Genomic DNA, 230,686 nt, shown 5'->3' on the forward strand with positions numbered 1-230,686 from the left:
TTTCAGCCATATCAACAACATTCGCAAGAAGCATAGCGCGTGTCATAGGGCCTACTCCACCAGGATTTGGAGAATATGCTCCAGCAATCTCACGGCAAGCAGCATCCACATCGCCTTTTATACGATATCTTCCCGCTTCCTCATCAAATATGCGAGATACGCCAACGTCAACTAGAACTGCACCAGGTTTAATATCTTCCGGCTTAACAAAACCAGCACAGCCCATTGCAGCAATAATAACGTCAGATTCACGCATAATTTCCTGCAAATTTTTAGTATGAGTGTGGCATAGCGTAACAGTTGCATCTACTCCCCTGCGTGTAAGAAGCAGACCAATCGTTCGACCAACTGTGATTCCTCGACCGAGAACACAAACGTTTTTACCAGAAAGATTAATTCCATACTCGTCTAACAAAGCTAAAATTCCACGAGGAGTACACGGCAAAGGCGTTGTAATATCTCCAGAAATATGCATCACAAGTTCGCCTAGATTATAAGGATGCATTCCATCACAATCTTTTTTAGGATTGATTGCGGAAATAATTTTTTTAGAATCAACGCCCTTAGGAAGAGGCAATTGCACAATAAAACCTGTACAAAGCGGATCATTGTTCAATTGCTCAACTGCTTTAAGAATGTCATCTTCACTAGCATCTTCTGGCAAATCACATCTGATTGAACGAATCCCAACTTCTTCGCAATCTTTGTGTTTTCCAGCAACATACTTTAATGATCCAGGATCATTCCCAACAAGTAGAGTACCCAATCCCGGTTCAATACCATTTTTACGCAATAGCGCAACGCGTGCAGACAAATCTTCCTTAATTTTGCCAGCAAGTGCTTTACCATCAAGAACAATAACCATAAATATGCCTCCCAACTCGCACAATTCGTAAGGATAGGCTATCGTGAGGTATAGAAGTGTATTAGTCGACAAGCAAAACTAATGTGCGCCGACGCACTATTATCAAAGAAGGAGCCACAGTGATGCGTACCATTATTTGCGCGGCAAAAAAATTTGGTAAAACCGTTTCAACATGCCTTATTGCATCTGCAGTACTTCTTGGATTTTCGGCATGCGGTCAGCAGGTAGAAAAGCCAAAAGAAAAACCTAAAGCAGCAACACAAATAACTGTTGTATCTACTGTAGATACTTGGGGCAGCTTGGCTAAAGAAATCGGCGGTAAAGACGTTAAAGTCGAATCGATAATGGCTGGTGCAAATACTGATATTTCATCTTTTAAGCCTAAACCAAAAGACTTGGAAAATATGCAGGATGCACAAGTATTAATTACAAACGGCGCAGGATACGACGATTGGGCTTCTAAAGTGCATCCAAAAAAGGCTGAAACTATTAGTGCAGCCGCAACAGTTGGTGCATTAAATGGAGATAATCCGTACTTGTGGTTCTCTCACGATGCAAGAGAAGCTATGGCTTCATCAATGGCTGATACTTTCTCAAAGGTTCTTCCGGCTAAGAAGCATGATTTTGCTCAGCGACTATCTGAATGGCAAAATAGCGAAAAGAAATTAGCAAGTTCTATTAGTGATTTTGCTAAAAATCATAGTGATGCAAAATATGCTTCAACCTCTCCAATTCTGTTCTGGCTTATGGCAGACATGAACGTAAAGGATGCAGCTCCTAAGGAATATTCTGACGCTATAAGCAATAACACTGAACCACAACGTTCAAGTGTAGAAGAATTCCAAAAGCTCATTGAAGATCGTAAGATTGATGTTCTTATTAGTGATAGTCAGCAAGGCAATGATGTTCTTAATCTTCTAAATGGTATTGCTGGTAGAAGCTACACGTCGACAGTACGCGTAAGTGAGCTTATGCCTAAGTATGCAAATCAGCTAGATCAATGGATTTTGAAAATTTGCGATGATCTTCAAAACGCTATTAACGCAACAAAAGATATGCGTAAGAATATTGATGATCAAGATTCGCCAAAGAAACCTATTACTAAGAAGCCAACTATAGCCAAGAATACTGATCCTAAGAATTCAAATCAGGGTCAGCAAGATCCAGGCAAGTAAATAGTACAAAGCTTCGATAGCTATAATAAAAATCTCTTGCATCAGACGGTGCAAGAGATTTTTTATTGCTGAAATCTAACAATTAATTTAATTTGTAAAACAGTTACATTATTAAATTAACTAAATTAACTAATTAAAAATTTAGACTTACTTCTTTTTTGCTTTTTTATTACGCTCTTCTAAAAGAAATAAAGTCTGAGATGCAGGCTCATCAGGCGCGCAAGTATGATGCTTATCATCACCTTCCTGAGGGTCTTTGTAGCCAAGATTTACATCAAGAAGACGCTCAGCTTCAAATTCATCAATCTTTTCAGACAAAGCAATTTCAGAAATTAGAATACTGCGAGCGCGTGAAAGCATACGCTTTTCGCCAGCAGAAAGACCATGCTCGTCTACATCGCGTTGAGATAAATCACGCACAACTTCAGCAATATTGTTCACATCGCCGGTGGCAATCTTCTCAACATTAAGCTTGTACCGCCTAGACCAATTCATTTCTTTTTCAATAATTGGAGTGCGCAAAATTTCAAAAACTTTTGCTACTTCTTGAGCCCCAACAATGTCACGTACGCCTACTTTTTTAACATTGTCTACTGGTACATTAATTTCCAAACCATCTGACGACAACACTACTAAGCGCAGATATTGACGAGTTACACCTTTTACAGTGCGCTCACTTATTTCTTCAACACGAGCTGCACCGTGACGAGGATAGACGACCATATCGCCGACTTGATATTCCAACAGAACCCTCCGTACGCACAGAAAAACTCATAACAGTTTCCCATAAGGGCAAGACTTGAAAAAACTTTCATAAATTTTTCACAATACTGCGAAACACACGCGACTTATAGCAATAAACCATGTATGATAGTCAACATGAGTACAGTTACTAACATCAATGAAGATGCAGTCGCAGTCCCAGTCCGTCAGGACGTATTAGCTGCGGTGAGCAATGCAGAGTATTACAATCCACATGAGGTTCTCGGCGGCCACCTTGGAACTGACAAGGGTGCTGACACTGTAACCGTCCGCGTTTTACGCCCAATGGCAAAGAAAGTAGTAATTCTCACCAAGAGCGGAGAATACGAAGCTAAGCATGAATATAATGGCATTTTTACCGCTGTTATTCCTGCAGTAAAGCATACGAAAAGTAAAACTTGGTCTGTGCCAAGCTACCGCATTCATACTGTAGAAATTGACGGCTCTGAATCAACAGACGATGACCCGTATCGCTATTTGCCTCAAGTTGGCGATCTTGATATGTACCTGTTCGGCGAAGGTCGTCATGAACGTCTTTGGGAAGCCTTAGGCGCGCATGTTAAGACTATTACCGACTCTTGGGGTCTAGTTTCTCCTGAAACAGGCAAGATGGTAAAGAAAGTAACCGGCACCGCTTTTTCCGTGTGGGCTCCAAATGCTCGCGCAGTTCGAGTTGTTGGAAACTTTAATTACTGGAATGGTCGACGTCACGCAATGCGCTCGCTCGGATCTTCCGGAATTTGGGAACTTTTCATTCCAGGTGTCACTGCTGGCGAAGTATACAAGTATGAGATTCTTACGCAGTCTGGCAACTGGATTATGAAGGCCGATCCAATGGAACGCTCTCACGAAGTTCCACCAAATACTGGATCCGTTGTTGTCGATTCTGAATTTAAGTGGCACGATACCGATTGGATGGATAAGCGCGCAAAAACTGACGCACACAATGGTCCAATAAGTATTTACGAAGTACAAGCTAACAGCTGGAATCGTGATTTAGGCAATTATCGCGAGCTTGCTGACCACTTGGTTGACTACGTGCAAAAAGAAGGCTTTACTCACGTTGAGTTTATGCCTCTTACACAGTACCCATTCTCTGGATCTTGGGGTTACCAGGTTACAGGCTACTATGCTGTAGATTCTCGACTTGGCTCCCCTGACGACTTTAAGTACCTTGTGGATAAGCTCCACAAAGCAGGAATTGGTGTCATTATGGATTGGGTTCCTGCCCACTTCCCTAAGGATGACTTCGCTCTTGGACGCTTCGATGGCACAGCGCTTTACGAAGATCCTGATCCTATGCGCGGAGAACATCCTGATTGGGGTACTTATATCTTCAACTTTGGTCGCCACGAGGTTCGTAACTTCCTTGTTGCCAATGCTTGCTTCTGGTTGGATGAGTACCACGTTGACGCACTGCGCGTCGATGCAGTGTCTTCCATGCTTTACTTGGATTACAGCCGCGAAAATGGTCAGTGGAGACCAAATATTTACGGCGGTCGAGAAAACCTTGAAGCTATTGATTTCATTAAGGAAGCAAACGCTACTGCTTACAAGAATAATCCTGGCATCATGATGATTGCTGAGGAATCTACTGCTTATCAGGGCGTAACAGCACCAACCGATATGGGCGGCTTAGGCTTCGGCTTGAAGTGGAACATGGGCTGGATGCACGACACATTGCAATACCTTAAGGAAGAGCCAATTAACCGTCGTTGGCATCACAATGAGATTACATTCTCTATGGTTTACGCGTATTCTGAGCATTACGTGTTGCCATTAAGCCACGATGAAGTCGTATACGGCAAAGGTTCGTTGCTTGGAAAGATGCCAGGCGATGAATGGCAGCAGTTCGCAGGCTTGCGTGCTTTGCTTGCATACCAGTGGTCTCACCCAGGCAAGAACTTGCTGTTTATGGGCGGAGAAATTGGACAGTCCAGCGAATGGAACTTCAATACTTCTCTTAACTGGAATGAATTGCAGTGGCCATTCCATCAAGGAGTGCAAAAGCTTGTTGCAGATTTGAACGCCTTGTACAAGAGCTCTAGAGCTTTCTGGAGTCAAGACTTTACGCCTGATGGTTTCCAGTGGCTTACAAGTGATGATTCAGACCACAACACATTAAGCTACATGCGTATTGGCGATGACGGCGAAGAAATTGTTGTAGTAGTAAACTTCTCTGGTCAAGCTTGGCAAGACTACCAGGTTGCGTTGCCAAAGGGTGGCCAATGGGAAGAGATACTCACAACCGATGACGCAAAGTATTGCGGTTCTGATATTCACAATGGCACATTTACTGCAGCTGCTGAAGAATATCATTCTCGCCCGTACTCAGCAAGAATTACCGTTCCAGCGTTAGGTGCGGTATTCTTAAAGCCAGTACAACACTGAAAGGTTTATTAAAAAATATGCTAAATGCTCCATCGGTTAGCAACACGCTTCGTACCATCCTTGTGGTTGAAGATGAGCCAGATCTTGCTACAGCAATTGCACAACGCATTACTGCTCAAGGCTGGAGAGCTAGAGTTGCTGCTGATGGAGCATCTGCTGTTAGAGCGGCAGAACAGCTTAAACCTGATCTTATAATCATGGATATTATGCTTCCAATCATGGATGGCATTGAGGCTACGCGTAGGATTATTGCAAAAAGGCCCGTCCCTATTCTTATGCTTACTGCTAGAGATGCGGAAGCAGATAAAATAGTCGGATTAAGCGCTGGCGCTGATGATTATATGACTAAGCCTTTTTCTCCTCGCGAATTAATTGCTCGTTGCGCAGCATTGCTTCGCCGAGTAGAAAGAGCTGCTCAAATAGCAAAAACCATGGAGAATGAGCGAACCCTTAATTTTGGAGCGCTTGTTATTAAACCTCGTCAACGCCAAGTAATGCTAAACGATGAGGAAGTGCATTTTACTCCTACTGAATTCGATTTACTTGCGACTTTTGCAAGACATCCACATAATGTTTTTAAGCGCGAAGAGCTACTAGAACAAGTATGGGATTGGCCAGACGCTTCCGGCACAAGAACTGTTGATTCTCACATTAAGTCACTTCGCCATAAGATTGGTTCAGAGTGGATTCGCACAGTTCACGGTATAGGTTACGCTTTTGAACCACCTATGAATGATTATGAGCAGGTACTTCAATCACAAGCTTCATAAAAATTACTTTAATATAACACCACTTTTTACATAATTATTATGTAATTTTATATATAAATCATTAGTGCAAATCTAAAACTAATTAACTATTATGAAAAAACTTTTATTTAAGAAAAAAACTTCTAACAAGGAAAAATCTAACAATATATCGAATCAAAATAAGCAAGAACACCGTTACCCAAATCGCCCAGTTGGATTTTTTTCATCTCTAAAAATTGAACTTTCTGCGATTATTGTGTTCGCAACTGCTATTGCATTCGTAATGGCATGGTTTTTGCTAAAAACAGGATTAAACGGCTGGATTGCTATGCCATTAACATTGGTTGTTGCATTAGGAATCACTTACGTTTTTTCAAGAGGACTTACTGCTCCTCTTCGTCAAATGAAAGATGCTTCAGAAGCAATGGCAGACGGTGATTATTCCGTAAGAGTTGCTGTAGAAAATAGACGCGACGAAGTTGGTAAACTTACGCTTGCTTTTAACGAAATGGCCGAGGAACTTGAGCATGCTGATCAAATGAGACGCGAACTTATAGCAAACGTAAGCCATGAGTTGCGCACTCCAGTATCTGCTTTGCAAGCGATGCTTGAAAATCTTGCAGATGGGGTTGTTGAGCCTACTGAGTCTAATATGGAAGCTATTTTGAACCAAACACACAGATTAGCGGATCTTATTGCTTTTCTTCTTGACCTATCTAGGGTTGAAGCGGGAGCCGAAAGCCTTAATATTACGTCATTTAATTTTGCGGATTTTATTGATGAAATTATTGAGCCTCTTGAAATAGCTGACGCTGGTCATAATCATGAAATTAGCGTTCAGATTGAAAATGGTATTGAATTAACAGGAGACCAAGACCGTCTTTCACAATTGTTTACTAACGTTATTTCCAACGCGCTTAAACATTCAAACGACGGAACTCGTGTGTTAATTAGCGCTCATATTAATCATCTGCAGAATACTGTTGTAAGCAACGTAGTTAATTTTGGTAATCAAATTCCTGCAGAAGATCGAGCTGATATTTTCCGTAGATTTGTTAAGGGAAATAAAAGAATTGGTACTGAGTCTGGCGGAACTGGATTAGGTTTGTCAATTGCTCGTTGGGCAGCTGGACTACATAATGGCACTGTGAAAGTAGTAGATGACAAGCGCGGCCCTAATTTCGAAATAACACTTCCTCTAAACTACAATAAAGCGCAATAATTCAAAGAAATCAGCTATTTATAGTCTTCTGTGCCATCACCAGAGCTACTAACGCACGCTAAGGAAAATCCAGATATAACGCTTACTTTAGCTTTCTGCAACGCATAAACGCAGCTGCTCATTGTAGAACCCGTTGTAACAATATCGTCTATAATAATTGCCTCATGCTTTAAATTGCGATTATTTGATTGTTTTTTTAGCTTGCGATAATTAACACAAAAGGCATGCGAAGCTCTTTTAGACCTACCTCTAGATCCACTAGTTTGAACTGATTTTGAACTAATACTTGAATCCATGCGAACAATATTCGCAACCTTAGCTTCAATACCTTCGTTACACAATTTTTCAGCAACAATATTAGCAATTGGAATAATGTGACGACGTCCGCGACGCCTTGTAGACGAAGATGAAGACGGCATAGGAACTACCAATATTGGTCCATTACTATTAAAACTATTTTTTGAAGAGTTGTCTTTAATATTATTTCTAAAAACTTTTAATACAAGATTTGCAATAAGTAATCCAAATATTTTGTCACATGCTGTATCTGCATGATCTTTCCACTGCAATATTGCGTGTCTAACAACACCCGAATAATCTCCGCAAGAATAACGATAACCAAAAGTCATGGAATTAAATTGAGCACGCTTGTTATGTTGAAAAGCGTCAACGCAATTTTCGCACAATACTAAATCAGGAGTATCGCAACCAGCACAGCCTCTTGGAAGTATCATATTATACAAAATAATTATTAAATTTAGCCAGCCGATTGAAGAATATACCTTTTCGCCAGCATTATTATTGCAAGATGTGCTATTGCAATATTTGCACAAAGATGCGGATGCGTGACATGCAACTCCCCTATTGCATGCCACGCTTTTAGCCTGCATCTTATTGTGGCTTATTTCATTGCGTCTCCCAGCCATAATGTAAGCATAAAATAGAATTAGTTAACTATAAAAATAAAAAATACCATTGTGGTTAAAAGCTATTTATTAAATATTTAAACCTAAGCATTTAAGTAATTAAGAACTTTAGTGCAAAGAGTTAAAGTATCTTCAGGATTTTTAACGCGCACGGCTAAAGCTCCAGTAAAAGCGGTTGGATAATCGTTACCGCCTGGTTCCATATGATCTCCAATAAAAGTAATTTTTTTAATAGAAAAATCACAATATTTAGCTAATGTTAGTAATGCTTGAGCTTTATCATCGCCTCGCCTATACACGTCTACGCTCGTATCTCCTCCTTGACGAACCGCAAAATTTGGAAGCGATTGAGAAATTCTTTTAGCAAGCTGAGCTTTTAGTTTTCCTTCTGGATCCCACGCTTTCTTATATTCGACTGGAGCAAGCTGACCCAATGCAGAAAAAGTTATTTGACTACCACGATTTTCAATTTGCTCTCCCCAAAGCATTGAATCTCCAGAAGCCTTCAACAACCCCATGCTTTCAGCACACTCCCGTATTACAGAAATAACATGTTCCGCTTGATTTGGATCAATTTTATGCTCATAAACACATTTCAAAGACTGTTTATTGTCGATTCTGTAATAGCTAGTGCCATTAGTAGGCATAATATGAAGATTTTCGAGATTAGTTCCTTCAGTAAGCATGTCTAGTATTTGACTTTTAACTAAAGATAATCTTCCACCTGTAATAATAGCAACAGGAATTAAATCAACAATTTTGCTAAAAGTTTCTGCCATTGGAGCAAGCATAGGTTTCTTAGAACAAGCCAATGTGTTATCTAAATCAAAACCAATAAGCGAAGATTGGGCAATACTTAAGCCAAGATTTAACTCATTGCAATCATGCACTATTGGCTTAAGCATTCAGATTACTCCTAACTTTTAAGACTATATAACAGTATTCCATATTGTGCTTATATTGCACACACCGTAAAAATCAAATTAATAATTAAGATTGCCCTAGCCTTCACCTACAGTGTAAGTATGACAGGTGTAATTTGGGAGGAACGTCGCTATAGAAACCGCCACGGGCGAGGCTTACGCGCACCAATATTTGGCACTAGGCTTCCACAATACCGTACTGCTAGCGCAATGTTTGATTCCATGGTAGCTGCACAAATTCGACGCCTTAATGGAGCTTGGAAGGCTCTTACAAAAGATGTTCAATTTGCTGTAGAAGATGTTCCACCATCTCAACCAATACTGTGGGAACATAATAGGCGCATTATGTCTCAAGCATTCCCTGCAAGTAGAGGAATGCAAGCTCGAATTGTATTGTATCGTCTTCCCCTATGCACTCATGTAACAAGCAGACTAGAGCTTCAATACGCTATTAGAGATGAGCTTGTGCAACGTTTAGCTGAATTATATGGGCGCAGGCCAGAAGAAATTGACCCTGATTGGGGAATATAATTATAGCTTATTGCACAATGTGATTGTCGCTATTAACATGCACCTGAGCTTGTTGCGGCTCCAATGATTGAGAAGCAAGCCAAGCAATACCAGCAACATTAGCTTTGTCTAAATCATCTTTACGAATTCTTGCAGACAGAGAAATATTTTTGCTTGATTTAACAGTAAACATTACGGCATTATGAGATATGTCTGATGCTGGAACAGTAACTACAGAATGTGCAGGAACGCTAACACGTTTCATTCCAGATGCGCCAACTGCTTGTAAGAATACTGAAGAATCAGAATCACTTGTTGAAGCAATATATAAAGTCGTTTCTTCCGCGCTTACAGGAGAAACAATTGCGCTAATTCCTTGAGAACGAGATGCGCTAATAAAAGCAATATCTGATTGGCCATCTTTACCATCTCGAGAAACAGACATCATTGCAGACGTTTTAACAGAGCCGGTAATACTTAAAGCATGAACTTTTTCTGGAACTTTTCCAAGATCAATAACTTGCAAATTATGAGATTTTACAGATAAATCTTTTACTGTTTGAGCTCCAGAATCATTCATCCAAGAAATAGTCACTTTACCGTCTTTATCTGGCCACACATATGCTTTTGCTTGTTCTGACTCATTAATTCCAGACAAAACAGTTTCGTAAGACATAGCGCTTAAAGCTCGAATAATATCAACACCTTTCACTGTAAGTCCGCTCATATGAACGACTTTTACAAAAGCAGCAATAGGTGTTTGCTCACTTTCTACTTGAACGTACAATCCAGAAGATTTAGGCGCTGCAGCAGAAAGATCAAAATACGCGTGAGAGTGAGCTGGAACAGTAAAAGCACTTCCAGTAGATAAATTAATAGGATTACTTCCACGCTTAGCAGACCAAGCTCGCACACGCACTACTGTTGGTTTTGAAGCAGGATTAAAAGCCTCTAAACGAATAGAAACACCTTCACCTGACTCTGGAACCAAGAAAGTCTGTTTCATGGTAGGAATAGAGCAAGTTGTTGCGGACAATCCGCGAACATCACCTTTAGTTGCCCAAGATGCCATTGATGCCGCTATTCCTGTGCCAGAAGCAATGTTAGATAAACGCCCTTCTAAAACTTGCGCATCGTGATTTACATCTCCATCATAAGTAAGATATGAAGTTCCATCATTATTTAATTTTTTACTTAACAAAGTCGATTCGTCATTAGTATCACGAATATTGTGCACACTAGCACGATACACGTCACCAAAAGTCGAGTATCTAGCAAAAGATTGCAAGTCTCCTTCTGATTCGTTGTATTGACTATCTCCGTATTGTGCCAAATCAGGTAGCGATAATCTAATAGGACATACAGATTGCAAGCGGCTAACACCAACACTGTGAGAAACACTACTAGTTGGAGCATTAGCATTATCTACAAAATTAGGCATAGCGCAACACAACGCCACAACACAAGCAACTACTAAAAGAAATATTGCGCTAAATGTTGCAAGAGCAACAACGCCAATCATTTTATTATGCTGCTTAATTTCTGATTGTGCAGGCACTTCACCATGCTTTGAACTATCATGAGGATTTTTACGCCAACTCATCTAATTCCTCCTCATGCAAATCGTCAGAGCGCTCAATCATATTATGTCGTCCAAAACGAGGAACAGCTACCAAGCAGTATACTAGCAATACGATTGCAGTGGACACTACCCAAGGTATTCTCCAAGTTAATGGCCTAGAACGATAATATGGGGATGTTTCTGAAAGCGACTTAGAATCTGGCATGCCATCAAACCTGCAATAAGTTCCTTGAGGCATAGATACTACTAATTGCGTGCTTTCAGATGCGTTTACATGCGCAATAAGACTATCCGTAGCTTCTTTATTTACCTTGCTTGGCTGAGGCTTGGAAGAAGGCTGAAGCAACTGCTGTATTGACATTTTTGATTCTGAAATTACTTTATGATTACCAGAATCTCCAACAATATAAATACCGCCAATACCTAACTGCTTTAGCGTTTCAATTGCGCTATTATCTGCATGAGATAACAGTTGAGCCGCAGCACGAGATATTGCTTTGTTGCTTTGAGAATTACCAAAAATTACTTGTCGTACACGAAGAGCTGGAGATTGATCAATAGAATCTCCCTTAGAAGTGCGCATAACAGCAATAGATAGCTCATGATTATCTTGTGCACGCAAAGCAAGTATGCGATGAGTATCATCCTTACGCAAGTAATCAGTTACAACCATAGGTAGGCCATTACTACTTGCAGAGATTGATGTTGCAGGACCGCTTAATACCGTAAAAAGACCCAAAAGAACAGCCATAGCTAACATTCCACTTGCCAGAGCAGCACGAGCAATACGAATTACGTGACGTATAAAACGCTGTGCAGATCTGCGCATTGCGGCGCGCCTATCCGTACGAGTCTTATATTTTTCAGTAGATTTATAATCTTTATTCTTAGAAGCACGCAAAGGCTCAAAACGTCTAACAGCTTGGCCAGCAACCATACACATGCATGCCAAAACACCAATAGTAGATAATGCGACTCCTGGCAAAATACTTGCAGCAACAGGACCATTAATATCAGATGCAACAGCAATACGCTCAGCAACTAGAGCCAACGCCATTCCGCTAATAATCACAACCCACATCATTCTAGAAACGCGCAAAGCAAACGGAAGAACCAAAGATGCCACAGCCATAAATACTGCAAGAACAGCAAAAATCAGCATAATTATTGTTCTCAAGCTAAGCAATGGAGTGTTAATAGCAAAATGCGCAGAAGTCATATTGAAAGCTTGAAGAAGAACATCAACATAGCCTTGAGCACGAGGAGCACCCTGTACGCTCCTTAACGGAACAGACATGCTAGAGAACAATTGACGCCACATGCCCGATTCTCCGTATCGAATAGCACTGCCTATTGTTGGAAGCAGTATCATAATCGACGGAATTGGCATAAGTAAAAACATAATCCTATGCGAGCGCACCATAATAAATGACGCAATGAAAATAACAACAAGAGGCAAAACAAGTTGAGGTTCTGCAGCAACAGGAATCATAAAGCTTAGTGCAGCAAATGCAGCGCATTGAACAGAAGGCACAGGGCGAACAGGATCTTCTGTTACGTACATTCCAACAGCATGGAAAGCAAACGCAAATGCTGCAGGCAAAAATACCATAGTCATTAGCATTGGCAGATCGCCGCGAGCAAATAAACCAAAGGCCATTGCAATCATAGTCCAGCAAATTCCAGCACAAACACGCACAGTGTCGGAACGCGTAAACACGCCTGCTAATGCCCAGAAGCTCAAGCACATCGCTGGAGCGGCTAAGAAGAACATTAGTGTAATAGCAAGTAGCGGGTTTGCACCAACTAATACTGAAGAGAATAGCCAAATACTAAGCCACGGAGAAGGAGGAATAGCAGGACCAAAGCCATCATCAGGAACCCATGATCCAATTGCAGCATTCCATAATTGATTAAAATCAGCGCCTGTAGGAAGCCATTGCTGAGAATACCAGGATGCTCCACCTAGAATCTCACGCCAAGGAGAACCATATAAATGCAATATAACTGCAAAAAGCAAAAGCGACGCAAGAATAACGGCACTCCAACGTCTTAATACACGATCATGCAAATGACGTCTTGCTAAAGGACTTAATAACACACAATGCTGCTGCGCTTTGAACGCTGCACTACGATCTTTCCATCGTGCAACTTGACGCCGGTCTGCGATTAGTTGTGTAAGTTTTTTAAGAGGAACACGAGTGTTTCTGGCTACTCTCCTACGAGCAAACATGGCACGCGGGAACTGAATAAGAGCAAGCCATGGCAAAATAAGACGCACCCAAGCAGCGTAAGGATGTTTAGCAAGCAAGGAGCGTAAAGCACCGACTAACGCCACCGGTAAGCTAAAAATCCACATAAATGGCCATAAAATCATACGGACATCAGTGTATTTGTAACGCTGATTGGCAATAAGCGAAGGAGCTACACCATGTCTAAGTCCGGATTTTTCTTCCGTCCTAGCCTCGCCGCCGCGAGTACGCAAACCCTCTAAACGAGCTCGTCTGTGAGCAATACGAGCAGAGGGAACTACAACTACTCGCCCGCCAGATAAAGATACTCGACGGCAAAAATCTCTAGATTCACCAAAAGTTGTCATCCATGGTTGCGTGCCACGCAAAGTCTGCCACGCTGTCAATGTAACTAAAGCTCCAGCTAAAGATACTGCGTATACATCTCCACGACCGTCATACTGTTCTTGATCCGGCTCACCGTCAACTGTAAGAGTGTGAACGCTGTGATGCCAAGCATACATTCCAACATTGTGAAGAATATTTCCTTGCCAATCAATCTGTTTTGCACCTAATACAGAAGCAGTAGGATTATTTCTCCAAGTTTCTCTTAACGCTTCTAAACAGTGCGAATCAGCCGGGCGAGAATCGTCATGAAGAAGCCACAATGCCGAAATTCCTTTGCATGGCATAAGCTTACGCAATGATTTCTCAATAGCATCACCAAAAGAGTGAGCAGAGGAAACAGGAATAATAACTACTCGAACTGTTTTTAATTCTAAATCGTTATTGTGTTGAATATTTGCCCTATATTTAGCGTCTCTATTATTGGATTTGAATTTACTATTAGGATCAAGTAAATATCTATTAGATTTATTAGAAGTTGGAAGAACATTTCCTGAAAGCACGTTTGAGTCAATTTGTACTTCCATTGTTGTTTGCATAACCTGCTTAACTCTACTAGCGCAATCAACAATAACAAGAGTTCCTGGAAGAACTGACTGATTTAATACAGCTTTTAAAGTATCTTCATAAAATCTTGTGTCACGCTCAACACACATCATCGCCATTATTGAAGAATCTACATCAGTAGGACGCGATGATTTTGCTGCAGAAAGAACTCGCAAAACTTCGTCTTCAAATGTACATGTATGAGCGGTTAGTAAATCCATAGTTACCAGTTTACGCAAGGGGTAGGTATCCAGCAAAACACGCCATAAATATATAGACACAATATGCAGGTTAAATCTCAATGCTTTGTACTATAGTTAGACTTTATATGTGTTCTTTCATGTACCACTTTATTTCTGAGCGAACACAGCTAAAAATTACGTAATATAAAAGGCTTTATTATTGTGAAAGAAGGTACCATGGTGACTTCAAGATATCCTGAAGGCATGCGGTACCAGCGCAACTATGATTGGAATTGCGCAGTTCCACATCATAGTCTTGGCTACAAAGTTGTAAACCACGCTCGCACAATACTGTGCATGATTATTGTTTTTATACTTACTTTCTTCTCAACTATTCTTGCAGCTACCTGGTTAGATTTTTCTTCAACTGTTAGCAATCGAGTTATAAACATCATTAGTGAAGATAGTCAAGCACACCAAGTTATTGACGCAAATGCCGGTAAGCCTGTAACATTCCTAGTTCTTGGCCAAGATTCACGAGATGGAAATAATCAAAGTTTTACGCACGATGGTGAAACAGGAGATCATCAATCTGACACAACAATGGTAGTTCAGATTAGTGCAGATAGATCCTATATGAATATTGTTTCTATTCCGCGCGATTCTATGGTAAACGCTCCCGCTTGCGATACTACTAATGGAAAAATTCCTGCACGCAAGCACGTAATGTTCAACTCTATTTTTGCTATTGGATACGCGCAGGGTGGAGATTTAGCTTCGGCAGCATCCTGCTCGCTAAAAGCAGTAAATTCTTTAACTGGACTAAATATTCATCACTTTATTGTTGCTGACTTTAGCGGATTAAGTAATATGATTGACGCTATTGGCGGAGTTTCATTGTGCATTCCAAGCGACACTCGTGACGCTTATACGGGAGTGAACTTTAAGCAGGGTATGCAGCATTTAAACGGCAGGCTTGCTACACAATATGCTCGAATGAGGCACGATACTGCAAGCGACGGTTCGGATATTATGCGCACAACAAGGCAGCAGTATTTAATAAAGCAGCTTATGCATCAAGCTTTATCTAAGAATCTATTAACTCAAAGTGGCGAATTGTATCAGCTAGCTAAATCCGCTTTAGGCGCATTAAATATTAGCGAAGGATTAGCTAATCCAAGCACGCTTGTTGGGCTTGCTTTAAGTATGCGTAAATTAGATACTTCTCATATTTATGCTCGAACTATTCCTGTTGTTCCTGATTCTTACGACCCAAATAGAGTTGTGTGGTCTGACGAAGCGGATGATATTTGGGAAAAGATGCGCGAAAATAAGCCTTTGACACTAAAACAGCAGTATGCAAAAAATGATAAAAAGCATACTAAGAATTCGTCAAAGGATTCTAATAGCAACGAAGATATAAGCGAAAACGATAAGTTAAATAACTCTCCTGAACATAAGAAGCCTTACGGAAAGATTAATCCAAAAACTGGATTAGTAAAGAACGAGCAAGGACAGCTTATAGATCCAAATACTGGAGGAATAGTAAATCCTGAAAATGGTACTATTCACGATGCTCAAACTGGACAGTATGTTGGTATTGCAGACAAGTATGTTAATAACGTTTTATGTGCTGTTCCTCGTGGAAAATAGTTAAGTTTTTAGAAAATAAATATTTCTGAAAGCACATGTTGGCTTCGCAATATGGTTTTAATAAAATAGATTAAAGCATTTGGAGGATGCATGGATTCGCAACTGCACAGGGATTATTCAGAAAGCGGAGATAATCCGCCTAGCTTCACCCCTTCGCACAATAACGACTCATCACATGCGAATATTCCACCAAGTTTTACACCAAAACGAGGAAGAAAAGCAAAAAAATCTCCTGATGCAACAATATCTAAATCTAAGTCATCTGCTCAATCCTTTGCACCATCTTTTACCCCAGAATCTGCACCATCATTTGCACCATCTTTTACTCCAGCAGGTTCTAGGAAGCGCGTAGCACAAGCTTCAACTAGTCGAGCAAACAGAACAACAGCATATGCACAATCTAAAAACGAAATTCGCCCGCAGAAAATAAGCCAATCTTTATATCAACGTGCAAAATTTGACTCTGCGCAAAACGTTAACGAAAATATTTCTGCAGCAGCAAAAGCCCTAGAACACAAGCCACACATCTTTTTGAAAGTGTTTATTGCGCTTATTGCTATTATTGCAATATCTTGCGTCGGTTTAGGAGCATACTCATGGAATTGGGTTGATTCTCACATAAATCGCACTACTTGGCTTACCAATACTCCAAGCACTCAAGGAACTTCATGGCTTATACTTGGTTCTGATCAGCGAGAAGGCGAAGAAGCCAAAGAAATCACTGGTTTTAGAACTGACACTATTCTTGTATTAACTAAACCATCTAATGGAAACAGCTCACTAATTTCTATTCCTAGAGATTCATTAGTATCTGTTAATGGAGAAAAAGTTAAAATCAATAGCGTTGCACAATTTGCTGGAAACAAAGCGCTTACTTCGATTGTTGAAAAGATTACAGGACACCGTATTGACCATGTTGCCGAAGTACGTTTTGGAGGCTTAACTAATGTTGTTGATGCTATTGACGGCATTGACTTATGCTACAACAGAACTGTAAACGATAGATTTAGCGGATTAAATTGGACTGCTGGATGTCATCATGCTGATGGAAAAACAGCTCTTGCTTTTTCGCGTATGCGATACGCTGACCCTGAGTCTGATTTTGGTCGCGCTGCACGCCAGCGCATGGTTATTGCCGCTATCATGAAAAAAGCTTTAGATAAAAAGACCATCACTAATTTTGGTAAGGTAAAAAAGCTGGCAGAAACCGGTCTTTCATCCGTTATTTTCGATGAAAAATCAAACCCTGGTAGCTTATGGCAGATGGCTCAAGCTTTTAAGGAAGCAACAGGTTCAAAAGGCATAACCGGCACAGTTTATTGGACTAATCCTGATTATCAAGTTCCAGGAGTTGGATCTTGCGTTCTGCTAGACGATGCTAAAAATCTTGAATTATTTAATCAGCTGGCAGAAGGCACGCATAAACCTGGAGCTGTTGGAACTTTTGCAGAATTACAGCAGTAAAATTTGCGTAATTTAATTACAAAGCTTTTAACCACAATATTAAACAAGTCTTGAAAGCTGTTACTAAATGCTGACATCATACTTTTATGATTAGCGAAACTAACACATCAATGACTACAAGCAAAGTTCTGCTATACGTGCAAATGGCAGCAAGCATAGTACCAATATTCGCTCATATTGCATTGCTAATAATGGCTTGGATTCAGAATAATTGGATGATGCTAGCAATGATTATACCTAGCATCATGATGTATATTGCAAGCCTAGTTCCGCAAATATTGCAATACATAAATCAGAAACAATACGAGCAGAAAATTCAGAATACTCAACAATCTAATAGCGAATCACAACTTTCGAACATTTCTGAAAGTAATGTTATTTACGGGCAAAAATATGTAGAAAACTTGCCAGATACGCTTACTCCAGTTAGTTTGGAAACGCTTCTTATGACGAGATCAGATATATCAAGCGCTCAACTGCCATGGAAAACTGTTTTGCATGAATGGTTAAAACATTCAGATACTGATTTATTAAATTTTGATTATAAATCAAACTCTTATGTGCAAAAACTTACACAAGCTAAATCAACAAAAAACCAGCTTATTGCTCCATTAGGAGTTGGCTACAACGGCTACTGCTACATAGATTTAATAAGTAACGGTCCGCATGCTCTAGTAGCAGGAACTACAGGATCTGGAAAATCCGTATTGCTAACAACATGGTGTTTAGCTTTAGCGTTTCAATATTCTCCACAACAATTACGTTTCGTTTTCCTGGATTTCAAAGGAGGAGCAACTTTCGACATACTATCTAAACTTCCTCACTCTATGGGAAATGTTGGTGACTTAAATTTGCGCCACGCAACAAGAGCTTTACGAGGTCTTGAGTTGGAATTAGACCGTCGAGAGCGTCTTGTGGCCATGCAAGGATGCCATAATATTTCGCAAGTTACTCCGTCTGAACCTTCACTACTTATTGTTATTGACGAATTTCACGCATTAAAAGATCAGCTTCCAGACTACATGCCACGACTTATTCGCATAGCATCGGTAGGCCGGTCTCTTGGTATGCATATTATTGCCGGAACTCAAAATCCTCTTGGACAAGTAAGCGCAGATATGAAAGCTAATATTTCTATTAATATTTGTTTAAGAGTTAGAGACTCGCTTCAATCTCAAGAATTATTAGGAACTTCTCACGCTGCAAAAATTAGCCCAAATACTCCCGGAAGCGCATATTACAATATTGGAGAAGGAGTAGAAGCTTTACGATGTGCGCAAAGCAGTAACGCAAAACGTTTAGTTAAAGCAATACAATTTGCCGGTAAATTCTGCTATTTAGAACACTCGAAAACATTATTCAGCGCTCCACTACCACCAGTACTTTCTTCAAAACAACTTGAAAACTACAAGTATGAAAATTACGAAAATAAATATTTTTCTAAAGAAATTAATAATGAATGTGTAGATTCAGCGAGCGAAGAATCAGTTGTTGTTGGATTGCAGGATGACAGTATTAACCTATTTGAAGCAAAAATACCTTTGAACCTTGGAAATATTGCTATTATAGGCGGCAGACAACAGGGCAAAAGCACAATATTACGCATAATAGCGCAAAAATTACAGACGCAAGTATATTCAGCAAACGAAATAACAGCCAAAGAATCTGATTATATTCGAGACACTACTAAGCCTGTGCTAATAGATGACGCAGACGAACTACTGGATCCGCTTAATACTAAAATAGCTGCTATTTCATTGCAAGACAGATTGCACAGCTTGGGTGCGCCTGTAATTCTAAGCACTCAAAGCGCACGCTATTTGCGGCTGCCCGAACAGGCTCCAGTTAGAATAATTTTTCCAACTGGAGATATTGGTACGGACGCATTGCTTGGCATACCTTCTGCATTGTCTAAAACCTTTAGCATTGAAGATTATCAGCTTCCCGGAAGATGCGTTCTTGTTACTCCAGGAACCGCAAATTTAACCCAAATAGCACTCCCCAACTAAAAGAAAAAATAAAAATTTTTAATAAAGACGCAAAATACCTTGAAAAAACTTCTTATTCATGATTTCCTTACATTCAGGGGTACTTCTAAGACTTACCGCTTTGGTTAAGAAATGAGGATTAGTCATGAGCAATTTGTTTGATTGGCGTTTGGCAGCTGCATGCCGTGATAAAGATCCTGAACTGTTCTTCCCTCTTGGCAATGCTGGTATGGCATTACAACAGCTTGAAGAAGCAAAAGCTGTATGTCGTTCGTGCAATGTTGCAACAGAATGCTTAAAATGCGCGTTGGAGACGAACCAAGATTACGGCGTTTGGGGCGGTTTAAGCGAAGATGAGCGCAGAACGCTAAAACGTCGCGCTTTGAGAGCACGCAGGCATCAAGAATCAGAGTTGTAGTTTTTTCTACTCAATACCAGATACGCGCAATTTAATATCCAGGACTACGCGAGTGCCGCCTTCTCTTCTTGCAGACCAGCGCACCGTACCGCCAAAATCATTGGTAACAAAAGTATTGATAAGCTGAGTTCCCAATCCAGATCCGGAAGGTTTCGCCATTCCGTGAGATGCCTCACTATCAATGCCATCACCATCATCTTCAACTACAATATTAAGATTGTCTCCTCCGCGGCCAACAGCAATACGAATATGACCCTTTTCACGACCTTCAAATCCATGTTCAACAGCATTCGTTACAAGCTCAGTAAGCACAAGAGACAATGGAGTTGCATCCTGTGCTGCAAGACGCCCAAACTTACCAACAAAATCAATATCAATATTTTGATTCTGCGATGCAAGTTCAATAGACATCTTTAGCAAACTTGAAATAACTTTATCAAAGTCAACAATTTCGTCAGCAGTCTGACTTAAACCTTCATGGACTAAAGCTATAGTCTGAACTCGTCTTTGAGCTTCCTCAAGCTCTTTTCTTACTTCAGCAGATTTTGTTTTACGAGCTTGCAAACGAAGCAAAGCAGAAACAGCCTGCAAATTATTTTTCACACGATGATGAATTTCCGAAATAGTAGCATTTTTAGTACGCAACTCTTGTTCACGGCGCAAAACTTCCGTAACATCACGGCATAAAACAACCGCACCTACGCGATTATTCGGCCCAAATAAAGGCAAAGAGCGCATAGAAACTATGGAACGGTTAGCTTCAAGCTCACAATCAACATCTGCTTTACCGCTTAAAACAAGAGGCAAGCTTTCAGGAACATTATCGTTTGTATGCAGCAGACGTGTACCAAATTCGCTCAAAAACTCGCCTTGCATTGTGTCTAAGCCACCAAGCCTACGGAAGCAGCTAATAGCATTAGGAGAAGCGTAACGGACCACACCATCGGCCTCTAAAACAATAAAGCCGTCAGAAACACGAGCATTATGACGTTGGTTTAGAACAGATTCATGATATGGGAATTGTTCGCGCGCAATCATATCGAATAAAGTTTTGCCAGCATTGATACTTTCCATTTCGTAGCGGCCATTAGATTCTCTAGTTGCTAAATTAGTTTCGCGCATAACTAATCCAAGAGTTTTTCCACGGTGACGAACAGGAGCATAAACATAGCATACTGTTGCTCGACCAATTGAGCGCAATGTTGACGAATGGAAACTTGTTTCTGATTTCATTGCTTCATCAAGTTCTGGAACAAGCGAATCGTCCATTTTTTTGCCAAGTAAATCATCCGTTCGCAATGTAATAGCTGTTGAAGGGCGGCATTGCTCTGCAACAACATATTCTCCGTCTCCATTTTGAATAATAAGCAGTAAATCAGCAAAACTTAAGTCAGCTATAACTTGCCAATCAGCAACTAAATGATGTAACCATTCGCGATCACTGTCGTTAAAATCAGGACGAGTAGCGAGAATATGAGAAAAATCAGCCATGAGATAATCATATATCGTACTCACAGAAAATATTGCTCGGTATGTTGATAGCAGCAATACAAAAACCGCTTCTTCACACTTTAAGCAAAGAAGCGGTTTATTTATTAAATATTAGTTTTAAGATTCTAAAAACTAGAAGCCAAACTTAGCAGCTGTTTCGCGCAAAGTCTCTGCAGAACGCTTCAACGCAGCCAACTCACGATCAGAAACTGGAGTGTTTAGACGAGAGTTTACACCATTGCGATTAAGCAAGGTTGGCACAGACATGCACACGTCGGAAATGCCGTGGAAGTCATCAAGCAAAGAAGAAACTGGCAAAATGCGGTTGGTGTCACGAAGAACAGCCTCAACAATATCTACACCAGACATTGCAATAGCGTAGTTTGTAGCACCCTTACCGTTGATAATCTTGTAAGCAGCGTTAACAACTTCCTGGTGGATCTCTTCACGCTTGGCGGCATCAAGTGGCTCATGACCTGGAAGAGCGTTCCAATCGCACATTGGAACACCACCGATGGTTGCAGAAGCCCACAGTGGAACTTCAGAATCACCGTGCTCGCCAGCAATATAAGCGTGAACATTCTTAACGTTTACGCCAGTGTGCTGAGCAATAAGGAAGCGAAGACGAGCGGAATCAAGGTTGGTTCCAGAACCGAACATTTGGTTTGCTGGAAGACCAGAAAGCTTCATAGAAACGTGGGTTACAACATCAACAGGGTTGGTGATTAACATGTAGATTGCGTTAGGAGCAACCTTGACCACGTTTGGAATGATTGACTTCATAATGTTGATAGTTGCGCCTGCAAGCTCCAAACGAGTTTGACCTGGCTTCTGGCGAGCGCCAGCGGTAATAACAACCATGTCAGCGTCACGGCAAATCTCAACATCATCAGAACCGGCGATAGAAACTGCAGGATAGAAGCTAGAACCATGCTGCATATCCAAAACTTCAGCTTCAACACGTTCCTTAGCAATATCTTCAAGCACAATCTCGCGAGCAACACCGCGCTGCGCAGCAGCGAAAGCGAGAGTAGAACCGACTGCACCAGCACCAATAATTGCAAGCTTCGTTGGCTTAACCTGCGAACTCACCATGAGCAAAAACCTCTTTTCGGCAACCTATTAAACCCTACTCGCATAAAAATACTTAATTTATGCATTATTAAGGGCTGCTCTCACATTAAGAGCTTATTGGTATGAACACCTTTACTCTAATCGCACCACCGGAATTTTTTATTGCAATGCGACTTGCTTTAGTTTTGCAGCTAAAGAAGGACCAACTAAAGCTGTAATACTAATACCGGTATCTAAGTAATCAACCTTTTCAACTATGCCATTTTCGCGAATTTTTGAAAGAAGCGAACCTTCACTATACGGAATAATCGCATCTATATGAACGCGTGGAGATGGCAACAATTCTTCTATAGAATCGCGAAGTATTTGCACATTTTCGCCACTTGCTGCCGAAACAATAATTGCATTCGAGTAAATAGCATTAAGATGTTCTCGCGTAGCATCGCTCATCATATCTGACTTATTAAATGCAATAATTTGTGGAACATCTTCTACGCCATCAATTTTTGAAAGAACTTCGTTTACTGCATCAATTTGCGAAACAGGATCCGGGTGCGAACCGTCAACTACGTGCAAAATAACATCAGCTTGGCTAACTTCTTCCAAAGTAGATTTAAAAGCTTCCACAAGTTGAGTTGGTAGCCTGCGCACAAAACCAACAGTGTCAACTAAAGTATAGTTTCTGCCGTCTTGAGTTTGCGCTCGACGAACTGCTGTATCAAGAGTTGCGAATAGCGCATTTTCTACTAATTCTTGCGAACCAGTTAAGCAATTAATAATGGAAGATTTACCAGCGTTCGTATAGCCAACTACTGCAACTGTTGGTATATCTTTACGTCTGCGAGATTCACGTTTTACGTCACGTGCAGGTGCCATATGTGCAATATCGTGGCGAAGTTTAGAAATACGATTGCGAATAGCTCGACGATCCATTTCTATTTTTGTTTCGCCAGGCCCTCTAGAACCAATACCAGCTTCTCCTGCAGCTCGTCCGCCAGCCTGCCTAGAAAGAGCCGCACCCCAGCCTCTAAGTCTAGGAAGCATGTATTGCAATTGTGCAAGCTCCACTTGAGCTTTACCTTCGCGGCTCGTAGCATGCTGAGCGAAAATGTCTAGAATCACAGCAGTTCGATCAACAACCTTAACTTTAGTTGCATCTTCTAAAGCGCGTCTTTGGCTTGGAGGTAAATCGTCGTCAACAATAATCGTGTCTGCATCATGTTGCGCAACAACTGCTGCAATCTCACGAGCTTTTCCAGAACCAACATAAGTTGCAGCATCTGGCCTATAACGCTGTTGCAATATTCCGTCGCACACAACAGCGCCAGCTGTTTGAGCTAATGCTGCAAGCTCTCGCAAAGATTCTTCCGCTTGTGCAAGAGTTCCTTTTGCACTCGACCATACGCCTACTAAAACAACACGTTCAAGGCGAAGCTTTCTGTATTCAACTTCAGTAACATCTTGTAATTCGCCAAGACCTGCAACACGCTTTAAAGCGTTTCGTGATTCGCGCTCCTGCCAAGTCTCATCGTGCTGTTCTCTTGATGACGTGTTGTCAAGAAGCACGTCGGAATGACTCAAAAGCACATCATGAGTAGCAGTCCCCTCGCTATCTACCATTATGCCCTCCTGTATTCCATTGTGAATGACGTTTTACAACGTTTGTTTTATTATGGTGAATTGAGCCGACAATACAAAACGATGCGAAAGCAAATAAATAGCGAATTATGAGTAAGCAGCAATCGAAAAAAGCAAAGCAGTTACAAGAATCAAACCAATCTAAAAAAGCACAGCCACAAAATACGCAAAAGCAACAAAATAAACAAAAGCAACAAAAAATTAGTGGTGAACAATACTTTTCAGCCGAGCCTTCATCGATTGACGAGCGTCGCACTTTACATGTAACTTTACGAGACAATGACGTAACCGTGCAAGTTTCTAACGGAGTATTTAGTGCTTCTAGGCTTGATTTAGGAACTTCTGTGCTGCTGAAACATGCTCCGGAGTTGCCGAAATCAGGTAAATTCCTCGATATTGGTTGCGGATGGGGTCCTATTAGCCTCGCTTTTGGATTAGAATCTCCAGAAGCGGAAGTTTTTGCAATTGATGTTAACGAGCGCGCGCTAGAACTTACTGAATTAAACGCAAAAAACGCTGGATTAAAGCATATTCACACTTCTTTAGTAGATGACGCTTTAAAAGAAGAAAATAATTCTAAAGAAAACAATACTTTAGAATTTAATAATTTTGATATTATATGGTCTAATCCGCCAATTCGCGTTGGAAAAGAAATATTGCACAATATTTTGCTTACTTGGATTCCTCGCTTAAAAGTGGGAGGAAAAGCTTACCTTGTTGTGCAAAAAAATCTTGGATCAGATTCACTTATTACTTGGCTTGCAGAAAATCTTGGCGAAAGCTACAGCGTTGAAAAATATGCAAGTTCCAAAGGGTACCGAGTTATTGAAGTGAAAAGAAATTAAAATTTAAGAAAAGAACTCGCATATTATGAAATTTGACTACCCTACTGAACTTCCTATTTGCGCAGCACACGACGAAATTATTGAAGCGATAAAATCTTCGCAAGTTGTGATTGTTTCCGGACAAACCGGCTCTGGTAAGACTACGCAAATCCCAAAAATGGCGCTTGAACTTGGAAGAGGCGGCAGAGGTAAGCAAATCGTGCACACTCAGCCTCGACGTTTAGCTGCACGCACGGTAGCCGAGCGTATTGCCAGCGAAATGGGAGTAAAACTGGGCGAAGAAATCGGTTATCAGGTGCGTTTTACTGACGAAAGCTCAACTAAAACAAAGCTTCGAATTGTTACTGACGGTATTTTACTTGCGCAAATTCAGCGAGATCCTCTTCTTACTAGATACGACACAATTATTATTGATGAAGCTCACGAACGCAGTCTTAATATTGATTTTCTTTTAGGATACTTAACGACTTTGCTCCCAAAGCGTCAAGATTTAAAACTAATTATTACGTCTGCAACTATTGATTCAGCTAAATTCCGCAATCATTTTGAAGAAGCTCTACATATAAAAGTTCCTGTTATTGAAGTTTCAGGACGCACATATCCTGTGAAAGTACTTTACGAACCTCTTGGCTCCGCTCCTTCACTTATGAAACATGTTCCTGGCTTTGCAGATATAACAATGGATGAGGAAACTGTTGCAGAAAGTCGATCCAGCGAAAGTAATCGTGATGATATTGCGGATGAAGATATGACTTCTGCAGTAACTCGCGCATGCGCACAGTTGGTAATTCATTCGAGTCACGATCGAGGCGCGCGCGACATTATGGTTTTTGCTTCCGGCGAGCGCGATATTCGAGAGTTTGAAGATGGCTTACGTTCATATTTTGGCACGCGAGCAAGCGATATGAAGCGAGCGGATGCTATTGAAATTGTTCCTCTTTTTGCCCGTCTTTCTGCAAAAGATCAGCATCGAGTTTTTGAATCGCACTCTCATCAGCGCATTGTTATTGCTACGAATGTTGCTGAAACTTCTCTTACTGTGCCTGGTATTCGATACGTTGTTGATCCTGGTTTTGCTAGGATTTCCAGGTATTCTAAGTCTGCTAAAGTGCAAAGACTTCCAATAGAGCCGATTTCTCAAGCGAGCGCAGATCAGCGTTCTGGACGTTGCGGACGAATCGCGGATGGTATTGCGATTCGCTTATACTCGCGCGAAGATTACGAAACTCGCCCACGTTTTACCGATCCTGAAATTTTGCGCACTTCTCTTGGTGCAGTAGTTTTGCATATGCTTTCAGTTGGTGTTGCTAAAACTGGCGAAGATATTACTAATTTTGGTTTTATTGATCCTCCAGACATAAAAGCTGTAAGCGACGGATTTAACGAACTTACTGAGCTTGGAGCAATAAGCAGAAAATCAGGTGTGATTACTTTAACTAAAGTTGGCCGTGAGCTTTCTAAGCTGCCTATTGATATTCGACTAGGACGAATGATTGTTGAAGCAGCGCGAAAGACTACTCCAAATACTCTTGCTGCAGTGCTTGTAATTGTTGCATTCTTAAGTCTGCAAGATCCTCGCGAACGTCCTGAAGAACAGCGCGAGGAAGCAGATAGGCTTCATAATCGTTATGCAGACGAAACAAGTGATTTTTTGACTGCTCTTAACATGTGGGATCGCTTATTCCAAGCGGATGGAGATATGAGCAACAATGCGCTTCGCAGGATTTGCAAAGCGGAATTTTTCCACTTTTTGCGTTTAAAACAGTGGAAAGATTTAGTTAATCAACTTCAAGACTTGTGTAAAGAGTTGCATTATAAAGTTGGCGATCCTACCCCAGTTAGAAGACCGTCTTTGGAAATTCGTCAACTTCCTAATAATCAGCAGGCTTCTCACAGCTTGTGTTGCTCCTGGGATTCGCAAGGAATACACTCGTCAATGCTTGCAGGATTGCTTTCTATGATGGGAATGCAAGTAGTGCGCGAACCTAAAGCTTCTGATTTTGCTGGATTAAGTGGAACTGCAAAAATTCGAGCTATGAAACGCGCTCAAAAAATGTCTAAAAACGATTATCAAGGTTCTCGCGGCACAAGATTTGCAATCTTTCCAGCTTCTGCAGTTTCTAAAACGACTCCCTCGTGGATTATTTGCACTGAATTAGTTGAAACTTCAAGACTCTGGGCAAGATATTGCGCACAAATTGATCCTGCTTGGGCTGAACCTCTTGCTAAAAATCTTACGAGAGTCACATATTCTGACGCTCATTGGAGCGCTTCTAAAGGCGCTGCCGTAGCAAAATCTAAAGTATTGCTATACGGATTACCTATTGTTAAAGATCGCACGGTTCAATGGGCTAGAGTTAATCCTTACGAAGCTCGTATGATTATGATTCGTCAAGGATTAGTTGAAGGAGATATTCAGCAGCGTTTCCAGCACGACGAATTTATTTTAAATAATCGCAATGTGCTTGACGATGCAGATAATCAAGCAAATCGCACTCGTCAAATAAGCGAAACTGTAAACGACGAAGATTTATTTACTTTTTACGACACTCGCATTCCTCAAGAAGCTACCACTATTGCAACTCTTGCAAAATGGTGGAAGGATAATTGGGAAGAAAATCCTAATATGCTCAACTTTGATCCTGATGAAGTTGAACGTTTGCAAACTACACAAAGCACCGATTTAGCGGATTATCCTGACCATTGGAATACTGTTGGAACCGACGGCCAACCGTTTAGACTTCGCTTAAGTTATATTTATGATCCGAGCAATCCTTTGGACGGCGTAACAGTACATGTACCACTTCACGCGCTTTCCAGGTTAACGTCTGAAGAGTTTACTTGGAATGTTCCAGGTTTGTTGGACGAGCTTATTATTGGAATGATTAAGTCTTTGCCGAAATCTTTACGAGTGCAATTTGTTCCAGCACCTAATACTGCGCAAAAAATTCGTTCTTGGATTGACGAGCATTACGATACTCTTCCTGGAATTGAAGAAACTAATAAAGATACAAATGGTCTTTCTTGGCCTGATTTTCGCGAAGTTTTTACCAAAGCTGCTATTGCTGTTATTGGCGCGCAGATTCACCCGGAAGTGTTTAACGATGAGCAAATAGGAAGGCTTTCGCCATATTTGCGCGTAACGTTTAGCGTTGAAGAAAGAAAAACTAACGCAAATCGCAATAAAGCTGCTGCAAAAAACAACTATGCTAATCGCGTAAAACCTACAATCCTTGGAACAGATAAGTCATTAATTGCATTGCAAAAACGCTTTGCAAAAGAAGCTCAAGAATCTGCGCGAGCGGTTGTAAATCGTAAAGCAAGTAAAGCAGCTCAAGCTGGAAACGTTGTAGAAAGAGCTGATTTATTGCACAAATCAGGCGCTACTAATATTTCTCGCTCGCAAATGGTATGGCAGGGTGCGCTAAACATGTTGCATTTAGACAACAAGCGTATTACTTCTAGATGGCTTAGTTCAGAAGCTTTACTTCTTGCAGCCGCACCTTACTCAACTTCTAAAGATTTAGCAGAAGACTTACAAATGGCAGCAGTAAAACGACTTATTCCAAACACAGACAATATTACTAATGACAATTTATTACGCGAAACTGTTGCCAATATTTCCGAAATATACGAGGATACGGTATACGATGTAGCTCACGATGTGATTGCTATATTAAAGCGTGATGCGGAAGTTAGTAAAGCTGTTTCTGGAAAGGCTGATTTGCCGATGCTATCAGTTTTGCAGTCCATTCGAGAGCATGTTGCAAGCCTAGTTTATGAAGGTTTTATTGCTAAAACTCCGTCGGATTCGCTTCCTAGAATAGAAAAATATTTGCATGCTGATGTGATTCGTCTTAATAAAGCTAAGTCAGATAAAAACCGTGACGTTCGTTGGGCTTGGGAAGCTGAAGAAGCGCACAAGATTGTTGAAAAAGCTAAAGATAAAGCAAAATCTTTACCTTTAGGACCATCGCACGATGAAGCGGAAAATATTGCGGAAAGATTGCGTTGGATGTGCGAAGAGTTTTATGTGTCACTTTGGGCGCAAGAGCTTGGTACAGCCAACCCAATTAGCATACAGCGAATGCGAAAAATGAACGCATAAACTAATTAACAAAAAGTAGGCGGTCGCACGTATTTTGTACGACCGCCTACTCTTATTTTTACTTACTTATTAGCCTATTTAGACTATTCTTCAGTAATTTCCTTCTTTTCAGAAATAAAGCAGCTGCGAACCAAGTAAACCACTAAACCAATGATGGCTACTGCAGCACCCATCATAAGCAAATTGGAATAACCTGCCGCCTGTCCGCTAAGACCATTGAAGGAGAATCCTTTGAATAAATCTCCTCCAAAGAAACCGCTGAAAATAGAAATACCAATAGAAGCAGTAACGTTCATAATCAAATCATTCATACCGCAACCACGGCCGGATTCTTCAACTGGAAGAGAAGAAAGAACTGTTGAAACAATTGGAGAATACATCAAACCGCAACCAGCGTAGTATATGCATGCGCAAATAGTAAGCGACATAAAATCAGTGTTGATAAGCAAAGCTGCACCAACCCAGCCAACAATCATCAAGAATGCTGCTGTAATAATACCTGCTTTGCGACCAATATGACTAATAATCGTACCGGAGAACACGCCAAATACTGCAGCACATACGAAAGCCCAAACAAGGTAAGAAGAAACCTGATTAGTGTCCATATGGTACAGAGCGCCGCCAATAACGTTATAAATTGGAGGCATGCAGTAATTAGTGAAGTAGAAGATGAAAATAAGAATAATGCCAGAAAGCCAACGCTTATTCTTAAAGAATGCAGGAGTTACGAACGGGTTCTTTGCCTTCATAATGTAGAAAGCGAACAAAACGAAAAGCACAATAGAACCAAGCAACAATCCCCAGGCCTTGTAGGAGAAGAACAGCGTAAGAAGCGTTACGGCAATACCGAATACGGTGAAGCCGAGCTTATCAATCTTTCCACCAATACCATTCTTTGTAGGCAAGCACTTAACAAGAACCGGCAAGAACACGATTGTTATTGCAGGAATAAGGAACAAATATTGCCAAGCAATAGAGCTTAAAATACCTGCTGCAAACACACCGATAGAAGCAGAAAGCTGATACGCTGCAGTAAAGAGTCCGAAGAAAATAACCTTCAAATCATTGCGCAAATACTTAGTTGCAATAACAAGGAAGGAAGATCCTGCAACCTGCTCACCAGCGGTTTGCATAATACGTGCAATAATAACTGTCCACAAGTTTGGAGTGAAATAGAAGTTTGCAATAAAACCAAATAAAGATCCAACAAACAGTGTTACGAGACCGATTGTTATAAGCCTACGAAGCGACACAAAGTCACCTAAAGATCCATAAATAAAGCAAACTATACCTAGCACAATAATCGGTAAGCTTGTAATAAGAGAAGCCTGATCAGGCGCTCCAACAGCTTTACCAATCTGGTTAAATACCAAGTTGAATCCTTGCAAACACAAAGTGCCAAGAATAAATGTAATAAGCAGCAAAATAAGAGAATAAATTGCCACTTTATCGCGGGTTTTTGGATCCTCATATGGGTCTGCTGCAATAGCAGCTGCATTTTCATTCATAATAATCCAATCATTTATTACGTATAAATTTTGTTATTAACTTTTAATCAGCCAGCAATTTTTGCCAAGTTAGAAATGCGCGTCATGAATTCGTTCAAGAAGCGCTTAACATCTACACCCAAAGCTACTTGCATTGTTTTAACAGGGTCATTCAAACGTGTTACATCACCAATAGTGCGTCCACGAGTTGGGCCTTCAACATCTACCTGCATGTTGATTGGCAGCGTTGTAACAAGCGTTGGGTCAACAGCAACCGCAACAGCCAACGGATCATGTAAGCCGCAGCCACCAAGGTGAGGAGCAGTAGTTTCGTAAGCCTTAATGTAAAAGTCGGTCATATCCGCAAGGAACTTACCAGCTTTCGTGCCAAGATCACGCCATTGCTGCGTTTCTTTGTAGGTAAGCAATGTTTGCAAAGTCACATCCAAACCAACCATTGTTACCGGGGCACCAGAACGGAATAGCTCATTAGCAGCATCTGGATCTTGAGAAATATTTGCCTCAGTCCACGCGTTCACGTTGCCATGAATTGTAAGGGCGCCGCCCATAAGCACAATCTTACCGATTTCATCCTTAATTTCCGGAGCTTTCTTCAACGCTGCAGCAATGTTGGTCATAGGACCAGTTGGAACATAAATAAGATCCTTGCCATAAGTCTTAACCGCATCAATTATGAAATCCACAGCTGGCTCAGACTCAGCTTCACGCTTGGAATCTGGAATAACAACATCTCCAATACCATTATCACCGTGAATAAATGCAGAAATAGGCAGAACTTCAAACGAATCTTTCGTGCTAGCATGCGGCAAACCACGATACACTTTAACTTCTGGATGCCCGAATAAATCTGTTATAGCAAGAGCATTACGAACGCCCTGCTCCATTAAAACGTTTCCATACGTACCAGTAATACCAATCAGCTCAACCTCAGGGCTACCAAGAGCATAAGAAATTGCTAAGGTATCATCAACACCAGTGTCCAAATCAAGAATAAGCTTCTTCATGTGAACTACCTTTCTGATCACAAACTCGCTACATCAACAGTGATGCAGTAAGCCATTCTGTTTATTTTTAAGTTGCAACAAACTAGTAGGCGTCAACCTCATCGTTTTATGCTTCACAACTCAAAAATTCTATCTCTTTATAATTCAAAATCAACCCTTATAAACATATGTTTAGATTATATTTTTACAGAAAAATAAAACGCAATTATTCGCTAAGCTTTTAGTCTGTTTTAATTTAGATTACAACACGAAATAAATCAATGGTATATGCATCGAGGTATACTTAAATGCCTAAAAATTGGCTTTTATTTGGTTGCAGATTTTACGAAGAATGGAAGCGTATGTCTACCTATTCCTCACAACTTAGCGAAGAACAGCAGGCTGTTGACAGTGCTTATAGTCGACTTGATGATTTGCGTAACACTATTCGCACACGCTTGGATGCTGTACGCGCAGCAGGTTCACACGGATCTCCTACTCAACGTACAGAACGTGATTCTTTCGCAACCATGTACGAGGATCGCTTAACACAGTTGCGTGCCGTTGAAGATAGGCTTGTTTTTGGGCGACTTGATAACACAGAAGGTATTAGACGATACATTGGCCGCATTGGTTTGCTCAGCGAAAACCACGATCCTATTCTTACAGATTGGCGAGCTGAAGCAGCACGACCATTCTATGAAGCTACTCCTTCGCATCACGGCGACATTGTTATGCGTCGTCACATTACCCTTCGTTTTAGAGACGTTGTTGGAATTGAGGATGAAATTCTCGATATTCATTCTGAGGAAGTAGGAAAAGCTTCTGAACAAGGAACTTTAACCGGCGAAGGCGCACTGCTAGCTTCATTAGGTTCTCGCAGAACCGGAAAAATGACTGATATTGTTGCAACTATTCAGGCTGAACAAGACCGGATTATTCGAGCTCCTCTAGATCGCACGATTGTTGTTCAAGGAGGACCTGGTACAGGAAAAACAGCTGTTGCTTTGCATAGAGCAGCATACTTGTTGTACACTCACAGACGCAAACTTGAGCGTTCTGGAGTTCTTATTGTTGGACCAAGCTCCGCATTTTTGCGATATATTGATCAAGTTCTTCCATCTCTTGGCGAAACTGGCGTAGTAAGCCGCACTATTGCGGATTTAATTCCTGGAATTCACGCAACTTGTGAAGATTCTGCGTATGCTGCAAAATTAAAAGGCATGTACCGTATGCGATCGGTTATTGCAAACGCTATTTCAGCTCGTATTCGCGTACCTAAAAATCTTCCAACATTACATATTGGAGGCTTAAGCGTCCCTCTTCTAAAAGAAGATATTGAGATTGCTCAAGCAGACGCGCAACATACTCATCAACCGCATAATCAAGCGAGAACCACGTTTGTTAAAACAGTGCTTAGCATATTGAAAAATCGTTATTTGGAGAAACTTGATTATGTTCCAGATCAAGCTGAATTAAACGATATAACTTCTCAACTTCGCTTGGACGACAAGCTTCGAATTACGCTAAATCTTGCATGGCTTCCAATGACCGGGCAATGGCTTATTGATCAGCTTTTTTCAAAACCTGATCAGTTGCGCAAATATGCTCCTTGGCTTAGTGAAGAAGATATTAATGCTCTTACTCGTAAAAAAGACAGCCCTCTTACTAAATCTGATATTCCACTTTTGGATGAAGCAATGGAATTGCTTGGAGCAGATCCAAAACTTGATGCTCAGAGAGCAGCTTTACAGGCTAAGAAGCTTGAGGAACAGCAGTTTGCTGCAGATACTTTGGCTCAGGCAGGAATAGGAAATGGCATTGTAACTGCAGATATGCTTCTTGATAATTTGCAGGGAGATGACGCTGGCATGCTTGCGCGTAAAGCCGCATCCGACCGCGAGTGGACTTATGGTCACATAGTTGTAGATGAAGCTCAAGAGCTTACCGCAATGGACTGGCGTATGCTTATACGACGCTGCCCTTCGCGCTCATTTACTATTGTTGGAGATGTTGCGCAAACTTCTGCTTTAGGCGGCACACACCGTTGGCAAAAAAATATGAATCCAATGTTTGGCGAACCAAATTGGGATCTTTATGAACTTACGATTAATTATCGTAATCCTCGAGAAGTTTCCGAAGCTGCAAGCAAAATTGCAACCAATTCTGGATTATATATTTCCACAGTTAATGCTGTAAGATCCGTGCCAGATTCTCTAATGTCAGATATTGTTGAATCTAATGATGAGCTTGATACAACTCTTGCTAATTCATGCGTTCAATTGTTCAAAAAGTTTATATCTGAAGATGGTAGCGGTCGCATAGCTATTATTGCTCCTTGTGACATGGTGGAACATACTCAGGAAATAGTAAATCGAGCATTAAAGAATGCTTTACCAGAAAAAATTTGGAATAACATTAGTCAGCAGAGTGCCGACGATTGCCAATGCAGTGTTTCTACTGCAGAAGAGGTAAAAGGTCTTGAATATGATGCTGTGATTGTTCTACAGCCTTCTAAAATTGAGCAAGAAGCGGCTTCTAGGTTGGCGGCAGCAGCAAACCTGTATGTGGCTATGACGAGACCAACTCAAAGATTGCATATTATTCGCACCAGAAATGATGCAAATTTTGAATAATAAAATCTAAAACGCAGAAAACTTAAAAAATTATCCTGTTATTAATTTAATAACAGGATAATTTGCTAAATAGACGAACAGTTAGGTAGTTAATTAATTAATTAAGCTCTTAGTAAGAGTACTACTCTTCTTCTTTACTGCGCTTCAAATCTTCAATCGCACGCTCAAAATCTTCAAGACCAGTAAAGTTCTGATATACACTTGCGAAACGAAGATACGCAACCTCATCTAATTCACGCAATGGCTTAAGAATAGCTTTACCAACTTCTTCAGAAGTTACTTGAGCTAAACCACGTGCACGCAAATCAGCTTCTACTCGCATACCCAATGTCTTTAACTCTTCTGCATTAATAGGACGGCCCTGGCATGCTTTACCAGCACCAGCTACAACTTTTGCACGATCAAAAGGCTCAACAGATCCTGAACGCTTCATTACAAGTAATTGCGTCGTTTCTACTGTTGTAAAACGATTTCCGCACACCTGACATTCACGCCTACGGCGAATAGAATAACCATCTTCGCTAATACGAGTATCAATAACTTTCGTATCTGAATTTTTACAAAAAGGACAATGCATATATTCAGCATACTAGAAATTAAGGAAACACGACATAATAATGTTCACTTTATTTTCTAATATCACTGATTTGAACTAACAATTGGCACATTAATAGACTGTCCAACTTCCAAATCGGCAGATGAAAGATGATTTAAGGAAATAAGTCGTTCTACACTATCTGCAATATCGCCGTTTTTTGGAGTAATTGTTGAAGCGTAACTCCACAATGTGTCACCTGGACGCACAGTATATGTAATAAACTTTTCAGGAACAGCCGAAACAGCAGTTTTTGGCATGAACACAGCACAGAATACAGCTATTGCCATAAAAAGTACAATGATTCTTAACACCCTATTCCTTCTAAGGCGCATTGCAGAAGCTCGTTTACTACTTGAAACAGCCTTAGTTGCGATTCTTTTTGAACGAACACTAATGCGATTATTGTTCCTCAATGCCGTATTCATAACTATCCTTTCCGTCGCCATCAATCAATTGAACATTTGTTCTATCGAACAGGTGTATCAATAATGACACATTTGTTCGACAGTTGCAACGGCGTGTCGAACAGATGTTTGATTTTTTTGAAGAAGTGAGTTATTATTAATACATCGAAAGGAGCACCATGAATAACGAGAAAACAAACAGCAATGCCGCCAACAATAATGACAGCATTGACCTCAGCAATGTTGACGAATTATCACTTACCGAACGTCAGCGTGCAATTGTTAACGCTATTCAAAACAGTCTCAAAATTCATGGTTTTCCACCTTCCTTTAGAGAAATAGGCGAAGCAGTTGGACTTAGAAGCCCATCTTCCGTAAAACACCAGCTACGCGCTCTAGAAGAAAAAGGAGTTTTGCGAATTAGCGCAAATAAAGGGCGCGCAATTGAAATTCTTGACGATTCTGTATCTGATAGCAAAATAAATACCATAATCAATAAAAGTTATTCAAAATCTGTTGATATTGCTGCTTATGATTCAGATTCTGTAATTAATTCTAGAGATGTACCTTTAGTTGGACGCATTGCTGCTGGAATACCAATTACCGCAGAGCAACATGTTGAAGATGTTATGCGCCTACCAGAACGATTAACTGGCACAGGAAATCTTTTTATGCTTGAAGTTCATGGCGACTCTATGATCGATGCCGCCATTTGCGACGGAGACTATGTTGTTGTACGCGAACAACACGAGGCAGTAAATGGAGATATTGTTGCCGCTTTACTTGACAATGAGGCAACAGTTAAAACTTTCAGAAACGACAATGGCCACGTTTGGCTTATTCCTCACAATCCTGCATACTCTCCTATAGACGGCTCACACGCAACTATTATGGGCAAAGTTGTTACAGTTCTAAGAAAAATTTAATTAATCCTAAAACCCAAACCCCCAAAAAAAAATCTCCCCATCTGATACATAAATAACCAGATGGGGAGAATTGTTTTATTAAAACAACCTACTTATGCAAGAGGATTAGATTCCTTAACAGTCACAGAAATCTCACGGCCATTAGGAGCAGCATAGCTGACAGTATCTCCCGCATGAGCACCCATAATCGCTGCACCAATAGGAGATTCAGGGCTAATAACGTCGTAATCTGTAGCTACAGCAATATCTCGAGATCCAAGAACATAAGTCATTTCGCGACCAGCAAGTTCCAAAACAACCAATGAACCATTTCCAACAGTTCCAGCTTTCGGAGCTTCAAGAATCTTAGCATTACGAAGCTTTACAATAAGCTCGTTAATACGACCCTCATTCTTGCCCTGCTCTTCTCGAGCAGCCTGATAGCCACCGTTTTCCGACAAGTCACCTTCAGCTCGAGCTGCAGCAATACGTTCAGTGATTTCTTCACGATATTCACCTTCGCGATGCGCCAACTCTTCCTTCAATTTGTCGTACGCTTCCTGCGTAAGCAAAATAGTTTTTTCCTCAGCCATTTATACCTCCCTATCCAACAATCTCTTACAGAGTTAAAGACATTGCGCGCTTAAATAAAACAACGCACATACTTTTAACTCAACGAGTTGAAATAATATCAACAACAAATACTAAAGTTGCTCCACCGTCGATACCAGCTTGTGGAACACCGCGAGAACCATAACCATACTCAGGTGGAATCGAAATCAGCAAACGAGATCCAACATTGTGCCCAGGAACAGTGCGATCCCAACCCTGAATTACTTGACCAACACCAATACCGAAGCTGGCTGGAGTGTGGCGAGCAAAGCTGGAATCAAACGGCTTTTCACCGCCCCAAACAACACCATGATAATTCACAGTTACAGTATCACCAGCGCGAACAACTGGTCCATTACCTTCAACCAATTCAACAACTTTAAGACCAGCTGGCGGTTCAGATTCAGGGAACGTCACCGTTGGCGTAGTACCAAATTCTGCAGTTACTTCCGGCATATCCTGTGCCATATTGCCTCCTTTTTAAAAACTCTAATTAGTATAATCTGCAATAGTATAACATCTGCATAGACTGGTTTTACAGCCTTATAGAATTACTAAACGCATTTAGACCAACTCTTATTAACTTGTCCTAGATTAGCACTCAACAACGTTTACAGCTAGTCCACCTTTTGAAGTTTCTCTATATTTAGACATCATGTCATGGCCAGTTTCTTTCATAGTCTTAATCGCCTGATCAAGACTTACCATATGCGAACCATCTCCAAGCATTGCCATTCGAACAGCATTAATTGCAGTATTTGCAGCCATAGCATTGCGCTCAATACAAGGAATTTGAACTAAGCCACCAACCGGATCGCAAGTCAATCCTAAATGATGCTCTATGCCGATTTCTGCAGCATTTTCAACCTGTTCCGGCGTTCCTCCCAATACTTCACACAATCCAGCTGCAGCCATTGAACAGGCAGAACCAACCTCGCCCTGGCAACCAACTTCAGCACCAGAAATTGAAGCATTGCGCTTAAACAAATAACCAACCGCACCGGCAGCAAGCAAAAATCGCACAACTCCATCTTCATTAGAAGAATCAACAAATCGCCAATAATACTGCAATACTGCAGGAATTATTCCTGCAGAACCATTCGTTGGAGCAGTAACAATACGCCCACCACCAGCATTTTCTTCGCTAACAGCGAGCGCAAAAAGATTAACCCAAGCAGAGTCTGAACTTTCTAAAGCAGCATCCGAACGACGACGATTATTGCGAAGCATGTCTGAGTTTGCAGCTAACCGCTCATACATTCGAGGCGCTCTGCGAGGAACATCAAGACCACCTGGCAAAATCGGTTGCTTTGAATTACAGCCATTTTCCACGCATTTGCTCATAACTTTCCAAACATGCAGCAAATAGTTGCGCACGTAGTCAGCATCGCCTTCATGCAGTGCAAGCTCGTTTTGCCACACAACATCGCTTATTGACATACGCTTTTCTAGGCAAATATTTATAAGCTCATCGCAAGAAGTAAAAGGATACGGAACGGTGGAATCTTTTGTTTGATTTGAAACTTTTTCTGTATTTCCATTATTACTTTCGCTATCACTTTCGCTTACACCATTCTCATTGGCATTATTTTCATCCTGCTCAGTAACGCGCTCATGCAAGCCAACCATTGCATCGTCCGCATGACCTTGACGCACAAATCCGCCGCCAATTGAATACCATACTTGCTCATCGATTTTGTTTCCGTCAGAATCAGTTGCAACAAAACGCATTCCGTTAGGATGAATAACCATGCGTTTCCACTTTTCAAAAACAACATCATTATCGTAGTCAAAAGAAATAGTATGCTCCCCTGCAAGCGTTAAAGTGCCAGTTTTTTTGCATTCCTGACGAATAGTAAGCATGTGATCAGTGTCTACATTATCTGGAAGATTTCCTTCAAGACCTGCAACGCAAGCACGATCAGTTCCGTGACCAAGACCAGTTAAAGACAATGATCCGTAAAGAGTCACACTTACATGCGCAACGTTTGCAAGACTACCACTTTTTTTAAGCGACGTAACAAACGCATAAGCTGCACGCATAGGACCTACCGTATGCGAAGAACTAGGACCAACGCCTACTGAAAACATCTCTAAAATACTAAACACATATCTATTGTAAGCATTATTAAGCTAGCTTTGACACTAATTGCGTTAGAAATATGTTAGATTGTTCACTTCTTACTCTGTTTAGATAACAAGTTTGCTAAGCTCACGCACGCAAACCATAAGATTACTGCTAAAACAACAGCTATAAGCATTACAGTAAGCGCACTTCCCGCAGTCGGCACATGAAGTTCAAAGAACTTTGCAGTAAACGGTATAAAAGCTCCAGCAACTCCAGCTGCAGCAAATAGCGCAACCATAATTCCTCTCCACGAACGCAAAGGTTTAGCAACGCTTGCAAGCACGAGTATGCCGAGAACAAATACGATTACGGAACAAATGCTACGAGTGGTTGCCAAAGCTTGCGCGTTTGAAACAATAAAACGAGATGCTATTAAATTATTTGCAACAACATCGTCAAGATTTAATCCCAAAACTCGCGGAGCTATAACAGCAGTCGCAAGCACAGAAGCTGCTATAGCAAATCCGCTAGGAACAGCAAAACGAACAACGCGCTTCAAGAATCCCGGAATATATCGACGAGTATTAGGCGCAAGAGCAAGCAAAAATGCTGGAATACCAATAGTTAAAGAACCAATATAAGTAATATGACGAGGCAAATACGGGAAGTGCAATGCTAGAAGCACAACTCCTGCAGAAATAAGCGCAGAATAAACAGTTTTTACAAGGAACAAGCCAGCCACGCGTTCCATATTTGCCATCACTTGCCTACCGCGAGCCACAACATCCGGCAAATGCGAGAATCGTGAATCAACAAGAACCACTTGAGCTACAGCTTTTGCAGCAGGAGCAGCATTGCCCATAGCAACGCCCAAATCAGCCTCTTTAAGCGCTAAAGTATCGTTCACACCGTCACCAGTCATAGCAACCACATGGCCTTGAGTGTGAAGCGCCTGAACAATCGCTTTCTTTTGATGAGGAAGCACGCGCCCAAGCACATCCACATTTTCAAGTACTTTAGCCAATTCGCTAATATCTTCCGGCAATTTTCTAGCGTCCATTGCAACAGGCTTGCGCTCTCCTGTCAATCCAACTTTTGCAGCAACAGCCGCAACAGTTGTAGGATTATCTCCCGAAATTACTCGGCAGCGCACACCCTGCTCACGGAACCATTCGAGCGTTTTACGCGCATCGTCACGAATACGCTCAGAGCAGCGAACTAAAGCAACAGGCTGAGCACTCTCGCAAATAGTAGGAGAATCACAAAAAGTTTTATCTGCTTCTGCGACGCTATTTACTTCGTTACTTTCAACGCCACTTACTTTTGCAAGAAGCAGCACGCGCTCACCAAGCTCCGCATAAGAATTAACTTTCTCTAAAATTTCATTAGAATTTGCATAATTAATAGCGCTTAGCAATACTTCCGGAGCACCCATATACCAAGTTTCATATTCTCCACTACTTTGCGCATATTGCACAGCACTCCATTTTCTAGCAGAAGAAAATGGAAGACGGTTAAATATATGCTCACTAGCTGCGACTCCTTGAGAGGCAAGCCCTTGCATAATCGCGACACCTGTTGCGTTTGGATTTTCTTCGTTTGATAAGTCGAATAAAGCTTGGTTGATTTGTAAGTTGGTCTGCAAGTTGGTTTGTAAAGATATTTCGGCACTAGTATTATTTAGATTCTCTACACCAATATTATCTATATTTTCCACGCCAACGAATGCAATACCGCCGTCGGTTATAGTGCCAGTTTTGTCCAGATTCAAGCAGTCTACGCGCGCTAAAGTTTCTACAGATTCCAACTCCTGAACTAACGTTTGTTTACGCGCAAGTCGCATAGCAGCCACCGCAAAATTAAGCGAAGTAAGAAGAACCAACCCCTCTGGAATCATGCCAACAACGCCTGCAACAGCAGAAACAACAGCTCCCCTCCAAGCACCAGTCTGCCAAGCTTCAACAAATCCGCCAACCTTGTGCATTTGCGACCACACAAGCAGCGCGCACAAAGGCACCACAACCATCGTCATATACTTCAAAATCGTGTTAATTCCACGGCTTAAGTCAGAAATTGTTTTGGTATAAACCTTCGCTTGCGCCGCCAATTTTGCCGCGTAACTGTGCTCTCCTACGGCAGTAACACGCGTTAAAGCCATTCCAGAAACTGCAGTAGATCCAGAATAAACGTCGTCACCTTTGGCTTTACGAACTGTAGCAGACTCGCCCGTAAGCATGGACTCGTCCATTTCCAAGCCCCACGATTCCAGCACTTCTACGTCTGCAGGAACTTGCTCGCCAGCCCTAAGCCACAAAATATCCCCAAGCACAATATCTTTGTGTGCAATCTCAATATTTTCTCCGCCTCTACGAACCATTGCGCGAGCGGCAATCAATATAGAAAGCCTATCCAAAGTGCGCTTAGCTTTTAATTCAGTCACAATGCCAATTCCAGTATTTACCAGAATTACCGCACCAAAAACAGCATCCTTCCACGAACCCGTGGCAAGAACAACCACCATTGCCGTAAAAATAATCGCGTTAAACAATGTAAACACGTTCGCGCGCACAATATCCATTAAAGAGCGAGAAGTCTGCTTAGAAGTAATATTTACGTCTCCTCGAGAAACTGCCTCTACAACATCCTCGGTGCTCAATCCAGAAACTTCTACTTTAGGAAGCGCCGCAATAGCTTTATTATTAGCGTTTTCTGCAGACTCTATTGCGTTTTGTTTATTACTTGTCATTTATAATCACTTCCCTACCGTGTGGCGTATTGTCAATTATTGCGCGAACAATGCTTAGCAAAGACGAACGCTCAGGCGCTAAATTATGCGAAATATCCCCAACTCGCAATATTGCAGCATATAAAGTTTCGTCTTTTGGTGCGTTTACAGGATTTACTAATGCAACTGGCACTCCAGCGTAACGCGCGTATTGCAACGCAGAAATCCATTCTTTGCTTTCAGATTGTTTATTGCTCGCAATCTTATTGAGCTGTTTGTTCTCTTTTTTATTTAGTTGATCATTAGCATTATGCGAATCGTCAACGCTTGTTACGTCTAGCGCGTTAATAAGTATTAGTGAAACAGGCTGCTCGCTTGCAGCGCGAATAGCTTGCTGAGCTGCATCGTTCGCATTATTTATATTTGACACAGAAACGTAAGAAGCACTTAAATTTGCCATTTTGCACTTCTGCATAATATCAGCATCGAGAACTGCTAATTTAGAACCAATTACAAGTAAATGAATATCGTTAATATCAACGCCGTCGTGAATTATGTCCCCAGCGCGACCAGTAGCTCCCACAGCTTTACCCTGCGGCTCACAAGCACTCAACGCACCCAGCGCTAAAGCAGTTACAACAGCAGTCGCAAAAATAGTAGTAGCGCGTTTAGAAAACATAAGACTTTTATACCACACCTTCAACATAAGTGGCTGAAGCTAAAAAATAATTATTGTAAAAGATAGAAATAAGTTGCAGAAATAGAAAAACACTCGTTATCACGAAATAGACGTAACATAATTTGAGAAATAAGAATTCGATAGCAAAATCTGCGACACACCATAAGTCATATAGCAAGTTACGAAAATAATAAAAAATTTTCGAAAAATATATGATGTTATAACATTTAGCAAGAAATTTTCTTTTAGAGCACCCCCCCCCCGTAGGAAATTTTACAGTCTAAACTAATTTAAAACTGAAAAATATCATGAAAAATAACAAAAAATGATAGAATTTTTAGATAGACCCATTTAAATAGAGAGTTTTATTACTGGCATTGGAGAGATTTGTCATATAATTCGTTCTATTTATTTGTTTAAAAATTCGTTAAAGATTAGGGAAAATTAAGGAGATTGTTATGACAACCGCTAATCCTTCAAAACATACATCATCAAAATCTTCTAAAAAGCGTTCTGCACACAAAGTACACACTCTTCCGTTAGCAACAATGGCTGCTTTGTTGACAGCAGCAACCTGCTTAGGCAGCCAGCCTGCAATGGCTGTTACAACACCCACAATTACTACAACAACGTACAACGCAACGGCTAGAAGTCTTACGAATAGCGCGGTTGCTAAGTATCAGAATCGTGAAGCTGATGTGGTTGTTAACAATCCAGGATGGCTTAAAACTCCTAGTATTCTTGAGTTCCAGCGTTATCGTGCTACTAATGATGAAAATAAAGATAAAAAGACAATGAATTCCGACGATTATGGTAGCGATGAGCACAATACTCTGATTAAAAAAACGGATATGTATGCACATATCGAAACAATAGATGGTGCTAAATATCTCGTATTCGACGTATTCTTCAACAATGATGCTCAGTCGATGGTAAATCTCTCAAACAGGCAGTGGTATATATGGCAAGTACCGTACCAAATTGCTAAGTTAAATTCCGATGGTTCGTATGCGAGCGACACAATTCGCGACTTACGTTTTGACGCTTACAAACTTAAAGATGCATCAGAAAATGACAAAATAAAACGCAAGATGAACTTTACTCTTTCGCGCGATTTTGCCAAGTTTGAAAAAGTAGAGAATCAGTCAACATCTATAAACTTACTTAGCGATAACGAGAAGAAGTTCGGTGCTTCAATGTTCCAGTATAGTTTAGGACCGAATCTGACAAGCGAGAAACAATATACAACAAATATGAAGAATCTATTCCATGAGAATCACGATGATTACGCTCTTGGTAAAGCAACTTACCCGGCGTACCCATATAGCTCTAAGAATTATGGAATAGGTATTCAAACTTCAGAAGTAAATCTTGCATTCCATATGCATGCCGCAGTAAAGCTTAACGATACAGCGATTAACGAAAAAGCCACAACGTATGATGAAAAGTACGCTAATATACATAATGCTTGGACTTGGGCAGATTCTGCAACATATGGAAGAACAACAAGCTCATCCTACGCGTGGATTTCTGGACGAGATCCAGAATCTGACGAAGATAAAAAATTAAATCGTCACAAGGATGACAGCGAAGCGCCAAAAATTTATTACAATGGCACTGAAATAACTGACGACAAACAGACCATTACACTTCATAAAGGCGATAAACTAAGCTTCACTACCACCGATAACAAGGGTTATATTGAGAAGTTTAGTATTGCTGGTTTAACGGACACTCCTATAACCAAGCAAGGCGATGGAAGCGAAAAGAAACCGCTTCCATCAGACAAGATCACTGTTACTGAAAAAATGCACAGCAAGAGAGTAACTATTACTTCCGAGGATGGCTCCGGCAACGTTACCACACGCAAAGTTAAAGTCAAAGTTACTACACTTGCTAAAGAACATCCTCTTAAAGGTAAAACCATTGATACTACCGTTGGTGAACAATTACCGCCATTGACAGACATTGACAAATTTGTTGAGATTAAAGACGAAGGCAAGCTTGAAAAGAAGCCAACATTAACGTGGAATGGCAAATCTCCTGCTCCAAGCACTGAGACAGTTGGCGTATTTACCCGTAGTATTAAGGGAACATACTCCGATCAGTCCACGAAAACAACAGATGTAACCATCAATGTTAAACCACAGAAGCCAGTTATCGACACTGATCTGACTAATCTTGCTGGAAAGAAAGGGCAGAAAGTAACAGTATCTGTTGGGAACGGTATCCCTACCGACGCTAAGGTTACTACAACAGTTAAACTGTTTGATAAAGATAACAAGGAAATCGGCTCTACTACAACAATTAACAATGGTAAAGCGGAGATTACTGTTAATGATGGAATTCCTGCAGGTGATGTGTATGCAAAAACGACTGTCAAGAAGCCTGAAGAAAAGACTCTTAAAGTAACAACTCCAGGATTTGAACTAACTTCAGAAAACAGCGATACAAAACAAGCTACTGCGCCTAAGGATGCTCAAGACCCAACAATTACTGCTACTTCATCGCCTGTAACAGTTGGGCAAGATCTGAAGATTCACATTGTTGCTAAAGATGATGTGAAGGTTGAAAAAATCAACTATATACAGGCATTAACGAGCGCCAATCTGCTTCAAGCTGATGATATCCTTAAAGGTCGTGCGAGTGTTTCAAAAACCACTGACACTGATCAGGAACAAGTGTTGGATCTTACTGTTAAGAACATGCAGCCGAAGGAAGTTGGCACACATAAGCTAACCTTCACGGTAACCGACTCGGCAGGAAAAACCGGCACCGTAACTCTAACCATAACCGTGAAGCCAGCTGCTCCAACTGTCACGCCTAAAGACGATGGTTCTGTTGAGGTAACACCAGCAGACGGTACTGATGGTCTGGAAATTACGTATACGCCAGAAGGTGAAAACGCCACTCCAACCAACTTCACTGTTAAGAAAGAAAACGGTAAGTGGAAGATTGATGGAAACACTCCAGAAGGCGTAACCGTTGATGAAAACACTGGTAAAGTCACTATTCCAGCAGACAAAGTCAAAGACGGTAGTGATGTAAAAGCTAAAGATAAGAAGGGTGACAACTCTTCCAGCGAAGTTACTGGTAAAGCCAAAGACAACCCAGCTGCTCCAGCAACTACTCCAGCTGCTCCAACTGTCACGCCTAAAGACGATGGTTCTGTTGAGGTAACACCAGCAGACGGTACTGATGGTCTGGAAATTACGTATACGCCAGAAGGTGAAAACGCCACTCCAACCAACTTCACTGTTAAGAAAGAAAACGGTAAGTGGAAGATTGATGGAAACACTCCAGAAGGCGTAACCGTTGATGAAAACACTGGTAAAGTCACTATTCCAGCAGACAAAGTCAAAGACGGTAGTGATGTAAAAGCTAAAGATAAGAAGGGTGACAACTCTTCCAGCGAAGTTACTGGTAAAGCCAAAGACAACCCAGCTGCTCCAGCAACTACTCCAGCTGCTCCAACTGTCACGCCTAAAGACGATGGTTCTGTTGAGGTAACACCAGCAGACGGTACTGATGGTCTGGAAATTACGTATACGCCAGAAGGTGAAAACGCCACTCCAACCAACTTCACTGTTAAGAAAGAAAACGGTAAGTGGAAGATTGATGGAAACACTCCAGAAGGCGTAACCGTTGATGAAAACACTGGTAAAGTCACTATTCCAGCAGACAAAGTCAAAGACGGTAGTGATGTAAAAGCTAAAGATAAGAAGGGTGACAACTCTTCCAGCGAAGTTACTGGTAAAGCCAAAGACAACCCAGCTGCTCCAGCAACTACTCCAGCTGCTCCAACTGTCACGCCTAAAGACGATGGTTCTGTTGAGGTAACACCAGCAGACGGTACTGATGGTCTGGAAATTACGTATACGCCAGAAGGTGAAAACGCCACTCCAACCAACTTCACTGTTAAGAAAGAAAACGGTAAGTGGAAGATTGATGGAAACACTCCAGAAGGCGTAACCGTTGATGAAAACACTGGTAAAGTCACTATTCCAGCAGACAAAGTCAAAGACGGTAGTGATGTAAAAGCTAAAGATAAGAAGGGTGACAACTCTTCCAGCGAAGTTACTGGTAAAGCCAAAGACAACCCAGCTGCTCCAGCAACTACTCCAGCTGCTCCAACTGTCACGCCTAAAGACGATGGTTCTGTTGAGGTAACACCAGCAGACGGTACTGATGGTCTGGAAATTACGTATACGCCAGAAGGTGAAAACGCCACTCCAACCAACTTCACTGTTAAGAAAGAAAACGGTAAGTGGAAGATTGATGGAAACACTCCAGAAGGCGTAACCGTTGATGAAAACACTGGTAAAGTCACTATTCCAGCAGACAAAGTCAAAGACGGTAGTGATGTAAAAGCTAAAGATAAGAAGGGTGACAACTCTTCCAGCGAAGTTACTGGTAAAGCCAAAGACAACCCAGCTGCTCCAGCAACTACTCCAGCTGCTCCAACTGTCACGCCTAAAGACGATGGTTCTGTTGAGGTAACACCAGCAGACGGTACTGATGGTCTGGAAATTACGTATACGCCAGAAGGTGAAAACGCCACTCCAACCAACTTCACTGTTAAGAAAGAAAACGGTAAGTGGAAGATTGATGGAAACACTCCAGAAGGCGTAACCGTTGATGAAAACACTGGTAAAGTCACTATTCCAGCAGACAAAGTCAAAGACGGTAGTGATGTAAAAGCTAAAGATAAGAAGGGTGACAACTCTTCCAGCGAAGTTACTGGTAAAGCCAAAGACAACCCAGCTGCTCCAGCAACTACTCCAGCTGCTCCAACTGTCACGCCTAAAGACGATGGTTCTGTTGAGGTAACACCAGCAGACGGTACTGATGGTCTGGAAATTACGTATACGCCAGAAGGTGAAAACGCCACTCCAACCAACTTCACTGTTAAGAAAGAAAACGGTAAGTGGAAGATTGATGGAAACACTCCAGAAGGCGTAACCGTTGATGAAAACACTGGTAAAGTCACTATTCCAGCAGACAAAGTCAAAGACGGTAGTGATGTAAAAGCTAAAGATAAGAAGGGTGACAACTCTTCCAGCGAAGTTACTGGTAAAGCCAAAGACAACCCAGCTGCTCCAGCAACTACTCCAGCTGCTCCAACTGTCACGCCTAAAGACGATGGTTCTGTTGAGGTAACACCAGCAGACGGTACTGATGGTCTGGAAATTACGTATACGCCAGAAGGTGAAAACGCCACTCCAACCAACTTCACTGTTAAGAAAGAAAACGGTAAGTGGAAGATTGATGGAAACACTCCAGAAGGCGTAACCGTTGATGAAAACACTGGTAAAGTCACTATTCCAGCAGACAAAGTCAAAGACGGTAGTGATGTAAAAGCTAAAGATAAGAAGGGTGACAACTCTTCCAGCGAAGTTACTGGTAAAGCCAAAGACAACCCAGCTGCTCCAGCAACTACTCCAGCTGCTCCAACTGTCACGCCTAAAGACGATGGTTCTGTTGAGGTAACACCAGCAGACGGTACTGATGGTCTGGAAATTACGTATACGCCAGAAGGTGAAAACGCCACTCCAACCAACTTCACTGTTAAGAAAGAAAACGGTAAGTGGAAGATTGATGGAAACACTCCAGAAGGCGTAACCGTTGATGAAAACACTGGTAAAGTCACTATTCCAGCAGACAAAGTCAAAGACGGTAGTGATGTAAAAGCTAAAGATAAGAAGGGTGACAACTCTTCCAGCGAAGTTACTGGTAAAGCCAAAGACAACCCAGCTGCTCCAGCAACTACTCCAGCTGCTCCAACTGTCACGCCTAAAGACGATGGTTCTGTTGAGGTAACACCAGCAGACGGTACTGATGGTCTGGAAATTACGTATACGCCAGAAGGTGAAAACGCCACTCCAACCAACTTCACTGTTAAGAAAGAAAACGGTAAGTGGAAGATTGATGGAAACACTCCAGAAGGCGTAACCGTTGATGAAAACACTGGTAAAGTCACTATTCCAGCAGACAAAGTCAAAGACGGTAGTGATGTAAAAGCTAAAGATAAGAAGGGTGACAACTCTTCCAGCGAAGTTACTGGTAAAGCCAAAGACAACCCAGCTGCTCCAGCAACTACTCCAGCTGCTCCAACTGTCACGCCTAAAGACGATGGTTCTGTTGAGGTAACACCAGCAGACGGTACTGATGGTCTGGAAATTACGTATACGCCAGAAGGTGAAAACGCCACTCCAACCAACTTCACTGTTAAGAAAGAAAACGGTAAGTGGAAGATTGATGGAAACACTCCAGAAGGCGTAACCGTTGATGAAAACACTGGTAAAGTCACTATTCCAGCAGACAAAGTCAAAGACGGTAGTGATGTAAAAGCTAAAGATAAGAAGGGTGACAACTCTTCCAGCGAAGTTACTGGTAAAGCCAAAGACAACAACGGAAATTCTGGTTCTGGAACAGGTTCTGATTCCGGTTCTGGAGATTCTGGTTCTGGATCTGAGACTGGAAACAGCAATGGTTCTGGATCTGATTCGGGTGACGATTCCGCGTCTAACAACGCTGGTAACGCTGAAACCGGTAATGCTGGCAACGGCAAAGCTGGTGATGCATCCACTGGTGCTTCAGGTTCCAACGAATCTACTAAGTCCAGCAACAAGGTTCCTGCAAAGCATTCGTCCCAATTAGTAAAGACTGGTGCTGAAGTGGAACGAGTAGGATTGATCAGCGCAATGATTGGTGTACTTGGAGCTGCAGCAGCATTCTTCTCTCGCAAGAAGAATCGCGAGTAAAAAGTTCACCTACAAAATTAAACAAAAGTAAACTAATAATTGAAAATAATTAAGAAAAGGAGCTGAGTCACAAACCCAGCTCCTTTTTCTATACTTTTACTGCATTTTTACAGTAAAGAAACACTCATTTATCAACCATTGACACCACATGTAACACCACTTATACTTTTATAAACACATCAAATACACTATTTTACTGGGGAGTTAAATGTCACAATGGGACAAATTACTTAGAAGAATACTTAGCCTATCCAAAGATATGCGATTTGATGAATTGAGAAAAGTATTGGAATCCTACGGATATGAAATGTGCAATCCGCGAAGCGGAAGTAGCCATTATACTTTCGCAAAGAAAACGCAAACCCGATAACAATTCCAAAACATGAACCAATTAAAAAGATATACGTAGAAATGGTGAAAGCTGTAGTAGAAGCAGCAGACGAAGAAGAAAAACAGTAAAAGTAGGAAAGTAGGAAATTGGATATGGTAAAAACACTAACAAATAAAACACTCAGCTACTACATGTCACTACCGTATAAGCTGGAGATTGTAAAGGATCCGGATGAAGGCGGATTCGTGTCCTACTACCCTGATTTACCAGGATGCATAAGTTCGGGAGACTCCGAACAGGAAGCAGCAGCAAATGCGCAGGACGCTAAGCACGCTTGGATTGAAGCAGCACTTGAAAGCAAAATCAACATAAAAGAGCCGTCTTACCATGAGCTGAATGACTATTCTGGTCAGTTCAAACTGCGTCTACCTAAAGAATTACACAGGCAGTTGGCTGAGCAATCTCAAGCCGAAGGAATAAGCATGAACCAGTATTGCGTGTATCTTCTTTCGCAAAATAACGCTATTGAACGCGTGCTTGAGCGAGCGTAGAGAATAAAATTTCGGGTTATTCCCCAAAATTTCACACTATTCATTAGTAATTACTTGTAATTATTAGCAATCATCCGCAATTACTTGTAATGCAACTTCAATACCTCGAAGCATATCAGCTAAACTCATAGAACTCGTACTCGGCTTATCAAGAACTTGCTCAGGCAAATACGGAACGTGAATAAAACCGCTCTTAATCGGCAATTTCCTAGTCTGGCAATAATAACAAACACTGTAAAGCACATCATTGCACACGTACGCGCCCGCAGAAAAAGACACAGACGCCGGCAATTTCACCTTATTCAAAGCCTCAACTATATTCACAACTGGCAAAGTCGCTTTATACGCCACGTCACCATCCTGCACAACAGGCTCATACCAAGGCTTATACCCACTATTATCTGGTATGCTCGCAGCCCTACAGTTAATTCCAACATACTCAACGTTAAAACAAGCAGAACCACCAAATTGTCCTAATGAAAGCACAGCATTAGGCTGAACTTCCTCTATTTTCTCAATAACTTTTTGCGCGCCCTTGTTAAATTCCGTAGGAATCTGCAAACGAACAAGTTCCACACCATCAGGTGCATGCACTGATTGTGCAATCTCCCACGACGGATTTATAGACTCATTATTAAACGGCGTAAAACCAGTAATCAAAATACGCATCACAATACCCCTTTACACGAATATCACTTTATTAAAACATTAAAACGCATCACAAAAAAACTGTACATATGTGAATGTCACTGTATATAAACAGTATACAAACTTCAGGATTCTACTACGTAATTCACGCTCGCGAAAAGATTAGTTAAGTCAGATTGTGAAATAACCACACACCCCCACACACAACACGCACAAAATCAAAATTGGTAAGACTCGCATTCGTGTAATAGTATTATGCATTGGATGTGCATTCGCGCAGCAGCGTGAATTAAACAAAGCAGTTGAAGCACATACAATAATTTCAACAGAATTCAACGACGAAAAGAGATTACCGATGACAAAGATCATTCAGATTGGCGCAAATCACGCCGGCACTGCCTGCGCTAACACCATTTTGAGCTACCCAGGAAACGAGCTTACAATCTACGATCAGAATAGCAATATTTCCTTCCTTGGCTGCGGAATGGCTTTGTGGATTGGCAAGCAAATTCAAAGCAGCGACGGACTGTTCTACCAGAAGCCAGAAGATTTCGTTAAAAAAGGCGCTAAAGTAAATCTTGAAAGTAAAGTTCTCGACATTGATTACGCAAAGAAAGAAGTAACAGTCGAGCTTAAAGACGGCACTGTTATTCACGATTCTTACGACAAGCTTGTTCTTGCTACCGGCAGCCTTCCAAACAAGCCTCGCATTAAAGGCATTGACTTGGAAAACGTGCAAATGGTAAAGCTTTTCCAGAATGCGCAAACTGTTATTGCTAAGCTTCAAGAGCGCGATTTCCATAATGTTGTGGTTCTTGGCGGCGGCTACATTGGCGTCGAACTTGCTGAAGCCTTCGAGCGTCTTGGCAAGAACGTAACTCTTATTGACATGGAAGACCATATTCTTAACGGCTACTTTGACCCAGAGTTTTCTAACAATTTGAAGAAAATTATGGAGAATAAGGGCATTAAGTTTGAGCTTGGTCAAGCTGTTGAGGAGATTATTGGAGACACTGAAGTTAAGGCTGTTAAAACAAGCAAAGGCACTTACGATGCAGACATGGTGATTTGCGCTATTGGCTTCCATCCAAACGTTGCGCTTGGCAAGGATCATTTAAAGCAGTATGCTAACGGCGCTTTCCTCGTTGACAAGAAGCAGCAAACTTCCGACCCAGACGTGTACGCAATCGGCGACTGCGCTACAATCTACGACAACGCTCGAGACCGCGTAAACTACATTGCGCTCGCAACCAACGCCGTTCGAAGCGGCTTGATTGCAGGTCACAACGTTTGCGGAACTCCTGTAGAAACCGAGGGCGTTCAAGGCTCTAGCGCAATGATGATTTACGACTACAAGCTTGTTTGCACCGGCTTGAGCTTGTCTGCCGCTCAAAAAGAGGGCATGGACGTTGACTACGTTGATTTTGAGGATACTCAAAAGCCTGCGTTTATGGAAGTTGAGAATCCAAAGGTGAAGATTCGCATCGTTTACAAGAAGGATACGAAGGTTATTGTTGGCTGCCAGTTGGCTTCTAACTACGATATGTCTGCCGCAATTCACCTGTTCTCGCTGGCTATTCAAAAGAAAGTCACGATTAAGGAGCTTGCTTTGTGCGACATCTTCTTCATGCCTCACTTCAACCAGCCGTACAACTACATTACGATGGCTGCTTACACGGCTTTACTTAAGGGCTGATTAGATTCTACTATTAGCCTCTGCGATTAGCTTAAATCGCGTTTATTAAACCAAGCAATCTGTTCTATAATGGAGCAGTTGCTTGGTTTTTTAATCATCCGCGCACAAAAAAGCGCACACAACGCGCATATTAGCGTAAGACATGCAGATTAAAACAAAGGAGTCTGGGATGAAGCAGCTTTCTATTAAACCAACTATTAACAAGTTCGAAAACGCTCGCGATTTTGCGCAAGAATTTAATCTTGGAAAAGGCGATTTAGTTATTACAAACCAGTACATTTGGGAGCCTTATTTTGGCGATTTGAATCTTGATTGCGACGTGATTTTCCAAGAAAAGTACGGCAAAGGCGAGCCGAGCGACGCAATGGTTGATGCGATTGTTAGTGACATTCACACAACTCCAAATCGCGTGATTGGCATTGGCGGAGGCACTGTTTTGGACATTTCCAAGGTTTGCGCATTGAAACAAACAAGTCCTCTCGAAGATTTGGTTGACGGCAAGATTCCTGCGCAAAAAGGCGCGGATCTTATTCTTGTTCCAACTACTTGCGGAACCGGTTCCGAAGTTACAAACGTTGCCGTATTCTCGCTTACTAAGCGCAATACTAAGAAGGGCTTGGCAAACGACGCTTGCTACGCTACGGACGCGGTTCTTATTCCAGAATTGTTGAAGAGCCTTCCGGATTACGTTTTTGCAACCAGCTCTATTGATGCTCTTACGCATTCGATTGAGTCCGCGCTTTCTCCTATTGCAACAGAGCTTACAAAAATGTTTAGTTACAAGGCTTGCGGTCTTATTTTGCAAAGTTATATGCGAGTTGTGAAGGAAGGTAGCAGCGCAAAAGCCCAAGTTGTGGGCGACTTGGTTTCGGCAAGCCTTTACGCTGGTATTGCGTTTGGTAACGCTGGCTGCGGTTGCGTTCACGCGATGGCTTATCCGCTTGGTGGAACTTTCCACGTGGCTCACGGCGAGACGAATGCTGCGCTTCTTACAAGCGTTTTGCGCTATTATGCTAAGCACGATGCTGAAAGCAGCACTAGCGCTGAAAACACTGATCTTTCTAAGCTTTTTGACTTCATGGCAAATATTCTAGAATGCAAGAAGGCAGACGTATTAGACAAGCTTGACGAAGTTCTTAACACGATTCTTCCTAAGCATAAGCTTCACGAGTATGGAATGACCGAGGATATGATTCAAAGCTGGGCTGCAAGCGTTGTTAAAGAGCAGCAGCGACTTTTGAAGAATTCCTACATGCATATGAGCGAAGATGCTATTGCTGAAGTCTACGCATCTACTTTCTAAAAACAGATTTCTAGCAAACTTACTTTCTGGAATTTGTTGACTTTAATTACGTTTTACTAGTTTTTCAGAATAAAACAAAAGCAAAATAACAAAAGACCCCACATTTATTTGTGGGGTCTTTTGTTTTATTTGTTGTATTTATTGTATTTATCGCAACTATTTCAACTATTTATAATTGAACAATAACTATTCAATAGCTATTCAATAACTTTTAGATTGCTCAAACGAGGCTCACCTAAAGGCAATCCAGTATCCGAAGGGAAGACTCCATCGTTTACTGTAAAGCTTACATAAACTTTCTTATTAATGTACTTCTCCATGATTTGTTTGACTTGACTGCCATCCTCAATCGCCATCATGGTCGCATCGCTAGGATGAGGCGGATTGCCCATATCTCCGCTGTGATGCAAAGTAACGCTGGTTTTATTATCCAGAATAAGAATCATGAAAGTTTGATTAGGATCTGAATATCCCGGATTAGGATCTTGAATATTTTGCGCTTCAAGAACCTGGTTGTACGACAAAACCTTCACAGTTCCGGAAACTACTTGCCTTCCGCTTGCTTTTTCAGCTTTAATCTTGCTATCTAAAGATTCACTACTAGCAGCTTTCTTAGAATCGGCTTTCTTACTAGACTTCTTATCAGCCTTCTTGTCAGCCTTCTTGCCAGACTTCTTGCCAGACTTCTTAGAATCCTTATCTTCTGAATTAGAGTCGCCGCCTTTATTGCTTACAGACTTCTCATAAGTATTATCTTCAGTTTTTGCCAAATTATCGAGAAGTGTAGTGTCATCTGTACTGACAAAATTAATATCTTTTGTATTTTGTTTAGGAAGATCAGTGATTATTCCAGACCAGTATTTTTCTTGTTTAACAGGATTGCTATCCTCAATATTCATAGTTACCTTGTAGGCTTCAGTATACCCTGTTCCGGACAACCAAGTAACATAGCTTAATGAATTGCTGTCTGCGTATTGCGATACTGAAGCTCTAGAACCAGCAGATCCCACTCCATCACAAATTAAATCATTTGAAGAAACAACGTCAGTGTAATCTTTATTCGCAGCAAAAAACTTCAGCATTGGCAGATATTCAAAATTTTTTCGCAAAACAAGCTCCGGAATATCCCTATCGCTCATATTGACTAACGCGTAAGAATACTTACTTTGGCTAGTATCAAGTTCTGAATCATATCCAGATTTATTAAAATCATATTTATCAGCGTTTGCTAAAACTTTTTTATATAAAGCTGCTACTTTTGCATTAATAACATTAACTTTTTTGCACTATCAGCAGCTTTTGTATTTGCGCCCTTTTGATTCGAGCATCCAGCACATAATGGTACGAAAAGAAATAGCGAGAGTACTAGCACAATAAATTTTTTTAGCTTCAACACAATTCCATTAGGCATAACTACCCCTTCTCAAACTTTAACTAATTATAAGCAAGCAAGTTAAATATTCTAATACTACGTTGTAATATTTGGAAATTGCATAAATTTAGGTTACTTAAATATAAAAAACCTGCGCAAAAGCTATTCACTCTTACGCAGGTTAGTATTAGATAAGCGACGCTTACGCCTCGAGCGTTATTACAGGATGCAAATCAAACATTGTTACAGTACGCTTCATGCGGAAGGCAATGCTTGTTATAGCAATAGCAATAACGCCGAAAAGCACTAGCATTCCAATGCCAGAGACTATTTCACCACTGTTCTTTCCAGACATTGCTTGACGCAACCCCATAATCGAGTACGTCATTGGCAAGTAAGGGTGAACAGCTCTAAAGAATGACGGCGTCATTTGTACTGGGAACGTTCCTGCAGAGCTTGTGATTTGCAACATAAGTAGCACAATCGCAACTATTCGCCCTGGTATGCGGAACACCACCATAATCATTTGCATTATAGCCATAAAGACTATTGACGCTATAATCCCCAGCGCGTAGAATGCACAAACATTATCGATTTGCAACTTCAACGCTCCTTGAACAACGCCCATAAGAATAATCGCTTGCACAACGCCCATAAGCACAAACGGCGTCAAGCTAATAAGCGCGCTTTTAAGCGGATTCATGCCGTTTAGTATCGCTCGCCTATCCATAACTCTCAAAACGAATGTTGCCATAAGAGCACCAACCCAAAGGGCGATGGAAATAAAGTAAGGAGCAAAACCAGTTCCATAGTTTTCAACGTGCGAATACTCGTGCTCCTCCAAGGAAACTGGTGCGCTCATCATTTTACTTTTTTGAACAATATTGTTGATTTTTCCAGACTTTTGAGCATCTTTAAGCCCGTCATGCAATTTCTTAGCACCATCAACAAGCTTTGGAGTGTTATCAGATAGCTTCTTAACACCGGAATTAAGCTGATTAGAACCGTTCACTATTTTCCCAGAACCTTGTGCAGCTTCATTCACGCCACTATTTAGCTTCTCACTACCGTTACTTACTTGAGCCAAACCGTCAGCAAGCTTGTTTGTGCCAGCAACTAACTTATTCGAACCAACATTAACTTTCTCCATGCCTTGCATAAGAGCGTCAGCACCGCCCTTTATTTGCAAGCTTCCTGCAGAAAGCTTGTCTGCTCCAGCGCTTAAAGCAGAAAGATTTGTTTCTAGAAGATTAGAATTTTCACCTAATCCTTCTGCCCAACTTTGCAAATTAGCAAGCACGTCTTCCTTTGTTACTGCTGGGTTTTTCGCTTGCATAAGAAGACCAGTAATTTGTGCTTTTGTTTCAGCGTTTCCAGCTTTAACATGTTCTTCTAATTCGTTGCTTGAAGCTGCAAGCTTTTGAGCTCCTTCATAGAATTCGCTTGTCGCTGCCGATAGCCTTTGCGTTCCTTCACTTAACTGTTGAGCTCCGTTTGCTAAATCTTGCGTTTTTTGTGCAAGATATTGAGCTCCTTCTTTGCTACGAGCATTGGCTTCAGTTAGCGTATTCGCGCCTTTTTGAAGCTCCCCTAATCCGCCTTGAAGTTTTTGCAAAGATTGCGAAAGTTTATTCGACCCATCTGCAAGCTTATTTATTCCGCCTTGCAAAGACTTTGAACCTTCATGTAGCGCTCCAGCACCGTTTGCGGCAGCACCAAGAGAATCCGAAGCCGAGTTGACTTTTGCAAACATGTGCTCCCAATACTCTTGAGCAATCGCCTCGCTAATCTCAGTACGCATAGTGCGGAAAGCAGTTTTACCAATTTGCGAAGCCAGCATATTGCTTGCTTGATCATACTTTACGTGAAGTTTTGCTTTAGTAGGAGTATCGTATTGCGCGGAAGCAATGCACTTACTGAAAGAAGCTGGAATAGTTGCTACCATAAAATAGTTGCCATTTTTAAGACCCTTATTCGCTTCGGCACTATTTACAAAATTCCATTGGAAACCTTCACTACCGTCTTTTTGATTCTTTAAACGAGTTTTGATTTCGTTTCCAATGTTTCGCATTTTGCCGTTAATCATAGCGCCATTGTCTTCAACAACAACAGCTACAGGCACAGTATCCAAAGTCTTATAAGGATTTGTAAATGCCCATAAGTAAAGCGATCCGTATAAAAGTGGAATCAAAGCTACGGCTCCAATAACAAGCTTTCGAGCTTTTCCTTTCATCATGTTGTTAAGCTCACGAAATGCAAGAGCAATAGTATTAACGCGCATTATTTTCACCACCATTTGCTTTACGTTCACCAAGCTGAGAATCAGTATGAGAATTTTCTGTTTTCTCATTATTTGGCATAAGTCTTAATACTTGATCCGCTTGCTTTTCTAACTCACTTTGCAAAACTCCAACAAGGCAGGAGCAGTAGTTTTTGCTAACGTATTCGCGAATATCGGAAAGTAAGCATTCGCTTTGCTCGCTAGTAAGCTCCGTTTCAATTCCATCAACAAATAGCAGCAACGGCTTTTTTAGCAAAGCCAACGCAATTGCCAAGCGCATGCGCTCGCACGGAGTCAACTCTCCTATTGCTGTTTTACGAGGAGACAATACTTTCCACTGCGCTAGCACGTTGTAAGCGTACTGCTGTAACGCTTCGCGATTTTTTACATCATTTTTATACTGTTCGCGAAATAGTGGCGAAGATGATGCGAGTTTTAGCTCACTCATCAAAACTTCTTCTATTGTTTGCGTTTTGTAGAATTCGTTAATTCCGTTGAATAATCCCAATCCCACGTATTGACGAGATTCTTTAAAATCGCTAGGAAGAGTTGCGTCCGCAATAGTAAGAGTTCCGTTCGTAAATTTCATATAACCAGACAGTGCAAGTAGCAAAGCTGATTTTCCAGAGCCGTGTTCGCCTGATATTGCAACGATTTGATGAGCTTCTACTTTTAATGACACATCCCAAAATGGTGTTCTTCTAAATCTTTGTAAACCTAATTCTTTAGCTTCTAAAAGCATTTTACTATCTTTCATAATTTGTATGTTTGACGCTTGCAATTAAGATATGGCGTAGTATCTTTTTTGCTTAGAGCGCCAGGCATTCCTCCTTACTCTAAATACTCTAAATAACTTATTTGCAGTTTTCAGTTTTTAGTTTTCAGTTTTTTGTTTATTGTTTATTTTTGGATTTTCGCAATTAGCAAAACAATTTTTAATTTTCACATTGCTTTATCGCTATTTTTCAGCGGTAAACTCACGTTGCAATGCTGCAATAAAACGGTGCAAAACCGAACATTTGGTGATTTATCAATTCTTCACCACTAATCACTTAGAATACTCTTTTGTGCAAACAATTGTTGAGTTACACTAATTTTTTTATTTAATTGTTTATATTTTATATTCACTTAAGAAACAAGTTGTAAACACTTCCATGCTATATTGTCTTTAATTACTAAATGTAAGAAATACATATGTAAGAATACGTATGCAAAAAATACAGACGTAGGCGATACGAAATAAAACGTGTTGCTTCAAGCAATATATTAAATTCAAGCATTTAAAGGGGTGAACGGCATGCTAAGTTTGCAAATTTTAAATATTATATTTAATCCGGTTATTGTGTCGGTTGTAGTGCTATGCGCACTTAGTCTTGCAAAACTTAATGTTTTGCTATCAATGATAGTAGCTTGCGTTGCAGGTGGCATTGCCGGTCATCTTCCGCTTTTTGGAGATGGAAATCACACGATTATGGCGTTGCTTTGCGACGGTTTCTCCACCAATGCGCAAACTGCGCTCGCCTACATTTTGCTTGGTACTTTTGCGGAAGCAATTACAGCAACCGGTTTGGCTCAAATTATTTCTAAAAAAATTAGCAAAATTATTGGCATGAAAAAGTACGCTCTACTTGCCGTACTAACTCTAATTGCGTGCATGTCTCAAAATATTGTGCCAGTCCACATTGCTTACATTCCTATTCTTATTCCGCCGATTTTACGAATTATGAACGAACTTAAGATTGACCGCCGAGCAGCTGCATGCTGTACTGCTTTTGGTCTTGAAGTTCCGTACATTGCCATTCCGTTTGGATTTGGCTTGATTTTCCAAACTGTTATAGCTACGAATCTTTCTAAAAACGGCATGAAAGTTAGCGTTGCAGACGTTAGCGCAGTGAACTGGTATTTGGGCGCTGCAATGCTCGCAGCACTACTGTTTGCAGTTTTTGTTCTATACAGAAAGCCTCGCGAATATGAAACTACTGAGGCAGATACTAAAGCCGCAGACGCTGTTGTTGGACCTCTTAACAAACGCCACTACGTAACCATTCTTGCAATTATTGTTGTTGTAGTAGTGCAAGTTATTAGTAAGGATCTTTCGCTTTCTTCTCTTGCAGGTCTTGCAACCATGATTATTTTTGGTGCAATAAAGTGGAACGACATCGACAAGCAGCTTATGGGCGGCGTTAAGCTTATGGGCCTTATTGCTTTCGTTATGCTTATTGCTGGCGGCTACGCTAACGTTATTCAAGCAACAGGCGGAGTTGATGAGCTTGTGCACTTGGGTGTTGCAGCTATGGGACAAAACAAAATTATTGCTGCGTTCGTGATTACGATTATTGGCTTGCTGGTAACTATGGGCATTGGTACTTCGTTTGGTACGGTTCCTATTCTTGCGGTTTTGTTCGTACCTCTTTGCCAGAGCATTGGTTTTAGCACTCCTGCAACGATTCTTCTTATGTCTTCCGCTGCAGCTCTTGGAGATGCAGGCTCACCTGCTTCCGATACCACGCTCGGGCCTACTGCTGGCTTAAATGCGGACGGACAACACAGTCATATTTGGGATACTTGCGTTCCAACGTTCCTTATTTTCAACATTCCGCTTATGGTTGCAGGCATTGTAATATCACAGTTTATTTAGCAGATTATTTCCGAAAACACGGCAAGTAAAAACGCAACTAGCGAATAATTGCAACTAGCGAATAACGCAAATAACTAATAAACGCCAGTAGAGTTGAAATAAACTCCCTGGCGTTTATTTTTAACCACCAATCAACCAATCGCAAAGTAGCCAATCGCTGCAAATTCGCGGGCGATTGGCCGCTAATGCATGCCCCCCCCCCAATGGTTTATAAAAGCCAGCACTCGCCTAAAGGATTTTAATCCAAAATTCTATTCAAGCAATTTCAATAATGCATCCAAACTCAGTAGTGCACTGCCAAAATCAATATCTTTAGCATAAGAATATTTACGCTGATACAACGTCCACAATAAAGAAAGCTTTTCATCACAAGCAATACTTTCATAAATAGATTTAAGATTATCTATAATATTTTCAGTTTTACGATTTTCACAAGTTGAATGAAAAGCACGCTTAAGAATCTCTCTATTTACATCTCTTTTATGCGAAACAAATAGCACGTGAACATCATAAAAATCTCTCATACGAGTATTAAGAATTCCGCGTGATAAAATAGTTTGTAGCTTTTCCGCAAACACTGTTTCAATATTGTAAGAAAGAATAGAAATAGAACGATCTTCCAACATCAACTTATAGTCATACTCAATTGCGCGTGGTGTAATCGTAGCTCCAGTAGAAACATCAATTTTTATTGGTGTTACCATTCTTCCAATACGCGAGTCAAGCGCAAAACGAATACCTGGATATTCCATATCATCCATAATTTTCATTACGCTTTTAATAGTAAAATCAACTCCATCGTCTATATCTATGCTAGATATATCCTCAATCATTTTTTTCGTATTCTCAAGAGACAAATCATAATTTTGAATAGTCGTATCTATATCCATAGTGGATCGCATAGAAATACCAAGCAAAGATGTTACTAGAACACCGCCTTTTACAATGAAATTGTTGTGATATTTTGAAACTGACACACGCTCTAAGTAGCGTTCCATCATGTAAAGACGCATTAACACACGAGGATCTGCGTTATTTTGTTCGGCGAGGTTTTTAATTCTACCCCTTATTTGCGCATCAGTTAAATTCACTTATAGTAACACCTCAAAATACTTGCGAACAACATTGTTTACTCTAAAAAGTTTCGCATATTCCATTAACAAATTGAGATCTTTGTCTGGTCTAGCAATATAGGATTTCAAGATTGTATTAAATTCCTGAATCTCAATTAAATTTCTGCTTCTAAACGCATCACAGACACTTCTTTCAAGATCATACATTGGCACTTTATTGCCGAGATTATCCGTAACTAAAATCTTTCCAACTTCAAGCAATTCCTTTTTTACGCTATAAACTTTCACATTGCACGATGCTTTCAACCGGTGAGCATTAAAACCACTATAAACAGTAATAGTGTGAGTAATTGGCTCCATATCAACTAATCCATGATAAAAGAAAGCTTCGTCGTGAGAAAAAACAGCGGATGGCGAACGCTTATGAATAAGAAGCAACTCGTCTACCCACGAGTCTTTAGAAGCGTATATTCCACCGCTTAACTGTTCTAGTTCATTATCTTTAACAAATTTATAAAACTTATATTTTGACAGTCCGCAAGATTTTGCTTCTTTTAAAGTAAGCATATTGCTTCCATTAGCGTTTAATATTGTAGCGATAACACTCACCGTCCTTTCGTGCATATATTGTAAATCATATTAGCACGATTGGATGAACTATATAAATTTCACTATCACTACTACTATAACTATTACGCCAATAGGATTCTGCATTACCTCACAGCAATACCTAATTATACATTTACGCTGATTTCATGTGTAATATCAGCATAAACGTATCAAATGCGCAACGCTGCTTCAATACAAAGCTCAAGCGCATACGCTTTAGAGTCTCCACCCCAATTGCGCTCATCATAATTTTCAACATCGTGCAAAGTATCTGCAGTGTAAAGAATCTCACCCCAAACAATCCCACGCATTTGCGCGCAAGCCGCTAAAGCAGAACACTCCATCTCCACAACCGCGCATCCCTCTTGCTTACGATTAGCAACTTTCGTCTTAGTTTCACGGAAAAACCCATCCGTAGTCCACGTTTTAACTTCATGATAAGGCAAATTGTGCGCTTGCAAAGTTTGTAAAATAGCACGTCTCGAGCGCTCTGAAACGTCAACATAACGACTTGGAGGCAAATAATGATAAGAAGTCCCCTCATCTCTTAAAGCTTTATACGGAACCAGAAAAACGTTTTCCGCATAATCAACTAGCGATCCGCAAGAACCAGCACTAACAACTTCACTAACGCCGTAAGAAATCAACCAATCTAATATCTGAACAGCGGCAGGAGCGCCAACTGGAGCCTGTACTAAACAGATTTTTTGCGTTTCTTCTTCTACTTCGCTGCCTGCATTTTCTCTTACTGCATTTCCTACTTTTTCTTCCAAAACATATATCGGATATTTTTTAGTTGCAGATTCAAAATTTGCTACAATCATAGCTTTTCTACTTAAAGCATACTGATCGATTTCATCTCCTAAGAAAGCAAAAACCGCTTTAGATGGAAGCTGAACAGAAATATCATCGTGATTTGGCATTAAAACTGCGCTTTTATCGGAATCATACTCTAAAATCGGCAAATCATATTCTGCCATACAATCAGCTCCTTCATACGATCAGCTCCATCCTACAAGCAACTCAATCCTATATACAAATACACGCATTAGTACGCAAAGATCACAAAATAGCCAATCAATGCAAATCTACAACGATTGGCCACTTGAGCCACACATAGACACTCACGCAGTATGCAATCTGCATAAGTGCCCCAAAATAGGCAAAATCAGATACTCGCGCAGAAACCATACTGCACCAATGTCCCAAAATAGCCAAACAGAGACCCTAACGCAGAAACACGCAAATCTACCGGACATTTGTCAATCGAAACGAAAGCATACCTCGCTCGCGTTGAAAGCACACTGGACCTTCAACTCTAAGCAAGCTCACGCTACGAATTGCATTTGCACGATTTGACTTAGTCTGAAATTATTGGAATTTCACATCGACACGTATTCAATTGAAACCACTTTGCTAGTTACCAAACGCTGCGCGATCAAGCTTCACGAACTCGTCGTAATTAAGCATCCCTTTATTGTAATCAATACGTTTATTAGGCTCACTATACCACTGACGGCTCGTCGGCGCCGCCTTCAGCATAAACGCTCGGTAACGTTCCACATCGTCATGGTTTTCATCTCCGTGAGCATTAAGACCGTTAAGATAAACCGTCAAACTTCCGCTCCCTACATACTGGTTATAATGCGGCAATTGCTCCACATCGCCACGATGGATAAATCCACCATAACCTACACCCTTAACCTCATTTCCAACAAACATATTGCTACCTACCAACGTGGCAAAGCTACTACCGACGATTGAAGCCATTTTTCTGTCATCAACACCAAACTTTTGCATGACACGCGACAGCTCATTATCCTTCGCGCGCAGCGGGCGGTCAACATTGTGTAGAATAGCGCGGAATGGCAAAATGCCGGTACTCTTGTTGCTTTGGCGGAGCACTGAGGCATAAAGTGCATAATCGTTCGTACCGCTATAGTCCGCCACAGTATAATTTACATCACTTGTCAATACTCGATTGTAATAGATGTCATCCAATACGCTAACAAACACATCAAACTTTTCTGGATTGTCCTGCGATGGCAAAACAATTTGCACGGCTTCCATATAACCACGGTTATCTAGGCGACAAGTACCCCAAACACCAGCCGGGCTGACGGCGACATTGTAAAACCCTTGGTCGTACATCATCCAGCGCACCACGCTCATTAGACTATCGTAGTGGGCAGACTCGTAAAGCCCGATGCTGTTGCCGTTTTCGTCTACGTATGGCACGTTAAGCTCTTCTGCGTTGCTTTGATACATATCAGCATATCCTACAGAGCCTGGGTGGCGGTCGTTATATGTGGTATTGAAAGAATAGCCACTATGTAAAATATAGCTAACACGATTAGCATACATAGTATTGCGCGTGTACGTCTTAAAGTCGCCGCCAACAACAGACTTCAGCCGCTCAAAATAATTACGCTGCGCATCAGTTAATTTAGGTTCCTTAGAGTTATCACTATTACCACTTCTGTCACTCTTTATGCCGTAATAAATAGCCATGGCGGTATCGTCGGCTGCACTATTAGAAACTTCACTGCGAATCACCTTGCCGATTTGGCCCTTCTCAGCGTCTGAATCAATTTGGTAGCGAGCGTTGTAGAAATTATAAAAGCCATCGTGGTCATTTACTGGAGCACTTGCGTCCATTCCAACATCATTTTGCTTACCAGCAGCAGCAGTATGCCCCGGATCACCAACCAACTCACTGCCCGTCTTGTACCAGTTCTGGTCGTAGATCTGGTTGAGCGGCAAAGCAGAGTAGTCGGCTGGGCCTCCGGCGTCAACTGCTTCAGGGCTCGCATGACGCTTTGGCTCAGTATTCACATCTGTGCTTGAACTCTTATGAGAGTCGGACTGCGAACTGGCAGTAGCTGCTTGTTTACTATTATCATGTTTTTTTGGAACACATAAAATTGCTACTACGCACAGTAATATCGTTGCACAAACTACTGCTACAATAATTTTGTTTCGTTTAGTTAATAAACTTTTAAGATTAAAATTCGAAGAATTTGCTTTAACTGAAGTCGAATCCGATGAATATGAACTGTCCGCGTTCATTGCATTATATGGAGCAGACTGCTTTACATAATCGTCAGAATATGCACCTTCAGCATTCGAATTTATAGTATCGTTGTCTTGATATTGGGCAGCAAGATTATTGGTATTTTGATCATACTGATTATTCACATATTCTTGATTATTATAATATTGTGAATTTTGATATTGATTAGGATATTGCCCATACCAGTTTTGATTCTGAGCATACTGAGATTGTTGGTACTGATACTGTTGATTCTGAAATGGCTGATTCTGCTGATACCGGTCATTGGCATTGCTACTATTAACGTTATTATTCGCACTATTATTTACAGCAAACGATTTACCTTGATTAGATAAGCCATTATCATTGTGCGAGATTGGCTGATTCTGATTACTCGAATCATAGTTACTCTGGTCATTCGAGTCATACTGATTAAACTGTTCCATACATGCCTTTTCTCTAACTCTATACAATCTAGACTACACAAAATCATTAAATAAAAACAGATTATGCATAAAATTTATTTTGCTAAATTTTAAAATAAAAAGCACTGCAAGTAACAACGCAATTCCTTAAAATGTAACGCAAAAGCAGGTCTCATTGAAGAAAAGCGGCCAATCACTGCAAATTTACAACGATTGGCTACATTAGATATACCGTCTAGCTAAACATTTTCACTATCTAAACATTTTCACTAGCTCAGTATGCTATCAATATTCTTCTTATTGATTAGATCATCTTCGTCAAGAAAAGCCATCTGCTTTATTCCGCTTAAGCTTGCAATAAGCGACACTGGGAAGGTAACGATATTTTGATTAAGAGTACTAATGTTACTATTTACGATTCTTTTTGCCGCCGCAAGCTGCTCATTTTCGTCGTTTATTTCCTCTTGCAAGTTCAAAAATTGTTCAGAAGACTTTAATTCCGGATAAGCTTCCGCCAAAGCAAAAATCTTCCCTATTGCATGATTCTGATTTTTGATTACCGAACTAGAATCCACTGATCCCAATCCTTCTCTTAAACTCACTAAATCCACTAAGGTTGTTTTTTCGTACTTTGCAAACGACTGCGCAACTTTAAGCATTTGGCAAATCGTATCGTATCTTTTAGCGAGCGCAATATCAACGTTTTTCCGCGACTCTTCTATAATCACCCTATATTTTCTTAGCCTATTTAACGTGCCAATAAACCAAGCAATAAGCGCTATAAGCACTATTGCAACACAAATTAGCACAGTGTTCTTATCCATAACGTCACTCATAACGTCTCCTTTAGTTCTAGTATTTTCTAATTTTGCAATTCGCTAGTATTGCAATTTCTACTTTTTCAATTTTTCTCTAATTACGCTGATTATTTCGTAATATTCAGCCAAAACATCTCTAAATTTTGCATATTCTCTTGTTAAAGATAGGTTTTCTATTCCAGATTTTCCAGGATTTCCTAATATATACCTACCAGAATCAAAAGCTGCAACAATACGCTCACTATCTAGATATATGCAAACTCTCATTCTTTTTTGCAAATTATTCAATGCTTCTATAAAACTTGGATCTAATACAAGCTTTGTATAAAAATCGTCTGTAGAAAAGATTGAATACGAGTTGTTAAACTCAATGGATTCTGTTTGGACTTCGCTCTCCTCTTTTGTTTTTCTACCATAGTATCCATTTAATTTTTGTCCCATAAAGTTCTTTCCAGTAACTGGAACGATTCTAATGTGACCATTTATATTGGTTTTTGCGTTTATTAATAAGACTTGCCCAACAAAATCCGTTTTTTTAACACTTTTTCCACTTTCACTTCTAGAAAAGTGTATTGCTTGCATATTTGAAAATTCTGTTCTGAATTCATCACCAAAAATTATGTGTTTACTTGAATAATACTTACTAGATATTGGCAGAAGATTATTAAAAATGCTGCTGTCAATTCCTTCGGAATTGTTTAATACTGTTCCTGGCAGAATCGCATTCAAAATCGGCGTTAGAACATTATCCGAATATAAAGAATCTACATCAACTTTATTATTTACAAAAAACTTACCTGCAAAGCAAACAACAAAAACACCTACTATTAGCAAATAATATTTGTAACGAGAGTAATCAATATTTGGAAAATAGTTATACAAAGCGCCTAAAACCATTACTACCGGTATGAATGGAATTAAACGAATTGGATCAAAAGAATTATTTTTTATGCCTTCTTTTAACTCATTTAATTTTCCTTGTATTTGGGGAGATTGTTCTATTAGCGCTAGTTTGTCTAAAACTTCTGGATTTGTAAATACGCTACCATATTTTACATTCATGTCATCTCCCTTTTATAAATCACTCGTCATTTTTGACATATTTTGCGAATCACTATGTACAACGTTGTAGGATTTGAATTTACAGTATCGCTGTTTGGGTTTGTCTGATTCTGATTACTTGAATCATAGTTACTCTGGTCATTCGAGTCATACTGATTAAACTGTTCCATACATGCCTTTTCTCTAACTCTATACAATCTAAATTATACAAAATCATTAAATAAAAACAGATTATGCATAAAATTTATTTTGCTAAATTTTAAAATAAAAAGCACTGCAAGTAACAGCGTAATTCCTTAAAATGTAACGCGAAAGCAGATCACATTGCTGAGAAAGTGGCCAATTGCTGCAAATTCGCACTTAATGGCTACTAACACTGGCTCAGGATCTATTGCGCTAAATTGCTCAGCGCAAACCAAGCGAAAGCCAAGCCCAAGCCAGATCAACAGCCTCACATAGACACAGTATAAAGCGAGTAGAAGTAAGCCTTTTGATTCATAAGTTCCTCAAAGCTTCCACGCTCAATAAGCTCGCCGCTTTTCATCACAAGAATCTCATCATATTGCTTAAGCGAATTAGCATCCAAGCGGTGAGTTACCACAAGTCGAAGAATTCCTTGCAAATCCAAAATAGACTGCGTTACGTTCGCGCTCGTCTCGTTATCTAGTGCGCTCGTTGCCTCATCAACCAGCAGAATCTCGGACTTTTTAAGTAAGCTTCGCGCAATAGCAATACGCTGCTTTTCGCCGCCAGAAAGATGACTACCATTCTCCCCGCACTGATAATCCTTGCCTTTAGCAGCAATCAAATCATCCAAACCAGCCAAGTGAATCACGCAATCTACCTCCGCGCTCTGGAATGGCTTAAAAAGCGTAATATTATCTAAAATCGAAGCATCAAACATAAACACAGACTGCTGCATAAGAGTAGTCTTATCGTAAAGCGAACTCTTGCTAACCTTACTAAGCTCGTGATTATTCAGATGCACGCTACCTTCATAATCCTTGTAGTAACCCATAAGCAGATTAATCAAACTACTCTTACCAGCACCAGAAGGTCCTACTATCGCGTAAGATTTTCCAGCCTGCAAAGTTAGATTTACGTTTTTCAAGACTTTATGATCCGCGTCATAAGCGTACGAAACATCGCGCAAAACAACGTTTTTAATAGAATCGTCAATAATTTCGCCAGAATCTTCCTTAGCATTACTCATATAATCAGCCATCTTGCTAATAAGCTTCTTAGCACCCTTCATCTCGCCAAGCATTTGCGGAAGACTTGCAATAGGCTGAAGCACTCCATTCATCAAATTAGTGAAAGCTAAAACCATTCCAGCAGTAATAACACCAACGTGAGCGTTAACCATCCAAGCACCAACAAGCATCACGCCAAGCTGAGTTCCAAGACTTGAAATCGTTCCAAGAGCAGAAACAGTAGTCATTGTTTTCTCGCGAAGATTCTTCGTATGCTCAAGCTCCATCGACTGATTCTTGTAGCGATCAATAACCTCCTGCTCCGCCTTAAAACTCTTAATAACCGAAACGCCGTTCAAAACATCCTTCGTCAGTGCCGTATAAGACTCATTCGACTTAGAAACCTGCTCCTCTCGAGTGGCAATTCCGTTAGCTGTAAGAATAGAACAAGCCATTGGAAGCAGGGAAATAATAAGAGCAATAACAGTGAGCAGCGGACTGTAGTAAATCATAAGAGCTAGCGAACTTACAAGCATAAGAACGTCTTGAACAAAATCAAAAATCTTCTTCAAATACTTTTCTTGAATACGCTCGCAATCATTAGTAAGTACAGAAAGATACGTGCCGGAATTCGCAAGCGAAAAATCACTATAACTCTTCTTTAAAAGCTTTTTGATAACAGACTCTTTATACTGATTCATTGCTTTTTCAAGAAAGCGAGGGTACGCGCTGCGCTTCAACGCGAAAATTAAAGAGATTGCCAGCATAAAGGAAACGACAAGCAGAAAAATAGTAGTTAAAGAGAAGTCTCCTTTGCAAGACATATAGTCGAAAATAATTTGCAAAATCCAAGAAATAGCAGTGAAAATCATAGACAAGGCAATAAAAACTATCATCGAAAGAAAAGCTACAAGTTTGTTTTCTTTGAAAAATAGTTTTACGTAATTTTTTACGTCGGGATGCAGTTTGGATGATTGCTGATTTGCCGCGTTGTAAGTTTTACTCATTCTCGCTACCTCTCACTTCCTTTATATCTCTTCTATTTCTAGTATTTCTACTATCACTGCTATCTATACTATTCGTAGTATTTCTACTATTCCTTTATCTAATAGCATTTTCGCAGCTAGCATTTTCGTTCCCAAATTGCCGATTCGCTCTCTACAAAGCATTGAAAGATACACTATCATACTTATCCTGATTGGTCATGCTTATCTACTTGACAACACATATAAATGCTTAAACACACTTATACGTAATGCTTGCTAGAAATAATAAGCATAGAGTTAAAAAAAAAAATCAAATTAAAACACTGATTCCATAATGTAATATCAGCATAAACGTGTCAAATGCGCAAACCAACAACAAAGTGGCCAATTGCTGCAAATTTGCACCTAATGGCTACTAGAATTACAAAAATCGAAACTATAAAGTCAATAATCTAAAGAAATAATAATATAATATCTTTAGATTGCATTAAACTAGTCTAATAATTTATTTGTATACATAAAGTAAAACTAAATAAGCTAATTCAAAAAAAAATAATAAAATAGACAACCACAAAAGCAATAAAATAACAATCATCTCAAAGGACTCGCACAATGCCAACTATTAAGTCAAGCACAGATTTACGCAATAACTACAACGAGATATCAACATTCTGCCACGAAACAAAAGAGCCAGTTTTCATTACAAAAAATGGTCGCGGAGACTTAGCAGTAATGAGCATTGACTTATTCAACAAGTTCATGAGCAAATATGAACTATACAGCTTACTTGATCAAAGCGAGTCTGATTTTAACAATAATCGCACATTATCTTTTGAAGAATCAATGCAAAACTTAAGAGAAGAACTCAACAATGGCGCAAAATAACCAAAAATACGCAATAATCGTTTCGCAAAGTTACCATAAAGATTTGCAAGACATAGTTCATTACATCGCACACAACTTAGACTCGCCGATTACAGCATCAGAATTCCTCGATAATGTAGAATCCACTGTTTCAAGCCTATCAACAATGCCTTATCGATACAGACTGGTGAACGATGATTACCTGAATAGCAAAAACTTTAGAAGATGTTTCGTTAAAAAATATGTAATCTTCTATAAAATTTGCGAAGAGAATAAAACGGTTATGGTGCATAGAATACTTCATGCTAGACAAAACTGGGTTGACATATTGTAAGTTAAAGTTATTGAGATACGCACATGTCAGTGAGATATACATCTGCTATTGAGATACACATCTAATAAACGCTGGTGAAGATTTTTGCCATTTACGGCAATTTTCTTCACCGCCTTAAAGTAGCCAATCTCTTCAATTTTGCACCTAATGGCCACTAGTGCCAAGCAGAGACACTCACGTAGTACGCAAACTGCATTAATGTCCGAAGATAGACAAAATGAGACAATAACGCAGAACGCAATCTGCACCAGTGTCCCAAAACAGCCAGAATCAGACACTCACGCAGAAAAAGTAGTACAAATCAAAGTTTGACAAACACAAATCCATTCGCTATAGTCTTCACTTATCACCATTTCGACGAGTAAAGGAGTGCACATGTATCATACAAATATGATGACAAATTGTTGTTGTAACGTATGCTGTTGCGCATTTCTTAATCGAAATGATGTTTGCAAACACTAAGTATGCATCATCTAGCCTGTGTTAAAAGCATTTACGTTAAAACACAGCAAATTACGATTCAAGAAACAGCGCGCTGTTTCTTTTTTTATGCCAAAATTCGAATATAAAATCTTAAAAAGATAACAATCTAATACGGATTAAATATTAAACAGATAAATGGCATATCTAGAAACAACTAATAAAACGGTAGTCGCTTTACTAATAAAAATTGTTTTTAAAAATTAAAAACAAATCAAATTAAACAAAACAAAAAAACAAGTAAAACAAACAAACAAGTAAGGGGAAATATTATGTCTAACATCTACAAGTCCGTGCAAGAACTCGTAGGCCACACTCCACTTCTGGAGCTTACTCACATTGAAAAAGAGTACAATCTAGCAGCAAAAATACTTGTAAAACTCGAATACTTCAACCCAGCAGGCTCCGTAAAAGACCGCATTGCAAAGCAGATGATCGAAGAAGCAGAAAACGCAGGCACGCTTAAACCAGGCTCAGTAATCGTTGAGCCAACCTCTGGAAATACTGGCATTGGTCTTTCAATGATTGCTCAAACAAAAGGATACAAAAGCATTATAGTTATGCCAGAAAGCATGTCTATTGAACGCCGAAAACTTATGAAAGCATACGGCTCCAAACTCGTGCTCACCCCTGCTGCAGAAGGAATGAAAGGCGCAATCGCCAAAGCAAAGGAAATCGTTGAAAACACGCCAAACGCGTGGACTCCAGGACAGTTTACTAATCAAGCAAACGTGCACGCGCACTACAACACAACCGGTCCAGAAATTTGGCAAGACACTGACGGAAACGTGGATATTCTCATTGCTGGCGTTGGAACAGGCGGCACAATCACTGGTACTGGCACTTATTTAAAGGAACAAAATCCGCATCTGGAAGTAATCGCAGTAGAACCAGCAGACTCCCCTGTGCTCGCAGGCGGCAAGCCAGGAGCACACAAGATTCAAGGAATCGGCGCAGGATTCGTGCCGGATGTACTCAACCAAAACATTTACGATCGTATTGTTCATGTAACCAATGAAGACGCAATCGAAAACGGCAAACTTATAAGCAAAAAAGAAGGTGTGCTCGTAGGTATTTCTTCCGGAGCAGCAGTTTGGACAGCAATTCAAGAAGCAAAAAGAGAAGAAAACTCTGGCAAAACCATTGTTGCAATACTTCCAGATTCCGGAGATCGCTACTTGTCAACGCCTTTGTTTGCAGAATAATGCTATGCAATAATGATAATAATAAATGATGTTTTGAAAGTGCGTTTTTAGTAGATTTACAAGCGCACTTTCTAACACTCGAATAAAACAAGCAAGAGAATAATAGGAGAAATGTATGAGTGATCGCCTTGACCTTATAAATCAACTCAACTCAATTCACGATTCAGACATAAGGCAAGCTACATTCATACCTAATTACCGAAATATTATTGCACTCATACATGCGACTCAGTCTCTACTTTTGCCTGAGTTGCATGTGCGCAATTTAAGCAACGATACTACGCAACTCAATACTAGTTTGAATACTGTTACTTCAAACGCTTTGGACACTATAGAACGCATCATATTCCACGAACTTCAATCCTACACAAGCAACGCAGCTGAAATTCGAGAAACTTGCAATCAATTTATAAATACTCTTCCTACAATTAAAAAGTTACTTTTAACAGATATTAAAGCCATGTATGAAGGCGATCCTGCTTGCACAAGCAAAGTAGAAGTCACACTTGCATACCCTGGTTTTTATGCAATGCTTATTCACCGCACAGCTCACGCACTCTACGAACTTAACGTACCGCTAATTCCTAGACTTATGAGCGAATATGCACACAGAAAAACTGGAATTGACATTCATCCAGGAGCAAAAATTGGCGCATATTTTTGCATTGATCACGGAACTGGCATTGTAATCGGCGAGCATGTTAAGCTTTACCAAGGCGTAACGCTGGGTGCAAAAAGTTTCGCGCTAGACGAGGATGGGAATCCTGTAAAAGGCGGAAAGCGGCATCCAAATATTGGAAATAATGTTGTAATTTACGCAAACGCAACAATCTTAGGCGGAGAAACCACAATAGGAAGCGGAAGTATAATCGCAGCAAATGCTTGGATAAACCGCAGCATTCCTGCAAACACAACCTACCACTTCCCTAAAGCCTAATACACTATAATGCTCTGTCTTTTATAAAACCGCAGCACTCGATTTCTGATAACTCAATAAAACCAGCAGATTTATAAAAAGCAATAGTTTTTTCAGTACAATCCGTGGTTAATTGAATTTGACGAACATTAGGATAACAATCCACAATCGCCTTTAACAAAGCAGACCCTATCCCCTGCCTTTGATACTCTGGCAAAACAAGAATATCCTGAATAAGAACAACCGTATATCCGTCACCAACAGCTCTAACAATTCCAACTAGCTCGTCATTTTTATACGCAGCTAAAACCTTGAGTGAATTGTTAAAGCCATTTTCTAAAGCAACTAAATCATCTGTATACGAAGACCAACCAACAGAATCATATAGTCTTAAAATATCTTCGCCATTATATTTTTCGTACTCTTTTATTTGAACATCTGCTAGATTCATTTACAATAACACCTCGCAAAACATAGCAAAAGTGCGCGATCTAAAACGTAAGAACGTAAGAACGCGCACTAATAATAATACTTAATAACAGATGCAACCGCTACAACAGCTACAACAGCTACTTTTTAAGTTGCACTGGTTCGTGGTCTTTGCCCATCTTAAACTTAAGACCTGCACGCTGCCACATGCGATATTCGCCAACTGCCGTAAAGAGAACATCTGTTGAAGAGTTAAGCGCAGTTTCGCACGAATCTTGAATCACGCCAATAATAAGACCAATAGCAACTACTTGCATAGCAATATCGTTTGAAATACCAAACGACGAGCACGCAAGAGGTATAAGCAAAAGCGAGCCACCAGCCACTCCAGATGCGCCTGCAGCGCTAACTGCAGAGAGCGCAGACAAAATCACAGCTGTTGGAATATCAACGTAAATACCGAGCGTGTGAGCAGCACACAAAGCCATAATCGAAATCGTTATAGCAGCACCACTCATGTTAATTGTTGATCCAAGTGGTATAGAAACCGAGTAATTGTCTTTATTAAAACCGAGCTTTTCACACAAATTCATGTTTACAGGAATATTTGCAGCAGAAGAACGCATAAAGAACGCTGTAACTCCAGAATCGCGCAATGTTCTCAATACAAGAGGATACGGATTCTTTCCAGTAAGCACAAAAACCAAAATAGGATTTACAATCAAAGCAACAACAGCCATAGTGCCTACTAACAAGGCAATAACGGAACCGTATTCACTAAAAATACGAAGACCATTGCTTGCCACTGTTGTATAAACAAGACCCATAATGCCAAAAGGTGCTGCGTTAATAATCCAGTGAACAATTTTTCCAATAGCAGACGAAACGTTGTCAAAGAATGCTTTAGTAGAAGGCTCAGCCAAGCGAAGTGCTACACCAAACGCGATTGCCCAGAATAAAATACCAATAAAGTTTCCCTTAGCAAGAGCATCTACAGGGTTTACAACAATATTTAGCACAAGAGAATTAAGAACTTCGCCGATTCCTTGAGGAGACGGCGAAGACGCTGCTGCAACATGAGCAAAAGTGAAATCAACAGGGAAAATCATGGCTGCACATACAGCTATAAGGCTTGCAATAAACGTAGAAAGTGCATACAACACGATTACAAGCTTCATGTTTCCAACACTTTTTGCTTTTGCAAGCGCACCAATCACAAGGCAAAATACCAAGATAGGCGCAACGGATTTAAGTGCGCTCACAAACAGCTTTCCCATAAGATCTAGCACATAAACGTGAGCTGGCACAAAAATGCCAAGTGCAGCGCCTAGAAAAAGACCAATAACAATACGCAGAATAAGGTCAATGTTATTCCACTTTTGAATAATCTTGTGCATGAGAGTCTCCTGTAATTTGGTTTGTGCAGAATATTTTATACTCTTTTATTTGTATTCATACTCGCAAGATTTTTATTTTTTATTTTTTACAGATTATACATAAGTGTGCATATATATGCAAATCATCTAATCTGCGTAGCTCGTATTTGGCAACTGCGGCAAAACAACAAGCAATCCTGCTGTGAAAATCAGCGCAAGTATAGGCAAAAGCTGCCATTGGAACGTAGACGAGAATGCAAATCCAATCCAAGATCCAGTAGTAGCACCAATCGCAAACGCGAGACGCGCCCAACCAGAAAACTTAGCGAGCGCACTTCCTTTAAACAGAATCTGACGCGCAACAATAATCGGCTCTACTAGTAGCATTCCGCCAATCGCTTCAAGTAAGAATGCAAAGCACATCATTGGCAAAATATTAATAAACATAAAGCAATAAGCAGCTAAGCTCACAACAATTCCCAAAATCGCAACTTTTCTTAAACCAAGTTTTTGAGAAGAGTGCGCATATAAAACGGACGCAAGTACGCTTCCTACGCCAGTGAAAATATACAGCATTGTTAAAGATTGAGAGCCATATTGCTTACCGATACCGAGAAGAATATAAGAAACAGAGCATGCAGGAATAAAAGCAACCAAAAGAGATCCAGCAAGAAGCATGATTTTACTCTTGAGCGATGGATTCGCAGATTGCTTAGCTGCAGATTTATTGGATGTGGATTTGGAATCAACGTCATTTTCTTGCGATACTTGCGATACTTCTCCTTCTTCACTAATCGCTTGCGATTCATTCTCTACATCTTGCGACACTTCCTCTACTTCGTTAGACGCTTGCGCAATGTCTTGTTTCATAATAAATCGCGTAGCGCAAGCCGCAAAAGAAGTCACGGACGAGAAAACCAAAACCGCAGGAATCGACCAGCTTGCAATCCAAGATCCAAGCGGAGAGCCGAGTAAGGTTCCTGTAACACTCGCCAAAACGCTCACAATGCCACTGTAGTTGACAATCATGCCGTCATCGCCGCCGGCAGCATCAACCTCGAAAACTTCGCTAGCAATATCAATCACTTGACCAGTAATCAACAATGCGCAAGAAAGAGCCACAAGCGACCACTTCCACGCAGGAGAACCAAACATAAGAAGCGGTAGTAAACTGAGCACGCCTTCTACGCCTTCAGTCATAGCAAGAGCACGAAAACCGCCAAGCTTATCAACAATCCAACCAGAGCATGGCGAAAGAAAATCGGCAACCGTCATAAAAGTCTTACGAAAACCAATCACCCAAGCCGGCAAGCCCACAATAATAATCGAAGGCAAAACCGATCCTTCATACGCCTGATTGCCAAGCATAGAAAAACAGAAACCAACCAAAGCCCAGCGCAATGCCGGACTAATAGATCTCATACGAATAAAAATATTATTCTTGCTAAAAATTGACCTCACAGCAACCAACTCTCCTCTAAAACTCTTGCAAAATAATGCAAACTCACATGAATACTTACATGCAAACTTACATAACTACTCTCAAATTGCTACCAAACTTAAATAATTCACTACAAACTACACAAATCCAATAGCTTATTTGACAAATTTAATAACACCATACTCTTGTTTAAAAAAAAAGCAAAATTTGCATCTAAAACCGTGAGAAACTATCCTAAAACTACTACGAGTTTCTCCAGTAGCAATCACAAATAATAGACTTGATAATACTCAGTTTCACCTTGTCTAGTAAGCGTCCAAGACAATTGTAAACAGAGAGTTGTTAATTTTTTTGTTTGCTAATTTTTTGTTCAATAATTTTATCGGTAAATGCCTTTAAAAATTCTCTAGAATTACTCCAGCCTACACCATTGTTTAATCCCGAGAAATCAAAACCAGATATTTCATCTAACGCTTTACTACAAACCCATTCATACATTCCAGCCTCTTTGCTTTTATATATTATTAGGAACAATGGTTTCATTGCTTTTTTACCCAACGACACAACACTCTTGTATTGTTTAGAATATATTACATCGTTATACCATCCTGTCAGCCGATAGTGTTTATTTTTAACCCCCTTTTCACCAATCTCGTCGCATAGATTTTGTAACTGTTTAGCCACATATGTGAGAACCTTTTCATCTATGTTTTTTATGAGCAAAGTTTCATCAACACCATTTTTACTTACCTCTTTCCAGTCAACATCTTCATTATTTTCTGAGTGCTTTTCATTCCTTGCAGACTTTTGATTTTCTGTTTTTACTTCTCTATTATTATCACTAAAATTATTCTGACTCTTACAACCTGAGATAAGTGATATAAGACAAACTACCATAGTCAAAAAAGTATAATGCTTGATATGCTTCATTTTATGCCTCCTCTACAACTTAATCTTTACCTAATTGCGGCTACGATTCTCATGCTCAATCTTCGCTCGATGCTTCACCATCATCTGTCCAATATTTATTCATCTCGGAGTACAAATCATCCTTGAGTTTAATAAAACTGACGGGATGTAAATTATGGACAAAGAATGCAGATATGCAGCCTATAGAATGATTGTAGCTAAAAATCATCCAATAATCCACAAGATTTTATTTCCATACATAAACAGATGTGTGGCAAAATGAGTGCACTTTTTATCAATAGAAGCGAGCAATCGTTAAAAGGTTTAATTGCCATTTATAACTTTCTCAATATCTCTTTTCCCATAAAGCACACGAGAAACCACAACTTCATACTTTTCTTCAAAAACAAAATAAAAAATAAGAAAATTATCACACGACACGAACCCTATGCCCTATGCAAGGACGCAAAAACCTTATCCGCAGGCTTCACATCACCAGATAAAACCGACTTATAACCCTTTTCCAACTCATCATTCAACTCACCTTGAGTCATAGAACTCACATCACGCGGCTCTCTATAACCCAATTTCACATCAAAAGGAAGCCCCTGCTGTAAAACAACCTGCTTATAAAACATGGTAATAGCACTCGAAGGAAGAAGACCCAAAGAATTCAATATATGCTCCGCCTGCTCTTTTAACTCCGGATCAATACGAGTATACAAGTTAGCTGTTTTCGCCATATAATAACCCCTTATTTCTTACAATGATTATACAACATTGCATTGGCATTGCAATGTCACTGCATTTACATCAGCATTAGCAAATTGCACTCATCCGTAATATTAAAAGCCAAATCGCATTCAAAAACCGTAAGAAAACAGCCAATAAACTTAAAACATAACAAAATCAAAGCACAAAACTTACATAAAAATACTACTCATTTTGATATTCAAGCAAAGCATCAGTATCAATCGTTTTAATCTCAAACGTTTTTCTTGTTGAAACACAAAAATTATGCTTAATCATAAGATTTGCAAGCTTCACACCATCAACCAAATAATATGATGATTGTAAGAATAATCTTTATCTTTCTGCGAAAACCTAGATGTTGTAACAAAAAGACCATGTCCTTACTTGTTCAGTTAGCCGAAAACCACGCTTGATTAACACCATTCTTCTTTTTCGATGCCTTATAATTCGGCACATATCCAACCCTCACCCCATGGATATGTTTTCACGATATGATAATCAATGCCGTATTTATCCAGTTCTTTAAGTCCTGTCTGACAATGACCGCTAGATTTTAATCGGACATGATTATCCCAACTTTCTAAGTAAGATAAATTAACGTAAAATGAGTGAAAAATAGTCTGTCTATGACAGTAGGCATCCACTTGACTATATAAATTTAAGGAGGTTAGTTATGAAGAAATCTGTATATCAAGCTATACGATTATTCCTTTTTTCATTATTACTCCCTCTTTTAGGACTTATTATCAATTCTCTTAAATCACTCGATTGGGAAATTGTTTATGACTCACCCTTTTTACTCATTGTTATAGCTCATGCACTTGGTTTAACAAAAATTCTTCTTTACTCGATTGTTGTCAATCAAAAAACACTCGAAAACTTAGGAGTTTGTAAAACCATCGCTATCGCGCTTATCGCCCCTGCTATTGATTTATTGATATTACAAGAGTCTCCTCGGCAATTGGGTAGTAGCTGGACTTGCACGTACATTACATTTTTTATTACTCTTGAATGTATCCCAACTATAATTCCAATCATTGTTAAAGAGTTTTTACGAAGAAGAAACAAAAAGCACAAAGCCTAAAAAATGCACCCACCTAATCTGCCCTTGACATCAATACTATAGTCTCGACGCTTGTGATTGCCTATTTATCGCTTGACAACGTATACCGTTCGTATCATAATCGTCTTAAAAGGAGCTAATACTATGACAACAAGTCCTACTCAAATTCGTATTGATAGTAATGTCAAAACAGAAGCAAATGAACTGTTTAGCAAACTCGGCATCGATATGTCAAGTGCCGTAAACATCTTCTTACGCCAATGCGTTTTGCATGGAGGACTTCCTTTTAAAGTAGAAATCCCAAAGTTTAATACCGAAACATTAGCGGCCATGCAAGAAGCCAAAAGAATTTCCAGAGAGCCTAACGTACCATCGTATTCCTCTATGGAAGACCTTAAGAAAGCGTTGTTGCAAGACTGATGTACAACGTTAAGTTCACGAATGCCATATCAATCAACCTCCATACACATACCATAAAATACTGTATCGCATATTGCAACACAATTTTACATGAATGGGATTTTTTAACTGTCATACACGATTTTTATGTTCGCATTACTGCATCAGATAGTACGATCAAGCGCCGTGACGGTAGGAAGCCCCGCTTATTTTCTCGTTTGAGTTTGAACATAAAAATAGCAGATAAAGGGAAGGAAATGAATTTACACCAAAGTGAGGGCTTAATCGCTAACAGCATGCTCGCAATATAAAAATTGCAAATAACGTTCTCATCGCATAACTTTTTCGCAATTTGTTATCTAAGTCGCAGTAGCTGGGATAGCACAGAAGAATTACGTCAAGCTATTCATACTTATATTGATTTTTACAACAACCACAGAAATAAAATGGGGCTTAAAAGACAATTATGGAACATCGTGCTATGGTTGCGCAAAATGTCTAAAAATTGTCCTAAGCCCCTTTTGTTTTCAATGTCAAGTAATACTAAATGTTGAGCTTTTTTAGCTTAACTACAGCAAGTTTTCCTTGGTATTTCAACGAAAACTCGGGTTTTTAGACACACTTTTTTGCCGCTTACCCTCAAAAATAGTTCCTTCATTAGGCAACGACATCGTTGTCATCAAAGCAAGCATAAACATAAGCGGACCGAGCGCATTTCCATACGTTTTGAACATCACACCAAAATCATGGCCGAATACCACCATCGACAAGTAAAGGAACATAAAATTCACAGCTGTAAACATAACCAACTTCAGCACGAACATAAGAACCTTGTACATGAGAATATCCTCCTCACTCACTACACGGAGTCGAACACCAAATAGGTTTAATACTCATTCTATCCAATAATTTTTTGCCATACAATTGTTGTTGTTATTTTTGATAACACATAAAATGTATAAGGTGTTCTAAGTTTTACTTGTAACAAATAGAAATAGGGTTATGCTATCCCTTTCACGGGGATTCTTGCAGCAAAAACTAGGACTTTTTTGGACTTCTATTGTAATTACTTTTATAGTTACTTTTGCATAAACCACCCTGGGTGCATAGATAAACACCAAATTCTCAGCTGCAAGTCTTTTTCGATTATAGTCGATAAATTTATCATTTTTACATTTGTTTCTATTATAAACGAAACAAATTAAAAATTCACCTTTTAGTGTGCTGCTTGATAACGAAAATAATATCGGTAAGCACAATACCAACAACTACGCTCACCCATGCCAAACTCGGTGTAAGAAGCCAAGCGAGAACACCGAAAATCAGCAGTCGAAGCAGTACAACAATAACTAAGAAAGGCCAACTTTTTGTTAGACATTTCTGTTTATCAGCCTTCAATGCACCCATCAGAACCATAACCGCAGCCGCCGCGCAAGAAAATAGCATATTGCCCAAGAATATGACGAGTAGCGTTCGCCAGCCAGCGATAGTACCAAGCATCCACCATTGCAGCATCAATGCAAGCAAAAATGTAACAACAGCATATACTGCTTCCATCAGCATATTCGCAACGATTAACGAGGAAAATGTTAGAGACGTACTTCTAGGAGTGTCTGTTTTACCTTCGCTCGCATGCTGTAATGCAATCTTGTTTCTCGCCTCGGCGTGCTTTACGCGCTCTTCTTCAAGCATTTGAACGCCAAGCTCAACAGATTTCTTTGAAGCTTCCTGTAATTGCGCATCCGTCATACCTGGCTGCCAAGGCTTTTCAAAAACAAACAGCAACACACTAGTAATCGCTGCACCAATAATAATGCTTAGCAGCGTAGTATTGGAAACAAGCAATAAAGCAATACCAGAAGTCACCAGAAGCCTGAGCACAAAATCGATGATTCCGATAAGCAAATCACCAGACCCGTCATCTGGTCTACGATGCCTATCCCACTGCAGATACGCTGTACTTAGCAGCGAAAACAACACAACACTCAACGCGAGTATGACCACAGTTTCCCAACCTAGTACGCGGTGCCCTACGAACTGCTGCACAAGCAACGCAATAATAAGAGCGCAAACGCCAGCAACAGTTTCTGTAATCACATGACCCCAAAAAGCATGCTTAAAAAGCACTGGCCTTACCTTCGTCTCACTCATCATCTTCTCCTATATATTAATCCAATACCTTCTTGTCGTAACATTTCCTCTTGATAAGCTATTTTTCACTTTGTTTTCTAAAATTCCACCATTATTTTCTATAACTCGTATCGAGCCAATATTGTCATCATCGCATGTAATCAAAACCTTATGCAGATTCAAAGTCTCTTTACAATATGTAAGTGCCATAGAAAGCATTTTTGTCCCATAGCCCTTCATACATTCAGATTGCCTAACTTCGTATCCTATGTGACCACCATAGTTAATTAAAAAAGAATTTAATTCATGCCTAATATTAATTTCACCAATAAATTTTTCATTATCTATCAACCAAAATGTAGTAGCTTTAACATAATTTTCAGGTAAATTTATACCATGCTCATAGTTATAAGAACTCTCTATAATTGTCTCAGGGTGTATAAAACGTCTTTCTGCATTCGGCCTAAAAATTTCATCTTCTTCATTTGCTTCTATATAACCTTGAATATATTTACTATCTGGTCTAATTAATTTCATAAGTTCCCCTTATTCTTAATATGTGATTCTAATAAAATTAGAATCCATACCAGGCTGTTTAGCTTTAATAGTATTACTATTAAAAAGAAAAACCACACATACAAGCCTTATTAAAGAAAAATTTTTTTATTTTTCCAATAAGTGCAGGCTTTTTGAATACACTTACAACCTCTTAACTAATCACAGTTCATCACACCTATAAGTGAAATTTAATGATAAAATCGATAATTTATAAGTTATAACTGATAAAATAGCAAAATCGCATCTAGCATCGCACTAACCAAGCTTAAAGCCGCCGCACGCTAAACTTTTTAACGATAAGAAAATATTGCAAAAAGGTTTAAGATTGGCTTAATAGCTTGATTTTGAATCCGAAGATACAACAATGTGGAGTCATAATCTGAATAGTGATTAAACTTTTGCTTTCATATGCTTGCGTATGCTTGCAAGCATTTTGTAAAATAAGGTCAGAAAGGACGCGAACACAATGACAAACACGAACGCTGTATATGCAAGAATCGATACAAATCTTAAGGAAAACGCTGAAAACATTTTGAACCAGCTTGGCATAACACCGTCTTCTGCGATTCAAATGCTTTATAGTCAAATTGTTTTACAAAAAGGCATGCCGTTTGAACTCCGCTTGCCAGTTAATACGCCTACTGCTTTAGGCAGCTTAACAAGAGCCGAGTTGGATAAAGAATTACAAAAAGGCATCGACTCTATTTCGACTGGCAAACAATATAGTGCAGATGAAGTAGACCAATTCTTCACTAAGGAATACGGCGTATGAGCACAACCTATAGCGTCATTTATTCTCCGCAAGCGTTCCTTGATCTCACTGAACTATACGAATACATTCGCTTTAATTTACAAGTTCCAAAAACTGCGAAAAAACAAGTCAACCGCATTAAGCATGCTATACGTTCTCTTGAGACTATGCCTATGCGATATACACTTGTTAATTGGGAGCCGTGGTGTTCTAAAGGAATACGCAGAGTTTCAATCGATAACTACACTGTTTTCTACCAAGTAGACGAAAACCAAATGACTGTAACAGTTATTCGCATATTCTACTCAGGCAGAAATATAGAAAGTATTGTTAACGACACAAACAACTAATGCGCGATTTGGGCTAGAAAAGTACCGGTAGTATATCTACACTTTTTTGAGTGCACAGAATGGATATTGGGTGCACCTTTTAACGATAACCACTTTCTATCGTTAAAAGGTTTAATTGCCATTTATAACTTTCTCAATATCTCTTTTCCCATAAAGCACACGAGAAACCACAACTTCATGCTTTTCTTCAAAAACAAAATAAAAAATAAGAAAATTATCACACGCCATGAACCTTAAACTTCTACTTCTCCATGGCTCAAAACTAACTAAACGATGCGCAAGAGGAAACTCATCAAGACTCAATATTGCTTTCTCCAACCTATTTACCTGCCCCTGCGCGTTTTTCAAAGACAGTAAATTAAACGCAATATAAGCATAAATACCACGCAAGTCTTCTTCAGCCTCATGCGAAATGTGAACCGAGTAAATCATAAGTTAAATTCCTTATGCAAGGACTCAAAAACCTTATCCGCAGGCTTCACATTACCAGATAAAACCGACTTATACCCCTTTTCCAACTCATCATTCAACTCACCTTGAGTCATAGAACTCACATCACGCGGCTCTCTATAACCCAATTTCACATCAAAAGGAAGCCCCTGCTGTAAAACAACCTGCTTATAAAACATGGTAATAGCACTCGAAGGAGGAAGACCCAAAGAATTCAATATATACTCTGCCTGCTCTTTTAACTCCGGATCAATACGAGTATACAAGTTAGCTGTTTTCGCCATACAATCACCCCTTATTTCTTACAATGATTATACAACATTGCATTGGCATTGCAATGTCACTGCATTAGCATAAGCACAAGCAAAGAAAAACTCACGACAAGTGCTCACCACATCTTTATTCAATACAATGGAAAGCTAACTTGACATTTACTCTCGAAAAGATTATCCTATATGTAAAGCTAGCTTTCCATTAGGAAGGAGAATGTAATGTGAAAAATAGACTTGAACAAATTAGAAAAGAAAAAGGCATAACACAAGAAGAACTTGCTGACGCACTCGAAGTATCAAGACAAACAGTCGGTTCTTTGGAAAATGGAAGATACAACCCGTCAATCATATTGGCATACAAAATTGCTAAGTACTTTGATTTAACAATCGAAGAAATATTTATCTACGAGGAAGATAAAAAATGAAAAAACAAAAAAACCAGAATTTTTGGTACATAGGATATGTAATAGGAATTTGCGGACTAATTCTTGCACTCACTCTTAAACTGAACGAATCCGTCGAAATTGTACTATCAGTTATTTTTGTTGCAACTATCTCACTTTCACACGTAAAAATCATGCACTATAAGATGATGAAAAAAGACCACACCTACAAAATAAATGTGAACGATGAAAGAAACGAGAAAATCAAAGATAAAGTAAATGCAACAATGGCATTCATACTAATGCACCTAATGGGAATAATTGCCATAATTGCATTTATCGCAAAAGCATATTTGCCAGCTGCTCTTTTAGCTATTTCAGTCGCCTTTTCTCCATTAATCATGTTTTTTATCAACAAATATTATGAGAAAAAATATTAAAACCAGACCCATCCACCCATTTACTACTTATTACGAAGAAAACCAACTTTCATAAATTCTTTATCTCCAATACGGAACTTTTTACTATTATTGCTACGATTTGTTCCCTAAAACATAAGCAACTAGAGCACGCAAATATGGATTCTACTATCTGACAATCACTATCTGACAATCACTATCTGGCAATCTTCAGATACTCTTCGATTCTGGCATCCAACAATTCTGCCTACTACCACTCTGCCCTACTACCAATATGCCCTACTGCTCTTTGCAATTACTCCAGTGCTATATTCATAAGTATAAGTGTTCTGCATATGAGCATCACTCGGCGACCAGCTTCCATTTGAAGATTTTGAAACCTTAAACAGAATATAAAGACCACATTTTCCATCCTGAGAATCCCTGTTATACTGCAGATAGGTAATGTCCGAACGGCTTTCACTCAGAACAAAATACATATCCCCCTTCGCAGTATAACTCTCCTTAAACGTAAATCCTTTCGCCGCAAAATACTTATCAAATATCTTAAGCGCTGCATTTCTTTCCTTCTTTGATTCTAAATCACGCTCAGCGGCATCATGCAAATCGTAATTTTTATCTGGCTCTTCAGCCTTTAATCTTGTATCTTTTAATCTTGTATCTTTCCTGTTATTGCGATCGATTCTGCTATACCACTCAGATTCACTTATTTTTGGATCAATATCACTTGAATCTTTCATTGGTCGAAGATACTTAAGGAAAAATGGGCCTTCAGACTTATAAAGATAATACTCAAAAGGAGCATACATATCATCCACGTGCTCTGTGTATGTACCATTATCATTTTGTTTCACAGAATATCTGCCAACAATAAACAAAACGTCAAAAAATCCAAGACCTAAGATAATCAATACACAAAGTAGAACATGTAGACAACGAAGTACAATTCTTATACCTATCTTCCGTACTAGTGAGATAAGATAGAGATTATAGAAGACACATACAAGAGCAATCGTAATCATCCAAACAACTGGCATTGCCGCGCATATAACATACGCCCAAGTCTGCAAAAGCCACTGATTTGGAAGACGTACCGCAGTTATTCCAAAGAATGCAGTTAGAATACCACTTAACACAAAAAAGCAACAAAGAATCAGCGAGATTCTACCCTCCCACCGTTGCTTACCATAGCTAAGAAAAGATTTATTACGCTCTACATTCGCACTCCTAAAACGACTATGTATATTGCGCTGCCAAATAACACAAATAACCCAAATAAGAGAAACTCCAACAAGAAACAGAATTGCAAAACAATAAGTGATCCATCCAAAAAGCTGTAGCTTATTGGACGCCATAAAAGCAGTTCCAATAATCATTAAGATGGAAAAGATTTCCGCACTCAGCCGCAAAACCTTATACTTTGGCAATTCCTTATTTGCACTGTTAAGGTTCTCACATATTTGCTCATGTGATTCACAATATAGTGGATTTTTCTCCTCTCTGGGAGTATGTTCCTGCTTTTCCTTCTCTTTCATCGATGAATCTGACATTTTTCTGTTCCTATCATCGTTCAAGATCTTCAAAAACATCATCTATCGTATAACTATCACCTTGAACCGCCTGATCATAGTCTTTATCCATCAACGCGTTAAACGTTTTCTCATCCATATCATCTTGTGCTGGAAGCGACTTTGGAATAGTAAGCGAAAACGGAATACCGTTATTAAGAATGATTTGACGATAAAACATGTCAATAGCAGTAGCCCTAGTAATTCCAATAGTTTCCAGAATCTGCTCCGCCTGCTGCTTAATATTTTCTTGTATTCTCACATTCACATTCGCTGTTTTAGTAACTGCCATATCAACCAATCTCCATAAACACACCATAAAATACTGTATCGCATATTGCAATACAATTTACATGAATAGGATGTCTTGACTGATATATACGCTTTCAACATTCTCACTAATAATTTAGTGCAAAATATTACTATTTCTTCTTATAACCTATAGCAACATTACCTGTTTTATTAATCCCTGGTACTTTAAGAACATCAGAACTTGACTTGTCTTTTAAATCAAATTTACCAACTAAAAATAAAGCTTTATACCCTGAACTAGGCAAATTAAACTGTGAGTCAACTAATTTGACGGGCTTATCTCCAAGAGTGACTTTAGACAAATCATAATGAGAATCCAGAATATCTCGTGACACAAAGAGATACAACTCATCCTTATTCATATAGTTTTCTGGTATACGAAACTCTTCTTGAGACACCGCCACTGTTTCCCAATGATACGACGCAAGCGCCGCCTTCTCATCATCGTCGGCACATCCCGCAAGAGAAAAGAGAGAACCTAGCAGCAGAAGCATAACAAGACAACTTTGAAAAATGTTTTTACAAAAAATAGTTTTACTTCTCATAACACCATTACCTTCCTTTTCATTAACACAACTTTGGATTAAATGATTATAAAACAGATTATTAAGCAAACAAGATCTACAATTCACTCTGATTACTGTAATAATCTTAATAAATATATTACTTTTTCGTATTAATTTGTCTAGATTATCGACACTAATCTCTTCATTTACTAGCAAACTATACTTTTCATAAACAGTAAGATTCACGAAACAGAAGAACCAGAAGAATTAATATCGTCATGCACGTTTAATACTTCCAACGATATTCCCTCATAAACGAAGCAATTACCTGCAAATATTCACCTTTATAATATTCAACAAGCAACTTCTTAAACTCAGGAACCTTATTTTCTGAAATAAGCAACAAGCCATTACCGTGAGAAATCAAATAATGTAGGGAACTTTTTTACAATTTCTACACCGATTTGTTCCCCAAAAACACAAGCAATCAAATTAATAATCACTCGACTGAAAATAGTAAGCCGCGCTCAAAAACCGCGAAAACCCAGCTTAAAACCGCTTCGCATTAAACCTTTTAACGATAGCCCTCGCAAACCCCTGCTACACAAGGACTAAAATGCACCCACCTAATCAGCCTCCTGCATCTTATAGCACGGTGAAGCGCCGTGATGGTGAGAAGCCCCGCTTATTTTCTCGTTTGAGTTTGAACATAAAAATAGCAGACAAAGGGAAGGAAATGAATTCACACCAAAGTGAGTGTTTGACCTTCTATTAAGCTTAACCTTGCCTTTTCTCTTTATATATTCTTCAATATCAAACACATTATTATTGTCATAATCTTCTAAGAAATAATGTTTATGTAACGATCTCTTGCCATAATAGCTGGATTCATTAATATCTTTCATCTGAAATTATATGCTCTATTCCACTATGCTCCGATTTAAGATATTCTTTCATAAATGTCGGGTAAGCCTTGCACTTATCAAGCTCATCTATAGGTAACCAATGCATTGTCTCTTTAGCACCTGACTCTGTAGTGCTTTGGCTCGTAAAATCTCTTTTGCCCATGGGTTTCATCATGTAGTAGAATGTCAGCTCATGGAAGTCTACTCCTTTTAAGCCAGAGCTGCCGATGAAGAAGTTCTCGTGTATGACGGCAAGGTGATCTACTTCATAATTAAGACCTGTCTCTTCAAATACTTCTCTCTTGACGGCTTCTTCTGATGTCTCGCCCATGTGAACCGCTCCGCCAACTGAGTAGTAATAGTCGTCCTCATCATTTCTTGCAAATAGCACACAACCTTCTTCGACTATGATGGCTGCTGCTCTATATCTAAATGCTTTTTTATCGTTAATAAATCCGCAATTATGTTCCATAGTTTACTCCTTTAGAAAATCTGGTAAATATTTGTGTATAATACCTTCTTGCGAAAAATTCATTGTATCCATCAATAAAACATATTTAGGATAATTATCCTTAACCAACCGATAAACACCAAATTCCCTACTACGAGTCTCTTCACCAGCCATCAAATAAGAGACTTGATAACTTGGAGGAATAAATCTTATCGAGAACAGAAGAAGGCTGGGTGTGGCTGTCTAAAAAATGTCCACACCCACGACGTTAAAGCCTATATGTACGACATTTTTAATCATACTTTCACTCCTTGGGGGGGGGGGTAATATAAGCGCAAGCATACCATATTTCGTCTGGATAACACCTGTTATTCGCCACAAAATCGACGCTGAAAGTCACTTATTTCTTTCCAAGCCTCCACACTTTGAGCACTACTTCTATTACTCCGTAAGTCAATGCAGCCAACGGCCAACCGTTTTGTTTACGCAGTTCCAATATTTTATCTGCTAAAATCATAAAAACATCTCCATTTCAAACTCGGATTCATCATGATTATGGTGAAATTATAGATGAAACAGCAGTTGCGTAGTAGCAAGTGCGATTGGCAATTTCCGTTGAAAGCGCAATTTCTGCCGACAAATGAGCGCAACCGACCGCCAATTTGTTTTCTCTCATTTTTGCACAGCGCTTTCCAATCATCTTAACGAACGCCGCCAAACATCGGAACTAAAATCCGCCAAGCGTCCTACTAATACACCAGTAAAGCCACACAGCACAGATGACTCAGTTCGTAGAGATTTCAATCCCATAGCAACGACCGTCTGTTTATTTCGCTTGACATGCATAAGCATTTACATAAAAGCATTTACATCAACGTCATCTAGAACATCTGGTAGTTTTTCGTATCCTTGAAGTTAACATACTCAACGCCATTAAATTGTGGGTATGACTGTCCTGTGTAAATAATTTTAGGGTTCTTTGCATTTTCTTCTGCATTTACAAAAGATAGCAAATTCTTAGAAAACGATCTATTAGGTGTCATTGATGTTTTTATTTCGATTGGATATAAAGCATTTTCTTTCTTTATAATCAAATCCACTTCTATACCTTTTTCTGTTCTCATGTAAAACAGCTGAGGAGTTTTATTCTCATTCAATCGAGATTTTAGGACTTCCGAAACGATTAGATTTTCAAAAAGATTTCCACGTAACGGATCTCTATTCGCTTGATTTTCTGTTTCAATTCCCAATAAGTATGAAGCCAATCCAATTTCTGTAAAATAGATTTTTGGCGATTTGGTGTGCCGCTTTGAAATGTTAGAAAAATATGGCTGTAACTTATAGACTATATAAGATGCCTCAAGTACTGACAGCCATTGCGACAAAGTTGCAGATGAAACGCCAACATCTCCAGACATAGAAGACAAATTTACAACTTGCCCAACTCTGCCTGCAAGCAAGGTTAAGAATCGTAGAAACTTATCCAAATTCTTAACTTCCAACATTTCGCGTAAATCTTTTTCCACATAGGTATTCAAATAATCGCGATAATACACACTGCTTTCTCTTGAATTTTCTCTATACAATTCAGGCATACAACCCTGAATCAATAACTTATCGGCAGATAATTTACCTAGACGTCCATCTTCGGCAAGTTCATCCATGCTTAATGGGAGAAGCGTTACTATGCTCGTTCTACCTGCTAAAGATTGAGAAATTTCTTTTTGCAGGGTTGATTGATGACTTCCAGTTAGTATAAATCGTCCATTTCTCTCTCTGTCCTCGTCAACCATAACTTGCACTGCTGAAAGAAGCTCAGGCACTCGCTGAACTTCATCTATAATAAGAGGTTCTTTGTAGCTTGCAAAAAATCCTCGGTAATCTTCTGTAGCTAACGCTCTAGTAAAAGGATCTTCTAAATTGACGTAATTGTATTCTGGAAAACACTCCTTTACTAGGGTGGTTTTACCAGATTGTCTTGGTCCAATTACAGTAACTACAGGCACTTGCTTGGAAACTTGTACCAACTTTTCAGCAACTTTTCTTTTTATCATAAAAGACTCCCTTTTCATAATAGGGTATACATTTTGGGCGTAATTTTCAAGTTCAACTTTAAAATTACGCCCAAAATGGTCAACTTATCTTTTACGAGTAAAAAACACGCAGCAAAAGAATTGCTCCGTACACTAAATATTTTGCCCTTTATGATTTGATGACATGTATTTTACACACCGTGCTTTCCAATCATCCTCACTAACGCAAGCAAATACATCCGTTACAGCCTGCAAATCTTCACCTTCATAATACCCAACAAGCAACTTCTTAAACTCAGAAACCTTATTTCCTGGAATAACCAGCAAACCGTTACTGTGAGAAATCAAATAATGTAGGGAACTTTTTTACAATTTTTATACCATTTTGTTCCCCAAAACATAAGCAACTAGAGCGCACAACTACTCGACAGCAAAATCACACTCAAAAATCGCAAGAACCCAGCTTAAAGCCGCCACACGCTAAACTTTTTAACGATAGCCATCGCAAACCCCTGCTATACAAGGGCAAAAATGCACCCACCTAATCAGCCTCCTGCATCTTATAGTACGATCAAGCGCCGTGACGGTGGAGAAGCTCTGCTTATTTTCTCGTTTGAGTTTGAACGTAAAAATAGCAGATAAAGGGAAGGAAATGAATTTACACCACTTTTAGGACTTGACCTATTAAATAATTAATAGTTCCATTTTCAATCAATATATAGAGACCGAGTCCAATAAACACGACAGGTACAATTATTTTTTCGTACTTTTCCACAGTCTCTCCGATAGCAGAAATTGAGGCGAGATTTTGAGATAATTTGCATAGAATCAAAATCCCTAAGGCAAATATTACTAAACTTATACTAATCTCAATCAAACTCTTTCCTGTAAAATAGGGGATATAAATTCCTAAATTATCTCCACCCATTGCCACTGTTAAACTTGTAAATGCTAAGATTTTTGATCCATTTCCGGTAATTTTTCCCTCGATATCTTCTTCATCAATATCTTCATCCACAAAAATTGCTCTTATACCAAGACCTAGCGGAATTAGACCAAGGAGTCCGATAATCCAATCTTGTGGAATAAAATTTAAAAAGTAAGCGGCAATAAGACTAGCCAGTACAAGCAGTCCTGTACCTAAATACTGCCCTACATAAATTGATTTCAAACCTTTCTTTCCTTGACTAGCGAATAAAATAGTCAAAACAACTAAGTAGTCAATGGATGTAGAAACAAAAACTAATAAAGCGGATACTATTGTTTCCATTATTCCTCCTTTCAAAATGTTAAATTTTTTAGACAGACGCACCCTCTTCTCTCCATTGATACTCAACCCGTAACTCTTTTAACAGCAAAAAACACGTCAGCGACTTGCTGATATACTTTTATTTTACCTTACACTTTTCCTGTAAGCTTAACACTTTAGTTCTGTTTTGCTCCCATCAAGGAAGATAATATCAACCTTTCCATCTTGATTCACGGTTAGATAGTAAACCATGCTAAGTCAGACGTTTTCATCGAACACTGTTAACAAGTCCTGTTTTTTCAAGTCCTCGATAAAATATTCAACTCCATCATGCCTCATCTGCTTTTCAACAATGCGAGCCTTTACTCCCTTAAGCCTTGATTCTACAGTATTAAACCTGTTCACTAGACTCGTATATTTTTTCTCATACTCATCCTGATTCTGCAATTTCCGTGCATTTTCATTGATACAGTTGTTAATCTTTTAACGATAACCCTAACTAATCACCGGCTAAACAGGACGGACATTGAGCCTGACTTTAAGATTCATAAAAAGAAGTGACTATTACTGACAGAAATCAGTAATAGTCACACAACGTGAGATATTCAACTATTGACTTGAACCAAACAAAATTCAATCAGTCTTTCGAAGGACAGTCTTAAGCAAGATCACTGTGACACCAATAACAAAAGAGGTAAAACCAATTCTAATAGCAAGTGTGCCACCCCATATTAAGGCAACCAGCATCGCGATTAAGGCAACCGTCAAGCCAAACATCGCTACTTCACGGCAAAAACGAACGAGCTTGTCCATTTCCTTAAAAACCTCCTCGTACACATACTAATAATCAGGCCTCATTTTAACTTTTGAGCTATATTTTACCACTTCACCAGCTGGGTGCAAAGTGGCGAATCGACTTGAATGGGCGCTTTGACAGAGCTTGAAATTGCATAACGCATTTCAAGCTCCTTCAAAGCGTGATTTGGCTCAAATGTAAAGTCCAGTGGACTTTACATGCCAAATCAGCCGAACGGCTACTAATAGCCGTGAGGAATAACATAATTCGCGAATGCACATCGATTCGCTGAGCTTGCTCAAAGTTGAAAGCACAGTGTGCTTTCAACGCAAGCGAAGTACGTTAACATCCTGTGCACTCGACCCTAGAGCGTAGACATCTTCCCTCAAACAGCAAAACTTGAATTTATATATCTACTGTTTTAATAAGTTTGATTGCCCTTGATGATACTAACTCGTCTTGGCTCATTTCCAAAAGGCTCTTTTTATCTACCCACTTATAATTAACCGTTTCTCCTTTTTGAAGAGCAATTGCATTTTTCTTACAATCGGTTACGCATAGATATTCAACATAAAGAGAGTGGTAAACATCCTGCACAAATCTTCCGATCTCCATAATTTTTGAAGCTTCAATACCTGTTTCTTCTTTTAATTCTCTTACTGCACATTCTAATGGTGTTTCATATTGCAATGCAGAACCACCTGCTGTCAACTCCCACATTCCACCGAATTTCTTTTCAAAATCTCTTTGCATAATAAGGTAAGTACCATCTATATGTTTAACAATTACTTCGCCCACCAAATGATACATGCCGTCAGGAATTGGTTCTCCTCTCACTAATGTAATATTCTTTAATTTATTAAATTCTTTATCATACGCATCCCAAATCTCAGCCATAAAACCCTCCATAAGGCCTGATTGTCAATTTCATTAAATATGAATTTTATCTTTCTCCAGTGGATACAAAGCCATTGTTCACTTCTACATAAAGCTTACCAATCTCAATATCTGCGATGAGCACTTGATTAGAATCAGATTCAACCTCACAAACTTCCACATCATGTGGCAAACTCACAACAATTTCAGGCATACCCTGAGTAAGCCACCTCAGCCAATTCGAAGCTGAGACTTTTTTAGTTTGAATAAGCCTTATAACATTTTGCGCTTCCTCAACCCTCAATATATCTTGTTCACAGTTAACAAAGCTCACACCAAAGGTATCAGCACGTCTCACCGTTAAACGAACATCTTTCGTCTCTGCGATAAACTTCTTATTATCCATTACTTACGTTAATTAGATAAATAAATACATAAATTACAATTGAACTAGTATAGAAATATTCTATTTTTCATATAATATAGTAAAAGCAGTGAATAAAGTACGAGGAGGTATTTTGTGAAGAAAAGATATATGTTGAGAAATATTTTTAAAATCAAATATAACTTCCATAATATTGTTTTAATCGTTTTCATTGGACTATTAGCAGGTTTCTTATCAGGATTGTTCGGTGTAGGTGGAGGAATGGTGATAGTTCCTGCATTAACTGTTTTTATGAAATTTGATCAGCGTCATGCTACTGCTACTTCTCTTGTTGCCATAATTATAACGTCACTTTGTGGAAGCATTGTTTACGGTTTAAACGGCAAAGTGTCATTTTTATCAGCATTTTTTCTAATAATAGGTTCAGTTTTCGGATCACAAATTGGGGTATATTTTTCACATATTTTGCCTAAAAAAATATTTCCTTGGTGTTTTACACTTTTTGTATTACTAGTTATATGTTCTAGTCAAGTTTGGATTCCGTTAAGAAATGTAGATTTTAATGTTAGTTTTTTAAAAGCTATATGTCTTATATTTATAGGCGTTGTTTCTGGTATTTTTTCAGGTATTTTAGGCGTTGGTGGCGGAGGAATTATAGTGCCATGCGTGCAACTTTTGCTCGGCATGGGAGACCTTATGGCAAGAGGAACTGCTTTGCTTGCCACGCTTCCTACAGTTATAAGTGGTAGTATTGCTAATGCTCGTTACCATTATACTCATTTTACTGAAGGAATTATTATCGGTATTTTTGCGACATTTACTGTAAACTTAGGCGCAATAATTGCGCGCAGTATTTCACCTTTTATATGCAATATATTGTTTTGTATTTTTTTGTTCAGCGTATGCTTACAAATGATATTAAAAACAGGTATTTTAGCTAAGAATAAGCGTTAAATATGTAAAGTCTTTGACTTTTATTTATTTGAAAAAATAGTTTTTAATATAAAAAGTGGGGCTTAGATTTAAGCCCCACGATATAGGAGAATGTTATAAAGTAACTTTTTACAATTATGCCATTTGAGTAACATCTCTTTTTGCTTGTATAAATTTTATTATCATGTTTTTTGCGTGATAAATAATTACGCAAACTATACTGTATATCCTCACTTCACATGGTGGGTGCAAAGTGTGTGCACTTTTTAACGTTAACACCCTGTGCACTCGACCCCAGAGCGTTGATATCTTCCCTCATACAGAAAAATCGCACTCAAAAACCGCGAGAAGTAAGCTTAAAGCCGCTTCGCATTAAACCTTTTAACAATAGCCCTCGCAAACCCCTGCTATACAAGGGCAAACTTGCACCCACCTATTAAGCCCGTGACATCAATACGACAATCTCACATGTATCAAGACTACCCTGATGATAACCATGCATCAAAAAAGAGCCTTAACGTTCGTTGCAGGAAAGAAGCTGGCAAGGGGAATGTCGTATGATGATAAAAGTCTAAGGCACTACAAACTGGGATTTGGATTTTACTTAAAATTGTATTATTTTATTGGCGATATCTTCTACAAATCGCTTATCGTGTTCCACAAATATGAGTGTAGGCTTTGCTTCTTTTATAATTTCCTCAATCTGTATTCTTGATATTACATCTATATAATTCAGTGGTTCGTCCCAAACAAATATATGAGCTGGCTTTGAGAAACTTACAGCAATTAAAACTTTCTTTTTTTGTCCATCACTATAATTCTTCATATCCATTTCAAATAATTCTCTTGAAAAATCTAATTTTCTTAAAATTGTTTTACACAATGTTTCATCAACATCTTGCTTGTGAATATATTCATTTAGGCTACCTGTTAAATTAGATGTGTCTTGAGGAATATACGAGATTTTTAAATTACCTGCTAATTTTATCTCACCTGTATACTCGTGATTTATACCTAATAAAATTTTAATCAAGGTTGATTTTCCGCTACCATTACCCCCATATATAGCCACTATGTCGCCTTGCTTTATCTCGAAACTTACATTGCTTAATATCTGTCTCTCTCCATAGCATGATGATAAATTGCTAACCGATATTAGAGGATTTTTATGATGATGTAACGGATGCAGTAATAGGCTTTCCTTTATTTCGATATCTTTTAGTAAACTCTGTTTTTCTTCTATTGCCTTGTTTTGTCTATTCTCCAAATTCTTAGATTTTTTCATCATCTTGGCTGATTGATGACCTATATGTCCTTTGTCTGGTTTTACACCTGATACTTTCACACCATTTTTAGTATTCTCAATTTTATCAGACCAAATTTGACTTTGTCTTGCAGACTCTTTTAATCGTTTAATATCTTTTCTTAATCTCTCATTTTGACTAATTTCAAATTGGTCTTTCATCACTTTGTTTTCATACCATGATGTAAAATTTCCCGATTGGACATCAATAGAATTCCTGTTAATAGAAATAACATGATTGATACAACCATCTAAAAAATCTCTATCATGAGATATAAGCAAAAATCCTTTTTTACTTTTCAGATATTCACTTACAATTTTTCTTCCGTCCATATCTAAATGGTTTGTTGGTTCATCAATAAGTAAAAAGCCATCTTCTCTTGTAAACAAAATAGCTAAAAGGATTTTTGTTTGTTCTCCTTTAGAAAGCGTTTCAAATTCCCTATAAACAAGGTTCTCATCTACATTTAGTAAACTGAGTTCTCTAAATAATTTCCATTCTTCATCATCTGATATTAGTTCTTTATATAACTCAATTCCTAATTTTGAAGTATCGCTTATATTTGGTGGAAATTTAATAAATTCAACATCCTTGCTTATTTTGCCTTGATAAGTTTCTTGATTTAAAAGTAACTTAAATAGAGTTGATTTACCAATTCCATTTCTTCCTATCAAACCCGTTTTCCAGTTTGTATCAAAGGAAAACGATACATTTTTAAATATGGGTTTTACATATCCATAATATGAGAAAGTGAGGTTTTCAATTTTAATTACTGACATAAAACGCCTCCCTAAATTATCATTTACCACCCTGGGTGCAAAGTGTGTGTGCACCTTTTAACGTTTAGTTTTTCCTGTATTACTACGGTTATCACTGCTTTGCTTTTTCAGTTATTTCAATTCTCGATTAGGTAATTTTCCAGTTCTCAAAGCGACAGTAACAAACTCAACCTCTTGCAAGCACTTCTCGCAAAGTTCATAACCTTCATTGAAGTTCACTCTTGACCTAAATGTGCTAGCAATGAATTCGCATGGTGAGGCGATCCTTTCAACTACACCGCACCGTTCGCACTCAGCATACACATTTCCATCCTTAATTGGAATAAACATTCCATGGTCTTTCTCATTTCCCATGACGCTAACATCTTCGAAATCATCAAATTTTACATAGAGCATATACGGCTTACTCCTTTATTGGTATGTCTATAATACGCTCTAATTCCAACTTATATCAAGTTTTATTGCTTCTTTTTTGATCTACATGTCTGCTACTTCGCAATAGCTTTCCCATTAAGACAGTGCACCATGTAATGCGCAAAACCATCGTTTTTACAGTTTACCTTCTTCTTATCTGAAACCTCGGTGACACCATTCTCACAATCTACTTCAAGGCTTGCATCCTTGGTGATTGTTCCTTCTAAAATACTCATGCCATTTAACGTATCAAGCGTACAAACATGAGTTACTTCTACGTTTGTTGCTGAAACCGACCCATTACAACATTTAAGAAAAACATCATCCGCTTTCAAATTAACAACTTCTACCTTGCCATTGCCCACTTCTACATAAAGCTTACCAATCTCAATATCCGTGATGAGCACTTGATTAGAATCAGATTCAACCTCACAAACTTCAACATCATGTGGCAAACTCACAAGAATTTCAGGCATACCCTGAGTAAACCACCTCAGCCAATTCGAAGCTGAAACTTTTTTAGTTTGAATAAGCCTTATAACATTTTGCGCATCCTCAACCCTCAATATATCTTGTTCACAGTTAACAAAGCTCACACCAAAGGTATCAGCACGTTTCACCGTTAAACGAACATCTTTCGTCTCTGCGATAAACTTCTTATTATCCATTCCTTAAGCACCTCCTCGTGCACATACTAATAATCAGGTTTCATTTTACCTTTTGAGCTATATTTTCCCACTTCACAGCCTGGGTGCAAAGTGGGTGCACTTTTTAACGATAGGAAGGGCTATCGTTAAAAAGTTTGAGAATCTATTTTCTACAAAACAATTTTTTATTCTGGTAGAAAATTAAAGCACCTTTTTGTAATGATCCCCAAAAGTTAGATTTTTGGTCCAACTTTTGGGAGCACTACATTAGTTAATTAGGTGTTTTTAATCAATAAGTCGATTATAAAACTTACTTGCAATAATATTCGATTGCCTTGTTGACAAATACTGATGTCCCTTCGCCTGCAAACGCATCTATATTTTTCGTAAAATCACCACCGGAAGCATACATCTTGCCAAGTCCGGATAAAATCTCATTCGAGCACTTATAGAAGTTAGCTGTAATAAATTCCTGCAGTTTCTTTACCAAAGCCTGAACTTCAACTGAATCGCTGGGTTGTGATTTTACCTTGCCAAATTCTGCAAAAATCAGCATGAGTTGTTGATGGAGCATTTTTGTTTCCTCGCTGTTTCTCCTTTTTTCTTTAGCTTCAAATTCCTTGAATTCCGGCGTATCTCCCCAATACTCTTTTGCCTGTTTGGCATACTCATCAATTTTGCTTGTGTCAAATGCTGTAAAGTTCATATAGTTACCTCCTAGTGCTTTTAATCCCTTTGCAAAAAGAATTAAATTTTCCAAATGCTCTTTTTTCAGGATTAATAATTTGATTTGTTGTTCCAGCGCTAAATCTTTGTCGAAATGCTCACTGGTTATTATTTCTTTAATTTCTTTGAGCGGAAATTCCAAAGCTTTAAACAGCAAAATGGATTGTAATACCTTTAGATCCTCATCACCATACAACCTATATCCTGACTCCGAATAAGCAGACGGTTTTAACAAACCGATTTTGTCGTAATACTGAAGAGTACGAATACTAATTCCTGCTATCTTACTGACTTCATTCACTGTTTTCACTATCTCACCTCCTTACTTATCACTAGAATAAAGTATTACGCAACGTCATAGTCAAGTATTTTTGCTAGCGTTGTCATCTAATGCTCAACTCTGCGCTAAAAACTCCACTACAGACTTACATTCGAGCTGTATTTTCCCACTTCGCACCTGAGTGCAAGTGGGTGCACTTTTTAACGATAGGAAAAGCTATCGTTAAAAGGTTTAAGATTGGCTTGATAACACGTTTACATTACAATTCTTCCAGTTGTTTAGTCTGGTCTCTTCCCATGTAAATAACCGCAAGCATTTGGGCTTGCAGCTGTCCACTAAATACCCTTTTCAAAATCATCAAAAATATCCTCTATAGGAATGTAAACGTAAAAAATTAAAATTCACCTTTGGGATGCTGCTTGATAACGAAAATAATATCGGTAATCACATGACCCCCCCCCAAAAAAAGTATAGAAAATATGGCGAGGAAAAGAAATGGTATGGAGCCTCTGTTGACTGCGCTTGAAATAAGAAAATCCACTTCATACGTTGGATTCTTGTAAGACCAGCAGTCTCATATGTGTGAACATAAAAACATTAAGGTCTTAGAGCAGTAATAGGTATTACGCAAACACCATCATTTCTTTTATAAGCAAAAGGAGCTTTGGCACATAAAACTGCCATAAATGAAGGTTTAGACATGTTTTCAGTATCTATCTTAGATGCTAAATCTTTTAAAGTTTTAACACCTTCTTCTATTAATTTATCTCCACCGAGCTTAATTTCAACTAGACCATAAGACCCATTTCTTAAATGAATTACCGCATCACATTCTAAACCATTCTTATCTCTATAGTGATAAACTGTTCCATCTAAATAGTCCGTATAAATCTTTAAGTCACGAACACATAAATTTTCAAATAAAAATCCCATAGTTTTTAAATCACATAACAAATCTTTAGGTCCAATTCCTAAAGCAGCAGTTGCAATAGACGGGTCTGAAAAATATCTAGTATCCGTTGTACGTATGGACGCTTTAGATCTTAAATTTGGATTCCATGCAGGCGAGTCTTCTATCACGAACATTTTTCTTAGGGCATCAAGATAAGAATAAAGAGTCACTTGATCAAATGTATCCTCTTGATTGACCAACATATCTTGTCTTATAGTTTCTAGTGAGCTTTGCGAGCCAACATGCCTTGCGTAAGATTTAAGTAGTCTTTTTGCTTTTTCTTTATCTCTTTTTACAGAATCCACTCTACTAATATCTGTAGAAACAACGGATTTGTAATAATCTATCGCTTGAAATAAAGACGGTTTTTCGTCTAAACCAATTGCTTTCGGCCATCCGCCTCTACATATTAAAAAGGCTATTTTTTCAAGACTAGTTTCATTAATAGCCGAAATATTTTTATCTTCAAATAAATCTCTAAGAGAAACTTCACCACTTGAGTCTTTTGATTCATACAAACTCATAGGTCGCATCAAAAGCCTGGAGATTCTGCCTATGCCTGTATGCATAGAGTCATCAAATTCATTAGGCACCGCCGAACCCGTTAATATAAATTGGCCAAACTCATCTCTGTTGTCAACCTCATATCGCACTGCATTCCATATATTAGGTGCTATTTGCCATTCATCTATCAGCCTTGGAGTTTCTCCTTCAAGTAGTGTACTAGGAGAAAGTTCTACCATTTGTTGATATTGTTTCGTCATATCAGGAAGATCCATAGATATAAAACTTTTAGCCTTTTGTTTTGCCGTTGTAGTCTTTCCGCACCATTTAGGCCCTTCAATTAAAATTGCTCCCTTTGCGTCTAATCGTTCTTCTAACAATTTATCTGCAATTCTGGGTAAATACTCCTTCATAATCTCCTCCGATGCTTATTAGTTAGGTAAACTTTATCAGCTATTCAAGTATTTGTCCAGTTTTCATTCAAGTATTTGGCGGACTTTTATTCAAGCATTTGTCCAGTTTTCATTCATGCATTTGGACAATAACTATTCTATAGTTTGCATATTCGGTATAATTCCCAACAAACAACTTCTTAAACGCAGCAACTAGACTGCACGCATAGTAGATGTCATCAAAACGATATCTTGAAACAGTCACGATTTGCAAAGGAGCGCCACTGATTCTGTATGATGAGTGTTGGGATATATGTCGAACGCGCGCAAAGACTGAACGCTGTAGCCAAGTTCTTTAAACGTGCCAACATCGCGAGCAAGACTGGTCGGATCGCAAGCAACATACACAACAGCTCTTGCTCCAGACTTCGCAATCTGCTTACAAACTTGAGCTTTAGCACCAGCGCGCGGAGGATCTAACACAACAACATCTGGATGCGCAAATCGGCGCACAATTTTAGATGACTTACTCGCCTTAAACACCTGCGATTCAAGCGTTTGCGCAACATCGCCTTGCAAAGCTTCAACAACATCCCTGCTAAGACCAGCGCGTCCAATATTTCGCCTTGCGTTCTTTACAGCAATCGGCGCACCCTCAATACTAAGCACACGGGCTGGCTCTGCAGAACCAACGGAACCTGCATCACCAGCAGAATCTCCGCCAACATTAGCCAAAGTCGCAAGAGGAATCGTAAACAAACCCGAACCAGAATACAAATCCCACAAAACAGTATTTTTAGTGCGACCACCAAGCGCAGAACGAACTAATCCCAAAACATAGTTCACTAAATGCTCTGGAGCTGCGCGATGAATCTGCCAAAAACCGCGCGCGTCAACATCGTAGTCAAAAGTACGCATACGCGATGAATCACCAGCAGCCGCAACGCGCACACGCTCACGCAACAAAGCTGAGCCTGCAACCAACTCATCATTTACTATAAGCGCATAATTTTCGCCAATCGCACTAAGAAGCGCAGACTTATCATTAAAATCTAAACCATCAACTCGAGGCTCTGGAACAGCAAGGCGAATTTGCGCATTTGGAGAGAAAGTACGATTCCACAAATCCAAAGAATCCGCAACTGCTAAAACCGCGCGCGACGCAAGCGGCATAGTATCAATAGCAATGCGATCATGCGACTCTCGCTTTCGCATAGACAATCGCCCTTCATCATCCGCCACCAACTCCATGCGCGTACGCCAATTAAATCCGTTAAGCTCCTCATCCCCTGGAATGCGCTCAACGCTAACATCACTTTCCGCAATATCCATGTGCGCTAAACGTTGGAATTGGTTGGCAATTACGGAAGCCTTCCAACGAATCTGACCAGGCAAAGAAACGTGAATTAAATCCGCTCCTCCAACTCCGCCGCCCTGAGACAAGGGACCCGCGAGCTTCCATTGCGGCTCCACACGATCCGCGCTAGGCTCCAAAACTTCTACAACTTCGCCAGTAAAAAAGTGCGCTTTTGCACGCATCGGCTCATCCATGCGCACAACAACCAGCTCACCAGGTAACGCAAATCGCACGAACACAACGCGTCCTTCGAGATGACCTACACATCTTCCTTGATCTGCATAACGCTCGATTCGCATCGTCACCTGCATAGACTACCCCTTAGTTTTGCGCTTTGTTAAGCTGATTTTCTTCGCGATTTTTATGATGTAGACGCATAAATGGCGTTGCAATAATCAAGTAAGAAACCCAAATCGCCAGCGCCCAGAACGGCAATCCCATAATCAAGCGAACGGTACCAAGCCATACAACGTGATTCGTCAAATATAATGGCACTTGCAAAACGAGTCTCAGCGCAAAAACACCAATCCACAATCCAGTAACATACATATACGCACGCTTAAGTGGCCTGTAATCAAGCCATTCGTGAAGCCACGCGCCAAAATTTTCAGTAGGCATTTTACGAATAGACTCAATCACAAGCCCAAGCGCTGGCACGCGCGCAATCAGCGAAATCGCAAGAAGCACACCATACACAGCGTTTGTAATAAAGCCCATCATGTAGTAGTCGCGAGCTTGATGACTCGTCCACACCCAAATAAGGCAAATTGCAATGGAAACAAGTCCACTAATTGCTCCCATAAGAGATTGCCTTTGAATAAGACGAACCGCAACTTGCAAAACAGCAATCACAGCTGCCACAATAACCGTTGTTTGCACATTTCGTGTTATAACAAAGCAAATAACGAACAATAAGCCAGGTAGCATGGATTCGATTATTCCTCGAATACCACCTATGGAATCAATTACAGAAAAGTTGCTTCTGTCAGAACCGATAGAGGCAAGGGAAGCAAGCCCAGAACTTTTTTTGCCATAAGCGTTATTTTTCTTCAAGATGATATCCTTATGCTACTTAACTTACTGCTATCTAACCTCAGAAAACATTGGTCCGCGAGAAAGCGTAGTTTTTACATCAACTTGCTGATCGTATCCTAAAGGCTTATCTTCTTTTTTTAAAGCGTCATCAGCATTTTCTTCAGATGAACTATTACTTTCATCATTATTTTCTTCTAATCTATGCGCTGATTCTTTTTCTTCACGAGTTAATGGCTCATGCATAGGAATAAGATCGCGAGGCGCTAATGGTTCTTCACCGCGATTTACAACAATCCCCTTAAACCATTCGTCTAATTGCTTAGTTTCATTATTATTTTCTGCCAACTCTGTTGCTGCAGGCCCAGAAAATACTCCACGAAGCATCCAGCGAGGACCATCAACTCCAACGATACGAGTTGTAATACTCTTTTCTCCAACTTTTACAGGCAGCAAAAGTTCAGTTCCAAATTCGCCTTGTGATGTGCAAGCTTGGCTATTTCCGTCAAGTAAGTCTTTGCATACTTCATTCCAAATACCAGTAGATTTCGGAGCAGCAAAAGCTTCAACTTCAACACTTGACGATCCGTAAGTTACTGTTGCACCAATTACTTGATCATTTTCACGCTGCTTTTTTACGCGTAATTCTATACCTTGGAAATATGGAATATAAATTGAGCCAAAATCAAGATAATCACTGAAATCAGGAGCATCTTCATCGTTGAAATCCCATGGACCAGTTTTTAACTTCACAACTTCATCTATATCTTTTGAAGATTCTACTTCTTTATTTCGGCCAAATAACCAGCCCATTATTCCTCATTTCTTAAAACAACAAGCACAACAATAAGCATAATGCTAATCATCGTAAATTGCTCAACTTCACCAGATTATCACAAACAAAGCACTGAAAATATGCATATGAGCAAATGCTATTACTTTATTTATTTCAGTTAATGTGATTAATAATCACACACCGTATTTTATGGTTAAAGGCGCGTGATCCGACCATCTTGCCTCATAACTTTCAGCCCGATCAATCACAAAGCCACAAGCGCTTTCTGCAATTTCTGGCGTTGCAAACTGATAGTCTAATCTCCAACCAACGTTATTGTCGAAAGCTTTGCCGCGCTGACTCCACCAAGTGTATGGTCCTTGAATATCTCCCGCAAGCATGCGCATAACGTCTACAAATTCATACTCGTTAATCCAGCGGTCAATATACGCGCGTTCCTCCGGCAAAAATCCTGCACTTTTTTCATTTGCTTTAGCGTTTTTAATATCTAACGGCGTATGCGCAATATTAAAATCACCGCACAAAATCGCTTGATTTCCGCCACTTGCAGCAATATCTCTAAGCTCACCCAAGCGAATAAGCATTGTGTCTAAGAAGCGGAATTTTTGCTGCATTTTTTGCGGATCATCCACGTTTCCAGCGTGAACATACACTGAAGCAATAGTAATTTCATACCCCTCAGGGGTACGGACGTCAGTTTCAACCCATCGCCCAGAATCAACATCATCACTTAAGCCGGGCAAACCGTAGCGTTTTTCAATTACAGGAAGTGATGTTACTAGCGCTACCCCAGCTCGACCTTTTATGCGGCAAACTTCGTTTGCATAAGTAAAATTATCGTTTTCTACAGGATTTGCGATATTTTCAGACGCGCGATATCCCATTTCAATTTTTGTCATAATTGGGTCGATTGCATCCTGCGGAGCGCGCACTTCTTGCATACACCACACGTCAGGAGTGTGAGAATTGGACCAGTCAAGCATCCCCTTACGCTCGGCCGCACGAATACCATTTAAGTTTGAAGTAGTAATTGTGATCATAAATCTAACTCTAATATGCGCGTTACACAAATATGCACGCTACGTAAAACAAAAAATAAGGTGCAGAAATTTATAAACCTAGTTATTAACCAAGTTATAAACTCTGCACCTTTTATTATTAGCTTGTATTATTTAATTAATCTAATCCAAGCTCCAAGTTTCCACCAGGAATTGCGTCGAGAAGATCGCGAGTATATTCCTTTTGAGGATGATCAAACACTTCGTCGGTTGTAGCATGCTCAACAAGCTTTCCGTGCTGCATAACAACAACCTCGTCTGCAATCTGACGAACCACTGCCAAATCGTGAGTGATGAACAAGTAGCTCAATCCGCGCTCCGCTTGCAAATCGTTAAGCAAATGCAAAACCTGATCTTGCACAAGCACATCCAAAGCCGACACAGCTTCGTCGCAAACGATAACGTCCGGATCCAATGCCATTGCGCGCGCGATTGCAATGCGCTGACGCTGGCCGCCTGAAAGCTCGTTCGGGAAGCGAGTCATAACAGAAGCAGGCATACGAACCATGTCCAAGAGTTCACGCACACGATTCTGGCGGCTCTTTTTATCGCCAATCTTATGAATTCGCAAAGGCTCTTCAATAGAACGATAAATCGAATACATTGGGTCGAGCGAACCATAAGGATTCTGGAATACTGGCTGCACATGACGGCGGAAATCAAGCAAATCCACGCCCTTTAATTCAGCAATATTCTTGCCTTCGTAAGTAACAGTTCCGCTTGTTGGCTTAAGAAGTCGCAAAACCATGTTTGCAACAGTAGACTTACCAGAACCGGATTCACCCACAATTGCCAACGTTGTTCCGCGCTTAATAGAGAACGAAACATCATCAACAGCCTTGAAAAGCTCCTTCTTACGAGGAAGCTTAAACTCTCGGGTTAAGTGATCGACTGTAATAATATGCTCGCTCTTTTCAAGAGTTTGCTCACCTACTACGTGATGCTCAAGCAAATTATCCGCATTACCACCATGCTCCTTAACGGAAATGATTCGTTGAGAAGCAAGGCTTGGAGCGGCAGCAACAAGTCGCTTAGTATAAGGATGCTGCGGATGCTGCAAAACGTCCAAAGATGGACCAGATTCAACAACACGACCCTTATACATAACAACAACGTGCTGTGCGCGAGCTGCGGCCAAACCTAAATCGTGAGTAATGAACAGAACGGAAGTTCCAAGCGAATCAGTAAGCGTATGCAAATGGTCAAGAATACGCTTTTGCACAGTAACGTCGAGTGCGGAAGTTGGCTCATCTGCAATCAGCAAATCTGGACGACAAGCCAAGCCAATGGCAATTAACGCACGCTGACGCATGCCACCAGAAAACTCGTGCGGGAACTGACGTGCACGAGTTGCAGCATCAGGCAAACCAGCCTCATCAAGTAAACCTGCAATACGGTCGTCAACATTAGCGCCAACAACATACTTTTTGGCAATTTCCCAAGCTTTGTCGTCGTTCACACCGTACTTGATTAAATCGTCTGCAACGCGCCAACGAGTTTCAGAACCTGGAACCCACTCTTTTTTGTAGTAGCCCATGGCTTCATTCATCTTGAATTCATCAAGTCCGATTTCTACCAAAGACTTGCGTGCAACTTCCATCAATTCTGGTAATTCTTTAGAACCAAGGAATGTTTCGTCCTCATTGCTTTTAACTTCTACAGCATCACCTGCAAGAGCTTCCGCAAGAGCAGAACGCTTCTCATGGCTTACATCAACACCATTTGCAAGAAGGGCTTCCTTAACCTGTGTACCAATACGCCAAACAGGGTTCAAGTTACTCATAGGATCCTGAGGTACCAAGCCCATTGCAGTGCCGCGCAAAGAAGCAAACTCTTTTGGCTTTAATTTGCTAATTTCTTGGCCATTAAGCTTAATAGAACCGCCTGTAACATGACCTGTTCCTGGAAGCAAACCCAAAACTGCCATTGCAGAAGTGGACTTTCCAGAACCAGACTCACCTACGATTGCAACCCACTGGCCGGGATATACGCTAAAGCTTGCATCTCGAACAGCGTGAACAGCTTTCTTAGAATCAGTAGTGAAATCAACCTGAAGATTTTTCACTTCAAGCAATGGACCTTGCTCACGCTGCATAGCGAGAGCGTCTACATTTTTATGCGTTGAAATGCTCATAAGTTTTATTCCTCCACGCTAACTTCACGCCTTACGGCTCTTTGGATCCAACGCATCCTTTACAGCGTCACCCATCATAATGAAGGCAAGAACTGTAATAGCAAGCGCAAATGACGGATAGAACAATACTTCTGGACTATTATTGAAGTACCTGCTGTAAGTAGCAATATCTCCACCCCAGCTCACTGTAGTAGTTGGCAAACCAATACCGAGGAAGCTAAGTGTTGCTTCCAACACGATGTAGGAGCCGAGAGAAGTTGTGCCAACAACAATGATTGGAGCCAAAGAGTTTGGAATAATATGCCTAAAGAGATTTCGTATAGGCCTAGATCCTAAAGCTGTAGAAGCTGTGTTAAATTCTAGATTCTTTGATTCCATAACAGCACTTCTAGCTATTCGAGCAACACTAACCCAACCGAATAGAACCATAACTAGAATTATCTTCCACATTGATTTTGTGGTTCTAAACATTTGGAGAACAACTATAGCGCCAAGAAGCATAGGCAAAGCCAAGAAGATGTCGGTAATGCGGCTAAGAACAGCATCAACCCAACCTCCGAAGAAGCCTGCAATAGCGCCAATTAAAGAACCAACTAAAACAACCAAAGCTGTAGCAATTATGCCGATTGTTACAGAAGTGCGAGTTCCGTATATTACACGAGCGTAAATATCGCATCCCTGCTTATCGAATCCAAGTGGATGACCAGAAGACCTTGGCATCAAAGAGTTATTAAGTACACAATACATAGGATCTTGCTTAACAAGCAATCCTGGGAATAATGCAATAAATAAAATTGCAATAATCAATATTGCGGAAATAATAAACAAAGGATTTCGTCTCAAAGTACGCCAAGCATCAGCCCACATGCTCGTAGCAGGAGCAGACTCGTCAACGGAATCAACTTCTTGTAACGGAGTTTCATCCAAGGAAGCAACGTAACGTTCCTGTCCTGGAAGAGCAATATCTGCAGCAGTCAAATTTTCCTCAACTTTTTCTTGCATAATTATGCTTCTCCTTACGCGTAACGAATTCGCGGATCAAGAGCCGCGTACAAGATATCAACAAGTAAATTACTGACTACGAAAATCAGCATAAGCAAGGTAACTACAGAAACTACCAGGTTGCTTTCACCCTTCAAAATACCTTGATAAGTAAGGAAGCCAATACCATGAATGTTAAATATTGTTTCTGTAATCATAGCGCCGCCCATCAATGCGCCCAAATCCTGGCCCAAGAAAGTAACTACAGGAATAAGCGAATTGCGCAAAATATGACGAATAATTACCGAGCTTTCTTTTAAACCCTTCGCACGAGCTGTACGAACATAGTCGAGCGCAATATTTGACGAAACTTCAGACCTTGTAAGTCGAATTACATATGCCATAGATACAGATCCAAGAACCATTGCAGGAGTGAGCATATCTAAGAATCCAGGATCATTACTTACATTAGGAGGAAGAATATGCCACTTAATACCAAGCAAATACTGCATAGCATAACCAGTTACGAAGGTTGGCACGGAAATAAGAAGCAGAGAAACAATAAGAATTACGCTATCGTACCATTTGCCTTTTTTAAGACCAGAAATAATACCAAAAGTTACACCAAACAGAGCTTCAAATGCAAACGCCATGATAGCAAGCTGAATGGTTACAGGGAATGCACGACCAATTTCATCAATAACAGGCTGACCCGCAAAGGTTTGGCCAAAGTCAAGAGTAAGCGCATTCTTTAAGAACAGTAAATATTGAATAATAAATGGTTTATCTAAATTATAATTAGCTCGAATTTGTGCTGCGACAGCAGGATTAACTGGTTTATCGCCAAACATTGCATTTACCGGATCACCCGGCAAAGCAAATACTAACGCATAAACCAATAACGTTGTGCCGAGAACAACAGGAATCATCTGCAAAATTCGACGCAGAATGTACTTACCCATCGGCTTCTCCTTGAATTGTTAACAATTACTCGCAAAAACAACAAAGTGCCACTCCAGTTAAAGAAATTTTTGGATTACTTCCTTCATTTCTTCAACTGGAGTAGCAATTTCGCTATACGCGATATTAAATTATTGAGAGGTGATATCAGAATTAAGTATTTTTCTGAATATCATGAAATTAATTTATATAAACTCCATATGAAGATTTAAATCTTACTTATGAAGCTGGTAGTACAGCGGCATATTCTGCCAATCCATTACGAATCCCTTCAAATTGTGATTCATAACAGCCTTAGCATTCATGTAAAGCAGTGGTACAGATGGAAGATCCTCAAGAAGGGTTTCGCCAGCTTCATGATAAAGCTTAGTTGCTTCACTTGCATCGGAAGATGCAGTAGCCTTGGTAAGCAATTCATCAAACTTTGGATTCTTGTAATCGCCATCATTAGAACCATTGCCATCAGCTGCGACAGAAGCGAACTGCTGAGTCAAGTAGTTTTCTGGGCTTGGATAATCTGGCATCCAGCCTGCACGCCATGCGCCCTTAACCTTACGCTTGGTGCATGCATCGCGGAACTCCTGGAAGGTTGGGATTGGCGTAGTTTCTGCCTTAACACCCAAATTGTTCTTCACATAGTTCACAACTGCATCGAACACGGACTTAGCAACAGCGTTATCAGCATTGTAGGTGAAGGTAAGAGGACCATCATACTTGGAAATGGCTTCTGCCTTAGCCCACAATTCCTTAGCCTTCTTTGCATCGAACTTCAAATGCTCGCTACCCTTCAAATTAGGATCGTAGCCTGGGGTCTTTGGAGAAGTGAAGTCTTTAGCAGGAGCAGCAGTCTTGTTCAGCACCTTTTCAGCAATTGCCTTACGATCGATAGACATGGAAACTGCTTGACGACGCAAGCGGCCTTCCTCAGTCTTAACATCGAAGTGTGGGAGGCTGGAAGCAATAGTGAACTGAAGAATTACAGAACCAGGCTTGTTGTAAGCAGTGATTGTGCTATCGCTCTGGAAGTTGCTGGTTTCAGTATCTGGAATGTTATCGGTCATATCGAGGTTGCCGGACTGTACGTCACGGTAAGCAGCATTACCATCGGTGTAAATCTTAAAGGTAACGCCATCATTCTGAGCCTTGCGAGGGCCTTCGTAAGCCGGGTTCTTCACAACTTCAATCTGCCTGTTGTGATCCCAAGACTTGAACAAGTATGGACCGGAGGAGACAGGCTTTTCACCATAAGCCTTTGGATCCTTGTAGAAGGATTCTGGAAGTGGAGCGAATGCCAAGTAGCCAACCTTAATTGGGAACACGGAATCTGGCTGCTTCAAATCAACGGTGAAGGTGTTCTTATCTACAACCTTCAAACCGGAAAGCTGTTCGTCGCCCTTCAAGCCATCCTTCTGCAATTCGTCATAACCCTTAATGGTCTGGAAGAAGGAAGCGCACTTCTGTGCATTCTTAGCGTTAGCAACAAAGCTCCAAGCCTTGGTGAAGCTTTCAGCAGTAACAGGAGTACCATCGCTGAACTTCTTGCCTTCTTTAAGCTTAACAGTGTACTGAGTTGCGTCTGCGTTTGGAGTAACGCTTTCAGCATCCTCATTTACTGGGTTGCCCTTTTCATCAAAAGTGATCAACGTGGAATTGACCAACATAGCAGGACGTGCACCAGCGTTTTCGTTAATGTTGCCAGGCACCAATTCGTTCTGTGGCTCAGTGTTATTTACGGTAATAATAACTTTTCCACCGTTTGTCTGCGCAGTCTTCGAAGCAGATGAACCGCAACCACCAAGCAACATGGCCAACGAGCAGGCCGCAGCGGCAAAAGCTAAAGCCTTATTCTTCATATTTATTCTCCTAACGTCTGGTAGGCAGGATGCTATATCAATACAAAAAGCCAAGTCATGAATAAAATAAAATCCATCTAGTTTTTATTGCCAGATGGATTCTTTTAGCCAATGACAAGGCCTCTTCGTTGATTAAAATTCAATGATACGTATTTTTGCAAACATTGCAAGAGTATAAGTAAATTGTAAAATTTACTGTTTATATCTAAAAATTACTGATTAAAACACCATTTTTTCGCATAAAAACTAAAAAACTTACTATTTTACCAATAATTTTTACTGTTTTTTACTGATTTAAATATATTACATATATGTAAATTATGTAATCTTTTATGTAAAGGCTTTGTTAATTACAGAGAAATTATGCATCTAATATGCAGATAATTAAGCACGCGGAAAAGCTTGTAAATACCGCTGTTTCAACGCTTCTATAGATACATGCGTATAGCGTTGAGTAGTATTAAGCGAAGAATGACCCAACAATTCTTGCACTTCTCTCAAATCCGCTCCACCGTTAAGCATATGCGTAGCCGCACTGTGGCGCAAAGAGTGCGGAGAAATATCCGGAACATGCGCACTTTTAGCCGCATCATGAACTACTTGTCTTACTAATCGCTGATCAATGCGCTTTCCGCGAGCGCCAAGAAATATTGCAGTTTGTGCAGAATCTTTCAATAAAATTTTTCGCCCGCTATCTGAAAGCCATTCAGACAAAGCTTTTGCGGCCGGAATCCCAAAAGGAACAACGCGCTGCTTATTTCCCTTACCTGTAACTTTTATAGTATGCGATGAAAAATTAATATCTTGAATATTTAATCCAGTAAGCTCACCAACGCGAATGCCAGTTGCATATAAAAGCTCAATAATTGCAGCATTGCGAAGTTCAACAGCTTTCTGATTTTTATTACACGAAGATGAATCATTAGCTTTAGAATCAATATTATTCATTAGCGCTTCTGCCTGAGACTCATCTAAAACAGATGGAAGAACATTCTTAATTTTTGGAGTCATCAAAATTTCTGCAGGGTCACCATTTATAAACCCAACATGCTGGCACCATGCGAAAAATCCGCGCACAGCAACAACTTTTCTTGCCAAGCTTGAACGAGCATGATTTCTAGAAGCGTCTGCCATCCAAGAACGCAAATCATCCGTAGTGAGATCTGAAATATTTTTAAAACCGTGACGATTACACCATGCTAAACACTGTTTAATATCACTTGCGTAAGCTCGATTCGTGCGCTCCCCCAAGCCCTTATTCGCGCTCACATACGTAATGTAATCATCTACTAAACTCGCATATTGGGCAGGAAAATTTACGAAACTATTGGAAGCCACTCGCTTATTTTCCATACTTAATCACCCTTGCGTAACTTTATAAACGTTTGCCATACGCGCCAGTCACATGCATAATACAACAAGGAGCATGTTATGGAAACACGTATAAAAAACTTGACTACACTACCACAGCGAATACCTGCAGGCACACGCATAGTAGTAAGAACATACAAAATTATAGAAGAAAATAACGATGGAAAGCAAAAAATCGAGTATCATGATGCGATTGGACACGTACTCGAGTGGGATGGAGAAACGCTTCACTTACTTCGAGATCCTGCAGCAAACGGCACTAGAGCTGCCGAAGAAATGTTCATTGATGCCAGAACAATTGCACGCTTAAAGCCAATGCCGGAACGCAAATTCCAAAAGCCGCTTAAAATATAGACATTAAAACTCGCGCCACACTAAGCACAAACTCGCATTAGACGTTGCTTAGAGAAGCATCTGAGCGCAATAGTAGTTGCGAAGATTCGTTGGTATTAAATCCGCAGATTTCAACAATAGATTCTCCTAAGCGCGCGGATTCTAGTAATTCCTGCTGCCAATTGATTCTGGAATCATACTTCCACAATCTGCTATTAGCAGCATCGCTTTGATTTGCAGAATCACTTTGTTGCGTATTCGTTTTACACGAGTTGCGCTGCTGGTATTTATATTCTCGCCACGATTGAGCTTTATCAAAAAACTCCTGCTCTAGCGCATCGGCAGTTTCGGAATTATTATCCAGCATATCCGCAGCAAAAGTTAGCTCAGAAATTACAGAACGCAATAATTTCGCAGTATTATGCCGATTTTCGCTTACCATTGCGCGCGTGCGTTGAGGATCTGTAAGAGCAACGCGCGTCATATCTCGCCAAGAGCCTGCAGATAATTGCAAAGCAATAGCACGATTAGGCTGATCGCATAATACATTTGCAAGAGAAGTCGCAACAACGTGAGGCATGTGAGAAATAAGTGCCGCAGAATTATCGTGCGTTTCGTCGTCTAAAACTATTGCGCGATTCTTGCATAGCGAAACAATCATTCGTAAAACATTGCTAACTCGCCAAAATTCCGTGTTGCTATCAACGGTTAATGCCCACAAAGCACCATTTAGAAGCTCAGCACTAGAAGCTTTCCAACCAGTAAATTCACTACCCGCCATAGGATGCGCACCAACGTAGCAATCCTGCAAACCTGCTGCAGCAACTTGCTGGCGAACTAAAGTTTTTACACTACCAACATCGCTAATAGTTGTGCGAGATTTGTCAATATAAGGTGCGATTTCCTGCAAAATACTTGGCATAGAAGCTAGAGAATTGCACAAAATCAGAACGTTTGGTCGAAGCTTAGCTAAATCTTGCACATTGTCCACGCAAGTAATTCCTAAATTTTCAGCTTCTTCGTATGGATTATGATGACGATTCCACGCATAAACGCTACATTCAGGCAATTTTGCAAGTCTTTTTGCAAGAGATCCACCAATAAGACCAAGACCTACAATACCAACAGAAAAATTTTGCGAAAATTCAGCGTTTTCTACCATAATAATTCTCTTTCTGCCTGCATTACGTTCAAATTGCGCAAAGAATCAACCGAAGGTTCAACACACACTCCGCCATTAGGCAGCATCCAATCGTTCATCACAGGATTATTGCGCTTTTCGGAAGGATACACTGCTAAAACTCGAACCCAATCTCCATGCTCAACAACCTCTTGAATCATATCTTTACACATAGAATCCCAAGGAGCAGAATCAACAGTTGCAATAAAACTGTATAAACCATCCTGCCCTTTAATTGGCCTAGACATAAAAGAAGTCATATTAAGACCATGATCGCGCACAACGTCAAGCAAATTTGCTAGCACGCCAGCGCCCGTGCAACGCGGAATAAAAGCAATAATTGATGAAAATGATGAAAAGTTTTCGCGCTGAATATTAACAAAATCTAAAACCTCATCTCGAGGAGCTAATACTAAAAACTCAGTGCGAGCGCCAGAAAAATCTTCAACACCTTCGCTCACAATCTGCCTATTGTATAAATCGGCACAAATTCTAGGGCATAAAGCAACTTCGCCAGGAACTAAATCCCTACAAGCAGCAGCGTTTGAAGACGCAGTTTTTTCTTTCAAACCGCGCTTTTGAGCAAACTTACGGCATTGTGCCAACGCGTGCGGATGAGCAACAATAGCAGAACAGTTATCAATTGAATCTGACTTGCAAATAACAGCATCAAAACTAATATCGACACCTACGCGAGCAATGCCAACCATATTTTTTGCATCGATTAGTAAATCTAAATTAGGTATTACAACGCCTTCAATATTGTTTTCCCACGCAATAACACCCCAATGGTTATGCTTCTCAATTTCACTAGCAATGCTAAGAACATTCTCGCAAGCAGTTGGAATAAGTTGCAAATTATCAAATGATTGTAACTGCTGTTGAACTTTTAAAGCAGCTTGATGAGTAAAAGAACCTTCCGGCCCTAAATAACATAATTTACGAGCACTATTACTGTTCTTATTACTATCCATGACTATTCCCTTAAAGACCACTGTAAAAAATACTGTCAAAACTATTGTAAAGACTACTGTAAATTCTTTACTTATTTAACACTATTCAACAACAAACCAACGCTGAGGCATACAAAGCAAAATTGCGTGAGCAATAAGAATGCCATAAAGCCAAAAATACCCAACGTACTTCACACACCAAGGCATAGGAATAGTAAAGCCTACAGGAACAAGAATTGCGCTACCAATAAAACCAAGCGCTAGAATCCATACAACAGCAGAAAAAACTACTGCGTGAATAAATAATCCCCACCATCCACTACGAGCTCTGGAACACCAAGCAGAAAGCAGGAGTAATATAACGGCAATAACAAAACCATATGGCAAATTATTCATTGCTCCAGCACGATGCACAAAAGTTCCAATTAGTGCGCATATTGCAGAAGAAACACACGTGGTCGCATACCTACCCCATAAAGGTAAGCGATGCGACCACGGTTTTGCTGTCATAGTAAATCAGCGCCTCAATTTACAAATAGTATTTTCGAGAATGCATCACGCAGCATTATTGTTTTGACGACGCTGCTTAGCACGCCACTTATACCATTCGTCACGGCTCAAAATAATCTTGCGAACACGAATTGCTTCAGGTGTAACTTCCACACACTCGTCTTCGTTAGCAAAATCAAGAGACTCTTCCAAACTCATCTTAATTGGCGGAGTCAAAGTCTCAAGCACATCAGCAGTCGAAGAACGCATGTTAGTCATGTGCTTAGCAAGCGTAATATTTACATCCAACTCGTCTGGCTTGTTGTTAATACCAACGATTTGGCCTTCGTAAACTGGGCTTTGCGGATCCACAAAGAAGATACCACGAGCCTGCAAACGCTGCATAGCGTAAGGAGTTGCAACACCCTTGCGATCGCAAACCATGGAACCGTTCTGGCGAGTAACAATCTGACCAGCCCAAGGAGCGTAGCCTGCAGAAATAGAGCTTGCAATACCAGTTCCGCGAGTAGCAGAAAGCAAAGCCGTACGGAAACCAATAAGACCACGAGAAGGAACAGTAAACTGCAAACGAACCCAACCAGAACCGTGGTTGCTCATAGAATCCATGCGGCCTTTACGATCAGCCATAAGCTGGGTAACAGTACCCATGTACTCTTCTGGAACGTCAATAGTTGTACTTTCCATAGGCTCGTTAATTTGACCATCAATAGTCTTAGTAACAACCTGAGGACGGCCAACCGTAAGCTCGTAGCCTTCGCGACGCATCTGCTCAGCCAACACAGCCAACGCAAGCTCGCCACGACCCTGAACTTCCCAAGCATCTGGACGCTCAGTTGGAATAACCTTAATAGAAACGTTACCAATAAGCTCGCGGTCCAAACGATCCTTAATCATACGAGCAGTAAGCTTATGATCTTTGCCTTCAGTTCCAGCAAGAGGAGAATCATTTACGCCGAAAGTCATAGAAATTGCAGGATCGTCAACATGAATTAACGGAAGAGGCTTTGGATCGTTCTGATCAACAATAGTTTCGCCAATCATAATGTCGTTGACGCCAGCAACAGCCACAATATCGCCAGGACCTGCAGAAGCTACAGGAGTACGTTCCAAGCCTTGAGTGCGAAGAAGCTCAGAAACACGGAAGTTTTCAATAGAGCCGTCAACGCGGGAAAGACCGTAAGTTTTACCCTTTTCCAAAACGCCGTTATAAATACGAACCAAGCCCAAACGTCCAAGGAAGTCGGAGGAATCAATGTTTGCAACATGAGCTTGAAGAGGAGCGCCTTCCTCGTATTGCGGAGCTGGAATATTTGAAATAATAGAATCAAACAGTGGTTCCAAATTGTCGTTATCTGGCAAACCACCATTTTCTGGCTGATTTTGAGAAGCGTAACCGGCTTTAGCAGCGCAATAAATTACTGGCAAATCAAGCAAAGAGTCGAGATCAAGATCAATACCTTCCTCAACAACGTCCTGAGCCAAGCCAAGAAGCAAATCAGTTGATTCGCCAACAACTTCTTCAATACGAGCGTCTGGACGATCAACCTTATTCACGCACAAAATAACAGGAAGCTTAGCTTCCAAAGCTTTACGAAGCACAAAACGAGTCTGCGGAAGTGGACCTTCAGAAGCGTCAACAAGAAGAACAACGCCGTCAACCATAGAAATACCGCGCTCAACCTCGCCACCAAAGTCAGCGTGGCCAGGGGTATCGATCACGTTAATAGTAATGCCTTCTGGGTGACCATATTTTTCAGCCAACGGACCGGTGTACTGCACAGCCGTGTTCTTAGCAAGAATAGTAATGCCCTTTTCGCGTTCCAAATCATTGGAATCCATAACGCGATCTGGAACTTCTTCACGCTCAGAGAATACGTGCGACTGTTGAAGCATGGCGTTTACCAGAGTGGTCTTACCGTGGTCGACGTGCGCCACAATTGCCACATTTCGAATATCACCGCGAACAGTCATCACAAACCTCTTCCATTCTTCGCGTTTAAGTAACTATCTACAAGCAACTATTTTAAAGCTGAAGCCAATCAAATAGCCGCAATACGTTATTGGCAAAACCAAAATCGGCAAACTGCCAAACCTCGCCGATTTTACTCGCGAGCTAAGACAGCCTTACAAAAAAGCGCGAGAAGTAAAAACAACTCGCGCAAATCAAGCCGTAAAAAACTTAAGCAACAACACCTTTAGCAATAAGCTCGCGCGCAACCTCACGATACTCTTTTGCAGTCTTGTGCTCAGGAGCAAAAATAGTAATAGGAACTGCAGCAACAGTAGAATCCGGCAATTTAATAGAGCGGGAAATCACGGAATGCAAAACTCGGTCTTGGAAAGCTTCGTAAATGCGCTGTAAGACTTCTTCGCTATGCAAAGTGCGTGTATACATAGTAACCAGAACGCCAAATACTTTAAGATTTGGATTAATTCGAGACTGCACTTTTTCAATAGATTGCATAAGAAGAGCAACACCTCGAAGTGCAAAGAACTCTGCAGCAAGCGGAATAATTACGCCATCTGCTGCTGTTAGCGCGTTTACAGTAAGCAAACCTAGAGAAGGCTGGCAGTCTACGATAATAACGTCATACTCGTCTCTAACTTTACGCAATACGCCTGCGAGAATCTGTTCACGGCCAACTTCTGTAACCAACTGAACTTCTGCAGCAGATAAATCAATATTCGCTGGCATAATATCAATATTTTCGGTTTCAGTATGACGAATTACGTCGTGAACATCTACTGACGAATCGAATAATGCTGTATAAACCGTGTTGTCAAGCGCGTTAGCGTTAATGCCAAGACCAACAGTTGCAGCACCTTGCGGATCGAAATCAACAATTAAAACGCGACGACCATACTGGCTTAAAGCTCCAGCAATGTTAATAGAGCTGGTTGTTTTACCGACTCCACCTTTTTGATTGCACATAGCAATAATTCGCGCAGGACCGTGAGAAGTAAGCGGCTCCGGCGCATGAAAAGTCTCGTATTCGCGTCCAAGTAAATCAGTAGGCATGTTCCCCACTTTATCAACAGGTATACTCACGAAACTCTGAGAATGAAATTATCTAGCACGAGGATGACTCATTACATACGCTTCGAATAAAGCATCTGGGCTAATGTGCGTGTAAATTTGCGTAGTTGTTACAGAAGCGTGACCAAGAAGCTCTTGAACTGTGCGAACATCTGCACCTCCTGCAATAAGATGCGTGGCAAGAGAATGCCGTAGCGTATGCGGATGCAAGGGGCGTCCAAGTTTTGCGCGACTACCTGCATCAACAACCACAAACCATGCTGACTGGCGAGATAAAGCATTGCCACGTTTATTTAAGAAAATAGTGTGCAATTCCTTCTTGCCTTTTGAAGATAATATTGGGCGAGATTTTTCAATATACTTACGAATAGCCCTAATCGCGCAACCACCAATTGGAACTAGACGCTGCTTTGCGCCTTTGCCAGTAAGTTTTACAACGGAGTCGTCTAAATCAATATCTTCGAATTTTACGCCAACTGCTTCCGAAATTCGCGCTCCTGTAGCGTACAAAAATTCTAGCAAAGCTGCATCTCTAATCGAAATAGCGTCCTCGCTACCAAAATTTCCAGCAGCTTCAATAACACGATTTACTTCATCAATGCTTAGCACATCCGGCAAGTAATCCGTCTGTTTTGGCGCTTTTACAAACGCTGAAGCGTCAGCGCTAATATCTCCATGAGCGAGCATAAAACGATGCCATTCGTGAATACTTGCAAGTCTTCTAGCAACAGTGCGAGATCCCAAACCTAATTTATGCAAAGTTCTAATATATGATTCAATATCTAACTGCGAGATAGCGGTAACATCTTTAATTTTTCGTTCACCATAAAGCCAAGATGCGTAATCTTGCAAATCTGAAGCGTATGCCGATACAGTTTTTTTAGAAAGACCACGCTCAATATCAATATGCGCAATAAAACGTTGAATATAAGGTTCAAATTCTTTAGGAATATTTCTTGTAATACTGCTTGTGTAACTGCCAGCAACACTGTTTTCAGCATTGTAAGAATCAATATTTTGGCGCATAAAGTTAATTATATCTAATAGCTATTTGTTCATATTGATTTTAGTACGAAAAAAGCCCACCTAAATGGGTGGGCTTAAAATCAAACTCTATTAAAGCGAAATCAGGCTTCAACTGGAGCGTTTACGTCAGCTGGCAATGCAGCCTTAGCAGCTTCGACAACAGCCTTGAATGCTTCAATATCGGAAACAGCGAGCTCAGAAAGAGCGCGACGATCCAATTCGATGCCTGCCAAATGCAAGCCCTGAATGAAGCGATTGTAGGTAATGCCTTCAGCGCGAACTGCAGCGTTGATACGCTGAATCCACAACTTGCGGAAATCACCCTTGCGAGCCTTGCGATCGCGGAAGTTATAAGTAAATGAGTGGAGCAGCTGTTCCTTTGCCTTGCGGTAAAGACGGGAGCGCTGACCGCGGTAGCCAGAAGCCCTCTCAAGAACAACGCGACGCTTCTTGTGAGCGTTTACTGCGCGCTTTACTCGTGCCATAAGTATTCCTCAGCTTTCTTAAAAATTTATGATTGCGTATTCGTTTACAAGCAATTCTTACTTGTTACTTACTTAACGAGCAAGCCCTTAAGCTTCTTGCTCTGCGCAGTAGCCAATACTTTATCTTCGGAAAGAGCACGACGTTTACGAGCCGACTTGTGCTCCAAGTTGTGGCGCATGGCGCTACCATCGTGCATCACCTTACCGGTACCGGTAAGACGAACGCGCTTGGACGCTGCGGAATTAGTTTTCATCTTCGGCATTGCTGCCCTCCTTGTGATGTTGATCGGATTGCATAGCATTTACTGCATCTGCAGCCTGTGCCTGCACTTCCTGCTTTGCCGCAAGACGTGCAGCCTGGCGAGCTTGACGCTCTGCACGAGATTCAGCGCCTCTACGACGCTGCTCAGACTGTGTATGAATCTTCTTGCCCTTTGGAGCGAGAGTCATAATAATATTGCGACCCTCTTGCTTCGGCGCAAACTCAACGGTGCCACTTTCAGAGACCTCATCCGCAAGTCGGCGTAACAGTTCAACGCCGCCAATTGGACGAGACTGTTCGCGGCCACGCAACATAATAGTGACCTTTACCTTATCTCCACCGTTCAAGAAACGAAGTACATGACCCTTTTTAACGTCAAAATCATGATCATCAATTTTGAGGCGGAAACGAATTTCCTTAACCTCAGCAGTGGTCTGATTACGGCGCGCTTCACGAGCCTTCATCTTTTCGTTGTACTTGTACTTACCGTAGTCAATAAGCTTGGCTACTGGAGGCTTAGCAGTAGGCGCTACCTCGACGAGATCGAGGTTAGCTTCCCTTGCAAGGTTTAACGCGACAGAGGTTGCGATAACTCCCACCTGCTCGCCTTTTGGACCAATAAGGCGCACCTGAGGGACTCGAATCTCCTCGTTAATGCGTGGTTCGTCGCTAATGATGACTCCAATCCTTCTAAATACTGGTAGAATGCAATACACCAAGAAGTCCAAGAGTTTAAGGATTCAACACTTCATATCAATAAAACGCGTAAATTACACGCGGCAAGCAGCTTAAAACAAAGCCAACTCGCATGAGCGAAGTAATGAACCCGAAACCACAGTAGGCTTCCAGGTGGGGACATCCCACTTTCTTGATTACTCAAGCCAAATGTTTAGTATACTACATGCCTTGACAAATAACCATTGCGCAAATTGCTAATAGACTTGCTTATGCAACCTGCACAGGATCAGGCTTCAATCCATCGTGATTAAAGTACACGTCATACCAGGTCAAGAAAGTGTAAACTGTCCAAATCTTGCGACGATCGTCAGTACGCTTAGCATAGTTGTTATCAATCATTTGAAGTAAAGCGTCACGATCGAAGAACTTTGCCGCATCGTCACTTTCAAAAGTTTTGCGCACAATCTTATAAAAGCGTTCCTCGCGCAACCAATCCTTAACTGGCACTGGGAAACCAAGCTTTTCACGGTCATACCAAGCCTTAGGCAAATGACGTGCAGCCGCTTGACGGAAAGCAAACTTCGTATTTTCATCAGTAATCAAATACTTAGTAGGAACCTGCTCTGCAACATCCATAAGCATACGGTCAAGTAAAGGCACACGAAGCTCCAAAGAGTGAGCCATTGTCATTTTATCTGCCTTAAGCAAAATATCTCCCGGCATCCACTGATGCATATCGAGATACTGCTTCTTCTTAACTTCCGAAAGACCCTTACCTAAAATTCTGTTGTAAATAGCACCAACAATATCCATAACATGCGGACCTTTACGGTATTCAGGCTTCAAAAGTTTTACAGCATCTTCCTCATTGAAAACCTTTGACTGGCCAATAAAATGCTCCTCAGCTGGAGCCAAATTAGCGTACAAATGCCATGCTCCATGGAAATGCTTTCCTTTTGCTGCTCTACCAATTGCATAACGCAACTTTTTCGGCAACTTTGCGAGCATACGCGTCACAACTTTAATAAGCTTGGAACGCGTGTGAACACCATAATCAATGTATCCTGCAAATAATTCATCTGCGCCTTCGCCACTTAACACAACGCGCAAATCCTGAGAAGCTAGCTTCGCTAGGAAGAACAATGGGACGCAAGAGAAGTTAGAATCAGGCTCATCTAAATACCATTGAATCTGCGGGAAATAACGGAATGCGTCTTCAGCATCAATAATTTCAGATTTATTATTCAAGCCAATAATTTTCGCCAATTCTCCAGCCTGCTTGGACTCGTTATAACGTCCACCAGCAAAACCAATTGAATACGTGTGCTCTGGGCGAGCAACAGCGGCAACATAGCTAGAATCTACGCCTGAAGAAAGGAAGGAACCAACTTCAACATCTGCAATCTGATGAGCTTTAACAGAATCGCAAACAGTTTTATCGATTAAATCCACAAGCTCGTTCAAATGCTGCTTGCTTTCACGGAAATTAGGATCGTAATACTGTTCGATTTTCATCTCACCATTTTTATAAGTGAAGCAATGTCCTTCAGGAAGCTTAAACACGCCCTTAAAGAAAGTCTCACTAATTGCAGGATATTGGAATGTCATAAAAGGCTTAAGCGCGTTCTCGTTTAGTTCCTTCTTAAAATCCGGGTGACGAAGAAGAGATTTAATTTCGGAACCATACATAAAAGTACCGTTCATTTGCGCATAGTAGAAAGGTTTAATGCCAAAATGGTCGCGAGCGCCGAACAATTCTTGAGTTTGCTTATTCCAAATAACAAACGCAAACATTCCGCGCAAACGTTTAAGTAAATCCTTACCCCACTGTTCATAACCGTGCACTAATACTTCTGTGTCGCAATCAGTGTGGAAAATGTGACCAGCTTTAATAAGTTCTTCGCGAAGTGGCTTGTAGTTATAAATTTCACCGTTGAATGTAACTGCAAGATTTCCGTCTTCGTTATACATTGGCTGAGAACCGCCGTGAAGATCAATAATGCTTAAACGACGAAATCCCAATGCTGCATGATCATCAATCATTGTGCCATACTCGTCAGGCCCACGGTGAGCAATTACATCCGTCATATCTTTAACAATTTGTTTTTTGACGTTAATTGGGGTGTCATTAATGAACCCAGCAATTCCGCACATTTATTTCTCCTCGTAAGGTGCACAACACAAGTCATATTATTTTCCAACAAATTATTTTCCTGCTACTAATGCAGAAAATCTATAATGTCTTAGAAAATCTAGTCTGATATGCAATGTTACATCAAGCGCTTTATGTTATTGAAGAATATCAAGCAAAAACATAACAAAATACTACTCAATACAGCGTTTGTAAACTATTGTTTGGAAGCATTAAATAGATACTAATAGAGCGTTATTATGATGATATGGAACCTTTGCAACGCTGCGTAGTACTAGCAGCAGGAGATTATTACGACAATACACGTGAGCATGTGCCGGATCGCGCACTAACCATTGCTGCAGATGGTGGATGGGATCATGCATGCGAATTAGGTTTGCATGTAGATGCTCTTATTGGAGATTTTGATTCTGTTCGCCTTAAGCTTCCTACAGACGCCATTATTACACGTTTGCCATCTGAAAAGGACGATCCAGATTTACTTTCTGCATTAAAAGTTGGATGGTCTAAAGGAGCTAGAGAATTCCATATTTTTGGCGGCTTAGGCGGACGCGTTGACCATACAATTTCCAATATTCAACTTATGGTTCGCTTAGCTCGTCGCGGCGGAATTGGCTTCTTATATGGCGACGGTCAAATCGTTACCGCTATTCACGATGGTTCACTTGATTTTCCAGCATCAAACGGAAGCGAATCTCGCATAGTTTCAGTGTTTTCGCACACTCCTGTTTCAAATGATGTAAACGAGACTGGTCTAAAATATCAGCTTGAGCATGCTGTTATGCACGGCGACGCTGTTCAAGGTTTAAGCAACGAATTATTAAACAACACACCGGCTCATATTGATGTTCATGAAGGAACGCTTATTGTAACCTTCCCAATTAACGCTCCTTTGCCGCAAGTTAGCTGGTTCAAAAGGCCTGTTGGAGATTTAGGTGAAATTGACACTTCTATTTCTGAAGCATTAGCTGTTCCTCTGGAAAGTGAAGCAACTCCAACTGACTCAACTACTGCAGCTGCAGAGTCTATGACTTACAACGAATAGACCTTTAACTCTTTCACATTACGTGCACTGTTCTGCAACTTTTCGTACAGACCGCACACTAAAATAAACACCGTTAATTCAAATAACGATGACCACAATGCGTGAGTTTTCATCGCGAAAATAGCGCGACTTAAACGTTGCGCACGAGGTCTCACTCAAGGGAGAACCACATGACAGTCAAGATTGGTATTAACGGTTTCGGTCGCATCGGTCGTCTTGCATTCCGTCGTATTTTTGAGCTTCAAGCTCGCGGCGGTCAAGCCGGTGATATCGAAGTCGCAGCCATCAACGATCTGACCACTCCTTCTATGCTCGCCTACTTGCTTAAGTACGACAGCACCCACGGCACATTCCGCCACGATGACGGCACCCCAGTTGAGGTGACTTCTACCGAAGACGCAATCGTCGTAGATGGTAAGACTTATAAGGTATACGCCGAGAAGGACGCCAATAACATTCCATGGGTTAAGAATGATGGCGTTGAATTTGTGCTTGAATGCACCGGTTTCTATACTTCTGCAGAAAAGTCCCAGGCTCACTTGAACGCTGGCGCTAAGAAGGTTCTTATCTCCGCTCCTGCTAAGGATGAAACCACCCCAACAGTCGTATTCGGCGTAAACCATCAGATTTTGAAGGCCTCCGACAACATTGTTTCCGCTGGTTCTTGCACCACCAACTCCATGGCTGCCATGGTTAAGCTCTTGCAAGATAACTGGGGAATTAAGTCCGGCTTCATGACCACAATCCACGCTTACACCGGAACTCAGATGATTCTTGACGGCCCACGCGGCTCCAAGCCACGTAACAACCGTTCTGCAGCTTGCAACACCATTGAGCACTCCACCGGCGCTGCTAAGGCAATCGGCAAGGTTGTGCCAGAAGTTAACGGCAAGCTCCAGGGTCACGCACAGCGTATTCAGGTTCCAGATGGTTCCGTTACCGAGTTGACCACCGTTCTTGAGAAGCCAGCAACCACTGAAGAAATCAACGAAGCCTTCAAGAAGGCTTTTGAGAACTGCGAGTACTTCGGCTACAATGCCGACAGCATCGTGTCTTCCGACATTATTGGCGACACCCACGGTGGCGTTTTCGACCCAACTCAGACCGATGTGAACACCGTTGACGGCGTAACTTTGGCTCGTACCGTTACCTTCTACGATAACGAGTGCGGCTTCACTGCTAACATGATTCGCACCCTTCTTTACTTCGCTGAAATCTCCGAGTGATTTCGCTGAAGTAAAAATCAGAATAATCTGATTTTGTAAGGTTTATAAAACCCCTTGTGCTGCTTTCTAAGCTCACAAGGGGTTTATTTTTTAGATTTACATTAAGTCAAAAGTTGGTATAGCATATCATGTAACACAAAATTGCTATTAAACCACGCAACATAAGGGGAAACGCAATGAGTAAAAAACATGCAGAAACAGGAAAAGCAACTCCTGCTATTGCTCAATTAGAAAAAGCAGGAATCAATTTTAGAATTGCTCAATATGAGCATGATGCAGATCATATGGATGACGGCTATGGGATTGAAGCTGCTGAAAAACTCGGAGTAAGCGCCGCCCAAGTTTGTAAAACGCTTATGGTTGATACTGGCGAAAAGCGAGTAGTTGGAATTGTTCCAGTAAATGGACGACTAAATATGAAAGCAATTGCTGCAGCTGTTGGCGCAAAGAAAGCTAGTATGACAAGCCCAGAAGTTGCGCAACGTGAAAGCGGATACGTGGTTGGTGGAATTTCGCCATTTGGTCAGAAAACACATCATGAAACAGTTCTTGACACTAGCGTAATGCAGTTTGATGAGATTCTTGTTTCTGGAGGAAAGCGCGGACTTGACGTGGTGCTTAATCCTCAAGACATCGTAACATTGTTAAATGCAACCGTTGCAGATATTGCAGCATAAGTTTGCTGCAACGAGATTTAGCATAAGCTAGGCGTGAGCTAGTATAACGTCTTGGCAACGTGCGATAATCCCTAAGGTTGTTAATTAATCGTTAAGGAGTACCATTATGGGTATGCGTGGCCGCAAGCGCAAGGCGCGTCGTAAAAAAGCAGCAAATCACGGCAAAAGGCCAAATGCTTAAGCTGTAATTTTTGCTTATAAATACTATAAAGCCCGCTTCTACGCGGGCTTTTTGTTTTGATTATCTGCATAAATCTGCAAGCTCGTGCTTTAACTGAGTTCTAGCACGATTAAGCCTGCTCATAACAGTACCAATTTTTATGCCTTCTTCTTTGGCAATCTGCTTATAAGATTTCCCATTGATAGCAGCCTCAACAAAAACTTTTCTGCGATCAGGAGGAAGAGTTCCTAAAGCTGCAATAATCTCCTTAGGAGCGAATCCTTCAAAATACTCTTGTTCCGCAGAAACCAGTCCACTTGGAGCATGATTAGAAGCTTCGTAAATATCCCAATCGTTATAATCGCCAGTTTTATCGTTTGCTCGCTTAGGCGCACGCTTTTCTTTTGCGTATTGATTAAAATAAAGATTTCGCTCAATCCTGTTAATCCAAGCTGAAAAATTTGTGCCAGGATGAAAAGTTGAGAAAGATTTTAGCGCACGCTCAAAAGTATCTTGTACTAAGTCTTGAGCATCCTGCGCATTATTGGTTAATCGCATAGCTTGAGTGTATAAAGAATCAACACATGGAGTAATAAGCTGCTCAAATTGCTCATATTTACGCTTAACAAGCGCGCACTTATTAGACTTACTCATAACTTAATAATACTTTTTACTTTGCACATATATTTGCAAATATCTCGACGAATCGCTTTGTAGATTGCCCGCGCGCCAAAACCCGCCATTGCGGTAATATTGTGACTATGCCAACAAATATTAAAGAATTGTTAGATGCTTTAAATGCAGCTCCATTTCAAGAGGAAAACACTCCACTTTCAAAATCGTGGCTGCTTGGTTTCGATACTGAGACGACCGGAGCAAATATTGGTAAAGATGCAATAGCTTCCGCAACCTTGGTTTTAAGAAATCCTTCTTTGGAGCACGAAGGCGATACTGTTTCTACATGGTTAATTAACCCTCATCAGCCTATGAATCCTAAAGCAAGCGAAGTAAATGGTTTCACAGACGAATATCTTCAAGAACACGGCGGAGAGCCTGTAGAAGAGCTTGAGCTACTTGCACAAGCAGTTAGCTTGGCTCAAGCAAAAAATATTCCATTGCTGGCTTATAACGCACCGTTTGATGTTGCTATGCTTCGTCATGATTTGAACCGTTGGCAACTCAAATCTTTAAATCAGCGACCAGTTTGCAGCATAAGCACTCTTACAGAAAACGATGTTCTTACGGTAGATCCGCTGGTTATTGATCGCGCTGTTTCTATAAGACCTGGGAAACGCACTTTAACTCTTACTTCCCAATTCTATGGCGTTGAACCAATTGGTGACTTCCACGACGCAACTGCAGATACTGTGGCAGCTCTTGATTTAGTTGCTCCTATTTGCAATGCGTATGAGCAGGTTGGAAGCATGACATTAAGCAAGCTAATGAGTTGGCAGAGAGAAGCATATATTCGTTGGAGAGATAGTTTTAACAAGTGGCTTGAATCTCATGGCCGTGAGCCAATTCGCGGGACTTGGCTTTAAACTTGTTGGAATAAACAATTTATAATCCAATTGCATTATTGCTTAAAAATATTTACTTATGTTTAGCGAAAAGAAAAATATGACTATGCACAACACGTTGTCACTAACAAGCGCAAGTAAGCTTTTGCAACAATATGGCTTGTTGCGCGAAATGATTCAGCATCACGAGTCACAAGATTTGGCTTCCAATAGCGAACAATCTACAGACTCTACGCATTCCCGTAATGAAATATGGTCTTTAAATCCGTATTATTTTGCCAATGTTGATGCAGACGAGTGTTTTGCTCACGCAACTTACGATACTCGCGATATTAAGCCTGGAACTTTGCTTTTTATTAAGGGCAATTTTAAGCCTGAATATCTTTTAGACGCGGACGGCAAAGGTCTTAGCGCATACGTTGCTGAGCAGAGTTACGCTGAGTACACAAATGCTGTTGGATTAATTGTTACAGACGTGCGCAAAGCAATGAGCATACTTTCTGCAGCATTCTTTGGAAATCCTCAAGAAAAGCTCACAGTTGTTGGAATTACTGGAACTAAAGGTAAAACAACTACCGCATACTTTACTCACGCTATTCTAAACGCGCATTCTAGCTCAAAAGCAGCATTATTCTCATCTGTAGATAACTGCTTAGACGGTGTTAATTACGTTGAGTCAGATTTAACAACTCCTGAAAGTTTCGACGCTTTTAAAATGATGCGCGAAGCTGTAGATAACGGCATGAAATACCTTGTTATGGAAGTTTCTTCCCAAGCTTATAAGGTAAATCGCGTGTACGGACTTAAGTTTGATGTTGCAGCTTTCTTAAATATTAGTCCGGATCATATTAGCCCTATTGAGCACCCAACTTTTGAAGATTACTTGTATTGCAAGCGTCAAATTATTGCGAATACTAAGCGATTGGTATTAAATGCGGATGCTGATCACGCAGATCTTTTGTTGCAAGACGCAGAACGTAACAATGTGCCTGTAACAACTTTTGCAAGAATACAAAAAGATGAAATAGAAAACTGCACTTGCGAAGTTATAAATAGTGACGATTTAGAAGATAATCACACAGATTATTGCGCATCTGTTAACGACGACGACTATTCAGAGCTACTTACGCCTGACTACATTGCAATTCCTGCAGAAAACAGTGAGTCACATTGCATTTCTATTAGAGATACGGACGAAGATAGCGATGATGAAGACGTACACTACTCTACTGTTGACGACTTTTCGCTTGCAATTGCGGGAGATTTTAATTACGAAAACGCTTTAGCTGCAATCGCAATTGCAGGCGAATTGGGAATTAGCCAGGAAACTGATTTAGCAGCGCTGAAATCTATTGAAAATATTAAGATTCCTGGACGCATGGAAGTATTCAAAGACGCACAGTCTAACACAATTGCGGTTGTTGATTACGCGCATAATTATATTTCCACTAAAGCACTTCTTGATTTTGTTGATGAACGTTACGGTAAGGAAAACCCTAGAATTACACTAGTAACAGGATCTGCAGGAAATAAAGCTTACGATCGCCGTAAGGAAATCGTCCAAGCTGCTCAAAATCGTATTTACCAGTTTATTTTTACAACTGAAGACACAAATACAGAAGACGAAATGGATATTTGCAAAGATATGCGAGGATACATAACTAACGAAAACGTTAAGTCGCATATTATTATAGACCGTCCAGATGCAGTGGAATACAGTGTTGACGACGCTCGCAAAAGCTTTAATCGCGAAGAAAAATTCAACGTTATTCTTTTGATTGGCAAAGGCGATGAGCGTTGGATTAAACACGAAAACAAGCATGTGCCTTACGAGGGTGATTCAGAAATCATAAAACGTCTTTTTACGCTTTAACATTAAGTATTGCAAAAAACGTAAAAGTAAACGCTACGAATACATGCTAAAAATACATGCCACAAATAAACGTACAAAAACGATAAAGAAGACACAAATGACTAATCAAAAATTCCAACCAGTGCTGCTCGGCAGCGATATTAACGCTTACGGAATGGCTAGAGCATTCCACGAAGCATACGGTATTACTTCTATAGCTTTTGCATATTTCCAACTTTCTCCTACAAAATTTAGCAAGATTATTGATGTGAGAATCGTCCCAAATTTTGGCGAGCTTACAACATTTCTAAACACAATGCTTTCGTTTGGAAAATCGTGGAAGGAAGAGAACCCAAATACTAAGCTTCTACTTATTCCTTGCGGAGATGTTTACGCAAATTTGTTAAGCCAGTGCGGAGAAAAATTGCGCGACTATTTTGCTTTCCACACTTTGCCAAACGAATTAAACCGACAGCTAAGCCTAAAAAGCTCGTTCTACAAAACTTGCGAAAAATACAATCTTCCTCATCCAAAAACTAAAGTAGTAAACGCTCAAGAAGTAGCAGCACACGCTTATGAAGATCTTCCATTCAACTTCCCTATTGCAATGAAACCTGCAGATAGCGCCAAATGGCTTAAAGTCGATTTTGAGGGGCGTAAGAAGGCCTTTATTATCGACACACCTAAGGAGCTTGATACTCTTATTCAACGCTCCTATAAAGCCGGTTACGATGGCGAAATGATTTTGCAAGACTTTATTCCGGGAGACGATAGCCGTATGCGCGTTCTAAACGCATACGTAGACAGCGAACACCACGTTAGAATGATGTTTCTTGGCCATCCTTTGCTAGAAGACCCAACACCTGAAGCTGTGGGAAACTATGCTGCTATTATTCCTGACTACAATATGGAAGTTTTCCGCAGCATTAAAGCGTTCTTGGAAGATATTCATTACGTTGGCGTAGCTAATTTCGACATGAAATACGATGAGCGCGACGGAGAGTATAAACTTTTTGAAATAAACTTGCGTCAAGGCCGCTCAAGCTACTTTGTGACTTTAAATGGCTTTAATATTGCGAAATATTTTGCGCAAGATTTGATTTTCCATGAGCCTTTTGACGGAAATACTGTGTTTGGTCGTGGAGAAAAATTGTGGATGGAAATTCCACGCTCTATTTTCTTAAATTACGTAGCAGAAGGCGAAGAAAAGAAGCGTGGTACTAGTATGATTCGTCGCGGCGATTGGGGCACTACGCTAGAATATAAGAAGGATATGAACCTACTACGCTGGCTTATGATTCGTCATATGTTTTCAATTTACAAGAAGCGCTATGCTGAATTTTTCCGCAATAAGGCGTGAAATACTCCGGCACAATATGGGTTCCGAAAGGAAAATTACACGATGAAACGGCCGTTTTTTGCTGTACTTGGCGGAATGGGTACTCTTGCAACAGAAAGCTATATTCGTTTACTGAATAAAGAAACACATGCGCATAATGATCAAGAGTTTTTGGATTATGTGGTGTTTAACGACGCTTCTGTGCCAGACAGAACGGCTTATATTGTTGGAAATTCCGACGAAAATCCATTCCCTGTTCTTGCGGACGATATTCAAAAAGCAACGCAAATGGGAGCTTCTTTTATTGTATTAACATGCAATACGGCGCATTATTTTTACGATAAGTTCCAAGCGCTTACCAACGTTCCTATTATGCATATGCCTCGAGGCGCTGTGGCTGAAGTTGCTCGACGCTACCCTACTGCTCGTTGCAAGCGCATTGGATTTTTAGGCACTGAAGGATCACGTAAAGCGGGAGTGTATCAGCGCGCTATTGAAGAAGCAGGATACACGTTTGTAGCTCCAGACGACGACTTGCAGAAACGTATTACTTCGCTTATTTACGATGACGTAAAAGGTACAGGAGACCTTGATTTTCACCGTTACGAATCTGTTTTAAGCGATATGCTAGACCCTGCAGGAGCATGCAGTTGCGATGCGCTTATTTTAGGATGCACAGAGCTTAGCGTGCTAAATGAAGCTTTCCCACTGCCTCAAATACCATTGGTTGACGCTCAAGCAGTGCTTGTAAAAGACACTGTGCAAAAAGCTAAAGCTTTGCGAAATTAGCAAATTAAGCAGCTAAATAAAAGCTTAATTTTCAGGACTCGTCAATATTCGGGTGAATTGCAACGCGCTGATCTTTAGACTTTTTTAAATCCGGATTCACATGCTCAACAAGCATTGTGCGAGCATCTCCTGCCGTAACAAAGCTTCCGCAAATAAGCACGCCGTGACCGTAGCCCACGCCAAGCTCATCGTCTTCATCAACAAGATTCACAGCCGTTTGAATAGCATCCGGAAGCTCGTCAACGCGAATCACACGATCCCTGCCAAACACGCCTACAGCAACCTTTTCAAGATCTTCCGGATCCATTACGCGGTCGCGCCAAGAATTACGCGTAACAATGATTTTCGTCAAAATAGGCTCAAGCACACCCAAGTATTCTTCAACCTGCTTATCTGCCATCATTGCAACAACGCCAATAAGCTGCTCAAAATGATAGTTTTCTTCAATAGTTTCACGAAGAGACTCAGCAGCATTAACATTATGGCCACCGTCAACAATAATCGTCGGCGAAGTACGAACCTGCTCAATACGACCCGGAACCTTAACCTGGCTTAAAGCTTCAGCAACCAAATCGCCATCCAAAGCTCCATTTATAGGAAGCACAACCTCTGCAGCAGCGAGCGCCGCCAAAGCATTATGCGCCTGATGCTTACCAAACTTATCTATTGGAACGTCCTCATACGTGCCAAGAGGCGTGCGCAAAGTAACAACCTGGCCACCAACTGCAGGAGTACGAGAAACAACTTCAAGCTCGCCGTCACCATAAGAAGAATCGCGCAATAATTTAGCATTATTACGCTCAGCAACTTCTTTAATAATTGGCAAAACCTTATCTTCATGCGGCTGAGGGCCTAAAATTACAGTGCAATTTGGCTTAATAATGCCAGCTTTTGTGCGAGCAATCTCTTCAACAGTGTCCCCAAGCCACTGCATATGATCCATGTCTACAGGCCCAATAATTGCAGCATCTGCGTTCATAACATTAGTAGCATCCCATTCGCCACCCATGCCAACTTCCATAACAGCAACGTCAACAGGAGCGTCCGCAAAAGCCCAAATCGCCATGGCTGTAAGCACTTCAAAAAAGCTCATTTTTGGCTTACCTTCAGCCTCCATGCGAGCATCAACCATGTCGATAATATCTTTCATTTGATCCCAAACGTCAATAAAATCGTCATCGCTGATTTCTTGGCCATCAATCATAATGCGCTCATTTATGCGCTCTAAATGCGGAGAAGTGTAAAGACCAGTGCGCAAACCGTATGCTCGGCACAAAGACTCAGCCATGCGAGCAGTAGAACCCTTGCCATTCGTGCCAGTAATATGAATAACGTGCATAGACTTTTCTGGATGCCCAAGAATATCGAGAATTAAGCGCATTCTGTCTAAATCAAGATTAGTTTTATTATGCTCAGGAGCGCGGCTCATAATATTACGCTCAATATCAACAATTCGCTCATTATTGCGATTTGGATGTTCCATAGACATAACTGCACTCCCCTAATTTTGTGCTCACTCACTCATTTTCCAAATATATAGATTAGTTTATGCCAACAACAGAAACCCAATAAAATATTGTGACAATATTCACATAACAAAACTTTCATTAACACACTTTGTAAATTACATATAAAATCTGAGCTTTTTAAGACAAAAAACTCGCATAAAACAGTAAATAAGACTATGTTAGTTATTGTCTAGTTTAATTCCTAGTTTATTTTTATTTACACACAAAAAGAAGTGTTAAGGAGTCGCATAATGGCAGAAAATACGCCAACAGAGCACGGTGAAGAATTAAAATCTGACGGCACACAAAAGGCGGAAGACCGCGTTAACAATCGCTCTCTTCGACCAAATAGCGATTCTTTTAAAGATTTTATGACAAGCAGCTGGGATAATCAGGAGCCAGAAGTTAAGCCTCTTGAATCCAGCAAGTACATTCCAGCACGTTTAGAAGCACTTTCTAAGCGCTTCCCCGGAGAACGCTTAGTTATTCCTGCAGGACAGCCAAAAGTGCGCAATAACGATTGCGATTACGCTTTCCGCCCAGACACGACTTTTGCCTACTACACTGGCTTGGGCCAAGATTACGAAGCCGGAGCTGTGCTTGTTATGGAACCGGTTGAAAAAGACAGCGAAGAAGCAAAAGCGGGTAAAAATCATATTCCAGAGCTTTTTGTTGCTCCACGCGCAGATAACAGCACCTCAGCATTCTATAAAGATCCTCACTATGGTGAATACTGGGTTGGCCCACGCGCAGGCTTAAAAGAACTTAAAGCCATGACCGGTATTGAAACGCGCGATATTGCTGAACTTGACGATGCTATTTCCAAGAATGTAAGCGACGATGCAAACGGTGAAGGCGTTCGCGTTCGAATCATTCGAGAAACCGACCCGGAGCTTACCGCAAAAGTTGAAACAATGCGCGAAGCAAGCGGATTTACGGACGAAGACGCTAATAGTTCCGCCGACGACAAACTGCACGAATTTGCTGCAGAAGCACGAATGCTTAAAGACGATTACGAAATTCGAGAAATGCGCAAAGCTGTTGCCGCAACAAAGCTCGGTTTTGACCGCATGCTTACTAGATTGCCTCAAGCGCTTGGAAAAGAACATTCCGAACGCATGGTTGAAGGCGCTTTTAACTCTGTGGCTCGCGAAGAGGGCAACGAAGTTGGATACGACACGATTGTTGCTTCCGGCAAGCACGCGCCAATTTTGCACTGGATGCGAAACACAGGCGTAGTTTCTAACGGAGAACTGCTTCTTATTGATGCAGGCGTTGAAGTAAACAGCCTCTACACCGCTGACATTACGCGCACTTTCCCAACAAACGGCAAATTTACTGACTTGCAAAAGAAGCTTTACCAGTGCGTGCTGGATGCTCAACAAGCCGGTTTTGAAGCAGCAAAGCCGGGCGCAACCTACTCCGACATTCACCACGCTTGCATGCGAGTATTAGCAGAGCACTTGCACGAATGGGGAATTTTGAAGGTAAGCGTTGAAGAGTCACTATCTCCAGAAGGACAGCAGCATCGACGCTGGCATGCGTGCGGAGTTGCTCACCATCTTGGCTTAGACGTACACGACTGCGCTCAAGCACGCTACGAGTCTTATCAAGGCGCAAAAATTACTCCAGGAATGATTTTTACGATTGAACCAGGATTGTATTTTGCAGCCAACGATTTAATGCTACCGGAAGAAATGCGCGGTATTGGCATTCGCATTGAAGACGATGTGTTAATGACAGAAAACGGCCCAGAATGGCTTTCTATTGACATTCCAAAGCAGATTGACGATGTAGAAGCCTGGATGGCTGAGCAAGCTCGCAAAAGTGATATTTTTCAGCATTAATCAATAAATTAAAATAATAGAAAAATATAATAAAACGAAATAATAATAAATATAGTACGCCAGCATAAGTTAAGTTAAACGTACGCAATATAGCACTTATGGTGCGCTCTATAGAAACGTAACATGCATTGCGCATGTTACTTATCGCAAGGGCACACCATAATTGTTTATGTAGCATTTTTACAAGCAAAATTTGCATCAAAATGCTTTTGAAGAAGCGAGAAGATATTTAGTAAAAGTATAGCTCTACAAACTTGCTGCACTGACGCGCGCGAAAGGAATATTATGACTAAGCCAATTGTTCTTTCACTCGGCGAACTTTTATGGGATTTACTTCCACACGGAAAACGTGTTGGCGGAGCGCCAGCAAATTTTGCATATCATGCACAGTGCCACGGAGCGCAAAGTTGCATGATTAGTGCTGTTGGTCAAGACCAACTCGGCGACGAGCTGATTGACAAAGTGAACAAAGCTGGAATCACTTCAATTATTCAACGCAACGCGTGGCCAACAAGCACTGTGGAAGTAACGCTAAAAAAGGGAATACCAGAGTACACTATTCTGCGAAATATAGCATGGGATCATATTCTTTACACTCGAGAACTCATTGATTTAGTAGAACGAGCAGATGCGGTATGCTTTGGCACTCTAAGCTTACGTTCTCAAGAAACTCACGACACAATTTTACAATTGTTAAAGCATACTAAGCCTGGAGCAATGAAGTTCTTCGACATAAACATTCGAAGCGACCACTATTCTAAGGATCTTATTGATACGCTTCTTCAGCAAGCCACCGTTTTTAAGCTTAACGATTCTGAACTGTTCCTACTTAGAGACATGTTCAATATTCGCGACACTTCAGACGAGGAAGCTTGCAAGTGGTTCCAAGCTCGTTACGCACTAGATTATGTGATTCTTACAGGCGGCTCTACTTTTAGTACGATTACTACTAGCACCGGAGAAAGCTCTACTATTCCAACGCCACACGTTGATGTTCTTGACACAGTTGGTGCTGGAGACTCGTTCTCAGGAACATTCGCAGCACATATTCTTAAAGGCGAAAGTCTTGAAGAAGCGCATCGAGCAGCCGTTAATACCGCTGCATTCGTATGCACTCAGGAAGGCGCATGGCCAAAGTATCCTAAACAAATACCGGATTATTTAGCAAAAGCCGGAAAATAAAAAGTAGACTTAACAATAAAAGCAATCTAAGAATCTACTTTTAAAAGTTTAAAATACAAAAACGCCACTTCATAAACTTAATGAAGTGGCGTTATTTAGTTCGTGGGGCCTCAGGGGCTTGAACCCTGGACCGACGGATTATGAGTCCGTTGCTCTAACCGACTGAGCTAAAGCCCCACGCTAACAAAGTTAGCAACGACTAGATTAGCACATACCCATAAACGTCGCCAACCTAAGTGAGTCGAACTCAAATAAAAAGCATCACACGCGCTCAGTTCGTCCGGAAGCAAAATTATCAAGAGCACCGGTTGCGCGCAAAGCCAAGTAAACAAACCACACGAGCACGCCGGAAAGCAAAAGACCACTTACAAGCTCAGTAATCATATGAATCGTAATATAAGTAGGAGCTTTACCCTGATACTTAGTGAAGCATAAGAACACACCATACTCAAAAGCCACAAGCAAACCAGAAAGAACACTCAAAGTCAAATTAAACTTTCGATACTTAGCAATCAAGAATGGAATTTCCGCAAAAACACCCTGCAGCAAAGCAGAAACAACAGTATCCCTAATATTAAAAGGCGATCCAAGCAAAACCTGCACAAAAGCTGCAACAACATTCACATACACTGCAGAACCAGGCTTACGGATTAAAAGAACCGCAAGAGTGCCAGACAAATACCACACGCCGTGCGTAATACTTGCGAAACCAGGAAGAACCGCCGCATTAAGAGTACGAATTATTGGAATAAACACCAAGCCGTATCCGCACAAAATAACGCCAAAAACAGCAGATAAAGCAGCTCCCAAAGCAATATCTGCCACACGCCAACGCAGATTAGCAATAATTGAAGGCTCCGGATTAGCTTTAGCATTCGCGCTATCCGTTACAGGAGTTGCAGAAGCTACAAAATCTACAGAAGTAGATGATTTTGCTTCACCACTATCAATACTATTATCAATATTCGTGTTAAAAATATTGCTCATAAGAAATCCTTTATCTTAAAAATGCTGCGCATTGTAAATACTTAATTGAGCGCTTCCTGACCTACGCAACCCGGGCAGAAGCACCAACGTGAAAGTCTACCACCTTAAACAAAAACAACACACGTTATAACAAATTTGCGTTATTAAAGTAAGTTATAACGCAATATAAAACCGCAGAAATCTAGGGTTATAGGCCAAAACTTTAGCAAGATACAATCAAAAACAAAAAACACCGCTGAGATTTCAGCGGTGCTCTAATTTGTACCCCCTAAGAGAGTCGAACTCTTGTTGTCAGATTGAAAGTCTGGTGTCCTAACCGTTAGACGAAGGGGGCTTCGAACCAAACCATATGATACTAACACTCAGAAAAGAGTCGCGCAACTTACGGCGTGTTGAGATTAAGTACGTCTTAATTGCGTGTGTGTTTACGGTGGTTATGAGATGTGGCTGTGAGATGTGGCTGTGAGTGGTGGGTGTGAGTGGTGGGTGTGAGTGGTGGGTGTGAGTGGTGGGTGTTGCTTGTCTCGCAGCGCTACGCTCTTATACCTTATTTGGACTTAGTGGTTGCATAGTTAAGTTTAGTTTTTTACTTACTTTCTTTCAAAAATATTTATTTATCAAAAAGATATTACTATCGCTCCGCTTTTATATTGCTCGACCAAGCAACACCCACCCCTCACTCGTAAATTCACCCACCGTTGTTTTTTGGTGTGGTAGGAAGAGTGCTTGGTGTGGCGTGTGCGGCAGCACGGATGCTAGTGTTCGCTGATCAACAGGAATCAGCGTCTGCAGAGCATTGATGCAAAGCTACATTAGCAGCGTCAGCAGAGCAGTGATGTATACTTTTTGGTAGCATAAAACAAGAGTTCGAGCATGACTAAAGTCATGTGAATTTAACTAAAAGCGTATAGCCGAATAACGAAAGTAATCTAATGAGCAGTGAAAATGAAAACGAAAACACTATGCAAGCCAAGCAACGCACTGTATTGTCGTTTGTGCGTCGTTCTGGACGCTTAGATGCGCGTTTACAGCACGCTCAGGAGCGTTATGCAAGTCAGTACTTATTAGATGTTACTGAAGCTCCTGGCTCTTTTAGATTGCGCGAAAATTTGCACATTACGCATGATTGGATTAAAGATAAGTGGGGCAATAATAATCCGCTTATTGTTGAAATCGGTTCCGGTCAGGGCGAAAACGTTGTTGCTGCAGCAGAACGTTTGCCGGAAACTAACTTTTTGGCGCTTGAAGTTTATGATCCAGGCGTTGCTCATACAATGCTTTTAGCTGGAAAACAAGGTTTAACTAATCTCCGTATTGCGCAAATTAATGCTCCTGATTTCTTCGCAGCTTGTGACCGCGGAGTTTTAGAAGAAGTTTGGACTTTCTTCCCGGATCCATGGCCTAAGATGCGTCACCATAAGCGTCGTATTGTGCAACCAGAGCTTGCCTCTACAATCCACCAGGCGTTGCGTAAAGAGGGCGTTTGGCGCATTGCTACAGATATTGAGGACTATGCTTTGCACGTGCATGAGGTTATGGATTCTCGCGAAGATTTCGCGAACATTGGCGAATTAAGCGTAAGCCTTCCAATTGAGCATGTTGGAAAAGGTACTGCCGATACTGCAGCAGCTCTTCCACACGCAGATTTTAACGAATCTGAGCGCTTTGCTGGTCGAGTTCTTACTAATTTTGAGCGTAAAGGTTTGGATGCTGGTCGCACGATTCACGACTTCACTTATCTTGCGCAATAAATAAAAAAGCAGCGAAAGTGTTAAACAAACGCTGCTTAATTAAGATTTTTATTGCGTAATACGCTTTAAGAGAACAAGTCTCGAGCAGTATTGCCGTTTGGAGCATCCTCTACTTTAATATTCACTTGTGCAGGACTGAGCAAGAACACGCGAGGAGTTACACGCTCAATAGAACCGCGCACGCCGAATACTACACCAGCAGAGAAATCAACAATTCGATACGCCACAGACTCAGTTACACCAGTTAAATTAAGCACTACTGGAACGCCATCTCTTAAAGCGCGACCAACCATTTGCGCATCGTCATAAGACTTTGGATGAATGGTAGTAATACGGCTCATGCGATTAAGACTTGCGCGAGCAGAAGTGCCACTAGAGCGAGAATCGTCTCCGTGCTGCGACGCAACAGGTGTTACCGATCGATCGTTGTCAAAGGAAGTTTCTGGAACATCAGCTTCAACATAATCATCATCTTCTTGAACATCTGCCATACCAACGTACGACATTACGTTCTTCATAAAGCTAGCCATGAAGCCACCCTCCTCTCGTTACACCTAACGCAAAAAATCAGGAATATCTAGTTCATCCGGTTCAGAAGACTGCGGCTGAGCAGGTTCTGGATTAGATGAATACTGCTGATTTGCTGCAGTATCAAACATAGAAGGCACAGAAGCAGGCTGCTCTGCTTGTGTAGCAGCAGATTCTTCCCTCATAGCAGAAGTAGACTTTGCTGGAGCAACAGACTTTACATCTGCCTGCATATCAACAAACTGGCCGGCTGTTGCTGAAGATTCTTCCGACTTAGAGTGAGCGTCGAAACCTGCAGCAATAACAGTCACACGCACTTCGTCACCGTAGGAATCATCCAAGGAAAGACCCCAAATAATTTGTGCTTCTGGATGAATAGCCTTACGAACAAGCTCAGTTGCAGCAGACGCTTCTTGAAGCTTCAAATCACTTGGGCCTGCGATGTTAATCAAAGCACCGTGAGCACCTTCAATGCTTTCCTCAAGAAGAGGCGAGCTGATAGCGATTTCGGCAGCCTGAGTTGCACGATCTTCGCCCTTTGCAGAACCGATGCCGAAGAGTGCTGTACCTGCGCCGCGCAAAATAGCAGTAACATCGGAAAAGTCCACATGAATGTACGAATTTGTGGTAATCAAATCCGTAATACCTTGAACGCCAGCAAGCAATGCGGTATCTGCCGTCTTAAATGCTTCAATAATACCGATTGTGCGATCCGAAATTTCCAAAAGACGATCGTTTGGAATTACGATTAACGCATCAACTTCTTTGCGAAGATTTTCGATACCAAGTTTTGCAGATGCAGCACGCTGCGGGCCCTCAAAACCGAATGGACGCGTAACAACTGCAATAGTTAAAGCACCCTGCTGATGCGCAGCACGAGCAACTATTGGGCTAGCACCAGTGCCTGTACCGCCGCCTTCGCCGCAGGTAACGAACACCATATCAGCGCCCTTAAGTGCTTCTTCAATATCTGATTGATGATCCTGTGCAGCTTTTGCACCCTTCTCAGGATCAGCACCAGCACCAAGACCTCGGCTTGAAGCGTCCGATAATGAAATCTTTACATCAGCATCAGAACGCAGTAAATCTTTAGCGTCAGTATTAATGGCTACAAATTCTACATTCTGTAGACCCTCGCTGATCATCCGATTGACGGCGTTACCGCCGGCACCACCGACGCCGACTACCTTGATGATGGTTTTGTCGTTGAAATTGTCAGTCTGGGCAATCTCGCTCACCGTTTTCTCCTGTCACTCACGCACGTTTACACAATATTTTAGCGCAAAACGCTCGATACTGACGACGTTTTAACAATAAACTGAAAAAATGTCACTGATTTGATAATACACCGGGCTATATGCAAATATACATAGCCGGTAATTTTCTTTGAATAATCACAAGATAATCGCAAAATAATCAGCATATAAAAATGGCCAAAAGCCTAGAAAACTCTAGTAACTAGCATCCATTGGGTCGTCGCCAAACAAGGCTTCGCGCTCCTCGTGACTTGTAGTACGAGAATCCAACCAACCGTATGGCAAATGAACTTTTTTAGCAAAACGCACGCGCCCGCGCGGCGTGTCTAACACTTGTTCCGGCAGACGAAGAGAGCCATCGAGCATGTTGAGATTGCGATTAACATCCTCAATAGACTCGCATTCCATAAAGTTTTTGCGAGTTCCTCCCCCAACCGGAAAGCCCTTTAAATACCAAGCAATATGCTTACGCAAGTCGTGAACAGCCATACGCTCGTCGCCATCATAAAACTCAACCAAAAGATTTAAGTGGCGCAAAATCACTGAGCCAACTTCCGCCAAAGTTGGATTAACGCGCTCACTACTGCCCGCACAAGCGTTACGAATATCTGCAAAAATCCAAGGCCTACCCTGGCATCCTCGACCGATAGCAACGCCAGCACAACCAGTTTCTTTAAACATTGCAATCGCATCTTGCGCACCCCAAATATCACCGTTGCCAAAAACGGGAATATCAAGCGCCTCAACAAGCTCCCCAATACGCTGCCAGTCTGAATGACCGCCATAATATTCTGAAGTTGTGCGAGCATGCAAAGTTACAGCAGCACATCCTTCTTCTTGCGCAATATGACCCGCTTGAATAAAAGTTTCATGACTCTCGTCAATACCAACACGGAATTTTGCCGTAACAGGGATTCCTGCAGGTTCGCAAACAGAAACAACGCGATGCAAAATTTCTTGCAACAAATCAGTTTTCCAAGGAAGAGCAGAACCGCCGCCGCGTCTTGTAACTTTAGGAACTGGGCAGCCGAAGTTTAAGTCAACATGGTCAGCCATGTTTTCGTCAACAACAATTCGAGCAGCCTGCTCTACAATAGAAGGATTAACACCATAAAGTTGCAGCGAGCGCACTTTTTCGCTAGGCGCAAAACGGCAAAGTCTAAGAGCTTTTGGATTTCGTGCAACTAATGCTCTAGCCGTAATCATTTCTGCTACATAAAGCCCATCCGGACCAAATTCTCGGCAGATTACGCGAAATGGCCAGTTGGTAATTCCAGCCATTGGAGACAAAACAACAGGAGTAGCAATATGAACTTTCCCTAAATCCACTGGTTTTATAGAAAAATTCATATTGCTTTAACTCCATTCACTTTAATAATATTTTTGCTTTAATGCTTAAGCTACACTTAAACGATACTTAAGCGCGATTTAGTACAAGCCGCCAGCAGTCGCGATTTTAACAGGCTTAGACTCGTCTTCGCCTGCTTCTTTAGCAACATCCGTAGCGCCGTCAGCCGAACGAGTGCCAACAATCTCAACAGGTCCTTGCGGATATTTAACGCGCTTCTCGTTAATGCGGCTAACAACGTAATCTGCAACCTTGTCCAAAGAAACGCGCTCTTGCTGCATAGTGTCACGCTCGCGGATAGTAACAGCATGATCTTCCAAAGTATCGAAGTCAACTGTTACGCACAAAGGAGTACCTATTTCGTCCTCACGACGGTAGCGGCGACCAATAGCGCCTGCTTCGTCATAATCAATAACCCAATCGTGCTGGCGAAGATCCGCAGCCAAATCTTGAGCAACCGACTGTAATTCTGGCTTCTTGCTCAAAGGCAACACCGCAGCCTTAACAGGAGCCAAACGAGGGTCAAGTCTAAGAACAGTACGCTTGTCAACGCCGCCCTTAGTGTTTGGAGCTTCATCAACATCGTAAGCATCAACCAAGAACGCCATAAGCGAGCGCGTAAGACCAGCCGCAGGCTCAATAACGTAAGGAACATACTTTTCGCCAGTAGCCTGGTTAAAGTAGCTCAAATCCTCACCGGAATGCTTGGCATGAGCAGACAAATCGTAGTCAGTACGGTTTGCAATACCTTCAAGCTCTCCCCAGTCCGAACCTTGGAAGCCGAATTTGTATTCAATATCGACAGTGCGCTTGGAATAGTGGCTGAGCTTCTCCTTAGGATGCTCGTACATGCGCAAGTTTTCTGGCTTCACACCCAAATCCACATACCAGCGAACGCGAGTGTCAATCCAATACTGATGCCAAGCTTCGTCTGTTCCAGGCTCTACGAAGAACTCCATTTCCATCTGCTCAAACTCACGAGTGCGGAAAATAAAGTTTCCAGGCGTAATTTCGTTGCGGAAAGACTTACCAATATTTGCAATACCAAAAGGTGGCTTTTGACGAGTAGAAGTCATGACGTTCTTAAAATCAACGAAAATACCCTGAGCTGTTTCTGGACGCAAATAGTGCAAGCTGTTTTCGTCTTCAACAGGTCCTAAATGAGTGCGAAGCATCATGTTGAAGTCACGAGGCTCAGTCCAGTTTCCGCGAGTACCGCAATCTGGGCAAGCAATATCTTTTAAGCCGTTTTCTGGCATTTTATCGCCATGCTTTTCGGCATAAGACTCTTCCAACTTGTCTGCACGATGACGCTTATGGCAGTTCAAGCACTCAATCAAAGGATCGTTAAACACGGAAACGTGACCGGAAGCAACCCAAACTTGAGAAGGCAGAATAACGGAAGTATCCACGCCAACAACATCGCCGCGCGTGGTTACCATGTAGCGCCACCATTCGCGCTTGATATTATCCTTTAACGCAACGCCCAACGGACCATAATCCCACGCAGAACGCGTGCCACCGTAAATTTCGCCAGCTGGGAACACAAAACCTCGACGCTTAGCCAAGGACACGACTTCATCAAGCTTTGAAACAGCCACAATACACCTTTTCGTAAAACTAGAAAATTCGGGTGAAACGGTGTTAATTATAGAAAAACCCTGTGACGCTTGTAAAATTATTAAAGTAACTGTTAAGGTAACGCAAATTTATAAGCTTGTTGACGCATTATTTGGCGTTACGTTTTTGATAAATTTGCGTAAGATTACGAATTTAAGGGATTGTTGCTATGAGTGAAATCAATAAAGATAACGAAGATAAAAACGCAAACACTTGCGAAAATAGCTGCGCAAACGCTCACAAAACTAACACTGTTGCGGCGTTGTGCATTTCTCCAAGCGGAGTTGGTGACGAGTTAAGCGAGTACGTTGCGGATGCTGTGAAAGTTATTCGCGATTCTGGATTAAAAAACGAAACTAACGCAATGTTCACGAATATTGAGGGCGAATTTGATGACGTTATGCACGTTGTTCGTGACGCAACTATGACGCTAGTTAATAAAGGATACCGCACCGGGGTAATCTTAAAGCTAGACATTCGCCCTGGTTTCAGCAATCAACTTGACGCTAAAGCTGCTCTTGTAGATAAAATTCTCGACGAACGGAATAAAGAAGAATAAAACTGAAATCAAATAATCTCAAAACTCAAAAAAGTTATAATAAAACAAAGGAAAGCAGGAATTTATGCTGCAACTTACGGCAGTTCAGAAAATATTATCCGATTTAGATGAAACCCAAGCAGAACGAGAAAAACAATACAAATACTTTCATCAACATCCTGAACTGTCAATGAAAGAAGATCATACAGCTCAAACAATTATTGATATTCTTAGCAAAGCTGGGATTGAAACAAAACGAGTTGGAAAAACAGGCGTTGTGGCAGAGATTAAAAACGGCGAAGGTCCTGTTGTTGCTATGAGAGCGGATATCGATGCGCTTCCAATTAAAGAAAATTCAGGAAAAGATTACACTTCAACAGTTAGCACGCAAGACGAAAATGGCAAAACGGTTGGAGTTTCACACGCTTGCGGTCACGATTTTCATATTTCCAGCCTACTTGGTGCCTTGAAGGCTTTTAATGAACATAAAGATGCTTGGAGAGGAACGTACATTGGCGTTTTTCAGCCTGGAGAAGAAACAGCTCAAGGCGCAAAAGACTTGGTGGAAAATGGCATTACGAGCATGATTGCAAAGCCCGACGTTTACCTTGGTCAGCATGTGTTGGGTGCTATTCCTGCAGGAACAGTCGGTATTCGTCCGGGCGCGTTCTTAACTACTGCAGCTTCGATTCGCGTGCACATTTTTGGTAAAGGTTCGCATGGTTCTATGCCCGAGTTGAGCGTTGACCCGGTGGTTGTTGCTTCATCAATTGTGCTTAAATTGCAGACGATTGTTTCTCGCGAACTTGCAGCTAAAGATTACGCAATTGTTACAGTTGGCGCGCTTAATGCAGGAAGTAAGTCGAATATTATTCCTGATGACGCCGAGCTTTTAATTAACACAAGAACTTATAGCGAAGATACTCAAGAATTTGTGCACAATGCTATTGAACGAATTGTGCGTGGAGAGTGCGAGCTTGCAAGATGTCCTAAAGAACCAGAGTTTACGTATTCTGATCACTATCCGCTTACGAATAATGATCAGAATGCATCTTTGCGCGTGCGTAAAGCTTTTGATGAATACTTTGGAGAAGATTCTGTAGATATTTCGCGCGCTTCTGCTTCGGAAGATTTTTCTATAGTCGCGAACGCTTTTAAAACTCCTTACGCTTACTGGGGCTTAGGTGGTTTTGCGGATATGCAGAATGCTCCTGGAAATCACAATCCGGCATTCGCCCCAGATTTGCAGCCCACTCTTAATCGCGGATTAGAAGCTGCAGTCGTAGCAGCTTGCGCTTGGCTCGCTAGCGAAAAGTAACAAATCTTAGTGGGATACTAGGCATTTTTTACGCCGCCAAATCTGCGGTCGCGATGCGCATAACGGTCAATCGACCTCCACAGCGCTTCGCGGCCGTAATCCGGGAAGAGTTCCGGCACAAAATCAAGTTCCGCGTAGGATGCCTGCCAAGGCAAAAAGTTGCTAGTACGCTGCTCGCCGGAAGTGCGAATAACCAAATCACAATCTGGAATATCCGGATTATACAAGTGCTCAGCAATCATTTTTTCAGTAACACGATCGCCCTTAATTTTGCCATTTTGAATTTCTTTAGCAATTTGTGCACAAGCATCCGCAATTTCTGCTCGCCCACCGTAGTTTATGCAAAAAACAACGTCAATAGTTTTGTTGTTCTTGGTAATTTCCTGCGCTTTTTCCAACTCGTCAATAACAGACTTCCACAATCTAGGGCGCCTTCCTGCCCAACGAACGCGCACTCCCCACTCGTTCATTTGCGCAACTCTGCGGTGAATAATATCCCTAGAAAATCCCATTAAAAAGCGCACTTCTTGCGGCGAGCGCTTCCAATTTTCGGTAGAAAAAGTGTACAAACTTAAATAGCGCACTCCAGCTTCAATAGCGCCGGCAATAGTGTCAAAAACAACAGGCTCTGCGGCCTTGTGGCCTTCGGTTCGAATCATTCCGCGCTCTTTAGCCCAGCGACCATTGCCGTCCATAATCACGCCAACATGGCGAGGAACCTTGCCCTTAGGAAAATCTGGTATGCGAGAAGGGTCACTAAAAGGAGCCGCCGGAATATTAAGCGACGTATAATCCACGTTTTCAAAAGCCATACTTACGAATGTAACAACCCCATTGAACGAATAAAACACACATCTAAAACAGCGTATTTATAAAATACGCAATTAACTACATATTCATTTCTTCTCGCTTAGGGTTAAGGAACTTTGCCAAACCAAATGCTCTTAAAATTGCAGCTAAAATAATTGGCAAAATTGAAAGAGTTATAAATGTATACGCAAATTCTTCAAGATAGAAGTAAGAGATGCTTGAACCACTAATAATATCAAAAATAAGCATAATTATTACATAAGCAAAAGTAGAAATTAATACGCCAAGAATAGACCCGCCTATATTAGAACGTTTGCGAACAACAAACTGTCTTTGGAAAACCTCTAAAAGAATAATAAAAACCAATGTTGAAATTATGTAAAAAATAAAATACTTCATATTGTAATAATACTGAAGCCAAATGTAGTAAATAGTTCGAACAATAAACCAAACAATAGAAGGTACAATAACAAAATTATTTTTACGAGCAACTTGCGCAAAACCCAATACTACCGCAAGTGGAACTAATGGGTATGCAATATAAAAACAATCGATAATCAAACTATATTCATAGCCAAATCTTGGAGGTGGAGTAATCATAACAAGATATGTACTAATTGCAACAGCAATAGATAAAATAATTACTAAACCTATTTCTTTTTCGTTCCATTGTGAGCAAAAAGTATTAACAAGCTTTTCGTGCTCATTAAAACGATTATATAAGCTAGATTGAGCGTAACCTATAGGCGCACCGTATTGCGGCATACCAGGCCCACCGTACTGCGGACCACCATACTGGTTTACACCGTACTGGTTTACACCGTACTGAGACTGGGCGTAGCCTTGTGGATTTCCATTTTGCATCTGTGCGTAGCCTTGTGGGCTGCCATACTGCGGAGCACCATACTGTGAGCCATACTGCGGCTGAGCATACTGCTGCTGGGGCTGAGCATACTGTGGCTGGCCGTACTGAGTTTGAGAATACTGCGGCTGCTGATAGTAAGTTTGTTGCGACTGAGCATACTGCTGTTGAGCATACTGTGGCTGAGCATACTGTGGCTGCGCATACTGCTGCGGCTGCGTCGGCTGATATTGATCCTGCTGATACTGATTCTGCTGATACTGAGATTGATCATATTGCGGCTGATTGTACACATCAGATTGCTGATTTACATAAGATTGCGCGTTTTGAGAAGAATTTTCAGCATTATAAGAATTACTGTTCTCGCTATTAGTCTGATTATTCACAGCGTCAGAATTGTTATTAACGTCCATTTTGACTCTCTAGCTCTCGTAAAACAAACACTTAACGCTTATTCTACTACACAAATAAAAAGTATAGTTTATTTTACACATTAATTGCTTCGTCATTCATTCACGTGAATACTCGCACACTCTCCAAATTCGATATAACGCTCGCGCTATAAGCGCTCGCTTGCGAAACTCGCGTTGGAAGTCCACTGGACTTCCAACCTAAGCGAGTTTCCGCTCCGAGTTGCTTTCGCGCGCGCCGTGCTGCACTCAAGCAGGTCGTCGCGCACGTTTGGAGCGCAAAACAGCCATAAACGCTCCAAATGCGAGATAAGTTACCCACGTTTGGAGCGCAAAAATATTGAAAATACTAAAGTCTAACGAAAAATTACAAGCTAACTAATCAGAAATTAGTCCTATTGAACGAATTGGGCGCTCAAGATAATACTCCGCCCAAAGTTTTGCGCAAGAAAGAGTAGAAGAATTGATTGGCACGCCGTCAATAGAACGCCAATCGCCTTGCAAAAGTGCGAATAGTTGAAGACGCGTTTCGTCGGAACAAATAATAGATTCGGGCGTATGATCGCCAGCACACATAACGCCACCGGCAGATGGAGAAAAGTAGCACAAATTTTCTTCTTTTCCGCAAACAACGCAAGTTTTTAAACGCGGAGACCAACCAGCCAAAGACATTGCGCGCAAAAGGTATGAAATTCCAATAGCATTCGGCGCATGCTTTCTGTTAGATAGCGACGACAAAGCAGCAGTAAGCAGACGATACTGCCCGGAAGTATCTTGATATTCACGCATATACTCATCCGTATACTCGTTGGAAACTAGAGCATCTGCAACTTCCAGCATAACGCTTGCATACTCATAGGACGTATAATCGGCACAAATCGAGCCAGCGTAGGCAGATATAGAAACAGCCTGAGATACAACATCCAAAGACTTTCCTTGCGCCAAAAGCACATCAACGCGCATAAGAGGCTCAAGTCGGCCACCAAAGCGCGATTTAAGACGACGAACTCCTTTTGCAACAGCACGAACTTTTCCATGCTGCTTTGTGAGCAAAACTACAATCCTATCTGCTTCACCCAAAGGAAAAGCACGAAGCACAACGGCTTCATCGCGATACAACGGCATAAATCAAGCTGCCAGTCTAAAATTATTGCAAATCTTAGCAAATAAAAGCGGTTACGCTAAGCCGTCGCTAGTATCGTCATTAGTATCGTCATTATCTGAATCATTATTGAAAGAAGTTGATTCATCAATATGACCGATTATTGGGAATGAAAGATCCGGAATATCCAAACTTAATGGCTTGCTAGGCTCTAAATGCGTAACTGGGATTTGCATAGAATCAGATGCACGCTTTGCAGGAGCTGCAGGCGGGAAAGATGGTATAGAAGACGCAGGTGCAGGTGCAGGTGCAGATTCAGCAGCTTCGTGCGTACGATGCGAAACCGGAGGGAAAGCAGGAGGCACGCTCGGCGGCACAGTCTTGGAAGCAGAAGAATTATGCATTACTGTGGCACTTTGCAAAAGCTCATCGTTACTATCTTCATCTTCAAGATTTGCGGACTTGCTTTCTGCAGAATGAGCCGTAAAGATTGCGCGCTCAGACTTATTTAGAGCTTCAAACGAATCACTAGAAGGTTGATTATTGTAATCAACCGGAGCAAAAATGCTTTGCTTTTCGTGATCAGGAACATTAGGAACCAATTGAGAGCGAGTAATCTTTGGCAAAACATTTGAAGCTTCGCCCTTTTCTGCAGAAGAAGCTACAGAAGAAGCTACAGAAGATGCACTAGACACCTTTGCTGCAGGAGCAAAAGATGGAGCGTCAGAAGCGGCAGAAGCAGCCGCAGAAGAAGCAGCCGCAACGGACGCGCGCTTATCTTCAGCAGCAGACGCAGCAGCAATAGCCTCAACAAGAGTATGTCCTGAATAATCAGAATCAACGTACTTGTCTAAACGCTTAAGAGATTCCAAGCTACTTAACAAACGCACGCAAGCATTCAAGTAGTAATCAACCTGACGCTCATCATAACCATGTTTGCCAGTTTTTTGAGTGAAAATAACATTAGAAACATATGTGGAGTTGATGTCATTCAAAGTATTTTCGTCGGTTTCCCACTCAAGCTCGTGACCAAGCATAAGCGCAATCTTATCTAAAGCTTGATCAACCATAATATCTACTTGCTTACGAGCATAAGATGGTCGACGAGAAGCACCGTTATCAAAACGTTCACGATAATCACGCTGAGCATGCTTCAAAAGCTTACGATACAACTCTTCGGCACGAGCTTTCCAAGCTACCCTACCGCACTCGGAAATCTCCTGCTCGGTGCATTTGTCAACAACTGCGCGCTCTAAGCGAGACAGTGCAGCATCAACCTGCCCAATAACATAACCATTGCGCTCTAAATCAAAAGAAACTTCTTGAATGTCTTGCTGAGTAAGTCGAGCCTCATCGCTTTCATACAAAGTGTGCGCACGCTCCAGAAAAGCATCTACCTGTGCGACGTTATATCCTAACTTACGCTTACCCACACGCTCCATTCCTGAAGCATTACGAGCGGTATCAGGTTTATGAGTCATCTACTATCGACCTCCTGAGCACATGTTTCCATTGAGTATACTCTACGCGATTGTTGAGACGCGCGCCACACGTTGCATTCGTACATACCTTCATGTATGTTTTTACTTTGTTGCAAACGGGCGATTAGCTCAGCTGGCTAGAGCGCCACCTTTACACGGTGGATGTCGGGGGTTCGAGTCCCTCATCGCCCACTTTCTGTTCGATTTGATTCTATTATTTAGATTTGCCTATTTTGTATTTATTTTGTATTTACATCTTTTGCACTACAACTTGGCAATTTATCTGCGCCACGGCCAGAACCTATAGATTTCAACGCTTTATAAGCTTCATCAATCGTACTAACTCGAACAACTCGCAAACCTTGTGGAACATGACCAACTACTTCGTCGCAATTATCTTTAGGAGCTAAAAACCAGGTAGCACCATCTCGCTTAGCCGCAATCATTTTTAGACGAATACCGCCAATAGCACCAATTTTCTTAGATTTTTCAATAGTTCCAGTGCCGGCTATAGTTTTACCGCCAGTTTCGCTTTCAGGCGTAAGCTTATCTAAAATTCCAAGCGTATACATCATTCCTGCAGAAGGACCACCAACATCTTCAATATGCAAACGCAACTTCACACCCTTAGTATTAATTCCAAGATGCTTAGAGGCGTATTGTAAAGCAACGTTTTGCGCAACATCCTGCGAATTGTCCATTTCGTGTTCGGATTCTTTATCGTAATCATCTGCATTCTGGCCAACAGGAACAATTGCTTCGCGAGGAATTATCTCTTTTTGAGGATTCAGCCACGAAATAAGCGCGTAAAATGTTGAAACTTCATACCCTGGAACTCCAGAAGTATTAACAGTGAGCATTAATAATTTTCCGCTATCTTTATGCTTTGCATGATTTGAAAGTATTTGAATTACAGGAAGCTTTGAATTTCCAGAAACACCAAGCACATCCTGAGTAGGCCCCGGCTCTTCTACAACATACGCACTTGGTAGCATCAGCGCAATTAACGCAACTACTACGGCGAAAAGTCCCGCAAAATAGCGCAAAGAATGTGAATCAATATACAAAATTAACTGCTTCGCAAATGTTAGCAATCTACCTGATAACCTGCTAAATATGCGCAAACGTTTAGAAAAGCCAAGCATGTTTGTATCATTACACAAGCCCTATATAGATTAATTTGATTTTGTATTTGACTTATAATGCAAATAAAGCAAAATATAATGCAAAATATAATGCATAAAACGTAATATATAAAACATATTTGCTTGAAACCGCAGCAAAAGGATGAACTCATGAACGATGATGCAATTCACCAGTGGCTTATTGAATGCTTTGGGCCAATACAAGGCGAAGAAGCATGGAAACAACTTGAACAACTTCCTTTTGAGCTGCGCGAACAACTCTTAAATCAGAACCCAGATAAGCTTCCTAAACCGGACGAAGTTCGTAGCATGATGCAAGCTTTCAGCGCAGGAGGACTAAATAATCCTAATGAAATGGAAGCAACGCTTGAAGAAGGGCCAATTAACCAAAAACTTGCGCAATCAATTGCATTACAACGCGCAACCGGAGATCAAGGTAACGTAAATGCAGAAGTTGCTGACTCGGCTAGACGTGCGCTAAGCCAAGCAAATTTGTGGCTAGATATTACGTGCAATTTCAATCCTGCTCCAGGAACACCAGCTGTACTTTCAAGAGCAGATTGGGTTGAAGGAACACTCGGATCATGGGTAAAATTCGCAAATCCTGTTGCAAAATCCGTGAATGAAGCGCTTACTTCTGTTATTGAGGAGAGATTGCGCGATGTGGACGATGCTGAAGTAAAAGGACTTTTTGCAGGAGTTGTGCCAATTCCGCTGCCTGAAGGAATGAATAATCCATCGCAACTAATGAAACTACTCGGAAACACTTCCTTTGCTATGCAATTAGGGCAAGCTGCAGGCGCACTTTCGCACGAAGTACACGGAAGTTTTGATCAAGGACTTGCGTTATTGCAAAATCCTGCTGGAGGCTTAATTCCATACAACTGCATTGAATACGCAAAAGTGTGGGAGCTAGATATTACAGAAGTCATGAATTATTTGGCTTTGCGAGAAGCAGCTCACGCAAGACTATTCGCATCCGTGCCATGGCTTATGCCGCGATTTGAGTCGCTGATTATTAAGTACGCAAACGGAATAAACATTGATTTAGAGGCGATGGAAGAACAACTTCGCGACGTAGAAACTATGAATCCGGAAGCAATTTCGGGTGCTGTAAATTTGCAGAATATTGGTAGCAATGATTCAGAGGAGCAGCGTCAAGCATTGCACAGTTTAGAAACACTGCTTGCGCTTGTTGAAGGATGGGTTGATTGCGTTACTTGGCAGGCTGGAATGGCTCATATTGTGCATATTGAACAGTTGCGCGAAATGATGCGTCGCGAGCGCGCTGCAGGAGGACCGGCAGAAGTGACATTCGAATCGCTTTTGGGATTGAAACTTAGACCTCGCCGAATGAGAGAAGCAACTAAGTTGTGGGAAAAGATTACGCAAGAGCACGGAATTGATAAGCGAGATAGTTTGTGGGGTCACCCAGATTTGCTACCAACTTTGCAGGAAACTAGCGAAAACGCGAAGGAAGATGGTAGTGAATCTAATCATGAAAATAGTAGCAAAAGCGTAAACGCAAATAGCAGCGAAGTCTTAGATACTAGCTTAGGTACTAGCAGTAGCGAAAATTGGGATGCTGACTTTAGCAAGCTACTTGAGGAAGAAGAGCGCAAAAAGAAGAAAGACAACGAAAACTAGATCAAGCCAAGAAGCGACTAGGAGCGCGATTCATCCCCGCGCTTCCCTCTTTTCGGCAAGCGTAAGACAGGTGAAGCGTTTTTTCAGCACGAGTCACAGCAACATACATAAGTCTGCGCTCCTCTTCTATATCTTCATCTGTAGAAGCAGAACCGAATGGTATTAAGCCTTCCGAGCAACCAACCACATAAACGTGTGCAAACTCCAAACCCTTAACTGCGTGAATAGTAGAAACCGTAACTGTTGAAATATCAAGCGTTTTAGAAGCATCACCAGCATCTAAAGAAGCCGAGGTTTGCGCATCTTCCAAAACATTTCGCTGCCAGCCAACGTCTCTTCTCACTCGATACGGCATTTTGGCAAATTTCAAAGCCTTGCAAATAACCTGCTGCTGAGCGTTAGTGCGCGTTAGTATTGCGCAATCTCCCGGATTAGCAACTTCGCTTTTTACAAACTTTACAATTTGATTGACCACACCCAAAGCTTCATCAACATCAGTCGCAAAAACCTGCTGCGAAACACGAGTACCGCCTTTAGTAAGAGACTTAACTTTTACGTAGTCACGCTTATACGGCGATGAAGCAAGTACGCGATTAGCAATACCAACTATGCGCTCTGTTGAACGATAATCCGTATTCAAACTAATATCGGCACTTATTGGAGCAAATTCTTGCGGAAAAGCTAACAAATCGTAGCTACTTGCGCCCGCAAACGAGTAGATAGTCTGAGCAGGGTCGCCAACTACGCAAATATCACGATTCTGCCCCATCCATAATCGCAATAATTCGTGCTGTAAAGGAGACACATCCTGATATTCGTCGACTGTAATCCAACCAATTGATTGACGAATACGCCTAGAAGATTCCGGAAAATTTCGCAAAATATGACATGCAAGCAAAAGAATATCGTTAAAATCAATACAATTATGCGAATTTTTTTCTGTTTCGTAAGCTTCGTAAACGTCAACGAATTGTTGCGGTTCTAATCCTGCAGGAGGCAGGCGATGAGTTGCGGCACAAGCGCGAATATAATCATCCGGCGCAATAAGCGAAACTTTAGACCAGTTGATTTCCGCCAAAATATCTCGAGCTTGCAGCAAAGTTAAGCCATCAAAATCCGGATAACGCTTAAGAGCTGCAGATATTATTTGCTTAGGATCTTGCATAATAGACGGAAAAGGCGCTGAACAAACTTCGCTCCACACGCTACGAATCTGCTGCAATGCAGCCGAGTGAAAAGTTGCAACACAACCAATATTTTTAACGCCAAGAGCCTCGATTCTAGAGCGCATTTCCGCAGCAGCTTTTACAGAAAAAGTAACTGCCAAAACTCTTTCAGCATCCCACTTACCGCTAGCGCAAGCATACGCAATTCGACGCGTAATAGTGCGCGTCTTACCAGCTCCAGCGCAAGCAATAATGCGCACCGGACCTTCTACTGCCGTGGCAGCTAAACGCTGCGAATCATCCAAACCATCTAAAAGAGCTTCTGGAGAAGGCACTTGCGAAAGTTTAGAAGAAGTCACTTGCGAAGTCACTTGCGAGGTTTCTGGCGAATAATTCATACCTACTATTGTGGCAGCAATAACGACGCTTGTGCAAGCTGAATAAAAACATGTGTATAACTTACGAAAAATTGGCAAAATTTCGGTGCTTTGTATTACTGTGGGAGTGTGACACAACTCAGTAGATTCAAGTTGGCAGCACTGGCATCTGCAGCCATGCCCGAAGTACAGTTTGCAGGAACGCGCCAAAGTGAGCAAGTTAATGCCACTGATACCGCGGCTGGAATTTCTCACGCCGTTGTGCAAGATGTTTCAGGTAAGCTTTATGACATTTTTATTAGTGCAGAAAACAAGGGTCGCAAGCGCTTGCGCGACCGAGCTCGTGCAGCATGGACGCTTGAGCACAGCAAAGATTTAGCAGCTTTGGGATTTGCGTACGACACTATGCTTACGTTTATTCCAGGAAAACGCGAAGGCGAAGAAAACAATACTGCAACCGCGAATGCTACAAATAATGCAGATAGCGCAAATCTTAAGCAGACTATGCAAATGTCTAGCATTATTTCCGACGAAAATGACAATGACACTGTGCTTATTTGCGAGCATCTTGAAGGAAGCGCGCGCGACTTGCGTCTTCTTACAACGGATGATTGCGCAAATGTTGGAACTGCAATCGGCGCAATTCACAGACTTCGACCTAGCTTCGTAACTCGCGGAAAATATCCTGCTTTTACTACTGGCCAAATTCGAGCACAGTTAACTGGTTGGATTAAAAGGCTTCGTCAAGCAGGTCACATTCCAACAGAAATTACGGACAGCTGGTCCAGAGTGTTGGAAACTGAAGGATTGTGGTCATTTGAAACATGCCCAGTACACGGCGGTTTTGTTGACGGAGATATTCTGTTTTCAGGATCTACTATTACTGCCGTAACAAATTGGCAGGGAATGCAAATTAACGATCCTGCTCGAGATTTGGCTTGGATTTTTGCAAAACTCAACGAACAGCGCAGAAACGCAGTACTTTCTGCATACGGCAGGATGATGGGATCTCGTCTCGATAGTTTGATTATGCTTCGCGCGAATTTGTGGCTGCAAATGGAGCAAGTTGGAGATTTTATTCAGGCTTTGCAGCGTGCAGACACAACAAGTATTATGCGTTTTAAGGCGCAGGTGGAGCGTTTAGCGCACGAGCTTAGCCGTATTAGCAATGCTCAAGCCGCTAAAACTCACTCTGCTGGAAGCCCTGCTTCTACTATTACTGTTGGCACGCTTCTTGAAAACGACAACACAAAAAGTCGCCAAATTTTGCAAAATAATTCTTCTGAAAATGCTGCAAATACCGCAAATTCCGCAAATGGAGACGAAACCAATGAGCGCGATATTACGGTTGAAGGAAATGTTTCTAAAGATAGCGATCAGAACACAATAGTCGCGCGCGAAGCTGCCGAAAACGACGATACTCACGAGCGCACAGTTCAGTACGCTGTAACTAATTCTTCTAGCAACGAAGAAGCTGAAAAGGCAGCGCATATTGCGGACGATACGGCAACTCAAGTAATTACGCATGTTGAAGCTAAGTCTTCAAATGATAATGCTGACGCTGCAGAAACTGAAGCAGAATCAGAATTAGAATCAGAAGATGGCGTTGCAAATGTTGAAGCAGCAGACGCTGAGTCAGAGACAGTTGCTGAGTCAGATACGAATGCTGAAACAGAAGCAGACGCTGAGCCAGGTGCGAACGCTGAAAAAACTTCCGCACAAGAAGAAGACGATAAGCCGGAAACGGTTATTATTCCTCTTCGCGAGCGCGAAGAGCGAGCAAAGCGCGACGCTGAAGAAGAAAGTAGTTTATAGTACTTATAGGAGGACGGCATGCGAGTAGTGCTGGGATTAAAAAACGTTTCCGATTCAATTGATTTTGAAACAAACCAGAGCGCGGACGAAGTGCGCACAATTATTAGCGATGCAAAAGATATGCTTGAGTTTACTGATGTAAACGGTCGTACGATTATGATTTCAGCATCGTCATTGTCTTACGCGCTAATCGGCGACACTCCAAAGCATTCAGTAGGCTTCAGCGCCCTCAACTAAAAGATTTAGAGCTTATAGCCGCGGGAAATTATTTCCGACACCACTTCGCGGCTTGTTGTTTCTTCACCCAGGCGGTTTGGTTTGCCTGATCCATGCCAATCCGAGCCGCCTGTTACAAGCAAATCGTACTTTTGCGCCAAATCAAGCAAACGCTGACGCTGGTCTTTAGAATTTCCGCGATGATACACTTCTAAACCGTCAAGACCAGCTTTTGCAAACGATATAATCTGATCGTCTGAAAGAAGCACACGATTACGCGCAGGATCCGCCGGATGCGCAATCACAACAACTCCCCCAGCGTTCTTAACCGCATCAATAACCTCACGCACATTCGGCGAAGGCGTTGGAATATAGTACTTGCTTTGCGGAGAAATAGGGCCAGCAAAAGCCTCGGAGCGCGTGCGAAAAACGCCGGCTTTAACCAAAGCATCCGCAATATGCGGTCTGCCGATTGTGGTCAAATCACCAAGCTTAGCTTGAGCTAAAACATCATCCCAAGTAATTGGAAAATCGTTAGAAATGCGCTCAACCATGTGCTTTGTGCGCTCAAAGCGATACTTACGAGTAAGCTCAAACATGCTCACAATCATGCTATTTTGCGGATTGTACTGGTATGCAAGCATGTGCACATAAACTCCAGCATCTTGAGCAGTAATTTCCGAACCAAAAAGCACGGGCATATTTGAAACCTTAGCCGCAGCGCGAAAATCATCCCAACCTGCAGTAGTGTCATGATCGGTAATAGCAACTCCATGCAAACCAGCGAGCTTAGCTTGCATAATCAAATCTTCTGGAATGGCAGTGCCGTCAGAATAAACGGTGTGACAGTGCAAATCCCAGCGTTCGCGCGCAGCCAGCGTAAGATGCGTGCTACTAGCATTCGCATAATCAAATGCGTCGCATTGTTCGTTGCTATTTTCGGTCATATAATCATCGTAAACTGTGCTATGTAAAGAGAAATAAATACGCACTCATAATCATTCGCTATTATTTGCTATTATTCCCATTGTTAATAATTCGTTATCGGTAACTTTTAGGAGCGGAGATGGAGCAGACCAGCACGGCGCAAGAAGAATACGAAACAACACTGCGCGGATGGAGACACTCCTCTTTGTGGACTTACGGCGTAATGCTGTTCTTTTCCGCAGTGGCGCTTATAACATCGCTTATTCTTTCCGCAGAAACGCTTGCTTTGGCGCGCGCACCGAAAAAATTACTTAGCTGCGACTTTAACACTGTTGTCTCCTGCTCTCGCGTTTCACAAGCTTGGCAGGCAGAAATTGTGAAATTCGGCGAATTAAGCTTCCCAAACGCATTCTTTGGAATTGCTGCAGAAAGCGTGTTCGTAACACTTGCTGTTATTGGAATGATTCGCGTTTGCGTGCCGCGCTGGTTCGCAATCTGCACTTGGATTGGCGGATTATGCGCGCTCGCCTACGCTTACTGGCTGTTCTCACAATCAATGTTCGTGATTCACGCCCTATGCCCGTGGTGCATTGTGCTCATGTTCTCCACAACAATGCAATTTATGTCGTTGACACACGCAAGCGTAAGCTCGCAAAAACTACTTGTTAAGCGTTTTACGTGGGTTGAAAGCTACTACCGTTTGCGATACGACCTACTAGTTGACGTGCTGTGGATTGCGGCGTTAGTTACGCTGATTTTAAGCCAGTATGCAAAAGTAATTTTTTAGTAAAATACTAAAGCTCAAATATAAGACTACTTACACAAGCTTTTTGCAAGTTGCTGCATGCGCTCGCTAGTATCCGAATTAGTAAGCGTAATTGAGCCTTCTTGAGAATCGCTTGCAAGCTCGCCTAAATCTTCCAGAATTTTTTGAAGATGATTGATCGTGCCTTCGTTACCGTCAACAATATTCGTGCGCGCAGGCAAAAATTCGCGGAAATAATCGCGGTAGAACACAAAATGAGTGCAGCCAAGCACAACCGAATCAATACTTTCTAAATCATACTCATCGAAATACTTGTGAAGAGCTGCAAAAACAATATTGCGATTATTAAGCTCCCCACGCTCAACAATACGCACTAAATCAGGGCAAGCTTGAGAAAAAATCGTATGATTTTTAGAAAAACGCTGCAGCAAATCCGCGAACTTGTGCTCGCGCAAAGTAAGCTCAGTTGCGGCCACAATTACGCGCTGAGACTCGCCTTTGCCTAAATCGCAAGCTAATTTAAGCGCCGGCTCCATACCTATGATAGGTATATTGTAGTTCGCGCGCAAATCGTTCACAGCTGCGGAAGTGGCGGTGTTGCAAGCAATTACGATGGCTTTTACATTTAAGCTAACGAATCTCTCAACGATTGCAAAGCTTAGCTTTTTAACTTCCTCGGGAGTTTTAATGCCGTATGGAGCGTTGGCAGAGTCGCCAAAATAGATGATTCGCTCATGCGGAAGAGCAGCATGCAACTGACGAGCTACGGAAATGCCTCCAAGCCCCGAATCAAAAACGCCAATTGCTGCCGACGATGCCATAGACTACCTCCTAAAAACGCTTACTATCGTAATGGCGAGCCTCAACATACTAGGAAAACATACTACGAAATATATTGAATACTGCCATTTCTAATTATGGCAACTTCGTCAGCAATCTCCTGCACAACTCCCAAATCGTGCGTAATAAACAAGCACGCGTAATTGTACTTTTGTTGCAAATCACGCAACAAATTCAACACACGCCTCTGCACTGTAACGTCCAACGCGGAAGTCGGCTCATCCGCAATAAGCAGAGAAGGCTGCAAAATAAGCGCGCGAGCAATACCTACGCGCTGTCGTTGACCTCCGGAAAGCTCGTGCGGAAAACGCTTTGCAAGATCGGTCGGCACTTGCACTTGTTCCAGCATCTTCTTCACGCGCTCCTCACGCTCACTAGCATCAAGTTGCGTGTGCAAAAGCAGCGGTTCTGCAATACTCCAGCCAATGGTTTTACGCGGATTTAGTGCGGAACCTGAATCTTGAAAAACGTATCCAATTTGCGATAATGCTTGGCGGCGAGCTTTACTGTTTAATCTGTTTAAGTTTTCTCCATTAAGTAGCACTAATCCTGAATTTGGTTTGATTTGCCCAGAAATAAGCTTTGCAATAGTGGTTTTTCCAGCTCCAGACTCCCCGACTAAAGCTAGTGTAGAGCCAGAGTTAATGCGCAAGTTTGCGTTAGCGAGAGCAAGCTTATTTGAATCTTTGCTAAAACGAGCATGCGAATACTTCACACTTACGCCTTGAACTTCAACTACTGGAGATTTAGATCCTGGAGATTCAGAAATATTTTTAGCAATATTCTTAGCAATCGCTTTTGCTACTTCTTCTATACTTTCGTAAGAATCGCCGTTTTGCGCATATTGCATATCGAATTTCGGAACCGATTCCAGCAAAGTGCGCGTATATTCGTGCTTAGGATTTGCAAAAATATGCTGAACTTCGCCAGATTCCACAATATTCCCGCCTTGCATTACATACATTTCATCCGCGAGCGCGCGCACAACACTCATATCGTGCGTAATAATCAGCACAGCAAGATGTAATTTCTCCGACAAATTACGTATAAGACGTAAAATATCTCGTTGCGTGGTGATGTCGAGTGCTGTTGTAGGCTCGTCTGCAATCAAAACTTGTGGACGATTTATTAAAGCCATAGCAATCATCGCACGCTGGAGTTGGCCGCCAGAAAGCTCATGCGCGTACGAACGATACACACGCTCAGCATCACTCAACTCAACCTCAAGAAGCTGCGAAATCACACGCTTCTTACGCTCTCTTTGGCTAAGTTTTCCTGCTTTTTCAGGATGATATATTAGCGATTCTTCTATTTGCTTGCCAATTGTTTTCACAGGATTAAACGCACTGGACGGCTCCTGAAAAATCATGCCAATCATTCCACCGCGAATCAGATCGTAAGGCGCATTTTCGCTTAGTAAATCTATGGCAGATTCGTTGGCATAAGTAGCGTTAAGAAGCGCGCTTCCTTCAACTTTCGCAGAGTCTGAAAGCAAACCCATAAGAGCCAGCGCAGTAAGCGACTTTCCGGAGCCGGACTCACCCACTAAAGCCGAAACTTCGCCCGCACTCATACGTAACGATACATCTCGCGTAATTTGACGGCCGCCAATCGAAATCGACATTCCGTCGACACTTATAACAACTTCTTCTTTCGCACCAGTCACAACTAATCACCTCTTCAAAGATACAGCGGCGTAATTTGGGTACGCAGGGAAACTTCCGATGTAGAAATTCTCCACGCCACTTCCGTGAATAAACGTGTTATGCGAGTAAATAAGCGGCACAACCGGAGAATCAGCCATAATAGTGCGGTCTGCTTGCTGCCACAATTTTTCCGCTTCGTGCGAGTCAACAGTTTGTATTGCTTTTCTAAGCAGGGCATCTACTTTAGGATTTTCGTAGCGAGAAATATTCCAGTTACCGCCGCCAATTTGCGAAGAATCAAAAAGCGGTCCCAAATTCGCAAAAGCAGAAGGAAAATCAGGCTGCCACGAAGCCAAAGCCAAATCGTAATCTCCGGAATTTGACGTGATTGCATCCGTAAAGTTTACTGCGTCAACAGTTTTAATCGTCACTTTAATACCAGCTCGCTTTAAACTTGATTGCACAGAAGATGCCACTTGCGTTTGATCCGGACGAGCAATCAGAATCAATTTAATATCAGTTTTACCTGATTTTTTCAACAGTTGTTTAGCTTTCTCAACGTCTCCGCGTGGATCTGTAGCATACAAATTAAACTGCTTCCTGCCCGAAATACCAGGCGTAATAAGCGTTGTTGCAAAACCGCCAGCAATTGAGCCGCCCTTCGCCGTGCGGTACGACTGCTTATCAACAGCATACTGAATCGCTTTTCGAACATTGATGTCCGTTATTCTGCGCGTATTCATAGCCAAATATTCAAGAGCACCGTCACTACTTGTAATGAGCAAGCTTCGTGACTTAGGGTTTGCTTGAGCCTGCGCAAGCTGAGCAGGCGGCACGAAATCAGCCAAAAATGCGGATTTTGTATCCGAATTTCCTTGAATCATCGACTGAGCCGCAACAGTAGCATCCGAACCAAGCTTCCAAACAATCTCATTAGGACCGGCTGTGCGAATGCTGTCAAGCTTTGAATCCCAATACTTATTACGCTGCATAACAACTTTTTTGCCGACTTCGTTTTGCACAATTCGATATGGTCCGGAAGCTTTAGGATGCTTTGAATACGTTTGCGCGTCGCCAGAATTCGCTGGAACTGGCACAAATGCTGCCAAAGACGCAACCCAAGGCCAATCTGCAAACGGAGCTTTTAAGTGGAAAATAATAGTTTGATCGTCTGGAGTTTCAATGGAATCAAGCGACTTTCCACTAAAAGGACCGTCATAATTTTCTCCACCAACAAGAAGAGTCTTATGGTAGCTAAAACCGCCGCTTAAAGAATCAGCAAAAGAGCGCTCAATGCCGAATTTAATATCGCGCGAAGTAATCTCACTTCCATCTTCGTACTTGACACCCTTCTTAAGCGTGTACTTCCAAGTTTTGCCGCCGTCGCTTGTTGTGCCGGTATCCGTTGCTAAATCTGGAACAACGCGCGTTTGCTTGCTTGAATCCGGACTTACTTTCCAAGTTGTAAGCGCGCGGAATATGAAATTATTCGACGTAATCGGCAAACCTTGGCTGCGAGCTGGATCGAAATTCATATTGGTATTCGACGTAAATACCGTAAGACTGCCACCTTTTTGCGGATTGGAATTTAGCGCGGAAGCGTTGGTAACGCTAGATTTTGTAGAGCTGGCACTTCCGCAAGCAGAAAGTGAAAGTAACGAGAGTAGCGAAATCGGAAGCAACGAAAAAGCTGCAAGCGCCGCAACAAACTTCTTCGAAATTGCAGTCGCGCTTGAAGTTACGACTGAAGTTATGCCTGAATCTTTGTTTGTATTTTTATTTGTAGTTTTAGTTGTAGTTTTAGTTGTAGTTTTAAAAGTGAACATAATAATCCCCTTATATTTATTAGTATTTTTTTGAATTTGTAATTTGACTCTTCAAAATGTCAACTATCGACTTAATCCCGATTTTTTCTTTACGTGCATGTACAGAAAAAATCGTTTTTTAGCGAGATTTCGTTATTTTCTTTACACAGCAGTAAAGAAAATGTCGCTTATGAAGCTTTTGAAGAGTTATGTTAATTTATGAGCACGCGAATCCACTAACAGACTGCGGCACGAGGATCGACGAAACGATAACAGACGTCAACCACAAGATTCGCAACAATCACAAGCGCAGCCGCAAACAGCGTCACACCAACCAGCACTTGCAAATCAAGATTTTTCACCGAATCAAGAAGCAGCGAACCCAAACCTTGCATAGAGAAAACGCTCTCAGTTATTACAGCACCACCAAGCAAACCGCCCAAATCCAAGCCAAACATAGTCAGCACAGGAAGCATCGCATTAGGCATCGCGTGACGCGTTATAGCTTTCGAACGCGGCATGCCCTTAGCTAAAGCAGTACGCATATAATCCTGCTGCAACTCGTCAAGCATGTGAGCGCGAGTAAGTCGCGTATAGTATGCCGCGTTAAGAAGCGCCAAAACAAGCCACGGAAGAAGCAAATGTTGAAGCCAATCTAAAGGACTTTCCACAAAACTTACGTAACCACCCGTAGGAAAAATCGGCAAATAAACTGCAAAAGCAAGTATTGCAAGCATTCCAATTAAATACGCTGGAGATGAAATCCCTACAGACGAAAGCGCTCGAAGCGCGCGGTCAATAAAAGATCCTTCTTTTGCAGCAGAAATAACTCCAGTTGCAACGCCCACAGTAAGCCAAAGAACCGCAGCACCAGTTGCCAACGAAGCAGTTACCACGAAACGACTCATAATAAGATTAGTTACAGGCTCGTTTAGCGTAAACGACCATCCTAAGCATGGACCAGCGCACACGATAGTAGCTCCAGAACTATCTGTGAACTTGCGCCCGAAGAATATGCCACGAATATAACTGCCAAGTTGCTCATACCATGGCGCGTCCGTGCCCATAAATGCGGAAACTCGTGCCAAACGTTCAGGAGTGCACGGCTTTCCGCAAGCAAGTTGCGCAGGATTGGCAGGAAGCATAAAGAAAATAAGGAATAGCACTACTGCAATCAGCGTTAAAACAAGTATTGCGCTTGCTGCGCGCTTGCCAATAAAAACAAGAAAATCGGAAATATTGCCGATTATTCGCGAATTAGCAGCAGATTTATTAATGCTGATTTTCGGTGTATTGATTATATTTTGTTGCGCACTTTGCGCATTCTGCGTATTTTGAGTATTTTGAGTATTTTGCTTGTTACTCATTCCGTCACCGCCTTTTTGGAAGCTCGCGGCTGAAGAGCACTAGCCAAACCGTCGCCAACAAGATTAAAGCCGAAAGTAAGCAAGAACAGCGCAACTCCAGGTAAAAGAAGATACCAAGGATCAACCAAAACCCACTGAACTGCATCCGCAATAGCGCGTCCCCACGAAGGCGAAGGCGGATTCATGCCCACACCAAGGAACGACAACGCAGCCTCCGCTCCAATGCGACCAGGAATAAGAAAAGTCACATTCACCAAAAGAAGAGGCAACATATTCGGCATTATCTGCTCACGCAAAATATGCCATGTGTTCGCACCCATTACGTAAGAAGCCACAGTGAAATTGCGAGATTTTAACGAAAGCGTTTGCGCTCTAACCAAACGAGCGATGCTTGGCCAGCCAAAAAAGCCTAAAACAAGCGTTAGCAGAATCGGCCGCGGGAAATTTTGCGGCACAACTGCAGACAGCGCAATCACAAAAATCAGGAATGGAAAACCGAAGAACACATCCATCGTGCGCGAAAGCAAAGTGTCTGCGAAACCACCGAAGTACCCTGCAATCATGCCGATTAGAATGCCAAGAAATAGCGAAATTACAGTAGAAGCAATGCCAATCCCAAGAGAAACGCGTGCTCCATGCGAAATAATCGCGAAAATATCAAGACCACGAAGCGGAGTTACACCGAACCAATGTTGGAAACTAATACCCCCCTGGCCTACTGGAACTGAGTTGGAATCTAATATTTCCGGATGCTCAGAGTAAGGATTATTGCCAGTAATTGTTGTAAAAACGTCGGCAAAAATAGCCAAAATCGCAAAAATAGCAATAATTACAGTTCCAGCAACAATGCCGGTATTAGTTCTTGCAAGAACGGTGACGCCAGATGAATCACGCTTATAGCGTGAACGAAATACACCGACCCTTCTCATCTTTACTCATTTCGTCACCTGCACTTTCTTTTTGAATATCATGCAATATAAATTAACGCAAAATACAAATCGAGTAAAAATTTGTATTGTTGTCTTATCGACACTATAGGAACCCATAGAAAACGGGGGTGTCGCATTGCCCTTGCTTGAAGCTGCATCGTGCGCTTCAAGCAAGCTCAATGCGGTAGCGATAGCCTTTAACCACAATGCGTAAAAAATCTAGGAAAGCTAAATTAAAGCATTTACGATACCTAATACAAAACAACAATCATTAAAAATTGCTTCATATTGATGTTGTTTTGATGTAAAATACACACTAGGAGGTGAGAATGAATTTTGAACACGATCCTGCAAAAAGCTTAAAAAATTTTGCTAAACACGGTATCAGTTTCAAAAAAGCCCAATTACTTTGGGAGAATACGACAATTACATTAAAATCCAAAAATTCAGGAAACGACAACTCTCGCTACTTAGTTTTTGGAAAAATAAACAATAAGCATTGGACGGCAATAATAACAAAAAGGAATAATCGAATTCGTATTATTTCTGTAAGAAGATCACGTAAAAATGAGGAGCAATATTATGAAGAGCACTACAACGAGTAAGGAAATAAGCGGCAAAGAACTCGATAAAAAATTCGATAACGGTGAAGACGTACTTGAGTACTTTGATTTGGAGCATCCAACTATAGAGCACCGCTCAAATGTGCAAAAACGCGTCACATTTACTATGCCAGAATGGATTATTGAAAAACTTGATAAACGTGCAGAAATTCTTGCTATTAGCAGAAACGCAGTCGTCAATACACTCATTGCAGAAAAACTAGAAAATTCAAAATAAAATTAAAAATAAAACAAAACGTGCCGAGTATGAATCATACACCGGCACGTTTTTGTTTAGTTAATTAGCTGTTAGTTGTGTTTTACGCACGCTTAAGGCTTACGCTAAGCTCAGTTGCGCTAGAATCAGCCTCAACAACCTCGAAGCTCGTAGCCAAAGTCTCCTCCGCAATCAAATCGCGGAACTGCTCAACTTTAGCAACGTCCGAAACTGGCACGCTCAAAGTCAAAGAGATTCGGTCGCTAATATCCAAACCGTTCTCCTTGCGCGCATCCTGAACAGCGCGAATAGCGTCACGAGCATAACCTTCAGCAAGCAAATCGTCCGTCAAAGCAGTGTCAAGCATAACGAAGCCGCCAGTTGGCATTGCAGCAGAAGCAGTGTTTGCAGCCGCTTGAGCATCCGAAGACTCAACGCGATTTACAAGCTCATACTCGCCCTCAACAAGCGCAACTTCGCCGTTTGGAGTCTGAACAACAGGAGCACCAGACTCGTCAACATGCCAATCGCCACTCTTAGAAGACTTAATAGCAAACTGCACTTGTTTACCCAAACGAGGGCCAGCAGCGCGTGCGTTCACCTTAAGCTCGTGAACAATCTTCAAACCGTGTTCGCTTGCGTCCTGCAAAGTGCAGAATGTAACATTCTTCACGTTAAGCTCACGCTCAAGCACCTGCTCGTAAGGCTCAACAGCAGCAGTATTTTCTGCAACAACAGTCAAGTTTGCCAACGGCTGGCGCACGCGCAACTGTTCCGCCTTACGCAACGAAAGCGTAGAAGACACAACCTCGCGAACCTTATCCATAGCAGCAACCAAAGCATCGTCGTGCGCAAGAACAGCACCAAGCTCGGTGACTTCTCCGGCCTTAGAGTTCTTCTCACCATCTGAAAGAGTCTCAGGCTCAACCAAATAAGGCCAATCAGCCAAATGCACGGATTCGCCGCCAGTAAGGCCACGCCACACAGCCTCCGCTTCCATTGGAGCAAGAGGAGCAATCGTGCGCATGAACACTTCCAGAACAGTGTAAAGCGTGTTGAAAGCAGCTTCATCCTCATTCCAGAAGCGGTCACGGCTGCCGCGAATATACCAATTTGTAAGCACATCAATAAAGTCGCTAACTGCAGCGCAAGCATCGCTAATCGCAAACTCGTTCAAGCACTTTTCTACGCGCTCAACAAGCAAACGCGTGCGAGCAAGCAAGTAGCGATCCATGTTGCAAAGACCCGCAACCTCGTCCGCGCGAAGGCGACGAGCATCATAGCCCTTACCACCGTTTGCAGCGTTCGCATACAAAGTGAAAAAGTAGTAAGAGCTCCAAACTGGAAGCATAACCTGACGAACAGTATCCCTAATGCCGTCGGCAGTAACAATCAAATTGCCACCGCGCAAAATTGGCGAAGACATGAGGAACCAGCGCATTGCGTCCGAACCGTACTCGTTGAAAACGCCATTAACATCTGGGTAGTTGCGCAAATGCTTACTCATCTTCTGACCGTCGGAACCAAGCACAATGCCGTGGCAAATCACGTTCTTATAAGCCGGACGGTCGAATAGAGCCGTAGCCATAATGTGAAGCGTGTAGAACCAACCGCGAGTCTGACCAATGTATTCGACGATGTAATCGCATGGGAAGTGCTCTTCGAAGAATTCCTTATTTTCAAACGGATAATGGAACTGCGCGAAAGGCATAGAACCAGACTCAAACCAGCAGTCGAGAACATCCGTAATACGGTGCATTTGCGACTTTCCGGTAGGATCATCCGGATTTGGACGAGTAAGGCGATCGATATACGGGCGGTGCATATTCACATTGCCGTCGTCGTCGCGCGGATAATCGCCAAAATCAGCCTTAAGCTCTTCCAACGAACCATACACGTCTACGCGAGGATACTTTGGATCATCACTCACCCAAACTGGAATTGGCGAACCCCAGAAGCGATTACGGCTAATCGACCAATCGCGAGCGTTAGAAAGCCACTTACCAAACTGGCCGTCCTTAACGTTTCCAGGAATCCAATTAATCTCCTGATTAAGCTCAAGCAAACGCTTCTTAATCTTCGTAACAGACACAAACCAGCTAGAAACAGGCTTATAAATAAGCGGAGTTGCACAACGCCAGCAATGAGGATAGCTGTGCACGTAGCTTTTTTCTTGGAACAGCAACGCGCGCTGATCTTCCGGCATTTGAGCAAGCGGACCGTCTCCTGCACGCAAGTTACGCAAAATAGGCAAGTTGGCGTCGAAAACGTACAAGCCTTCGTAATCTGGGCAGTCGCTTGTAAACTTGCAGCCTGCGTCGAGCACGTCAACGCTGCGAATTTCGTGTGCGTTAAGCGTGTTCATATCGTCCTCGCCGTAAGGAGCCTGGTGAACGAGGCCAGTACCTTCAGCGGTGTCAACATAATCTGCAGTGAAAATCGTAAAAGCGTTAGGACCAGGAGTACCACCCTCTGCGAGCGCAGAATCGCTTGCAAAGTATGGGAACACTGGGTAGTAGCGCCAGCCGGCCATCTGCGCACCCTTAAGTTCGCGCACAACCTCGTAGTTTTCGCCAAGTTCCTTAGTGTAGGAGGCGAGCAAAGGCTTACCGATGTAGAACTTTTTGCCAGCGAACTTGCCTTCAGTTGGACGAACTTCCACGTAGTCGATGTCTGCGCCGACTACGATTGCGAAGTTGGTTGGCACAGTCCAAGGAGTAGTGGTCCAGAAGACTGCGTAAGCGTCGGCTTCGTCGCGAAGCTTAACGGCCACGGAAACGGTGGTGTCCTGACGATTCTGGTAAACATCCGCATCCATGCGAAGCTCGTGGGCGGAAAGCGGAGTCTGGTCCTTCGGGCAGTACGGAAGAACGCGGTAACCCTTGTAAGCCAAGCCCTTATCATAAAGCTGCTTAAAAGCCCACATTACGGATTCCATGTATGGAATGTTCAGCGTTTTGTAGCCGCGCTCGAAATCAACCCAGCGAGCCTGACGATGCACGTAGTTTTGCCACTCGTTCGTGTACTTCAAAACGCTGGCACGGCAAGCATCGTTGAACTTTGCGATACCCATTTTTTCGATTTGCTCAACCGACTCGATGCCGAGCTCCTTCTGCGCTTCCAACTCTGCAGGAAGACCGTGAGTATCCCAACCAAAAACGCGGTTTACTTTGCGGCCGCGCATAGTCTGATAGCGCGGAACCACGTCTTTTGCGTAGCCTGTGAGCAGGTGGCCGTAGTGAGGAAGACCGTTTGCGAATGGAGGGCCGTCGAAGAACACGAACTCGTTTTGGCTACCCTTGCCGGACGGGCGGTATTCGATTGACTTGCGGAAAGTATTGTTTGCATCCCAGTATTGAAGAACGGACTCTTCAAGCTTTGGGAAAGAAGGATTTGGTGCAACTTGCGCGCCGGCAGTTTCTTGCGCAGATGCAGAAACATTTACCTTTGGGTATACGTTATTTGCGCACGACTTTTCGGCTGGATTAGTGGATTCGCTCACTGTGCTCTCCTCGCTCAACAGGGTGAATATTTCCCTGCGAGGACGACAGTTACTGCCGCGGTACCACCTCGCTTGCTATAAGATTTACGCAACGCAAGTTACGTAGGTTACGTGCGTAACGCAAGTGCGTAGCGCAAATACGAAACGTAATCGAACTATTCTTATAGCCTCTCGTGTTTGGCTGTGCGGGCCAACCCCGTCGGTTCTAATAAGCGAGAACCTTACGAATCCTCGCCGTTCTTCCGAAAACTCCCCGCCGATAACGGATCATCGCTTAAGTTAGAAATAATCTAACACTATCCCCTAACATTGGGAAGTATTTCGCGACTCGCGAATAATACGAACAAAGTAAATAAGTAATAAAAGTGCCCCGGATCAGAATCGAACTGACGACACCCACTTTAGGAGAGTGGTGCTCTATCCACTGAGCTACCGAGGCAACAAATGGCAATTATACACTATGGCGTGTCACTGCGTCGAGCTCTAATCCTCAAGATTCGACTGCGTGCCGGCCGTCGCCGCCGTTGCCGACTGCTCCGCCTGCGCCGCGTCCAACTTGGCTCGAACCGTAGCAAGCAAACCCTGAGCGCGCTTTGCCAACGCCTCACCAATCTCCCACTGACGCATGGACTGGTCGAGCGTCAAACCGCCAGCTTCCAGCGCCTGAACCGCCTGAACCAGCTTTTCGCGAGCCTCTTCGTATGGCATCGCCTCAATCGCAGCGCGCTCTTCTTTCGTAAGAGTGCTTGCGAATTCTGTGCTTTCTGCTGATTCTTCAGCCTTTTTCGTTGCTTTCTCGCTCATATCTAACCTTTCGCTATATCTAAAATATATAAAATATCTAAAATATCTAAAAAATTACTTACTTGACTTTACGGCAGACGGATTTACGGCAGCAGACTTAGTGCCAGTCACCTTGCCAAGAACAACGCCGCTTTTAAGCGTAACAGTCATATCGTCGCCAACTTTCGCTAAAGCCGAGTCGTCAAGCACTCGCCCACCGCTAAGCTGCACTACAGCGTACCCGCGGTTCAAAGTCGATTGCGGACTTAACGCAGTCAAGCTCGCGTGCGCCTTTTCAACAGTCAAGCTCGCGTCGTCAAGAAGTCGCACCAAACCGTGACGCATTCTCTCGACAGCCTGATTAACAAACAACTCGTGCGGCTCAAGCATAGTGCTCGGGCGCGTAAGACTCGGGCGATTCGCATAACCCTCAACGAGACGAATCTCATTGTCAACGCGCGCAGAAATTCGCATGCGCATAGTTTGCAGCGCGTTATCAATAAGCTGCCACTGCTCGCGAACGTCCGGAACCACGCGCTTTGCAGCATCTGTAGGAGTAGAAGCGCGCAAATCCGCCGCCAAATCGATAAGCGTCCAATCGTCCTCGTGGCCGATTGCAGACACAATCGGAGTCACGCACGCAGCCGTGGCGCGAACCACACCCTCGTCCGAAAAACCAATCAAATCCTCAAAACTGCCGCCGCCGCGAGCAACGATAATAACGTCAACCTCTGGGTCTGCGTCGAGCTGGTTGATTGCGGCAATAATATCCGACGGACACTGCACGCCCTGCACGTGCGCGTGAACAACCTTGAAGCGCGTAACAGGCCAGCGCAAATTCACGTTAGTAATAACATCGCCCTCTGCGCGAGCCTGAGGCGCACACACGAGGCCGATGCACTTAGGAAATTCCGGCAGCGGCACTTTATTTTCAACGTCAAACAGGCCCTCGCCCTTAAGTTTTTTACGCAACTCGTCAATTTGCGCTTTTAAGTCGCCGGCGCCGACGCGGCGAATTTCGTCCGCAACGAAGCTTAAACGCGTGGCTTTTACCCAAATATCAGCCTTGCCGTGAACAACTACACGATCGCCTTGGCGAAGTTCGCGCGCCTGCTGCACGAAATTGCTAAAGCCCATTACGGAAATCGAGACTTCCTCGTTGCTGTCGCGAAGAGTGATGTAGCCGGAAGAAGCGCGGCGCATGTTGATTTCGACGATTTGACCCTCAATCCACGCGGATGGCCAGCGTTCGACGGCGCTGTGGAACTTTTGGCTTAAGACGGCAACAGGCCACGGATTTTCGGCGGTTGTGTCTGCGGCTTTTAGAGGGAGCGGACGCGGCTGAGCTTGCTGCGGAGTAAGCGGCTGAGCAAGCGACTGAGTAAGCGGCTGAGCAAGCGGCTGAGCAAGCGGCGCAAGATTTTGTGGCGGCTGCTCAGGCTGCGCATCATCCTGGAATAATTGCGGCATCATATTCGACGAGGTCATACTTCAAGATTGACTGCAAAGAGGGACAAAGAGGGCTTCGTTGCGTGTGGAGATTGATACGAAAAAACCCAAGCGCGAAGCTTGGGTTTTGCTTGTGCCCCCTCAGGGATTCGAACCCTGGACACGCTGATTAAGAGTCAGCTGCTCTAACCAACTGAGCTAAAGGGGCGTTGGTTATCTTGGCCCGCTTTGCGAACCGAGTAACTACTATACTCAGAATGAGAGCGTACGCAAGCCGGCGTGTCGCATTGCCCTTGCTTGAAGCTGCATTGCGCGCTTCAAGCAAGCTCAATGCGGTAGCGACGACTCAATGCTGAAAGCACAGTGTGCTTTACGTGCGCGACGACCTGCTTGAGCGCAGCACAGCGCGCGCGAAAGCAACTCGGAGCGGAAACTCGCTCAGGTTGGAAGTCCAGTGGACTTCCAACGCGAGTTTCGTAAGCGAGCACTTATAGTGCGAGCTTTGGTCTGGTGAATCACTCCAAACGCGAGGAAAGTTTACGGCGTTTGGAGGGTTTAAGGCCGTGCAGCGCTCCAAACGCGCGCGCTAAACCGCAACGCTCAAGCAAATCGTCGTGCTTCTTTCATAGTAATCTAGCGAAGAAGATTTACAACTCTTGCAATTTCAACAGAATTCGACCTGTGTGAATATTTATTCTTATCACCATTAGTAAAAAGTGCCCACACACTCATAAGAGCAGTGGACACTTTTACCAGCCGTTAGCAACAACTAAACTTAGATTGATTAGCAAAATCAAAACTCAATACTGAAATCGTTCAATATGCAAAAATCCAATACTAAATTCAGTCATTTTTCATTTATTCACTCATTCTTAGCTTTTTAACTAATCACGAGTTTTATTTTTAGTTATATTGTTTTATTTGCGAACAGCAGCGTTAGAACCAGCATGCACTCCATGGCGACGCGTGGTGAATGTTATTGCACCACTTACCATCAGTACCAAGAAGGTCACAACTGCAGCAACAACACCACTGCCAGTAGCAGCTAACTTTGAAGTCAGTTCCTTTGCAGTTGCACGTTCAGCAGTCTGTTCCTTACTTGAGTTACCAGCATCAGCACCAGCAGAATTGTTAGCACTGTTATTATCAGTAGCGCCATTAGATTCAGACTGAACACTGTCGGACTTATTTGCAGTGGCGGCATTAGCACTCTCATGATTCTCACCACCTTCTGTAGCACCTAACTTCGACTCTGCAGAAGCATGAACAGAACCACTAGCATCCTTTCCTTTCTTAGTAAAGGAACGATTAGCAGAATGGCTATTATTCACACGATCTGAATGACTCTGACCAGTATGTTCTAGCTTCTTTTCAGTCGGCTTCTTTTCAGCCGGCTTCTTTTCAGCCGGCTTAGATTCAGCTGGCTTCTTCGAAGCTGGCATATTGTCAGACTGAGTATCGGCATCAGCAACGTGCGCAGCAGACACAGTCACTTCACCAGAAGCAAGCTGACTACCATCAGCATCCATAAGCAAAATGGTATGTTTGCCAGTTAAACCAGCTGGAATCATAGCTTTGAAGTAGTACTTGCCGTTCTCATCAGCACGCACTGTTACATAATCATGACCATCTTCACCCTTAAGCTGCTGAGGCGTAGAGTAGATGAACGCATACATGCGAGCATCTTTCTTAGCATTATTCAAAGCTGCAGGTTTTCCAGAAACATACACACTCTGTTCCTTGCCAGCAACAATTTCCTTAGTATCTAAAGCAATCAGATTCTTTGTGAATTTTGCTGTAGAAACAGGAGGCAGCGGAGCTGAATCTGTTTGAGTTGATTCATCCTTAGTTTCCGGCTTTTTTGGAGTTGGCTTTGGAGCAGGAGCTGGCTTCTTGCCTGGTTTGCCTGGCTTACCCGGTTTGCCTGGTTTGCTTGGCTTACCCGGTTTGCTTGGCTTGCTTGGCTTACCTGGCTTACCCGGCTTGCCTGGCTTACCCGGCTTGCCTGGCTTCTCACCCTTGTGATCACCCGGCTTACCTGACTTACCCGGCTTCTCACCATCAGCATGTTTCTTACTACGCTTCACAATAAATGTGTACGCAGTAGCATCAGCACTATTATCACTGGTGTCGCTAGCAGTATTGCCAGCAAAATCAGTCGCCTCAATAGTAAGGGTGTGATTACCATCAGCCAATTTTTCAGTCGGAATCTTCAACGTTAATGTTGTAGAATCTGGCTTATCTGGAGTTGGATTATCGTTGATGTTCTTCACATCAACTAAGGTGCTTTCAACAGTATTTACTGGAAGATAATTTTCCGTATACGCTACTGGACGACCATCAACCATAACACGCAAAGACTTCAAATGATCATCTGTTGCTCGAACAGTGATTTCATGACCATTAGCAATCTCTTCACCTTCAACCAAACCAGCTTCAACTTTTGGATCCGTTTCATCAAGCACAACAGGAATCACACCGAGTAAATGAGATTCAACCTGATCACTTAAGTGCAGCAGCAACTTGTCACCATCGTTTACTGGAATATCAGTTGAGAATTGGCGACGAGTTACTTCAGTACCATTCGTATCCAAAGTGTAGAAATCACCTACAGAATCATTATTAATTCGCAAAGTTTGACCGAAAGCATCATCCGACACATTGCCACTAAAGGTAACGGTATCGCGATTTGTAAATAACGTATGTCCGTACAACTTTGGCGTGTCAAAACGTGCTGTTGGAGGCGTAATGTCGAAGTAGAAAGCTGCAGGAGTATCGATTACATTCGTTTCATCGTCTTCATCAGCATCTTCGTCAGTTGCTTTTGTATTTACTTGCAAGCGGAAATCGTTGATTCCTGGATGCATCGGCAACTTTACGCTAAACTTGCCATTCTTAATATTCGCGCGCAATGGGTTTGGAGTTACGAACTTCTTGGTTTTGGCATCAATTCGCGTAGCTGGAGTGAACAGTACACTCGTTACATTAGCACCCACTTCGCCTTGAGCAACAAAATAATTTTTGCCAATAACATCTGATCCATAAGCTTTCTTATGCACTAACCACGCATAAGAACCCATAGAACCAGCATTAGTAAGCACGAAATCTTTTGTCTGTGGAACTTCAGGCGCAGCAATTGCACGACCAGCAAGCGCTAGACCCATAGTAGTGCTATTTTCTGCGGAATCTGTAGCTACGAGCGTTACTGTCACAGCTTTAGCAGCAGGAGTAATCACTGTTTTAAAGCTACCGTCTTTGCCAACAGTTACCACTTCTTCAGTTTCCTTACCAGCTGCAGCCGCCTCTGCTTGCTTTACATTTGCATTAATACTCGCTGTTGAAGTTGTATTAGCTCCAGAAACAGCTTGCGAAGAAGATGCAGTAGTATGAGTGACACCCGAACCAGCAACAACATTAGCTGAAGTAGTATTGTCAGCAGCTTTCTGATACTTCAACGTTAGTTTTACAGTATCTCCAGGAGTGTCCGTTACTTTACCAGAAACAGTTACTTTACCATCTGCAGCTACAGGCAAATTACCCTTGTTGTCAAGACCATTCATGGTAATGTTTGGAGCTTGCGCGTTGAACGTTAGCTTAAGTTTCTTATTACCAAGACGATCACCTTTTGCATCGTACGCCTTAAACATCACAGTATTTTCGCCATTTTTCAGCGGCACAAACGCGTAGAAAGTATTCTCATCCTTGCGTTTTGCAGCATTCGTAACTTTCTGCTTTGTACCACCCTTAGGAGTTACGTAAGCTTGTATAGATGCGACGTTATCGGTAAGGTATCCTTCGATGTAGAACTTGCCATTAATATTTGGGTTAGTTTTACTTTCTTCTAGAGCATTAGCTTTAATTTGGTGAGAAGTAAGAACTTTTTCATTTGGAATAATAATGTTCCTAGTCGATATTTCTTCTTCCTTACCGTCTGCATTTTTTCGAGTATGCTTATTGAACACCTTCTTAACCTCAGTTGGGTTCATAGCATTGTCTCGAGCAAGCACATCTATATATGGCGCGTCCGTACCAATGTGGATAGGCTTGCATACTCGCGTACGAGTTGCTTCATTCAACGGACATTGAGTGTCTTCATCACCATAGTTCAAAGCATCTTTTACACCAGGAAGATGAATAGTTGGTACGCCAGGATCAGGACTCAATTCATCACTAATAACAATCTTCACGTTGCCGTTAGCATCACGATCAGATACTGTGACTTTAGGTCCATGATTATCGATTGCTACCTTCATATCGTAAGTTTGCCAATCAAACTTATCTCCTAAGCGAGCTTGAATACGATATGTGTACCATCCATCAGGAAGAATGTCAAACCTACTTGTTTTTGGATTCCACACAGACCCGTCGAAATTTCCAGCTAAACCGTCGGTTGCACTAGCATCAGAGATAGTAGAACGATTTACATTGTGTTCTGTTCCAAGAACAATCTTAGTTTTATGATGAGAATCCAACACAGAATACTTTATGTCAGACGCACCTCGGAACATAGACATAGATGGCACAACGTAATCCATCCACCCATCTTGATTTGCAGGTGAAAATTCACCAAGTACATACGGCTTAGTTTCATTATTGACTGGAAGTTTGCCCATACTGCCTGCTACAGAAAGTAAAGAAGTCGTAAGATCACTATGATTTGCACCATAGCTTTCTCCCGGCTTTACCATAATTGGTTCAGCATTCCAATCGCCTACGAAACCGAGGTATGGCACAGCAACATCTGGCTGAGTATCGCTCAGCGATTCAAAACGCACCCAACCTTCAATATAATGATTGCCTTTAGAACGATCTGGGCTTAACGTAAACTTCACATCATAGGTTTTCCCAGGCTTTACTGTAACTTCACGCGTTTTTGATTGCAACGTTTCAGTATCACTAATAGAGGTTACTGTATCTTTATTGGCCTCATTAGACTCATTGACAACATCCTGATCTGGGACAGCAAATTTTACTGGATTCTTACCATAATTATGTAAAGTAACTGTAAAGTTGCGATCAGCATTCACGTTTCTAAGAGCCACGTACGAATTGCCATCGACTGTTGCAATCACGTTAGTAGCAACAGCTTTATCGACCTGAGCTAAGCCAGCGCCAATTTGACGAGGAGCATACGGAATCTGCTTACTATCTGCAGAATCTTTACGTCCAATAATACTTGCTGTATTCATTAATGCTTGGCTTACACGGGTAGCCATTTCAGACTTTTTAAGCTTAGGGAAACGATTCTTATAGCTTTCCATCACTAACGCCGAAAGACCGGAAACGTTTGGAGCAGCCATAGAAGTACCGGACATGCTCGTGTATTTATTGCCATTCTGCGTAGACCACACGTTGCCACCAATGCCAGCAATATGAGGTTTGAAATCAAGTTCTGGCGTTGGTCCCCAAGAAGTGAAGGTTGAAGGCTTACCGTTATCTGGATTAACAATAGTAGTGAATTGGTTCGTGAAAGCTATCTTCACTTTCTCGCCTTTATGTAAAGCAGCAAGAATTTGCAAGGCATAAGAACGAGGGATGGACGCACCAAAGCAATCCTTGATTTTCTCCAATCCGCCCATTCCAATAAACATGGATGAATCTTTGTCGTGATTATAAACAATCACACCTTTAGCGCCTTTAGCAATAGCATTCTTAAACTTTTCCGTAAAAGTAATGCCACCACGTTCTACAAGAGCATACTTATCTTTAAGATCAAGATCTTTAACATCAGTTTCAGTAGCTTTTTTAGCATCCACAAGTTCATGCTGAGATACTGCGTCTATTAAAGAACCAATGGCAAGATTGTATGGCACTGCGTGAGATTTGCCATCTTTCCCTGTCCAGTTTGCTGCTTGCTGCGTAATGTTGGAATTTTCTACAGAAGCAACGCTGAAAGCGGAAGGATAAGAAGATGGAGATCCGAGAGTAGCATCATCCCACTTGCCAAGCGCATCATCCTCACCGCCGGAAGGAGAAAAGTTCAAGCCAGAGTTTCCAGCAGAAATCACTGGTAGTGAACCAGCTTCGCGAGCCTTTTTAAGTGCAATTGAAGTGGCATTAGAAGTTCCAGCAAAACCATTAGTTGAACCGAGAGACATGTTGATAATATCGGCGCCAAGTTTTACGGAATCTTCGATTGCAGCAACAATATCAACATCGCGAGCGCCATGTGCCTCAGGATTATTTGAGAACACTTTCATAGCAAGCAGCTGAGCGTTTGGAGCTACACCATCAACGCGATGATGTTCTGAAGCAGGAGAATCCTGTTCATCACCATTTGCAGCAACAATACCAGCCACATGCATACCGTGCTGTTCTGCACCAGAGTCTGTGAAGTTATCGTTTTCATCGGCGTAATTGAAACCTGCAGGAACTTTGTCAGTAGTGTTGCCTTTACCTGTTCGTTGTAATCGAAGATGTTGCTTAGCTGAAGCATCAAGCTTCATATCTTGGTGAGTTGGATCTATGCCGGTATCGATGATGGAAACCAGCATTCCAGTTCCATCAAGATGATGCTTTTTAAACACCGTCTGCACGCCTTGTAAATCGCGAGCATAATTTTCCATTGGATAATACAAGCGTTCTTTTGCAACAGAAACTACACCTGGCTCCTTTCGCAAAGCTTGAATATGATTTTCAGGAAGAGTAGCTTCAAAAGCACTCATTAAATAACCAACTTTGCGACGAACCGTCATATTGTACTTTGACTTTACGCGGTTAATTAAAACATCCTGCTCATGAATGTTGGCTTTTTCATCATAATCAGTGAGCTGCGGATGATTATTTTTCAACGTGACAACAACAGTCACTTGAGCATTTGAATTTTTATTAAATTGATCTTTTTTACCGTAATTCTCAAAAACTTTAGCAAGAGTTGGATTAATGTGACGCAGCTGTTCTGGGGTGAAATTCGTGTTTTTACGCGTTTTGGCAGACGCTGCAATGAATTCTGTGCCTGATGTTTCTTTCGCAAACGCTGGAGAAACATCAGCAATCGGCACCATAAGCGTCGCCGCAGCAACGCCTAATGCTGCTAAACGAGTCAGATATGACGTTCGTTTGAACTTCATAAACATACTCTCCTTCAAAATAGTGGTTAACTACCCAATGAAAAGTGCTTATAGATAATTCACAAGAAAATGTTGGTACTAATCCCAAATTCTGCAAGTGAAATTTCCTTGGAAACTTTGTGCAATATATGCAAAATTTCCAGCACAATTTCATATATCGGTGTAAATATTTTTGTTACGCTCATTTAAAGCATTTCCGCTAAATATCAAATGGGAGATATACCCCCCACCCATATAAATCAACAAATAATGCCACTTTTCAGCAGGTGCAACAAAAATATTTTTCACAAACTCTAGCACTGTTTGAGACAGAAACAATTCCAAATAAATTGCGTTTTCACAAACAAAAATATGAAGAAAATCACATTTTATATAAAAAATGGCTTAATTTAGCCCTTTTTACACAAATATTTTCTGCGATGTCAACATAGAAAAAATTCTGTATTAACATATAATTTACATGAAACTTGAGAAAAAATACATAATGTTACTATTTTTTAAGAAATTTAGAGCTAATTACCAACAAATGTTAGTGCGTTGCGCAATATAAACCGTAAATTTTTCAGCCAACCGACGATAGATGCAAACGGCAGAAACTTTACACGGTGAGAGCGTTACCACACATTTGTAGCAAAACACAACCCAAAACCCTCCAAACGCGAGGAAAGTTTCTCACATTTGGAGGGTTTGAAGTTGTGTGGCGCTCCAAACGCGCGCAATGCTGCGCTCAGGCAGGTCGTTTGCGCAACTTACGCAGCACACTGCGCGACACCGCCAGCAAATGCCGTCCGCGCAAAGCCATCGCACCTCGCCTCTTGCCCAATGCAATCGCAAGCATCATAAACAGCAGAATCGCAGACATCACCATCGACACTATAAACAGCGTCATCCAAAGCGGCCACTGCAAATGGTCATCAGGCGCTTTAACAGGGTCAGGCATCACGCGGTATCCAGTCACCAGCAGTCTGTGCGTGTTGATTCCATACGGCGTGCACGTGATCAGCGTCGCCAAGTCGCGCCCCTTCTCACGCCGCAGCAAACGAATATCGTTCGGCTGCACAACATTTATGCGAAATACTTTGTAGCGAAGAGTTTTGCCTTGCACGTCAAAATAGAAGTAATCGCCTTTTTTCAGCGTGTTTAAGTCGTCGAACATCGTGGCATCCGGCATACCAGTATGCGCCGTCACAACCGTGTGCCTGCTTTTGCCACCCACCGGCAAATCCGTGCCATACAAATGCCCCGCGCCCATTGCCAGAATAGTTTGAGTAGTTCCGTGGTAAATCGGCAGCCTCACGCCAATTTTCGGTATTTTCACGATACCCATAATGCCCATCGGCTCACTAAGTATTTTTTCATACTCTTTATACTCGGGAGTGTCCATGTAATCACTACTGCCGTTGTAAGGGTCCGCGCTAATAATCGCCTTGTGGTGAGCGTTGTACAGCCTCGCTTTTCGCAAAATTTGCGCGCGAGTTTCTTTAGGCTCGTACTTATTTAATTTGTCGTACTCGATTGAAAGTTCCTTGGCAGCATGATTGTTGACCAGAGTAGAAACCACAGGATAGCTAAAGCACAAAATGCCAATAAGAACAAGCACAACAGGCTCAGCCAGCTTGCGAAGTGGAGACATTGGCTTTTGGGAAGATTGATCTTGTGAGGATTGATCTTGTGGAGATTGAAGAGACTGATTTTGCAGAGACTGTGTAGATTTATCTTGTGTAGATTGCGTAGTTTCCGCAGTTTGCGCGCTCGCGGAATCTTGCTCGCTTTTGGAGAACTTATTAGCAAGCATACGAGCCAGCCGCTTAAATAACGCGCGAACAGACTCTGCAAAATCAGCCAACTTCATAATTCCTCCAATAAATATTCTTGCAAAATAAACAGGGAGCCGGGAAGCGTTAATTTAACGCGCACCCGACTCCCCATTTTCGTTAATGCTTAAAGAAGCAGGGATTAACTTAAGCGCGGAGCTTAGCCTGTTCCTCTTCCTTCTTGCGACGGTGAATGTAAACAACGAAGCCTGCGCCAACGAAGCACACGCCCGCGAGCGCGAAGAGAATCACGCCAGCAGCACCGGTCTTTGGAAGGTTGAACCAGAAGCCTTTATCCTTAGTAGGAAGATTCTGGAATGTATAGGTTGCATTGGTATCTTTAGCTTCAACTGCAACAGGATCAGGGTTACGAATGTAGCCAGCTGGCGCTTCAGTTTCTACAATATAGAATGTCTTATTATCTTTGACTAGTGAATATTCTTCTGTTTCACCAGTGGTTTCTGCCGACACTTTTTCGCCAAAAGCCGAGCGAGGACTATTCGCACCACATTTAGAGGCTACATCACCATTGGCTTTATTAAGCTCTGCAGTGCAAGCTTTCGCATCGGTTTCCTTGGCAAATATCACAAACTTTCCACCTTTAAGACCCTTATTGTCCGTAGCAGAAACCTTCTTAATTTTGAACTTAAGGAAATCTACTTTTTGGTTATCCTCACCGGTAACAACGTCAGGGGTGTCACCATCATGAGAAGGAATTAAGCCGCCCTTATTGGTAACAGATGTACCAAGATCTGCTGATGTGCTAGTCAGAGTGAACTCAAGCTCAACAAATACCTTTACAGGCTTTCCAGCGTTAGCGGTCTTATTTGCTTCTGCAGCAAGCTTTCCTTTACCTGTTGGAGTGAAGGAAATAGTAATTTTATGCTCATCACCAGTTGCTTGAGCATCAGGCGTGACGGTGTAGTCAGTAGCATCAAGCGTAGTATCGCTAGCTACAGGCTTCTCACCAGTTCCAAGAGTTACTTTCTTTACAACGTCAGCAGTGTAGGCAGTAAACGCCTTAGCAGGAGCGAGATCGACTACAGAATAGCCGTTAAAATCATCGGCGGTAAGAGCTGTAGCACCAGTTTCCTTCATCTTGTCAAGCTCAGCGCTAATGGTGTATTTGATTTTATCGCCCGCACCAATAGTCTCAGTAGTATCTGCAGTCTTCTTAACGCTCTTCTTCAAATTCTTGTTCTTTGGATCCGCGAATGGAGCATAGTTAAACTTTGTTTCGCCATTATCCTTCTCAATACTTGGGATTGTTATATAGAATGGCTTGGATTCGGATGCAGAGTAGCCCTTTGGAACTTTTGTTTCCGTAACTTGGTACAGACCAATCTTAAGGCTATCAAACTTAGCAACGCCCTTTGCTTTAGTCTCTACTTTAGTTCCGTTACCAGTTTCAAAAGTTATACCAGTAGGATTCTTCTCGCGCTTATTAAGCGTATCAATCTTATTGGCTACCTTAACCCAATCGGCATACTTAGTTAAGTCGATATTATTACCGTCGATTGCTGTCACCTTTTTTACAGTGAACTCAGCACCAGGAACAGGAGTTGACTTCTTCTGCTTGCCGTTCTCAACCTCATTTTCCCACTTGTAAACAGTGAGGGAATAATCGGCCTTCTGATCAGTTTCACTGAGTTTCCACGGGGCATCCTTATAAACAGCAGCCTGCGATGGCTTATCTACACCTGTTACACCAGGAGTCGCATTATCTTGTTCTTCGCCCCACGCAACGCTGGACACCGTCACAGCACCCGCCGCGCACAGCGTCCCAGCCATAGTGAGCGAAGCAAACGCAGCGACGCATCGTTTTGTGAAATTATTCATTTCTTCTCCTTATATTTCAGTGCCCTTGCGAGCAAATACTTCACCACTCTTTTGAGCAGCTATTTCACCGCTCTCACGAGCAGATATTTCACTACACTTTCGAGCAGAATTTTGGTACACAAAATTTTTCATAAATGCGCGCCCCCACTTTGTTTGGTCGAGAGCAAACGCAAGAACCATTAAGCACGTTGAAACAGTTGCAAAACCACCGAGCAGCATGTTCCAGCCTGCGAATCCAGTCTTTGGAAGTTTAAAAGGCTCAACAACGTGGATTGGGAAGGAAGTCATCGTCCAATCCTTGTCTTCTTCGAGGCCGGAATCGTCAAGAAGCTTATCGCCGTCTTGTACGGAAGTTGCGCCGCCTGCAAACTTTGCATTGTAAGCATCAAGCGCATTCGGCTTCAACGCATACACAGCGCACTGATAGTCGCCTGTTTCTGTAGGCGCACCGTCAATAATCGAATCCGTGCGTTCGACGGCCTTTAGAGGGTTAATCTTGCTAAAACGGAAATCAATATCGCGCTGATATAACTTACGATTTGTAATGCACGTACCCGGATTAGTCTTGCAATCATTGAAATCTTTTATTGATTCAACATGACTCCACTGATTATCTTTACCAGCACTCAAGCCATTAACACTACTAGACCAAGTGCCTTCTGATTTACCTTCTTTATTCAGCTTAGTGCACAAGAATTTTAGCGAAATCTTAGTATCAACGTCACGCAATGACCACGCATCAAGATACGGATTCAAAAAACGCATTCCGCGCATCATAGTAACGCCTTGATTAGAATCCACATCATCATAAAAACTGTCAGGATCAGCGTCAGTTATCTTTTCAATAGGATTTGCGCGAACTCTTAATTGCAAATCATTACGGCTCACAGTTGGGTGGTTTTCGACTGTAACATTCAGATATATTGGCTTTCCCTCATTACTGGAATCTAAATCAGCAGAAGAAGAGCCATCAGGATAATGCGCTATTACAGGTATTTTATAGTTTCCTGGATTCATCCAAGCGCTTATTCTTACAGTAATCTTGCCGTACTTTTTTCCAGAATTTTCAGAATTATCCTCGCCGATTTTACTATCAGTATTTTTTGGCTTATTGCTTTGTTCGCCATCAAAATAAGCCCAATCAGGTATTTTATTACCCTTCTCACTAGAATAATTTGCTATTTCAAACCAAGTTCCGTCAGGGAGTGCACCAGGACGAACATTCTTCTTACAATCTCCAACCTTGCAAGCACTAATAGGAACAGCAGTTGTTTTCTCACGCTCAGGTACTATACGGATTCCATAATAGAAAGGCTGGTAATAGTAAGACATATTGCGAACAGTAATGTTCAATTCTTTACTTTGCCAATTAATACCAGTTTTGAATAAATTAGTATCGTTTTTTAAAGCATTATTAATGTCTGCAATATTGTAGGATTTCTGCGAAGCAATAGAGTCGAATGTAGTTACTATAGAATCATTTTGCGCGCCGTCAGCTTTAATATCATTTTTCAAAGCATAAACTCTGCATGCAAAATCACCGGATTCTTTTGGAGATCCAGTAAGCTTACCAACAGTATGCTCATTGACTTTTCTAGCTACGTAACCAGGATGCGACTCAACATACTTGTCATACACGTAATCGTCATAAAGAAAATCTTTTACACTGCAGCCGCTGTCAGGATTGTCAAAGCACTTCTTTTGCTGCTCGTAACTGGCATGCTGCCAAACTGTTACGTTAGAGTCTTTTAATTCAAGACCGTTGATTCCGCCAGACTTGTAGCTTCCAGCAACAGGATTGCCATTCTTATCTTTCTTATAGCAAATCATGCGCTGACTGATATTACCCTGACCAAGATTTACAGTCGCATCGAATGAAGTATGCTCAACTTGCTTTCCGTTCATAAGAATTAACTTCTCATCGTTAGTAAATTGAACAAAACTATTATCGTTGTCTTCACTTAGTATTGAAAGATTTAAATCATTAGCTCCAGCAGGAGAACGCACTACATCTACATAAGCATATACTGGAGAAGACTGGCCATTCTTACTATTTCCAGCATTTTTATCATCGGAAGTAGATGTTCCATCTGGATAGTGCACAAGTACGTGCACTTTGTAATGACCTGCTTTAGTCCACCTATTTGGACGGAAAGTTATAACGCCAGTACCAGTTGGAATAGGCTTCGTTCTCTTGCACTGTTCATTTTCTTCTGACGCATTACCAGCTGACGCAGCACACTGTTCACCTTCAAAATTGGCCCATTCGTATGCATCATTTTCAGCATCCTTAACTTCAGCTTTTTTAAGCTCAAACCAAGTTCCTGCAGGTAGTTTACCAGGCTTAACGTTCGTTTTCTTCTTATTTTTAACACTTATAGGCTCATCAGACGTATTAGTGGTACTTGAGTCAAAGCTGCCTGCTGTTATGTTAGGAGAAGATTCTTCGTCGTATTCCGGATTATAGTATTCAGCGCTGTTATTAGCACTGCCGGTTGCACTGCGCTCTGTGGCTGAGCTGGTGGCGGTTTCAGCTTTTTTGTTGGTGTTTTTGTCGGCGTCTTTGTTGACATTAGTAGTGTCTTGCTTTGGCGCAGGCTTAATCGCAGAAGGATTAGTCTCAGAAGACTTTGGTGCAGGATCAGCCGCAGGCACAGGATCTGTTGAAGCATTTAGATTATTCGTAGGCTCAGCATTTTTAACAGCCTTAGTCTCATCCTTAGTATCAGCCTTAGTCTCAGTCGCAGCCTTAGTTGAAGTTTCGGAAGATGCGTTAGATGGAGCAATAGGAGCAATCGCGAAAGTCGCAAGAACAGTTGCAGCGGCAACAAAAAACGCAAAAAGAGCACGTCTTGTGCACTTACGAAAATCGCGCTTGCGTTGTTGCATAGACATTCGCAGTATCTCCTTCTAACCTTCATAACTCTTAAAACTCACAACAATTTATGCAATAAGCACGGCACAGACATAAGCTAACTTCCACGAAAAATTCGCAGCAACTTAACCCAACCATCAAATTCATGTAGTCGTTAGACTGTAACACGAATTGCAATCTGCCGAGCCCCTCTTGTAAATTGCAATGAGCTACACGCAACTATACCCCCCCCCCCCTAGTCGTTTTTCAAGTCTAATCGCGAAATAAAAGTAGTAAATGTGGTGCGCGAGTATCATTCGGAATGGTGGATTTTTGGAGATACGCAGGCAAGCGCGCAGAAGCCACGTGAAGAAACATTTGCCGTGTAATTCTCCGGCGTTTGTTGTCGGTTTCGTTGGTTTTGGAAACATTTGCCGGAGAATATTACGGCATTTGTAGTCATATAAGCGTTACAAGGAAACATTTGCCGTGGATTTTACCTCGCATTTGGAGAGTTTGAGGCTGCGTAGCGCTCCAAACGCGGGTAAAGTTTCTCACGTTTGGAGCGTTGACACTACTTTTGCGCTCCAAACGCGGGGAATGCTGCGCTCAGGCAGATCGTTCGCGCAACTTACGCAACGCGCTGCGCGAGTAACGATAAACAGCCAACATTCGTTACTAGCGCAGATTAGCTACTGCGCGAGTAACGATAAACAGCCAACATTCGTTACTAGCGCAGATTAGCTACTGCGCGAGGAACGCATCACACCGCTTCACGCGCTACCCGCGCCGCAACTTACTCAGCACATTGCGCGACACCGCCAGCAAATGCCGTCCGCGCACATAAATCTCATCGCGCTTCTTACGCCACAAAGTCGCAACCATCGTCGCCAACACCGCAAACGTCAAAATCATAGCGAGCACAAACAGCGTCATCCAAAGCGGCCACTGCACGCGATCCTCCGGCGCCTTCACCGGATCCGGCAGCACGCGGTATCCAGTCACAAGCAACCTATGCGAGTTAACGCCATAAGGGGTACATGTAAGCAGCGTCGCAAGGTCACGCCCCTTCTCACGCTGCAGCAAACTAATATCGTGCGGATCAACCACGCTAATACGAAACACCTTGTATCGCAGCGTCTCCCCCTGCACATCAAAGTAAAAATAGTCACCCTTCTTCAAATTCACCAAATCATCAAACATAGTCGCATCCGGCAAACCCGTATGCGCCGTCACCACCGCGTGACGATTCTTACCACCCACCGGCAAATCCGTACCATACAAGTGGCCCGCACCATGAGCCAAAACCTCCTGCGAACTACCATGGTAAATCGGCAACTTCACGCCAATCTTCGGAATCTTCACAATACCCATAATGCCCATAGGCTCATCAAGCTGCTTCGCATACTCCTTATACTCCGGCTTATTCATGTAATCCGTCGTACCATCGTAAGGATCAGACGTAATAATCGCCTTATGACGCGCATTATAACGACGAGCCGCACGCAAATGAGCACGACGCACATCACCAGCCTGATCGTGATTATACTTATCGTACTCAGAAGAAATTTCCTTAGAAACGCGATTATTCCAAAGCGTAGAACACACCGGATACGCAAAGCACAAAAGGCCCGCGAGCACAAAGGCTATTGGCTCGACGATTTTACGAAGCATAGATTTTTGCTGGGATTTGTGGGCGGCGTGAGGCTTTTTTGTGGGGGCTTCTGGTGAGTTTGCTGCGGGTGATGCTGTTTCGGTTAAGTTTGTTTGGGTTGCGTTGGTTGTGTTAGTTTGGTTAAGGGTGATTTGGGTAGGGATAATTTGAGTTGCGTCTGATTCGGTTGCAGGTGATGCGGTTAAGTTAGTTTGGTTAGTTTGGTTTTTGAAAAGCTTATTTTGGGAGATTTTGTTGAGGAAAGCATATACTTTCGTAACGGCGCTGTTTAATTTCATGCTTCCTCCATTTCTGTGTTTATATTTACTGTGGCGCGAGTTTATTTTCGATGTTCTTGAGTATCGTCTATGAGTTTTGACTGGTTTTTGGCTGGCGTGTTTTCTGAAGTGCTGTGAGAGATAGGAATTACTTGTCTCGCAGCGCTACGCTCTTATACCTTATTTAGACTTAAAGGTTGCATAGTTAAGTTTAGTTTTTTAGTTACTTTCTTTCAAAAATATTTATTTATCAAAAAGATATTACTATCGCTCCGCTTTTATATTGCTCGACAAGCAATTCCTATCTCTCACTATTAGTAAAACCGCTAGTGTTTTGTGGTGTGGTAGGAGTAGTGCCTGGCGTGGAGTGTGCAGCAGCGAGAATGTTAGTGTTCGCTGATCAACAGGAATCAGCGTCTGCAGAGCACAACTGCAAAGCTTTGTGATACTGCTTTCCTGCTTTTTGCTATCGCATAATGCTTTTGTAAAAAGCAGGAAAGCAATACAGTTAATCTACATTAACTATTATTTTATTTTCTTAAGTTCATCCTTAACAATCTTCATTTTTTCGTATGAAGAAAATTTTTTGCACACGAAAAAACCATATAAGAAGACAGCAAGCACAAAAAGGATACCAACTAAATATATTCCACTGCAATTATTCTTAAACTCTTTTGGTAAGAAATTACCAACAAGCATAGTAATAAACGCGAGAAAGAATGGTATCACGAAGTTGGAAGCAAAACAATCCCACTTGTTATATACATATCTTATTCTTTGAAGTTCTTTTTTTAATTCTTCTTCTACATTCTCCTTATGAAGAATCTCATCTATTGTATAACGATTGTAATAGTCAATATTAAATCTTATTGAAAATACCCTTATGAACCATCTAAATCCCCTTTCCACACAATAACATACTTTTTCTTTAATATCGGAATATTTTATTTTCAACCAAGGAATTATTTTCCCCCAACAAGAAACTTTGCCCTCATTCGCATTTTCGTTTGACATTGTAACTTCTTCTCTAGTTAGTGATGAATTGTTGTTATTGATGAATAGTTTTATGCAAGCGGTGTGAAGATCACTCAGGCTCAGAACACGAAGCCATATGAAGACAGCAGACTGCGCTGTGCGAAGAAGAGGGATGCTCGCGCAAAGCGCGAACACAGTGCAGCCTGCTGAGTATTTAATTATAGCCAGGCGATTAAAATCTCGCGCGCAGCGCGTTTACAGCTTTAATCGCCCAGCGGATTGCAATTCTGAAGAATTGCAAAGAATCAGGCAGCCTGCTGCTCTTCATCCTTCTTGCGGTTACGCATGAAGACGAAGATGCCGAAGCACACCAAGCAAACGCCAGCCAACGCGAAGATCACAACGCCAGCAGCACCGGTCTTTGGAAGGTTGAAGAGCCAGCCCTTACCACCGTTGCCACTGTCAGGAATGTTCTTGACGGTGATAGTCTTGGTTGTTTCACCTGTTTCAACTGTCACATTCTGAACATCAGGGTTACGAATGTAGCCAGCTGGTGCAGCGGTCTCCACAACGTAGAATTCTGTACCGCGCTTAACTGAGTAACCGTCGGTTTCACCAAGGGTTTTGCCGTTCTCTGTCTTATCAGCAGTAGTTTTCTCATCAAAGCCAACTGAAGACTTATTCTTGCAAACCTTGTCAAGCTCTGTGCCATTTGTACCTGCCTTAATAGCATCGGTGCAAGCCTGAGCTTCAGTCTTAACAGCAAACAACCTAAACTTTGCGCCGCCCAAGGCAGTATTCTCATCCTGAGAAGAAACCTTCTTAATCTTGAATGTAGCAAAATCGGTGCTTGGAGGAGTATCAGCAGGAATCTCTGAAGCAGACGATCCAGGCACGTGGGAAGGAATAACGCTTGCCTTGTTGGTAACCTTGCCAGTCTTAAGCTTTGTAGAATCTGCAAGAGTGAACTTAAAGTGAACAGTTACATACACAGTCTTACCAACGTTGGACGCGTCGTTTACTTTGGCAGCAAGCTTTTTGCGGCCAGAATCAGTGAACTCGATCTTAATCTTCGTACGAGCAACGTCTTCTTTACCTTGTTCTGTAACTGCAGGAATCGTAGTACTGTTATCTACAGTGTAGTCACTCTGAGCTGCATCATCCTTGTACTCAAGAGGCGTACCCTTTGTAACTGTACCTTGATTTTCAGTATCACCAACAGTCATTTCAGTAATTACTTTATGGTCATACGCAGTAAAGTAGTCGCTTGGCGCAAGATCGAAGATTGTGTAGCCCTTGAGCTCATCTGGATTAACATTCTCGGACTTTGTATCGGCCTTTGACTTATCGAGCTTTGCCTTGATGGTGTACTCGATCGTATCGCCAGCACCAACCGTATGAGTGAGGTCTTGCGATTTAGTCACAATGCCAGACTGGTCAGTGTTCTTAGGATCAACGAATGGAGCGTAGTTGTACTTGGTTTCGGTTGTTTGGCCAGTAGTAACTTTCTCAATCATTGGCAAAGTCATGTAGAATGCCTTGCCGCCGTCCGAAGCAGAGTAACCTGCAGGAACTTTGGTTTCCTGAACCTGGTACAAGCCGAGTGGAAGATCCTTGAACTGCACAACACCGTTAGCGTTTGTGTCGCCATTTAAGGTTAAAGTATCAAACTCGACCTTAAGCTTACTATCTGCACCTGTTGCATTGATTTCACCATTGTTGAGCTGCTTAACATTCTTAGCAATTTCTGACCAATCAGAGTATTTGGTCAAATCGAGCGTAGTTGAGCCAATTGACTTAACCTTCTTGATGGTAAAGCCAGCGCCTTTAACAGGAGTTTCCTTCTTCTGCTTGTTGCCTTCACCGGTTTCAGACTTCCACTTGTAGATGGTGATGGAGCCGGTCTTGGTTGCGGCTTGATCACCAAGATTCCATGGGGCTTTGCCGTAGTCTTGAGCAGAGTCCTTGGAAGGATTATCTACACCAGTAGTACCTTTACCTAATGTGGTGTCAGTACCACCTACAACACTTGGCGTAGCCCAAGCAGAGCTGCCAGCCACCACGGCGCCGGCGACGCACAGCGTGCCAGCCATTGCGAGCGAGGCCACAGCGGCCACGCATTGTTTAGTGAATTTATTCACTTTCTTCTCCTTTGTTCAGTGCCCTTTCGGGCAGGTTTTGAGGAAAATACGATTGTTTTTAATTTTGTGTTGCGCTTAGCGAGCCACGTTTTGTGAGCGAGCCACGATGTGCGTACGATCCACGGTTGTGGTCAAGCCACGTTCGTGATCAAGCCACGTTTCGCGGGCGCTTTTGGTGCGCAACAAGTTTTAGCGCGAATCGCATGCAAGCTTGTGAGCCATTTGCGTCTTTAGACCAGCCGGCGCGCAGGTTTGCGTGCAAATGTTTTCATCAGCATCGCCACCTTTCGGTAGCCCACCTTCTGACGCGCCTAAATGCGGCGCGCAACCATCCGGTGACTTTGCAGACAAAATCTTTTGCGGACGCAGAATATTCGTCAAATCGCCTAATATTCTTGACTTTTTTGACTAAACTGCGCCAAATTTCGGAAATCTTACTGTTACTGTTGCTGTTGCTATTTTGCGTAGCGAATCGCAAACCACCCATCATGCCAGCAGCCGCGCCAACAACCGCACCAACCGCGCCGACGAGCATCGCGTGACCCCACTTCGTCTGATCAACGAAGAACGCGCCGCACATAACGCACATGCCGATCATCGCCACTACCAGCAGCGCCATGCTCATCCCCTCGCCGCCGGTCTTTGGCAGCGCGAATTTAGGCGGATCAATCACGTTCACATCGAAGGAAATTCTGTTCCAATCAACAGCAGACTTTAAGCCTGCAAGCTGAACCTTTTTCATATCCGTAGACGAATACTTGTTACCCTCAATAAGACTTCCATTAACAGTGTTATTAAACACCGTCAGAGCATTAGACTTCAACGCAAACACAGCGCACGTGTATTTTCCAGCTTTTTGAGGTACACCAGCAATATCGTCTTCACTGCGAGACACAGCGCTTTCTATGCTGTTCGGATCTTTATTCTTCGTGAAACCATATAGCAAGTTAGCATTGCAATTCTTACTGTCTTGACTGCAAGACTTTCGCTGATCAGCAGTTGCAAACTTCCAAGGCTGCACACCTTCACCATAATTCTGGTTCAAGTGCATATTGAGCGTATCGTCAAGCCCGCGGCTCCACTTTTGCTCGCCTTGCTTAGTGCACATCATGCGCAATGAAATATTGCTACGATCTTTCAAGCTCCACGCAAGCACATACGGGTTCTTAGTAAGGCTCGTGCCGCTCATAACGGTAAGAGAATTACCACCATCAAGCGTGTCATGAACAGGATCAGCGTCTTTAGACCTGAGCAATGTCATCTTAAGATCCTTGTCGGCTCCACCTAAGCCTCCAACTATAACTTTCGCATACACAGGCTTACCGTTGTTTCCAGAATCCGGGTCGTCCGAAGTGGAGCCATCCGGATAATGGATGACAATCTCTTTAAAGTACGCTTTAGGAGCAACAGATTGATCTGGGTGGAAGGTCACCTTTCCGTAACGAGTGCCGTCACCATTGGCACTGTGCTTGCCATTGTGATTATTAGGATCTTTAGGATTGTCAGGCTTATTGCTCTGATCACCTGCCTTATCTGCGGCGTTACCGGCCCAATACGACCAGTCTAGAGAAACCTGCTTTCCCTTAGTTCCGTCAGCATTTACCTCAAAGCCGTGAGTAGCATCCTTAAACTCAAACCAAGTTCCATCCGGAAGCGCACCAGCCTTCACAGCATCCTGGGATTTATCTGCACCGTTAGCACTCTTAACGCTTTGCGGCACAGCATTCTCAACCTTTTGACCAGCCGTAACGCTCACATCCAAGTACTTCGGGTTGTAGAAGTGGTTGTCGTTATGAATACGAATATCGAAAGAGCCAATCTTATAGCCTTTGCTGTCTTCACCGTATGGATACTTATTGTCCTTAGTCTTATCAAACAAACCAGCAGCTGGGTCTTTGGAAGTGCTCTTCTTTATATTAGTCTTAACAGCATTCGCAAACGCCTCAGACTTATCTTTGCCACTTATAACGTAGACCTTGCACTTGTAGTCGCCAGTCTTTTGAGCCTTTCCGCCAAAATATCCGCGCGTCTGCTCGGAAGCGCCGTCAATGTCGTATAGATAGTTGTCTTTATCGCATCTCTTATCAAGACGGCACTGCTTCTGCTGCTCAAAGCTCGCATGATCCCAGATTTTCTGGCTCTTAAACCTCAAGCCGTCTTTTTCGTTCTCATCCTTAGACTTCGTGTTATTAACATGACCAGGCAGAGTGTTGTAAGTATAATCGCTATAATTGCCATCCTTGCCCTTCTTGGAGCAGATTACGTGCTGATGCAACTTACCAACAGACTTAGTCATCCACGAGTCGAATGTTGCGTCGTTAGGTAGCGACTTGCCTACTTTAAGGTCGTAACCGTTGTCCATGCCCTTATCGTAGTAATGCTTATACAAGTTAAGATGAAGTTGATTATCCTTGTCGTCGCGCGTAACATTCACCTTTGCGTACACAGGGTGCTTGTAGTTAATAGAGTCGTCATCGCTTGAAGCAGAGCCGTCTGGGTAGTGCACAACAACCTCGGCCCAGTACTGCCCATCGTCTTTCCACTTATCTGGACGGAATGTGACGGAGCCGTATTCGCGACCAGTTCCATTTAAAGGAACGACTTTGCCTTTTTCCATAACAGGCTTGCCGCTATTATCGCGCTTAACGTTGTCTTCGCCGCCCTCAAAGTTAGACCAAAGTTCCTTCTCGGATGGGAACTTGTCAGGTTGCGTTTTATCAACCTTCTTAACAAGCTTCTTAATCTCAAACCACGTGCCTGGTGGAAGAGCTTTGCCATCTTCAACGCCGCCCAAGTCTTCATCTGGAACACCGTTAGCGTTTACCTGCTTGCCATTCACCGTAATCTTCGTGTGGCTCTTTGGCTGACCGGAGCTATTAGTCTCCTTATTAGCAAACGTACCAGCTTGAATCGTTGGGATCGTCTTATAAGTCGGATTATACTTTTGGCTGTCTTTGAGCTTGATTTTAAAGTAGAAGTTGCCAGAAACCCACTCTTTGCCCTTGACGGATGCAAAAGCACCAGTATCAAAAGCAAAGACAAAACCTGCGCCGTTGTCTTTAGCTAACTTATCAAACTTTGTGAGCGCACCGTTATGCTGCGTACCTTTACCATCGTGAGCCTGGTGGAACGCGAACACCTTACACTCGTACTCGCCGCCTTCCTTAGGCTTGCCGCCAATCAGCGCGCGCGAACGCTCCATAGTGTCTTTGTTGTATTCGCTATTGTGAAGGTATGTATTTAAATCACAAGTATTCTTATCCTTGCAATTCTTATCATTACCCCTCTTCCACTGGCGGAATTCTTCAAACTGCAAGCCATTAATGTCCCCACTAGCCTTACTATTGCCCTCGGCAGGCTTAAGCAGCTTATACTTAGTGTCATTCTTCTTATGGCACACGGCGCGGAAGGTAATAGGACCTTTGGCGTTATTAGCCCACGAATCAAGCACAATGCCGTTATTCTTGTTGTCTTTTGGCGCACCTATTTTCGTGCCCTTAGAAAGCTCTTTAGGCTTATTCGCATCTCCAAAGCTCCAGCCACCAAACTGACCGTTATTTATTTGCGTACCGTCGTAAAGGTTAAGATGCAAATCGCCGTCTGTAACAGGCAACTCTTCTACCTTAACGGGTGCGTATACGACGCTTTTAGCCTTGTCAATTTTATTGTTGCTGTAATACGCGTTTCCAGCATCCACATCTTCCGACGTAGAACCATCTGGGTACGTAACAACAACAGGAGTATGCGCGCTAGTTCCCGCATCCATCTTTGTAGGAGTAAAGTGCACGCTTCCAGTCTTGCTGTTCCCCATACTAGACCACTGCAATTTGTGGTCACCAACGTATTCGTTGTCAATTTTGTATCGGTCGTTTTTATGATTTGCATCGTCTGGAATACTAAACGTTGTGCCAGCTGGAAGCGAACCAGTATAAATAGCGGACGGATTCTTCGCATGAGGATTTGCAACACTCGTTGGTGCTGCACTGTCCGCAGTGCCAACAGTGTAGAAATCCTTATTCGTTTTAATGTTATGCACAACCGTTTCGCTATACTGCGGGTTGTAGATGGACGCTTGCGAGACGACCTTGATTTTGACTTGTTGAGTTTCTGTCCAAGCTCCATCCTGATTATTCTTAGAGCATTTATAAGGGAATATATTACTATTAGGATGTCTTACGCTTAGCGTGAAAGTAACTTCATGGCCAATATCTTCTTTACGAGGATTATACGTTATAACACCAGTTTGGTAATTTATATTAACGCATCCATGGTCAGTACCTACATTACATTCTCCGTAGTCATTACGTCTAATACCCTCTGGAATACTGGAAAGAGTATACTTCACCCTATTACCTTCATTCAAAGGCTCTTCCATATTAGTTCCAGGCAAATCATCTAAGTGTAAATCTGATGTTGTTTCATCTTTGTGCTTAGTAAAATGTCCTGTACCAGATGCTCCAACCCATTCGCCAGTTTCAACATACGGCTTTAACTCGGCATTCTGGCCAAAAACAGTTACAGGAACATTGCTTATACCACCATAAGCGCTTGCACCAGTTTGATTCTTTAGCTTCTTTATATAATCTGGAAGCATTTTCTCATCATACTTAGGGTACAGCAAAGACGTTTTTTCAACAGGATTAGTGCCCATGTCGTGCTCGACTTTATCTGGAATACCGTCGCCATCGTAGTCAAGCGGACCCATAAAAGCCCATTTGCCATTATCGTCGCCCCAAGTTCCCACAGTTTTATTAGGAGAATATCCAACAAGTAAAGGAAGAAGTTCTGGGTGTTTAACATTCTCATTATAAGTGGCTGTAATATGCCATTCGTATCCACGAAGATTTCTATCTTCCCAAGACATTAATGAAGCAGCAAAGTTAGACTTCCAGTGTCTAACTGTGCACATGCCAGTACCATTATTATCTTCATCCTTGCAATCACCAAGTCGCATACTGCTAACTGCTTCATCAAAATACTCAGCAACTTTATTTGCATCAGTATTAGCTTGATTTGTATTCCATCTACCACCTGTAAAACTAGATATAGTTTCTCCCACATGAATTTTTGGATCAAGCTGACTACAGTTTCTATTACCTGGATACACAGTAAAGTCATTTGATCTTACATACTGACCAAAATTTTGACTATCCCACGCATCATCATGCGCAAAGCAGCCGTAAGAAATCTGAGTACCTCTTCTATAAGTCCTTCTACTACCATCTTCTTTAGTTATAGTTAAATCATTCTCTAAAACTCTTGGCTTAGTCTTACCAGTTCTTCTTCTATAAATCTTAACGCTGTTTAAGTCAATTCCTTTAGGCAAGAAAGCCATTATTGCAGCTCTACCCTCGCCTGAACGGTTTCCATCAATAGGTCTGTTATACTTCAAACTTTTATATAACTCACTATCTTTCATGATTAAAAAAGACCAGACAATTTTCTTATTTGCTTGATCTATATACGCATTAGGAAGAGAAATTGAGTTATACGCATTCCATGCTGGGTGATAAGTTTTTCCACCCTCATTATAAGTAACACCTTTTCCAACTACATAGCCAGAGCCCATGCCATCCCACCAAACCTGTGGATATGGATTTGTGTTCCTATCTTCATCAAAACCCTTCGCCCTATTCACTGGCGGCAAGATGAGCATTGCGAGTAGCGTTGCGACTGCTACGAGCATTGCAAAGAGCGCGCGGCGAAGAGTGTGGGAAGCGCTAGCTGCGCCATCGCGCTCGCTGGTCTTATGCCAAGCCAAAGCGCGCGACGCAAGACGACCCACTCGTGATGCGAATCCACGGAACTTTGCTGGTAACATTCTCTCGCCTTCCTAATCCTTCGCTGCAGCAAAAGCCGCAGCCTCTAAACCTCGCGTAACCATACTGTGTAGTAGCTGTGTAGCAGAGCAAACGAGCCCTGCTGACCGTCAGCCTTCTATCTAGTAAGCCGCCAACCGCAGCCTTCTATCTACCCTGCTAATCAGCAAGCTTCCAACCGAAGCTAACTAATCAGCCAACTCACTAGTCAACTAACCGTCAACCAACCGGCAACTCACTAGCAACTCACTAGCAAGTAACCGGCAGACAACCATCAACTAACTAGTCAACCAACCGTCAACCAACCAATCAGTAGTACTACTAATAAGTAGCGCCACTAGTCACACTCAAAGCCAAGTGCTCAAGCCAACTCTAAGCTAGTAGCAGTGCCGCGCATAGCAATGCAGCGCAGCGCAGCAATCCAACCACAGGTAGAGAGTATACATACCTATAAGTCCTATACGCAAGTGCGGCGACTAAAGCGGTCAGTAAAATAGTATGGTACTTTTAAAGCCTCTAGTAGTTATACCCCCCCCCCCATGAAGGATTTCAAGCAAAAAGGGCATATAATATGGCATATAATCGCACATATGGAAAAATTCCTACAATCTACTAGTATCGCTAAAAAATCTACTGAAAAATGCATTTAGAATGAATAATTTCCGGCGCAAAAACGACGAAATTGCGTCTTCGGCGTGTCTAAAGCCTGCCGCTTCCACGGGCAAAATACTACATGTGGGTATGCCGCGCGCGATTTGGCGCTATATGCTGTGGTGGAGCGGGTGGGCGAGATTCAAACCTAAACCGACAACAAACGCCGTAGAATACTCCGGCAAATGTTTCCAAAACCAGCCAAACTGACCACAAACGCCGTAGAATACTCCGGCAAATGTTTCCCAAATCCGCAAAAACGACAACAAACGCCAGTAAAAATACACGGCAAATGTTTCACTACGCCGGTCTTCAGACACGCGCGCAGCGCGACGACCTGCCGAATGCCCTACTTACTTTTCTACAAACAAAAATAGGTGTAACATTAATACATAAATTGTAAACTAAATCATAAATCGTAAAGTAAATCAAAAATTGTAAACCGCACAACTTTGATTAAACTATTGCATAGGGGGATACAATATGGACACCTCACCAGCTCTTGAACAAGTTAAAGAACTTCTTCTGCCGTTTAACTCAATTCCCAATACTGCACTTCCTTTTGCACACAATCTTATGCAAAAAGGTTTCGCAAGCATGGGAATAAACCCAATAAAATATAAAAAAGACATGTCATCCACCATTCGAACGCTTACACGTGAATATTTCGAAAAACATCCTTTTTCTGACTGGACATTAGATAATCACGTAGATCGACTTCATTTAGTTCATAAGAAAACAGGAGCTCTTGTGCGTTTTCTAAAAAAGACAGATTTTGGCAATGGACTGCCTAAAGCTGGCCATAACATTGCAAGAATAAACGATTGGTTACAGCCTTCAATTTACAATCAAAAAGATATATTTGGTAAAGGTGTAAGCAATCTATTTTTTGTTATAGCTTGGAGTTTTGCAGATAACGGATTTTCTTGCGCTGCATACCATCCTATTGGAACAGGAAATAAAGGAGTTAACGCTCCAGCTGATATGATGATTCAGCTTGGAATTGACGATAGCTTATACAGGGAAGCAAAATTCATTGCGGCAAGTGAAGAAAATGAACTTTTCATGCCTAAAATGAATACTATTATTACCGAGCTCAACAGCCAAAGCAACACAGCAACACAGCAACCTTAAGCTACAGCAGCCAAAGCTACAGCAGCCAAAGCTACAGCAGCCAAAGCAACAGAAGCATAGAAAATAAAGCAACAATGAGTGAATTTTACGAGTCTCAAATACAAGTCGCATGCGATTTTTTAGGCTGGTCATGCAGTGAACTTGCAGCTAGAACAGGTGTAAGTAGAACAACAATCAGCTCCGTAAAATACGGAAGTAAGGTTTTTACGTACGAGTTAGCGCAATTGCTAGCGTCTGCATGCAACCTTCCTATATCTTTTTTTATGCTGAAAGACAAAATACTTACAGAGCAACAACTAACTTTCCGCGCGCCTCAACGATTTTCTGCAATTCGTAAACGTCAAATTAGTGTTGAATACTCACTTCTTGCAGCAACAACTGAACGTTTGTCGCGAATGTCAAACACATTCCCAAATTCAGATTGGATTAGTAAACTTGCGCCGCACACCAATCCAACTCACGCAGAAATAGAGAGTATTGCGCAAAAAACTAGAGTGGCTCTTAATCTTTCCGAGCGTGGGACTATTCCTAACGTTTTGCGAGCGTTTGAACGCGGCGGAATATGCGTTGCTCCACTTTCGAACGTTCATGACGATTTTAATAGAGTTGACGGCGTTTGCAATCCTGAATTTAATGCCGTACCAACTATCGCATATTCAAAACAAAATAGTTCAGGAGACCGCCAACGATTTACAATAGCTCACGAAGCGGGACATCTTATTTTACAAAAATACCGTCGCAATGTTCCGCTACGAATCCAAGAAGATGAAGCAAACTATTTCGCAGCAGCATTCTTAATTCCCGAATCTGACTCTCAGGAAATGTTTTCTTCAAATATGAATCTTATGGATTTTGTTCATTTGAAAACACAATGGGGCGTGTCAATTGCATCAATGATTACGCGCGCTGCCAGATTAGGTATTATTGATAGCAATAGGCAAAGATCTTTAATGATGCAGCTCAGTGCACGTAATTGGTGCACTTGCGAACCTGTAATTGTTGATTTTGAGCAACCTATTTTATTGCGGCAACTGGTAGGTAATATCTTGGGCAATATTATAGATTCCACACACGCGCAAGCGTCGCCGCTTAACGTTGAGGGATTTCTTGGTTTACCATTTGACACAATTTCCTATTGGTGCGATGGCTTAACGCGCAAAAAAGATTCTTTCAATATTGACGAACTTCAGCAAAATGATCAATAAACAATAAAAATAAACGATAAATGCGTTACATACGTGACGACCTACCGAAGCGCTTAAAGCGTAGCGCGCGAACACCTAAGAGGCGTCATTTGCTTTACTCACACGTAACGAAAATGCCGGAAGCTGGCGTAAGAACGGCAGTGACTTTACGCGCGCATACAGAAACTAACGCGCAACAACTGTATTTTAGTAAAATGTTCTTGAGAACATAATTTATTAATATTAAAATTTATTGTGTAATCAATTCATCCGTTTAATTATGGGCAGAGTTGCAATGATTTTAAATAAGATTAAAGTAAAGAATTTCAGATTACTTAAAAATTTTGAGCTAACACTTAACAATGAGCTTTCGCTGGTTATAGGAAAAAATAATTGCGGAAAAACTTCCGTCATTTCAGTTTTGTCCAAGCTACTTAATTCATCCGAAATATTTTGGGAAGACATAAATTTAGATAGGCAAAAAGAACTGTTTGAATATTTATTACAGGCTGACGCAACCAACAACACCACAACCACCACCAGCAACCCAACCATATCCAACACTTGGGAAGCCGCAAATCTTCAACTATTTATTGAGTACAACGACACTGACACGTACACAAATATACGCAAGTTCATAATGGATCTAAATCCCAATAATAACGTCATAGTAATCGAATTCTCTGTTTACATAAGCGAAAATAATACTAAACAATTAATTGACATTCTTAATGAAAAAGATATTAAAGAGTTTAAGTATTTTTCTAAATACATGAGTAAGAATTTTAATACTTTTTTTGAGTTGGCGAAGTATTCCAGAAAGTACGATCCTTGTAAAAAAGATATAGACGAAAACACAACCGAAAACACAATCGAAAGCACAGTAGAAGTTGATAATAGCGACATTCAAAAAGTAATTAAGATTGCAGGAGTGAGAGCAGATCGCCTAGTTTCTAACGATAATTGCAATCACGTACTGTCTAATTTAGCCAGTGAATATTTTAATTCTTACAAAAGTGCAAAAGACAAAAGTGCAAAATTATTTAACGATCTCGAAAAAGAGTTAGATACATCGGATAAAAAATTCCACACTCTTTACAACGGTTCAACTGAAAACAATGGAGAACCCGTTAAGGGCATTTTTGCCGACTTAATAGATATTGTAAAAGATTATGGTAGTTTGGAAGAAAAAATAGACATCTCTATTGAGTCTTCTCTATCCGAGAAGAATTTATTAGCCGACAACACTGTACTAAACTACAGCAGTCATGGAAGTTATTCACTCCCCGAAACGTATAATGGCTTGGGGTATTTGAATCTAATTGGTATTTTGTTTGAGGTCGAAACAAAAATAAACGATTTTATTAGCAATCCGGCTGAAATAAATCTTTTATACATTGAAGAGCCTGAAGCGCACACGCATCCTCAGCTTCAGTACATATTTATACATAATATTAAAACGCATATTGCTAAGCGCACTGACGAGTTGCGAGCTCAAAATAAAAACTTGCAGCTTTTGATTACGTCACATTCTTCGCACATAGTTTCCGAATGCGATTTTAATGACATCATTTACTTTAGCAAAAAAGAAAATTCTGTTACTGCGAAAAGCTTCAAGTCTTTAATAATTGAATACGAGAAAGATAAAGATAATAAAGGTAAAAAAGCATTTACTTTTGTAAAGCAGTATTTAACTTTGAATAGGAGTGAGCTTTTCTTCGCTGATAAGGTGATTTGCATTGAGGGCGATACGGAAAGAATACTTATACCTACGATGCTAAGCAAGGTTGATAAAATAAATTCTAAAAATAATAGCAATTACAAAAAGTTGCTATCTCAAAATATTTCCATAATGGAAACTGGCGCACATTCACATACTTTTATGCATTTATTCAAATTTTTGAATATTAAGACTTTAATAATTACAGATATAGATGCTGCAACAAAGAGTGGCAAAACATACAAAAAATCTAATCCGAATGTAGCAACATGCACTACTAACCATTCTATTAAAAACTTCTTTGAGAATGACGCTGCTTTTAACAATGCTACTAATAAATTCGATAATCTTATTAATAAAGAAGCTAAAGACAAAATTCACGACAATATACGAATAGCGTATCAAATAAAAGAAAGCAACGCCGAAGAAGACGACGGAACCGATGCTGGTTATCAAGCCAGTAGTTTTGAGGATGCGTTTATATCGTTAAACAGTGATTTTATTCTGAAAAATAAAGATGGTTTCCTTAAATATGGCGCTTTGAACGAATTCAAAGACTCTGAATTGAAGTATGAAAATTACTACAAATTTGCTCTGAAAAAGGTAGATAAAAAGCCTGCGTTTGCATCGTGCTTATTATATTTAGATTGTGCGGACGGAGATGAAGATTCTCAGTGGAAGGTTCCACGATACATTAGGGAGGGATTAGAATGGCTTCAAGAGGACTAAACACAGCAACAAACACAGCAACAAACACAGCAACAAACACAGCAACAAACACAGCAACAAACACAGCAACAAACACAGCAACAAACACAGCAACAAACGCTGCCGCAAACGAAGAACAAAGAATAGAAGAAAAAGCAATTAACTGCGTAAAAAATGGTAAAAACTTCGTGTTAAACGGGGGAGCCGGCAGCGGAAAAACATACTCATTGATTTCAATAATAAATTCGCTGATTGCGAACAATAGCAACATAAAAATTGTATGCATTACCTACACTAACAATGCTGCTGACGAAATATTATCGAGATTAAATAGCAAGAATGTTATTGTATCAACTATTCACTCATTTATGTGGTCACTTATAAAAAGGTATCAGTACGAAATAAAAACTGTTTTAGTTGAGCTTATTAAAAATGATACTCACCTATTTGCATCGCCAAAAAACACTGATCAGAACGACATTACTTACGACTACTTCAAAAATCTGTATGTAGATTATGACTCTTACTATTCTATGAACACAAATAATAAAACAGTCAAAATATCGCATGATCACGTTTTAGCTATTGCAGAAAAAATATTTGAAAAATATAGTAAAATATCAGATATTCTCAAAGACACAGCAGACTGCATTTTCGTTGACGAATACCAGGATACAGATCCTCTTGTCGCTAAAATTCTTTTACAGCATCTTAAACAAAGCAAAAAGAAGAATGTGATTGGATTCTTTGGCGACCCAATGCAAGCAATATACGAAAATAGCGTTGGCGACTTAGATGTAGAAAAATACAACTTAACCGTAATAGAAAAGTATCAAAATCGCAGAAATCCTAGTTCCGTAATCACATTAGCCAATAAGTTTAGGAGTGACGGCATTAAACAATTGCCGTCGAATGATGTAAACGCTCCTAACATGGAAAACGGTTCCGTTATAAAAGGCAGTATTAAGTTTTTCTACGGAAAAGAACAGTTCAATTCTAGTATTTTTACGAAAATTTGTGATTCTGAATATTGCAAATCGTTTGATAAAAATAACGCAAAACAGCTATTCCTTACGAATAGGATTGGTTCATCCATGGCTGGATTTGATGAATTGTTCGATTTATACAATAAAGATGAAATATTCAAAATTATCAAAACTGTAAAAGAAAAAATTAAGAAGATTAATACAGATACAGATACAGATACAGATACAGATACAGATACAGATACGTATGACGATAGCAGCTTTGCTTCTTTGATAAAAAAATTTTCCATCACCGTAAACCTGAACAATCATGAAAACTATTCTTACAAAAGTGCATACAATATACTAAAAAACGAGAAATGGAAAAATATTCGCAATAAATACTTTATTGATAAAAACTCACTTAACGCATACAAATTAGATTATAGCGATGGAAAATATTCGCATAATGCTACGCGAGATAAGATTTTGCAAAGACTAGACGAGCTGGAATACGTTATAGAATTGTACGAAAACGATAAAGTTAATGATTTTCTTAAGGTAACAAATTTTGCTATTAATTGCGAAAAAGACAAACTTAATCTTAAGGAAATAATGGATAACATCTCAAAATGTAAGGATGATACTACTATAGGTGAGATTCTTAATCTCGCGGAAGAAAAAGGACTGCTTAAAAAAGATATGAACTTTGAAAATTACAAGGTTCATAATGGATTTTATTTATGGAGCAGAATAAAAGAAATAAAATTTAATCAGTACAAAAATAGTGTTGAATATTTTAGTAAACACTCTCCTTTTTGCACTCAGCACAGCGTTAAGGGAAACGAATATGATGATGTTCTAGTTGTACTGGATTCATACAATTGGCGGATGTACAATTTTGAAACGCTGTTCAAGACTAGTAGCAAAAAGAAAATACAAGAAAGAACAAGAAAACTTTTCTATGTTTGCATCACAAGAGCTAGAAAGAATTTAATCATATATATGCATATTGCAGATAAGCACACTAACTATACGCACGATGCAGAATCTGAAATAGTCAAAAAAGCCGAGAAATATTTTGGGAAAGACAATGTTATTAGCATAGATTCTATTTAGAGAGGTTTGTTGGTAAGGCGACGCTGACGCGAGAAAAGTTGCGCACATTTGGAGCGCCACACAACCCCAAACACTCCAAACGCGGGAAAAGTCGCCTGCGCAATACGCAAGAAAATCAAAAGTGGGCCTAATGGGATTCGAACCCACGACCTTCTGCTCCGGAGGCAGACGCTCTATCCACTGAGCTACAGGCCCGCGACTCGAGAAAGTATACACGCCAGTGGGGATGCAACGCGGGACGACCTGCTTGAGCGCAGCATTGCGCGCGCGAAAGCAACTCGGAGCGGAAACAAACGCCAGAGAAAAATCACGGCAAATGTGGTCAGATTCGGCAGAAACGACCACAAACGCCGGAAAAATACACGGCAAATGTGGTCAACTTCGGCAGAAACGACAACAAACGCCAGAGAAAAAACACAGCAAATGTTTCCAAAATCCGCAAAAACGACAACAAACACCGGAAAAGTGAGACAACGCACGCGCTGGTATCACGCGCTGGTATCACGCGCTGGTATCACGCGCTGGTATCACGCGCCGCCGAGGAAGGCGAAAGTTCCGAAGTAAAGCGCCGACGCAACCGCAATTAGCGGCACAATCAGGCAAACAACCAAAATCCACCAATCGCGCGCATGCACACTACTCACGCGAGCGTGCGAACGCGCCCCAACTCCCCCAAAACCGCGCGCTTCCATAGCCGTGGCGAGCGTCGTCGAACGTCGAATCGAAAGCACAAGCAGCGCAAACGACTGCGGGAAGAACGCCCTCACGCGATGCTCATCGCCCAAACCGCGCGAACGCCTCGACGCCGTCAGTGCCGCCCAATCATCCTGCAGCACTCCAAAAAGCCTAATTCCCGCCAAACCGCCGTACACGAAGCGATCCGGCAAATGCAACACCTGGCTAAAAGCATCCGCCAAATCGGTGGCGTCCATGCCAATCACCATCACAATCGACGGAATACCAATCGCCAAAATCCTAAGCGCGGTAGCAACGGCCAGCATCGCCGATCGGTCCGTAGCATGCATAAGCCACCACTGGAACCAAGTATTTCCGCCACTTTTGCCGTATAGCAACACGGTGAGCGCGGAAGTCGGCGCACCCACCCACACAGGCCAGGAAAGATAAATCACGCGCCACGGAGTAAGTTTAATGCACGCGAAAATCGCAAATTCCAGCACCAGCGCCACCGAAGCCGACACGCAATCAAGCGTAAAAATCAGCGGAATCGAAGCCGCGAACGCTCCAAAAATACGAAATACTGGATTCATCGACGCAATAAGCGGCGATCTGCTGGAAAGTTTCGGCTTTTCGCTGCGATTGTTGACGGCGCTCACTTTGATTTGCGAAATGTCGGTTGCGCCGGTGGTTGCGGAAAGCGCTTCGGAAGATTCAGAAGATTCAGAAGATTCAGCAGCTTCTGCACTCACTTCACCTTCAGCATCTTCCGTAACTTCAGCACTTTCAGCACCTTCAGTTTTCGCATCCGGAACAAGCTCAACCAAGCGCGCGTCCAACGCCTCAACCAGCTCGCGGTCGTGAGTCACCACAATAATGCTCACACCCTCGCCGCGCAAACTTGCAATCAAGCGAATAATTTGCAGCCAAGTTTTGCGATCCTGCCCAAAAGTCGGCTCGTCCAAAATCAGCACGCGCGGAGCCGCAGCAAGCGACGCCGCCACAGTCAGTCGCCGCTTTTCACCGCCCGAAAGCGTGTACGGATTCGCGTTCGCATAGCGCGCCAAACGGAATCGCTTCAGCAGCTCCTGAGCCTTCGCGCGCGCCTCATCCGCCGGAACTCCCGTGCGAAGCGGGCCAAGCATAACCTCGTCCAACACCGAACCGCACGCAAACTGATGCTCCGGATTTTGGAAAACATACGAAATTCGCTTCGCCAAATCCGGCGACTTCCACTTCATTGGATTCGCGCCGTTCGCGCCTTTAGCAAGAGCCTCGCTCGCCACAACCTCGCCGCTTACAGCCGGCAAAAGACCCGCCAAAGTTAGCGAAAGCGTTGATTTTCCAGTGCCGTTCGCGCCAACCAAAGCCGTAATCTGCCCGGCTCTAAACTCAAGATTGATGTGACGCGCAATCGGCTCGTTGCTGTGGCTGATTGCGAGATCCTTCGTAGAAAGCAGGACTTCTTCGTAGCCTTCTGACGGATTGCAGGTTTCGGAAGATTTACTTTCGGAAGATTTACTTTCAAAATAAGATTTTTCGGAAGATTTACTTTCGAAAGAAGTATCTGCAGAAGATTTTGCAGAAGATTTTACGTTTTTCTTGTAGCGCTCCGGAAGCCAAATACCCAGATCTTCAAAGTCCAAATCGGTGCGATTAAACACATCGTCCGGCGTGCCGTCCGCCACAATTACCGTGCGAGATGAAGCCGCGCGCGCAATATCGTCGTCGTGAACGGTTTCGCTGTTCGCATCTTTTCCGTTCGCATTTCCGTTCGCAGCCTCATCATTCTCAAGCCCAAGCACAACCACGCGATCAATCATTTCAATCCACGGCTCAGCGTGATGCTCCACAAGCACCATCGTGGCGCGTGTCGAATCCAAAACCGCGCGAACAGCGCCAACAATCTGCTGCGTGCCATCCGGATCCAAATTCGCAGTCGGCTCGTCCAAAAGCAGCACGCTCGGCTGCATAGCAAGCGCTCCAGCAAGCGCCAAACGCTGCATCTGACCGCCGCTTAAATGTGAAGTTGAACGATGCAACTGCAAGCCATCCAACCCAACTTTTTTAAGACTTTCGCGCACACGATCCCAAATCTCTTCGCGCGGAACGTTCATATTTTCCGGACCAAAAGCAACGTTATCGCCCAAACGCTGGAAAATCGCCTGTGCATCCGGATCCTGCAAAACAAGCCCAACCTTGCCTCGCGCGCGGCGAACAGGCACGCCGTCAACCAAAACACGACCCTCGCTCACGCCACCATCGGCATCTTCGACGAGAGTGGTTTGCTGAGATTTCGCGCTATTTTCTACGCTATCTGCGCTATTTTTCGCGCTATTTTTCGCGCTATTTTTCGCGCTATTTTTTGCGCTATTTTTTGCGTTATTTTCTGCACTATCTGCGCTATTTTTCGCGCTATTTTTCGTCACAAAATCATTGCCAATAAGACCAGCCGCACCGCTTAAAATCGTGGATTTACCAATGCCTGACGCACCCAGCAGCAACACGCGCTCTCCGGCCTTAATCGTGAGGTCCAACCCGCGCACAGCAAAAGCGCGACGAGAAGCATGACGATAACCCCAATGCTCAAAACGAAGTTCAGCGTTATTAGCGTTATTAGCTTTATTAGCGCTATCACTTGCATTACTGATAGCGCTATTAGCGCTGCTGTCACTATTGCAATCGCTTGAAGCTGATGGAAGGAAAGTTTCAGATTCTTGCGATTTAACAGCATCAGGCATAGTAAATCCTTTATGGCAATGATAGATTTTTAATTTTTGCGAATACTTTATTCGTTACTTTTCGCGGATTTCGCGACCGGACGCAAACTGATCCAACGCGCCGGTCTTAGCGATTCCCACATACAAGAACCACATCAAAATGCCTGCGATTACAATGCCGGAAACCACGGTGCTAACGAAGTATGGAAGACCGTACTTGCCGAATACGCTAACAGCCTGCAGCTTATCGAGGAAGGTGTAAGCCCAGCAGCCGATGCCGGTCAAAGCGCCGGAAAGAACCATGGTGCTCAAATTCCACTTCTTGTAAGCGAAAATAATGAAAGCAATTTCAGCGAACAAGCCCTGGAAGACTGCAATACCGAAGGTTGCAGCGCCACCCCACTGATTGCCCATCAAAGCTTCGAGCACACCAGCGACGACTTCAGCGTAAATAGCAGCGCCTGGCTTGCGAACGATTACTGCTGCCAAAGGAGCAGCGAAGAGCCAAAGACCGTTAATAATACCTGCAAAACCTGGAAGAATGCTGTTTAGTGCAGTCCATGGAACCTCACTAAAAATGGCAACAATCCAGTAAATAAAAGCAGAAACAACGCCAATTACGGAAGCAACTGCGATGTCTGCAACACGCCACTGCATGTTAATCTGATAATTTTCTTCTGACATAAAAAATGTGCCTTTCTTATTTTGTGTTGCAATGCGTTACATTGTGCGCAATGCAATATTTTGCGTTACAACGAAACCTTGCAACAGCTCTCAGGCACGGGAAAAACAGACCTCCGTGCGCCGGTATTACCCGGATTCACGTTCAAGCGGTTTTCTCTCAGCTTTGGCGGCGCGAGTAACGCGTCGGCGCAAAGCACCCGTGTCGATTGACGATTGTACGGCACTGTGCCGACGCCAGACATCCAAACGCGAGAAAAGTCCCTCACATTTGGAGCAAAATGACACAGATAACACTCCAAACGCGAGAAAAGTCCCCCACGTTTGGAGCGCCACACAACAATAAGTCTAAAACACTAGAATTTACTTAGTTTACTTAATTTACTTACCGCGCATCGCACGACGGCTTATGCGCTGCGGACGCGTCGGATCAATCCCCTTCGGAATTCCAAATCCGCTCTTGCTTTGCAGAGTGCGCAAGCGCTCGTTCAAAATCGCCAGCTCCGTCTTAGTAAGGAAGAATCGGCGGTTTGGATGAATCTTATTAAGCAGCGCAAACTTGTGATTTGACGGCTGCAAAGTCTTGGCGCGCAACACTTTTCCGCGCAATTCCTTAAGCTTCACCTGGTTTTCGCCATTGCCAACAGCCATACGGTATACAGGTATATTAGATCCCGCCGTAACGCTTCTAATAGCGTGCTCCTGGCGGTCCATCGCGTGCATCAAGCGCTCGTAATTGCCCTCGCCAACTAGGAAAATTCCGTTAAAACCGGTGCCGCGCCAAATCGCGTCCTTCGTGCGAGGATCAACCCACACCGGCTGCTGCGGGAAGGTAAATCCACCCTTGTTAATAGCCGAAACGATGCCAGCCGCCGCACTCGGGCGACCTTCCAACTTCGCGTAACCAACCTTATCCGCGCGCTTCGTAAGTACAACCGTAAACAGCAGCAAACCAACCATCACCGCTGTAACAATCATCATAATCCACGCAAAAATCGACCAGCGCAGCAGCAAACCAAGCACAATAGCCACAACTATTGGTGCTGCAAACGCCACAGACAGCCACAGAGGAAGCTGCTTATCGTCAGGATGCGTGTACTTATAAATGCGGATAATCTGCGAAAACATGCCCTGCATGCCCATCTTATTTCCGGACTTATTTGCGGATTTATTTCCTGACTGATTCGTGCTATGCGATTTGTCTTGTGATTTACCTTGTGCCATGCGTCTACCCCATGATATTCGCGTTATTTTGAGTATTCAAAATAATAATAGTAGGTTGTGCAAATATTAATAAATTTGCGATTACTATATTGCTTACTTTCGCTTACTTTCGCTTACTTTCGCTTACTATATTGCTTATTTTCGCTTGACTTCAGCTTGACTTCAGCTTACTTCGGCCAATTTCCGCGCTTTGGCGAACTTGGTTTCGGCAAACGCCAGCGTCGCATCTGCATAGCGCGGCTCCAAGCATACATGCCGGAACGCGACTGCTTCGACACCGCAACATCGCCATAACGACGCACAAGCTCCTTACGCAACTTTCGCCACATAATAAACATGTCGATCACGGAAGCAAAAAGATACGTGTACAGCAGCACAGCGAGCGCAATGTACACAATCACAAACCGCGAAAGCGCAAACAGGCATATCATAATCACAATTGCAAACGGCACGAAAAACTCGCCGATGTTAAAGCGCGCGTCCACGTAATCGCGAATATACACGCGCCACGGAAGCTGCTCAACCTTTGGCATATGCGCCAAATCACCCGTACGCATTGCTTCGTATTGGATATTTTCGCGCTGCCTGATTCTAGCGCGAGCCTGCTTTGCGCTGGCCTTGCGATCGGCTGGAACAAGCGGACGAAGATTTTGCGCTTGAGCCGCGTTGCGCTTAGGAGTTGGCGCGTTTTTTTCGCGGGATTTAGTTGCGTCGCTAGAAGTTGCGCTCTGCTGCTTCGATTGAGCCGAAGTAGCAGATGCGGCCTCATTGTTGGCAGATTTCTTTGCAAATGGATTCCATGTCATGTTTGCAGATTACTCAACAGACTAGACGCATAAGCGCAACGTAGAAACGAAATTACTCGCCCAATCGATCCAAAAGCAGCGCTTCCGTCACAATATTTCCGCGCAAACCAGAAAGCGAAATCGACTCGTTCGGGCTGTGTGCATTAGACTTAGGGTCTTCCGGACCCGTCACCAGCACCTGCGCCTTCGGGAAGATGCGCTGAAGCTCAGGAATAAACGGAATCGAGCCGCCCTCGCCCTTGTTTACCGGCTCCACGCCGAAAGCATCGCGCATAGAAGCGAGCGCATCCTTCGTTGCAACAGCATCCGGATCCATTGCCCAACCCATGCCGTTATCAATCGGCTCTGCAGTAACTTCCGCACCAAAAGGCGCGTGAGATACCAAGAAGTCGCACAACGCTTTTTGCGCTTCTTCCGGACGCTGCGAAGGCGCGGTACGAAGCGAAAGACGCAACTTAGTTTCGTGCGCAATCACATTAAAACTGCCCTCAACAGGATGTGCGTCCATGCCGATTACCGTCAGGCTTGGCTTAGTCCACATGCGCGCGGCGAGAGAACCGGTGCCTGCAAGCTTATAAGAATCGACCACGGAAGCGTCGGCGCGCACTTGTGCTTCGTCCAAATCGCGCTGCAAACCGCCAACCGGTTCCTGTGCTTCAATTCCAGGAACTGCCAAGTCGCCAGCTTCGTTGTAAAGCGAGGCAATAAGCATGGAAGCGAGCGTGTAAGCGTCCAAAATCGGACCGCCAAACTGTCCAGAATGCACTTGATGACCAAGTACTTTAACCCTTACATCCACGTCGGTATTTCCACGCAAACTCGTTGTAAGACTTGGGATTTCGGCGGACCAATTGCCAGAATCAGCCACAATGATTACGTCGGATTCGAACTCGTCTTTATGCGATTCAATGAACGGGATGAAGCTTGGCGAGCCCATCTCCTCTTCGCCTTCGATGAAAACCTTAATATTTACGCGCAAATCGTCGCTTAGTGCGCGCAAAGCTCCGTAGTGAATTGCGATTCCGCCGCCGTCGTCAGCTGAGCCGCGTCCGTAGAGACGACCGTCGCGCTCTGTGCCTTCAAATGGGTTGGTTTCCCACTCGGATGGGTCCGGCACTGGCTGCACGTCATGGTGAGCGTAGAGCAAAACCGTTGGCGCGCTTGGGTTTACGATACGAGAGCCGACCACTTCGAAAGCTCCTGGAGTGCCGTCCGGATTCGTGGACTGCTCGACGCGCGCGTCAATACCAACCTCACGCAATACCCCAGCCACGTATTGCGCGGACTTGCGCATATGCTCACCAGCAATGCCATTAGCCGACACCGCAGCCAGCGAAATCTTCTTATTCAGCACGGAAACCACGTCATTCCAGGCGTTTTGCACGCGAGCGCGCACGTCTTCGACAGCCAAATCTGCCATAAATCCTCCCAACTAAAAGCAACAGAGCGGTAATTGATACTTACAAAACTATATCTATAAATTATACCTATAAACTATATTCGCAAATCATGTGCTAAGCGCGCGCGATTCTACTTTCAACCCAATCGACTATGTAAGGCGCGCACTGTTCAACCTGATCCATCGCAACCTCAAACTCGTGCGGGCCGCCGTACCACGGATCTGCCAAATCGAGCATCATCTCGCGACCAGGCTGCGGCTTCGGAAGCTCCGGATCAAACGCGCGATACATGTGCACAAGATCGCGCTTTTGTGCAGGAAGAAGGCGCAAAAGCGAGTGCATGTGCGAAGCCGTCATCGGCAAAAACAGGTTCGTTTCCGCAATCTCATCCGCATCAATTCGATGCGCAAAATGCGACGCAGGAATCCTATACCCACGTTTCGTAAGCTCACGCTGTGCGCGACGGTCAATCGGATTTCCGTACTCTTCGTCGCTAACTCCGCTGGAACGCACTGCAACAACGTCGCCCAATCCCCTCAACTGGAACTCGTTGCGCAATACGATTTCCGCCATTGGCGAGCGGCAAATATTGCCAGTGCAAACTGTCATAACAGTGTATGGGTGACGCGCGTCGACCTTGATTTTGCTTGATTCTTCAGTCATGCTTCCTCGTTTATTTTGTTGTCTCGTTTATTTTGCGATTTTTTATTTTGCGATTTCGTTTACTGCAAAGGCTCATATACCATAAACCGGTATCGTGCAGGATTGCTTTCGCTTCCAACTTTAAGCGGCGCTTCATTAAACTCACCTTCGCGCGCAACACGCCATTTTCCTGCATCAACTAGCTCATGGATATTTGGAGCAAAGGTGTCTGCCGCAACTTTAGCGTCGATTTGCGTAACGTAAGCTGCGTCCGCGTGATAATTCGCAAGCATTTCGCGCAAAATCGCAGCGCCGCCAATAACCCAGATTGCGGGGCCGTCTTGAGGCGAGTCCTGAGTGGAATCTTGAGACAAGTCTTGAGATTCGCTTTCCTTATTTTCCAGCGCTTCCTTATTTTCCAGCCATTCGCGCGCGTAATCTAAAGCCGCATCAATGCTAGTAAAAGTACGCGCTCCATCTGCCACAAAATCCGGATTATGAGTAACCACAATATTTTCGCGGCCCGGCAGAGGACGGAATTTCGGAGGCATTGCATCCCACGTACCGCGGCCCATAATCACAGGGCAGCCGATCGTCATCGCCTTAAAATAGCGCAAATCCGGCGAAAGTCGCCACGGCATGCCGCCGTTCACGCCCATAGCTCCTGGCCTGCCGTCCAAACCGAAAGCCTCGCCCCAAATAAGTCGCACCGGGAAATTATTCAGCGCACTTACGCTACTTTCCATTTTCGCCCCCTAAAAACTAAATCAAGCCAAATCAAGCCGAATCATGCTCAATCAAGCAAAATAATTCGCAATTATCACACCGCAACCGGCGCTTTAATCGTCGGATGATGCTGGTAATCAACAACCTTAAAATCGCTGTAATCGTAATCAAAAATCGAATCCGCTTTACGAATTTCAAGCTGCGGATACGGGTATGGCTCACGCGAAAGCTGCTCAAGCACCTGCTCAACGTGATTGTCGTAAATATGGCAATCGCCGCCCGTCCACACGAACTCACCAGGCTCCAAACCTGCCTGCTGAGCCATCATCATCGTCAAAAGCGAGTAAGACGCAATGTTAAACGGCACTCCGAGGAACATGTCGCACGAGCGCTGGTAAAGCTGGCACGAAAGCTTGCCGTCGGCAACGTAGAACTGGAAAAGCGAGTGGCAAGGTGGCAACGCCATATGCTCAACTTCCGCAGGATTCCAAGCGCTAACAATCATTCGGCGAGAATCCGGGTGATTCTTCATAAGATCCAGCACGTTTGCGATTTGGTCAATCGTGCGATTCGGATTTTCCGCCGTAGGAGCCGGCCAACTCCTCCACTGAACGCCATAAACCGGGCCTAAATCGCCGTTTTCATCCGCCCACTCGTCCCAAATATGAACGCCGTTTTCTTGCAACCAGCGCACATTGCTCGAGCCTTTAAGGAACCAAAGCAACTCGTACGCAAGTCCTTTGAAAAACACGGTTTTCGTGGTGATAAGCGGGAAGTATTTACTAATATCGAAGCGGATTTGCTGGCCAAAAAGTGAGATTGTGCCAGTGCCGGTGCGATCTGATTTTAGAGTGCCTTCCGTAAGGATTTTTCGCACTAAATCCTCGTAAGGAGTTGGGATGCTGGAAAGCGGTTTTTGTGGGATGCGCGCGCGAATTGCGGCGAGTTCTTCTTCTGTTAAAGCCATGCTTCAATGGTAACAATTGCACGGTAAGAATTGGACTGTCGTGGCGGTAACAATCTGGCGTAAAATAGTTAGAGAAACAGTAGCAAAGGAGCAAAAATGTCTAGAAGATTATGGGTAGAGCGCAACGAAGACGGCACTTGGGAAGCAAAAAGCGAGGACGGCACGAGCCTTAAGTTTGGCCGCGGCGAAGGAATGTTTAACCCTGTTGAGCTGATGCAGATTGCTTTGGCCGGTTGCACCGCTCTTAGCAGCCAGTATGCGGCTGAGCAGGCGGTTGGCGAGGGTGCTGGAGCGCGAGTTGTGGTAAACGGCACGTATGATGCGGAAGAAGGAGCGTACTTGCGTTTTCAAGAAGACGTTACTCTCGACGCAACTTCGGCAAAACCTGCGTTAAGCGAGGAAGATGCGGCCGCACTTAAAGAGCGCATGGAACGTCATATTTCCAGGGGTTGCACGGTTAAACATACGCTCGAAAATGGGGCTAAAGTAAGCGTAAACGTTACGGTTCGCAGATAAAATAAGCCAAAAATCGCACCAAAATCACCCTAAAATCACCCTAAAATTCACCACATGTGGCACAATTGAATACACCAATTGAGTACACGAATTGAGTACACAAGATACTTGCGCAATATTGACGCTACGCATGCATGTATGCAACCGGAGGAAACTTTGAAAATCGCTATTTTTACCGAAACGTATCCACCGTACATAAATGGCGTAGCAACACAGTCCTACATGCTCAAAAAAATGTATGAAGAGCTTGGTCACGAGGTGCTTGTGGTCACGGTAGGCTCCGAAAAACAGCGCAAAACCAAGCTTGAAGACGGCGTCGTCTATGTGCCTGGAATCTTACTTAAAAAGCTTTACAAGTATCGCGTGGCGCTTCCGATTGGCCACATGCGAAAGCAGCTGCCGCTTAAATTCAAGCCGGATGTTATTCATATTCAAAACGAATTCGGAATTGGCGAAATCGGCTTGGAAGTTGCGAAAAAAGAGCATATTCCTGTTATTTACACACTTCACACAGAATACGATAAATTCCTGTTTTACATTGGTTTGAAGCATTTTACTGAGTTTTCACGCAGCCTTTCGGCGAAATATTTTATGCGATTCTCGAAAAATGCCACAATTATTACGAGCATGTCGGCTAAAGCGCAGGCTTATATTGACCGTCAGAAGGTAGATAAAAAAGTTGTTGTGCTCAACAATGCCGTGGAATACAAGCAGTTTTTGCCAACGCCTGAACGACTTGCCTTCCGTAAATCTTTCCGCGAAAAATACGGCGTTTCGGATTCGACTAAGCTTTTCGTTTTCGTAGGAAGAATTGGTGCAGAGAAAAATATTTCTGAGCTTATTGACAACTTTATGTATTGCGATTTTCCTCGCGAAAAAGCGCGATTATTTGTGATTGGCGGCGGCCCAGATTTAGAATCGTTGCGCGAGCGCGTAGCTTCTAACGGTTTTGACGATAGAATCTGCCTTCTCGGACCTATTTCGCACACGGAAATTCCAAAGTATTTGCACGCGATGGACTACTACACAACCGCCTCGCTTTCCGAAATGCACTCGCTTTCTATGCTCGAAGCAATGGCTTCCGGACTGTTTGCGCTTGTGAAGCACGATGTGCCGAACGAAAACCAGATTATTAGCAGCCAAAACGGGTATCAGTGGGATACTCGCGAAGATTTTAAGGCGGTTTTTAGCAAGGTTTTGAATATGAGCGAGGCTGAGCAGGCTCAGCTTAAGGCGAATGTGCTTGAGTATTCGAAGAATAACGATTTTAAGAGTCAAGCGCTTGAGTTGCTTAAAATTTATGAGCGCGCAATTGAGATGAATAAGAAAGATCTCGCCGAAAAGAAAGCGAAGCGAGATGCAAGGCGTGCGCGTTTTATGCTAAATAAGCACGCAAATACTGAGGCGGAGTCTAAAGAGACGCAAGAGACGCAAGACTAGACGCTATCACGCTCCAAATGTGAGATAACGCTCGCACTATAAGCGCTCGCTTACGAAACTCGCGTTGGAAGTCCACTGGACTTCCAACCTAAGCGAGTTTCCGCTCCGAGTTGCTTTCGCGCGCACTGTGCTGCGCTCAAGCATGTCGTCGCGCCCGCGCGGCAACGCGAACGCACTATAAGCAGATTGTTGTATTAACGCAGCGGATCAATCGTCTGCTCAATCTCCTTGGCCGCTTCTGCCCCAGCCTTTGGAACATCAACCTCACGCACGCCAGAAATATCGTCAATAGACGCATTCTCGCTTTGCTTTTGAGCAGCCGCAACCTGAGCCGCACTAAATTCCACATACTTTCTTGGAACAACGTACACAGGCCTCGAAGAATGCTGCAGCAAGCCCTGGCTAATCGAACCAAGCAAAAGCCCAGTAAAACCGCCGCGGCCTCGCGAGCCAACAACCACAAGATCATGATTCAAGCTAGCCTGAGTCAGCGCATCAACAGCAGAGCCAGGCACAACAGTTCGGTGAATCTTCAAATCCGGCAAACGTTGCAAAATCGGCTTCACGCGCTCCTCAAGATCGTCCATATAAGATCCCATAACTGCAGTGTCTCCCTCAGCACCCTGCACGCTTGGAACCGCGGAAATAACATCCAGCTCCGCATTCCAGCTATCCGCCAAATTAGCGGCAATTTCCAGCGCTTTAAGACCCCACTTCGATTCGTCCGAACCCACAGCCACGCGCGAAATCGTGTTATTTAAGTGTATTCGCTGACCATCGTCGTCTGTGTAAGGCACAACCACGATCGGGCAATACGCGTACGCCGGCAACGAAGAGCTAGTTGTTCCAAGCAAACGCTCCGCCAAGCCGCCTTTACCACGGTTACCGATCACAATAAGCTGATAATTGCGCGAAAGCTCCACGAAAACCGACGAAGGGTCGCCTGTAACAATCAGAGTAGTTGCGTCAACGCCCTGCTCAAGCGCCACAGCTTTAGCTTTTGAAAGAATTTCTTGCGCATCGTGATGAGCCGCGTTATCGTCACCAATCGCAGTATAAGTAGCATCAAACGAAACCGCCGCATAACTCGGCAAAGAATACGCGCAAACAATTTGCAACTGTAAGCCTGCATGTTTTGCGTAATTTGCAGCCCACCAAACTGCCTTATAACTCGCGTGAGAGCCATCAACTCCAACTAAAACAGCTTTTTCGGGAATCATCGCCAACCTCCTCATACGGGCACTTGTGGCAGCAGCGTCACTTGTGCGCAAACGTATTTACTATTGTAGCGTAATTTTAGATTGATTGCTCGCAAGTTTTGCGATATATAACTACAAGACGCGACGAATAGAATATCCACCAGGGAAAACGTAGCGGATTGGATCGTACTTAGTGCCGGCAAGCTGGGAATTAATTACCATTCCGTTACCAACATAAATAGAAGCATGCTGACCGTTGGCAATAATATCACCCGGCTGTGCTTGATCAAGGCTTGGGATTGGAGTTCCAACAGTTGCCTGCGCGCCAGAAGTACGAGGCAAAGAAACACCAACAGCCGCAAAAACGTACTGCACGAAGCCGGAGCAATCCCAGCCAGCAGGAGTTGTACCGCCACTGCGATACGGAACCTTACCTAAGAATTGCGTAGCGAAATTAAGCAAAGCCTCAACAGACTTACCGTTTGGCGGCACAATATTAGCCTGCTGAACAGGCTGAACGCCACCACGGTACTCAGAACGGCTTGCTGCAGCTTCATAAGCGTTTCGCGCGGCAGCAGCGGCAAGTTCGCTAGGAGTCTTAGTTTGAGGAACGTTTAAGCTTTCAATCCCACCCCAATGGGAGTTGGAATCTACATCAGTAGAGGTAGATTCAGTCAAAAGATCTCGACGCACACTCGACATCTTTGGGAATGAGCGCGTTGAAGTAACAGCCGCCTGCTCTAACGCATGCGAAGAATCTGCCATGGCAATTGGAGCCATAACAGCAAGCATTGAAGCCGCAGTGACTGCTGATGCAATAACTGAAAAAATCTTACTGTGATTTAACATACTTTTAGAAGTTTAACACTATGCTGTTACATGCGCGTTTGGCGCACAATTTCGCACTTTTGATAAGCTATTGGTAATAAAAGTAATAAAGATTGGCAGCAAAGATTAGCAAGCAGTACTTTAGTAGTGAATGAATTGATACTGAGAAAGCTGCTTTGCATCAAACTTACGAGAGAATGTTTTTCCTCGCAAAGAAGCGCCAGATTCCGAAGTTTCAATCGAACCGTCTGGATTAATCTTCTCAACAATTGCAACATGTCCGTAGAACGGATCCGAACCAGCCTGACCAGCGCGGAAAACCATAATATCTCCAACGTGGCGAGGAGTGCGATCAACCCAATATCCAAGTCCGCGCGCAGAATCAGCCCACATATTTCCGTTGCCAAAATGCGAACCAACAGGCAAACCAAGCTGAGACCTACGCACATACACCCACCAAGTGCACTGGCTGAACTCATACGCGTTACCGGTATCACCAGTTGCATGATTTGGATTAAAGCCCTTTGGCAATACGTCAAAGTCTTTATCCATAAGCAAAGCGACTTTAGGATTATCTGCAGCAGAACGCGACATTTCCGCAATATTAAAGCCAGAATCTGCACCCAGCTTCCAAGAATCAGACTTAGAAGACGTTACAGAAGCGGTTCCAGGACGCGAATTTGCAGCGCTTCTTGCAGTCGAAATACCCAAAAGGCCGGAAATTCCCGAAGAAGCATAAGCACCGGAATTATTAGTATTTGCATCATAATCAGCGCGCGCAGCGTGTGCAGCATGAGCGGCATGAGCTGCATGTGAAGCATCACCGGAGTCTGAGCCACTAGCGTTTTCAATAGAGTCAACAGCGTTATTGATTGCATCCATAGAATCTGGCGAATCAAGCGAAGTACGCTGGCTAGAGCGAGATACATTCAAAGCCGAAGAATCGTCCACGCTAGTTATGCCAGACTCAAGCTCTGCTGCGCGAGAATCAAAAGTATTAATTTTTGTAAGCGACATTGTTGCCGCAACAGCGCCAATCATAGCAATCATAGAAGTTGAAACAAGCAGGCGACGACGACGCTCATTAGCAAGCCTAGACAACCTGATTTCGCGACGGCTTTGCGGCATAATCTCTTGCAAACGCTCGGCAACAGCATCCGAAACCTCAACAACAGCACCATTGCTTGCTGAAAGTGCAGCTAAACGCTCACTATTGCGATTAGTTTGGTAAGAACGCGCGCCATGAAGGCCGTGATCCCCGCGCGAAGTGCGAGAGCTATGCGAAGAAGTACGCTCACTGTGCGAACCGTGCGCACCATGCTCACCATGCTGTGCTACAAAAAGCGAAAGTGGCGAATAACTACGCCCCTTTGCCTTCGGAGCACCATGTGCAGCACGCTTCATACGAATCACTTTCTTACGTAAACTTTGCCTGTAAATGCTGTGAACATTGTGGATTTAGCGACACCCAACGCACGCCTTCCACAGACACATCTATTTAAGATTACAACGTGGCGCGGATGTAGGAAACACTTATTGGAATCGCGCTGCGCAATCCTGTGCGCAATAACATACGAAATAGAGTGCGCAATAACGTGCATAATAACGTGCGAAATAACGTGCGAAATAACGTGCGAAATAACGTGCATAATCGCCCTGCATAATCTCGTGCGTAATTTTTAGACTCGACTCAGTTGTATGGTTAGAGTATGAAATTAGCACCTATAGTTAATCCAGATGCACGAAAGTCTACACCAAAGCCACTGCGCGTAGATTTGCGTAAGGTTTTTTCTATAGGTACAATAGCGTGGCTTATTGCAACAGTAGTTACGGTTATTATTGCGTTTTTGCATATTACTACTTGGTTTCCCGCGCTAGTTTGCGCAAGCGGCATGATTATTGGCGTTCTGCTTTTAATTTGGGAGCACTTTGACCGCTGGGATTATCGCCGACTCGGAAAATAACTTATATTCGCGGAACTTAATTATTCACGGAACTTAATTATTCGCAATCGGCACAGCAAAACTAACTGTAGTCCCCTGACCAGGCCTGCTCCACAATGTAATACTTCCATGATGCGTAAGTGCCACATGCTTAGCAATTGCAAGACCCAAGCCAACACCATCCTGACTTTTATTATTCTGATTGTGTGCGCGGTAAAAACGCTCAAAAATGCGCGACTGATCTTCTAAATCAATACCAACACCCCTGTCAACCACGCGAATTACAGCGTAACGACCGTCCGAAGAAGACGCGGCAGATATTGAAACAGTAGCGTTTTCCGGCGAATACGTAATAGCGTTTTCAATCAACTTACGAATCGCAGCTTTAATCTGATCGCCGTCACCGCGCACGCGCAAAGAAGAATCAGCTTTTATCTTAAGCAAAACGCCGCAATTTTGAGCAAAAGAGTCAGTCTGATTTTTAACCGACTCAAGCAAATCTGCAACCGACAACAATTTAGACGCATTTACGTCAATAGGATTTTGCGCACGAACAAGCCACAGTAAATCTTCAAGCATATGCTCAAGTTTTGTGGAAGATTTATTTGCGATTTTCGCTATTTCCTTAACTTTTTGCGTAGAAACGTTAGCTTCCTGCAAAACTTTAGTAAGTTGAGTTAAGCTTCGCGTGGAATTTATTAGCTGATCAGAAACGTTTGCAATAAAGTCGTCTCGAGTTTGCGCAAAACGGTGAGCCGCACTCGTGTCCTCAATAATCAACACAACCATACCGCCACCAACGCTACCTGCCGTAATATTCAGCCAATTTGGGCGCGAAATCGTAGTCGATTCTTCGGAATCATCCGCAATTTTATAACGCTCTGGAGTTGAAGTCACCAAAGAAAGACGCTCAAATCCCCCGGAATTGCGCACGGAATTAACAGCTTGAAGAACGCGCTGCTGACACAGCGAATCGTCAACAACAACGCCCAGCAAATAAGCTTCGGAGCTTGCACGAATTACGTCATTTTCGGAGTCGATTACAACAGTCGGCATGTCGAGCATTGCCAAAACTTGAGACGCATCCGAACTTAGGTCGTCTAAATCGGAAAGATTTTCGGATTCGCAGCCTGAGTTGAGATCTGAATCGAGATCTGAATCGTAAGAATCGTAAGAATCGTAAGCATGATTAGAAGTTAAGCCGCGTGAAATATTAACTCTTTTAAACGCGCGCAGCAAAAAACGCCACAACGGCGAAAACCAATCCGACGCAAAAACGCATAACGCAAGCACAACGCAAAGCGAGAGCACGCCAAACGCAATAAATACTACGGCTGAAGAATCAGGCATACTATTATAATCTCATATTTTGCTCACTTTGGTAACTCTGCAAATAAAAAGCGGCATAGACTACTCGCAGCTGAGCAGTTTCGGCCGCTTCGTTACTAGCGTCGTCTATAATTAGAAAGGATGCGCACATAAAGCTTATTGCAACAATGAAAGGATGCACCATGCGAGTGATTTTCAACGAAGAAATGAAGGCCGTATCTGCAAACCTCGATCGCATGGCGGAACTTGTGTCGAAAGCTATGAACGACGCGGGAAACGCACTTGTGAACGCGGATTTGGAATCTGCGCAAACCGTTATTGACAAAGACGCAGATTTGGATGCTTTGGAAGCCAGCACTATTGATCAGTGCTTAACTCTTCTCGCGCGCCAAAACCCGGTTGCAACGGACTTGCGCGAAGTTGTTGCCACTATGCGTTTGGCGGCAACTTTCGAGCGCATGGGCGATTTAACTAGTCATATTGCGCAAATCACTAGGCGAACTTGGCCAGAGTCCGCTATTGTGCAAGAAGCGCGCGAAACAATTGTTGCGATGATTGACTTCCTGCATGAGCTTTCAGGGCGATTAACTACCATGGTTGCTAATCGCGACGTAAAAATAGCGGAAACCATTATTGCTGGAGATGACGCGTTAGACAAGCTGCATGAGGAGATTTTTGCGCTTGTTGAAGGTGAAAATTGGCACGGAACTCGCAGGCAGCTGATTGACATTGTGCTGCTGAGCCGCTTTATTGAGCGCATTGGCGACCACAGCGTTGCTGTTGCAAGGCAGATTGTGTTTATTGTTTCGGGATTTGATCCAACAAAGAAGCCTGAGCCAGATAAAGACACTGTGATTGCATAGCGCTTGTGGTTGCGTAGCGCTGATATTTTAGAGCGTTGAGTGACATATATTAAGCAGCGTATAAGCAGAGTATAAGCGGAACATAAATAGCACATAAACAGTGCATATTTGTTATGCAAGATTAATATTTATACAGTGCTATACCACTATATTTAGTAGCGCCCCCAATCCCCCACATCTAAAAACTAAATTATTATTCATTCAATACTCATTAGGGGGGGGTATAAGAATTCTTGAAATATCGCAGATACGTTCAATCGCAAATAAAAAGAAACGAGTGAATTTGCAATACGCAACAAATTCACCCGATAGAGAAATTAGAAAGAAGATATTTATAAGTATACGATGCTAATTAATATTACGCAAGTACTTTTATAATATTTTCTTAAATTTTCTTTTTAATTTTTCGCTAAGTATTAGCTAAGCCTTAAATAAGCCTTAAATAAGCTCGACTTAAGCTCACTTCTGGCCCTGAGCAGCCACAGCGGCAGCGCCGGCAGCAGCAGCTTCTGGATCCAAATACTCACCGCGAGGCTTGATTGGCTTGAAGTTCTCATCCAATTCGTAAAGCAGCGGAATAGCGGTAGGAATATTGACCTTAGAAATCTCTTCCTCGCTCAAACCGTCAAGCATCTTTACGATTGCGCGCAAGCTGTTGCCGTGAGCAGCAATCATCACGGTCTTGCCAGACTTAAGCTCAGGAATAATATCGGACTCCCAGTAAGGCGTTACGCGAGTCACAACATTTGCCAAAGCTTCAGTTTCTGGAACTGGATCGCCTGCGTAACGAGGATCGTTAGTCTGAGAATACTCGTCGTTTGGATCAATCTCAGGAGGTGGAGTTGCGTAAGAACGACGCCAAATCATGAACTTCTCATCGCCATATTCCTGACGAATCTCAGACTTGTTCTTACCTTGCAAAGCACCATAGTGACGCTCGTTCAAACGCCAGCTGCGGCGAACTGGAATCCACAAGCGGTCGGCTGCATCAAGCGCGTAATTCGCGGTGTTGATAGCGCGACGAAGCAAAGAAGTGAACACGATGTCTGGAAGAACGTTCTTCTCTTTAAGAAGCTCGCCACCATGCTTAGCTTCCTCAACACCCTGCTCAGTCAGCGGTACATCAACCCAACCAGTGAACTGATTGGTCTTATTCCATGCGCTCTGACCATGTCGGAGCAATACTAATTTGTATGTCATAATTGCCTAGTTTATTCACGCCTTACGACGACAGTCACACAGCGCTCCAAACACGAGATAAGTTGCGCACGTTTGGAGCAAATAACCACACCAAACCCTCCAAACACGAGATAAGTTGCGCACGTTTGGAGCAAATAACCACACCAAACCCTCCAAACGCGAGACAATGCTCCCACGTTTGGAGTGCTGCGCAACAAACTCATCGCATACAAAAAGCCGCTGAACACTAAATAGCATTCAACGGCTTTATCTAATAAAAATTATCAACTAGCGAAGTGGCTTTACGAGTGGGAACGTAATCGTCTCGCGAATAGTTGCGCCCGTAAGAGCAATCAGCAAGCGATCAATACCCATGCCCATACCGCCGGCAGGAGGCATGCCAACGCCGAGAGCCTCAATGAAGTCCTCATCAATATCCATTGCCTCAACGTCGCCAGCCAAAGCATCCTTAGCCTGAGCCACAAAACGCTCGCGCTGCACAACAGGATCGTTAAGCTCGGAATAGCCGGTTGCAAGCTCAAAGCCGCGCACGTACAAATCCCACTTCTCAACCATTCCAGGCTTCGTGCGGTGACCCTTAACAAGCGGGCTGGTCTCCACTGGGAAGTCGCGCACAAACGTTGGCTCGTAAAGCTTATCCTCGTAGAAGTGCTCCCACAAGTGCTCAACCAACTTGCCGTGATTCTCCACGTCGTCGCGCTCAACGCCAAGCTTGTCTGCAATCGCGCCCAAATGCTCAACGGAAGTTTCCGGCGTAATCTCCTCACCCAAAGCCTCGCTAAGCGAGCCGTACATTGTAATCTGCTTCCACTCGCCGCCGAAATCGTACTCTTCGCCATTAAGCAAAGTCACCTTGGTAGAGCCGAAAGCATCGATAGCAGCCTTCTGAATCAGCTCCTTAGTAAGAGCGCCAATAGTATCGTAAGTGCCGTAAGCCTGGTAAGCTTCGAGCATTGTAAACTCTGGAGCGTGAGTTGCGTCCACACCTTCGTTTCTAAAATCGCGGTTGATTTCAAACACGCGGTCAATGCCACCAACCAAGCAGCGCTTCAAGAAAAGCTCCGGAGCGATGCGCAAATAAAGATCAATGTCGAAAGCGTTCATGTGAGTTGTGAACGGACGAGCAGCAGCGCCGCCGTGAACCGTTTGCAACATTGGGGTTTCGACTTCCAAGAAGTCGTGACTGTCGAAAGTGCGGCGAAGAGAAGCCACAGCGTGAGAACGCCTGCGAACCATATCGCGAATCTTCTCGTCCGCAATCATACCAATATAAGGCTTTCGCGTACGAGTATCGTCGCTTAATTCCTTGTGCAAAGCTGGAAGCGGCTGCAAAGCCTTAGCTGCAATCGCCCACTCTGTTGCAAAAACGGAAAGCTCGCCGGTCTTGGAAGAAATCACGCGACCGCGCACGTACAAATGGTCTCCCAAATCAACCATCTGCTTGAAGCTTTTAATGGATTCTTCGCCGATTTCCTTCTTGGAAACCATGGCCTGAATCGTAGTGCCGTCACCGGCAGAAAGCTTAACGAAGCACAAGCCGCCAGCATTACGCAAGAAAAGCACGCGTCCTGCAATACCAACCTCGGTATCGGTTTCTTCGCCGGCTTCAAGCTTGCCGTCGAACTGCTTACGAACCTGCTCGATAGTATCCGTAACGTTAAGATGCACCGGGTAAGGCTGCACGCCTTCCTTAAGAAGCATCGCGCGCTTAGCAACGCGCATCTGTACCTGCTCCGGGTGCGCAAGCGGACCAAACTCTTTATTACTTGGGTCGATTGCTTCGTCCAGAGTTGCGCCTTCGTTTACACGCTTGGCGATTGCCTCGTCTTGCGCGAGTAACATTTCGGCATGTTCAACAGTGTCAATTTCGTTGGAGATATCTGTGGTGGTATCTGTTGCTTCGTTTTCTGCGGCGTTTTGCGCGGCAGATATTGCAGTATTGGTGTCAGTCATAAACGCTTATTGTAGCCAGTAGGTAATACAGATGTAAGCGTTTTGAGTAGGTTTTATTGCGCTATTAGCTTGATTCGCGCGACCATTTTTGCAAAAAACGCGCGTTTTTATGGAAATATTTATATTTTTCTGTTTTCGAAAAGAAAATGCATTTTTAGTAAAAATTTTTATTATTTTATTAAGATATACGAAATTATTTACGAAAAGTGAGGTAATTTTGCAAATATTGCGGAGTGCTTGCTGCGCGTGCAGGGTGAATGCATAGTGAATGCAGCCGCAAAATAACACAAGCGAATTTTTTATAAAAATTTTTAGGCTTATATTATATTTTGCTTAGTGTGGCGCGAGTTTTGGTGGATTTCTCTCCTCGCACGTCCCGTCCTTCGGGCGCTCTGGCTGCTAAAAGAGTTTAGCGTGTTCGCCTTTCTTAAAGAATGTAGCTTCTCAGTCCTCTTTTAGTGCTCGTAAAGAAATCCCCCAAACTCTGCATGCTAATTCGTTAATAACCATGCCAATCGCATAGATTTTTCGATTTTTCTTCTTCACTCGACGAATCAGCAGCCTACGGCTCTGACGTTCGCCTCGCTCAGTGCGAAAAATCTCAAATCTCACCTCGCTAATATCCACGCGAATGAATAACGAATCAATTAATATGCAAAATAATCTATAAATTTTTCGAAAATTTGAGAGAGATGCTTGGAAGCGACACACATTGCTGATTTGTAGAAAGTTTACGCTAGTATAACCAAGTTGTCGGAGTGTTGCGAGACGTGCGTGAAGCGCGAAGTGCGTGACGTACAAAAATACGAAAGCGCGCGACGCACGAAAGCGCGAAACGGCGAAACGTGTGCGGCGCAAGTAATCGCAAAGCTGTTTCTTAATCAGCACAATCGACATCGGGCTGTAGCGCAGTTTGGTAGCGCGCTTCGTTCGGGACGAAGAGGCCGCGGGTTCAAATCCCGCCAGCCCGACTTTTGATTTTTTGCACTAGCGCACTATAAGCGCGCTGCTCATCTGCTTCTCGCCGACAATCTGCTACTCTTCGACAATCTGCTTCTCGTCGTGCTTCTTCCTCATCTTATATCCCAAAACGAAGCCGATAAGCAGCATAATCAGCCACGAAATAATCAATCCCGCAACTAATCCGCCGGTTTCCAACCACGAATACTTGTTGCCGTTTTGATAAGACGCAGCGTTATTTTCCGACTTTTTTGCCGAGCCGGCGGAATCGCGCGAATTTGCGTCCGATGGCGAAGTTGGGCACACGCATTTGCAAGTTCCGTCGTTGCCATTTAACTGCTTTTGCGCGCCGGAATTGGCGTTATTAGCGAGATTATTACGATTACGATTGGCCACCCCACGACGAAGCGCGTTATTTTCTGCATCAGCGTTTTGAATTGATTGAAGCGGATTCTGCGGCGCGTTTTGAGGCTCATTATCAAGCGGATTAAATGGATTTGAATCCGGGTTCGAATCCGGAGTAAAATCCGGATTAATATTCAAATCTGGATTCGGCGTCGGGGTCGGTGTTGGCGAAGGCTGCGGACCCGGCTGCGGCTGAGGCTGAGGCTGTGGCTGCGGCTCCGGCTGCGGCTCCGGCGTTGGCGGAGTTGGCGGAGTTGGCGGAACAGGCGGCTTTGGCTTTGGCTTGTGCTTCACATCAGCCGTAAAAGTGATGTCTTTCCAAGCAACTAGCTCATGATTTGAAATTTTCGAATCAGGAACACTACTACCATTATTAATAGTTACTTCTTTTGCACCTTTATTATCACTAACTAAGTAGTAGACTCCAGTTCCTGTATGGTTTCTATCAATTACTTCTTTAATGTAATTACCTAACTTACTCTCATCAACATTCCAGGTAACAGTATCGTCAGAAACGATTCCAAGAGACTTTCTTATAGTATCCAAATTCATAACTGGTTTAGAACGAGAATTATCTGCCTCTTTAAGAAGATTTTTCAATGCATCGACAGAACTCTTTTTCGAATTGCGAATAAGTTTAGCAATGTGAGTTAGACCCGAATTTTCTGCATAAGCTGAAAGCATTTCTCTAGCGTTTTCCAGCTTATCTGCAGCAGTTAAACTCGTATCATTACTTGGAGAATACTCATATTTGCAATTAGTAAATTTTGTATTACTTAAATTATGTTTAGCATCTTTACCCTGCAGCACATCAGCAACACAAGTTAGAGAAGTATTATCTGTCTTATTCTCAAACTTAACCTCAATATAATCGCGCACTATACGCATATAGTTAGTTCTTGTTTTATGATTTAATTCAATATTTTCGCCTGGATTTTGAGCAGATTTTCCAGTCGACTTACGCCATACACCACTAGCCCTACGAGGGAAAAAATTGCCTACATAGGTAAGATCACGCAAAGTATTATTCAAAACTACACCAAGATACCCAGGTTCATTTTCACTAGGCAAACTATAATAGTCAGGATTTTTAGGAACTTTTGCAGTAGGAATAAACCATTTACTTAAATCTAGCGATTTTAAAGCTGTCATATAAAAAGCACAATACATGTCGTTTATATTGTTAGTGTTCCATGCCTCAATTCCTGGTATAGACGAAAGTTTATGACAGTTAAAGAACATCTCCTCAATGGTTTTTAATTTACCTTCTGTAGATGGGAATATATCTACTTCTTCTAGAGAGCTACACTCCCTAAACATACCTATTGTGTCTTCAATACCTGCATGCTTCCATCCAGATAAATCTATTTTTTTGAGCTTTTTGCAATATTCAAACATGGAATGCACGTTCTTTACATTCGTCATATCCCAGTTCTTAATACCATCTAAAGTTCTAAGATTCTCACATTTAGAAAACATTGAGTATGCATTACCACGTTCAAGTTTATTACTGAACTTTATATGCTCTAAACCAATTATTTTCTGAACGCCTCCAAACCCATAAAACATTTGCGATGCGGCAGATAATGTCATATCTTCATCAATAACAATAATTTTTATTTGATTAATTAAAGCAGCTTTGCCATCATAACCATAATAAATTGAATTTACATCAGAAGAACCATTGCCTATCAAAAGTTTTCCATTTACATCATTTTTTGAATCCTTAGGCTTCAAATGCAAAACTTGGAAATTATTTGTCAAAGCGTATTCAAGATTACGACCTTTCAACCCACCCCAACTATCAGCATTTTCAATTTTTATATCGTCTGCATCTATGCCATAGGAATTATCACCAGCAGAACGCTCAGTAGAAGAATGCGCCGAAGCCCTACCCGAATCTGCACCCGCCGAACGCACAGCATTTTTTGAGGATTTGGGAGCAGCAGCGCTGGAAATCGCGGAAGCAGAACGCGCGCTGCCTACCATACCAACTGCACTGGTGATTGTTGGCAACGTCATTGTTACTGCCGCAATCGCAGACGCACATATGGCCACAATTTTATAAATCCCGCTCTTCTTGCTCATTTATCTTCCTGTTCAATCAGCGAAAATGCATACTCCTAATATCTATGCTAGCCAGTAAAAAAAAAACGGAAGAGCAGCGCAAAAATAAGTTAGCGCACGCAAAGTTTTTGTCGCTTCTCGAGAAGATTACGGCAGTTTCTTTACATGGCTGTAAAGTTAAAGTCGATTGATTGAACGAGCGCAATAGCAAGGGGGCTTTGATGCAGAACGCTGCGCAGTTTTATAGCGAGCTTGACGAAATGTTCGCGAATCACGTGGGCGCTGACGCGATTGAATCGTACCTTTTGCGAAAACTTGCCGAAGCGCAGGCAGCAGCCGAAACATCCGCGGCAAACGAAGAAGCCAATCCCCTGCAGCTTTCAATTCTCAACGAACTCATGGGATTTTACCGTTCGCGCGGAGAGCACACAAAAAATCAGCCGATAATAAATCACGCTTTAAATCTGGCCGATTCCATGCACCTAGCTGGCACCGAAGCTGGCACAACCACGCTAATTAACGCCGCCACAAGCCTTCGCGCGGCAGGCAGCTACAATCGCGCAGAAGAAATATATTCTCAAGCTATTAAAGAATCATCGAAAACACTAAAACCAAACGATAGAAAACTCGCTGCCCTTCACAACAATCTTTCGATGCTTTATAGCGAAACCGGTCGCACGAGTGAGGCAATTGAGGAGCTTAATCAGGCGCTTGAGATTTTGCAAAATACGAGCACGGATCCTGATCACGACATCGATATTGCCGCCACGCACACGAATATTGCGCTTGCTATGTTGCAGAAGTGCTCACAAGAACGAACGCAAGAACGAACGCAAGAACGCACACAAAAGTCAGATGCAAATACTAACGCGGTTCATGTTAGCAATATTCTTGAATCCGCTTTTAAGCACGCTTCGACCAGCGTTCGCATGTACGTCACTGGAAATAACGAAAATCAACCGCACTACGCTTCTGCTTTGGCAGGTTTTGCGCAAGTTCAGTGTGCGCGCGGCGAGTACGCTCAGGCGTCGGAAAGTTACAGTAAAGCGCTTGATTTGATTGCGAAATGTTACGGAAAAGATAGCGAATCTTACGCGATTACAGCGGAAAATTTGCAGCAGACACGCAAGTTAGCAGAAAAAGTTACGGCGACTGGCGCGGCGAATGTGATTCAATACGATTCTGAAAAGTCGCAAGCAACCGATGAGCAACAGCCAGAGTCAAATAAAACCATAAAATCAATCAAAACTGTAAAAACAGAAAATAATCCAAAAATAAAAACCGGCATGCAACTATCGCAATCATACTGGCAAACTTACGGAAAGCCGTTACTCGATCAGCCAAAATTCGCGAAATACAAGAACCGCATAGCTGCAGGATTAGTTGGTCACGGTTCGGAATGTTACGGTTTTGACGACGAGATTTCGCGCGACCACGATTTTGGTCCCGGCTTCTGCTTGTGGCTCACCGACGAAGATTACGCGGAAATTGGCGCGGATTTGCAAGACGCTTACGACGCACTTCCGCGAAAATACGCCGGTTTTGACTCTCGCAACGAAACGCCGCGCGCCAAGTCACGCGAAAGTAGCAAGCGCGTCGGAGTGTTCAGCATAAGCGAATTTTTCGAAAATCTAACCGGCTTCCCCACTGCCCCAACCGCAAACGAGCCGCACTTATGGCTATCACTAAGCGAGTCAACTCTTGCCGCAGCGACGAACGGCAAAATTTTCGCGGATCCTCTTGGCGAGTTCTCAAAAACGCGCCAAAGTTTCAAACTCATGCCGGACGACGTGCGAATCTCACTAATCTCCAGAAGACTTGGCATGATTTCGCAAGCCGGCCAATACAATTTCCCACGCATGATTGCGCGCAAAGATGCATCCGCCGCGTGGCTTTCTATAAACGAATTCGTGCGAGCAACCGCTTCCATTGTTTTTCTGCTCAACAATCCCGTAACTGCAGGCTACTTGCCGTACTACAAGTGGCAGTTTGCGACATTGCGAAAGCTAAGCAATCGCATGGCTTCTAGGCTTCCGGAAGTGTGTGGAAAACTTGAGTCAGTAATGCGACTTTCTTCCGCTGCTTGCTTTGGTGGCGACGGCTCCGGCGGCGACGGTTTTGGAGAAGGTGGCAAAGGAGCGGGAATTGCGCAAAAGCAAGTTACGCAAATAATTGACAGTATTTGCGAGGATATTGTGCGCGAGTTGCAATACGAGGGCTTAAGCGATTGCGGCGAAACTTTTTTGGAATGGCAGCGGCCGTACGTTGAAGCGCATATTAATTCGCGCGCTTCGTGCTTAAGGAGCTTATGATGTGCGATTTATCAGCAAATACGGAAACGCAAAATCCAGAAGCGCAAAATTTGGAAGCGCAAAATCCAGAAGTGCAAAATCAAAAATCAGAAAAGCTTGCGGAAGAAATTACAAAACTCGAGTGGGATCAGTTCCAGCTTACGCAAAACGAGGGCGGACGCGCGAATTGTCAAGGAAACTGGCCAACTTTCCGCATTATGCGCATGAGTCAATTTTTGGCGTGGCCGCTGGATTTGCAAGAGTCTTATAAGCAGGATCTTGAGCGCGCGAATAGCGACGGCCGCAATTTGATTACGGAAAAGTATGCGCGAATGATGGAGTCGACTGCGACGGAAATTTTTGAGCGCACGATTAAGCCTTATATTAAGCCGATTTTAGAGCCTAGAAAAAGTTCGCAGGAGCAGATTATTTTAACGCAAGTTGAGTGGGCTGCGGATTTTCGCAATCGATACCCGCATTTGGGTCTTGCAATGCGCGCGCTTAAAACTAGCGAGGATACGGCAGAAAATACGTCTTTTGAAACGTATTTGCGAGGCGAATTAAGCACGTATTCTGACGCAACTTTCGCAAAATACCAGCGTTTTGTGAATAACTTGCGCGCGGAAAATATAAATCTTACGCAAATAATAATTGCGAATACTGTGCGCATGTATGGCTACGATTCGCTCGAAGCGGCAGAATGCGCGCAACAAAGTGCTTGAGCGCTGCACGAGTGTCTCATTACGCTGATTTTCAGACACTCTCGCAGATTAGTTACTGCACGAGTGTCTCATTATGCTGGTTTTCAGACACGCACGCAGAGAGCAATCTGCACGAGTGTCCCAAAACAA

The 230,686-nt window shown here is 42.3% G+C and carries 180 protein-coding genes, 7 tRNA genes and 2 pseudogenes (1 of these 189 only partly in view); 62 read left to right on the forward strand and 127 right to left on the reverse strand.

What is annotated here, in order from left to right; all coding sequences use genetic code 11:
- Nucleotides 1-865, reverse strand: the 5' portion of a protein-coding gene (locus HXT52_RS03445; RefSeq protein ID WP_004135959.1) for a bifunctional methylenetetrahydrofolate dehydrogenase/methenyltetrahydrofolate cyclohydrolase. 17 nt of this gene lie to the left of the window's left edge; 865 of the gene's 882 nt are visible here — the first part of the coding sequence; the start codon lies at nt 863-865; its stop codon lies beyond the left edge, outside the window.
- A 122-nt stretch (nt 866-987) separates the two neighbouring features.
- Between HXT52_RS03445 and HXT52_RS03450 the strand changes: the two genes are divergently transcribed.
- A complete protein-coding gene (locus tag HXT52_RS03450) occupies nt 988-2,040 on the forward strand; it encodes a metal ABC transporter solute-binding protein, Zn/Mn family (RefSeq protein WP_004135956.1) in 1,053 nt (350 codons plus the stop codon).
- 147 nt (nt 2,041-2,187) lie between these two features.
- Here the strand turns inward: HXT52_RS03450 and HXT52_RS03455 are convergent, their stop codons facing one another.
- A complete protein-coding gene (locus HXT52_RS03455) occupies nt 2,188-2,784 on the reverse strand; it encodes a CarD family transcriptional regulator (protein ID WP_165844122.1) in 597 nt (198 codons plus the stop codon).
- Between the two features lie 135 nt (nt 2,785-2,919).
- Here HXT52_RS03455 and glgB point away from each other — a divergent pair, with 135 nt between their 5' ends.
- From glgB to HXT52_RS03470, 3 genes are all read left to right on the forward strand, one after another.
- Nucleotides 2,920-5,193, forward strand: coding sequence for a 1,4-alpha-glucan branching protein GlgB (glgB, locus tag HXT52_RS03460; RefSeq protein ID WP_004135952.1), 2,274 nt, complete (start codon nt 2,920-2,922; stop codon nt 5,191-5,193).
- A gap of 17 nt (nt 5,194-5,210) precedes the next feature.
- On the forward strand, nt 5,211-5,963 hold the full coding sequence (locus HXT52_RS03465; RefSeq protein ID WP_004127943.1) for a response regulator transcription factor: 753 nt from the start codon (nt 5,211-5,213) through the stop codon (nt 5,961-5,963).
- Between the two features lie 91 nt (nt 5,964-6,054).
- Entirely contained in the window at nt 6,055-7,164 is a 1,110-nt protein-coding gene (locus tag HXT52_RS03470; protein ID WP_421775715.1) for a sensor histidine kinase, read from the forward strand.
- A gap of 14 nt (nt 7,165-7,178) precedes the next feature.
- Here the strand turns inward: HXT52_RS03470 and HXT52_RS03475 are convergent, their stop codons facing one another.
- Complete coding sequence (locus tag HXT52_RS03475; RefSeq protein ID WP_421776181.1) at nt 7,179-8,054, reverse strand: ComF family protein; 876 nt, start codon at nt 8,052-8,054, stop codon at nt 7,179-7,181.
- 119 nt (nt 8,055-8,173) lie between these two features.
- Nucleotides 8,174-8,995: an HAD-IIB family hydrolase gene (locus tag HXT52_RS03480; RefSeq protein WP_116793935.1), complete on the reverse strand. Its 822-nt coding sequence runs from the start codon at nt 8,993-8,995 to the stop codon at nt 8,174-8,176.
- A gap of 120 nt (nt 8,996-9,115) precedes the next feature.
- Between HXT52_RS03480 and HXT52_RS03485 the strand changes: the two genes are divergently transcribed.
- Complete coding sequence (locus HXT52_RS03485) at nt 9,116-9,544, forward strand: metallopeptidase family protein (protein ID WP_004128242.1); 429 nt, start codon at nt 9,116-9,118, stop codon at nt 9,542-9,544.
- Between the two features lie 7 nt (nt 9,545-9,551).
- On the opposite strand, the gene HXT52_RS03490 is transcribed toward HXT52_RS03485, so the two are convergent.
- The gene (locus tag HXT52_RS03490; protein WP_421775716.1) at nt 9,552-11,126 is read right to left on the reverse strand and encodes a DUF5719 family protein; all 1,575 of its coding nucleotides are present in this window, start codon (nt 11,124-11,126) and stop codon (nt 9,552-9,554) included.
- The gene (locus tag HXT52_RS03495) at nt 11,113-14,508 is read right to left on the reverse strand and encodes a glycosyltransferase family 2 protein (protein ID WP_421775717.1); all 3,396 of its coding nucleotides are present in this window, start codon (nt 14,506-14,508) and stop codon (nt 11,113-11,115) included. The genes HXT52_RS03490 and HXT52_RS03495 overlap by 14 nt, the downstream gene beginning before the upstream one ends.
- A 198-nt stretch (nt 14,509-14,706) precedes the next feature.
- Between HXT52_RS03495 and HXT52_RS03500 the strand changes: the two genes are divergently transcribed.
- The 4 genes from HXT52_RS03500 to HXT52_RS03515 all read left to right on the forward strand — a co-directional run bounded on the left by HXT52_RS03500 (nt 14,707) and on the right by HXT52_RS03515 (nt 19,992).
- Entirely contained in the window at nt 14,707-16,122 is a 1,416-nt protein-coding gene (locus HXT52_RS03500; protein ID WP_308582528.1) for an LCP family protein, read from the forward strand.
- A gap of 90 nt (nt 16,123-16,212) precedes the next feature.
- Nucleotides 16,213-17,586, forward strand: coding sequence for an LCP family protein (locus tag HXT52_RS03505; protein ID WP_421775718.1), 1,374 nt, complete (start codon nt 16,213-16,215; stop codon nt 17,584-17,586).
- A 110-nt stretch (nt 17,587-17,696) separates the two neighbouring features.
- Entirely contained in the window at nt 17,697-19,595 is a 1,899-nt protein-coding gene (locus HXT52_RS03510; protein WP_421775719.1) for an FtsK/SpoIIIE domain-containing protein, read from the forward strand.
- Between the two features lie 124 nt (nt 19,596-19,719).
- Entirely contained in the window at nt 19,720-19,992 is a 273-nt protein-coding gene (locus tag HXT52_RS03515) for a WhiB family transcriptional regulator (protein WP_004135935.1), read from the forward strand.
- A 6-nt stretch (nt 19,993-19,998) separates the two neighbouring features.
- On the opposite strand, the gene HXT52_RS03520 is transcribed toward HXT52_RS03515, so the two are convergent.
- From HXT52_RS03520 to hflX, 3 genes are all read right to left on the reverse strand, one after another.
- Nucleotides 19,999-21,483: a sensor histidine kinase gene (locus HXT52_RS03520; RefSeq protein WP_004135932.1), complete on the reverse strand. Its 1,485-nt coding sequence runs from the start codon at nt 21,481-21,483 to the stop codon at nt 19,999-20,001.
- 132 nt (nt 21,484-21,615) lie between these two features.
- Nucleotides 21,616-22,578 carry an L-lactate dehydrogenase gene (locus tag HXT52_RS03525; RefSeq protein ID WP_004107125.1) on the reverse strand — a complete coding sequence of 321 codons (963 nt, stop codon included), beginning with the start codon at nt 22,576-22,578 and terminating at the stop codon, nt 21,616-21,618.
- Between the two features lie 138 nt (nt 22,579-22,716).
- The gene (gene hflX, locus HXT52_RS03530) at nt 22,717-24,177 is read right to left on the reverse strand and encodes a GTPase HflX (protein WP_421775720.1); all 1,461 of its coding nucleotides are present in this window, start codon (nt 24,175-24,177) and stop codon (nt 22,717-22,719) included.
- Nucleotides 24,178-24,284: 107 nt separating this feature from the next.
- Here hflX and HXT52_RS03535 point away from each other — a divergent pair, with 107 nt between their 5' ends.
- Nucleotides 24,285-25,040, forward strand: coding sequence for a class I SAM-dependent methyltransferase (locus tag HXT52_RS03535; protein ID WP_116793929.1), 756 nt, complete (start codon nt 24,285-24,287; stop codon nt 25,038-25,040).
- 25 nt (nt 25,041-25,065) lie between these two features.
- Entirely contained in the window at nt 25,066-29,148 is a 4,083-nt protein-coding gene (gene hrpA, locus HXT52_RS03540) for an ATP-dependent RNA helicase HrpA (protein ID WP_421775721.1), read from the forward strand.
- Nucleotides 29,149-29,231: 83 nt separating this feature from the next.
- Here the strand turns inward: hrpA and HXT52_RS03545 are convergent, their stop codons facing one another.
- Nucleotides 29,232-30,656 carry an MFS transporter gene (locus HXT52_RS03545; RefSeq protein ID WP_004135926.1) on the reverse strand — a complete coding sequence of 475 codons (1,425 nt, stop codon included), beginning with the start codon at nt 30,654-30,656 and terminating at the stop codon, nt 29,232-29,234.
- 47 nt (nt 30,657-30,703) lie between these two features.
- On the reverse strand, nt 30,704-31,660 hold the full coding sequence (locus HXT52_RS03550; protein WP_116793927.1) for a nucleoside hydrolase: 957 nt from the start codon (nt 31,658-31,660) through the stop codon (nt 30,704-30,706).
- Between the two features lie 341 nt (nt 31,661-32,001).
- On the opposite strand from HXT52_RS03550, the gene HXT52_RS03555 reads away from it, so the two are divergent.
- Entirely contained in the window at nt 32,002-34,275 is a 2,274-nt protein-coding gene (locus HXT52_RS03555; RefSeq protein ID WP_421775722.1) for a HelD family protein, read from the forward strand.
- 121 nt (nt 34,276-34,396) lie between these two features.
- Here the strand turns inward: HXT52_RS03555 and nrdR are convergent, their stop codons facing one another.
- Nucleotides 34,397-34,852 carry a transcriptional regulator NrdR gene (nrdR, locus tag HXT52_RS03560; RefSeq protein ID WP_421775723.1) on the reverse strand — a complete coding sequence of 152 codons (456 nt, stop codon included), beginning with the start codon at nt 34,850-34,852 and terminating at the stop codon, nt 34,397-34,399.
- A 62-nt stretch (nt 34,853-34,914) separates the two neighbouring features.
- Complete coding sequence (locus HXT52_RS03565) at nt 34,915-35,298, reverse strand: LysM peptidoglycan-binding domain-containing protein (protein ID WP_421775724.1); 384 nt, start codon at nt 35,296-35,298, stop codon at nt 34,915-34,917.
- A 158-nt stretch (nt 35,299-35,456) separates the two neighbouring features.
- Between HXT52_RS03565 and lexA the strand changes: the two genes are divergently transcribed.
- Nucleotides 35,457-36,203, forward strand: coding sequence for a transcriptional repressor LexA (lexA, locus tag HXT52_RS03570; protein ID WP_004135918.1), 747 nt, complete (start codon nt 35,457-35,459; stop codon nt 36,201-36,203).
- A 92-nt stretch (nt 36,204-36,295) separates the two neighbouring features.
- Here lexA and HXT52_RS03575 read toward each other — a convergent pair whose 3' ends face one another.
- From HXT52_RS03575 to HXT52_RS03595, 5 genes are all read right to left on the reverse strand, one after another.
- Complete coding sequence (locus HXT52_RS03575; RefSeq protein WP_004135915.1) at nt 36,296-36,775, reverse strand: GreA/GreB family elongation factor; 480 nt, start codon at nt 36,773-36,775, stop codon at nt 36,296-36,298.
- Between the two features lie 79 nt (nt 36,776-36,854).
- Nucleotides 36,855-37,262 carry an FKBP-type peptidyl-prolyl cis-trans isomerase gene (locus HXT52_RS03580; protein WP_004128295.1) on the reverse strand — a complete coding sequence of 136 codons (408 nt, stop codon included), beginning with the start codon at nt 37,260-37,262 and terminating at the stop codon, nt 36,855-36,857.
- Between the two features lie 126 nt (nt 37,263-37,388).
- Entirely contained in the window at nt 37,389-38,885 is a 1,497-nt protein-coding gene (locus tag HXT52_RS03585) for an L-serine ammonia-lyase (protein ID WP_308582171.1), read from the reverse strand.
- Nucleotides 38,886-38,968: 83 nt separating this feature from the next.
- Nucleotides 38,969-41,608: an HAD-IC family P-type ATPase gene (locus tag HXT52_RS03590; protein WP_421775725.1), complete on the reverse strand. Its 2,640-nt coding sequence runs from the start codon at nt 41,606-41,608 to the stop codon at nt 38,969-38,971.
- Nucleotides 41,598-42,266: a hypothetical protein gene (locus tag HXT52_RS03595; protein WP_308582178.1), complete on the reverse strand. Its 669-nt coding sequence runs from the start codon at nt 42,264-42,266 to the stop codon at nt 41,598-41,600. The genes HXT52_RS03590 and HXT52_RS03595 overlap by 11 nt, the downstream gene beginning before the upstream one ends.
- A 458-nt stretch (nt 42,267-42,724) precedes the next feature.
- On the opposite strand from HXT52_RS03595, the gene HXT52_RS03600 reads away from it, so the two are divergent.
- Together HXT52_RS03600 and HXT52_RS03605 are read left to right on the forward strand one after the other, a co-directional pair.
- The gene (locus HXT52_RS03600; RefSeq protein ID WP_421775726.1) at nt 42,725-49,030 is read left to right on the forward strand and encodes a hypothetical protein; all 6,306 of its coding nucleotides are present in this window, start codon (nt 42,725-42,727) and stop codon (nt 49,028-49,030) included.
- Nucleotides 49,031-49,513: 483 nt separating this feature from the next.
- Nucleotides 49,514-49,912 (forward strand): toxin-antitoxin system HicB family antitoxin, encoded by a 399-nt coding sequence (locus tag HXT52_RS03605; protein WP_415686947.1) that lies wholly within the window; start codon nt 49,514-49,516, stop codon nt 49,910-49,912.
- 63 nt (nt 49,913-49,975) lie between these two features.
- Here the strand turns inward: HXT52_RS03605 and HXT52_RS03610 are convergent, their stop codons facing one another.
- Nucleotides 49,976-50,581: a pyroglutamyl-peptidase I gene (locus HXT52_RS03610; protein ID WP_421775727.1), complete on the reverse strand. Its 606-nt coding sequence runs from the start codon at nt 50,579-50,581 to the stop codon at nt 49,976-49,978.
- Between the two features lie 334 nt (nt 50,582-50,915).
- On the opposite strand from HXT52_RS03610, the gene nox reads away from it, so the two are divergent.
- Both nox and HXT52_RS03620 read left to right on the forward strand, forming a co-directional pair.
- Complete coding sequence (nox, locus tag HXT52_RS03615) at nt 50,916-52,256, forward strand: H2O-forming NADH oxidase (RefSeq protein ID WP_421775728.1); 1,341 nt, start codon at nt 50,916-50,918, stop codon at nt 52,254-52,256.
- A gap of 169 nt (nt 52,257-52,425) precedes the next feature.
- The gene (locus HXT52_RS03620; RefSeq protein WP_421775729.1) at nt 52,426-53,559 is read left to right on the forward strand and encodes a 4-hydroxybutyrate dehydrogenase; all 1,134 of its coding nucleotides are present in this window, start codon (nt 52,426-52,428) and stop codon (nt 53,557-53,559) included.
- A 197-nt stretch (nt 53,560-53,756) separates the two neighbouring features.
- On the opposite strand, the gene HXT52_RS03625 is transcribed toward HXT52_RS03620, so the two are convergent.
- The 3 genes from HXT52_RS03625 to HXT52_RS03635 form a co-directional block, all read right to left on the reverse strand.
- Nucleotides 53,757-54,698 carry a hypothetical protein gene (locus tag HXT52_RS03625; protein WP_421775730.1) on the reverse strand — a complete coding sequence of 314 codons (942 nt, stop codon included), beginning with the start codon at nt 54,696-54,698 and terminating at the stop codon, nt 53,757-53,759.
- A 435-nt stretch (nt 54,699-55,133) separates the two neighbouring features.
- Nucleotides 55,134-57,212, reverse strand: a complete 2,079-nt coding sequence (locus HXT52_RS03630) for a YhgE/Pip family protein (protein ID WP_375168959.1) — start codon at nt 57,210-57,212, stop codon at nt 55,134-55,136.
- Nucleotides 57,202-57,969: an ATP-binding cassette domain-containing protein gene (locus tag HXT52_RS03635; protein ID WP_375168960.1), complete on the reverse strand. Its 768-nt coding sequence runs from the start codon at nt 57,967-57,969 to the stop codon at nt 57,202-57,204. The genes HXT52_RS03630 and HXT52_RS03635 overlap by 11 nt, the downstream gene beginning before the upstream one ends.
- Before the next feature lie 540 nt (nt 57,970-58,509).
- On the opposite strand from HXT52_RS03635, the gene HXT52_RS03640 reads away from it, so the two are divergent.
- Nucleotides 58,510-59,850, forward strand: a complete 1,341-nt coding sequence (locus HXT52_RS03640) for a Na+/H+ antiporter NhaC family protein (protein ID WP_421775731.1) — start codon at nt 58,510-58,512, stop codon at nt 59,848-59,850.
- Between the two features lie 251 nt (nt 59,851-60,101).
- Here the strand turns inward: HXT52_RS03640 and HXT52_RS03645 are convergent, their stop codons facing one another.
- The 7 genes from HXT52_RS03645 to HXT52_RS03675 all read right to left on the reverse strand — a co-directional run bounded on the left by HXT52_RS03645 (nt 60,102) and on the right by HXT52_RS03675 (nt 69,089).
- Complete coding sequence (locus tag HXT52_RS03645) at nt 60,102-60,851, reverse strand: nucleotidyl transferase AbiEii/AbiGii toxin family protein (protein WP_421775732.1); 750 nt, start codon at nt 60,849-60,851, stop codon at nt 60,102-60,104.
- A 90-nt stretch (nt 60,852-60,941) separates the two neighbouring features.
- Nucleotides 60,942-61,547: a type IV toxin-antitoxin system AbiEi family antitoxin domain-containing protein gene (locus HXT52_RS03650; RefSeq protein WP_421775733.1), complete on the reverse strand. Its 606-nt coding sequence runs from the start codon at nt 61,545-61,547 to the stop codon at nt 60,942-60,944.
- A 155-nt stretch (nt 61,548-61,702) separates the two neighbouring features.
- Nucleotides 61,703-62,512: a nucleoside phosphorylase gene (locus HXT52_RS03655; RefSeq protein WP_410313292.1), complete on the reverse strand. Its 810-nt coding sequence runs from the start codon at nt 62,510-62,512 to the stop codon at nt 61,703-61,705.
- Nucleotides 62,513-62,948: 436 nt separating this feature from the next.
- The gene (locus tag HXT52_RS03660) at nt 62,949-65,030 is read right to left on the reverse strand and encodes a hypothetical protein (RefSeq protein ID WP_421775734.1); all 2,082 of its coding nucleotides are present in this window, start codon (nt 65,028-65,030) and stop codon (nt 62,949-62,951) included.
- 248 nt (nt 65,031-65,278) lie between these two features.
- Nucleotides 65,279-65,845, reverse strand: a complete 567-nt coding sequence (locus HXT52_RS03665) for a LemA family protein (RefSeq protein ID WP_421775735.1) — start codon at nt 65,843-65,845, stop codon at nt 65,279-65,281.
- Nucleotides 65,846-65,902: 57 nt separating this feature from the next.
- On the reverse strand, nt 65,903-66,889 hold the full coding sequence (locus HXT52_RS03670) for a DUF3137 domain-containing protein (RefSeq protein ID WP_421775736.1): 987 nt from the start codon (nt 66,887-66,889) through the stop codon (nt 65,903-65,905).
- Nucleotides 66,890-67,340: 451 nt separating this feature from the next.
- The gene (locus tag HXT52_RS03675) at nt 67,341-69,089 is read right to left on the reverse strand and encodes an ABC transporter ATP-binding protein (protein WP_421775737.1); all 1,749 of its coding nucleotides are present in this window, start codon (nt 69,087-69,089) and stop codon (nt 67,341-67,343) included.
- Nucleotides 69,090-69,680: 591 nt separating this feature from the next.
- Here HXT52_RS03675 and HXT52_RS03680 point away from each other — a divergent pair.
- The 4 genes from HXT52_RS03680 (at nt 69,681) to HXT52_RS03695 (ending at nt 72,888) form a co-directional block, all read left to right on the forward strand.
- Nucleotides 69,681-69,953, forward strand: a complete 273-nt coding sequence (locus HXT52_RS03680; RefSeq protein WP_004136389.1) for a type II toxin-antitoxin system Phd/YefM family antitoxin — start codon at nt 69,681-69,683, stop codon at nt 69,951-69,953.
- Nucleotides 69,940-70,266, forward strand: a complete 327-nt coding sequence (locus tag HXT52_RS03685) for a type II toxin-antitoxin system RelE/ParE family toxin (RefSeq protein ID WP_421775738.1) — start codon at nt 69,940-69,942, stop codon at nt 70,264-70,266. Before HXT52_RS03680 ends, HXT52_RS03685 begins: the two co-directional genes overlap by 14 nt.
- Before the next feature lie 752 nt (nt 70,267-71,018).
- Nucleotides 71,019-71,951, forward strand: a complete 933-nt coding sequence (gene cysK / locus HXT52_RS03690) for a cysteine synthase A (protein WP_410313283.1) — start codon at nt 71,019-71,021, stop codon at nt 71,949-71,951.
- 115 nt (nt 71,952-72,066) lie between these two features.
- A complete protein-coding gene (locus HXT52_RS03695; protein WP_421775739.1) occupies nt 72,067-72,888 on the forward strand; it encodes a serine O-acetyltransferase in 822 nt (273 codons plus the stop codon).
- A 4-nt stretch (nt 72,889-72,892) separates the two neighbouring features.
- On the opposite strand, the gene HXT52_RS03700 is transcribed toward HXT52_RS03695, so the two are convergent.
- The 5 genes from HXT52_RS03700 to HXT52_RS03720 form a co-directional block, all read right to left on the reverse strand.
- Nucleotides 72,893-73,318, reverse strand: a complete 426-nt coding sequence (locus HXT52_RS03700; RefSeq protein WP_421775740.1) for a GNAT family N-acetyltransferase — start codon at nt 73,316-73,318, stop codon at nt 72,893-72,895.
- Nucleotides 73,319-73,436: 118 nt separating this feature from the next.
- Complete coding sequence (gene sstT / locus HXT52_RS03705) at nt 73,437-74,693, reverse strand: serine/threonine transporter SstT (RefSeq protein WP_410314688.1); 1,257 nt, start codon at nt 74,691-74,693, stop codon at nt 73,437-73,439.
- Nucleotides 74,694-74,819: 126 nt separating this feature from the next.
- On the reverse strand, nt 74,820-76,133 hold the full coding sequence (locus HXT52_RS03710; RefSeq protein ID WP_421775741.1) for an MFS transporter: 1,314 nt from the start codon (nt 76,131-76,133) through the stop codon (nt 74,820-74,822).
- A 322-nt stretch (nt 76,134-76,455) separates the two neighbouring features.
- On the reverse strand, nt 76,456-77,043 hold the full coding sequence (locus tag HXT52_RS03715; protein WP_421775742.1) for a hypothetical protein: 588 nt from the start codon (nt 77,041-77,043) through the stop codon (nt 76,456-76,458).
- 425 nt (nt 77,044-77,468) lie between these two features.
- Nucleotides 77,469-77,765: a type II toxin-antitoxin system RelB/DinJ family antitoxin gene (locus tag HXT52_RS03720; protein ID WP_421775743.1), complete on the reverse strand. Its 297-nt coding sequence runs from the start codon at nt 77,763-77,765 to the stop codon at nt 77,469-77,471.
- A 683-nt stretch (nt 77,766-78,448) separates the two neighbouring features.
- Between HXT52_RS03720 and HXT52_RS03725 the strand changes: the two genes are divergently transcribed.
- The 3 genes from HXT52_RS03725 (at nt 78,449) to HXT52_RS03735 (ending at nt 79,791) form a co-directional block, all read left to right on the forward strand.
- Nucleotides 78,449-78,859 carry a hypothetical protein gene (locus HXT52_RS03725; protein WP_004136366.1) on the forward strand — a complete coding sequence of 137 codons (411 nt, stop codon included), beginning with the start codon at nt 78,449-78,451 and terminating at the stop codon, nt 78,857-78,859.
- A gap of 123 nt (nt 78,860-78,982) precedes the next feature.
- Nucleotides 78,983-79,258, forward strand: a complete 276-nt coding sequence (locus HXT52_RS03730) for a type II toxin-antitoxin system RelB/DinJ family antitoxin (protein WP_119486770.1) — start codon at nt 78,983-78,985, stop codon at nt 79,256-79,258.
- A 293-nt stretch (nt 79,259-79,551) separates the two neighbouring features.
- Nucleotides 79,552-79,791 (forward strand): IS3 family transposase, encoded by a 240-nt coding sequence (locus HXT52_RS03735; protein ID WP_421775744.1) that lies wholly within the window; start codon nt 79,552-79,554, stop codon nt 79,789-79,791.
- A 39-nt stretch (nt 79,792-79,830) separates the two neighbouring features.
- Here the strand turns inward: HXT52_RS03735 and HXT52_RS03740 are convergent, their stop codons facing one another.
- The 3 genes from HXT52_RS03740 to HXT52_RS03750 all read right to left on the reverse strand — a co-directional run bounded on the left by HXT52_RS03740 (nt 79,831) and on the right by HXT52_RS03750 (nt 81,904).
- On the reverse strand, nt 79,831-80,076 hold the full coding sequence (locus tag HXT52_RS03740) for a hypothetical protein (protein ID WP_421775745.1): 246 nt from the start codon (nt 80,074-80,076) through the stop codon (nt 79,831-79,833).
- Nucleotides 80,077-80,446: 370 nt separating this feature from the next.
- Nucleotides 80,447-81,388, reverse strand: coding sequence for a hypothetical protein (locus HXT52_RS03745; protein ID WP_421775746.1), 942 nt, complete (start codon nt 81,386-81,388; stop codon nt 80,447-80,449).
- 9 nt (nt 81,389-81,397) lie between these two features.
- Entirely contained in the window at nt 81,398-81,904 is a 507-nt protein-coding gene (locus HXT52_RS03750) for a GNAT family N-acetyltransferase (RefSeq protein WP_016637465.1), read from the reverse strand.
- Nucleotides 81,905-82,391: 487 nt separating this feature from the next.
- Here HXT52_RS03750 and HXT52_RS03755 point away from each other — a divergent pair, with 487 nt between their 5' ends.
- Nucleotides 82,392-82,697 carry a type II toxin-antitoxin system RelB/DinJ family antitoxin gene (locus tag HXT52_RS03755; protein ID WP_419388680.1) on the forward strand — a complete coding sequence of 102 codons (306 nt, stop codon included), beginning with the start codon at nt 82,392-82,394 and terminating at the stop codon, nt 82,695-82,697.
- Nucleotides 82,694-83,026, forward strand: coding sequence for a type II toxin-antitoxin system RelE/ParE family toxin (locus tag HXT52_RS03760; protein ID WP_421775747.1), 333 nt, complete (start codon nt 82,694-82,696; stop codon nt 83,024-83,026). Before HXT52_RS03755 ends, HXT52_RS03760 begins: the two co-directional genes overlap by 4 nt.
- A 111-nt stretch (nt 83,027-83,137) precedes the next feature.
- Here the strand turns inward: HXT52_RS03760 and HXT52_RS03765 are convergent, their stop codons facing one another.
- Both HXT52_RS03765 and HXT52_RS03770 read right to left on the reverse strand, forming a co-directional pair.
- Complete coding sequence (locus tag HXT52_RS03765; protein ID WP_421775748.1) at nt 83,138-83,458, reverse strand: type II toxin-antitoxin system RelE/ParE family toxin; 321 nt, start codon at nt 83,456-83,458, stop codon at nt 83,138-83,140.
- Complete coding sequence (locus HXT52_RS03770) at nt 83,455-83,760, reverse strand: type II toxin-antitoxin system RelB/DinJ family antitoxin (protein ID WP_421775749.1); 306 nt, start codon at nt 83,758-83,760, stop codon at nt 83,455-83,457. The genes HXT52_RS03765 and HXT52_RS03770 overlap by 4 nt, the downstream gene beginning before the upstream one ends.
- Nucleotides 83,761-83,969: 209 nt before the next feature.
- Between HXT52_RS03770 and HXT52_RS03775 the strand changes: the two genes are divergently transcribed.
- Both HXT52_RS03775 and HXT52_RS03780 read left to right on the forward strand, forming a co-directional pair.
- Nucleotides 83,970-84,173: a helix-turn-helix transcriptional regulator gene (locus HXT52_RS03775; protein WP_004134772.1), complete on the forward strand. Its 204-nt coding sequence runs from the start codon at nt 83,970-83,972 to the stop codon at nt 84,171-84,173.
- The gene (locus tag HXT52_RS03780; protein WP_421775750.1) at nt 84,170-84,571 is read left to right on the forward strand and encodes a DUF2178 domain-containing protein; all 402 of its coding nucleotides are present in this window, start codon (nt 84,170-84,172) and stop codon (nt 84,569-84,571) included. Before HXT52_RS03775 ends, HXT52_RS03780 begins: the two co-directional genes overlap by 4 nt.
- A gap of 245 nt (nt 84,572-84,816) precedes the next feature.
- Here the strand turns inward: HXT52_RS03780 and HXT52_RS03785 are convergent, their stop codons facing one another.
- The 13 genes and pseudogenes from HXT52_RS03785 to HXT52_RS03845 form a co-directional block, all read right to left on the reverse strand.
- Complete coding sequence (locus HXT52_RS03785) at nt 84,817-86,100, reverse strand: YcxB family protein (protein WP_421775751.1); 1,284 nt, start codon at nt 86,098-86,100, stop codon at nt 84,817-84,819.
- Nucleotides 86,101-86,113: 13 nt separating this feature from the next.
- Complete coding sequence (locus tag HXT52_RS03790) at nt 86,114-86,410, reverse strand: type II toxin-antitoxin system RelB/DinJ family antitoxin (protein ID WP_421775752.1); 297 nt, start codon at nt 86,408-86,410, stop codon at nt 86,114-86,116.
- Between the two features lie 130 nt (nt 86,411-86,540).
- Complete coding sequence (locus HXT52_RS03795; protein ID WP_421776182.1) at nt 86,541-86,975, reverse strand: hypothetical protein; 435 nt, start codon at nt 86,973-86,975, stop codon at nt 86,541-86,543.
- Nucleotides 86,976-87,222: 247 nt separating this feature from the next.
- Complete coding sequence (locus tag HXT52_RS03800; protein WP_004136349.1) at nt 87,223-87,363, reverse strand: hypothetical protein; 141 nt, start codon at nt 87,361-87,363, stop codon at nt 87,223-87,225.
- A gap of 334 nt (nt 87,364-87,697) precedes the next feature.
- A pseudogene (locus HXT52_RS03805) lies at nt 87,698-87,796 on the reverse strand (conjugal transfer protein TraG); the annotation flags it as partial.
- A 31-nt stretch (nt 87,797-87,827) separates the two neighbouring features.
- Nucleotides 87,828-88,313: an NUDIX hydrolase gene (locus HXT52_RS03810; protein ID WP_421775753.1), complete on the reverse strand. Its 486-nt coding sequence runs from the start codon at nt 88,311-88,313 to the stop codon at nt 87,828-87,830.
- A gap of 860 nt (nt 88,314-89,173) precedes the next feature.
- The gene (locus HXT52_RS03815) at nt 89,174-90,346 is read right to left on the reverse strand and encodes an ATP-binding protein (RefSeq protein ID WP_421775754.1); all 1,173 of its coding nucleotides are present in this window, start codon (nt 90,344-90,346) and stop codon (nt 89,174-89,176) included.
- A 132-nt stretch (nt 90,347-90,478) separates the two neighbouring features.
- Entirely contained in the window at nt 90,479-90,673 is a 195-nt protein-coding gene (locus tag HXT52_RS03820) for a hypothetical protein (RefSeq protein ID WP_421775755.1), read from the reverse strand.
- A gap of 310 nt (nt 90,674-90,983) precedes the next feature.
- Nucleotides 90,984-91,595, reverse strand: coding sequence for a CadD family cadmium resistance transporter (locus HXT52_RS03825; protein WP_353938827.1), 612 nt, complete (start codon nt 91,593-91,595; stop codon nt 90,984-90,986).
- 147 nt (nt 91,596-91,742) lie between these two features.
- Nucleotides 91,743-92,021, reverse strand: a pseudogene (locus HXT52_RS03830) (hypothetical protein).
- Nucleotides 92,022-92,207: 186 nt separating this feature from the next.
- Nucleotides 92,208-92,387: a hypothetical protein gene (locus HXT52_RS03835; protein WP_421775756.1), complete on the reverse strand. Its 180-nt coding sequence runs from the start codon at nt 92,385-92,387 to the stop codon at nt 92,208-92,210.
- A 388-nt stretch (nt 92,388-92,775) separates the two neighbouring features.
- Entirely contained in the window at nt 92,776-93,267 is a 492-nt protein-coding gene (locus tag HXT52_RS03840; protein ID WP_004136327.1) for an NUDIX hydrolase, read from the reverse strand.
- A 46-nt stretch (nt 93,268-93,313) separates the two neighbouring features.
- On the reverse strand, nt 93,314-93,652 hold the full coding sequence (locus HXT52_RS03845) for a hypothetical protein (RefSeq protein ID WP_004136326.1): 339 nt from the start codon (nt 93,650-93,652) through the stop codon (nt 93,314-93,316).
- Nucleotides 93,653-93,781: 129 nt separating this feature from the next.
- On the opposite strand from HXT52_RS03845, the gene HXT52_RS03850 reads away from it, so the two are divergent.
- The gene (locus HXT52_RS03850; protein ID WP_004136325.1) at nt 93,782-94,585 is read left to right on the forward strand and encodes a sulfite exporter TauE/SafE family protein; all 804 of its coding nucleotides are present in this window, start codon (nt 93,782-93,784) and stop codon (nt 94,583-94,585) included.
- Nucleotides 94,586-95,168: 583 nt separating this feature from the next.
- On the opposite strand, the gene HXT52_RS03855 is transcribed toward HXT52_RS03850, so the two are convergent.
- From HXT52_RS03855 to HXT52_RS03920, 14 genes are all read right to left on the reverse strand, one after another.
- A complete protein-coding gene (locus HXT52_RS03855; RefSeq protein ID WP_246904755.1) occupies nt 95,169-96,647 on the reverse strand; it encodes an Lsa family ABC-F type ribosomal protection protein in 1,479 nt (492 codons plus the stop codon).
- Between the two features lie 111 nt (nt 96,648-96,758).
- Nucleotides 96,759-97,043, reverse strand: coding sequence for a hypothetical protein (locus HXT52_RS03860; RefSeq protein WP_004136320.1), 285 nt, complete (start codon nt 97,041-97,043; stop codon nt 96,759-96,761).
- A gap of 92 nt (nt 97,044-97,135) precedes the next feature.
- Entirely contained in the window at nt 97,136-97,729 is a 594-nt protein-coding gene (locus HXT52_RS03865) for a DUF4097 family beta strand repeat-containing protein (RefSeq protein WP_004136319.1), read from the reverse strand.
- Nucleotides 97,730-98,018: 289 nt separating this feature from the next.
- Complete coding sequence (locus tag HXT52_RS03870) at nt 98,019-98,744, reverse strand: MerR family transcriptional regulator (RefSeq protein WP_415696781.1); 726 nt, start codon at nt 98,742-98,744, stop codon at nt 98,019-98,021.
- 567 nt (nt 98,745-99,311) lie between these two features.
- Nucleotides 99,312-100,583, reverse strand: a complete 1,272-nt coding sequence (locus HXT52_RS03875) for an ATP-binding protein (RefSeq protein WP_421775757.1) — start codon at nt 100,581-100,583, stop codon at nt 99,312-99,314.
- Between the two features lie 240 nt (nt 100,584-100,823).
- Nucleotides 100,824-102,230, reverse strand: a complete 1,407-nt coding sequence (locus HXT52_RS03880; protein ID WP_421775758.1) for a class I SAM-dependent RNA methyltransferase — start codon at nt 102,228-102,230, stop codon at nt 100,824-100,826.
- Between the two features lie 10 nt (nt 102,231-102,240).
- Entirely contained in the window at nt 102,241-102,972 is a 732-nt protein-coding gene (locus HXT52_RS03885; protein WP_421775759.1) for a DUF3159 domain-containing protein, read from the reverse strand.
- Between the two features lie 30 nt (nt 102,973-103,002).
- Nucleotides 103,003-103,764 (reverse strand): DUF3710 domain-containing protein, encoded by a 762-nt coding sequence (locus tag HXT52_RS03890; protein WP_421775760.1) that lies wholly within the window; start codon nt 103,762-103,764, stop codon nt 103,003-103,005.
- Nucleotides 103,765-103,920: 156 nt separating this feature from the next.
- Nucleotides 103,921-104,787 carry an exodeoxyribonuclease III gene (locus tag HXT52_RS03895; protein WP_421775761.1) on the reverse strand — a complete coding sequence of 289 codons (867 nt, stop codon included), beginning with the start codon at nt 104,785-104,787 and terminating at the stop codon, nt 103,921-103,923.
- A 136-nt stretch (nt 104,788-104,923) separates the two neighbouring features.
- Complete coding sequence (locus tag HXT52_RS03900; protein ID WP_421775762.1) at nt 104,924-106,939, reverse strand: dipeptide ABC transporter ATP-binding protein; 2,016 nt, start codon at nt 106,937-106,939, stop codon at nt 104,924-104,926.
- A 24-nt stretch (nt 106,940-106,963) separates the two neighbouring features.
- Complete coding sequence (locus HXT52_RS03905) at nt 106,964-107,941, reverse strand: ABC transporter permease (RefSeq protein ID WP_116712362.1); 978 nt, start codon at nt 107,939-107,941, stop codon at nt 106,964-106,966.
- A 14-nt stretch (nt 107,942-107,955) separates the two neighbouring features.
- Nucleotides 107,956-108,882, reverse strand: a complete 927-nt coding sequence (locus tag HXT52_RS03910) for an ABC transporter permease (RefSeq protein ID WP_019260849.1) — start codon at nt 108,880-108,882, stop codon at nt 107,956-107,958.
- A gap of 213 nt (nt 108,883-109,095) precedes the next feature.
- Nucleotides 109,096-110,733, reverse strand: a complete 1,638-nt coding sequence (locus HXT52_RS03915; protein ID WP_116793887.1) for a peptide ABC transporter substrate-binding protein — start codon at nt 110,731-110,733, stop codon at nt 109,096-109,098.
- A gap of 384 nt (nt 110,734-111,117) precedes the next feature.
- The gene (locus HXT52_RS03920; protein ID WP_421775763.1) at nt 111,118-112,086 is read right to left on the reverse strand and encodes a tyrosine recombinase XerC; all 969 of its coding nucleotides are present in this window, start codon (nt 112,084-112,086) and stop codon (nt 111,118-111,120) included.
- Nucleotides 112,087-112,164: 78 nt separating this feature from the next.
- Between HXT52_RS03920 and HXT52_RS03925 the strand changes: the two genes are divergently transcribed.
- Entirely contained in the window at nt 112,165-112,458 is a 294-nt protein-coding gene (locus tag HXT52_RS03925) for a DUF6725 family protein (protein WP_421775764.1), read from the forward strand.
- Nucleotides 112,459-112,495: 37 nt separating this feature from the next.
- Here HXT52_RS03925 and HXT52_RS03930 read toward each other — a convergent pair whose 3' ends face one another.
- The 10 genes from HXT52_RS03930 to asnB all read right to left on the reverse strand — a co-directional run bounded on the left by HXT52_RS03930 (nt 112,496) and on the right by asnB (nt 122,722).
- The gene (locus tag HXT52_RS03930; RefSeq protein WP_421775765.1) at nt 112,496-113,599 is read right to left on the reverse strand and encodes a prephenate dehydrogenase; all 1,104 of its coding nucleotides are present in this window, start codon (nt 113,597-113,599) and stop codon (nt 112,496-112,498) included.
- Nucleotides 113,593-114,591 (reverse strand): prephenate dehydratase domain-containing protein, encoded by a 999-nt coding sequence (locus HXT52_RS03935; protein ID WP_421775766.1) that lies wholly within the window; start codon nt 114,589-114,591, stop codon nt 113,593-113,595. The genes HXT52_RS03930 and HXT52_RS03935 overlap by 7 nt, the downstream gene beginning before the upstream one ends.
- 81 nt (nt 114,592-114,672) lie before the next feature.
- On the reverse strand, nt 114,673-115,080 hold the full coding sequence (locus tag HXT52_RS03940; protein ID WP_421775767.1) for an alcohol dehydrogenase: 408 nt from the start codon (nt 115,078-115,080) through the stop codon (nt 114,673-114,675).
- A gap of 45 nt (nt 115,081-115,125) precedes the next feature.
- Nucleotides 115,126-117,051: a translational GTPase TypA gene (gene typA, locus HXT52_RS03945; protein ID WP_116793881.1), complete on the reverse strand. Its 1,926-nt coding sequence runs from the start codon at nt 117,049-117,051 to the stop codon at nt 115,126-115,128.
- A 208-nt stretch (nt 117,052-117,259) separates the two neighbouring features.
- Nucleotides 117,260-118,099, reverse strand: a complete 840-nt coding sequence (locus HXT52_RS03950; protein WP_004134586.1) for a ParA family protein — start codon at nt 118,097-118,099, stop codon at nt 117,260-117,262.
- 48 nt (nt 118,100-118,147) lie between these two features.
- Complete coding sequence (locus HXT52_RS03955) at nt 118,148-119,143, reverse strand: site-specific tyrosine recombinase (RefSeq protein ID WP_421775768.1); 996 nt, start codon at nt 119,141-119,143, stop codon at nt 118,148-118,150.
- Nucleotides 119,144-119,244: 101 nt separating this feature from the next.
- Nucleotides 119,245-119,628, reverse strand: coding sequence for a 50S ribosomal protein L20 (gene rplT, locus HXT52_RS03960; protein ID WP_116793879.1), 384 nt, complete (start codon nt 119,626-119,628; stop codon nt 119,245-119,247).
- A gap of 68 nt (nt 119,629-119,696) precedes the next feature.
- Complete coding sequence (gene rpmI / locus HXT52_RS03965; RefSeq protein ID WP_004128670.1) at nt 119,697-119,891, reverse strand: 50S ribosomal protein L35; 195 nt, start codon at nt 119,889-119,891, stop codon at nt 119,697-119,699.
- A complete protein-coding gene (gene infC / locus HXT52_RS03970; RefSeq protein ID WP_205727541.1) occupies nt 119,872-120,609 on the reverse strand; it encodes a translation initiation factor IF-3 in 738 nt (245 codons plus the stop codon). The genes rpmI and infC overlap by 20 nt, the downstream gene beginning before the upstream one ends.
- Before the next feature lie 226 nt (nt 120,610-120,835).
- Nucleotides 120,836-122,722 carry an asparagine synthase (glutamine-hydrolyzing) gene (asnB, locus tag HXT52_RS03975; RefSeq protein WP_116793878.1) on the reverse strand — a complete coding sequence of 629 codons (1,887 nt, stop codon included), beginning with the start codon at nt 122,720-122,722 and terminating at the stop codon, nt 120,836-120,838.
- A 245-nt stretch (nt 122,723-122,967) separates the two neighbouring features.
- Between asnB and HXT52_RS03980 the strand changes: the two genes are divergently transcribed.
- The 4 genes from HXT52_RS03980 (at nt 122,968) to HXT52_RS03995 (ending at nt 125,849) form a co-directional block, all read left to right on the forward strand.
- Complete coding sequence (locus tag HXT52_RS03980; RefSeq protein ID WP_119520494.1) at nt 122,968-123,765, forward strand: thiamine diphosphokinase; 798 nt, start codon at nt 122,968-122,970, stop codon at nt 123,763-123,765.
- Between the two features lie 170 nt (nt 123,766-123,935).
- Entirely contained in the window at nt 123,936-124,991 is a 1,056-nt protein-coding gene (gene gap / locus HXT52_RS03985) for a type I glyceraldehyde-3-phosphate dehydrogenase (protein ID WP_004134581.1), read from the forward strand.
- Nucleotides 124,992-125,167: 176 nt separating this feature from the next.
- The gene (gene ybaK, locus HXT52_RS03990) at nt 125,168-125,668 is read left to right on the forward strand and encodes a Cys-tRNA(Pro) deacylase (RefSeq protein ID WP_116793876.1); all 501 of its coding nucleotides are present in this window, start codon (nt 125,168-125,170) and stop codon (nt 125,666-125,668) included.
- Between the two features lie 106 nt (nt 125,669-125,774).
- Nucleotides 125,775-125,849, forward strand: coding sequence for a 50S ribosomal protein bL37 (locus tag HXT52_RS03995; RefSeq protein ID WP_369803150.1), 75 nt, complete (start codon nt 125,775-125,777; stop codon nt 125,847-125,849).
- A gap of 60 nt (nt 125,850-125,909) precedes the next feature.
- Here HXT52_RS03995 and HXT52_RS04000 read toward each other — a convergent pair whose 3' ends face one another.
- A complete protein-coding gene (locus HXT52_RS04000) occupies nt 125,910-126,482 on the reverse strand; it encodes a sigma-70 family RNA polymerase sigma factor (RefSeq protein ID WP_004136293.1) in 573 nt (190 codons plus the stop codon).
- A 107-nt stretch (nt 126,483-126,589) separates the two neighbouring features.
- Between HXT52_RS04000 and HXT52_RS04005 the strand changes: the two genes are divergently transcribed.
- The 4 genes from HXT52_RS04005 to HXT52_RS04020 all read left to right on the forward strand — a co-directional run bounded on the left by HXT52_RS04005 (nt 126,590) and on the right by HXT52_RS04020 (nt 131,328).
- Nucleotides 126,590-127,369 (forward strand): exonuclease domain-containing protein, encoded by a 780-nt coding sequence (locus HXT52_RS04005; RefSeq protein WP_421776183.1) that lies wholly within the window; start codon nt 126,590-126,592, stop codon nt 127,367-127,369.
- Nucleotides 127,370-127,448: 79 nt separating this feature from the next.
- Nucleotides 127,449-129,221: a UDP-N-acetylmuramoyl-L-alanyl-D-glutamate--2,6-diaminopimelate ligase gene (locus HXT52_RS04010; RefSeq protein WP_421775769.1), complete on the forward strand. Its 1,773-nt coding sequence runs from the start codon at nt 127,449-127,451 to the stop codon at nt 129,219-129,221.
- Nucleotides 129,222-129,318: 97 nt separating this feature from the next.
- On the forward strand, nt 129,319-130,560 hold the full coding sequence (locus HXT52_RS04015; RefSeq protein ID WP_019260836.1) for a carboxylate--amine ligase: 1,242 nt from the start codon (nt 129,319-129,321) through the stop codon (nt 130,558-130,560).
- 42 nt (nt 130,561-130,602) lie between these two features.
- Nucleotides 130,603-131,328 carry an aspartate/glutamate racemase family protein gene (locus tag HXT52_RS04020; RefSeq protein WP_421775770.1) on the forward strand — a complete coding sequence of 242 codons (726 nt, stop codon included), beginning with the start codon at nt 130,603-130,605 and terminating at the stop codon, nt 131,326-131,328.
- 31 nt (nt 131,329-131,359) lie between these two features.
- Here HXT52_RS04020 and HXT52_RS04025 read toward each other — a convergent pair whose 3' ends face one another.
- Nucleotides 131,360-132,817, reverse strand: coding sequence for a bifunctional folylpolyglutamate synthase/dihydrofolate synthase (locus tag HXT52_RS04025; protein WP_421775771.1), 1,458 nt, complete (start codon nt 132,815-132,817; stop codon nt 131,360-131,362).
- 270 nt (nt 132,818-133,087) lie between these two features.
- On the opposite strand from HXT52_RS04025, the gene HXT52_RS04030 reads away from it, so the two are divergent.
- Together HXT52_RS04030 and HXT52_RS04035 are read left to right on the forward strand one after the other, a co-directional pair.
- Complete coding sequence (locus HXT52_RS04030; protein WP_415682806.1) at nt 133,088-134,683, forward strand: aminopeptidase P family protein; 1,596 nt, start codon at nt 133,088-133,090, stop codon at nt 134,681-134,683.
- Between the two features lie 285 nt (nt 134,684-134,968).
- The gene (locus HXT52_RS04035; RefSeq protein ID WP_004134566.1) at nt 134,969-135,865 is read left to right on the forward strand and encodes a carbohydrate kinase family protein; all 897 of its coding nucleotides are present in this window, start codon (nt 134,969-134,971) and stop codon (nt 135,863-135,865) included.
- 103 nt (nt 135,866-135,968) lie between these two features.
- On the opposite strand, the gene HXT52_RS04040 is transcribed toward HXT52_RS04035, so the two are convergent.
- From HXT52_RS04040 to HXT52_RS04050, 3 genes are all read right to left on the reverse strand, one after another.
- Nucleotides 135,969-136,042: transfer RNA gene (locus HXT52_RS04040), tRNA-Ile, on the reverse strand.
- Between the two features lie 84 nt (nt 136,043-136,126).
- On the reverse strand, nt 136,127-136,852 hold the full coding sequence (locus HXT52_RS04045; protein ID WP_421775772.1) for an ECF transporter S component: 726 nt from the start codon (nt 136,850-136,852) through the stop codon (nt 136,127-136,129).
- 262 nt (nt 136,853-137,114) lie between these two features.
- Nucleotides 137,115-137,186, reverse strand: a tRNA-Glu gene (locus tag HXT52_RS04050).
- Between the two features lie 598 nt (nt 137,187-137,784).
- Here HXT52_RS04050 and trmB point away from each other — a divergent pair.
- Nucleotides 137,785-138,603 carry a tRNA (guanosine(46)-N7)-methyltransferase TrmB gene (trmB, locus tag HXT52_RS04055; RefSeq protein WP_119520508.1) on the forward strand — a complete coding sequence of 273 codons (819 nt, stop codon included), beginning with the start codon at nt 137,785-137,787 and terminating at the stop codon, nt 138,601-138,603.
- A gap of 65 nt (nt 138,604-138,668) precedes the next feature.
- Here the strand turns inward: trmB and HXT52_RS04060 are convergent, their stop codons facing one another.
- The 4 genes from HXT52_RS04060 to HXT52_RS04075 all read right to left on the reverse strand — a co-directional run bounded on the left by HXT52_RS04060 (nt 138,669) and on the right by HXT52_RS04075 (nt 143,336).
- Nucleotides 138,669-139,133, reverse strand: a complete 465-nt coding sequence (locus HXT52_RS04060; RefSeq protein WP_004134563.1) for a cell division protein SepF — start codon at nt 139,131-139,133, stop codon at nt 138,669-138,671.
- Between the two features lie 24 nt (nt 139,134-139,157).
- A complete protein-coding gene (gene ftsZ / locus HXT52_RS04065; protein ID WP_421775773.1) occupies nt 139,158-140,369 on the reverse strand; it encodes a cell division protein FtsZ in 1,212 nt (403 codons plus the stop codon).
- Nucleotides 140,370-140,582: 213 nt separating this feature from the next.
- On the reverse strand, nt 140,583-141,737 hold the full coding sequence (gene dusB / locus HXT52_RS04070) for a tRNA dihydrouridine synthase DusB (protein WP_421775774.1): 1,155 nt from the start codon (nt 141,735-141,737) through the stop codon (nt 140,583-140,585).
- Nucleotides 141,738-141,815: 78 nt separating this feature from the next.
- A complete protein-coding gene (locus HXT52_RS04075; protein WP_421775775.1) occupies nt 141,816-143,336 on the reverse strand; it encodes a glycine--tRNA ligase in 1,521 nt (506 codons plus the stop codon).
- Nucleotides 143,337-143,524: 188 nt separating this feature from the next.
- Between HXT52_RS04075 and HXT52_RS04080 the strand changes: the two genes are divergently transcribed.
- Both HXT52_RS04080 and HXT52_RS04085 read left to right on the forward strand, forming a co-directional pair.
- Nucleotides 143,525-143,914, forward strand: coding sequence for an MTH1187 family thiamine-binding protein (locus HXT52_RS04080; protein WP_119520516.1), 390 nt, complete (start codon nt 143,525-143,527; stop codon nt 143,912-143,914).
- A gap of 64 nt (nt 143,915-143,978) precedes the next feature.
- A complete protein-coding gene (locus tag HXT52_RS04085) occupies nt 143,979-145,211 on the forward strand; it encodes a M20 family metallopeptidase (protein WP_004136270.1) in 1,233 nt (410 codons plus the stop codon).
- Between the two features lie 17 nt (nt 145,212-145,228).
- Here the strand turns inward: HXT52_RS04085 and HXT52_RS04090 are convergent, their stop codons facing one another.
- From HXT52_RS04090 to HXT52_RS04105, 4 genes are all read right to left on the reverse strand, one after another.
- Nucleotides 145,229-146,023, reverse strand: coding sequence for an isoprenyl transferase (locus HXT52_RS04090; protein ID WP_004134558.1), 795 nt, complete (start codon nt 146,021-146,023; stop codon nt 145,229-145,231).
- Nucleotides 146,024-146,099: 76 nt separating this feature from the next.
- The gene (locus tag HXT52_RS04095) at nt 146,100-147,296 is read right to left on the reverse strand and encodes a hypothetical protein (protein WP_050543418.1); all 1,197 of its coding nucleotides are present in this window, start codon (nt 147,294-147,296) and stop codon (nt 146,100-146,102) included.
- A gap of 375 nt (nt 147,297-147,671) precedes the next feature.
- Complete coding sequence (gene recO, locus HXT52_RS04100; RefSeq protein ID WP_421775776.1) at nt 147,672-148,418, reverse strand: DNA repair protein RecO; 747 nt, start codon at nt 148,416-148,418, stop codon at nt 147,672-147,674.
- Between the two features lie 51 nt (nt 148,419-148,469).
- Nucleotides 148,470-149,876, reverse strand: coding sequence for a DivIVA domain-containing protein (locus tag HXT52_RS04105; RefSeq protein WP_421775777.1), 1,407 nt, complete (start codon nt 149,874-149,876; stop codon nt 148,470-148,472).
- 118 nt (nt 149,877-149,994) lie between these two features.
- Between HXT52_RS04105 and HXT52_RS04110 the strand changes: the two genes are divergently transcribed.
- A tRNA-Val gene (locus tag HXT52_RS04110) sits at nt 149,995-150,068 on the forward strand.
- A gap of 47 nt (nt 150,069-150,115) precedes the next feature.
- On the opposite strand, the gene HXT52_RS04115 is transcribed toward HXT52_RS04110, so the two are convergent.
- Nucleotides 150,116-151,021, reverse strand: a complete 906-nt coding sequence (locus HXT52_RS04115) for a PDZ domain-containing protein (RefSeq protein ID WP_421775778.1) — start codon at nt 151,019-151,021, stop codon at nt 150,116-150,118.
- 150 nt (nt 151,022-151,171) lie between these two features.
- Between HXT52_RS04115 and HXT52_RS04120 the strand changes: the two genes are divergently transcribed.
- Nucleotides 151,172-152,668: a zinc-dependent metalloprotease gene (locus HXT52_RS04120; RefSeq protein WP_421775779.1), complete on the forward strand. Its 1,497-nt coding sequence runs from the start codon at nt 151,172-151,174 to the stop codon at nt 152,666-152,668.
- A 1-nt stretch (nt 152,669) separates the two neighbouring features.
- Here the strand turns inward: HXT52_RS04120 and HXT52_RS04125 are convergent, their stop codons facing one another.
- Nucleotides 152,670-154,232, reverse strand: coding sequence for an ATP-dependent helicase (locus HXT52_RS04125; protein ID WP_421775780.1), 1,563 nt, complete (start codon nt 154,230-154,232; stop codon nt 152,670-152,672).
- A 156-nt stretch (nt 154,233-154,388) separates the two neighbouring features.
- Here HXT52_RS04125 and HXT52_RS04130 point away from each other — a divergent pair, with 156 nt between their 5' ends.
- Both HXT52_RS04130 and HXT52_RS04135 read left to right on the forward strand, forming a co-directional pair.
- Nucleotides 154,389-156,026 carry a phosphotransferase gene (locus HXT52_RS04130; RefSeq protein WP_421776184.1) on the forward strand — a complete coding sequence of 546 codons (1,638 nt, stop codon included), beginning with the start codon at nt 154,389-154,391 and terminating at the stop codon, nt 156,024-156,026.
- A gap of 18 nt (nt 156,027-156,044) precedes the next feature.
- Nucleotides 156,045-156,263 (forward strand): DUF3107 family protein, encoded by a 219-nt coding sequence (locus HXT52_RS04135; RefSeq protein WP_004128724.1) that lies wholly within the window; start codon nt 156,045-156,047, stop codon nt 156,261-156,263.
- 5 nt (nt 156,264-156,268) lie between these two features.
- Here HXT52_RS04135 and HXT52_RS04140 read toward each other — a convergent pair whose 3' ends face one another.
- Nucleotides 156,269-157,189: a PHP domain-containing protein gene (locus HXT52_RS04140; protein ID WP_421775781.1), complete on the reverse strand. Its 921-nt coding sequence runs from the start codon at nt 157,187-157,189 to the stop codon at nt 156,269-156,271.
- Between the two features lie 119 nt (nt 157,190-157,308).
- Between HXT52_RS04140 and HXT52_RS04145 the strand changes: the two genes are divergently transcribed.
- Nucleotides 157,309-157,956 carry a vitamin K epoxide reductase family protein gene (locus tag HXT52_RS04145; RefSeq protein ID WP_004136249.1) on the forward strand — a complete coding sequence of 216 codons (648 nt, stop codon included), beginning with the start codon at nt 157,309-157,311 and terminating at the stop codon, nt 157,954-157,956.
- Between the two features lie 26 nt (nt 157,957-157,982).
- On the opposite strand, the gene murI is transcribed toward HXT52_RS04145, so the two are convergent.
- From murI to HXT52_RS04170, 5 genes are all read right to left on the reverse strand, one after another.
- Entirely contained in the window at nt 157,983-158,756 is a 774-nt protein-coding gene (gene murI / locus HXT52_RS04150) for a glutamate racemase (protein WP_004136247.1), read from the reverse strand.
- Between the two features lie 62 nt (nt 158,757-158,818).
- Nucleotides 158,819-160,399 (reverse strand): nickel ABC transporter ATP-binding protein NikE, encoded by a 1,581-nt coding sequence (gene nikE, locus HXT52_RS04155; protein WP_419185074.1) that lies wholly within the window; start codon nt 160,397-160,399, stop codon nt 158,819-158,821.
- Nucleotides 160,400-160,447: 48 nt separating this feature from the next.
- Nucleotides 160,448-162,247: an ABC transporter substrate-binding protein gene (locus tag HXT52_RS04160; RefSeq protein WP_421775782.1), complete on the reverse strand. Its 1,800-nt coding sequence runs from the start codon at nt 162,245-162,247 to the stop codon at nt 160,448-160,450.
- Between the two features lie 215 nt (nt 162,248-162,462).
- Complete coding sequence (locus HXT52_RS04165; protein WP_004136241.1) at nt 162,463-163,593, reverse strand: ABC transporter permease; 1,131 nt, start codon at nt 163,591-163,593, stop codon at nt 162,463-162,465.
- Entirely contained in the window at nt 163,590-164,522 is a 933-nt protein-coding gene (locus HXT52_RS04170) for an ABC transporter permease (protein ID WP_421775783.1), read from the reverse strand. Before HXT52_RS04170 ends, HXT52_RS04165 begins: the two co-directional genes overlap by 4 nt.
- A gap of 329 nt (nt 164,523-164,851) precedes the next feature.
- Here HXT52_RS04170 and HXT52_RS04175 point away from each other — a divergent pair, with 329 nt between their 5' ends.
- Complete coding sequence (locus HXT52_RS04175) at nt 164,852-165,127, forward strand: BrnT family toxin (RefSeq protein WP_004136237.1); 276 nt, start codon at nt 164,852-164,854, stop codon at nt 165,125-165,127.
- Nucleotides 165,105-165,362 carry a type II toxin-antitoxin system BrnA family antitoxin gene (brnA, locus tag HXT52_RS04180; protein ID WP_004136235.1) on the forward strand — a complete coding sequence of 86 codons (258 nt, stop codon included), beginning with the start codon at nt 165,105-165,107 and terminating at the stop codon, nt 165,360-165,362. Before HXT52_RS04175 ends, brnA begins: the two co-directional genes overlap by 23 nt.
- Nucleotides 165,363-165,444: 82 nt before the next feature.
- Here brnA and ileS read toward each other — a convergent pair whose 3' ends face one another.
- From ileS to HXT52_RS04245, 13 genes are all read right to left on the reverse strand, one after another.
- Nucleotides 165,445-168,843, reverse strand: a complete 3,399-nt coding sequence (gene ileS / locus HXT52_RS04185; RefSeq protein ID WP_421775784.1) for a mupirocin-resistant isoleucine--tRNA ligase — start codon at nt 168,841-168,843, stop codon at nt 165,445-165,447.
- A gap of 366 nt (nt 168,844-169,209) precedes the next feature.
- A tRNA-Arg gene (locus HXT52_RS04190) sits at nt 169,210-169,282 on the reverse strand.
- Nucleotides 169,283-169,326: 44 nt separating this feature from the next.
- Complete coding sequence (locus HXT52_RS04195) at nt 169,327-169,647, reverse strand: exodeoxyribonuclease VII small subunit (RefSeq protein ID WP_004134524.1); 321 nt, start codon at nt 169,645-169,647, stop codon at nt 169,327-169,329.
- A gap of 54 nt (nt 169,648-169,701) precedes the next feature.
- Nucleotides 169,702-171,099, reverse strand: coding sequence for an exodeoxyribonuclease VII large subunit (gene xseA, locus HXT52_RS04200; RefSeq protein WP_004136231.1), 1,398 nt, complete (start codon nt 171,097-171,099; stop codon nt 169,702-169,704).
- A 110-nt stretch (nt 171,100-171,209) separates the two neighbouring features.
- A tRNA-Lys gene (locus tag HXT52_RS04205) sits at nt 171,210-171,283 on the reverse strand.
- 709 nt (nt 171,284-171,992) lie between these two features.
- Nucleotides 171,993-178,145 carry a S8 family serine peptidase gene (locus tag HXT52_RS04210; protein WP_421775785.1) on the reverse strand — a complete coding sequence of 2,051 codons (6,153 nt, stop codon included), beginning with the start codon at nt 178,143-178,145 and terminating at the stop codon, nt 171,993-171,995.
- 727 nt (nt 178,146-178,872) lie between these two features.
- Nucleotides 178,873-179,997 carry a class C sortase gene (locus HXT52_RS04215; protein WP_421775786.1) on the reverse strand — a complete coding sequence of 375 codons (1,125 nt, stop codon included), beginning with the start codon at nt 179,995-179,997 and terminating at the stop codon, nt 178,873-178,875.
- Nucleotides 179,998-180,106: 109 nt separating this feature from the next.
- The gene (locus tag HXT52_RS04220) at nt 180,107-181,798 is read right to left on the reverse strand and encodes a SpaH/EbpB family LPXTG-anchored major pilin (RefSeq protein WP_421775787.1); all 1,692 of its coding nucleotides are present in this window, start codon (nt 181,796-181,798) and stop codon (nt 180,107-180,109) included.
- A 9-nt stretch (nt 181,799-181,807) separates the two neighbouring features.
- Nucleotides 181,808-184,693 (reverse strand): hypothetical protein, encoded by a 2,886-nt coding sequence (locus tag HXT52_RS04225; protein WP_421775788.1) that lies wholly within the window; start codon nt 184,691-184,693, stop codon nt 181,808-181,810.
- A gap of 739 nt (nt 184,694-185,432) precedes the next feature.
- Nucleotides 185,433-186,605: a class C sortase gene (locus HXT52_RS04230; RefSeq protein WP_421775789.1), complete on the reverse strand. Its 1,173-nt coding sequence runs from the start codon at nt 186,603-186,605 to the stop codon at nt 185,433-185,435.
- Nucleotides 186,606-187,109: 504 nt separating this feature from the next.
- Nucleotides 187,110-187,598: a hypothetical protein gene (locus HXT52_RS04235; protein ID WP_119520550.1), complete on the reverse strand. Its 489-nt coding sequence runs from the start codon at nt 187,596-187,598 to the stop codon at nt 187,110-187,112.
- A 266-nt stretch (nt 187,599-187,864) separates the two neighbouring features.
- The gene (locus HXT52_RS04240; RefSeq protein ID WP_421775790.1) at nt 187,865-189,700 is read right to left on the reverse strand and encodes a SpaH/EbpB family LPXTG-anchored major pilin; all 1,836 of its coding nucleotides are present in this window, start codon (nt 189,698-189,700) and stop codon (nt 187,865-187,867) included.
- 271 nt (nt 189,701-189,971) lie between these two features.
- The gene (locus HXT52_RS04245) at nt 189,972-195,521 is read right to left on the reverse strand and encodes a Rib/alpha-like domain-containing protein (protein ID WP_421775791.1); all 5,550 of its coding nucleotides are present in this window, start codon (nt 195,519-195,521) and stop codon (nt 189,972-189,974) included.
- Between the two features lie 1,132 nt (nt 195,522-196,653).
- Here HXT52_RS04245 and HXT52_RS04250 point away from each other — a divergent pair.
- The 4 genes from HXT52_RS04250 (at nt 196,654) to HXT52_RS04265 (ending at nt 203,000) form a co-directional block, all read left to right on the forward strand.
- A complete protein-coding gene (locus HXT52_RS04250; protein ID WP_102694906.1) occupies nt 196,654-197,304 on the forward strand; it encodes a hypothetical protein in 651 nt (216 codons plus the stop codon).
- A gap of 74 nt (nt 197,305-197,378) precedes the next feature.
- The gene (locus HXT52_RS04255; RefSeq protein ID WP_421775792.1) at nt 197,379-198,509 is read left to right on the forward strand and encodes a helix-turn-helix domain-containing protein; all 1,131 of its coding nucleotides are present in this window, start codon (nt 197,379-197,381) and stop codon (nt 198,507-198,509) included.
- 274 nt (nt 198,510-198,783) lie between these two features.
- On the forward strand, nt 198,784-200,937 hold the full coding sequence (locus tag HXT52_RS04260; RefSeq protein WP_102695178.1) for an ATP-dependent nuclease: 2,154 nt from the start codon (nt 198,784-198,786) through the stop codon (nt 200,935-200,937).
- A complete protein-coding gene (locus tag HXT52_RS04265) occupies nt 200,919-203,000 on the forward strand; it encodes a UvrD-helicase domain-containing protein (protein WP_421775793.1) in 2,082 nt (693 codons plus the stop codon). The genes HXT52_RS04260 and HXT52_RS04265 overlap by 19 nt, the downstream gene beginning before the upstream one ends.
- A gap of 122 nt (nt 203,001-203,122) precedes the next feature.
- Here the strand turns inward: HXT52_RS04265 and HXT52_RS04270 are convergent.
- The 9 genes from HXT52_RS04270 to HXT52_RS04310 form a co-directional block, all read right to left on the reverse strand.
- Nucleotides 203,123-203,195, reverse strand: a tRNA-Arg gene (locus HXT52_RS04270).
- Between the two features lie 332 nt (nt 203,196-203,527).
- A complete protein-coding gene (locus tag HXT52_RS04275; protein ID WP_421775794.1) occupies nt 203,528-206,416 on the reverse strand; it encodes an ATP-binding cassette domain-containing protein in 2,889 nt (962 codons plus the stop codon).
- Between the two features lie 54 nt (nt 206,417-206,470).
- Nucleotides 206,471-207,079, reverse strand: a complete 609-nt coding sequence (locus tag HXT52_RS04280) for an ECF transporter S component (protein WP_421775795.1) — start codon at nt 207,077-207,079, stop codon at nt 206,471-206,473.
- A 378-nt stretch (nt 207,080-207,457) separates the two neighbouring features.
- Nucleotides 207,458-208,300, reverse strand: a complete 843-nt coding sequence (locus HXT52_RS04285; RefSeq protein ID WP_421775796.1) for a DUF4191 domain-containing protein — start codon at nt 208,298-208,300, stop codon at nt 207,458-207,460.
- A gap of 167 nt (nt 208,301-208,467) precedes the next feature.
- Nucleotides 208,468-209,106 carry a DUF3043 domain-containing protein gene (locus HXT52_RS04290; RefSeq protein ID WP_375169034.1) on the reverse strand — a complete coding sequence of 213 codons (639 nt, stop codon included), beginning with the start codon at nt 209,104-209,106 and terminating at the stop codon, nt 208,468-208,470.
- Nucleotides 209,107-209,158: 52 nt separating this feature from the next.
- Entirely contained in the window at nt 209,159-210,526 is a 1,368-nt protein-coding gene (locus HXT52_RS04295) for a dipeptidase (RefSeq protein ID WP_116994867.1), read from the reverse strand.
- A gap of 94 nt (nt 210,527-210,620) precedes the next feature.
- A complete protein-coding gene (locus tag HXT52_RS04300) occupies nt 210,621-211,169 on the reverse strand; it encodes a low molecular weight protein-tyrosine-phosphatase (protein ID WP_116793841.1) in 549 nt (182 codons plus the stop codon).
- Nucleotides 211,170-211,228: 59 nt separating this feature from the next.
- A complete protein-coding gene (locus tag HXT52_RS04305) occupies nt 211,229-211,894 on the reverse strand; it encodes a dihydrofolate reductase (RefSeq protein WP_421775797.1) in 666 nt (221 codons plus the stop codon).
- A 74-nt stretch (nt 211,895-211,968) separates the two neighbouring features.
- Entirely contained in the window at nt 211,969-212,841 is an 873-nt protein-coding gene (locus HXT52_RS04310) for a thymidylate synthase (RefSeq protein ID WP_102694913.1), read from the reverse strand.
- A 96-nt stretch (nt 212,842-212,937) separates the two neighbouring features.
- On the opposite strand from HXT52_RS04310, the gene HXT52_RS04315 reads away from it, so the two are divergent.
- Together HXT52_RS04315 and HXT52_RS04320 are read left to right on the forward strand one after the other, a co-directional pair.
- Entirely contained in the window at nt 212,938-213,357 is a 420-nt protein-coding gene (locus HXT52_RS04315; RefSeq protein ID WP_421775798.1) for an OsmC family protein, read from the forward strand.
- A gap of 138 nt (nt 213,358-213,495) precedes the next feature.
- Nucleotides 213,496-214,797, forward strand: a complete 1,302-nt coding sequence (locus tag HXT52_RS04320; protein ID WP_421775799.1) for a glycosyltransferase — start codon at nt 213,496-213,498, stop codon at nt 214,795-214,797.
- Between the two features lie 194 nt (nt 214,798-214,991).
- Here the strand turns inward: HXT52_RS04320 and HXT52_RS04325 are convergent, their stop codons facing one another.
- From HXT52_RS04325 to HXT52_RS04335, 3 genes are all read right to left on the reverse strand, one after another.
- Nucleotides 214,992-216,017 carry a universal stress protein gene (locus HXT52_RS04325; protein ID WP_410296510.1) on the reverse strand — a complete coding sequence of 342 codons (1,026 nt, stop codon included), beginning with the start codon at nt 216,015-216,017 and terminating at the stop codon, nt 214,992-214,994.
- Nucleotides 216,018-216,128: 111 nt separating this feature from the next.
- Nucleotides 216,129-216,845: a C40 family peptidase gene (locus HXT52_RS04330; protein WP_421775800.1), complete on the reverse strand. Its 717-nt coding sequence runs from the start codon at nt 216,843-216,845 to the stop codon at nt 216,129-216,131.
- Between the two features lie 120 nt (nt 216,846-216,965).
- Nucleotides 216,966-218,228 (reverse strand): CHAP domain-containing protein, encoded by a 1,263-nt coding sequence (locus tag HXT52_RS04335; protein WP_410296440.1) that lies wholly within the window; start codon nt 218,226-218,228, stop codon nt 216,966-216,968.
- A 305-nt stretch (nt 218,229-218,533) separates the two neighbouring features.
- Between HXT52_RS04335 and HXT52_RS04340 the strand changes: the two genes are divergently transcribed.
- The gene (locus HXT52_RS04340; RefSeq protein WP_004128796.1) at nt 218,534-218,788 is read left to right on the forward strand and encodes a DUF2530 domain-containing protein; all 255 of its coding nucleotides are present in this window, start codon (nt 218,534-218,536) and stop codon (nt 218,786-218,788) included.
- 33 nt (nt 218,789-218,821) lie between these two features.
- Here HXT52_RS04340 and HXT52_RS04345 read toward each other — a convergent pair whose 3' ends face one another.
- Complete coding sequence (locus HXT52_RS04345; protein WP_421775801.1) at nt 218,822-220,117, reverse strand: sensor histidine kinase; 1,296 nt, start codon at nt 220,115-220,117, stop codon at nt 218,822-218,824.
- Between the two features lie 161 nt (nt 220,118-220,278).
- On the opposite strand from HXT52_RS04345, the gene phoU reads away from it, so the two are divergent.
- Nucleotides 220,279-220,959, forward strand: coding sequence for a phosphate signaling complex protein PhoU (phoU, locus tag HXT52_RS04350; protein WP_004137012.1), 681 nt, complete (start codon nt 220,279-220,281; stop codon nt 220,957-220,959).
- Between the two features lie 459 nt (nt 220,960-221,418).
- Here phoU and HXT52_RS04355 read toward each other — a convergent pair whose 3' ends face one another.
- The 3 genes from HXT52_RS04355 to HXT52_RS04365 all read right to left on the reverse strand — a co-directional run bounded on the left by HXT52_RS04355 (nt 221,419) and on the right by HXT52_RS04365 (nt 224,724).
- Nucleotides 221,419-222,159 carry a phosphoglyceromutase gene (locus tag HXT52_RS04355; RefSeq protein WP_004128801.1) on the reverse strand — a complete coding sequence of 247 codons (741 nt, stop codon included), beginning with the start codon at nt 222,157-222,159 and terminating at the stop codon, nt 221,419-221,421.
- Between the two features lie 267 nt (nt 222,160-222,426).
- Nucleotides 222,427-224,112, reverse strand: a complete 1,686-nt coding sequence (gene lysS, locus HXT52_RS04360) for a lysine--tRNA ligase (protein WP_421775802.1) — start codon at nt 224,110-224,112, stop codon at nt 222,427-222,429.
- 444 nt (nt 224,113-224,556) lie between these two features.
- The gene (locus HXT52_RS04365; protein ID WP_421775803.1) at nt 224,557-224,724 is read right to left on the reverse strand and encodes a hypothetical protein; all 168 of its coding nucleotides are present in this window, start codon (nt 224,722-224,724) and stop codon (nt 224,557-224,559) included.
- A 285-nt stretch (nt 224,725-225,009) separates the two neighbouring features.
- Between HXT52_RS04365 and HXT52_RS04370 the strand changes: the two genes are divergently transcribed.
- A tRNA-Pro gene (locus HXT52_RS04370) sits at nt 225,010-225,083 on the forward strand.
- Nucleotides 225,084-225,147: 64 nt separating this feature from the next.
- On the opposite strand, the gene HXT52_RS04375 is transcribed toward HXT52_RS04370, so the two are convergent.
- On the reverse strand, nt 225,148-227,565 hold the full coding sequence (locus HXT52_RS04375; protein ID WP_421775804.1) for a BspA family leucine-rich repeat surface protein: 2,418 nt from the start codon (nt 227,563-227,565) through the stop codon (nt 225,148-225,150).
- Nucleotides 227,566-227,765: 200 nt separating this feature from the next.
- Here HXT52_RS04375 and HXT52_RS04380 point away from each other — a divergent pair, with 200 nt between their 5' ends.
- Together HXT52_RS04380 and HXT52_RS04385 are read left to right on the forward strand one after the other, a co-directional pair.
- Nucleotides 227,766-229,856, forward strand: a complete 2,091-nt coding sequence (locus HXT52_RS04380) for a DUF4037 domain-containing protein (RefSeq protein ID WP_421775805.1) — start codon at nt 227,766-227,768, stop codon at nt 229,854-229,856.
- Complete coding sequence (locus HXT52_RS04385; protein ID WP_421775806.1) at nt 229,853-230,557, forward strand: DUF4125 family protein; 705 nt, start codon at nt 229,853-229,855, stop codon at nt 230,555-230,557. The genes HXT52_RS04380 and HXT52_RS04385 overlap by 4 nt, the downstream gene beginning before the upstream one ends.
- The last annotated feature ends 129 nt before the right edge of the window (nt 230,558-230,686 follow it).

The sequence above is a fragment of the Gardnerella sp. KA00288 genome (assembly GCF_049244085.1).
In the GTDB taxonomy this organism is placed as follows: Bacteria; Actinomycetota; Actinomycetes; order Actinomycetales; family Bifidobacteriaceae; genus Bifidobacterium; species Bifidobacterium greenwoodii.

What these genes read in the sequence shown, in the direction of transcription:
- HXT52_RS04260 (WP_102695178.1), top strand. Translation starts at nt 198,784, where the DNA reads ATGATTTTAAATAAGATTAAAGTAAAGAATTTCAGATTACTTAAAAAT.
- HXT52_RS03595 (WP_308582178.1), bottom strand. Translation starts at nt 42,266, where the DNA reads ATGTTTTCTAAACGCGCTACTACTATTTTTGCGACTGCTGTTGTAACT.
- HXT52_RS03895 (WP_421775761.1), bottom strand. Translation starts at nt 104,787, where the DNA reads ATGATCACAATTACTACTTCAAACTTAAATGGTATTCGTGCGGCCGAG.
- HXT52_RS03520 (WP_004135932.1), bottom strand. Translation starts at nt 21,483, where the DNA reads ATGGCTGATTTTTCTCATATTCTCGCTACTCGTCCTGATTTTAACGAC.
- HXT52_RS04375 (WP_421775804.1), bottom strand. Translation starts at nt 227,565, where the DNA reads ATGAGCAAGAAGAGCGGGATTTATAAAATTGTGGCCATATGTGCGTCT.
- HXT52_RS03555 (WP_421775722.1), top strand. Translation starts at nt 32,002, where the DNA reads ATGTCTACCTATTCCTCACAACTTAGCGAAGAACAGCAGGCTGTTGAC.
- HXT52_RS04325 (WP_410296510.1), bottom strand. Translation starts at nt 216,017, where the DNA reads ATGATTCCCGAAAAAGCTGTTTTAGTTGGAGTTGATGGCTCTCACGCG.
- HXT52_RS03910 (WP_019260849.1), bottom strand. Translation starts at nt 108,882, where the DNA reads ATGGGTAAGTACATTCTGCGTCGAATTTTGCAGATGATTCCTGTTGTT.
- HXT52_RS04130 (WP_421776184.1), top strand. Translation starts at nt 154,389, where the DNA reads ATGCCCGAAGTACAGTTTGCAGGAACGCGCCAAAGTGAGCAAGTTAAT.
- HXT52_RS04060 (WP_004134563.1), bottom strand. Translation starts at nt 139,133, where the DNA reads ATGGCTAGCTTTATGAAGAACGTAATGTCGTACGTTGGTATGGCAGAT.
- recO (WP_421775776.1), bottom strand. Translation starts at nt 148,418, where the DNA reads ATGCCGTTGTATCGCGATGAAGCCGTTGTGCTTCGTGCTTTTCCTTTG.
- HXT52_RS04080 (WP_119520516.1), top strand. Translation starts at nt 143,525, where the DNA reads ATGAGTGAAATCAATAAAGATAACGAAGATAAAAACGCAAACACTTGC.
- dusB (WP_421775774.1), bottom strand. Translation starts at nt 141,737, where the DNA reads ATGAATTTTTCTATAAAACCAGTGGATTTAGGGAAAGTTCATATTGCT.
- HXT52_RS03490 (WP_421775716.1), bottom strand. Translation starts at nt 11,126, where the DNA reads ATGAGTTGGCGTAAAAATCCTCATGATAGTTCAAAGCATGGTGAAGTG.
- ybaK (WP_116793876.1), top strand. Translation starts at nt 125,168, where the DNA reads ATGAGTAAAAAACATGCAGAAACAGGAAAAGCAACTCCTGCTATTGCT.
- HXT52_RS04275 (WP_421775794.1), bottom strand. Translation starts at nt 206,416, where the DNA reads ATGCCTGATGCTGTTAAATCGCAAGAATCTGAAACTTTCCTTCCATCA.
- HXT52_RS03835 (WP_421775756.1), bottom strand. Translation starts at nt 92,387, where the DNA reads ATGGACAAGCTCGTTCGTTTTTGCCGTGAAGTAGCGATGTTTGGCTTG.
- typA (WP_116793881.1), bottom strand. Translation starts at nt 117,051, where the DNA reads ATGACTGTTCGCGGTGATATTCGAAATGTGGCAATTGTGGCGCACGTC.
- rplT (WP_116793879.1), bottom strand. Translation starts at nt 119,628, where the DNA reads ATGGCACGAGTAAAGCGCGCAGTAAACGCTCACAAGAAGCGTCGCGTT.
- xseA (WP_004136231.1), bottom strand. Translation starts at nt 171,099, where the DNA reads ATGATGCCGCAATTATTCCAGGATGATGCGCAGCCTGAGCAGCCGCCA.
- HXT52_RS03470 (WP_421775715.1), top strand. Translation starts at nt 6,055, where the DNA reads ATGAAAAAACTTTTATTTAAGAAAAAAACTTCTAACAAGGAAAAATCT.
- HXT52_RS04295 (WP_116994867.1), bottom strand. Translation starts at nt 210,526, where the DNA reads ATGGCAGATTTGGCTGTCGAAGACGTGCGCGCTCGCGTGCAAAACGCC.
- HXT52_RS04015 (WP_019260836.1), top strand. Translation starts at nt 129,319, where the DNA reads ATGACTAATCAAAAATTCCAACCAGTGCTGCTCGGCAGCGATATTAAC.
- lexA (WP_004135918.1), top strand. Translation starts at nt 35,457, where the DNA reads ATGAATAACGAGAAAACAAACAGCAATGCCGCCAACAATAATGACAGC.
- HXT52_RS03850 (WP_004136325.1), top strand. Translation starts at nt 93,782, where the DNA reads ATGTTGAGAAATATTTTTAAAATCAAATATAACTTCCATAATATTGTT.
- HXT52_RS03475 (WP_421776181.1), bottom strand. Translation starts at nt 8,054, where the DNA reads ATGCAGGCTAAAAGCGTGGCATGCAATAGGGGAGTTGCATGTCACGCA.
- HXT52_RS04020 (WP_421775770.1), top strand. Translation starts at nt 130,603, where the DNA reads ATGAAACGGCCGTTTTTTGCTGTACTTGGCGGAATGGGTACTCTTGCA.
- HXT52_RS03450 (WP_004135956.1), top strand. Translation starts at nt 988, where the DNA reads ATGCGTACCATTATTTGCGCGGCAAAAAAATTTGGTAAAACCGTTTCA.
- HXT52_RS03900 (WP_421775762.1), bottom strand. Translation starts at nt 106,939, where the DNA reads ATGAGCATTTCAACGCATAAAAATGTAGACGCTCTCGCTATGCAGCGT.
- HXT52_RS04220 (WP_421775787.1), bottom strand. Translation starts at nt 181,798, where the DNA reads ATGAATAATTTCACAAAACGATGCGTCGCTGCGTTTGCTTCGCTCACT.
- glgB (WP_004135952.1), top strand. Translation starts at nt 2,920, where the DNA reads ATGAGTACAGTTACTAACATCAATGAAGATGCAGTCGCAGTCCCAGTC.
- HXT52_RS04285 (WP_421775796.1), bottom strand. Translation starts at nt 208,300, where the DNA reads ATGGCACAAGGTAAATCACAAGACAAATCGCATAGCACGAATCAGTCA.
- HXT52_RS04095 (WP_050543418.1), bottom strand. Translation starts at nt 147,296, where the DNA reads ATGGACGTTAATAACAATTCTGACGCTGTGAATAATCAGACTAATAGC.
- HXT52_RS03935 (WP_421775766.1), bottom strand. Translation starts at nt 114,591, where the DNA reads ATGGATAGTAATAAGAACAGTAATAGTGCTCGTAAATTATGTTATTTA.
- HXT52_RS03465 (WP_004127943.1), top strand. Translation starts at nt 5,211, where the DNA reads ATGCTAAATGCTCCATCGGTTAGCAACACGCTTCGTACCATCCTTGTG.
- HXT52_RS03740 (WP_421775745.1), bottom strand. Translation starts at nt 80,076, where the DNA reads ATGTACAAGGTTCTTATGTTCGTGCTGAAGTTGGTTATGTTTACAGCT.
- HXT52_RS04235 (WP_119520550.1), bottom strand. Translation starts at nt 187,598, where the DNA reads ATGTCAAACGAAAATGCGAATGAGGGCAAAGTTTCTTGTTGGGGGAAA.
- HXT52_RS03785 (WP_421775751.1), bottom strand. Translation starts at nt 86,100, where the DNA reads ATGTCAGATTCATCGATGAAAGAGAAGGAAAAGCAGGAACATACTCCC.
- HXT52_RS04005 (WP_421776183.1), top strand. Translation starts at nt 126,590, where the DNA reads ATGCCAACAAATATTAAAGAATTGTTAGATGCTTTAAATGCAGCTCCA.
- HXT52_RS03880 (WP_421775758.1), bottom strand. Translation starts at nt 102,230, where the DNA reads ATGCAGGTGACGATGCGAATCGAGCGTTATGCAGATCAAGGAAGATGT.
- HXT52_RS03815 (WP_421775754.1), bottom strand. Translation starts at nt 90,346, where the DNA reads ATGATAAAAAGAAAAGTTGCTGAAAAGTTGGTACAAGTTTCCAAGCAA.
- HXT52_RS03515 (WP_004135935.1), top strand. Translation starts at nt 19,720, where the DNA reads ATGAGCAATTTGTTTGATTGGCGTTTGGCAGCTGCATGCCGTGATAAA.
- HXT52_RS03610 (WP_421775727.1), bottom strand. Translation starts at nt 50,581, where the DNA reads ATGCGTATTTTGATTACTGGTTTTACGCCGTTTAATAATGAGTCTATA.
- HXT52_RS04340 (WP_004128796.1), top strand. Translation starts at nt 218,534, where the DNA reads ATGAAATTAGCACCTATAGTTAATCCAGATGCACGAAAGTCTACACCA.
- rpmI (WP_004128670.1), bottom strand. Translation starts at nt 119,891, where the DNA reads ATGCCGAAGATGAAAACTAATTCCGCAGCGTCCAAGCGCGTTCGTCTT.
- HXT52_RS03580 (WP_004128295.1), bottom strand. Translation starts at nt 37,262, where the DNA reads ATGGCACAGGATATGCCGGAAGTAACTGCAGAATTTGGTACTACGCCA.
- HXT52_RS04335 (WP_410296440.1), bottom strand. Translation starts at nt 218,228, where the DNA reads ATGAAGCGTGCTGCACATGGTGCTCCGAAGGCAAAGGGGCGTAGTTAT.
- HXT52_RS03875 (WP_421775757.1), bottom strand. Translation starts at nt 100,583, where the DNA reads ATGAAGGAGTATTTACCCAGAATTGCAGATAAATTGTTAGAAGAACGA.
- HXT52_RS03605 (WP_415686947.1), top strand. Translation starts at nt 49,514, where the DNA reads ATGGTAAAAACACTAACAAATAAAACACTCAGCTACTACATGTCACTA.
- HXT52_RS03860 (WP_004136320.1), bottom strand. Translation starts at nt 97,043, where the DNA reads ATGCTCTATGTAAAATTTGATGATTTCGAAGATGTTAGCGTCATGGGA.
- nikE (WP_419185074.1), bottom strand. Translation starts at nt 160,399, where the DNA reads ATGTCGATTTCGATTGGCGGCCGTCAAATTACGCGAGATGTATCGTTA.
- HXT52_RS03695 (WP_421775739.1), top strand. Translation starts at nt 72,067, where the DNA reads ATGAGTGATCGCCTTGACCTTATAAATCAACTCAACTCAATTCACGAT.
- HXT52_RS03550 (WP_116793927.1), bottom strand. Translation starts at nt 31,660, where the DNA reads ATGAAGAAGCTTATTCTTGATTTGGACACTGGTGTTGATGATACCTTA.
- HXT52_RS03680 (WP_004136389.1), top strand. Translation starts at nt 69,681, where the DNA reads ATGCCAACTATTAAGTCAAGCACAGATTTACGCAATAACTACAACGAG.
- asnB (WP_116793878.1), bottom strand. Translation starts at nt 122,722, where the DNA reads ATGTGCGGAATTGCTGGGTTCATTAATGACACCCCAATTAACGTCAAA.
- HXT52_RS03720 (WP_421775743.1), bottom strand. Translation starts at nt 77,765, where the DNA reads ATGGCGAAAACAGCTAACTTGTATACTCGTATTGATCCGGAGTTAAAA.
- phoU (WP_004137012.1), top strand. Translation starts at nt 220,279, where the DNA reads ATGCGAGTGATTTTCAACGAAGAAATGAAGGCCGTATCTGCAAACCTC.
- HXT52_RS03725 (WP_004136366.1), top strand. Translation starts at nt 78,449, where the DNA reads ATGAAGAAATCTGTATATCAAGCTATACGATTATTCCTTTTTTCATTA.
- HXT52_RS04135 (WP_004128724.1), top strand. Translation starts at nt 156,045, where the DNA reads ATGCGAGTAGTGCTGGGATTAAAAAACGTTTCCGATTCAATTGATTTT.
- HXT52_RS03755 (WP_419388680.1), top strand. Translation starts at nt 82,392, where the DNA reads ATGACAAACACGAACGCTGTATATGCAAGAATCGATACAAATCTTAAG.
- HXT52_RS03650 (WP_421775733.1), bottom strand. Translation starts at nt 61,547, where the DNA reads ATGCACGAAAGGACGGTGAGTGTTATCGCTACAATATTAAACGCTAAT.
- HXT52_RS03745 (WP_421775746.1), bottom strand. Translation starts at nt 81,388, where the DNA reads ATGAGTGAGACGAAGGTAAGGCCAGTGCTTTTTAAGCATGCTTTTTGG.
- HXT52_RS03940 (WP_421775767.1), bottom strand. Translation starts at nt 115,080, where the DNA reads ATGACAGCAAAACCGTGGTCGCATCGCTTACCTTTATGGGGTAGGTAT.
- HXT52_RS04195 (WP_004134524.1), bottom strand. Translation starts at nt 169,647, where the DNA reads ATGAGCGAGAAAGCAACGAAAAAGGCTGAAGAATCAGCAGAAAGCACA.
- HXT52_RS03600 (WP_421775726.1), top strand. Translation starts at nt 42,725, where the DNA reads ATGACAACCGCTAATCCTTCAAAACATACATCATCAAAATCTTCTAAA.
- HXT52_RS04300 (WP_116793841.1), bottom strand. Translation starts at nt 211,169, where the DNA reads ATGACTGAAGAATCAAGCAAAATCAAGGTCGACGCGCGTCACCCATAC.
- HXT52_RS04255 (WP_421775792.1), top strand. Translation starts at nt 197,379, where the DNA reads ATGAGTGAATTTTACGAGTCTCAAATACAAGTCGCATGCGATTTTTTA.
- HXT52_RS04025 (WP_421775771.1), bottom strand. Translation starts at nt 132,817, where the DNA reads ATGTCTATGGAACATCCAAATCGCAATAATGAGCGAATTGTTGATATT.
- HXT52_RS03590 (WP_421775725.1), bottom strand. Translation starts at nt 41,608, where the DNA reads ATGACAAGTAATAAACAAAACGCAATAGAGTCTGCAGAAAACGCTAAT.
- HXT52_RS03765 (WP_421775748.1), bottom strand. Translation starts at nt 83,458, where the DNA reads ATGATTTACTCGGTTCACATTTCGCATGAGGCTGAAGAAGACTTGCGT.
- HXT52_RS03770 (WP_421775749.1), bottom strand. Translation starts at nt 83,760, where the DNA reads ATGGCGAAAACAGCTAACTTGTATACTCGTATTGATCCGGAGTTAAAA.
- HXT52_RS03675 (WP_421775737.1), bottom strand. Translation starts at nt 69,089, where the DNA reads ATGAGTAAAACTTACAACGCGGCAAATCAGCAATCATCCAAACTGCAT.
- HXT52_RS04120 (WP_421775779.1), top strand. Translation starts at nt 151,172, where the DNA reads ATGAACGATGATGCAATTCACCAGTGGCTTATTGAATGCTTTGGGCCA.
- HXT52_RS03660 (WP_421775734.1), bottom strand. Translation starts at nt 65,030, where the DNA reads ATGGAACAGTTTAATCAGTATGACTCGAATGACCAGAGTAACTATGAT.
- HXT52_RS03665 (WP_421775735.1), bottom strand. Translation starts at nt 65,845, where the DNA reads ATGAGTGACGTTATGGATAAGAACACTGTGCTAATTTGTGTTGCAATA.
- HXT52_RS03585 (WP_308582171.1), bottom strand. Translation starts at nt 38,885, where the DNA reads ATGTTTTCAGTAGGCGTTGGTCCTAGTTCTTCGCATACGGTAGGTCCT.
- HXT52_RS03950 (WP_004134586.1), bottom strand. Translation starts at nt 118,099, where the DNA reads ATGCCTACTGATTTACTTGGACGCGAATACGAGACTTTTCATGCGCCG.
- HXT52_RS04045 (WP_421775772.1), bottom strand. Translation starts at nt 136,852, where the DNA reads ATGAGCAATATTTTTAACACGAATATTGATAATAGTATTGATAGTGGT.
- HXT52_RS04170 (WP_421775783.1), bottom strand. Translation starts at nt 164,522, where the DNA reads ATGAGAAGGGTCGGTGTATTTCGTTCACGCTATAAGCGTGATTCATCT.
- HXT52_RS03645 (WP_421775732.1), bottom strand. Translation starts at nt 60,851, where the DNA reads ATGATGGAACGCTACTTAGAGCGTGTGTCAGTTTCAAAATATCACAAC.
- murI (WP_004136247.1), bottom strand. Translation starts at nt 158,756, where the DNA reads ATGGCATCGTCGGCAGCAATTGGCGTTTTTGATTCGGGGCTTGGAGGC.
- gap (WP_004134581.1), top strand. Translation starts at nt 123,936, where the DNA reads ATGACAGTCAAGATTGGTATTAACGGTTTCGGTCGCATCGGTCGTCTT.
- HXT52_RS04035 (WP_004134566.1), top strand. Translation starts at nt 134,969, where the DNA reads ATGACTAAGCCAATTGTTCTTTCACTCGGCGAACTTTTATGGGATTTA.
- HXT52_RS04320 (WP_421775799.1), top strand. Translation starts at nt 213,496, where the DNA reads ATGCAACCGGAGGAAACTTTGAAAATCGCTATTTTTACCGAAACGTAT.
- HXT52_RS03930 (WP_421775765.1), bottom strand. Translation starts at nt 113,599, where the DNA reads ATGGTAGAAAACGCTGAATTTTCGCAAAATTTTTCTGTTGGTATTGTA.
- HXT52_RS04230 (WP_421775789.1), bottom strand. Translation starts at nt 186,605, where the DNA reads ATGAAATTAAACAGCGCCGTTACGAAAGTATATGCTTTCCTCAACAAA.
- HXT52_RS03865 (WP_004136319.1), bottom strand. Translation starts at nt 97,729, where the DNA reads ATGGATAATAAGAAGTTTATCGCAGAGACGAAAGATGTTCGTTTAACG.
- HXT52_RS03700 (WP_421775740.1), bottom strand. Translation starts at nt 73,318, where the DNA reads ATGAATCTAGCAGATGTTCAAATAAAAGAGTACGAAAAATATAATGGC.
- HXT52_RS03795 (WP_421776182.1), bottom strand. Translation starts at nt 86,975, where the DNA reads ATGAGAAGTAAAACTATTTTTTGTAAAAACATTTTTCAAAGTTGTCTT.
- HXT52_RS03485 (WP_004128242.1), top strand. Translation starts at nt 9,116, where the DNA reads ATGACAGGTGTAATTTGGGAGGAACGTCGCTATAGAAACCGCCACGGG.
- HXT52_RS04245 (WP_421775791.1), bottom strand. Translation starts at nt 195,521, where the DNA reads ATGTTACCAGCAAAGTTCCGTGGATTCGCATCACGAGTGGGTCGTCTT.
- trmB (WP_119520508.1), top strand. Translation starts at nt 137,785, where the DNA reads ATGAGCAGTGAAAATGAAAACGAAAACACTATGCAAGCCAAGCAACGC.
- HXT52_RS04210 (WP_421775785.1), bottom strand. Translation starts at nt 178,145, where the DNA reads ATGAAGTTCAAACGAACGTCATATCTGACTCGTTTAGCAGCATTAGGC.
- HXT52_RS03890 (WP_421775760.1), bottom strand. Translation starts at nt 103,764, where the DNA reads ATGGGCTGGTTATTTGGCCGAAATAAAGAAGTAGAATCTTCAAAAGAT.
- nox (WP_421775728.1), top strand. Translation starts at nt 50,916, where the DNA reads ATGACAAAGATCATTCAGATTGGCGCAAATCACGCCGGCACTGCCTGC.
- HXT52_RS03505 (WP_421775718.1), top strand. Translation starts at nt 16,213, where the DNA reads ATGGATTCGCAACTGCACAGGGATTATTCAGAAAGCGGAGATAATCCG.
- HXT52_RS04090 (WP_004134558.1), bottom strand. Translation starts at nt 146,023, where the DNA reads ATGGCTTTTGAAAACGTGGATTATACGTCGCTTAATATTCCGGCGGCT.
- HXT52_RS04330 (WP_421775800.1), bottom strand. Translation starts at nt 216,845, where the DNA reads ATGTTAAATCACAGTAAGATTTTTTCAGTTATTGCATCAGCAGTCACT.
- HXT52_RS04125 (WP_421775780.1), bottom strand. Translation starts at nt 154,232, where the DNA reads ATGAATTATTCGCCAGAAACCTCGCAAGTGACTTCGCAAGTGACTTCT.
- HXT52_RS04250 (WP_102694906.1), top strand. Translation starts at nt 196,654, where the DNA reads ATGGACACCTCACCAGCTCTTGAACAAGTTAAAGAACTTCTTCTGCCG.
- HXT52_RS04115 (WP_421775778.1), bottom strand. Translation starts at nt 151,021, where the DNA reads ATGCTTGGCTTTTCTAAACGTTTGCGCATATTTAGCAGGTTATCAGGT.
- HXT52_RS03810 (WP_421775753.1), bottom strand. Translation starts at nt 88,313, where the DNA reads ATGGAACATAATTGCGGATTTATTAACGATAAAAAAGCATTTAGATAT.
- HXT52_RS03480 (WP_116793935.1), bottom strand. Translation starts at nt 8,995, where the DNA reads ATGCTTAAGCCAATAGTGCATGATTGCAATGAGTTAAATCTTGGCTTA.
- HXT52_RS03915 (WP_116793887.1), bottom strand. Translation starts at nt 110,733, where the DNA reads ATGAAGAATAAGGCTTTAGCTTTTGCCGCTGCGGCCTGCTCGTTGGCC.
- HXT52_RS03500 (WP_308582528.1), top strand. Translation starts at nt 14,707, where the DNA reads ATGGTGACTTCAAGATATCCTGAAGGCATGCGGTACCAGCGCAACTAT.
- HXT52_RS04305 (WP_421775797.1), bottom strand. Translation starts at nt 211,894, where the DNA reads ATGGAAAGTAGCGTAAGTGCGCTGAATAATTTCCCGGTGCGACTTATT.
- HXT52_RS03780 (WP_421775750.1), top strand. Translation starts at nt 84,170, where the DNA reads ATGAAAAAACAAAAAAACCAGAATTTTTGGTACATAGGATATGTAATA.
- HXT52_RS03630 (WP_375168959.1), bottom strand. Translation starts at nt 57,212, where the DNA reads ATGCGCGTTAATACTATTGCTCTTGCATTTCGTGAGCTTAACAACATG.
- HXT52_RS03565 (WP_421775724.1), bottom strand. Translation starts at nt 35,298, where the DNA reads ATGAATACGGCATTGAGGAACAATAATCGCATTAGTGTTCGTTCAAAA.
- HXT52_RS03685 (WP_421775738.1), top strand. Translation starts at nt 69,940, where the DNA reads ATGGCGCAAAATAACCAAAAATACGCAATAATCGTTTCGCAAAGTTAC.
- HXT52_RS04310 (WP_102694913.1), bottom strand. Translation starts at nt 212,841, where the DNA reads ATGGCTTTAACAGAAGAAGAACTCGCCGCAATTCGCGCGCGCATCCCA.
- HXT52_RS04030 (WP_415682806.1), top strand. Translation starts at nt 133,088, where the DNA reads ATGGCAGAAAATACGCCAACAGAGCACGGTGAAGAATTAAAATCTGAC.
- HXT52_RS04385 (WP_421775806.1), top strand. Translation starts at nt 229,853, where the DNA reads ATGATGTGCGATTTATCAGCAAATACGGAAACGCAAAATCCAGAAGCG.
- HXT52_RS04175 (WP_004136237.1), top strand. Translation starts at nt 164,852, where the DNA reads ATGAATTTTGAACACGATCCTGCAAAAAGCTTAAAAAATTTTGCTAAA.
- HXT52_RS04225 (WP_421775788.1), bottom strand. Translation starts at nt 184,693, where the DNA reads ATGTCTATGCAACAACGCAAGCGCGATTTTCGTAAGTGCACAAGACGT.
- HXT52_RS04290 (WP_375169034.1), bottom strand. Translation starts at nt 209,106, where the DNA reads ATGACATGGAATCCATTTGCAAAGAAATCTGCCAACAATGAGGCCGCA.
- HXT52_RS03635 (WP_375168960.1), bottom strand. Translation starts at nt 57,969, where the DNA reads ATGAAAGATAGTAAAATGCTTTTAGAAGCTAAAGAATTAGGTTTACAA.
- HXT52_RS03845 (WP_004136326.1), bottom strand. Translation starts at nt 93,652, where the DNA reads ATGGATAATAAGAAGTTTATCGCAGAGACGAAAGATGTTCGTTTAACG.
- HXT52_RS03905 (WP_116712362.1), bottom strand. Translation starts at nt 107,941, where the DNA reads ATGCAAGAAAAAGTTGAGGAAAATTTGACTGCTGCAGATATTGCTCTT.
- hrpA (WP_421775721.1), top strand. Translation starts at nt 25,066, where the DNA reads ATGAAATTTGACTACCCTACTGAACTTCCTATTTGCGCAGCACACGAC.
- HXT52_RS04000 (WP_004136293.1), bottom strand. Translation starts at nt 126,482, where the DNA reads ATGAGTAAGTCTAATAAGTGCGCGCTTGTTAAGCGTAAATATGAGCAA.
- HXT52_RS03535 (WP_116793929.1), top strand. Translation starts at nt 24,285, where the DNA reads ATGAGTAAGCAGCAATCGAAAAAAGCAAAGCAGTTACAAGAATCAAAC.
- HXT52_RS03625 (WP_421775730.1), bottom strand. Translation starts at nt 54,698, where the DNA reads ATGAGCGATAGGGATATTCCGGAGCTTGTTTTGCGAAAAAATTTTGAA.
- cysK (WP_410313283.1), top strand. Translation starts at nt 71,019, where the DNA reads ATGTCTAACATCTACAAGTCCGTGCAAGAACTCGTAGGCCACACTCCA.
- HXT52_RS04145 (WP_004136249.1), top strand. Translation starts at nt 157,309, where the DNA reads ATGGAGCAGACCAGCACGGCGCAAGAAGAATACGAAACAACACTGCGC.
- HXT52_RS03495 (WP_421775717.1), bottom strand. Translation starts at nt 14,508, where the DNA reads ATGGATTTACTAACCGCTCATACATGTACATTTGAAGACGAAGTTTTG.
- HXT52_RS04140 (WP_421775781.1), bottom strand. Translation starts at nt 157,189, where the DNA reads ATGACCGAAAATAGCAACGAACAATGCGACGCATTTGATTATGCGAAT.
- HXT52_RS03955 (WP_421775768.1), bottom strand. Translation starts at nt 119,143, where the DNA reads ATGCGCCAAAATATTGATTCTTACAATGCTGAAAACAGTGTTGCTGGC.
- HXT52_RS03640 (WP_421775731.1), top strand. Translation starts at nt 58,510, where the DNA reads ATGCTAAGTTTGCAAATTTTAAATATTATATTTAATCCGGTTATTGTG.
- nrdR (WP_421775723.1), bottom strand. Translation starts at nt 34,852, where the DNA reads ATGCATTGTCCTTTTTGTAAAAATTCAGATACGAAAGTTATTGATACT.
- HXT52_RS03840 (WP_004136327.1), bottom strand. Translation starts at nt 93,267, where the DNA reads ATGGCTGAGATTTGGGATGCGTATGATAAAGAATTTAATAAATTAAAG.
- HXT52_RS03750 (WP_016637465.1), bottom strand. Translation starts at nt 81,904, where the DNA reads ATGAAATTAATTAGACCAGATAGTAAATATATTCAAGGTTATATAGAA.
- HXT52_RS03670 (WP_421775736.1), bottom strand. Translation starts at nt 66,889, where the DNA reads ATGAATGTAAAATATGGTAGCGTATTTACAAATCCAGAAGTTTTAGAC.
- hflX (WP_421775720.1), bottom strand. Translation starts at nt 24,177, where the DNA reads ATGGTAGATAGCGAGGGGACTGCTACTCATGATGTGCTTTTGAGTCAT.
- HXT52_RS03510 (WP_421775719.1), top strand. Translation starts at nt 17,697, where the DNA reads ATGACTACAAGCAAAGTTCTGCTATACGTGCAAATGGCAGCAAGCATA.
- HXT52_RS04215 (WP_421775786.1), bottom strand. Translation starts at nt 179,997, where the DNA reads ATGAAGTTGGCTGATTTTGCAGAGTCTGTTCGCGCGTTATTTAAGCGG.
- HXT52_RS04010 (WP_421775769.1), top strand. Translation starts at nt 127,449, where the DNA reads ATGACTATGCACAACACGTTGTCACTAACAAGCGCAAGTAAGCTTTTG.
- HXT52_RS04105 (WP_421775777.1), bottom strand. Translation starts at nt 149,876, where the DNA reads ATGACTCATAAACCTGATACCGCTCGTAATGCTTCAGGAATGGAGCGT.
- lysS (WP_421775802.1), bottom strand. Translation starts at nt 224,112, where the DNA reads ATGACTGACACCAATACTGCAATATCTGCCGCGCAAAACGCCGCAGAA.
- HXT52_RS03790 (WP_421775752.1), bottom strand. Translation starts at nt 86,410, where the DNA reads ATGGCAGTTACTAAAACAGCGAATGTGAATGTGAGAATACAAGAAAAT.
- HXT52_RS03825 (WP_353938827.1), bottom strand. Translation starts at nt 91,595, where the DNA reads ATGGAAACAATAGTATCCGCTTTATTAGTTTTTGTTTCTACATCCATT.
- HXT52_RS04355 (WP_004128801.1), bottom strand. Translation starts at nt 222,159, where the DNA reads ATGACATACAAATTAGTATTGCTCCGACATGGTCAGAGCGCATGGAAT.
- HXT52_RS04315 (WP_421775798.1), top strand. Translation starts at nt 212,938, where the DNA reads ATGTCTAGAAGATTATGGGTAGAGCGCAACGAAGACGGCACTTGGGAA.
- HXT52_RS04165 (WP_004136241.1), bottom strand. Translation starts at nt 163,593, where the DNA reads ATGAGTAACAAGCAAAATACTCAAAATACTCAAAATACGCAGAATGCG.
- HXT52_RS03760 (WP_421775747.1), top strand. Translation starts at nt 82,694, where the DNA reads ATGAGCACAACCTATAGCGTCATTTATTCTCCGCAAGCGTTCCTTGAT.
- HXT52_RS04345 (WP_421775801.1), bottom strand. Translation starts at nt 220,117, where the DNA reads ATGCCTGATTCTTCAGCCGTAGTATTTATTGCGTTTGGCGTGCTCTCG.
- HXT52_RS04265 (WP_421775793.1), top strand. Translation starts at nt 200,919, where the DNA reads ATGGCTTCAAGAGGACTAAACACAGCAACAAACACAGCAACAAACACA.
- HXT52_RS03925 (WP_421775764.1), top strand. Translation starts at nt 112,165, where the DNA reads ATGGAAACACGTATAAAAAACTTGACTACACTACCACAGCGAATACCT.
- HXT52_RS04160 (WP_421775782.1), bottom strand. Translation starts at nt 162,247, where the DNA reads ATGTTCACTTTTAAAACTACAACTAAAACTACAACTAAAACTACAAAT.
- HXT52_RS04380 (WP_421775805.1), top strand. Translation starts at nt 227,766, where the DNA reads ATGCAGAACGCTGCGCAGTTTTATAGCGAGCTTGACGAAATGTTCGCG.
- HXT52_RS03730 (WP_119486770.1), top strand. Translation starts at nt 78,983, where the DNA reads ATGACAACAAGTCCTACTCAAATTCGTATTGATAGTAATGTCAAAACA.
- sstT (WP_410314688.1), bottom strand. Translation starts at nt 74,693, where the DNA reads ATGCACAAGATTATTCAAAAGTGGAATAACATTGACCTTATTCTGCGT.
- HXT52_RS03715 (WP_421775742.1), bottom strand. Translation starts at nt 77,043, where the DNA reads ATGAAGCATATCAAGCATTATACTTTTTTGACTATGGTAGTTTGTCTT.
- brnA (WP_004136235.1), top strand. Translation starts at nt 165,105, where the DNA reads ATGAAGAGCACTACAACGAGTAAGGAAATAAGCGGCAAAGAACTCGAT.
- HXT52_RS03980 (WP_119520494.1), top strand. Translation starts at nt 122,968, where the DNA reads ATGGAACCTTTGCAACGCTGCGTAGTACTAGCAGCAGGAGATTATTAC.
- HXT52_RS03855 (WP_246904755.1), bottom strand. Translation starts at nt 96,647, where the DNA reads ATGTCAGTAATTAAAATTGAAAACCTCACTTTCTCATATTATGGATAT.
- HXT52_RS03620 (WP_421775729.1), top strand. Translation starts at nt 52,426, where the DNA reads ATGAAGCAGCTTTCTATTAAACCAACTATTAACAAGTTCGAAAACGCT.
- HXT52_RS04085 (WP_004136270.1), top strand. Translation starts at nt 143,979, where the DNA reads ATGCTGCAACTTACGGCAGTTCAGAAAATATTATCCGATTTAGATGAA.
- HXT52_RS03655 (WP_410313292.1), bottom strand. Translation starts at nt 62,512, where the DNA reads ATGGCAGAATATGATTTGCCGATTTTAGAGTATGATTCCGATAAAAGC.
- HXT52_RS03525 (WP_004107125.1), bottom strand. Translation starts at nt 22,578, where the DNA reads ATGGTGAGTTCGCAGGTTAAGCCAACGAAGCTTGCAATTATTGGTGCT.
- HXT52_RS03575 (WP_004135915.1), bottom strand. Translation starts at nt 36,775, where the DNA reads ATGGCTGAGGAAAAAACTATTTTGCTTACGCAGGAAGCGTACGACAAA.
- HXT52_RS03920 (WP_421775763.1), bottom strand. Translation starts at nt 112,086, where the DNA reads ATGGAAAATAAGCGAGTGGCTTCCAATAGTTTCGTAAATTTTCCTGCC.
- HXT52_RS04280 (WP_421775795.1), bottom strand. Translation starts at nt 207,079, where the DNA reads ATGTCAGAAGAAAATTATCAGATTAACATGCAGTGGCGTGTTGCAGAC.
- HXT52_RS03545 (WP_004135926.1), bottom strand. Translation starts at nt 30,656, where the DNA reads ATGAATGAAAATGCAGCTGCTATTGCAGCAGACCCATATGAGGATCCA.